At 74.1% G+C, this 227,575-nt stretch carries 210 protein-coding genes, 7 tRNA genes and 2 riboswitches (2 of these 219 cut by a window edge); of the genes, 134 read left to right on the top strand and 83 right to left on the bottom strand.

All coding sequences use genetic code 11. From position 1 onward, the window contains the following. The 4 genes from AC4H2G_RS16005 to AC4H2G_RS15990 form a co-directional block, all read left to right on the top strand. Window positions 1-78 carry the end of an APC family permease gene (locus AC4H2G_RS16005; protein WP_494366714.1) on the top strand. The gene continues 1,926 nt to the left of window position 1, outside the view, so the window shows 78 of its 2,004 coding nt (coding positions 1,927-2,004); its start codon lies off the left edge, out of view; it ends in the stop codon at window positions 76-78. Window positions 79-145: 67 nt separating this feature from the next. Further along, the gene (locus tag AC4H2G_RS16000) at window positions 146-1,474 is read left to right on the top strand and encodes a class I SAM-dependent RNA methyltransferase (RefSeq protein WP_494366713.1); all 1,329 of its coding nucleotides are present in this window, start codon (window positions 146-148) and stop codon (window positions 1,472-1,474) included. Window positions 1,475-1,575: 101 nt separating this feature from the next. Beyond that, entirely contained in the window at window positions 1,576-1,791 is a 216-nt protein-coding gene (locus AC4H2G_RS15995; protein WP_494366712.1) for a hypothetical protein, read from the top strand. Between the two features lie 252 nt (window positions 1,792-2,043). Further along, the gene (locus tag AC4H2G_RS15990) at window positions 2,044-4,878 is read left to right on the top strand and encodes an aconitate hydratase (RefSeq protein ID WP_494366711.1); all 2,835 of its coding nucleotides are present in this window, start codon (window positions 2,044-2,046) and stop codon (window positions 4,876-4,878) included. 106 nt (window positions 4,879-4,984) lie between these two features. Here the strand turns inward: AC4H2G_RS15990 and AC4H2G_RS15985 are convergent, their stop codons facing one another. Further along, window positions 4,985-5,917 carry a sugar phosphate isomerase/epimerase family protein gene (locus AC4H2G_RS15985; RefSeq protein WP_494366710.1) on the bottom strand — a complete coding sequence of 311 codons (933 nt, stop codon included), beginning with the start codon at window positions 5,915-5,917 and terminating at the stop codon, window positions 4,985-4,987. A 220-nt stretch (window positions 5,918-6,137) separates the two neighbouring features. Between AC4H2G_RS15985 and AC4H2G_RS15980 the strand changes: the two genes are divergently transcribed. Both AC4H2G_RS15980 and AC4H2G_RS15975 read left to right on the top strand, forming a co-directional pair. Beyond that, window positions 6,138-6,620, top strand: coding sequence for a DUF1801 domain-containing protein (locus tag AC4H2G_RS15980; protein ID WP_494366709.1), 483 nt, complete (start codon window positions 6,138-6,140; stop codon window positions 6,618-6,620). A gap of 146 nt (window positions 6,621-6,766) precedes the next feature. Next, window positions 6,767-7,243, top strand: a complete 477-nt coding sequence (locus tag AC4H2G_RS15975) for a hypothetical protein (protein WP_494366708.1) — start codon at window positions 6,767-6,769, stop codon at window positions 7,241-7,243. A gap of 64 nt (window positions 7,244-7,307) precedes the next feature. Here AC4H2G_RS15975 and AC4H2G_RS15970 read toward each other — a convergent pair whose 3' ends face one another. After that, window positions 7,308-8,012 (bottom strand): NUDIX hydrolase, encoded by a 705-nt coding sequence (locus AC4H2G_RS15970; RefSeq protein ID WP_494366707.1) that lies wholly within the window; start codon window positions 8,010-8,012, stop codon window positions 7,308-7,310. 13 nt (window positions 8,013-8,025) lie between these two features. Beyond that, window positions 8,026-9,477, bottom strand: coding sequence for a GMP reductase (gene guaB1 / locus AC4H2G_RS15965; RefSeq protein WP_494366706.1), 1,452 nt, complete (start codon window positions 9,475-9,477; stop codon window positions 8,026-8,028). 206 nt (window positions 9,478-9,683) lie between these two features. Between guaB1 and dxs the strand changes: the two genes are divergently transcribed. Further along, window positions 9,684-11,624, top strand: a complete 1,941-nt coding sequence (dxs, locus tag AC4H2G_RS15960; RefSeq protein WP_494366705.1) for a 1-deoxy-D-xylulose-5-phosphate synthase — start codon at window positions 9,684-9,686, stop codon at window positions 11,622-11,624. Between the two features lie 193 nt (window positions 11,625-11,817). Further along, on the top strand, window positions 11,818-12,519 hold the full coding sequence (locus AC4H2G_RS15955) for an HAD family hydrolase (RefSeq protein ID WP_494366704.1): 702 nt from the start codon (window positions 11,818-11,820) through the stop codon (window positions 12,517-12,519). A 31-nt stretch (window positions 12,520-12,550) separates the two neighbouring features. On the opposite strand, the gene AC4H2G_RS15950 is transcribed toward AC4H2G_RS15955, so the two are convergent. After that, complete coding sequence (locus AC4H2G_RS15950; protein WP_494366703.1) at window positions 12,551-13,648, bottom strand: carboxylate-amine ligase; 1,098 nt, start codon at window positions 13,646-13,648, stop codon at window positions 12,551-12,553. A 77-nt stretch (window positions 13,649-13,725) separates the two neighbouring features. Between AC4H2G_RS15950 and AC4H2G_RS15945 the strand changes: the two genes are divergently transcribed. The 6 genes from AC4H2G_RS15945 (at window position 13,726) to AC4H2G_RS15920 (ending at window position 18,008) form a co-directional block, all read left to right on the top strand. Then, window positions 13,726-13,893 (top strand): hypothetical protein, encoded by a 168-nt coding sequence (locus AC4H2G_RS15945; RefSeq protein WP_494366702.1) that lies wholly within the window; start codon window positions 13,726-13,728, stop codon window positions 13,891-13,893. A gap of 94 nt (window positions 13,894-13,987) precedes the next feature. After that, the gene (locus AC4H2G_RS15940) at window positions 13,988-14,191 is read left to right on the top strand and encodes a ribbon-helix-helix protein, CopG family (RefSeq protein ID WP_494366701.1); all 204 of its coding nucleotides are present in this window, start codon (window positions 13,988-13,990) and stop codon (window positions 14,189-14,191) included. Window position 14,192: 1 nt separating this feature from the next. Continuing rightward, window positions 14,193-14,570, top strand: a complete 378-nt coding sequence (locus tag AC4H2G_RS15935) for a type II toxin-antitoxin system death-on-curing family toxin (RefSeq protein ID WP_494366700.1) — start codon at window positions 14,193-14,195, stop codon at window positions 14,568-14,570. Further along, window positions 14,567-16,813, top strand: a complete 2,247-nt coding sequence (locus AC4H2G_RS15930) for a DEAD/DEAH box helicase (RefSeq protein WP_494366699.1) — start codon at window positions 14,567-14,569, stop codon at window positions 16,811-16,813. The genes AC4H2G_RS15935 and AC4H2G_RS15930 overlap by 4 nt, the downstream gene beginning before the upstream one ends. A gap of 40 nt (window positions 16,814-16,853) precedes the next feature. Then, window positions 16,854-17,165 carry a hypothetical protein gene (locus tag AC4H2G_RS15925; protein WP_494366698.1) on the top strand — a complete coding sequence of 104 codons (312 nt, stop codon included), beginning with the start codon at window positions 16,854-16,856 and terminating at the stop codon, window positions 17,163-17,165. Between the two features lie 87 nt (window positions 17,166-17,252). Then, window positions 17,253-18,008, top strand: coding sequence for a PIG-L deacetylase family protein (locus AC4H2G_RS15920; protein WP_494366697.1), 756 nt, complete (start codon window positions 17,253-17,255; stop codon window positions 18,006-18,008). Window positions 18,009-18,154: 146 nt separating this feature from the next. Here the strand turns inward: AC4H2G_RS15920 and AC4H2G_RS15915 are convergent, their stop codons facing one another. The 5 genes from AC4H2G_RS15915 to AC4H2G_RS15895 all read right to left on the bottom strand — a co-directional run bounded on the left by AC4H2G_RS15915 (window position 18,155) and on the right by AC4H2G_RS15895 (window position 24,892). Further along, on the bottom strand, window positions 18,155-20,329 hold the full coding sequence (locus AC4H2G_RS15915) for a 3-hydroxyacyl-CoA dehydrogenase NAD-binding domain-containing protein (RefSeq protein ID WP_494366774.1): 2,175 nt from the start codon (window positions 20,327-20,329) through the stop codon (window positions 18,155-18,157). A 62-nt stretch (window positions 20,330-20,391) separates the two neighbouring features. Then, a complete protein-coding gene (locus AC4H2G_RS15910; RefSeq protein WP_494366696.1) occupies window positions 20,392-21,720 on the bottom strand; it encodes a thiolase family protein in 1,329 nt (442 codons plus the stop codon). A gap of 232 nt (window positions 21,721-21,952) precedes the next feature. Continuing rightward, entirely contained in the window at window positions 21,953-22,996 is a 1,044-nt protein-coding gene (locus AC4H2G_RS15905) for a lipid II:glycine glycyltransferase FemX (RefSeq protein ID WP_494366695.1), read from the bottom strand. A 22-nt stretch (window positions 22,997-23,018) separates the two neighbouring features. Further along, window positions 23,019-24,302 carry an HRDC domain-containing protein gene (locus AC4H2G_RS15900; protein ID WP_494366694.1) on the bottom strand — a complete coding sequence of 428 codons (1,284 nt, stop codon included), beginning with the start codon at window positions 24,300-24,302 and terminating at the stop codon, window positions 23,019-23,021. Further along, entirely contained in the window at window positions 24,299-24,892 is a 594-nt protein-coding gene (locus tag AC4H2G_RS15895) for a DUF3000 domain-containing protein (RefSeq protein ID WP_494366693.1), read from the bottom strand. The genes AC4H2G_RS15900 and AC4H2G_RS15895 overlap by 4 nt, the downstream gene beginning before the upstream one ends. Before the next feature lie 273 nt (window positions 24,893-25,165). On the opposite strand from AC4H2G_RS15895, the gene gnd reads away from it, so the two are divergent. From gnd to cuyB, 3 genes are read left to right on the top strand one after another with little or no spacing between them, the layout of a single operon-like run. Next, complete coding sequence (gene gnd / locus AC4H2G_RS15890; protein ID WP_494366692.1) at window positions 25,166-26,611, top strand: NADP-dependent phosphogluconate dehydrogenase; 1,446 nt, start codon at window positions 25,166-25,168, stop codon at window positions 26,609-26,611. Continuing rightward, window positions 26,608-27,891, top strand: a complete 1,284-nt coding sequence (locus AC4H2G_RS15885) for a carboxylate--amine ligase (RefSeq protein WP_494366691.1) — start codon at window positions 26,608-26,610, stop codon at window positions 27,889-27,891. Before gnd ends, AC4H2G_RS15885 begins: the two co-directional genes overlap by 4 nt. After that, on the top strand, window positions 27,884-28,651 hold the full coding sequence (cuyB, locus tag AC4H2G_RS15880; RefSeq protein WP_494366690.1) for a cysteate racemase: 768 nt from the start codon (window positions 27,884-27,886) through the stop codon (window positions 28,649-28,651). The genes AC4H2G_RS15885 and cuyB overlap by 8 nt, the downstream gene beginning before the upstream one ends. A gap of 45 nt (window positions 28,652-28,696) precedes the next feature. Here the strand turns inward: cuyB and AC4H2G_RS15875 are convergent, their stop codons facing one another. Together AC4H2G_RS15875 and AC4H2G_RS15870 are read right to left on the bottom strand one after the other, a co-directional pair. Next, complete coding sequence (locus tag AC4H2G_RS15875) at window positions 28,697-29,182, bottom strand: hypothetical protein (RefSeq protein WP_494366689.1); 486 nt, start codon at window positions 29,180-29,182, stop codon at window positions 28,697-28,699. Between the two features lie 5 nt (window positions 29,183-29,187). After that, a complete protein-coding gene (locus AC4H2G_RS15870; RefSeq protein ID WP_494366688.1) occupies window positions 29,188-30,075 on the bottom strand; it encodes a dihydrofolate reductase family protein in 888 nt (295 codons plus the stop codon). Window positions 30,076-30,106: 31 nt separating this feature from the next. Between AC4H2G_RS15870 and zapE the strand changes: the two genes are divergently transcribed. After that, window positions 30,107-31,231 (top strand): cell division protein ZapE, encoded by a 1,125-nt coding sequence (zapE, locus tag AC4H2G_RS15865; protein WP_494366773.1) that lies wholly within the window; start codon window positions 30,107-30,109, stop codon window positions 31,229-31,231. 11 nt (window positions 31,232-31,242) lie between these two features. Here the strand turns inward: zapE and AC4H2G_RS15860 are convergent, their stop codons facing one another. The 4 genes from AC4H2G_RS15860 to glgX are packed head-to-tail and all read right to left on the bottom strand — an operon-like array spanning window position 31,243 to window position 39,002. After that, window positions 31,243-32,232 carry a PPK2 family polyphosphate kinase gene (locus AC4H2G_RS15860; RefSeq protein WP_494366687.1) on the bottom strand — a complete coding sequence of 330 codons (990 nt, stop codon included), beginning with the start codon at window positions 32,230-32,232 and terminating at the stop codon, window positions 31,243-31,245. Window positions 32,233-32,246: 14 nt separating this feature from the next. Beyond that, window positions 32,247-34,088, bottom strand: coding sequence for a malto-oligosyltrehalose trehalohydrolase (gene treZ, locus AC4H2G_RS15855; RefSeq protein WP_494366686.1), 1,842 nt, complete (start codon window positions 34,086-34,088; stop codon window positions 32,247-32,249). A gap of 29 nt (window positions 34,089-34,117) precedes the next feature. Further along, complete coding sequence (treY, locus tag AC4H2G_RS15850; RefSeq protein ID WP_494366772.1) at window positions 34,118-36,700, bottom strand: malto-oligosyltrehalose synthase; 2,583 nt, start codon at window positions 36,698-36,700, stop codon at window positions 34,118-34,120. Window positions 36,701-36,719: 19 nt separating this feature from the next. Next, window positions 36,720-39,002: a glycogen debranching protein GlgX gene (gene glgX / locus AC4H2G_RS15845; RefSeq protein WP_494366685.1), complete on the bottom strand. Its 2,283-nt coding sequence runs from the start codon at window positions 39,000-39,002 to the stop codon at window positions 36,720-36,722. Window positions 39,003-39,203: 201 nt separating this feature from the next. Here glgX and AC4H2G_RS15840 point away from each other — a divergent pair, with 201 nt between their 5' ends. After that, on the top strand, window positions 39,204-39,416 hold the full coding sequence (locus AC4H2G_RS15840; protein WP_494366684.1) for a hypothetical protein: 213 nt from the start codon (window positions 39,204-39,206) through the stop codon (window positions 39,414-39,416). 80 nt (window positions 39,417-39,496) lie between these two features. Here the strand turns inward: AC4H2G_RS15840 and AC4H2G_RS15835 are convergent, their stop codons facing one another. From AC4H2G_RS15835 to AC4H2G_RS15825, 3 genes are all read right to left on the bottom strand, one after another. Further along, window positions 39,497-39,835, bottom strand: a complete 339-nt coding sequence (locus AC4H2G_RS15835) for a hypothetical protein (protein ID WP_494366683.1) — start codon at window positions 39,833-39,835, stop codon at window positions 39,497-39,499. A 112-nt stretch (window positions 39,836-39,947) separates the two neighbouring features. After that, entirely contained in the window at window positions 39,948-40,835 is an 888-nt protein-coding gene (locus AC4H2G_RS15830; protein WP_494366682.1) for a prenyltransferase, read from the bottom strand. Between the two features lie 44 nt (window positions 40,836-40,879). Beyond that, entirely contained in the window at window positions 40,880-41,500 is a 621-nt protein-coding gene (locus tag AC4H2G_RS15825) for a class I SAM-dependent methyltransferase (protein WP_494366771.1), read from the bottom strand. 72 nt (window positions 41,501-41,572) lie between these two features. Here AC4H2G_RS15825 and AC4H2G_RS15820 point away from each other — a divergent pair, with 72 nt between their 5' ends. Next, a complete protein-coding gene (locus AC4H2G_RS15820; protein ID WP_494366681.1) occupies window positions 41,573-43,033 on the top strand; it encodes a dihydrolipoyl dehydrogenase family protein in 1,461 nt (486 codons plus the stop codon). 82 nt (window positions 43,034-43,115) lie between these two features. On the opposite strand, the gene AC4H2G_RS15815 is transcribed toward AC4H2G_RS15820, so the two are convergent. Further along, a complete protein-coding gene (locus tag AC4H2G_RS15815) occupies window positions 43,116-43,490 on the bottom strand; it encodes a DUF2277 domain-containing protein (protein WP_494366680.1) in 375 nt (124 codons plus the stop codon). A gap of 63 nt (window positions 43,491-43,553) precedes the next feature. Between AC4H2G_RS15815 and hrpB the strand changes: the two genes are divergently transcribed. Next, entirely contained in the window at window positions 43,554-46,112 is a 2,559-nt protein-coding gene (hrpB, locus tag AC4H2G_RS15810) for an ATP-dependent helicase HrpB (protein WP_494366679.1), read from the top strand. A 67-nt stretch (window positions 46,113-46,179) separates the two neighbouring features. Here hrpB and AC4H2G_RS15805 read toward each other — a convergent pair whose 3' ends face one another. The 7 genes from AC4H2G_RS15805 to AC4H2G_RS15775 form a co-directional block, all read right to left on the bottom strand. After that, window positions 46,180-47,148: a hypothetical protein gene (locus tag AC4H2G_RS15805; RefSeq protein ID WP_494366678.1), complete on the bottom strand. Its 969-nt coding sequence runs from the start codon at window positions 47,146-47,148 to the stop codon at window positions 46,180-46,182. Between the two features lie 138 nt (window positions 47,149-47,286). Continuing rightward, window positions 47,287-47,358: transfer RNA gene (locus tag AC4H2G_RS15800), tRNA-Val, on the bottom strand. A 41-nt stretch (window positions 47,359-47,399) separates the two neighbouring features. After that, window positions 47,400-47,470 (bottom strand) — tRNA-Cys (locus tag AC4H2G_RS15795). Between the two features lie 55 nt (window positions 47,471-47,525). Then, a tRNA-Gly gene (locus tag AC4H2G_RS15790) sits at window positions 47,526-47,597 on the bottom strand. Between the two features lie 214 nt (window positions 47,598-47,811). Beyond that, a tRNA-Val gene (locus tag AC4H2G_RS15785) sits at window positions 47,812-47,886 on the bottom strand. A gap of 35 nt (window positions 47,887-47,921) precedes the next feature. Then, window positions 47,922-47,992: transfer RNA gene (locus AC4H2G_RS15780), tRNA-Cys, on the bottom strand. Window positions 47,993-48,039: 47 nt separating this feature from the next. Beyond that, window positions 48,040-48,111 (bottom strand) — tRNA-Gly (locus AC4H2G_RS15775). Between the two features lie 198 nt (window positions 48,112-48,309). Here AC4H2G_RS15775 and AC4H2G_RS15770 point away from each other — a divergent pair. From AC4H2G_RS15770 to AC4H2G_RS15760, 3 genes are all read left to right on the top strand, one after another. Then, window positions 48,310-49,431 (top strand): chorismate-binding protein, encoded by a 1,122-nt coding sequence (locus AC4H2G_RS15770; protein ID WP_494366677.1) that lies wholly within the window; start codon window positions 48,310-48,312, stop codon window positions 49,429-49,431. Beyond that, window positions 49,428-50,348 carry an aminotransferase class IV gene (locus AC4H2G_RS15765; RefSeq protein WP_494366676.1) on the top strand — a complete coding sequence of 307 codons (921 nt, stop codon included), beginning with the start codon at window positions 49,428-49,430 and terminating at the stop codon, window positions 50,346-50,348. Before AC4H2G_RS15770 ends, AC4H2G_RS15765 begins: the two co-directional genes overlap by 4 nt. An 81-nt stretch (window positions 50,349-50,429) precedes the next feature. Then, window positions 50,430-50,501: transfer RNA gene (locus AC4H2G_RS15760), tRNA-Val, on the top strand. A 114-nt stretch (window positions 50,502-50,615) separates the two neighbouring features. On the opposite strand, the gene AC4H2G_RS15755 is transcribed toward AC4H2G_RS15760, so the two are convergent. Together AC4H2G_RS15755 and AC4H2G_RS15750 are read right to left on the bottom strand one after the other, a co-directional pair. Next, entirely contained in the window at window positions 50,616-51,293 is a 678-nt protein-coding gene (locus AC4H2G_RS15755; protein ID WP_494366675.1) for a phosphonatase-like hydrolase, read from the bottom strand. A 92-nt stretch (window positions 51,294-51,385) separates the two neighbouring features. Continuing rightward, window positions 51,386-52,555, bottom strand: a complete 1,170-nt coding sequence (locus tag AC4H2G_RS15750; protein ID WP_494366674.1) for a TIGR03364 family FAD-dependent oxidoreductase — start codon at window positions 52,553-52,555, stop codon at window positions 51,386-51,388. Between the two features lie 65 nt (window positions 52,556-52,620). Here AC4H2G_RS15750 and AC4H2G_RS15745 point away from each other — a divergent pair, with 65 nt between their 5' ends. Further along, a complete protein-coding gene (locus AC4H2G_RS15745; RefSeq protein ID WP_494366673.1) occupies window positions 52,621-53,328 on the top strand; it encodes a GntR family transcriptional regulator in 708 nt (235 codons plus the stop codon). Window positions 53,329-53,357: 29 nt separating this feature from the next. Here AC4H2G_RS15745 and AC4H2G_RS15740 read toward each other — a convergent pair whose 3' ends face one another. From AC4H2G_RS15740 to AC4H2G_RS15725, 4 genes are all read right to left on the bottom strand, one after another. Further along, entirely contained in the window at window positions 53,358-54,413 is a 1,056-nt protein-coding gene (locus tag AC4H2G_RS15740; RefSeq protein WP_494366672.1) for a zinc-binding dehydrogenase, read from the bottom strand. Continuing rightward, entirely contained in the window at window positions 54,389-56,038 is a 1,650-nt protein-coding gene (gene phnE, locus AC4H2G_RS15735; protein WP_494366671.1) for a phosphonate ABC transporter, permease protein PhnE, read from the bottom strand. The genes AC4H2G_RS15740 and phnE overlap by 25 nt, the downstream gene beginning before the upstream one ends. Next, on the bottom strand, window positions 56,035-56,811 hold the full coding sequence (phnC, locus tag AC4H2G_RS15730; RefSeq protein WP_494366670.1) for a phosphonate ABC transporter ATP-binding protein: 777 nt from the start codon (window positions 56,809-56,811) through the stop codon (window positions 56,035-56,037). Before phnC ends, phnE begins: the two co-directional genes overlap by 4 nt. Before the next feature lie 74 nt (window positions 56,812-56,885). Then, window positions 56,886-57,884 (bottom strand): phosphate/phosphite/phosphonate ABC transporter substrate-binding protein, encoded by a 999-nt coding sequence (locus tag AC4H2G_RS15725; protein WP_494366669.1) that lies wholly within the window; start codon window positions 57,882-57,884, stop codon window positions 56,886-56,888. Window positions 57,885-58,021: 137 nt separating this feature from the next. Here AC4H2G_RS15725 and AC4H2G_RS15720 point away from each other — a divergent pair, with 137 nt between their 5' ends. The 10 genes from AC4H2G_RS15720 (at window position 58,022) to pdxS (ending at window position 68,977) form a co-directional block, all read left to right on the top strand. Continuing rightward, window positions 58,022-59,293 (top strand): alpha-D-ribose 1-methylphosphonate 5-triphosphate diphosphatase, encoded by a 1,272-nt coding sequence (locus AC4H2G_RS15720; RefSeq protein ID WP_494366668.1) that lies wholly within the window; start codon window positions 58,022-58,024, stop codon window positions 59,291-59,293. A gap of 117 nt (window positions 59,294-59,410) precedes the next feature. Beyond that, window positions 59,411-61,057: a CYTH and CHAD domain-containing protein gene (locus AC4H2G_RS15715; RefSeq protein ID WP_494366667.1), complete on the top strand. Its 1,647-nt coding sequence runs from the start codon at window positions 59,411-59,413 to the stop codon at window positions 61,055-61,057. Window positions 61,058-61,186: 129 nt separating this feature from the next. After that, entirely contained in the window at window positions 61,187-61,414 is a 228-nt protein-coding gene (locus tag AC4H2G_RS15710) for a hypothetical protein (protein WP_494366666.1), read from the top strand. Between the two features lie 178 nt (window positions 61,415-61,592). Beyond that, a complete protein-coding gene (thrS, locus tag AC4H2G_RS15705; RefSeq protein WP_494366665.1) occupies window positions 61,593-63,623 on the top strand; it encodes a threonine--tRNA ligase in 2,031 nt (676 codons plus the stop codon). A 55-nt stretch (window positions 63,624-63,678) separates the two neighbouring features. Continuing rightward, window positions 63,679-64,287 carry an HIT family protein gene (locus AC4H2G_RS15700; protein ID WP_494366770.1) on the top strand — a complete coding sequence of 203 codons (609 nt, stop codon included), beginning with the start codon at window positions 63,679-63,681 and terminating at the stop codon, window positions 64,285-64,287. Beyond that, window positions 64,287-64,958, top strand: coding sequence for a phosphatidylinositol phosphate synthase (gene pgsA, locus AC4H2G_RS15695; protein WP_494366664.1), 672 nt, complete (start codon window positions 64,287-64,289; stop codon window positions 64,956-64,958). Before AC4H2G_RS15700 ends, pgsA begins: the two co-directional genes overlap by 1 nt. A 1-nt stretch (window position 64,959) precedes the next feature. Further along, a complete protein-coding gene (locus tag AC4H2G_RS15690; RefSeq protein WP_494366663.1) occupies window positions 64,960-65,976 on the top strand; it encodes a phosphatidylinositol mannoside acyltransferase in 1,017 nt (338 codons plus the stop codon). Next, window positions 65,973-67,190: a glycosyltransferase family 4 protein gene (locus tag AC4H2G_RS15685; protein WP_494366662.1), complete on the top strand. Its 1,218-nt coding sequence runs from the start codon at window positions 65,973-65,975 to the stop codon at window positions 67,188-67,190. The genes AC4H2G_RS15690 and AC4H2G_RS15685 overlap by 4 nt, the downstream gene beginning before the upstream one ends. Next, window positions 67,187-67,837 carry a hypothetical protein gene (locus tag AC4H2G_RS15680; RefSeq protein ID WP_494366661.1) on the top strand — a complete coding sequence of 217 codons (651 nt, stop codon included), beginning with the start codon at window positions 67,187-67,189 and terminating at the stop codon, window positions 67,835-67,837. The genes AC4H2G_RS15685 and AC4H2G_RS15680 overlap by 4 nt, the downstream gene beginning before the upstream one ends. A gap of 198 nt (window positions 67,838-68,035) precedes the next feature. Then, entirely contained in the window at window positions 68,036-68,977 is a 942-nt protein-coding gene (pdxS, locus tag AC4H2G_RS15675) for a pyridoxal 5'-phosphate synthase lyase subunit PdxS (RefSeq protein WP_494366769.1), read from the top strand. Between the two features lie 94 nt (window positions 68,978-69,071). Here pdxS and AC4H2G_RS15670 read toward each other — a convergent pair whose 3' ends face one another. Then, a complete protein-coding gene (locus AC4H2G_RS15670; RefSeq protein WP_494366660.1) occupies window positions 69,072-69,941 on the bottom strand; it encodes an aldo/keto reductase family oxidoreductase in 870 nt (289 codons plus the stop codon). Between the two features lie 127 nt (window positions 69,942-70,068). On the opposite strand from AC4H2G_RS15670, the gene AC4H2G_RS15665 reads away from it, so the two are divergent. Continuing rightward, window positions 70,069-70,527: a winged helix-turn-helix transcriptional regulator gene (locus AC4H2G_RS15665; protein WP_494366659.1), complete on the top strand. Its 459-nt coding sequence runs from the start codon at window positions 70,069-70,071 to the stop codon at window positions 70,525-70,527. Window positions 70,528-70,618: 91 nt separating this feature from the next. Next, entirely contained in the window at window positions 70,619-71,185 is a 567-nt protein-coding gene (locus tag AC4H2G_RS15660; RefSeq protein ID WP_494366658.1) for an NUDIX hydrolase, read from the top strand. Between the two features lie 61 nt (window positions 71,186-71,246). Here AC4H2G_RS15660 and AC4H2G_RS15655 read toward each other — a convergent pair whose 3' ends face one another. Then, window positions 71,247-71,921, bottom strand: a complete 675-nt coding sequence (locus AC4H2G_RS15655; RefSeq protein ID WP_494366657.1) for a hypothetical protein — start codon at window positions 71,919-71,921, stop codon at window positions 71,247-71,249. Window positions 71,922-71,958: 37 nt separating this feature from the next. Here AC4H2G_RS15655 and pdxT point away from each other — a divergent pair, with 37 nt between their 5' ends. The 11 genes from pdxT (at window position 71,959) to AC4H2G_RS15600 (ending at window position 84,245) form a co-directional block, all read left to right on the top strand. Then, complete coding sequence (gene pdxT / locus AC4H2G_RS15650) at window positions 71,959-72,582, top strand: pyridoxal 5'-phosphate synthase glutaminase subunit PdxT (protein WP_494366656.1); 624 nt, start codon at window positions 71,959-71,961, stop codon at window positions 72,580-72,582. Window positions 72,583-72,588: 6 nt separating this feature from the next. Further along, complete coding sequence (locus AC4H2G_RS15645) at window positions 72,589-73,350, top strand: YebC/PmpR family DNA-binding transcriptional regulator (RefSeq protein WP_494366655.1); 762 nt, start codon at window positions 72,589-72,591, stop codon at window positions 73,348-73,350. A 278-nt stretch (window positions 73,351-73,628) separates the two neighbouring features. Continuing rightward, window positions 73,629-74,192, top strand: coding sequence for a crossover junction endodeoxyribonuclease RuvC (gene ruvC / locus AC4H2G_RS15640; RefSeq protein WP_494366654.1), 564 nt, complete (start codon window positions 73,629-73,631; stop codon window positions 74,190-74,192). 225 nt (window positions 74,193-74,417) lie between these two features. Continuing rightward, the gene (gene ruvA / locus AC4H2G_RS15635) at window positions 74,418-75,050 is read left to right on the top strand and encodes a Holliday junction branch migration protein RuvA (protein ID WP_494366653.1); all 633 of its coding nucleotides are present in this window, start codon (window positions 74,418-74,420) and stop codon (window positions 75,048-75,050) included. A gap of 2 nt (window positions 75,051-75,052) precedes the next feature. Beyond that, window positions 75,053-76,126: a Holliday junction branch migration DNA helicase RuvB gene (gene ruvB / locus AC4H2G_RS15630; protein WP_494366652.1), complete on the top strand. Its 1,074-nt coding sequence runs from the start codon at window positions 75,053-75,055 to the stop codon at window positions 76,124-76,126. Window positions 76,127-76,371: 245 nt separating this feature from the next. Further along, entirely contained in the window at window positions 76,372-76,839 is a 468-nt protein-coding gene (yajC, locus tag AC4H2G_RS15625) for a preprotein translocase subunit YajC (protein ID WP_494366651.1), read from the top strand. 81 nt (window positions 76,840-76,920) lie between these two features. After that, window positions 76,921-78,906, top strand: coding sequence for a protein translocase subunit SecD (gene secD / locus AC4H2G_RS15620; protein WP_494366650.1), 1,986 nt, complete (start codon window positions 76,921-76,923; stop codon window positions 78,904-78,906). Then, the gene (gene secF, locus AC4H2G_RS15615; RefSeq protein ID WP_494366649.1) at window positions 78,906-80,030 is read left to right on the top strand and encodes a protein translocase subunit SecF; all 1,125 of its coding nucleotides are present in this window, start codon (window positions 78,906-78,908) and stop codon (window positions 80,028-80,030) included. The genes secD and secF overlap by 1 nt, the downstream gene beginning before the upstream one ends. Next, the gene (locus tag AC4H2G_RS15610; protein WP_494366648.1) at window positions 80,027-80,632 is read left to right on the top strand and encodes an adenine phosphoribosyltransferase; all 606 of its coding nucleotides are present in this window, start codon (window positions 80,027-80,029) and stop codon (window positions 80,630-80,632) included. The genes secF and AC4H2G_RS15610 overlap by 4 nt, the downstream gene beginning before the upstream one ends. A 77-nt stretch (window positions 80,633-80,709) precedes the next feature. Beyond that, window positions 80,710-83,052 (top strand): RelA/SpoT family protein, encoded by a 2,343-nt coding sequence (locus AC4H2G_RS15605; RefSeq protein ID WP_494366647.1) that lies wholly within the window; start codon window positions 80,710-80,712, stop codon window positions 83,050-83,052. Window positions 83,053-83,138: 86 nt separating this feature from the next. Beyond that, a complete protein-coding gene (locus AC4H2G_RS15600) occupies window positions 83,139-84,245 on the top strand; it encodes an ATP-dependent DNA ligase (protein ID WP_494366646.1) in 1,107 nt (368 codons plus the stop codon). A gap of 77 nt (window positions 84,246-84,322) precedes the next feature. Here AC4H2G_RS15600 and ligD read toward each other — a convergent pair whose 3' ends face one another. The 4 genes from ligD to AC4H2G_RS15580 all read right to left on the bottom strand — a co-directional run bounded on the left by ligD (window position 84,323) and on the right by AC4H2G_RS15580 (window position 88,806). After that, the gene (ligD, locus tag AC4H2G_RS15595; RefSeq protein WP_494366645.1) at window positions 84,323-85,399 is read right to left on the bottom strand and encodes a non-homologous end-joining DNA ligase; all 1,077 of its coding nucleotides are present in this window, start codon (window positions 85,397-85,399) and stop codon (window positions 84,323-84,325) included. Window positions 85,400-85,409: 10 nt separating this feature from the next. Beyond that, entirely contained in the window at window positions 85,410-86,075 is a 666-nt protein-coding gene (locus tag AC4H2G_RS15590) for a hypothetical protein (RefSeq protein WP_494366644.1), read from the bottom strand. An 89-nt stretch (window positions 86,076-86,164) separates the two neighbouring features. Then, complete coding sequence (locus tag AC4H2G_RS15585; RefSeq protein WP_494366643.1) at window positions 86,165-88,042, bottom strand: DUF349 domain-containing protein; 1,878 nt, start codon at window positions 88,040-88,042, stop codon at window positions 86,165-86,167. Continuing rightward, a complete protein-coding gene (locus AC4H2G_RS15580; protein ID WP_494366642.1) occupies window positions 88,039-88,806 on the bottom strand; it encodes a peptidylprolyl isomerase in 768 nt (255 codons plus the stop codon). Before AC4H2G_RS15580 ends, AC4H2G_RS15585 begins: the two co-directional genes overlap by 4 nt. Before the next feature lie 189 nt (window positions 88,807-88,995). On the opposite strand from AC4H2G_RS15580, the gene AC4H2G_RS15575 reads away from it, so the two are divergent. After that, window positions 88,996-89,814: an MBL fold metallo-hydrolase gene (locus AC4H2G_RS15575; protein WP_494366641.1), complete on the top strand. Its 819-nt coding sequence runs from the start codon at window positions 88,996-88,998 to the stop codon at window positions 89,812-89,814. Between the two features lie 21 nt (window positions 89,815-89,835). After that, complete coding sequence (gene hisS, locus AC4H2G_RS15570; protein ID WP_494366640.1) at window positions 89,836-91,233, top strand: histidine--tRNA ligase; 1,398 nt, start codon at window positions 89,836-89,838, stop codon at window positions 91,231-91,233. Between the two features lie 36 nt (window positions 91,234-91,269). On the opposite strand, the gene AC4H2G_RS15565 is transcribed toward hisS, so the two are convergent. The 3 genes from AC4H2G_RS15565 to AC4H2G_RS15555 are packed head-to-tail and all read right to left on the bottom strand — an operon-like array spanning window position 91,270 to window position 94,467. Next, window positions 91,270-92,043 (bottom strand): energy-coupling factor transporter transmembrane component T family protein, encoded by a 774-nt coding sequence (locus AC4H2G_RS15565; RefSeq protein ID WP_494366639.1) that lies wholly within the window; start codon window positions 92,041-92,043, stop codon window positions 91,270-91,272. Further along, window positions 92,040-93,815, bottom strand: coding sequence for an ABC transporter ATP-binding protein (locus tag AC4H2G_RS15560; protein ID WP_494366638.1), 1,776 nt, complete (start codon window positions 93,813-93,815; stop codon window positions 92,040-92,042). The genes AC4H2G_RS15565 and AC4H2G_RS15560 overlap by 4 nt, the downstream gene beginning before the upstream one ends. Continuing rightward, window positions 93,808-94,467, bottom strand: coding sequence for an ECF transporter S component (locus tag AC4H2G_RS15555; protein WP_494366637.1), 660 nt, complete (start codon window positions 94,465-94,467; stop codon window positions 93,808-93,810). The genes AC4H2G_RS15560 and AC4H2G_RS15555 overlap by 8 nt, the downstream gene beginning before the upstream one ends. Before the next feature lie 116 nt (window positions 94,468-94,583). Next, a riboswitch (TPP riboswitch) is annotated at window positions 94,584-94,705 on the bottom strand. Window positions 94,706-94,822: 117 nt separating this feature from the next. Between AC4H2G_RS15555 and AC4H2G_RS15550 the strand changes: the two genes are divergently transcribed. Continuing rightward, window positions 94,823-96,496, top strand: a complete 1,674-nt coding sequence (locus tag AC4H2G_RS15550; protein ID WP_494366636.1) for an Rv2578c family radical SAM protein — start codon at window positions 94,823-94,825, stop codon at window positions 96,494-96,496. Between the two features lie 9 nt (window positions 96,497-96,505). Here the strand turns inward: AC4H2G_RS15550 and AC4H2G_RS15545 are convergent, their stop codons facing one another. Next, entirely contained in the window at window positions 96,506-96,973 is a 468-nt protein-coding gene (locus AC4H2G_RS15545; RefSeq protein ID WP_494366635.1) for a PPOX class F420-dependent oxidoreductase, read from the bottom strand. 109 nt (window positions 96,974-97,082) lie between these two features. On the opposite strand from AC4H2G_RS15545, the gene aspS reads away from it, so the two are divergent. Further along, window positions 97,083-98,894, top strand: a complete 1,812-nt coding sequence (aspS, locus tag AC4H2G_RS15540) for an aspartate--tRNA ligase (RefSeq protein ID WP_494366634.1) — start codon at window positions 97,083-97,085, stop codon at window positions 98,892-98,894. Window positions 98,895-99,001: 107 nt separating this feature from the next. Continuing rightward, a complete protein-coding gene (locus AC4H2G_RS15535) occupies window positions 99,002-99,706 on the top strand; it encodes a GNAT family N-acetyltransferase (RefSeq protein WP_494366633.1) in 705 nt (234 codons plus the stop codon). A gap of 74 nt (window positions 99,707-99,780) precedes the next feature. Here AC4H2G_RS15535 and AC4H2G_RS15530 read toward each other — a convergent pair whose 3' ends face one another. Next, window positions 99,781-102,027, bottom strand: a complete 2,247-nt coding sequence (locus AC4H2G_RS15530) for an MMPL family transporter (RefSeq protein WP_494366632.1) — start codon at window positions 102,025-102,027, stop codon at window positions 99,781-99,783. Window positions 102,028-102,147: 120 nt separating this feature from the next. Between AC4H2G_RS15530 and AC4H2G_RS15525 the strand changes: the two genes are divergently transcribed. The 11 genes from AC4H2G_RS15525 to AC4H2G_RS15475 all read left to right on the top strand — a co-directional run bounded on the left by AC4H2G_RS15525 (window position 102,148) and on the right by AC4H2G_RS15475 (window position 112,723). Further along, window positions 102,148-103,647, top strand: a complete 1,500-nt coding sequence (locus AC4H2G_RS15525; protein WP_494366631.1) for a replication-associated recombination protein A — start codon at window positions 102,148-102,150, stop codon at window positions 103,645-103,647. Window positions 103,648-104,311: 664 nt separating this feature from the next. Next, window positions 104,312-104,764, top strand: a complete 453-nt coding sequence (locus AC4H2G_RS15520; protein WP_494366630.1) for a putative endonuclease domain-containing protein — start codon at window positions 104,312-104,314, stop codon at window positions 104,762-104,764. Between the two features lie 9 nt (window positions 104,765-104,773). Beyond that, entirely contained in the window at window positions 104,774-105,400 is a 627-nt protein-coding gene (gene rpsD, locus AC4H2G_RS15515; RefSeq protein ID WP_251150918.1) for a 30S ribosomal protein S4, read from the top strand. Window positions 105,401-105,589: 189 nt separating this feature from the next. Then, on the top strand, window positions 105,590-105,982 hold the full coding sequence (locus tag AC4H2G_RS15510) for a DUF948 domain-containing protein (protein ID WP_494366629.1): 393 nt from the start codon (window positions 105,590-105,592) through the stop codon (window positions 105,980-105,982). Then, complete coding sequence (locus AC4H2G_RS15505; protein ID WP_494366628.1) at window positions 105,982-106,329, top strand: hypothetical protein; 348 nt, start codon at window positions 105,982-105,984, stop codon at window positions 106,327-106,329. Before AC4H2G_RS15510 ends, AC4H2G_RS15505 begins: the two co-directional genes overlap by 1 nt. 64 nt (window positions 106,330-106,393) lie before the next feature. Further along, on the top strand, window positions 106,394-109,081 hold the full coding sequence (gene alaS, locus AC4H2G_RS15500; RefSeq protein ID WP_494366627.1) for an alanine--tRNA ligase: 2,688 nt from the start codon (window positions 106,394-106,396) through the stop codon (window positions 109,079-109,081). Continuing rightward, a complete protein-coding gene (ruvX, locus tag AC4H2G_RS15495) occupies window positions 109,078-109,611 on the top strand; it encodes a Holliday junction resolvase RuvX (RefSeq protein WP_494366626.1) in 534 nt (177 codons plus the stop codon). The genes alaS and ruvX overlap by 4 nt, the downstream gene beginning before the upstream one ends. Continuing rightward, window positions 109,608-110,762, top strand: coding sequence for an endolytic transglycosylase MltG (gene mltG / locus AC4H2G_RS15490; protein ID WP_494366625.1), 1,155 nt, complete (start codon window positions 109,608-109,610; stop codon window positions 110,760-110,762). Before ruvX ends, mltG begins: the two co-directional genes overlap by 4 nt. After that, window positions 110,759-111,628 (top strand): shikimate dehydrogenase, encoded by an 870-nt coding sequence (locus AC4H2G_RS15485; protein WP_494366624.1) that lies wholly within the window; start codon window positions 110,759-110,761, stop codon window positions 111,626-111,628. The genes mltG and AC4H2G_RS15485 overlap by 4 nt, the downstream gene beginning before the upstream one ends. Window positions 111,629-111,704: 76 nt before the next feature. Continuing rightward, a complete protein-coding gene (locus tag AC4H2G_RS15480) occupies window positions 111,705-112,094 on the top strand; it encodes a peptidoglycan-binding domain-containing protein (protein WP_494366623.1) in 390 nt (129 codons plus the stop codon). A 254-nt stretch (window positions 112,095-112,348) separates the two neighbouring features. Beyond that, on the top strand, window positions 112,349-112,723 hold the full coding sequence (locus AC4H2G_RS15475; RefSeq protein WP_494366622.1) for a peptidoglycan-binding domain-containing protein: 375 nt from the start codon (window positions 112,349-112,351) through the stop codon (window positions 112,721-112,723). Window positions 112,724-113,042: 319 nt separating this feature from the next. On the opposite strand, the gene AC4H2G_RS15470 is transcribed toward AC4H2G_RS15475, so the two are convergent. After that, a complete protein-coding gene (locus AC4H2G_RS15470; protein ID WP_494366621.1) occupies window positions 113,043-113,735 on the bottom strand; it encodes a prepilin peptidase in 693 nt (230 codons plus the stop codon). A gap of 124 nt (window positions 113,736-113,859) precedes the next feature. Here AC4H2G_RS15470 and aroC point away from each other — a divergent pair, with 124 nt between their 5' ends. Genes aroC through AC4H2G_RS15450 form a run of 4 tightly spaced genes read left to right on the top strand, consistent with a single transcriptional unit; the run spans window position 113,860 to window position 117,443 of the window. Further along, complete coding sequence (gene aroC / locus AC4H2G_RS15465) at window positions 113,860-115,077, top strand: chorismate synthase (protein ID WP_494366620.1); 1,218 nt, start codon at window positions 113,860-113,862, stop codon at window positions 115,075-115,077. Then, window positions 115,077-115,679, top strand: a complete 603-nt coding sequence (locus AC4H2G_RS15460) for a shikimate kinase (protein ID WP_494366619.1) — start codon at window positions 115,077-115,079, stop codon at window positions 115,677-115,679. The genes aroC and AC4H2G_RS15460 overlap by 1 nt, the downstream gene beginning before the upstream one ends. Continuing rightward, window positions 115,676-116,836 carry a 3-dehydroquinate synthase gene (aroB, locus tag AC4H2G_RS15455; RefSeq protein WP_494366618.1) on the top strand — a complete coding sequence of 387 codons (1,161 nt, stop codon included), beginning with the start codon at window positions 115,676-115,678 and terminating at the stop codon, window positions 116,834-116,836. Before AC4H2G_RS15460 ends, aroB begins: the two co-directional genes overlap by 4 nt. 4 nt (window positions 116,837-116,840) lie before the next feature. Next, a complete protein-coding gene (locus tag AC4H2G_RS15450; protein WP_494366617.1) occupies window positions 116,841-117,443 on the top strand; it encodes a hypothetical protein in 603 nt (200 codons plus the stop codon). 51 nt (window positions 117,444-117,494) lie between these two features. Here AC4H2G_RS15450 and AC4H2G_RS15445 read toward each other — a convergent pair whose 3' ends face one another. Together AC4H2G_RS15445 and AC4H2G_RS15440 are read right to left on the bottom strand one after the other, a co-directional pair. Next, window positions 117,495-118,283: a glycerophosphodiester phosphodiesterase family protein gene (locus AC4H2G_RS15445; RefSeq protein ID WP_494366616.1), complete on the bottom strand. Its 789-nt coding sequence runs from the start codon at window positions 118,281-118,283 to the stop codon at window positions 117,495-117,497. Next, a complete protein-coding gene (locus tag AC4H2G_RS15440) occupies window positions 118,280-119,737 on the bottom strand; it encodes an MFS transporter (RefSeq protein WP_494366615.1) in 1,458 nt (485 codons plus the stop codon). The genes AC4H2G_RS15445 and AC4H2G_RS15440 overlap by 4 nt, the downstream gene beginning before the upstream one ends. 120 nt (window positions 119,738-119,857) lie before the next feature. Between AC4H2G_RS15440 and AC4H2G_RS15435 the strand changes: the two genes are divergently transcribed. The 24 genes from AC4H2G_RS15435 (at window position 119,858) to AC4H2G_RS15320 (ending at window position 144,773) form a co-directional block, all read left to right on the top strand. After that, entirely contained in the window at window positions 119,858-120,319 is a 462-nt protein-coding gene (locus tag AC4H2G_RS15435) for a type II 3-dehydroquinate dehydratase (protein WP_494366614.1), read from the top strand. A gap of 60 nt (window positions 120,320-120,379) precedes the next feature. Beyond that, complete coding sequence (locus AC4H2G_RS15430) at window positions 120,380-120,985, top strand: hypothetical protein (protein WP_494366613.1); 606 nt, start codon at window positions 120,380-120,382, stop codon at window positions 120,983-120,985. Continuing rightward, the gene (locus tag AC4H2G_RS15425; RefSeq protein WP_494366612.1) at window positions 120,982-121,440 is read left to right on the top strand and encodes a hypothetical protein; all 459 of its coding nucleotides are present in this window, start codon (window positions 120,982-120,984) and stop codon (window positions 121,438-121,440) included. Before AC4H2G_RS15430 ends, AC4H2G_RS15425 begins: the two co-directional genes overlap by 4 nt. Window positions 121,441-121,589: 149 nt before the next feature. Further along, entirely contained in the window at window positions 121,590-122,153 is a 564-nt protein-coding gene (efp, locus tag AC4H2G_RS15420) for an elongation factor P (protein WP_435735856.1), read from the top strand. 17 nt (window positions 122,154-122,170) lie between these two features. Next, complete coding sequence (gene nusB, locus AC4H2G_RS15415) at window positions 122,171-122,590, top strand: transcription antitermination factor NusB (protein WP_435735857.1); 420 nt, start codon at window positions 122,171-122,173, stop codon at window positions 122,588-122,590. A 170-nt stretch (window positions 122,591-122,760) separates the two neighbouring features. Continuing rightward, window positions 122,761-123,402: a bifunctional pyr operon transcriptional regulator/uracil phosphoribosyltransferase PyrR gene (gene pyrR, locus AC4H2G_RS15410; RefSeq protein WP_494366611.1), complete on the top strand. Its 642-nt coding sequence runs from the start codon at window positions 122,761-122,763 to the stop codon at window positions 123,400-123,402. Continuing rightward, on the top strand, window positions 123,399-124,514 hold the full coding sequence (locus AC4H2G_RS15405) for an aspartate carbamoyltransferase catalytic subunit (protein WP_494366610.1): 1,116 nt from the start codon (window positions 123,399-123,401) through the stop codon (window positions 124,512-124,514). Before pyrR ends, AC4H2G_RS15405 begins: the two co-directional genes overlap by 4 nt. Continuing rightward, window positions 124,511-125,863, top strand: a complete 1,353-nt coding sequence (locus AC4H2G_RS15400; RefSeq protein ID WP_494366609.1) for a dihydroorotase — start codon at window positions 124,511-124,513, stop codon at window positions 125,861-125,863. Before AC4H2G_RS15405 ends, AC4H2G_RS15400 begins: the two co-directional genes overlap by 4 nt. Beyond that, a complete protein-coding gene (locus AC4H2G_RS15395) occupies window positions 125,860-126,456 on the top strand; it encodes a PH-like domain-containing protein (RefSeq protein WP_494366608.1) in 597 nt (198 codons plus the stop codon). Before AC4H2G_RS15400 ends, AC4H2G_RS15395 begins: the two co-directional genes overlap by 4 nt. Continuing rightward, on the top strand, window positions 126,453-127,718 hold the full coding sequence (carA, locus tag AC4H2G_RS15390) for a glutamine-hydrolyzing carbamoyl-phosphate synthase small subunit (protein WP_494366607.1): 1,266 nt from the start codon (window positions 126,453-126,455) through the stop codon (window positions 127,716-127,718). The genes AC4H2G_RS15395 and carA overlap by 4 nt, the downstream gene beginning before the upstream one ends. Window positions 127,719-127,720: 2 nt before the next feature. Then, window positions 127,721-131,107 (top strand): carbamoyl-phosphate synthase large subunit, encoded by a 3,387-nt coding sequence (gene carB, locus AC4H2G_RS15385; protein WP_494366606.1) that lies wholly within the window; start codon window positions 127,721-127,723, stop codon window positions 131,105-131,107. Then, the gene (pyrF, locus tag AC4H2G_RS15380; protein WP_494366605.1) at window positions 131,104-131,973 is read left to right on the top strand and encodes an orotidine-5'-phosphate decarboxylase; all 870 of its coding nucleotides are present in this window, start codon (window positions 131,104-131,106) and stop codon (window positions 131,971-131,973) included. Before carB ends, pyrF begins: the two co-directional genes overlap by 4 nt. 91 nt (window positions 131,974-132,064) lie before the next feature. Then, window positions 132,065-132,946, top strand: a complete 882-nt coding sequence (locus tag AC4H2G_RS15375; protein ID WP_494366604.1) for a tyrosine-protein phosphatase — start codon at window positions 132,065-132,067, stop codon at window positions 132,944-132,946. 165 nt (window positions 132,947-133,111) lie between these two features. Then, window positions 133,112-133,423, top strand: a complete 312-nt coding sequence (gene mihF, locus AC4H2G_RS15370; RefSeq protein ID WP_494366603.1) for an integration host factor, actinobacterial type — start codon at window positions 133,112-133,114, stop codon at window positions 133,421-133,423. Continuing rightward, a complete protein-coding gene (gene gmk / locus AC4H2G_RS15365; RefSeq protein WP_494366602.1) occupies window positions 133,416-134,081 on the top strand; it encodes a guanylate kinase in 666 nt (221 codons plus the stop codon). Before mihF ends, gmk begins: the two co-directional genes overlap by 8 nt. A 180-nt stretch (window positions 134,082-134,261) precedes the next feature. Further along, on the top strand, window positions 134,262-134,543 hold the full coding sequence (gene rpoZ / locus AC4H2G_RS15360; RefSeq protein WP_251150943.1) for a DNA-directed RNA polymerase subunit omega: 282 nt from the start codon (window positions 134,262-134,264) through the stop codon (window positions 134,541-134,543). A gap of 60 nt (window positions 134,544-134,603) precedes the next feature. Next, the gene (coaBC, locus tag AC4H2G_RS15355) at window positions 134,604-135,896 is read left to right on the top strand and encodes a bifunctional phosphopantothenoylcysteine decarboxylase/phosphopantothenate--cysteine ligase CoaBC (protein ID WP_494366601.1); all 1,293 of its coding nucleotides are present in this window, start codon (window positions 134,604-134,606) and stop codon (window positions 135,894-135,896) included. A gap of 60 nt (window positions 135,897-135,956) precedes the next feature. Beyond that, window positions 135,957-137,156, top strand: coding sequence for a methionine adenosyltransferase (gene metK, locus AC4H2G_RS15350; RefSeq protein WP_494366600.1), 1,200 nt, complete (start codon window positions 135,957-135,959; stop codon window positions 137,154-137,156). A gap of 133 nt (window positions 137,157-137,289) precedes the next feature. Continuing rightward, the gene (locus AC4H2G_RS15345; protein ID WP_494366768.1) at window positions 137,290-139,635 is read left to right on the top strand and encodes a primosomal protein N'; all 2,346 of its coding nucleotides are present in this window, start codon (window positions 137,290-137,292) and stop codon (window positions 139,633-139,635) included. After that, complete coding sequence (locus tag AC4H2G_RS15340; RefSeq protein ID WP_494366599.1) at window positions 139,632-140,288, top strand: HAD family hydrolase; 657 nt, start codon at window positions 139,632-139,634, stop codon at window positions 140,286-140,288. The genes AC4H2G_RS15345 and AC4H2G_RS15340 overlap by 4 nt, the downstream gene beginning before the upstream one ends. 154 nt (window positions 140,289-140,442) lie before the next feature. Then, complete coding sequence (gene fmt / locus AC4H2G_RS15335) at window positions 140,443-141,399, top strand: methionyl-tRNA formyltransferase (RefSeq protein ID WP_494366598.1); 957 nt, start codon at window positions 140,443-140,445, stop codon at window positions 141,397-141,399. Continuing rightward, window positions 141,396-143,123, top strand: coding sequence for an RsmB/NOP family class I SAM-dependent RNA methyltransferase (locus AC4H2G_RS15330; protein ID WP_494366597.1), 1,728 nt, complete (start codon window positions 141,396-141,398; stop codon window positions 143,121-143,123). The genes fmt and AC4H2G_RS15330 overlap by 4 nt, the downstream gene beginning before the upstream one ends. 160 nt (window positions 143,124-143,283) lie before the next feature. Further along, window positions 143,284-143,511, top strand: coding sequence for a helix-turn-helix transcriptional regulator (locus tag AC4H2G_RS15325; RefSeq protein WP_494366596.1), 228 nt, complete (start codon window positions 143,284-143,286; stop codon window positions 143,509-143,511). Then, window positions 143,508-144,773, top strand: a complete 1,266-nt coding sequence (locus AC4H2G_RS15320) for a type II toxin-antitoxin system HipA family toxin (protein ID WP_494366595.1) — start codon at window positions 143,508-143,510, stop codon at window positions 144,771-144,773. The genes AC4H2G_RS15325 and AC4H2G_RS15320 overlap by 4 nt, the downstream gene beginning before the upstream one ends. Here the strand turns inward: AC4H2G_RS15320 and AC4H2G_RS15315 are convergent. Next, window positions 144,770-145,333, bottom strand: a complete 564-nt coding sequence (locus AC4H2G_RS15315) for a GNAT family N-acetyltransferase (RefSeq protein ID WP_494366594.1) — start codon at window positions 145,331-145,333, stop codon at window positions 144,770-144,772. The two genes, AC4H2G_RS15320 and AC4H2G_RS15315, sit on opposite strands and share 4 nt — an antisense overlap. 53 nt (window positions 145,334-145,386) lie before the next feature. On the opposite strand from AC4H2G_RS15315, the gene rpe reads away from it, so the two are divergent. The 8 genes from rpe (at window position 145,387) to AC4H2G_RS15275 (ending at window position 152,140) form a co-directional block, all read left to right on the top strand. Then, on the top strand, window positions 145,387-146,052 hold the full coding sequence (gene rpe, locus AC4H2G_RS15310) for a ribulose-phosphate 3-epimerase (RefSeq protein ID WP_494366593.1): 666 nt from the start codon (window positions 145,387-145,389) through the stop codon (window positions 146,050-146,052). Between the two features lie 278 nt (window positions 146,053-146,330). Then, a riboswitch (FMN riboswitch) is annotated at window positions 146,331-146,457 on the top strand. Window positions 146,458-146,646: 189 nt separating this feature from the next. Then, the gene (gene ribD, locus AC4H2G_RS15305) at window positions 146,647-147,744 is read left to right on the top strand and encodes a bifunctional diaminohydroxyphosphoribosylaminopyrimidine deaminase/5-amino-6-(5-phosphoribosylamino)uracil reductase RibD (protein WP_494366592.1); all 1,098 of its coding nucleotides are present in this window, start codon (window positions 146,647-146,649) and stop codon (window positions 147,742-147,744) included. A gap of 17 nt (window positions 147,745-147,761) precedes the next feature. After that, window positions 147,762-148,373 (top strand): riboflavin synthase, encoded by a 612-nt coding sequence (locus tag AC4H2G_RS15300; RefSeq protein ID WP_494366591.1) that lies wholly within the window; start codon window positions 147,762-147,764, stop codon window positions 148,371-148,373. Between the two features lie 62 nt (window positions 148,374-148,435). After that, a complete protein-coding gene (gene ribB / locus AC4H2G_RS15295) occupies window positions 148,436-149,791 on the top strand; it encodes a 3,4-dihydroxy-2-butanone-4-phosphate synthase (RefSeq protein WP_494366767.1) in 1,356 nt (451 codons plus the stop codon). Continuing rightward, complete coding sequence (gene ribH, locus AC4H2G_RS15290; protein ID WP_494366590.1) at window positions 149,788-150,255, top strand: 6,7-dimethyl-8-ribityllumazine synthase; 468 nt, start codon at window positions 149,788-149,790, stop codon at window positions 150,253-150,255. Before ribB ends, ribH begins: the two co-directional genes overlap by 4 nt. Before the next feature lie 99 nt (window positions 150,256-150,354). Then, a complete protein-coding gene (locus AC4H2G_RS15285; protein WP_494366589.1) occupies window positions 150,355-150,618 on the top strand; it encodes a phosphoribosyl-ATP diphosphatase in 264 nt (87 codons plus the stop codon). Between the two features lie 106 nt (window positions 150,619-150,724). Further along, a complete protein-coding gene (gene hisG / locus AC4H2G_RS15280; RefSeq protein WP_494366588.1) occupies window positions 150,725-151,579 on the top strand; it encodes an ATP phosphoribosyltransferase in 855 nt (284 codons plus the stop codon). Between the two features lie 63 nt (window positions 151,580-151,642). Further along, complete coding sequence (locus AC4H2G_RS15275) at window positions 151,643-152,140, top strand: PH domain-containing protein (RefSeq protein WP_494366587.1); 498 nt, start codon at window positions 151,643-151,645, stop codon at window positions 152,138-152,140. A 161-nt stretch (window positions 152,141-152,301) separates the two neighbouring features. Here AC4H2G_RS15275 and AC4H2G_RS15270 read toward each other — a convergent pair whose 3' ends face one another. Beyond that, the gene (locus AC4H2G_RS15270; RefSeq protein WP_494366586.1) at window positions 152,302-154,227 is read right to left on the bottom strand and encodes a DEAD/DEAH box helicase; all 1,926 of its coding nucleotides are present in this window, start codon (window positions 154,225-154,227) and stop codon (window positions 152,302-152,304) included. 424 nt (window positions 154,228-154,651) lie between these two features. Between AC4H2G_RS15270 and clsA the strand changes: the two genes are divergently transcribed. The 11 genes from clsA (at window position 154,652) to AC4H2G_RS15215 (ending at window position 165,499) form a co-directional block, all read left to right on the top strand. Then, entirely contained in the window at window positions 154,652-155,263 is a 612-nt protein-coding gene (gene clsA / locus AC4H2G_RS15265; protein ID WP_494366766.1) for a cardiolipin synthase ClsA, read from the top strand. Next, window positions 155,260-156,216: a DUF881 domain-containing protein gene (locus AC4H2G_RS15260; protein WP_494366585.1), complete on the top strand. Its 957-nt coding sequence runs from the start codon at window positions 155,260-155,262 to the stop codon at window positions 156,214-156,216. Before clsA ends, AC4H2G_RS15260 begins: the two co-directional genes overlap by 4 nt. Continuing rightward, window positions 156,213-156,545 (top strand): small basic family protein, encoded by a 333-nt coding sequence (locus AC4H2G_RS15255; RefSeq protein ID WP_494366584.1) that lies wholly within the window; start codon window positions 156,213-156,215, stop codon window positions 156,543-156,545. The genes AC4H2G_RS15260 and AC4H2G_RS15255 overlap by 4 nt, the downstream gene beginning before the upstream one ends. A 2-nt stretch (window positions 156,546-156,547) precedes the next feature. Further along, window positions 156,548-157,882 carry a DUF881 domain-containing protein gene (locus AC4H2G_RS15250; RefSeq protein ID WP_494366583.1) on the top strand — a complete coding sequence of 445 codons (1,335 nt, stop codon included), beginning with the start codon at window positions 156,548-156,550 and terminating at the stop codon, window positions 157,880-157,882. Window positions 157,883-158,070: 188 nt separating this feature from the next. Beyond that, entirely contained in the window at window positions 158,071-158,553 is a 483-nt protein-coding gene (locus AC4H2G_RS15245) for an FHA domain-containing protein (RefSeq protein ID WP_494366582.1), read from the top strand. After that, the gene (ftsR, locus tag AC4H2G_RS15240) at window positions 158,550-159,311 is read left to right on the top strand and encodes a transcriptional regulator FtsR (RefSeq protein WP_494366581.1); all 762 of its coding nucleotides are present in this window, start codon (window positions 158,550-158,552) and stop codon (window positions 159,309-159,311) included. Before AC4H2G_RS15245 ends, ftsR begins: the two co-directional genes overlap by 4 nt. A 76-nt stretch (window positions 159,312-159,387) precedes the next feature. Next, window positions 159,388-159,861: a bifunctional nuclease family protein gene (locus tag AC4H2G_RS15235; protein WP_494366765.1), complete on the top strand. Its 474-nt coding sequence runs from the start codon at window positions 159,388-159,390 to the stop codon at window positions 159,859-159,861. Window positions 159,862-160,048: 187 nt separating this feature from the next. After that, entirely contained in the window at window positions 160,049-160,639 is a 591-nt protein-coding gene (locus AC4H2G_RS15230; RefSeq protein ID WP_251150964.1) for a MerR family transcriptional regulator, read from the top strand. 149 nt (window positions 160,640-160,788) lie between these two features. Continuing rightward, window positions 160,789-164,187 carry a pyruvate carboxylase gene (locus AC4H2G_RS15225; RefSeq protein WP_494366580.1) on the top strand — a complete coding sequence of 1,133 codons (3,399 nt, stop codon included), beginning with the start codon at window positions 160,789-160,791 and terminating at the stop codon, window positions 164,185-164,187. Between the two features lie 23 nt (window positions 164,188-164,210). After that, window positions 164,211-165,053 (top strand): MBL fold metallo-hydrolase, encoded by an 843-nt coding sequence (locus AC4H2G_RS15220; RefSeq protein ID WP_494366579.1) that lies wholly within the window; start codon window positions 164,211-164,213, stop codon window positions 165,051-165,053. Window positions 165,054-165,118: 65 nt separating this feature from the next. Further along, complete coding sequence (locus tag AC4H2G_RS15215) at window positions 165,119-165,499, top strand: VOC family protein (protein WP_494366578.1); 381 nt, start codon at window positions 165,119-165,121, stop codon at window positions 165,497-165,499. 61 nt (window positions 165,500-165,560) lie between these two features. Here the strand turns inward: AC4H2G_RS15215 and AC4H2G_RS15210 are convergent, their stop codons facing one another. From AC4H2G_RS15210 to erm, 7 genes are all read right to left on the bottom strand, one after another. Further along, complete coding sequence (locus tag AC4H2G_RS15210; protein WP_494366577.1) at window positions 165,561-166,814, bottom strand: phospholipase D-like domain-containing protein; 1,254 nt, start codon at window positions 166,812-166,814, stop codon at window positions 165,561-165,563. Window positions 166,815-166,914: 100 nt separating this feature from the next. After that, window positions 166,915-167,184: a DUF7218 family protein gene (locus AC4H2G_RS15205; RefSeq protein ID WP_494366576.1), complete on the bottom strand. Its 270-nt coding sequence runs from the start codon at window positions 167,182-167,184 to the stop codon at window positions 166,915-166,917. A gap of 108 nt (window positions 167,185-167,292) precedes the next feature. Further along, entirely contained in the window at window positions 167,293-168,756 is a 1,464-nt protein-coding gene (locus AC4H2G_RS15200; RefSeq protein WP_494366575.1) for an outer membrane protein assembly factor BamB family protein, read from the bottom strand. Between the two features lie 10 nt (window positions 168,757-168,766). Continuing rightward, window positions 168,767-169,849: a tyrosine-type recombinase/integrase gene (locus AC4H2G_RS15195; protein WP_494366574.1), complete on the bottom strand. Its 1,083-nt coding sequence runs from the start codon at window positions 169,847-169,849 to the stop codon at window positions 168,767-168,769. 71 nt (window positions 169,850-169,920) lie between these two features. Continuing rightward, window positions 169,921-170,541, bottom strand: a complete 621-nt coding sequence (locus tag AC4H2G_RS15190) for a histidine phosphatase family protein (RefSeq protein WP_494366573.1) — start codon at window positions 170,539-170,541, stop codon at window positions 169,921-169,923. An 857-nt stretch (window positions 170,542-171,398) separates the two neighbouring features. After that, on the bottom strand, window positions 171,399-171,929 hold the full coding sequence (locus tag AC4H2G_RS15185) for a hypothetical protein (RefSeq protein WP_494366572.1): 531 nt from the start codon (window positions 171,927-171,929) through the stop codon (window positions 171,399-171,401). Window positions 171,930-171,985: 56 nt separating this feature from the next. Beyond that, the gene (gene erm / locus AC4H2G_RS15180; RefSeq protein ID WP_494366571.1) at window positions 171,986-172,783 is read right to left on the bottom strand and encodes a 23S ribosomal RNA methyltransferase Erm; all 798 of its coding nucleotides are present in this window, start codon (window positions 172,781-172,783) and stop codon (window positions 171,986-171,988) included. A gap of 253 nt (window positions 172,784-173,036) precedes the next feature. Here erm and AC4H2G_RS15175 point away from each other — a divergent pair, with 253 nt between their 5' ends. The 3 genes from AC4H2G_RS15175 to AC4H2G_RS15165 all read left to right on the top strand — a co-directional run bounded on the left by AC4H2G_RS15175 (window position 173,037) and on the right by AC4H2G_RS15165 (window position 175,313). Next, window positions 173,037-173,606 (top strand): dihydrofolate reductase family protein, encoded by a 570-nt coding sequence (locus tag AC4H2G_RS15175; protein ID WP_494366570.1) that lies wholly within the window; start codon window positions 173,037-173,039, stop codon window positions 173,604-173,606. 112 nt (window positions 173,607-173,718) lie between these two features. Beyond that, on the top strand, window positions 173,719-174,276 hold the full coding sequence (locus AC4H2G_RS15170) for a dihydrofolate reductase family protein (protein ID WP_494366569.1): 558 nt from the start codon (window positions 173,719-173,721) through the stop codon (window positions 174,274-174,276). A gap of 104 nt (window positions 174,277-174,380) precedes the next feature. Next, on the top strand, window positions 174,381-175,313 hold the full coding sequence (locus tag AC4H2G_RS15165; protein WP_494366568.1) for a phosphotransferase: 933 nt from the start codon (window positions 174,381-174,383) through the stop codon (window positions 175,311-175,313). A 50-nt stretch (window positions 175,314-175,363) separates the two neighbouring features. Here AC4H2G_RS15165 and AC4H2G_RS15160 read toward each other — a convergent pair whose 3' ends face one another. The 5 genes from AC4H2G_RS15160 to AC4H2G_RS15140 all read right to left on the bottom strand — a co-directional run bounded on the left by AC4H2G_RS15160 (window position 175,364) and on the right by AC4H2G_RS15140 (window position 180,365). Further along, window positions 175,364-175,885 (bottom strand): putative immunity protein, encoded by a 522-nt coding sequence (locus AC4H2G_RS15160; RefSeq protein WP_494366567.1) that lies wholly within the window; start codon window positions 175,883-175,885, stop codon window positions 175,364-175,366. A 108-nt stretch (window positions 175,886-175,993) separates the two neighbouring features. Continuing rightward, a complete protein-coding gene (locus AC4H2G_RS15155; RefSeq protein ID WP_494366566.1) occupies window positions 175,994-176,794 on the bottom strand; it encodes an alpha/beta fold hydrolase in 801 nt (266 codons plus the stop codon). Window positions 176,795-176,854: 60 nt separating this feature from the next. Beyond that, window positions 176,855-179,263 carry an ATP-binding cassette domain-containing protein gene (locus AC4H2G_RS15150; protein WP_494366565.1) on the bottom strand — a complete coding sequence of 803 codons (2,409 nt, stop codon included), beginning with the start codon at window positions 179,261-179,263 and terminating at the stop codon, window positions 176,855-176,857. Window positions 179,264-179,484: 221 nt separating this feature from the next. Beyond that, window positions 179,485-179,895 carry a VOC family protein gene (locus AC4H2G_RS15145; RefSeq protein WP_494366564.1) on the bottom strand — a complete coding sequence of 137 codons (411 nt, stop codon included), beginning with the start codon at window positions 179,893-179,895 and terminating at the stop codon, window positions 179,485-179,487. 5 nt (window positions 179,896-179,900) lie between these two features. Continuing rightward, window positions 179,901-180,365 (bottom strand): helix-turn-helix transcriptional regulator, encoded by a 465-nt coding sequence (locus tag AC4H2G_RS15140; RefSeq protein ID WP_494366563.1) that lies wholly within the window; start codon window positions 180,363-180,365, stop codon window positions 179,901-179,903. Between the two features lie 58 nt (window positions 180,366-180,423). On the opposite strand from AC4H2G_RS15140, the gene AC4H2G_RS15135 reads away from it, so the two are divergent. After that, window positions 180,424-180,846, top strand: coding sequence for a pyridoxamine 5'-phosphate oxidase family protein (locus tag AC4H2G_RS15135; protein ID WP_494366562.1), 423 nt, complete (start codon window positions 180,424-180,426; stop codon window positions 180,844-180,846). A 48-nt stretch (window positions 180,847-180,894) separates the two neighbouring features. On the opposite strand, the gene putP is transcribed toward AC4H2G_RS15135, so the two are convergent. The 4 genes from putP to AC4H2G_RS15115 all read right to left on the bottom strand — a co-directional run bounded on the left by putP (window position 180,895) and on the right by AC4H2G_RS15115 (window position 185,258). Further along, window positions 180,895-182,394 carry a sodium/proline symporter PutP gene (gene putP / locus AC4H2G_RS15130; protein WP_494366561.1) on the bottom strand — a complete coding sequence of 500 codons (1,500 nt, stop codon included), beginning with the start codon at window positions 182,392-182,394 and terminating at the stop codon, window positions 180,895-180,897. A 121-nt stretch (window positions 182,395-182,515) separates the two neighbouring features. Then, window positions 182,516-183,169: an SHOCT domain-containing protein gene (locus tag AC4H2G_RS15125; RefSeq protein ID WP_494366560.1), complete on the bottom strand. Its 654-nt coding sequence runs from the start codon at window positions 183,167-183,169 to the stop codon at window positions 182,516-182,518. Window positions 183,170-183,274: 105 nt separating this feature from the next. After that, window positions 183,275-183,919 carry an FMN reductase gene (locus AC4H2G_RS15120; protein ID WP_494366559.1) on the bottom strand — a complete coding sequence of 215 codons (645 nt, stop codon included), beginning with the start codon at window positions 183,917-183,919 and terminating at the stop codon, window positions 183,275-183,277. Window positions 183,920-184,061: 142 nt separating this feature from the next. Further along, window positions 184,062-185,258 carry an LLM class flavin-dependent oxidoreductase gene (locus AC4H2G_RS15115; protein WP_494366764.1) on the bottom strand — a complete coding sequence of 399 codons (1,197 nt, stop codon included), beginning with the start codon at window positions 185,256-185,258 and terminating at the stop codon, window positions 184,062-184,064. A 356-nt stretch (window positions 185,259-185,614) separates the two neighbouring features. On the opposite strand from AC4H2G_RS15115, the gene AC4H2G_RS15110 reads away from it, so the two are divergent. Then, window positions 185,615-185,959 carry an RNA polymerase-binding protein RbpA gene (locus AC4H2G_RS15110; RefSeq protein WP_069387551.1) on the top strand — a complete coding sequence of 115 codons (345 nt, stop codon included), beginning with the start codon at window positions 185,615-185,617 and terminating at the stop codon, window positions 185,957-185,959. Window positions 185,960-186,048: 89 nt separating this feature from the next. On the opposite strand, the gene AC4H2G_RS15105 is transcribed toward AC4H2G_RS15110, so the two are convergent. From AC4H2G_RS15105 to AC4H2G_RS15060, 10 genes are all read right to left on the bottom strand, one after another. Then, complete coding sequence (locus tag AC4H2G_RS15105) at window positions 186,049-186,885, bottom strand: polyprenol monophosphomannose synthase (RefSeq protein WP_494366558.1); 837 nt, start codon at window positions 186,883-186,885, stop codon at window positions 186,049-186,051. After that, window positions 186,882-188,651 (bottom strand): apolipoprotein N-acyltransferase, encoded by a 1,770-nt coding sequence (gene lnt, locus AC4H2G_RS15100; protein WP_494366557.1) that lies wholly within the window; start codon window positions 188,649-188,651, stop codon window positions 186,882-186,884. Before lnt ends, AC4H2G_RS15105 begins: the two co-directional genes overlap by 4 nt. A gap of 326 nt (window positions 188,652-188,977) precedes the next feature. Next, a complete protein-coding gene (locus AC4H2G_RS15095; protein ID WP_494366556.1) occupies window positions 188,978-190,618 on the bottom strand; it encodes an amidohydrolase in 1,641 nt (546 codons plus the stop codon). Window positions 190,619-190,667: 49 nt separating this feature from the next. Further along, window positions 190,668-193,676: a DEAD/DEAH box helicase gene (locus AC4H2G_RS15090; RefSeq protein ID WP_494366555.1), complete on the bottom strand. Its 3,009-nt coding sequence runs from the start codon at window positions 193,674-193,676 to the stop codon at window positions 190,668-190,670. A 56-nt stretch (window positions 193,677-193,732) separates the two neighbouring features. Further along, entirely contained in the window at window positions 193,733-194,788 is a 1,056-nt protein-coding gene (locus tag AC4H2G_RS15085) for a diacylglycerol/lipid kinase family protein (RefSeq protein WP_494366554.1), read from the bottom strand. 43 nt (window positions 194,789-194,831) lie between these two features. Continuing rightward, a complete protein-coding gene (gene tatC / locus AC4H2G_RS15080; protein ID WP_494366553.1) occupies window positions 194,832-195,608 on the bottom strand; it encodes a twin-arginine translocase subunit TatC in 777 nt (258 codons plus the stop codon). Window positions 195,609-195,611: 3 nt separating this feature from the next. Beyond that, a complete protein-coding gene (gene tatA / locus AC4H2G_RS15075) occupies window positions 195,612-195,902 on the bottom strand; it encodes a Sec-independent protein translocase subunit TatA (RefSeq protein WP_494366552.1) in 291 nt (96 codons plus the stop codon). Between the two features lie 127 nt (window positions 195,903-196,029). Next, on the bottom strand, window positions 196,030-196,356 hold the full coding sequence (locus tag AC4H2G_RS15070) for a hypothetical protein (RefSeq protein WP_494366551.1): 327 nt from the start codon (window positions 196,354-196,356) through the stop codon (window positions 196,030-196,032). Window positions 196,357-196,366: 10 nt separating this feature from the next. Further along, window positions 196,367-197,341, bottom strand: a complete 975-nt coding sequence (locus AC4H2G_RS15065; RefSeq protein WP_494366550.1) for a helix-turn-helix transcriptional regulator — start codon at window positions 197,339-197,341, stop codon at window positions 196,367-196,369. Beyond that, window positions 197,334-198,410: a helix-turn-helix transcriptional regulator gene (locus tag AC4H2G_RS15060; protein WP_494366549.1), complete on the bottom strand. Its 1,077-nt coding sequence runs from the start codon at window positions 198,408-198,410 to the stop codon at window positions 197,334-197,336. Before AC4H2G_RS15060 ends, AC4H2G_RS15065 begins: the two co-directional genes overlap by 8 nt. Before the next feature lie 35 nt (window positions 198,411-198,445). Here AC4H2G_RS15060 and AC4H2G_RS15055 point away from each other — a divergent pair, with 35 nt between their 5' ends. From AC4H2G_RS15055 to AC4H2G_RS15010, 10 genes are all read left to right on the top strand, one after another. Then, window positions 198,446-199,615: a DUF3866 family protein gene (locus AC4H2G_RS15055; RefSeq protein ID WP_494366548.1), complete on the top strand. Its 1,170-nt coding sequence runs from the start codon at window positions 198,446-198,448 to the stop codon at window positions 199,613-199,615. Then, window positions 199,612-200,418, top strand: a complete 807-nt coding sequence (locus AC4H2G_RS15050; protein WP_494366547.1) for a DUF4129 domain-containing protein — start codon at window positions 199,612-199,614, stop codon at window positions 200,416-200,418. Before AC4H2G_RS15055 ends, AC4H2G_RS15050 begins: the two co-directional genes overlap by 4 nt. After that, complete coding sequence (locus AC4H2G_RS15045; protein ID WP_494366546.1) at window positions 200,415-200,933, top strand: hypothetical protein; 519 nt, start codon at window positions 200,415-200,417, stop codon at window positions 200,931-200,933. Before AC4H2G_RS15050 ends, AC4H2G_RS15045 begins: the two co-directional genes overlap by 4 nt. Further along, the gene (locus tag AC4H2G_RS15040) at window positions 200,930-201,952 is read left to right on the top strand and encodes an AAA family ATPase (RefSeq protein WP_494366545.1); all 1,023 of its coding nucleotides are present in this window, start codon (window positions 200,930-200,932) and stop codon (window positions 201,950-201,952) included. Before AC4H2G_RS15045 ends, AC4H2G_RS15040 begins: the two co-directional genes overlap by 4 nt. Next, window positions 201,949-203,319, top strand: coding sequence for a DUF58 domain-containing protein (locus AC4H2G_RS15035; protein ID WP_494366544.1), 1,371 nt, complete (start codon window positions 201,949-201,951; stop codon window positions 203,317-203,319). The genes AC4H2G_RS15040 and AC4H2G_RS15035 overlap by 4 nt, the downstream gene beginning before the upstream one ends. Beyond that, complete coding sequence (locus AC4H2G_RS15030; RefSeq protein ID WP_494366543.1) at window positions 203,316-203,867, top strand: hypothetical protein; 552 nt, start codon at window positions 203,316-203,318, stop codon at window positions 203,865-203,867. Before AC4H2G_RS15035 ends, AC4H2G_RS15030 begins: the two co-directional genes overlap by 4 nt. Window positions 203,868-203,973: 106 nt before the next feature. Continuing rightward, window positions 203,974-204,558: a Dps family protein gene (locus tag AC4H2G_RS15025; protein WP_494366542.1), complete on the top strand. Its 585-nt coding sequence runs from the start codon at window positions 203,974-203,976 to the stop codon at window positions 204,556-204,558. A 159-nt stretch (window positions 204,559-204,717) separates the two neighbouring features. After that, the gene (locus tag AC4H2G_RS15020) at window positions 204,718-205,200 is read left to right on the top strand and encodes a VOC family protein (RefSeq protein WP_494366541.1); all 483 of its coding nucleotides are present in this window, start codon (window positions 204,718-204,720) and stop codon (window positions 205,198-205,200) included. A 748-nt stretch (window positions 205,201-205,948) separates the two neighbouring features. Further along, on the top strand, window positions 205,949-207,394 hold the full coding sequence (argG, locus tag AC4H2G_RS15015; RefSeq protein ID WP_494366540.1) for an argininosuccinate synthase: 1,446 nt from the start codon (window positions 205,949-205,951) through the stop codon (window positions 207,392-207,394). Window positions 207,395-207,456: 62 nt separating this feature from the next. Further along, window positions 207,457-208,116, top strand: a complete 660-nt coding sequence (locus AC4H2G_RS15010; protein WP_494366539.1) for an IMPACT family protein — start codon at window positions 207,457-207,459, stop codon at window positions 208,114-208,116. A 113-nt stretch (window positions 208,117-208,229) separates the two neighbouring features. On the opposite strand, the gene AC4H2G_RS15005 is transcribed toward AC4H2G_RS15010, so the two are convergent. Continuing rightward, on the bottom strand, window positions 208,230-209,666 hold the full coding sequence (locus AC4H2G_RS15005) for a UTP--glucose-1-phosphate uridylyltransferase (protein ID WP_494366538.1): 1,437 nt from the start codon (window positions 209,664-209,666) through the stop codon (window positions 208,230-208,232). 79 nt (window positions 209,667-209,745) lie between these two features. Between AC4H2G_RS15005 and AC4H2G_RS15000 the strand changes: the two genes are divergently transcribed. After that, window positions 209,746-211,293: a lipase maturation factor family protein gene (locus AC4H2G_RS15000; RefSeq protein WP_494366537.1), complete on the top strand. Its 1,548-nt coding sequence runs from the start codon at window positions 209,746-209,748 to the stop codon at window positions 211,291-211,293. A 124-nt stretch (window positions 211,294-211,417) separates the two neighbouring features. Here AC4H2G_RS15000 and AC4H2G_RS14995 read toward each other — a convergent pair whose 3' ends face one another. Together AC4H2G_RS14995 and AC4H2G_RS14990 are read right to left on the bottom strand one after the other, a co-directional pair. Beyond that, entirely contained in the window at window positions 211,418-212,038 is a 621-nt protein-coding gene (locus AC4H2G_RS14995; RefSeq protein WP_494366536.1) for an L-threonylcarbamoyladenylate synthase, read from the bottom strand. Window positions 212,039-212,048: 10 nt separating this feature from the next. After that, the gene (locus AC4H2G_RS14990; RefSeq protein WP_494366535.1) at window positions 212,049-213,041 is read right to left on the bottom strand and encodes a threonine ammonia-lyase; all 993 of its coding nucleotides are present in this window, start codon (window positions 213,039-213,041) and stop codon (window positions 212,049-212,051) included. A 92-nt stretch (window positions 213,042-213,133) separates the two neighbouring features. Here AC4H2G_RS14990 and AC4H2G_RS14985 point away from each other — a divergent pair, with 92 nt between their 5' ends. Next, a complete protein-coding gene (locus AC4H2G_RS14985; protein ID WP_494366534.1) occupies window positions 213,134-214,261 on the top strand; it encodes a LysR family transcriptional regulator in 1,128 nt (375 codons plus the stop codon). A 142-nt stretch (window positions 214,262-214,403) separates the two neighbouring features. Here AC4H2G_RS14985 and AC4H2G_RS14980 read toward each other — a convergent pair whose 3' ends face one another. After that, window positions 214,404-215,291, bottom strand: coding sequence for a UbiA family prenyltransferase (locus AC4H2G_RS14980; protein WP_494366533.1), 888 nt, complete (start codon window positions 215,289-215,291; stop codon window positions 214,404-214,406). Between the two features lie 105 nt (window positions 215,292-215,396). Here AC4H2G_RS14980 and AC4H2G_RS14975 point away from each other — a divergent pair, with 105 nt between their 5' ends. The 6 genes from AC4H2G_RS14975 to AC4H2G_RS14950 all read left to right on the top strand — a co-directional run bounded on the left by AC4H2G_RS14975 (window position 215,397) and on the right by AC4H2G_RS14950 (window position 219,946). After that, window positions 215,397-216,566 (top strand): type III polyketide synthase, encoded by a 1,170-nt coding sequence (locus AC4H2G_RS14975; protein ID WP_494366532.1) that lies wholly within the window; start codon window positions 215,397-215,399, stop codon window positions 216,564-216,566. After that, the gene (locus AC4H2G_RS14970) at window positions 216,563-217,114 is read left to right on the top strand and encodes an isoprenylcysteine carboxyl methyltransferase family protein (protein ID WP_494366531.1); all 552 of its coding nucleotides are present in this window, start codon (window positions 216,563-216,565) and stop codon (window positions 217,112-217,114) included. The genes AC4H2G_RS14975 and AC4H2G_RS14970 overlap by 4 nt, the downstream gene beginning before the upstream one ends. Continuing rightward, on the top strand, window positions 217,111-218,229 hold the full coding sequence (locus AC4H2G_RS14965; protein WP_494366530.1) for an NAD(P)/FAD-dependent oxidoreductase: 1,119 nt from the start codon (window positions 217,111-217,113) through the stop codon (window positions 218,227-218,229). The genes AC4H2G_RS14970 and AC4H2G_RS14965 overlap by 4 nt, the downstream gene beginning before the upstream one ends. A gap of 45 nt (window positions 218,230-218,274) precedes the next feature. After that, window positions 218,275-219,150, top strand: a complete 876-nt coding sequence (locus tag AC4H2G_RS14960; RefSeq protein WP_494366529.1) for an SDR family oxidoreductase — start codon at window positions 218,275-218,277, stop codon at window positions 219,148-219,150. A gap of 116 nt (window positions 219,151-219,266) precedes the next feature. Next, a complete protein-coding gene (locus tag AC4H2G_RS14955) occupies window positions 219,267-219,521 on the top strand; it encodes a DUF6480 family protein (RefSeq protein ID WP_435735943.1) in 255 nt (84 codons plus the stop codon). A 62-nt stretch (window positions 219,522-219,583) separates the two neighbouring features. Further along, window positions 219,584-219,946: an ACT domain-containing protein gene (locus AC4H2G_RS14950; protein WP_494366528.1), complete on the top strand. Its 363-nt coding sequence runs from the start codon at window positions 219,584-219,586 to the stop codon at window positions 219,944-219,946. A gap of 89 nt (window positions 219,947-220,035) precedes the next feature. On the opposite strand, the gene AC4H2G_RS14945 is transcribed toward AC4H2G_RS14950, so the two are convergent. The 5 genes in view from AC4H2G_RS14945 to AC4H2G_RS14925 are tightly spaced (at most 1 nt apart) and all read right to left on the bottom strand, a layout consistent with a single transcriptional unit that may run on beyond the window. Further along, the gene (locus AC4H2G_RS14945) at window positions 220,036-220,659 is read right to left on the bottom strand and encodes a GNAT family N-acetyltransferase (protein ID WP_494366527.1); all 624 of its coding nucleotides are present in this window, start codon (window positions 220,657-220,659) and stop codon (window positions 220,036-220,038) included. Continuing rightward, complete coding sequence (locus AC4H2G_RS14940; RefSeq protein WP_494366526.1) at window positions 220,656-223,244, bottom strand: penicillin acylase family protein; 2,589 nt, start codon at window positions 223,242-223,244, stop codon at window positions 220,656-220,658. The genes AC4H2G_RS14945 and AC4H2G_RS14940 overlap by 4 nt, the downstream gene beginning before the upstream one ends. 1 nt (window position 223,245) lies before the next feature. Then, on the bottom strand, window positions 223,246-225,723 hold the full coding sequence (locus AC4H2G_RS14935; RefSeq protein WP_494366525.1) for a GNAT family N-acetyltransferase: 2,478 nt from the start codon (window positions 225,721-225,723) through the stop codon (window positions 223,246-223,248). After that, complete coding sequence (locus AC4H2G_RS14930) at window positions 225,720-227,201, bottom strand: lysine N(6)-hydroxylase/L-ornithine N(5)-oxygenase family protein (RefSeq protein WP_494366524.1); 1,482 nt, start codon at window positions 227,199-227,201, stop codon at window positions 225,720-225,722. The genes AC4H2G_RS14935 and AC4H2G_RS14930 overlap by 4 nt, the downstream gene beginning before the upstream one ends. Then, a protein-coding gene (locus tag AC4H2G_RS14925; protein WP_494366523.1) for a pyridoxal phosphate-dependent decarboxylase family protein crosses the window boundary here: on the bottom strand, window positions 227,198-227,575 show its 3' end. It continues 1,236 nt past the right edge of the window; the window shows 378 of its 1,614 coding nt (coding positions 1,237-1,614); its start codon lies beyond the right edge, outside the window — the gene reads right to left on this strand; its stop codon occupies window positions 227,198-227,200. The genes AC4H2G_RS14930 and AC4H2G_RS14925 overlap by 4 nt, the downstream gene beginning before the upstream one ends.

Below are 227,575 nucleotides of genomic sequence, written 5' to 3'. Positions count from 1 at the left end.
CCGTGGCAGCTCGCGTCGTCCGAGGGGCACACGGGTCTCGAGGGAGAGGGCTTCCGGTCGCGCTTCCCGGGGATGTGACGCGTCGGTGCTCGGGGGAGGCCGCTGACGGCTGCCACGCGAGGAACCAGCGGGGATACTAAGGGACATGCCCTCCTCCCCGCGCGGCCGCGCCGCAGCACGTACCCGTCCGAACCCTCGACCTGAGGTGGAGGTCGAGATGGAGGTCGAGGTCGGTCCCGTCGCGCACGGTGGACACTGCGTCGCCCGCCACGAGGGTCGTGTGGTCTTCGTCCGGCACGCGCTGCCCGGCGAGCGCGTGCGCGCACGGGTGACCGAGGGGGGAGAGGGCGCGAAGTTCTGGCGCGCTGACGCCGTCGAGATCCTCGAGCCCTCGCCCGACCGGGTGCCGTCCGTGTGGCCCCAGGCGGGACCCGGTGGCGTCGGTGGCGGCGAGCTCGCGCACGTCGCCCTCCCCGCCCAGCGCCGCTGGAAGAGCGACGTGCTCGCCGAACAGCTGCGGCGCCTCGCCCGCCTCGACCTCGACGCCCGCCCTGACCTTCAGGTAGAGGTCGAGGGTCTGTCGGGGGACGACGAGGACGGCGGCCTCCGCTACCGCACGCGCATCGACCTCGTGGCCGACGACGACGGGCGCGCGGGGATGCACCGGTTCCGCTCCCACGACGTCGTCGCGCTCGACGCCATGCCGCTCGCGACCGACGAGGTCGCCGGCCTCGCCGAGCAGGAGAAGGTCTGGACGCGCCGGTGGCGTGCCGGGACGCGCCTCGAGCTCGTCGCCCCCACCGGTTCCGCCCCGCTGCTGCTCGTCGACGGCGAGCCGTGGCGCGGAGGAAACCTGGACAAGCGGACCAACGCGCGGCGCAGCGTCGTCGAGCACGTGACCGTCGCGGGACGCGAGCACGCCTACCGGGTCGCGGCCGACGGCTTCTGGCAGGTGCACCACCGCGCGCCCGCCACGCTCGCGGAGGCCGTCCTGGCGGGCGCGGGCGACGTCGAGGGCGCGCGCGTGCTGGACCTCTACTCGGGTGCCGGCCTCTTCACGCTGCCGCTCGCTGCGGCGGTCGGTGCGGGCGGGGCGGTCGTCGCCGTCGAGGGGGACGAGCGGGCCGTGCGCGACGCGCGACGCAACGCCCACGGCCTGGAGAACGTCGAGCTCCACCACGGGCCGGTCGAGCACGTCCTCACCGGGCGCGGCGAGGGGGCCGACGCGGTGCAGCACGGGGGAGCGGACGTCGTCGTGCTCGACCCGCCGCGAGTCGGTGCGGGCCGCGCGGTCGTCGACGCGGTCGCCGGGACGGGCGCCGGACGCGTCGTGTACGTCGCGTGCGACCCTGCCGCGCTGGCGCGCGACGTCGCGTACCTCGGTGAGCACGGTTACGAGCTGCGGGGCCTGCGGGCGTTCGACCTGTTCCCGCACACGCACCACCTGGAAGCGGTCGCGGTCCTCGAGCGTTGAACGGTCAGGAGCCCTCGACCGGTCCGGGCGGCCTCGCGCGACCGGCAGCGGACGGCAGGGCGGACGGCAGAGTGGATGGCTGAGCGGACGGGAGCGCGGAGATGGTCGAGCAGGTACGGGTCGGGTCGACGCAGGACGCCGCCCGGCCGGCGCAGCCGGACGACGTCCGGGACGTCGTGGGCGTCGGGGTGCTGCTGCCGAACGGCCGCCTCGCGGGGCGCTCGTTCGCGTCGCGCGCCGAGGCCGAGGCGTGGGCCCGGCCCGACGAGGGTGAGCAGGTCGTCGAGCTGAACGTGCTCTGCGACTGCGACCTCTGACGCCCGACCCGACGCCCCGGTCCGACGCCCGGTCGACCGCCGGTCCGACGTCGTGCCATGTGTCCGCCATATATCTTGACGTCAAGATAAGTGCGCTATGCTGGGTCGCGGTGCTGGTCCCGGCGCCGAAGGACGCGAGCGCTCGACGTGCCCGCGGCCCCGGCCGGACCGCCGCACTTGCCCGGCGTAGGCTGGGCGAAGCCCCCCAGAACATGGCATCCGTGCCACCGTCTCGCCACGAAGGAGCCACGAGTGAGCAGCGTCGACACGTTCGGGTCGAAGGGAACACTGGAGGTCGGTGGGAGCTCGTACGAGATCTTCCGCCTGTCCGCCGTCGAGGGTGTCGAGCGCCTCCCGTACAGCCTGAAGATCCTCGCCGAGAACCTCCTGCGCACGGAGGACGGCGCCAACATCACCGCCGACCACGTGCGCGCGATCGCGTCGTGGGACCCCGCCGCGCAGCCTGACACCGAGATCCAGTTCACGCCCGCGCGCGTGATCATGCAGGACTTCACCGGCGTCCCGTGCGTCGTCGACCTCGCGACGATGCGCGAGGCCGTCGTCGAGCTCGGCGGCGACCCGTCGCGCATCAACCCGCTCGCCCCCGCCGAGATGGTCATCGACCACTCCGTGCAGATCGACGTCGCGGGCCGCCCCGACGCGTTCGAGCGCAACGTGGAGATCGAGTACGAGCGCAACCACGAGCGCTACCAGTTCCTGCGCTGGGGCCAGACGGCGTTCGACGACTTCAAGGTCGTCCCGCCCGGCACCGGCATCGTGCACCAGGTCAACATCGAGTACCTCGCGCGCACGATCATGACGCGCACGGTCAGCACGGCGGACGGCGACGTCCTGCGCGCCTACCCCGACACGTGCGTCGGCACCGACTCGCACACGACGATGGTCAACGGCCTCGGTGTGCTCGGCTGGGGCGTCGGCGGCATCGAGGCCGAGGCCGCCATGCTCGGCCAGCCCGTGTCGATGCTCATCCCGCGCGTCGTCGGCTTCAAGCTCTCCGGCTCGATCCCGGCCGGCGTGACCGCGACCGACGTCGTGCTCACGATCACCCAGATGCTGCGCCAGCACGGCGTCGTCGGGAAGTTCGTGGAGTTCTACGGCGAGGGCGTCGCCCAGGTGCCGCTCGCGAACCGCGCGACCATCGGCAACATGAGCCCCGAGTTCGGCTCGACCGCGGCGATCTTCCCGATCGACGGCGTGACGCTCGACTACCTGCGCCTCACGGGCCGCAGCGAGGAGCAGCTCGCGCTCGTCGAGGCGTACGCCAAGGAGCAGGGTCTGTGGCTCGACCCGACGGCGGCGACCTACGTCGAGCCGACGTTCTCCGAGTACCTCGAGCTCGACCTCTCGACGGTCGTCCCGTCGATCGCGGGCCCGAAGCGCCCGCAGGACCGCATCGAGCTCACCGAGGCCAAGGAGTCGTTCGCCTCGGCGATCCTCGACTACGTCGACGCCCAGGAGGCGGCGCCCTTCACGGGCCTCGACGAGTCCGTCGAGGAGACGTTCCCGGCGTCCGACCCGATCGCTGCGGCCGCGCACGACAACGAGTCCGACCACCCCGTCGCGCCGGGTCACGGCGACAGCGCCACGCGCCCGCACAAGGTCGTCCCCGTGACGCTGGGGGACGGCACGACGACGGAGCTCGACCACGGGCACGTCGTCATCGCCTCGATCACGTCGTGCACCAACACGTCGAACCCCTCGGTCATGCTCGCCGCGGCGCTCCTCGCGAAGAACGCGGTCGACCGCGGCCTCGCGTCGAAGCCGTGGGTCAAGACGTCGATGGCTCCGGGCTCGCAGGTCGTGACGAACTACTACGAGAAGGCCGGGCTCTGGCCGTACCTCGAGAAGCTCGGCTTCCACCTCGTGGGCTACGGCTGCGCGACGTGCATCGGCAACTCCGGTCCGCTCGCCGAGGAGATCTCCGCCTCGGTCAACGAGCACGACCTGTCGGTCGTGTCGGTGCTCTCGGGCAACCGCAACTTCGAGGGCCGCATCAACCCCGACGTGAAGATGAACTACCTCGCGTCGCCGCCGCTCGTCATCGCCTACGCGCTCGCGGGCACGATGGACTTCGACTTCGAGGGCGAGCCGCTCGGCACCGACCCGCACGGCGAGCCGGTGTACCTCCGGGACCTCTGGCCGTCGCCCGAGGAGGTCCAGGCGACGATCGACTCCTCGATCGACCGCGACATGTTCACGAAGGACTACGCGGACGTCTTCACGGGTGACGACCGCTGGCGCTCGCTCGACACGCCCGAGGGCGACACGTTCGCCTGGGACACCGAGTCGACCTACGTGCGCAAGCCCCCGTACTTCGACGGCATGTCGGCCGAGCCGTCGCCCGTCACCGACATCTCCGGCGCGCGCGTCCTCGCGAAGCTCGGCGACTCGGTGACGACGGACCACATCAGCCCCGCGGGTGCCATCAAGGCGGACTCGCCGGCCGGCACGTACCTCGCCGAGCACGGCGTGGGCCGCCGTGAGTTCAACTCCTACGGCTCGCGCCGCGGGAACCACGAGGTCATGATCCGCGGCACGTTCGCGAACATCCGCCTGCGCAACCAGCTCCTCGACGGCGTCGAGGGCGGCTACACGTACAACTTCGTGAAGGACGCCCAGGACACCATCTACGACGCCGCGCAGGACTACGCCGCGCAGGGCACGCCGCTCGTCATCCTCGGCGGCAAGGAGTACGGCTCCGGCTCGTCGCGCGACTGGGCCGCCAAGGGCACCGCGCTCCTCGGCGTGAAGGCCGTCATCACCGAGAGCTTCGAGCGCATCCACCGCTCGAACCTCATCGGCATGGGCGTCCTGCCGCTGCAGTTCCCGGCGGGCGAGAGCGCCGCGTCGCTCGGCCTGGACGGCACCGAGACGTTCGACGTCGCCGGCATCACCGCCCTGAACGACGGGTCGACCCCGCGCACGGTGAAGGTCACGGCCACGAAGGGCGACGGCACGACCGTCGAGTTCGACGCGGTCGTGCGCATCGACACCCCGGGCGAGGCGGACTACTACCGCAACGGCGGGATCCTGCAGTACGTGCTGCGCTCGCTCGTCGCGGCCTGACGCGACCGGTCACCACCACGACGGACGCCCCGTCGCTCCGGAAGGAGCGGCGGGGCGTCCGTCGTGCGGGGCGGGGGGCGGACGGCCCGGCGCCCCGCACGGTCCCTCAGTAGGTGAGGTTCGTGAGGTACTCGAAGGAGTCGGCGGCGAAGTCGCGGCCGTCGGGGGCGAAGTCGTACTCGACCGTGTAGTACTTCACCTTGCCCTGCGCGGCCTGCAGGATCGGTTCCCACTCGATCTCGCCCTCGCCGACGTCCGCGAAGGTCGCTCGCGCGTCGCCGTTGAGGAACCCGTCCTTGACGTGCAGGAGCTCGATGCGGTCGCCGTACTCCTCGAGCAGCGCGACGACGTCGACCCCGGCGTCGTACGCCCAGAGGACGTCGACCTCGAAGGTGACGTACCGGGGATCGGTGTTGTCCGCGATGATCTCCCAGGCCGACTTCAGCTCGCCGGTCTCGGGCACGACGTACTGCGTCGTGAACTCCTGCTGGTGGTTGTGCCCGAAGATCTTGTGCAGTCCCTGCTTCTTCGCCGCCTCGCCGAGCCGGTCGAGGGTCGCGGCAGTGGCCAGGACGTCCTCGTAGCTGCCGATGCCGGGGCCGGCGAACCCGCCCGAGCCGACGTAGTGCTGACCGATCGTCTTGGAGTAGGCGAGGGTCTCGTCCCACGTCGCCTCGTTCGTGCTGTTGTGGGACGCCGACGCCTTGAGCCCGTGCTTCTTGAGCAGCGCCGCGAACTCCTCGGCGGTGTAGCCGGAGAAGTTGCCGCTGAAGGGCTCGATGTTCTTGTACCCCATGGCAGCGAGCTCGCCGAGCACGGCGTCGAGGCCGACCTCGTTCACCCAGGGGATGAGGCTGAACATCTGGATCGAGACCTTGCTCGCGGGGACGCTGCGGCCGGCGTCGGACGGCCTGCCCTCGCCCTTGTCCGCGGGGGCGGCCGTGGCGCCTGCGGCGGCGCCGAGCACGAGGGCCAGGGCGGCGGCGGAGCCCGCGGTGCCTCGCAGCACCCGGCGGACGGAGGTGGACTTCGTCGTCATGATGATTCCTCTCGGACGTCTTCGGCGCCCCGTCGACATCGGCGGGGCGCCGCCCCGACCGGGGGAGCCCGGACGGTGCGCACCGACAGTAGGCACGACTTATGACGTGCGTCAATCAGAAGTGTGAGGTGACCCGCGCGACTTTCGCTTCGAGAGCAACTCTCCCGAAGGCCGTCCCCTCGGGTGCACGCCCGACGCGCCATCGGTGGATACTGAGACGGTGGCCAGCTCCGACAGCAGCAGCACGACCCGGCCGACCGACGCGGACGTCGTGGCCTTCGTCGCCGCGGTCGAGCACCCCGCGCGGCGACGCGACGCCGAACGTCTGGTCCGGCTCATGCGCCGGGTCACCGGCGAGGAGCCCCGCATATGGGGGCCGTCGATCGTGGGCTTCGGCACCTACCACTACCGCTACGCGAGCGGCCGCGAGGGCGACATGGCTGCGGTGGGGTTCTCCCCGCGCAAGGCCGCGACGACCGTCTACCTCACGGACGGCGTCGACGAGCACGCCGAGCTCCTCGGCCGGCTCGGGCCCCACTCCGTGGGCAAGGCGTGCCTGTACGTCAAGGATCTCGACGAGGTCGACCTGGGCGTGCTCGAGGAGATGGTCCGCCGCTCGTACACGACGCTGACGGGCGCGCCCGCGTTCGCGAAGCGGCTCTCCGGACCGTCGGCGGGCCCGGCGGACCGGACGCCCGGCTGACCGGTCACCCCCTCCGTCAGGCGTCGCCAGGTCGGTCGCCGGGTCGCCGCTCGTGATGTCGCCGAAGTCGACCACGGCGACTACCCGAGCCGTCGTCCGCCGAAGCCGTCCGCAGGGAGGCGACCCTGTCGGCTACCCTTCCGCGCATGTCGGCACCACGTCCCGAGACGACGACGCGCGCGCCGCAGGCGTGGGCGACCCGTGAGGAGCTCACCGCGGCGCGCCTGCGCTTCGAGGCGCTCATGCCCGGATATCTGGCGCCGGCGGTCTACGGCACGGTCGTGCGCCATGCCGACGGGACCACCGAGGTCGGCGCCGCGAACCGGGGGGAGCACGGGCTGCCCGCAGCCGTGATGTCGCTGCTCGTCGGGTGGGACGGCGTGACACGGACCCTCGAGCTGCCCGGGGCGCTGCTCGCGCGGGCCGCCGAGCTGCTCGAACCGGCGGAAGCGGCGCGAGACCTCGAGCACCCGAACCTCCGGTCGTGGCGGCGGACCCTCGCTCACCTGGCCGGCCACCCCACGTGCCGTGCCCTGGTCGTGCTCGTGGCCGACGAGCGGGACGCGCCCACGAGCCCGTACGACGTGCTGGTCCGAGAGCAGGTCGCGCACCGGAGGGCGTGACCGGGACGGTGCCAGCACGCGCCTCGCGGTCGAGCGGGTGTGCACCCGGTACCCGTCGGCTCCCTCAGAGCGGGGCGTCGACCGTGCGAGAGGGGTCCCAGGGCTCGGTCCAGCCGAGCCTGTCGAACAGCGCGTCGAGGAGCCCGCCGGTGAAGCCCCACACGAGGTGGTCGCGGCCGTCGGCCTCGACGAGGAAGCCGGGGCTCTTGTGCACCCGGCGGCCCCGGCGCACGGTCACCGTGCGCCGCCGGTCCGGGTCGAGGAGATCCGCCACCGGGACGCGGAACACGTGCGCCGACTCCGCGTCGTCGACCGCGCGCACGGGCGTGGGGCGGGCCCACCAGCCGAGCACGGGCGTCACGAGGTGGTTGCTCACCGGGACGGGCAGCTCGCCGAGCGTCCCGAGCACCTCGACGCCCGTCCGGTCCAGACCGGTCTCCTCGACGGCCTCGCGCAGCGCCGCGTCGACGGCGTCGTCGTCTCCCGGGTCGACGCGGCCGCCCGGGAAGGCGACCTGTCCCGGGTGGTGGCCGAGCGTCGTCGCGCGGGCGAGCAGGAGGACGTCGAGGTCCCGGGCCACGGCCGGCGCGGCGTGCTCCGACGGCGTGCCGTCGAGCACACCGAACAGCATGAGGACGGCCGCCGGGCGCGCACGCTCGTCGAGGGCGCCCACGGCGACGCGCCACGGCGACGGCCAGTCGCCGCCGTCGTGGGGGAGCACGGCGAGCTGGTCGCGGGCGGAGGGGGAGCCCGTCGGGCCCTCGGTCACCGGCACGAGCGGGTCACCAGCTCACGGGGAGCGGGCGGCCCTCCTCGTACCCCGCGGCGGACTGGATGCCGACGACGGCGCGCTCGGCGAACTGCTGCAGGTCCGCCGCGCCCGCGTACGTGCACGACGACCGCAGACCGGACGTGATCTCGTCGAGCAGGTCTTCGACGCCGGGGCGCTGCGGGTCGAGGAACATGCGGCCGGAGCTGATGCCCTCCTCGTACAGGCCCTTGCGCGCGCGGTCGAACGGCGAGCCGCCGGCGGTGCGCGCGGCCACGGCCCGGGCCGAGGCCATCCCGAAGCTCTCCTTGTAGAGGCGCCCGGTGCCGTCGTCGTGCAGGTCGCCCGGGGACTCGTAGGTGCCGGCGAACCACGAGCCGATCATCACCTGGGACGCGCCGGCGGCCAGCGCGAGGGCGACGTCGCGCGGGTGCCGCACGCCGCCGTCGGCCCACACGTGCTTGCCGAGCTCGCGCGCCGCCGCGGCGCACTCCAGCACCGCGGAGAACTGCGGGCGCCCGACAGCGGTCATCATGCGCGTCGTGCACATCGCGCCGGGCCCGACGCCGACCTTGACGATGTCGGCGCCCGCCGCGACGAGGTCGCGCACGCCGTCGGCGGTGACCACGTTGCCCGCGACGACCGGGACGTCCGGCGCGACGGATCGCACGGCGTCGAGCGCCTGGAGCATCTTCGCCTGGTGGCCGTGCGCGGTGTCGACGACGAGCACGTCGACCCCCGCGGCGAGCAGCTCCTTGGTCTTGGCCGCGACGTCGCCGTTGATGCCGACGGCCGCGCCGACGCGCAGGCGGCCCGTGGCGTCGAGCGCCGGGGTGTACACGGACGAGCGCAGCGCGCCCTTGCGCGTGAGAACGCCGACGATCGCGCCGTCGCGCGTCACGGGAGCGACCTTGAGGCGCGCCGTGTAGAGCTGGTCGAACGCGGCCTCGAGCCCGGCACGCCCGCCGTCGAGGATCGACGCGTCGAGCGCGAGCGGGTGGTCGGTCATGACCTGGTGGACCTGCGTGAACCGGTCGACGCCGGTGCAGTCGGCCTCGGTGACGACGCCGACCGGGCGACCGTCGTCCACGACGACCGCAGCGCCGTGGGCTCGCTTGCCGATGAGCGTGAGCGCGGTGTGGACCGTGTCGTGGGGGCGGACCACGACGGGCGTCTCGATGACGGGGTCCTTGGACTTCACGTCCGCCACGACGTCGGCGACGACGTCGGTCGGCACGTCCTGCGGGAGGATCGCGATCCCGCCGCGCCGCGCGACGGTCTCGGCCATCCGGCGGCCGGCGACCGCGGTCATGTTCGCGACGACGAGCGGGACCGTTGTGCCCGTGCCGTCCGCGGAGGAGAGGTCGACGTCGAAGCGGGACGTGACCTCGGAGCGCGACGGGACGAGGAAGACGTCGCCGTACGTGAGGTCGGTCGCGGGGGTCTGTCCGGGCAGGAAGCGCATGGGGCCATCCTACGGTGGTCGCCCGAGGTGTCCGCAGGACGGAACTGGACTTCCACGGCGGGCGGGACCGTCGCCGGTGCGTCGCGCGCCGGAGTGTGCGTCAATGGCGTGAAGGTCTCGTCCTGCCGCGCACCGGTGCGCGGTGCACCCGCGCGCAGCGCCTAGAGTTGTCGGGCTGGTCGGACGGGAACGGAACGGAGCACTGGATGAGCCTGCTGAGCACGATCACCTCCCCTGAGGACGTGCAACGGCTGACGCCGGCCCAGGCTCGCGAGCTCGCCGCCGAGATCCGCGACTTCCTCGTCGAGTCCGTGTCGCGCACGGGCGGCCACCTCGGCCCGAACCTCGGCGTCGTCGAGCTGACGATCGCGATGCACCGCGTCTTCTCGTCCCCGACGGACACGTTCGTCTTCGACACGGGCCACCAGTCCTACGTGCACAAGCTCCTGACCGGCCGCCAGGACTTCTCCGCGCTGCGCAAGAAGGACGGCCTGTCGGGCTACCCGTCGCGCGCCGAGTCCGAGCACGACGTCGTCGAGAACTCGCACGCGTCGACCGCGCTGTCGTGGGGCGACGGCATCGCGAAGGCGAACGTCGTCCGTGGACTGACCGACCGGCACGTCGTCGCGGTCATCGGCGACGGCGCGCTCACGGGCGGCATGGCGTGGGAGGCCCTCAACAACATCGCGGAGTCGCAGGACCGCCGGCTGATCGTCGTCGTCAACGACAACGGCCGCTCCTACTCGCCGACCGTCGGCGGCATGGCGCACCACCTGTCGACGCTGCGCACGACGCGCGGCTACGAGAGCTTCCTCCAGTGGGGCAAGCGCACGCTGACCCGGTCCGGTGCGCCCGGGCGGTTCGCGTACGAGTGGCTGCACGGGCTGAAGAAGGGTCTCAAGGACGTCGTCGCGCCGCAGGGCATGTTCGAGGACCTGGGCATCAAGTACATCGGGCCGATCGACGGTCACGACGTCGAGGCGATGGAGCACGCGCTGCGCCGCGCCCGCTCCTACGGCGCGCCGGTGATCGTGCACGCGATCACCGAGAAGGGCCGGGGCTACTCCCCGGCCGAGCAGGACGTCGCCGACCGCTTCCACGCCGTGGGCAAGATCCATCCGGAGACCGGTCTGCCCGTCGCGCCGTCGCGCTTCGGCTGGACGAGCGTGTTCGCCGACGAGATCGTCCAGATCGGTCGTCGCCGGCCCGACGTCGTGGCGATCACCGCGGCCATGCTCGAGCCCGTCGGCCTCAAGCCGTTCTCGCAGGCGTTCCCCGAGCGCACGTTCGACGTCGGCATCGCGGAGCAGCATGCCGCGACCTCGGCGGCGGGCATGGCCTTCGCCGGACTGCACCCCGTCGTCGCCGTGTACGCGACGTTCCTCAACCGCGCGTTCGACCAGGTCCTCATGGACGTCGCGCTGCACAAGGCCGGCGTGACCTTCGTCCTCGACCGCGCGGGCATCACGGGCGACGACGGCGCGAGCCACAACGGCATGTGGGACATGGCGATGCTGCGCATCGTCCCCGGCCTGCGCCTCGCGGCGCCGCGCGACGAGGAGACGCTGCGGACGGCGCTGCGCGAGGCCGTGGACGTCGACGACGCCCCGACCGTCGTGCGGTACCCGAAAGGCGCGCTCTCCGAGGCGCTGCCCGCGGTCGACACGGTCGACGGCGTCGACCTGCTCGCGGTGCCCGCGGACGCCGCGGTGTCCGGCACGGACGCACCGGTGCCCGACGCCGCGGCGACGGCGAGCGCACCGCGTCGCCGCGTCCTGCTCGTGGGTCTCGGCTCGATGGCGCGCGTCGCGCTCGGTGCCGCGGAGTCGCTGACGGCGCACGGCGTGGACGTCACGGTCGCGTCGCCGACGTGGGTCCTGCCGATGCCGAGCGCGCTCGTCAAGCTCGCGGGCGAGCACGACCTCGTCGTGAGCGTCGAGGACGGCGTCGCCGACGGCGGCGTCGGGTCGCTGCTCGCGCAGCGAGCGCTCGAGTCGGGGGTGCGCACCCCGGTCCACGCGATCGGTCTGCCCGCGCAGTTCCTCGACCACGCGAGCCCCGACCAGGTCGCGATGGCCTTCCGGCTCACCGCACCCGACGTCGCGCGCGACGTGCTCGACGGCCTCGCGGCGCTCGGTCGCGACTGAACCGCGCAGGTCCGCCGCGCCCGACGTGCGCGACGAGAGTGCTCGTCGCCATGACGTCATCGAGATCGGCGCGTCGGCGCGAGATCGGTCCTGCGGAGGACCGATCTCGCGCCCGGCGACCGATCTCGCGCCGAGCAGCCGATCTCGCGGACGGCTCGATCGGGCGACGACCCGCTGCGCTAGGGTCCGGCACATGATCTGGCTCCTCGACCTCGACAACACGCTCGTCGGGCGCGACGTCGCGTTCGCCGCCTGGGCGCGGCACGCCGCGGCCGACGCGGGCGGCGACGAGTCCGACGTCGCGGCGATCGTCGCGGCGGACCGGGGAGGCCACGCCCCGAAGACGGACGTCGCGCGCGTGATCGTCGACCGGCTCGGGTGGACCGACGAGCTTCCCGCCGTCGTGGAGCGCTTCCGGCTCGGCATCCTCGACCACGTCGAGGCCTACCCCGGAGTCCTCGACGCGCTCGACGCGCTGCGCGCGGACGGACACCGTGTCGTCGTCGTGACGAACGGCACGTCCGCGCAGCAGCGCGGGAAGATCGCTCGCTGCGACGTCGCACGGCACGTCGACGACGTCGTGGTCTCCGACGAGGAGCGGGTCGCCAAGCCAGACCCGCGCCTGCTCGAGATCGCACTCGAGCGCATCGGCGCCGAGGCGGTCGACCGGCGCGAGGTCTGGATGGTCGGCGACGCCGCCCACCTCGACGTCGCCGCCGGGCGGGCGGCGGGCGTGCGCACGGCGTGGGTGTCGCACGGGCACGCCTGGGCGGGCGGGGCGGAGCCCGACGTCGTCGGCGCGACGACCCTCGAGACGCTGGCGCTCGCGGCAGCAGGTGAGGAGGCGGCGGCTCGGGTCGCGGCGACCGGTCCCGGGACGCCCGCCCCGCTGTAGCTGGTCGTCGCCCCGGAACCGGCGCTGTCGCTCAGGAGTGCGTGACGCCGACGGCCTTCTCGACGACGACGCGCAGGTCCCCGCCCGACTCGGCGAACCACTCGCGCTGCCGCGCCGCCCCGTTGCCGCGTGACCACAGCCGTCCCAGCAGCTCGGTGACGGTGTCGAGGTCGTCGGTGTCGACGAGCGCCTCGCGCACGTGCGTGACGAGCTGCCCGACGACGTCGTGCGCCGGTGCCGGACGCCAGGTGAGCGGCGAGACGAGGTCCTCGCCCAGCCCCGAGCGCCCGGCGCGCCACGACGCGGTGCGCAGGAGCTCGGGCCGCAGCTCGGGAGCCTGCTTCCGGGCCGCCGCCTCGCGGGCCGCCGTCTCGACGAGCCCCCGGGCGAGCGCCGCGACGAGGGTCGCGGTGTCCGGGTCGAGGCACACGTCGGCGATGCGGATCTCGACGGTCGGGTACCGCGCCGAGAGCCGCGCGTCGAAGTAGACCATCGCCTGGTCGAGGATGGTGCCGGTCGCGACGAGCGAGGCGACGGCGTCGTGGTACGCCTCCGGGCTCCCGAACGAGCGGGCGGGCCCCGACGTGGGCCACCGCGACCAGACCTGCGACCGGAAGCTCGCGTAGCCGCTGTCCTCGCCCTGCCAGTACGGCGAGTTGGTGCTCAGGGCGAGCAGCGTCGCGAGCCACGGACCGATCCGGTCGAGGACGGCGACGCCCTCGGTGTCGTCGTTCACCGCGACGTGGACGTGGCACCCGCTCGTGAGCTGCTCGCGTGCGGTCAGCCCGAACGCGGCCCGCGCCTCGAGGTAGCGCAGGCGGCCCACCGTGGTGCCCTCGAACGGCTTCGGCGACGTCGACAGCGCGGCCACGCGGGCCCCGACCCGGTCGGCCGCCTCCTGCGCGCGGGCCCGCCCGGCGCGGATCTCCTTCGCGAGGTCCTCCAGCTCGGTGCGCGGGTGTGTCGCGGTCTCGAGCTGTTCCTCCATGAACTCCGACTCGAGCGAGCCGGTGCCGCCGTCCTTGTCCGACGTCCCCGTCGCCTCCAGCGCTTCCTGCGCCTTGGCGACGGGTCGGCCGTCCTCGCCGACGAGCAGGAACTCTTCTTCCACACCTACGGTCCGTTTCACCCGGGAAGTCTCACACGGACCGGCCTCGCCCGCGCCGCTGGTGGTGCTCGCCGGCGTCGAGCGCCGCCGCGCGGGCGATGGGCGTGCACGCCGCGCTCGAGGTGCTGCCCTTCCACCAGATGGGCCGCGACAAGTGGGACGCGCTCGGGCGTGCGTACGCGCTCGAGGACACACCGGCGCCGTCCGCAGAGCTGACCGATCGCGTGCGCGACCAGTTCCGCGCGCACGACCTGACGACGTATTGAGCGCATCTCGGGCGCCTCCCGCTGCCGGTGATACCGTGCTGATATCACGGCGTCGACCCCGAGGGCGCCGGATCCGTGACGAGCGAGGTGCACGATGAGCGGCAACCAGATGGTGGTCCGGTTCACCGAGGACGAGAAGCGCGTGCTCGAGGCCGCGTCCGAGCGCGAGGGCCGCTCCCAGAACGAGATCGTCCGCGACGCGGTGCGTCGCTACGGCGCCGAGCGCGCGGCGCTGCGTGACCGCCTCATCGCGGACGCGATCCGTGAGTATGGGCCCGTCCTCGACAAGCTCGCCTGAGGTGACGGTCGAGTACCTGGAGATCGCCGACCTGCTCGAGGCGGGCAAGGCACTCCTCGGGACCGATCCCGTGGTGCGCGACTGGGGCGCCCTGGACTCCGCCGTGCATCGTCCTCGGGCAGCGATGTTCGGGGAGGACGCGTATCCCTCGCTCGATCACAAGGCCGCCGCCCTCATGCTGTCGGTCGTCCAGAACCATGCGCTCGTCGACGGCAACAAGCGGCTCGGCCTCATCGCCATGGTCGTCTTCTACGGCATGAACGGCGTCGAGATCCACGCTCCCCACGGGGAGATCTACGCGCTGACGATGGCGATCGCGGACGGGTCGACCGGGGATGTCGCGACCGTCGCCGAGCACCTGGCCCGCTGGCGAGGGTGACGACGGCAGAACGCCCCGCCCGTCCGGGCGTCGGGCAGGCACGGCGGGTCGTCGCGGACGCCGGCGACCTCGCCGCGCTGCTCGAGCGGTTCCGGGGAGCACCGGCGCAGGCTCGTGAGCAGGTCCGCGCCGCGTTCGGCGACAGCCGCGAGGACAAGGTCCTCGCGCACCTCGACGGGGTCGACGTCGTGGCGCTGCGCGACGTGACGCGCGAACGTCTGCGCCTCGGCACGCTCACCGACGCCGGGGTCGCGACGGTCGGCGAGGTCGCGCGCCTCGGCCGTCGAGGGCTCGAGCGCGTCCCGGGCATAGGCCCGCAGACCGCGACCCACCTGCTCGCCGCGGCGGAGCAGGTGGCGCGCGCCGTGCGCGAGGGCCTGCGGTTCCGGATCGACCTCACCCCGACCGACCCCGTCGCGACCGCGCTCGTCCGGTCGCTGCACACGCTCGACCAGGCCGACGCGGCCCTCGCCCGCTACGGGGACCGGGTGCGACGCACGATCGCCGAGCACGACCGGGTGCACGACGACGCCCGCGTCGCGGCGAGCGGTCCCCGCCGGTTCTTCGCCTGGGGTGAGCGGCGCCGTCGAGCACTTGCCGCGGTGGCGACGCTCGCCGTCCTGATCGACGAGGCTCGCACCACCGGCCTCGGGGAGGAGGCGCGCCGCATCGCGGGACCTGGCGGGCTGCTGGCCGAGCCCGCCAGGCCGTACGACGTGTGGGAGGACTTCCGGCATCGCTCGGCCGCGTACTACGCGCTGCTCGACGGCGTCGCCCCCACGGGCCGCGACCTCGCCGCGACCGAGGGCCACCTGCCGGCCGAGCTCGTCGAGCGCGTCCAGACCCAGGCGCTGGACGAGACCCTCCTGCGCGTCTCGCTGCGCGGGTACCAGGCGTTCGGTGCCCGGTTCGCGCTGGCGCAGGGCCGCGTGATCCTCGGCGACGAGATGGGTCTCGGCAAGACCGTCCAGGCGATCGCGGTGGTCACGCATCTCGTCGCACGCGGCGCGACGTACGCCGTCGTCGTGTGCCCCGCGAGCGTGCTGTCGAGCTGGGTGCGCGAGCTGCGCGCGCACTCGGCGCTCGCGGTCCACGCGCTGCACGGCGAGGCGCGCGAGGAGGCGGCGTCGGCATGGCGCACGGGCGGCGGCGTCGCGGTCACGACGTTCGCGGGGCTGCGTGCCGCCGGGACCGAGACGTTCCTGGCGGCCGGTCCGGCCGTCGTCGTGGTCGACGAGGCGCACTACGTGAAGAACCCGGAGGCCAAGCGCTCGCTCGCCGTCGCGGCGCTCGCCGCCGGGGCGCCGCACGCGCTGTTCCTCACGGGGACGGCGATGGAGAACCGCGTCGAGGAGTTCCGGACGCTCGTCGGGTACCTGCAGCCCGGGCTCGCCGCCGGCCTCGACGCCGCCGCGGGCGCTGCCGGTCCCGAGGCGTTCCGCCGGGCGGTCGCGCCGGCGTACCTGCGGCGCAACGCGGAGGACGTCCTCGAGGAGCTGCCGGAGCTCGTGCAGGTCGACGAGTGGGAGGAGCTGGGGCCGGTCGACGGCGCGGCGTACCGGGACGCGGTCGCGGACGGGGCGTTCATGGCGATGCGGCGCGCGGCGTTCGCGGTCGACCACGCCGAGGACTCGGCAAAGCTCCGTCGCCTCGTGGAGATCGTGGCGGAGGCGACGCAGAACGGGCGCAAGGTCGTCGTGTTCTCGTACTTCCGCGACGTCGTCGACCTCGTCGCGCGAGCGCTCGGCGACGTCGCGCTCGGACCGCTCACGGGGTCCGTCCCGGCGCCCGCCCGTCAGGTGGTCGTCGACGACTTCACCGCGTCGTCCGTTCCCCGGGCCCTCGTGAGCCAGATCGACGTCGGGGGAGTGGGGCGTCCGTCGTCATCCTCTGCGAGCCCCAGACGAAGCCCACGACCGAGGCGCAGGCGATCGCCCGGGCGCACCGCATGGGACAGGTCGAGACCGTGCAGGTCCACCGGCTGCTCACGGTCGACAGCGTCGACGAGCACCTCGTGCGGATCCTCGACACCAAGGCGCGGCTCTTCGACGCCTACGCGCGGCGCAGCGCGCTCGCGGAGGAGGTCGCCGGCGCCGTCGACGTGTCCGAGGCGGCGCTCGCGCGCACCGTCGTCGCCGCGGAGCGCGCGCGGCTCGTCGTCGACCCGCGCGTCACGTCGGTCGAGGACGCGGTCGTCACGTCGGTGGAGGGCGTGGTCGCCGACGGGCCGTGACCGGCGGTGACGGGCTGCGGGGCGGGCTCGCCGTCGGCGAGGATGGGCAGATGTCCGACACCCCCGACGTCCAGGTGGGCGCCCTCGCGATCAACGTCACCGTCCCCGACGACCTCCGCTGGACCGACGAGCGTCGCGGCGAGGTCTTCGAGCTCCAGACGATCACCGTCCGGCTGCTGCCCGACGGCCACCTCGCCGCCAAGGCCTACGGCCGACCCGTCGCGGGTGGCCGCGGGGGCTACGTCTCGTTCCGCGTCCCGGACCGCCCCGAGCTCGCCGCGCTCATCGACGCGGGTGCCACCGCCGCGGCGCAGCGCTGGACGGAGCACCGCGGACTCGAGGAGGCCATCGCCGAGACGTGAGTTCCCGCCCCCGATTCGCGCGGATCCGGGGCGGGAACTCACGTCTCGGCGGGTGCGGTGCGCGGGGCCGGGCCCTACGGTGACCGTATGAGCACCGATGCCCAGGGACGTGCCCCGCTCGAACCGTTGCCCGAGGACTGGTCGACCGCGCTGGCGGTCGTCGCCCACCCGGACGACATGGAATTCGGCGCCGCCGCTGCCGTCGCGCGCTGGACCGGGCAGGGCAAGCGCGTCGTGTACTGCATGGTGACGAGCGGCGAGGCGGGCATCGACGGCATGGACCCCGACGTCGCGCGCGGGATCCGCGAGGCGGAGCAGGTGGAGTCGGCGCGGCTCGTGGGCGTCGACGAGGTCGAGTTCCTCGGTCTGCCCGACGGCGTGCTCGAGTACGGCGTGCCCCTGCGGCGGGAGATCGCTCGCGTCGTGCGGCGTCACCGGCCCGAGGTGGTCATCACCGGCAACCACCGGGAGGCCTTCCCGAACGGCGTCCCGAACCAGGCCGACCACGTCGCGACCGGGCGCGCCGTGATCGACGCCGTGCGCGACGCGGGCAATCGCTGGGTATTCCGCGACCAGGTGGAGGACGAAGGGCTCGAGCCGTGGGGCGGCGTCGGGCAGGTGTGGGTCGCCGGCTCGCCGGCAGCGACGCACGCCGTCGACGTCAGCGCCACGTTCGACGCGGGCGTCGCCTCGCTGGCAGCGCACGCGGCGTACCTCGACGGCCTCGGGTGGGAGGACTTCGACCCGGCGGAGTTCCTGGCGTCGATGACCGGGCCGACGGGTTCGGCGCTCGGCGTCACCCACGCGGCGGCGTTCGAGGTCGTGAAGCTCACCTGGGACTGAGGCGGCTCGTCCGCCGTCGACCGCCGAACAGGGCCCCGGCACCGTCGACCAGGCGGTCGTGGCCCGTCCGGAGCTCCGGACGGGCCACGATCACCTGCTCGGCACCTGCCAGCACCTGCCACCACCGGGCGGTGCCGGAGGGCGGGTCAGGCGGGCTGTGCCGCGGTTGCCGGGACGTTCGCGACGCCGTCGGGCAGGAAGCGCCGACCGAGGACCTTCTCGGAGTACCCCGCGCGGTCGAGGTACGGGGTGATGCCGCCGAGGTGGAAGCCCCAGCCCGCACCGAGAATCATGCACAGGTCGACCTGCGACGCGCTCGCGACCACGCCCTCGTCGAGCATGAGCCCGATCTCCTGCGTGAGCGCGGTGAGCACCGAGTCGAGCACACCGGCTTCTGACGACTCGGGCCGAGGGCTCGTGCTCGCCACCCCGTCGCCGAACACGGCCTGGATCGCCGGGTCGACGGGCTTCGGCAGCCCCTTCGGCGCGTCGAGCACGACGGGGATCTTCTCGTCGACGATGCGCTGCAGCCCGGGGGAGATCGGGAACCGGTCGCCGAGGTCCTCGCGCAGCGACGTCAGCACGTGCAGTCCCACCGCGGGACCGACGAGGTCGAACAGCGCGAACGGCGGCATCGGCAGCCCGAGCGGCGCGACCGCCCGGTCCGCGACCTCGACCGACGTCCCGTTCTCGACCGCCTCGACGATCTTGCCCATGAGGAGGATGAGCAGCCGGTTGACGACGAAGCCCGGGCGGTCCGCGACGAGCACGGCCGTCTTGCGCAGCTTCTTCGTCATGGCGAACGCCGTGGCGAGCGCGGCGTCGTCGGTCTTCGCCGCCTGGATGATCTCGACGAGCGGCATCTGCGCGACGGGGTTGAAGAAGTGCATCCCGACGACGCGCTCGGGGTGGCGCAGGTCGGCCGCCATCTCGGTCACGGACAGCGCGGAGGTGTTCGTGAGGAACACGGTCTCGTCGCCCACGACGCCCTCCAGCTCGGCGAACACCTTCTTCTTCAGGCCGAGGATCTCGGTGACCGCCTCGATGACGACGTCGCAGCCCGCGAAGTCGCCGAGCTCGGTCGTGCCGTGGACGTTCGCGACGATCCGGGCCCCGGCGTCGCGCGACATGCGGCCCGAGCCGACGAGCTTCTCGACCGTCGAGCGGACGGAGCCGAGACCCTTCTCCACGCGCTCGGCGTCGAGGTCGCGCATGACGACGGGCACCTGGAGCCGCTGGGCGAACAGCAGCGCGATCTGCGCCGCCATGAGCCCGGCACCGACGATCCCGACGCGGGTGACGGGCCGCGCGAGCTTCGCGTCCGGCGCGCCCTGGGGCCGCTTGCCCTTCGAGACGAGCTGGAACGCGTAGACGCTCGCACGCATCTCGTCGCTCATGATGAGGGCCGCGAGGGCCTCGTCCTCGGCGGCGAACGCCTCGTCCTTCGTGGCGGTCCGCGCGGCGGCGATCAGGTCCAGCGCGCGGTACGGCGCGGGACGGGAGCCCGCGACGACCGCGTCGAGCCTCTGCCGCGTCCCGGCGACGACCGCGTCCCACACGGGCTGCGGGTCGAGCTCGCGGCGCTCGACGACGACGTCCCCGCGCACGACCGACTCCGCCCAGCGGATCGACTGCTCGAGGAAGTCCGGCGCGTCGAACAGGGCGTCGACGAGGCCGATCTCGAAGGCCTCCTTCGCCTTGAACGGCTTGTTCGCGGCCGGTCGCTCGAGGATGACCTTCATCGCGTCCTGGACCCCGAGCAGGCGCGGCACGAGGTACGCGCCGCCCCACCCGGGGACGAGCCCGAGGCCGGTCTCCGGAAGTGCCAGCGCCCCGGCGTCGGACGCGACCGTGCGGTAGTCGCAGTTCAGCGCGATCTCGAGGCCGCCGCCGAGCGCGACGCCGTTGACGAACGCGAACGTCGGGACGCCGGTCTTCTCCCGCAGCCCGCCGAGGATCGCGTACGCGGCGTGACCGGCGCGGCCGAGGCCCAGCGCGTCCTCGCGCACCTGGACGGCCGCCGCCTGCGTGAGGTCGGCGCCCGCCGCGAGGAAGTACGGCTTGCCGGTCACCGCCACGGCGACGATCTCGCCGTCCGCCGCGCGGCGCTCGATCCCCTCCAGGGCGGTGCGCAGCTCGGCGAGCCCTTCGGGGCCGAGCGTCGTGGGCTTGGTGTGGTCGAGCCCGTTGTCGAGCGTCACCAGGGCGAGCGTGCCCGTCCCGCCGGGGAGCGCGACGTCGCGCACGAGCGAGTGCGTGACGCGCTCGCCGCGTGCCGGGGCCGACCCGCCGCCGCCCTGCGGGGACGGCTCGGGGGTGATGGTCTGGTCGGCGTTCGTCGTGCCGGGCCTGCTGGTGGTCTCGGAGGTCGTCTCGCTCACGGTCAGTTCTCCCCGTCGGTCGCGGTGGTCGTGTCGGCGGCGCCGTGGCCGGAGTAGTCGGCGTGGTGCGGGTTCTCCCAGATCACGGTGCCGCCCATGCCGAGCCCGACGCACATGGTCGTCAGGCCGTAGCGCACCTCGGGGTGCTGCTCGAACTGGCGCGCGAGCTGCGTCATGAGGCGCACGCCCGACGACGCGAGCGGGTGGCCCATGGCGATCGCCCCGCCGTAGAGGTTGACGCGCTCGTCGTCGTCGGCGAGCCCGAAGTGGTCGGTGAACGCGAGCACCTGGACGGCGAACGCCTCGTTGATCTCGAACAGGCCGATGTCGTCGATCGTCAGGCCCGCGGACGCGAGCGCTCGCTCCGTCGCCGGCACGGGGCCGTAGCCCATGACCTCCGGGTCCACGCCGGCGTAGGCGTACGAGACGAGGCGCATGCGCGCGGGCAGGCCGAGCTCGTCGGCGACGTCGCCCGCCGCGAGCAGGCACGCCGTCGCGCCGTCGGTGAGCGGCGAGGCGTTCCCCGCGGTGACCTTGCCCCCGGGACGGAACGGCGTCTTGAGGTCGCGGATGGCGTCGACCGTGGTGCCGGGGCGCGGGAGCTCGTCGGCGGTCGCCAGGCCCCAGCCGAGCTCGGTCGACCGGGTCGCGATCGGCACGAGGTCGGAGGAGATGTCACCGTTCGCGAGAGCCTTGGCGTACTTGGCCTGGCTCGCCACGGCGTAGGCGTCGGCACGCTCCTTGGTCAGGTGCGGGTAGCGGTCGTGCAGGTTCTCCGCGGTCGCCCCCATGACGAGCGCGGACGAGTCGACGAGCCTCTCGGCGACGAACCGGGGGTTCGGGTCCGACCCCTCGCCCATGGGGTGGTGGCCCATGTGCTCGACGCCGCCCGCGACGACGACGTCCTGCGCACCCACGGCGACGTTGGCGGCGGTCGTCGTGACGGCGGTCATCGCGCCCGCGCACATGCGGTCGATCGCGAACCCCGGCACGGACTTCGGCAGCCCCGCGAGCACCGCGATGCTGCGGCCGAGCGTCAGGCCCTGGTCGCCCGTCTGCGTGGTCGCGGCGAGGGCGAGCTCGTCGATGCGCTCGGCGGGCAGCTCGGGACGGCGGCGCAGGAGCTCGCGGATCGTCTTCACCGCGAGGTCGTCGGCGCGGGTCTCGGCGTAGATCCCGTCGGGACGTGCCTTGCCGAACGGGCTGCGCACGCCCTCGACGAAGACGACGTCGCGCACGGCGCGACGGCGGGCCGCCTGGGTGGGCGCGTGGGCCTCGCGGGCGCTCGCGCCCGCGTCGGCTCCTGGGGCCAAGGTGTCGGCCACGGTCATGGCATCTCCATCCGGTCGGGTGGTCCGGCCGTGGTGGGGCCGGGTCAGATGGTCGGGACGGCGGCGTCCGGAGCGGCACCGCTCAGGTGATACACGCTACCGCGAGTATCGGGAAAGCACGAGGACGATGCTACGACATGACGAGACCCGGTATCGCATCACCCACGAGGGTTGCGATACCGGGTCTCGCGTCCAGGTCGTCGGCGTGGCGGACGTCCCTGAGGGAACGCGGTCAGCGACCGCCGCGCAGCTTCCGCACGACCTTCTTGGCCGTCGGCAGGCCCTTGTTCCACGCCGAGTACCACATCGAGAACGGCACGTCGACGCTGTGCACGAGCTCGTCGTCGTGCTGGGCGAAGCTGCGCTTGAACTCGCTGATCCCGTCGTTGAGGAGCCCGTTCATGTCGTAGCGCACGAGACCGGCCTCCTGCGCGAGCGTGATCGCGTGCCACTTGACCGGGGCGTTCGCGCGCAGCTTGCGCCCGGCGTCGTCGATCCCCCCGTAGAGCTCGAACGACGTCGTGGCCGACGCCACGCACCACACGAACGACACGGGCGCGCCCTCGGAGAACGCCGCGACGAGCACCGAGTGCTCGCCGAGCTCGCGGTGGATCGCGAGGTAGTACTCGTCGTCGTGCAGCGCGAAGCCCGCCCGCTCGGCCGTCTCGTGGTAGACCGCGAGGACCTGGCGCACCTCGGCCTCGTCCGTGACGCGACGCACCTCGAGGCCCGTGCGGGCCGCCTTGCGGATGTCGTACCGCGTGGACTTGCCCATCGCGGCGGTGAGCTCGTCCGGCGTCCTCGTGAGGTCGAGGATCAGGGTGACCGGGTAGAGGATCGGGTTCGCCGCGTCGCGCGCGTCGGGCAGGTCGAGGTGCGTGCCCACGGGCCAGTCCGGCTCGATCGTGATGCCGACGCCGCCGACGTTCTCCTTGCACCACGCCACGACCGCGCGCGTCACGGCGTCGCGCGCCGCGTCGGCGCCGACGCCGGGACCGGCCCCCCAGCCGTCAGGCCCGGGGGCCACGACCGGGCCGCGCGGCACGTGGCACAGCGCCTTGAACTGCGCGGGCAGCGAGCGGACGAGCACCTGCGCGAGCCCTACCGTGCGGCCCGTGCCGTCGACCGCCTCGAGGCGGCGTGGCGTCCAGGCGCCCGTGGCCTTGACCTCGCCCCAGCCCCAGAGCTGCAGCGGGTGGCCGCCGAGCGCGTTCACCTGGGCGTCCCAGGCGTCGCGATCGGTCACTGTCCGGATCGTCAGGTTCGTGTCGTGCACGGCCCCGACCCTACCCGTCCCCCTACCGGTCCGACACGTCCGCGAACGCCGCCGCGAGGCGCTCCGCGAGCAGCCCGACCTGCCACTCGCGCGCACCCCGGCCGCGCAGGAACGCGGCCACGCCCACGGCGTCGGCCGGGTCGGGCGGGGTCCAGCACAGGCGCCGCAGCGCGTCCGGCTGCAGCAGGTTCTCCGCCGGGACGGTGTGCTGCTCCGACAGCTCCTGCACGACGACGCGCGCCGCCTCGAGGCGTGCCGCAGCACCCGGGTCGCGCTCCGCCCAGGCGCGCGGCGGCGGCGGGGCGTCCGAGCGCGGCCCGCGGACCGAGGGCAGGGCGCTCGCGGGCAGCGCGAGCGCGGTGTCGATCGCCTGCTGCCAGTAGGCGGCACGACGGCGCGTGCCCTTGCCCGCGAAGGCCGGCAGGGTGACGAGCTGGGCGACGCTGCGCGGCAGCGCCTCGGCGGCGGCGACGATCGCTCGGTCCGGGAGCACGCGACCCGGCGCGATGTCCCGACGGCGCGCGTTGACGTCGCGTGCCTCCCACAGCCCGCGCACGACGGCGAGGCGGCGTGCGTCGCGCAGCGTGTGCGTCCCGGACGTGCGCCGCCAGGGGTCGACCCGCGGCGGCGGCGGGGGAGCCGTGCGCACCGCCTCGAACTCCTGCGCCGCCCACTCCGTCTTGCCGGCCGCCTCGAGGCGGTCCGCGAGCACGCCGCGCAGCTCGACGAGGACCTCGACGTCGAGCGCCGCGTAGCGCAACCACTCGGGCGGCAGGGGCCGCGTGGACCAGTCGACCGCCGAGTGCTCCTTCGCGAGGCCGAGGCCGAGCAGCTCCGCGACCACGGCCGCGAGCCCGACCCGCTCCATGCCGAGGAGCCGCGCGGCGAGCTCGGTGTCGAAGACGCGCACCGGGAGCAGGCCGAGCTCGGCGAACCCGGGCAGGTCCTGCGACGCGGCGTGCAGCACGAACTCGGCGTCGCCGACCGCCTCGCGCAGCGGGGCGAGGTCCGGGACGCCGACCGGGTCGATCAGCGCGGTCCCGGAGCCCTCGCGCCGCACCTGGACGAGGTACGTGCGCTGCCCGTAGCGGTAGCCCGACGCGCGTTCGGCGTCGGCCGCGACGGGCCCCGTCCCGCGGGCGAACGCCTCGACGACGCGCGCGAACGCCTCCGGGGTGTCGACCACGGGACCCACCCCGTCCGACGGGTCGGTGAGCGGGACGACGAGGGGGACGGCCACGCCGTCGGCGGGCGCGTCGTCGGGCTGGTCGAGGGGAGAGGGTGCAGGTGCTGCGGCCGAGCTCATGGACCCACGGTATTGCGTCGCGCGGGCAACGGGGTGATCCCCTCCGGCAGCGGGGGCAGGCCGGCGGCCGTGCACAGGAGCTGCGCCCAGGCCGCCAGGTGCGGTCCGAGGTCGATCGTGAGCGGCGTCCAGGACGCGCGCATCTCGAGCTCGACGTCGTTCGCACGCCCGGCGAGGGCGCCGAAGCTCTGCGACAGCACGCGGGTGACGGTGCCCCCCTCGGCCCGGGTGGACGCCCCGGTGTCGCGCAGCGCGTCGGCGAGCCAGGTCCATGCGACCTCGGCGAGCATGTCCTCGGCCGCCATCTCCGGCTCGAGCGTGGCCCGCACGAGGGTCACGACCCGGAACCGACCCTGCCACGCCTCCTGGCCCGCGGGGTCGTGGAGGAGGATGAACCGCCCGGACGCGAGGTCCGGCTCGTCGTCGCCCGCGCCGGCGACGTCCCCGGTGAGCGCGACGGAGAACGGCGCGATGCGCCGTGGCGCCGGGACCTCCCGCAGGGTGACCTCGGGGCGCACGCGGCGGGCGGCGACCGAGTCCAGCGCGGCGCGGAACTCCGCCGGCGCGTCGGTCCCGTGAGCGGTGATCACCTCAGCACACTACGAGCCTGCACGCACGCTCGGGGGCGCGGCGCGCGCGGACGTCACCGAATCGTGACCGCGATCGTCACCACCGCTGACCACGCCCGGATGGTGACCACGTCCGGAGCCGCCGAGGGCGGGGGACTAGGCTGTCCGCGTATCCGCCCCGTACCGGCTGCACCTGCCTGCCGTCGCGTCCGTCGGTACCGCTCGCGCGGTGTCGCCCGGTCGTGGTCGTGCCCCGAGGTCGCCGGTACCGATCTCCGAGGAGCAGGGAAGCAGATGGCAGCACGAGCACAGATCGGTGTGACCGGACTCGCGGTCATGGGTCGCAACCTGGCCCGCAACTTCGCCCGTCACGGCTACACGGTCGCGGTGCACAACCGCTCGTACGCCAAGACGGAGTCCCTGATCGCCGAGGCCGGCTCCGAGGGCGACTTCGTCCCGTCGGAGTCCATGGCCGACTTCGTCGCGTCGCTCGAGCGCCCGCGCAAGGTCGTCATCATGGTCAAGGCAGGCGCCGCGACCGACGCGGTGATCGACGAGCTCGTGCCGCTGCTCGAGGAGGGCGACATCGTCGTCGACGCGGGCAACGCGCACTTCCCCGACACGATCCGCCGCGAGCAGGCGCTGTCGGCGCAGGGCCTGCACTTCGTCGGCACGGGCGTGTCCGGCGGCGAGGAGGGCGCGCTCAACGGCCCGTCGATCATGCCCGGCGGCACGCGCGAGTCGTACGCGAGCCTCGGCCCGATCCTCGAGGACATCTCGGCCAAGGTCGACGGCGTCCCGTGCTGCACGTACGTCGGCCCCGACGGCGCGGGCCACTTCGTGAAGATGGTCCACAACGGCATCGAGTACGCGGACATGCAGCTCATCGCCGAGGCGTACGACCTGCTCAAGCAGGGCCTCGGCGCGTCGGCCGCGGAGATCGGGAAGATCTTCGAGGAGTGGAACACGGGCGACCTCGAGTCGTTCCTCATCGAGATCACGGCCGACGTGCTCCAGCACGTCGACGCGGCGACCGGCCAGGCCTTCGTCGACGTCGTGCTCGACCAGGCGGAGCAGAAGGGCACCGGCCGCTGGACCGTGCAGAACGGCCTCGACCTCGGCGTCCCGATCACGGGCATCGCCGAGGCGACGTTCGCGCGCGCGCTGTCCGGCTCCGTCCCGCAGCGCGAGGCGGGCCGCGCGGCGCTGCCCGCCGACGCGCAGGCGTGGGACGTCACCGACCGCGACGCGTTCGTCGAGGACGTGCGGCTCGCGCTCTACGCGTCGAAGGTCGTCGCGTACTCGCAGGGCTTCGACCAGATCGCCGCGGCGTCCGCCGAGCTCGGCTGGGACATCGACCGGGGTGCGATGGCCCGCATCTGGCGCGGCGGCTGCATCATCCGCGCGCGCTTCCTCAACCGCATCACCGAGGCGTACGAGCGCGACGCGAACCTGCCGCTCCTGCTCGCCGACGAGTACTTCACGGGCGCCGTCGGCAACGGTCTCGCCGCGTGGCGCCGCGTCGTCGCGCAGGCCGCGCTCAACGGCGTGCCGACGCCCGCGTTCTCGTCGTCCCTCGCGTACTACGACGGCGTGCGGGCCGAGCGCCTGCCGGCCGCGCTCATCCAGGCGCAGCGCGACTTCTTCGGCGCGCACACGTACCGCCGCGTCGACGGCCCGGGCGTGTTCCACACCGAGTGGACCCGCGACCGGAGCGAGACGCGCGAAGGCGACGCGTGAGTCGAGGCGTCGTACGCCCGGCGGTCGTCCACCCGATCATCCTGGGTGGCGACGCCGGCGCGTACAGCCTGGCCCGTGCGTTCCACGAGGCGTACGGGGTGCGCAGCACGGTCGTGACGATCGTCTCGACGCGCAACATCCGGTACTCGACCATCCTCGACAACGTCATCGAGCCGCAGCTCGACGACCCCGAGGTCATGGTGCGCACGATCCGGGAGATCGCCGCGCGCGCGAAGGCGCCCGCGATGGTCGTCACGTGCGTCGACTGGTACGTGCAGGCGCTCGCCGAGCACCGCGCGAAGATCGAGGACGTCGCGGTCGTGCCGTACACGACCACGGACCTGCTCGAGCGTGTCATGGACAAGCAGCGCTTCTCCGAGCTGTGCATCGAGCTGGGCGTGCCGCACCCGCGCACGGTCGTGCGTCACGGGGGCGAGCGGCTCGGCGAGCTCGACCTGCGGTTCCCGATCATCGCCAAGCCCGGCGACAACGTCGCGTGGCACCGGACGTCGTTCCCGGGCAAGCGCAAGGTGCACGAGCTCGCGGACCGTGAGCAGCTCGAGTGGCTCCTGCGCACCGCGGGCGACGCCGGGTACCGCGAGCCGTTCATCATCCAGGAGTTCGTCCCGGGCAACGACGCGCAGATGCGCATCATGACCACCTTCTCGGACCAGAAGGGGCAGGTCCGCATGGCGCACGGCGGCCACGTGCTGCTCGAGGAGCACACGCCCGGGACGCTCGGGAACCCGGCGGCGATCCTCACGGGACCGCTGCCGCAGATCGAGGCCGACGCGAGGAAGCTCGTCGAGCACCTCGGCTGGACGGGCTTCGCCAACTTCGACATCAAGGTCGACCCGCGCGACGGCACGGGGTACTTCTTCGAGCTCAACCCCCGCACGGGCCGCTCGAACTTCTACCTCACGGCGAGCGGCATCAACCCGGCCATGTACTGGGTGGGCGAGCACCTGCAGGGCGGGCGCGTGCCCGACCCGCGGCGCGTCCCGGTGCTGTACCGGATCGTGCCCGGGTTCCTCCTGCGCCGGTACGTTCGCGGCGCGATGGATCCCGCGGTCGCCGCGCGGGTGCGCAAGGTCAAGCGCGTGGGGCATCCGCTGAAGTACTCGCGCGACCGCGCGTGGCGCCGTGACCTGTGGGTCCGTGTCGCCGAGCTGCGCCAGGTGCAGAGGTTCCGGGAGTTCTACCCGGTGTCCGCCGCGCAGGCCGCGTACGTGGGCACGGGCGTGCGTCCCGACGTCGCGCGGGACGGTGGGCGTGGCTGACGCGCAGGCGGGGTCCGGCCCGGCCGCCCGGGCGGTCGGTGACGTCGACGAGCGGCCGCCCGTGGGCGTCATCGGCGGCGTCGGGCCGCTCGCGACGGCCTACTTCCTCCAGCTGGTCGTCGAGCTCACGGACGCGGAGCGGGACCAGGACCACCTGGACATGGTCGTGCTCAACCACGCGACGATCCCGGACCGCACCGCGTTCGTCCTCGGCCGCTCGGCGGAGGACCCCGGCCCCGTCCTGGCGCGCGACGCTCGCCGCCTCGAGGCGTTCGGCGTGTCGTTCCTCGTCATGCCGTGCAACACGGCGCACCACTTCACGCAGCAGGTGGTCGACGCGGTGGACGTCCCGTTCGTGTCGATCATCGACACGACGGTGGATGCCGCGCGCGAGCGCGTGCCGGGCCTCGCGACCGTGGGGCTGCTCGCGACGGCGGGCACCGCGGCTGCGGGCGTCTACCAGGACGCGTTCGCGGCCCACGGCGTGGCCACGGTCGTGCCCGACGACGCGGACCAGGCACTCGTCTCGCAGATCATCTACGAGCAGGTCAAGGCCGGACGACCGGTCGACATCGACACGTTCCGCGCCGTCGCCGGGCGGCTCGTGGAGCGCGGCGCGTCGGTGATCGTCCTCGGGTGCACCGAGCTGTCGGTCGTCGCGGTCGACCACGACCTGCTCGCGGACCCCGTCTACCTGGACTCGATGGACCAGCTCGCCCGCGCGACCATCCGCCGCGCGGGCCACCGCGTGCGGGACTGAGCAGCCCGGCCGACGGCGTCCTCGGGACGCCGTCGCCGTCGAGCCTCAGCCGAGCTCGCTCGTCCCGGAGTACAGGTGCAGGACCGGCACGTGGAGCTCGTCGCGCGCACGCGAGGCCCAGTCGCGGTGGAACGTGTCCTCGACCGCGTGCGGGTACGTCACGACCACGATCTCGCGGACGTCACCGGCCGCCACGGCCTTGCGCAGTGCCGGCAGCGGGTCGTCCTCGGTGACGGTGCCGTCGGCGTCGCGGCCGGCGGCGCGCAGCTCGGCGACGCTGCGCTCGAGCTGCTCGGCAGCGGTCGCCTTCGCCTGCTTCTCCGAGGGCTCGCGACCGAGCACCTCGTCCCACGCCTGCTTGAGCTCGCCCACGCTGAGGTGGTCGATCAGCGCGGAGACGAGGTTGCGCTCGGTGTCGGCCGGCACGAGGACCCGATAGGCGAGGGTCTCACCCTCGTGCAGGGACAGCATGTGCTGGACGTCGGCCGGGTTCAGCGTGTCCTCGGTGAGGACCAGGATCGTGTCGGTCACGCGCGTCAGCCTATCGGCAGGAGCCAGCGCGCGAGCGTCGTGCCGGCCGGGGCGCCGGGCCGGGCGTGCGGGCTGTGCAGCAGGTGCGCGAGCCGGGCGCCGCGCGGTGCGCCGGCGGACGAGCCCGACGGCGTGCCTCCCGCGACGATCCGTCCGGGACCCGGGCCGACGACGCCCGGTGTCGTCGTCACGCACAGCTCGTCGACGAGGTCGGCGCGCAGCAGGTCGCCCAGGAGCGACGGCCCGCCCTCCGTGAGCACGCGGCGCAGGCCGCGGGCGGCGAGCGCGGCGAGCCCTGCGGCAAAGTCGATCTCGGGCTCGTCGGAGCCGGTGGACCCGCCGCGGTCCGACGGGTCGCCGTCGGCGACGAGGAGGCGGTCCTCGGGGAGGCCGCGCTCGCGCACGACCCGCGCCCCGGCACGGCCCGTGATGACGAAGGGCGGACGCTCCGCGCCCGTGAGGTGCTCGGGGACGAGGCCCGATCGCGTCACGACCGCGAGCTCGAGCGGTGCCGCGTGGAGGTGCCCGAGACCGCGAGGTCGGTCCAGCGTCGTGTAGCGCTCGGCGCGGGCCGTGCCGGCGCCGACCAGCACGACGTCGGCGAGGGCACGGAGCACGCGGAAGACGCGCCAGTCCGCGTCGTCGTTGATCGAACCGGAGCGTCGGTCGGGCCCCCACGCGGCGCCGTCGATGCTCGTGACCATGTTGGCGCGCACGGTCGCGGCACCCCGCGACGGCGGACCGAAGGCGTAGAGCGCGGCGAGCTCGTCCTCGCGGGGGTCCGGGTCGATCCGCCGCGGAGCGGGGAGCAGGACGTCGAGCGGCGGCAGGTCGTCACGTCCCGTGGTCCCGGGACCGGCGGCGTCAGGGGGCGGCGTCGTGGCAGAGGTCACAGCGGCCACGGTAGCGGCAGGCGTAGGCTGGATCCTCGTGACTTCAGCGCCAGCACCCGGCGGGACCACCGCACCGACGGGCTCGACCGGACCGGAACCCGCCCCGCGAGACCCCGGGTCGCGCGAGCAGGTCGAGCGCGTCGCCGCCCTCGCGGATGTCCGTCCGTCCGTCCCGCCGGCACGGCTGCTCGCCGACCTCGTCCCGCCGCCGCACTTCGCCGACGCGCGGTTCTCCTCGTACCGCGCCAACCCGCGGTACCCCAGCCAGGCGCTGACGGTCGCGCGGCTCGAGGAGGTCGCGGCCGCCGTCGTGAAGCCCGCCCGCAAGGGTCTCTTCGCGCGCCGCACGACCGCGCCGGCCGTGTACATGGACGGCGGGTTCGGCGTCGGGAAGACGCACCTGCTCACGTCGCTCGCGCACGCCGTGGGGCTCGACGCGAGCGCGTACGGCACGTTCGTCGAGTACACCAACCTCGTCGGGGCGCTCGGCTTCCAGGCGACGGTCGAGGCGCTCGCGACGAAGAAGCTCGTGTGCATCGACGAGTTCGAGCTCGACGACCCGGGCGACACCGTCCTCATGTCGCGCCTGCTGCGCGAGCTCGCGGACCGCGGCGTCGCGCTCGCCGCGACGTCGAACACGCTGCCGGAGGCGCTCGGCGAGGGCCGGTTCGCGGCGGAGGACTTCCTGCGCGAGATCCAGGCGCTCGCCGCCCGGTTCGAGGTGCTGCGGGTCGACGGCGAGGACTACCGCCACCGCGCCGTCGTCACCGACTCGGCGCCGCTGCCCAAGGACGTGGTGCGGGCGACCGCGGCGAGCGTGCCAGGGGCGACGCTCGACGCGTTCGACGACGTGCTCGCCCACCTGACGACCGTGCACCCGAGCCGGTACGGCGCGATGCTCGACGGCGTCGCGGCCGTCGCCCTCACCGGCGTGCACCCCGTCACCGAGCAGTCCGCCGCGCTGCGCCTCGTCGTGCTCGTCGACCGCCTGTACGACCGCGACGTGCCGGTCCTGCTCGGGGGCACGGGGGAGACCGGCCTGTTCACCGACGAGATGCTGCACGGCGGCTACCGCAAGAAGTACTACCGCGCGCTCTCGCGGCTCGGCGCGCTCGCGGAGGACGGTCGCGCGCTCGTCGCCCGCGCACAGGACTGACGCCGGCCCTCTCAGGTCTTGGCGAGGCGGCGCTTCTCGACCTCGACGTCGAAGTCCGCCGCGGGCCAACCGAGGTCGAACCGGCGCAGCGCGTCGAGCAGGAGCTCGCTCACGGCGAGGCGCGCGAACCACTTGCGGTCGGCCGGGATGACGTGCCACGGCGCGATCTCGGTGTTCGTGCGGTCGAGGACCGTCTGGTAAGCGTCCTGGTAGGCAGGCCACTTCTTGCGCGAGTCGACGTCGGCAGGGTTGTACTTCCAGAACTTGTCCGGTCGCTCGAGCCGCTCCATGAGCCGGGCCCGCTGCTCCTCGTAGGACACGAGGAGCGCGACCTTGACGATCGTGGTCCCCGACGCGACGACCTTCTCCTCGAACCGGTTGATCTCGTCGTACCGCTTCTCGAGGACCTCCTCGGGCGCGAGCGAGTCGACGCGCGCGATGAGCACGTCCTCGTAGTGCGACCGGTCGAACACGCCGATGTACCCGGGACGGGGGAGCGCGCGCCGGATGCGCCACAGGTAGTGGTGCCGCCGCTCCTCGGGCGTCGGCACGCCGAACGAGCGGTGGGCGACGCCCTGCGGGTCGACGAGGCCGACCACGTGGCGCACGATCCCGCCCTTGCCCGAGGTGTCCATGCCCTGGAGGACGAGCAGCACCGACCGGGAGCCACCCGACCTGCCCTCGGCGAACAGCCGCTCCTGCAGGTCCGAGAGCTCGTCCGCGTGGTCCGCGACGAGCGCCTCGCCGGCGGCCTTGTCCCCGCCGAAGCCGGGGGTCGAGTGGCGGTCGAACGCCGCGAGGTCGAAGCCCGCCGGCGCGCGCAGCACCTCGGTCGGCGGGACGTCCCAGTCGAGGGCCGCCGCACCCGCGGGGGCGGATCCCTTCGAGGACGTCGTGGCGGACTCCTTGCCGGAGCGCTTCCCCCCGCCGTGCTTCCCGGAGTGCTTTCCGGACTTCTTCTTCGTGTCGGACGACTTGTCCGACTTCTTCGCGGCAGCCATGGACGTGAGCGTAGTCACACCCAGGACACGACGGCGACGGAACGCGCGGGAAGGTCGACGATCCGTCCCCGGACGTCCGTCGTCGGGTCCCACGCTGCGAGCAGTCGCGGTGAGCCGCCGAGCGCGAGCTGCAGAGCGCGACGCCGCCGCCCGAGGTTCACCGCGACGGCGATCGTCCGGCGTTCCACGACGAAGGCCGGCCCGTCGTCGGGGCCGCGTCTGCCCTCCTCGCCGGACGCGTCGTCGTCCGCGCCGTCCGGACCGTGCACGGTCACCGCCGACAGGTCACCGGAGCGCACGTCGGCGCGTGCGCGGAGCCCGACGAGCGTGCGGTACCAGTCGAGCAGGCGCGCGTGCTCGCCGTCGTGCCGCTCGGACCAGTCCAGCACGCTCGCGTCGCGCGTCGCGGGGTCCTGCGGGTCGGGCACGACCGGGCCGCCGTCGCCCGCGCCCCAGCCGTGCCCGGCGAACTCCGCCGCCCGGCCCTCCCGCACAGCCCGGGCGAGCTCCGGGTCGTCGTGGTCGGTGAAGAACTGCCACGGCGTCGAGGCGCCCCACTCCTCGCCCATGAAGAGCATCGGGGTGAACGGCGACAGCAGCACGAGCGCCGCGGACGCCGCGAGACCGCCGGGGTCGAGCGTCGCCGACGGCCGGTCGCCCTGCGCGCGGTTCCCCACCTGGTCGTGGTTCTGCGTGCACACGACGAACGCGTGCCCGTCGGTCCCCTCGGGCACCGGCCGGCCCCAGGCCTTGCCGCGGAACGTCGACCACGTGCCGTCGTGGACGAAAACGCCGGTCAGCGCCTTGCGCAGCACGGCGACCGACCCGAAGTCGACGTAGTAGCCCTCGCGCTCCCCGGTGACGAGCGCGTGCAGGGCGTGGTGCACGTCGTCGGCCCACTGGGCGCCCATGCCGCGTCCACCCTGCTCGACGGCGGTCACGGTCGCCGGGTCGTTCTCGTCGGACTCGGCGATCAGAGTGAGCGAGCGGCCCAGATCCTGCTCGACCCGGTCGATCCGCCGCGCGAGCTCGGCGAGCACGTGGGTCGGCGAGTCGTCGACGAGCGCGTGGACCGCGTCCAGGCGCAGCGCGTCGACGTGGAACTCGACGAACCAGCGCTCCGCGTTGTCGACGACCCACTCGCGCACCTCGCGGCTGCCCGAGCGGTCGAGGTTGACCGCGGCTCCCCACGGGGTGTGGTGCGCGTCGGTGAAGTACGGCCCGAACTCGGGCAGGTAGTTCCCCGACGGGCCCAGGTGGTTGTAGACGACGTCGAGCACGACCGCGAGACCCCGCGCGTGCGCGGCGTCCACGAAGCGCTGCAGCGCGCGCGGGCCGCCGTAGGTCTCGTGCACCGCATAGAGGTGGACGCCGTCGTACCCCCAGCCCCGGCGTCCCCCGAACGCCGCGACGGGCAGGAGCTCGACCGCGCCGACGCCGAGGTCGACGAGGTGGTCGAGCCGTGCGATCGCGGCGTCCAGCGTGCCTTCCGGCGTGAAGGTCCCCACGTGCAGCTCGTAGAGGACCTCGCCGCGCACGTCGCGCCCCGCCCAGCCGTCGTCGGTCCAGGCGAACTCCGGGTCGAACGAGCGGCTCGGGCCGTGCACGCCGTAGGGCTGCCACGGGCTGCGCGGGTCCGGGCGCCCCGGGCCGTCGTCGACCGCGAAGCCGTAGTCCGTGCCCCACGGCAGCTCGTGGTCGTACCCCCACCACCCCGGGACGTGCGCCCCGACGAGCCGCAGCGCCTCACGACGCGCGCCGTCGAACGTGCCCGAGCCCGGCGGGGGCAGGAGCAGCTCGACCGTGCGCGCGGTCGGCGCCCACACGAGCGGTCGGGGGCCCGGCACGGAGAGCATCGGGGTCCCCCGGGGCGGCGGTGCGGGGGTCACGCGGCACCCGCCTTGACGAGCAGTGCGACCGGCAGGTCGGCGAGGAGGTCGGCGACCGCGACCGTCCCCGTAGGGTGGACCCGGTCCGTGAGCACGTCCCGCCACCCGTCGGTGGCGGTGGGCAGCGCCACGACGTGGTCGCGCCACCCGCCAAGGCGTCGGACCGTTCCCTGCAGCCGCGTCGCGACCGTCACCGCGCGCGGCGCGCCGTCCTGCGTGCGGGCGAAGGCGAGGGCGCACGGGGTCGAGGTCGCGATGGGTGAGTAGCCCGCCCCGGGTCCGACGAAGGCCTCCGGGAGGTCGCGACGCAGCCGCAGCGCGCGCGAGGTGACGAGCAGCTTCTCATCGGCCAGGGTCCGCGCGCCGCCGCCCTCGTCGAGCCGCGCGAGGCGGGCGTCGAGGTCGCGGGCGTCCACCGAGCGCCGGTTGTCCGGGTCGACGAGCGTGGGGGAGAAGCCCTCGCTGCCCTGGTACACGTCCGCGACCCCCGGGGCGGTGAGCTGCACGAGCTTGATCCCGAGGCTCGCCGCGCGCAGCTCCTCGTGGTGGTCGTGCGACCAGCGGGCGAACGCGGCGAGGACGACCGGGTCCTCGAGGGCGCGGCGCGCGAGGTCCTCGACCGCCCGCTCGTAGGCCTCGTCGGGGCTCGTCCACGACGTGCGGACCTTGGCCTCGCGCAGTGCCTTGCGCAGGTAGTCGACGAGACGGTCGGCGCCGATCGCACGGTGGTCGTCCGGGCCGTCCGACGACCCGGTGGCGGCGTCGGGCACGGCCGGGGCGTCGGGCAGCCACGTGCCCGCGACCGTCTGCCACAGCAGGTTCTCGGCGAGCCCGTCGACGAGCACGCCGCGGTACGGGGCGCTCGCGGACCGGACCTCGTCGACGAGCCGTGCCCAGCCCGTCGCGTCTTCGGCGAGCACGCCCAGGGCGGCCCGCGTGTCCTCGCCGCGCTTCGTGTCGTGCGTCGACCCGGCGGTCAGCGCGAGCGGCGTGAGCGCGGAGAAGCGCTGGGCGAACGCGTGCCAGTCGTGCACGCCGAGGCTGAACCGGTCGGGTTCCCCGCCGACCTCGCACAGGCTCGACAGCTCGGTCCAGCGGTAGAACGCCGTGTCCTCCACGCCCTTCGCGGTCACCGCGCCGCACACCTGCTGGAACCGGACGACGAGCTCGTCGCGGCGCGCCTCGCGCCGGCGGCCCGCGCTGCCGACCTCGCGCCCGAGCACGAGGTCGACGACGACGTCGAGCGTCTCGGCGCGCTGCGGGTCCAGGCGGGCGCGGGCGCGCGCCGCAGCTTCCTCGACGGCGCGCACGGCCTCGTGCCGTGGCGTGACGCCCGGCTCGACGTAGGCGCGGTAGCGGTCGAACGCGACGAGCAGCTCGCGCAGGCACTGGTGCAGGCCGCGCCACGTGTGGTCGCGCAGGCGCGGGTCGTCGTGGCAGATCGCCGCCGCGAGGTCCGTCAGGCGGTGCACCTCCGCGTACAGCGGGCCGGCCACGACCTCGTGCTTGGCCTGCTCGACGACGCCCTCGAGACCGCCCGCCAGGTCACCCGTGAGCCGCGTCATGACCGCGTCGAGACCGGCGCGGCCGCCCGGGTCGACGAAGAGCTGCTGGAGGCGCCACGCGACGTCGTACCCGGTGGTGCCGACCGTCGCCCAGTCTGGCGGCACCTGCTCGTCGCCCGCGAGGATCTTCTCGACGACGACCCAGGCGCCGTCCGTGCGCTCGGCGAGGCGGGCGAGGTACTGCCCGGGGTCGGCCAGCCCGTCCGGGTGGTCGATCCGCAGGCCGTCGACGACGCCGGACGTCACGAGGTCGAGCAGGAGCGAGTGCGTCGCGTCGAACACGGCCTCGTCCTCGACGCGCACCGCGACGAGCGAGCCGACGTCGAAGAAGCGCCGGTAGTTGAGCTCCTCGTCGCCGACGCGCCAGAACGCGAGCCGGTAGTGCTGCCGCTCGACGAGCTCGGTGAGCGGCAGGTCCTGCGTGCCCTCGCGCACGGGGAACACGTGGTCGAAGTACCGCAGGACCGTGGTCCGCGACCCACCTGGGACGTCGATCTCGTCGAGGACGAGGTCGCCCGTGGCGAGCGCGTCCCCGAGCCGCACGCCGAGGACCGGCATGAGGACGGCACCCTCGCCGGCGGACCAGTCGACGTCGAACCACGACGCGTACGGCGACTCGGGACCGTGCTCGAGCACCGACCACAGCGCGCGGTTGTGCCACGCGGGCGTCGGGACGGCCATGTGGTTCGGCACGACGTCGAGCACGATCCCGAGGCCTGCGGCCCGTGCCGCCGCGGCGAGCCGGTCCAGGCCCGCTCGCCCGCCCATCTCGGTGCTGATGCGGGAGTGGTCGACGACGTCGTAGCCGTGCGTGGACCCGGGCGCGGCCTGGAGCACGGGGGAGAGGTAGAGGTGCGTGACGCCGAGGCGCGCGAGGTACGGCACCTGGCGTGCGGCGTCGTCGAACGTGAGGTCGGGGCCGAGCTGGAGCCGGTAGGTCGAGACCGGGGCGGCGCGGTGCGACGGCGCGCCCGGCTCCGGGTCGCGTACGGCCTCGCCCGTCCGCGCCGACATCGTGTGCGTCACGGGCGCGTCACCGGAGCGGAGGCCGGGTCAGGACGATCGAGCTGCGGCCCGTGACGGGCACGGTGTCGCCCGGGCGGAGCTCGTCACCGAGGTCGACGGTGCCGTCCGTGTCGAGCACGACCGACCACGACTCGCCGTACTGCGCGTCGGGGACCGTGAACTCGAGCACGTCGTGGTGCGCGTTGAGGAGCAGCAGGAACGAGTCGTCGACGATCGGCTCGCCGCGGCGGTCCGTCTCGGGGATCGCGTCGCCGTTGAGGAAGACCATCACCGACCGCGCGTACGCGTGGTTCCAGTCCGCGGCGTCCATGCGCGAGCCCGTGATGTCGAGCCACTCGATGTCCGGCAGCTCCTCGGACCGCGTCGCCTCGTCCTCGGGCCCGCGACCCGCGAAGAAGCGGCGGCGGTGGAGCACGGGGTGGTCGCGGCGCAGCCACACGACCCGGCGCGCGAAGTCGAGGAGCGCACGACGTTCGTCGGTGTCCGGGTCGGCGGGCAGGTCGTCCTCGTGCGACGGCGGGTCGGCGGAGTGGGCGTCGTCGACGATGCCCCGCCAGTCCATCCACGTGATCTCGCTGTCCTGGCAGTACCCGTTGTTGTTGCCACCCTGGGTCCGGGCGATCTCGTCGCCGTGCGCGAGCATGGGCACGCCCTGGGACAGCAGCAGCGTCGTGAGGAAGTTGCGGCGCTGGCGCGCGCGCAGGGCTCGGACGTCGGGGTCGTCCGTCGGCCCCTCGACGCCGCAGTTCCACGACCGGTTGTGGTTCTCGCCGTCGTTGTTGTCCTCGCCGTTCGCCTCGTTGTGCTTCTCGTCGTACGACACGAGGTCGTTGAGCGTGAAGCCGTCGTGCGCGGTGACGAAGTTGATCGACGCGATGGGCTTGCGCCCGCTGTGCTCGTAGAGGTCGGACGACCCGGTGAGCCGGCTCGCGAACTCGGGCAGGGTCGAGGCCTCGCCGCGCCAGAAGTCGCGCACCGTGTCGCGGTAGTCGCCGTTCCACTCGGTCCACAGCGGCGGGAAGCCACCCACCTGGTACCCGCCCGAGCCGAGGTCCCACGGCTCGGCGATGAGCTTGACCTGGGAGATCACGGGGTCCTGCTGGACGATGTCGAAGAAGGCCGAGAGGCGGTCGACCTCGTGGAACTGGCGCGCGAGGGTCGCCGCGAGGTCGAACCGGAACCCGTCGACGTGCATCTCCGTCACCCAGTACCGCAGCGAGTCCATGATGAGCTGCAGCACGTGCGGCGAGCGCATGAGCAGCGAGTTGCCCGTGCCCGTGGTGTCGAAGTAGTGCGCCTCGTCGCCGTCGACCAGGCGGTAGTACGCCTTGTTGTCGATGCCTCGGAAGCTCAGCGTGGGGCCCATGTGGTTGCCCTCGGCCGTGTGGTTGTACACGACGTCGAGGATGACCTCGATCCCCGCCTCGTGCAGCGCCTTGACCATGGACTTGAACTCCATGACCTGCTGGCCGCGCGTCCCGTAGGCCACGTACCCGTTGTGGGGCGCGAAGAAGCCGATCGTGTTGTAGCCCCAGTAGTTCGACAGGCCCTTCTCCACGAAATTCGGGTCGTTGACGAACTGGTGCACGGGCATGAGCTCGATCGCGGTGACGCCGAGCGTCACGAGGTGCTCGATCACCGACGGGTGCGCCATGCCCGCGTAGGTCCCGCGCAGCTCCTCGGGTACGTCGGGGTGGAGCATCGTCATGCCCTTGACGTGGGCCTCGTAGATCACGCTGTCGTGGTAGTCCCGGTTCGGCGGGCGGTCGTGACCCCAGTCGAAGAACGGGTTCACCACGACGGAGACCATCGTGTGCGCGGCGGAGTCGTCGTCGTTGAGCGAAGGGGCCGACGGCGTACGGGCGGCGTCGGCCTGGTCGTCCCCGGCCTCGTCCTCGCCGGCGCTGGCGCGCTCGGGGTCGTCCACCGCTCCGTCCGGGTCGTCGCCGAAGCGGTAGGAGAACAGCGACTCGTCGCCGTCGATCTGGCCCTCGATCGCCTTGGCGTACGGGTCGAGGAGGAGCTTCGACGGGTTGCAGCGGTGCCCGTTCGCCGGGTCGTACGGACCGTGCACGCGGTACCCGTAGCGGGTCCCGGGGTCGACGCCCGGCAGGTAGACGTGCCACACGTGGGCGTCGACCTCCTCGACCTCGACGCGCTGCTCGGTGCCGTCGTCGTGGAGCAGGCACAGCTCGACGCGCTCGGCGACCTCGGAGAAGAGGGCGAAGTTCGTCCCCGAGCCGTCGTACGTGGCCCCGAGGGGGTAGGGGTGGCCAGGCCAGGTCTGCATCCCCAGAGGATGTCACGGGCCACCGACCGTCGCCCTGGGGAGTCGCCCTACCGGGTGAGACGCACGCCACACTTCTCCACGTGGCAGAAAAAGTGTGCCAAGCGTACCCGAACACGCCACGTCGGCCGTGCCCGCGCGCGCACCCCAAGCCCCGACGGGGGACCGCGTGCGGGTGCGCGAGCGACCTGGTAGACCCGTGACATGAGCACCGACCCGCGCCGCGCCGACGACCTCAACCAGTCCGACATCGCCTCGGCCCGGCTGTCCCCGCGGCGCGACGACGACGAGGAGCGCGGAGACGTCCTGACGGGGGGCGACGCGACGAAGGCGCCGCACTCGTTGTCGGAGACCGAGCGCCGTCCGATCGAGGGCGCGTCGTCCGGGACCTCGTGGGACGACCCCGACGAGCTCTGAGCAGGCACGGGCAGGCGCGGCCCACCCCGAGCCGCGCCGGTCGTCCCCGCGCCGGTTGCAGGAGCCCGGTGCGGTAGAGCTCAGTCCAGTCGCGGCAGCCGCGCCGCGTCGACGGCCACGATGCGGGGCATCCCGGCCGGCGCGACTGCGCTGAGCGCGAGATAGCGCGCCTCGGCGCGGTGGAGACGGATGTGCTCGTCGACGGTCCAGTCCGGCCCGTTCGTCAGGACCATCCCGCACGAGCACTCGATCGTGACCCTGCCCGACGAGTCCTCGCGCACCTGACCGATGGTGACGTGGGCGGCTCGAGCCCCGGCCTTGGCGCGACGCATCGACGCGCTGACCGGCTCCGGCGTCCGTGCGCCGTGCGCGGTCGCGTCGGCGGTGCGAGGTGCGGCGGTGAGAGGTGCGGCGTTCACGGATCGAGCCTAGATGTTGCGGGCGACGACGTGGTGGTCGCCGGCCCGGGCAGGTTCTCCGTCATGGGTTCCCGTGATGCCGGTCGGCGGCACCACATGTCCTCCGCGCGCGTCAGGCGAGCCACGCCGCTGCCTGGGCGAGGAGGAAGGCGATCATCGCGAGGACTGACGGTCCGGGTGCGCCGCGTCCGAGCCGCCACACGCCATAGGCCGACAGTGGCGCGACGAGCAGCCCGGCGGCTGCCACCGGTCGGGGTTGGCTGGCGAGGCTCAGTCCGTACGCGGCGATCGCGGCCGCGCCGCCCAGCAGCCGGAGGCTGGACGGTCGCAACCGTGAGGCCAAGGTGTGCTTGCCCGCGGCCCGGTCCGCGACCCGGTCGGCCCACTGGGTCTCCAGGAGGTTGACGAAGTCGAGGAGTGCGAACGGCAGGAACGCCAGGGCCGCCGAGCTGACCGGTGCACCGGCGACCATGGCGCCCGTGGCCGGCAGCAGCAACCCACCGAGCAGTGCATTGGCCACCTCGCCCCAGCCGTGTCGCGAGAAGGGCCATGGCCCGACCGAGTACGCCCAGCCGCCGAGGAGGCCGAGGGCCAGCATCGCGACCACGACGCTCGGGATCGTTCCGACCGCCCAGCCGGCACCGGTCACGGCGACGGCCACGATCGCGGCGCCGACGGCGACGCGCCGTGCGAAGCTCGCGGCGAGCCCGTGCGTCGCGAGAGCGCCGCTGCCGCCGGAGAACCGGGTGCGGACGGTCAGCGCGTCGGCCTCGGCGTCGGCGTACTCGTCGACGGCGTGCACGCTCACGGCCACCGCCACGATCACCAGCCCGATGAGCACCGCTGACGTGGCCGAGACTCCCTGAGCGGGGTGGTCTCCGACGCCCGCCGCACCGCCAGCGGAGTCTCCCGTGGCGTATCCCACGGCGTAGCCCACCGCGTAGACCACCAGGATGAGCAGCACCTGGTCGGGACGGGCCAGCCGTACACCGGCACGCACCCGCTTCCACGACCGGGGCGATCGAGCTGAGACTGTCCGGCGGCTCACCGGAGAAGGCCCAGACGTACCTCGACGTGCCCGCCGCGCCGACTCCACGACCGGATGCCGGTGAGGTCGCGTTCGACGACCTCCCACGGGTGGGCGTCGATGTCGGCGCCACCGAGCCAGCACGCAAACCGGGCCGCCGGCGTGGCCCAGGCCCAACGACCGGCGGGACGGGCCATGTCGACGACGGCGACGCGCGCTCCCGGCCGGAGCACGCGGCTGAGGGCGGCCCACGTGGCTCCGGCGTCGGGCATGAGCGAGAGTGTGTAGGTGAGGATCACGGCATCGAACCGCCGGCCACCCGCAGCAGCCCTCAGCACGTCGGGATCCGCGGCGTCGCCGAGCACCAGGCGCAGCTGCGGTCGGCGGCGCGCGACTCGCTCGGACCGCGCCACCTCGAGCATCGCCGGACTTCGGTCCACGCCCACCACCCGCCCGTGCGGCCCGACCGCCTCGGTCAGCGCCGGCAGGTTCAGGCCGGTACCACAGCCCGCGTCCAGGACGCGCTCGCCAGGACGCAGGTCCAGCGCCTCGATCGCCAGTCGTCGGCCGACCGCGTACACGGGCTCGCCCGAGAGCAGGTCGTACCAGCGCGCGGTGAGTGCGCCGTACCGGTCCATGGTCACCTCCGACCAGCATCTTCCCCCTCGCCGGTCTCGGCAGTCTCGCCGACCGGCGGCCGAGGCGGGCAGATGAGTGAGGAGACCCAGGTCTGGGACCTGCTGGTGGTAGGCGGTGGCACGGCCGGCCTGGTGGGTGCGCAGACGGCGGCCGGGCTGGGTGCTCGAGTCCTCCTCGTCGAGCGCGACCGGACCGGTGGCGAGTGCCTGTGGACCGGATGCGTCCCGTCCAAGGCGCTGCTCGCCGCCGCGAACAGTGCCGCACAGGCGCGCCGTGCGGCGTCGTTCGGGGTCGGTGTCGGCGAGGTGCAGGTCGACTTCGCGGCCGTCATGGCCCACGTGCGGCGGGCCATGGAGAAGATCGCCCCCGTGGACTCACCCGAGGCGCTCCGGGCGGCGGGCGTGCACGTGCGTCGAGGCACGGCGTCCTTCACCGGACCCGGGCGAGCGGACGTGGACGGGTGCGAGGTCCGGTACCGACAGGCGCTCCTCGCCACCGGCGCCGCGCCGACGGTGCCGCCGATACCCGGACTGGCCGAGGTGGACTTCCTGACCAGCGACACCGTCTGGGACCTGCACGAGCTCCCGGAGCGTCTGGTGGTCCTGGGCGGGGGCAGCACCGGATGCGAGCTCGGCCAGGCACTCGCTCGGTTGGGCAGCGCGGTCACCGTCGTGGACAGCGCACCCACAATCCTGGCGCGAGAAGATCCGGACGCGGCAGCACTGGTGCGCCGGGCGATGGAGGACGACGGGGTTCAGGTCCGCACCGCCGTCAGCGTCGTCTCGGTTCGCGGCCACGACAGCAGCGGGGGGAGCGGCAGCGGGTCGCTCGTGCTCGACGACGGCACTCAGATCGGGTTCGACGGGCTCTTGGTCGCGGTGGGTCGTGCCCCTCGCACCAACGGCCTCGGCCTGGAACGGCTGGGCGTGGAGGTGGACGAGCACGGATCGCCGGTCCTCAGCCCGACCCTGCGCACCTCGAACCCGCGAATCTGGGCAGCAGGCGACGTCACAGCCCATCCCCGGTTCACCCATGTCGCCGGGATGCACGCCAGCCTGGCGGCAGCGAACGCGATCCTCGGACTCCGTCGACGCGTCGGCAGCACCGTCCCGCGCGTCACCTTCACCCAGCCAGAGCTGGCGGCGGTCGGCGTAGCCACCGGCTCGCCCGGACCTGGTCACCGACTCCTCACCTGGTCCCATGAACACGTCGACCGCGCTGTCGCCGAGAACACCACCGCCGGCACCACCAGGCTCGTGGTCGACCGGCGCGGCCGGATCGTCGGCGCCACCGTGGTCGGCCCGAGAGCCGGCGAAACGCTGGGCGAGCTCGTCGTGGCCGTCAGCAGCAAGACCACAGCCCTGCGCCTCGCCTCCATACCCCACGCCTACCCCACATACAACGACGGCCCCTGGAACGCCGCCATCGCCGACCTCCGCCGACAGGTGAGCCGGACACCAGCACGCAGCGTCGCCGGCCTCGCGGTCCGACTCCGCCGAGGCTGGCTCGACCGCCGCCGAGCACGTGAGTGAGCCGCCCGGCACCTGCGCGACCTCCGGGACCAGGGCTCGACGGGCGCGGACATCGCTGAGACCGTGCGGTCGCTGCGCCCGTCTACCCGACGACGGCGCGGACGCCGGGCGCGTCCTCGGTGCCGTCGGCCTCGTCGTGCGTGTGGGCCAGGCCGAGAGCGTGCGCGCGCTCGTGCTCGCGCTCCGCGGCCTCGCGCGCGGCGATGCGCGCGCGGACCTCGTCGCGACGCAGCGGCGGGACCGTCGGCGGCGGCTGACGGCGCTCGGGCAGCTCGTCGAGCAGGCGCGCGACGATCTCCTGGATCTCGGACACGGCGCGCTCGAACGGTTCCTCGGTCGCGGCGCTCGTGCGCTGGATCCCGGTCACCTTGCGGACGAACTGGCGGGCGGCGGCCTCGACCTCCTCCTCCGTCGCCGGGGGGACGAGGCCGCGCAGGGTCGTGATGTTCCGGCACATGCTCTCGACCGTACGCCGGGCCGCGCCGCCCGGGGAAGGGCACGCGCGCGGGACACTACGGGGGTGGACCCGATCGCGCGCCTCCTCGCCGCACCGCCCGACCTGCCGGTGGGGGGCCACCTCGCAGAGGTCGTCGCCGGCGTCCGCGAGGCGGGGGCGGTCGTCGTGCAGGCCCCTCCGGGCACCGGCAAGACGACGCTCGTCCCGCCGGCCCTCGCGGCCGCGCTGGAGGGGCGGGTCGTGGTCACGCAGCCACGCCGGCTCGCCGCACGCGCCGCGGCGCGGCGGCTCGCGTCCCTGCTCGGCGAGGAGCTCGGTGGCACCGTCGGGTACACCGTGCGGGGCGAGTCGCGGACGTCGCGGCGCACCCGGGTCGAGATCGTCACGACCGGCACGCTCGTGCGCAGGCTTCAGCGCGACCCCGAGCTGCCGGGCGTGGCGGCCGTCGTCCTGGACGAGGTGCACGAGCGCCACCTGGAGGACGACCTCGCGCTCGCCCTCGTGGCGGACGTGCGCGAGAACCTGCGCGACGACCTCGTCGTCGTCGCGATGTCCGCGACCGTCGAGGCCGAGCGCACCGCGCGGGCGCTCGCCCGCGGTGCGGGCCTGCCGACGGGAACGGCGCCGGTCCCGGTCCCCGTCGTGCACGTCGCCGGTGCGCTCCACCCGGTCGACGTCGTCTGGTGCCCCGCGCGGGGTCCGCGCACCGACGCCCGCGGTACGGCGCGCGCGTTCTGCGACCACGTCGTGGCCACGACCCGCCGCGCGCTGGACGAGCGCACGGGAGACGTGCTGGTGTTCGTGCCGGGCGCGCGCGAGGTGGACCTCGTGTCCCGCGGTCTCGCCGGCGTGGACGCCGACGTGCGCCCGCTGCACGGTCGCCTGCCTCCGCGCGAGCAGGACCGCGCGCTCGAGCCCGGGCCGCGGCGCCGGGTCGTGGTCTCGACCGCGGTCGCGGAGTCCTCGATCACGGTGCCTGGCGTGCGTGTCGTCGTCGACGCCGGGCTGGCGCGCGAGCCGCGCACCGACGTGCGCCGCGGGCTGCCCGGCCTCGTGACGGTCGCGGTGAGCCGGGCTGGTGCGGAGCAGCGCGCGGGCCGGGCGGGGCGTGAGGGCCCGGGGGCGGTGTACCGGTGCTGGTCCGAGGGCGACCACGCGCGCCTCGCGCGCCACCCCGAGCCGGAGATCCGGACCGCCGACCTGACCGGGTTCGCGCTCGAGCTCGCGTGCTGGGGCAGCCCTGACGGCGCCGGGCTCGCGCTCCTGGACCCGCCGCCCCCGGCCGCCTTCGCGGCGGCGCGCGACGTGCTCCACGGGCTGGGCGCCGTCGGACCGGACGGCGTGACCCCGCTCGGGCGCCGCATCGCCGCGGTCCCCGCCGACCCGCGCCGCGCTCGGGCGCTGCTCGACGCCGCCCCCGAGGTCGGCGCGCGGCGCGCGGCCGAGGTCGTCGCGCTGCTCTCGGACGACGTCCGTGCGCCGGGCGCGGACCTGCCCGCCGCGCTGCGCGCGCTGCGCCGCGGCGGACCGGGGTCCGGCGCCTGGGCAGCACAGCGGGACCGGCTGGAGCGCGTCGTGCGGGACGCGGTCGACGGCGCCACGGGGGGACGACCCGCGGTCACGAGGGGAGCTCCGCCCCTGCCCGACGACGCCGCGGTCGGTCACGTCGTCGCGCTCGCGCACCCGGACCGGGTCGCACGCCTGCGGCCCGGCGGCGAGTCGTACCTCATGGTGTCGGGCGCCGGGGCCGGGCTGCCCCCGGGTTCCCCGCTGCAGGGCATGCCCTGGCTCGCCGTCGCCGACGTCGACCGCGCCGCGGGCCGCGCGGACGCCGTCGTGCGGTCCGCAGCACCCGTGGACGAGGCGACGGCGCGCGCCGCGGCGGCCGGCGAGCTCCGGACGTCCGGGGTCGTCGAGTGGGGGTCGGGCCGGGTGCGCTCCTCGCGGGTGACGTCGCTCGGCGCGATCGAGCTCGTGCGCGAACCGTGGCGGGACCCGCCCGCCGACGCGGTCGCCGCGGCCGTGCTCGACGGGTTGCGCCGGGACGGCCTCGACTCCCTCCGGTGGACCGAGGGAGCCGTCCGGCTGCGCGACAGGCTCCGGTTCCTGCACCGCGCCGTGGGGGAGCCGTGGCCCGACGTCGACGACGACGCCCTCCTGGAGCGCCTCGACGCCTGGCTCGGTCCCGACCTGCCCGCCGTCGCCCGGGGGAGGGGCATGGGGGGCACGGACCTCGCCGGCGCGCTGCGCCGGCTCCTGCCGTGGCCCGAGGCGGCACGCCTCGACGAGCTCGCGCCCGAGCGGCTCGAGGTCCCGAGCGGGTCGCGCGTGGCCGTGAGCTACGCCGACGAGCAGCCGGTGCTCGCGGTGCGGCTCCAGGAGACGTTCGGGTGGACGCGCACGCCGCGCGTCGCGGGCGGTCGCGTGCCCGTGCTCCTGCACCTGCTGTCCCCGGCGGGTCGCCCCGCCGCGGTCACGGCCGACCTGGAGTCGTTCTGGGTCCAGGGCTATCCGCAGGTGCGTGCGGAGCTGCGTGGCCGGTACCCCAAGCACGCGTGGCCGCAGGACCCCATCACGGCGGCGCCGCTGCGGGGCACGCCGCGGCCGCGACGGCGGGACTGACGAGACCGCGGCCGCGAGCGGCGGCCCTGGTGGAGAACGTCGTCGTCGTGGTCGGTCGTGGTCGTGGTCAGGCGAACCGGGCCGACACCGCGACCGACTCGCCGACGTCGAGCCGGACGTCCGCGAGCCGCAGGCCCGCCGGCAGCTCGGCCGCGAGGTCGATGCGCTGGCCCTGCGCCTCGTCGACGTGCTTGCGCGCCGCGAGCAGCGCGGCCGCGACCACCGGGTTGCGGCTCGTCAGGGTCAGCTCTCGCACGGTGAGGACCATCGCCGCGTCGACCTCGACGACGGCCTTCGCGTGGATGCTCGCCGACAGGATGCCCTTGCGGACCCGGGCGAACCCGGTTCCCCGGGCGGACCGCGGGCCCGTCGACTCGAGCTCGACGTCGAACGAGGAGAGGCTGAGGCCGCCCATCGTGCGGAGCGGCTCCTCGATCAGCCGGCGTGCGGTCTCGACGAGCGCGTCCTGCGGGGCGGCGGCCCGCACGTGCCCGCGCAGCGGCGCGTCCTCGGCCGGTTCCACCAGCTCGACGCCGAGCGACCCGTCCGAGCCCTCGACCCAGAGGAACGGGACGTCCTGCGCCTCGAGCGCGACGTCGACGGGGACGCCCTCCACCGTGACGGGGTGCGCGTCGACGCGCAGGCGGCGCAGGACGCCGCTCTCGCACGCGACCGTGCCAGTCGACCGGCCCGTCGACGGGCCGGTGGGCGCTGGAGCCGCCGGCTCGCCGGTGGGCGTGTTGCTGCCCGCGGTCGAGGCCGTCGGCCGGACGACCACACCGCTGAGGTCGACGTCGAGGGTCAGGATGTCCGGTCCGTCGACGGTCGCGCTCACGCGCAGCAGGTCGAGGTGCTCGACCGAGCCGTCGGCCAGGTCGCCCGCGACCACCTCGACGAGCGCGGAACGCACGCGCGCGGCCAGCTCGGCGCCGGTCGCCGGGCGGGGTGCCCGGCCCAAGGGCAAGACGTCGGGCTGGTCAGCGGCCAGAGCCCGATCGTCGGTGCTGGCGTCCTCGGTGGTGCGATCGTGGGCCATGGCGGCGAGCGTAGCGGGCTCGTGGCGACGCCGGTCCGCCGCAACGCTCCTGGGGTGCGGCCGGACCTCCTGACCAGAGCGGACGACGCAGAACGGGCCGCTCCGGAGTGCTCCGGAACGGCCCGTGCTCGTGCTCGGTGGGCGATACTGGGATCGAACCAGTGACCTCTTCCGTGTCAGGGAAGCGCGCTACCGCTGCGCCAATCGCCCGAGTGGCAGCCCTGAGACGTGCATCGGGGTTGCTGCTCGCGAGGTGGAGATGGGATTCGAACCCACGTATACGGCTTTGCAGGCCGCTGCCTCGCCTCTCGGCCACTCCACCGTGAGACACGCCTCTCTCTCGCTCTCGAGAGAGCCGGTCTGAGAGTGGGCCTCCGAGCGGATGACGGGATTCGAACCCGCGACCCTCACCTTGGCAAGGTGATGCTCTACCACTGAGCCACATCCGCGCGGCCGGACCTTCACAGGGACGTCGCACGAGACCTCAGGATCGAGAGCTCGGGCGTCCCGGGCGTTCCGGCGCGTCCCACATACTAGCCGACTTTCGGCCGAGATCCCGCATCCGGGCGGCACGTCGGTGCGGGGTGAGCCACGGGGTACGGGCACGGTCCGAGGTGCGCGAAAGGCCGCCCCGGTCATGCCGGGACGGCCTTCGTGTCGTGCTGGTGGGCGATACTGGGATCGAACCAGTGACCTCTTCCGTGTCAGGGAAGCGCGCTACCGCTGCGCCAATCGCCCAGAGGGTCCTGCAGGTGGTGCTGGTACTGCGTGTGAGGTGGAGATGGGATTCGAACCCACGTATACGGCTTTGCAGGCCGCTGCCTCGCCTCTCGGCCACTCCACCGCGACCTGCTCCGACGCCCCCGAGGGGCCGGCGAGAGCGGGCCTCCGAGCGGATGACGGGATTCGAACCCGCGACCCTCACCTTGGCAAGGTGATGCTCTACCACTGAGCCACATCCGCGCGGCCGGACCGTTGGAAGAGCCGCCCGATCTCTCGATCGTGCGTCCCCGGCGTTCCGGCGCGTCCCAGACATTAGTCGACCGGAGCGCCCGACGTCCAACCGGCTCTCCGTGCCGTCCCACGTGCCGCCCACTGCGGCGCGAGCGCCCGGCGTCGAGGACACCGTGGTGGTCGCGTGGTGGTCGGTAGCGTGGGCCCGTGCCAGGACCAGGGAGGACGCCCGGCGGGGCGGGAGCCGCGCGGTTCGCCGGGCGCGCCGCGCGCGGCGTGCTCGAGTGCGTCGACGTGCGTCGCGCGCCCGAGCGGCTGCGCTCCGGGGGGCCCTGGTTCGTCGTCGCCGACTTCGACGCACCCGACGACGGCGGGCGCGTGCGTGCGTGGCGCTTCGCCGAGCGCGTCGACCCCGACGACGCGGCCTGGTCCGCCGCCGACGTCGCCGGGGCACCGGCCTGGCGCGGCCCCGCGCCGACGTCGTGGACGAGCTCGCTGGGCCGGCAGGCGTACGAGAGCGCGGTCGCGCACGTGCGCGACGAGGTGCGCGAGGGCGAGGTCTACCAGGCGAACGTGTGCCGCGTGCTCAGCGCGCCCCTCGTGCCCGACGGTGCCGACGGTGCGGGCGAGCCGGACGCGCAGGCGCTCGCCCGGCGTCTGGCCCGCGGGAACCCGGCCCCGTACGCGGGCGTGGTGCACGTCCCGGCGAGCAGCGGCGTCGACCCGGTGTGGGTCGTCAGCGCGTCCCCGGAGCTGTTCCTGGAGCTCCGCGACGGCGTGCTCACCTCCGGACCGATCAAGGGCACCGCCCCCACCGTGGACGGCCTCACCGCGAAGGACCGGGCCGAGAACGTCATGATCACCGACCTCGTGCGCAACGACCTCCAGCGCGTGTGCGACCCCGGGGCCGTCGAGGTCACGGACCTGCTCGCCGTGGAGGAGCACCCCGGGCTCGTGCACCTCGTGAGCCGCGTCGCGGGCCGGGTGCGCGACGACGTGCTCGCCGCGCCCGACCGGTGGGGGCGCGTGCTCGACGCGACGTTCCCGCCCGCGTCGGTCTCCGGCGCGCCGAAGTCGTCCGCGCTGCGCGTCATCGCCGCGCTCGAGACCGCGCCGCGCGGACCCTACTGCGGTGCGGTCGGGTGGGTCGACGGCGACGACGCGGTGCTCGCCGTCGGGATCCGCACGTTCTGGTGGTCGGACGGGGTGCTGCGGTTCGGGACGGGCGCCGGCATCACGTGGGGGAGCGACCCGACGCGCGAGTGGGAGGAGACCGAGCTCAAGGCGCACCGCCTCGTCGGGCTCGCCTCCGGCACACTGGAACCATGACGCAGCCGTTGCCCACTCCCGGAGCCCCGACCGCACCCCCCGAGAACCTCGTCGTGTGGGCGGCCGGCCGCCTCGTCTCGTCCGGCGAGAGGGCGCTGAGCGCGGTCGACCACGGCATCACGGTCGGCGACGGCGTGTTCGAGACGTGCGCGGTGTTCGACGACCAGGCGTTCGCCCTCACGCGGCACCTGCGCCGCCTCGCGCGGTCCGCCGCGGGCCTCGGCCTCGCCGCGCCGGACGACGCCCTCGTGCGCGACGCCGTCGCGCAGGTCCTCGACGAGGCGCGGACCCGGGCGTCGGGCGGCGCGGACCCGGTCGGTCGGTTGCGCATCACGGTCACCGCGGGCATCGGACCTCTCGGGTCGGGCCGCACGCCCGGCGCGCAGACGGTCGTCGTCGCGGCCGGGCCCGCCACGATCGTGTCTCGCGGGCGCGCCGTCCGTTCACCGTGGACGCGCAACGAGCGCTCGGCCGTCGTAGGACTCAAGACGACGTCGTACGCCGAGAACGTCGTCGCGCTCGCCGACGCCGTCGCGAAGGGCGGCGACGAGGCGCTCCTCGCGAACACGCAGGGAGAGCTGTGCGAGGGCACGGGCGCCAACGTCTTCGTCGAGCGCGGCGGCGAGCTCGTCACGCCGCTGCTGTCGACCGGGTGCCTCGCCGGCATCACGCGCGAGCTGCTCCTCGAGTGGGCCGCCGAGGACGGACTGCCCGTGCGCGAGGCGAACCCGGGCGAGCTGCCGTTCGACGTGCTGGACGAGGTGACGGACGGCCGTGCCGGGCTGCTGCTCACCGGGTCCGTGCGCAACGTGCAGCCCGTCGCGTGGCTCGACGGTGTCGAGGTGGAGGCGGGGACCGTGTCGCTCGCGGCCCGGGAGCTGTTCGAGCGCAGGCGGCGCGAGCGCCTCGATCCGTGACCCTTCCCGTGCGCCTTCCCGAGACCCTTCGTGCCGGTTTCTCGATCCGGTCCGGTTCAGGCTAGTATCGACCTCGCACTCGGGCGATTGGCGCAGTGGTAGCGCGCTTCGTTCACACCGAAGAGGTCACTGGTTCGAACCCAGTATCGCCCACCCGGGACGAGAGGCCCCCTGGCCGCGGAGACGCCGGCCAGGGGGCCTCTTGCTGTCCGTGCCCGGCGCGCGAACCGGGCCGACCGGCCCGCGCCCAGCCGTGGGAGGCGGACGTCAGGATGCCGGGACGAGGACGCCGTCGAGCACGCCGGGGAGGTCCGCGACGCTGTCCAGGACGTGCGTGTGCGGCGCGGTCTCCAGGACCGCGCGCGGCACGCCGCCGCTGAGGACGCCGACCACGAGGCCCGCGCCCGCGTTGGTTCCGGCCTCGAGGTCCAGGACGGTGTCGCCGACCGTGAGCACCTGCCGCACGTCGGTGACGCCCGTGCGCTCCATCGCGCGGTGGACCATGTAGGGCGCCGGGCGCCCCGCAGGCACGTCGTCGGTCGTCACGACGGCGTCGACGACGCCGTCCTGCCAGCCGAGACGCTCGAGCAGGAGCCCGGTCACGTCGGCCGAGAAGCCCGTGGTGAGGGCGATCCGCGCGCCACGCCCGCGCAGCGCCGCGAACGTGTCAAGCACGCCGGGCATGGGGACGGGAGGGTTCGCGTCGTACGCCTCGCGCAGCAGGCGCTCGAAGTCGACGAAGGTGTCCTCGACGGCGGACGCGTCGCCCCCGAGCTCGAGGAGGGCGCGGATGGCGGTGCGCTTGTCCGCGCCCATCCAGCGTGCGACGTCGGCGACGGTCGCGGTGCTGCCGTGCCGGCGCACGGCGTCGTGCAGCGCGCGGTAGACGGCGCTGCCCTCCTCGACGGTGGTGCCGGCGACGTCCAGGGCGGCGAGAGCGATCACGGTGTGGTTCCTTCCGAGAGGTGCTGAGGTGCTGAGGTGCTGAGGTGGTACTGAGGTGGTACTGAGGTGGTGCTGCCGGTGCGCGCCGTGCGTCAGGGGCGCGCAGCGACGTGCTCGAGGCCTGCGCGGTCGAGCACGTCCACGGCGAGGCCGAGCCCCGTCGTCATGCCGATGCCCGTGGTGAGCGTCGCGACGTGGACCCCGGGCTCGGGCTCGGCGAGCAGGACCTCCCGGTAGGGCGCGGTCGCGTACGTGCCCTGCCAGCGCTCGACGACGCGCAGGTCGTCGCGGCCGAACAGGTCGGCCGCGAGGCGCAGGAGGACGTCGTAGCCGGCCTCGTCCTGGAACACTGGCGCGTCGACGTCGCGCACGTGCGTGTCGCCGAGGATCAGCGTCCCGTCCTCCTGCGGCGTGGTCATGAGGTTGACGTCCCACGCGGCGCCGTCGGGGTCCGCCGCAGCGAGCTCGGCGGCGACGTCCGCCGCCGACGGGCACGCCGCGAGCGCCGCGTACCGGACCGTCGACCAGCCGGTGAGGAGCGGCGTCGTGAGCGGTACCGGGGTCCCGGGCCGGACCCGCAGCATGTGCAGGCGGCACCGGCGGAGCCCGGCCTCGGCGGCGACGTCGGGCAGCAGGCGGTCGAGGTCGTGGTGGGTCGCGACGACGACGAGGTCCGCGGCCAGCGGGCCGCGCGTCGTCTCGACGCGCCCGGTCGACACCTCCCGCGCCGCGGTGCGCCACAGGAAGCGCACGCCGCGGGCCTCGAGCCACGCGGCGAGAGCCGGTGCGGCGGAGCGCGGGTCGACCTGCAGGTCGAGCGGCAGGAACGCGCCGCCGACGACGGCGTCCGCCCGGACGGGCAGGGCTGCCCGGGCGTGCTCCGCGTCGAGGAGGTGGACCTCGTCGTCGCCACGCTGCTCGGCGAGCTCGGCGAGCAGCCGCAGCTCGGCCGCCGTCCGGGCGACGACGTGCGTCCCCGTCCGCGCGACCCGGAAGCCCGCGGCGGCGCCGAGCGAGAGCCAGCGCTCTCGCGCGGCGAGCGCGTACGCCCGGGCCTGGCCCGCCTGTGCCGTCACGCACACGTGGCCGAAGTTCTGGACGGACGAGCCGACGACGTCGGCCGCCTGCTCGACCACGGTCACGCGGTGGCCGCGCCGGTGCGCCTCGGCGGCGACGCCGAGGCCGACGACGCCGGCGCCGACCACGACGACGTGGTGGCCGGTGTGCCGCGCGTGGTGCTGCTCCGGGGTGCTCGTGCTCATGGTGTCCTCTCCGTGCCGCGGGTGCTGTTCACCTGCGGGCCATCCGGTCCGGGTACGGTCCGCCCGTGGCCAGGTCGACCGAGATCGTGCGGGTGCTCTCCGACGAGCTGTCCCGGCTCCCGCCCGGGAGCCGGGTGGCGTCGGAGGCGGACGTCGGGAGCAGGTTCGGCGTCGGCCGGGCGGCCGCTCGCGCGGCGCTCGAGGAGCTCGAGCGCCGCATGCTCGTGAGCCGCATCCAGGGCGTCGGCACGTTCACGCGGCGTCGGGTCGACTACCTCGTCGCGCCGGGCCGTGCCCCGTCGTGGAGCCGGACCCTGCGGGAGGCGGGCGCGACGCCGCGCGCCGTCGTCCTCGCGTGCGACGAGGTGCCGCTGCCCGACGACGTCGCCGCGGCGCTCGGGTGCGCGCCGGGGACGCCGGGGTTCCGCCTGGTCCGCCGGTCGTTCATCGACGGGATGCCCGCGGCCTGGGGCGTGGAGTGGCTCACGAGGAGCCTCGTCCCGGAGCTGCCCGCCGCCCTGCGGCACGAGGAGTCGCTGGACGCGATCCTGCGCTCGACGGCCCGCGTCCTGCCCGAGCGGGCCTGGACGCGCGCCAGCATGGAGTCCGCGCCGGAGGAGGCGAGCACGGGCCTGGGCTGCCGGCCGGGCGACCCCGCGTGGCTCATCGCGAGCCTCGCGCGGGATGCCGTGGACGGGCGCCCGCTGCTGTCGACCGAGCGGTGGGTGCGCGCGGACGCGGTGCGGGTCGTCGTCGAGCTCGGCGAGGGCTGAGACCGCGGGAGCCGGCGGGGTGGGCGCTCTCACGGCGCGACCGCCGCGCGCGGGGCGGTGCCGGGCGGCCCGGTCAGCAGCGCGCCGACCGCGGCGAGGTCCTCCGCGGGGGACACGAGCTCGTGCCACGGGGCGACGTCCCGGGTCCGGGAGAGCAGGTCGAGCGCGGCGCGCAGGTGGCGCGGCTCGTAGTTGTGCACGCCGGTCACGGTGAGCCAGCCGCGCACGACCCGTTCCGGGTCGAGCGGCACCGCGGGGCCGGGCGCCACGGAGCCTGCGAGGACCAGGCGACCACCGACGTCGAGGACGTCGAGCGCGCGCGCGACGGCGGGGCTCGCGCCCGAGAGCTCGATCGCGACGTCGACGAGACCCACCGGCTCGTCCGTGGCGCGCACCGACGTCGCGCCGAACCGGAGCGCGAGGCCACGGCGGCCGGGGTCGGGGTCGGTCACGACGACCTCCGCCGCACCCGCGTCCCGTGCCGCCGCGACGGCCGTGATGCCGAGCATCCCCGCGCCGCTGACGAGCACGCGCCGTCCGTCGAGCGGACCCGCCGCCTCGACGGCCGCCATGACGGTCGCGGTCGCGCAGCCCGCGGGGGCCGCGACCGCGTCGGGCAGGTCGTCGGGCACCCGGGCGAGCGTCGCGCCGTCGGGCAGGACGACGTGACGCGCGTAGGTGCCGCTGAGCGGCCACTCCGAGGCGAACGCCTCGTGCCCGACCTTGCGGACCGCGCGGCACTTCGCGCTGCGGCCCGCGAGGCAGCGGTCGCACACACCGCACGCCACGGTCACGCCCCACACGACGCGGTCGCCCACGGCCAGCGGCGCGCCGTCGTCGCCGAGCGGGGCGTCCGGCCCGAGCCGGACGACCTCGCCCACGGCCTCGTGCCCGAGGACCGACGGGGCGGGCGCCGACCGGCGCCCCGACACGGTGTGCCGGTCGCTGCCGCACACGGTCGTGAGGCGGACGCGGACGAGGACCTCGCGCGGCTTGAGGTCGGGCAGCGGGACCTCGGTCAGACGGACCACGTCGCCGCCCTCCCAGAGCGCGACGGTGGTCAGGTCAGCTGTGCGCGGATCCATCCGGAGAGCCTCTCGATGAGCAGGACGACGACGAACACGAGGAGGACGATCCCGCCGGCCACCTCGAAGTGGAGGGTCCGGATCGCCTCGAAGAGCAGGAAGCCGACCCCGCCCGCGCCGACGATCCCGAGGATCGTGGACGTGCGGATGTTGACGTCCAGGAGGTAGAGCGACGACCCGACGATCGACGGCATGCCCTGGGGGAGGACGGCGGAGAACAAGACCTTCCACCACCCGCCGCCCACGGACCGCACGGCGTCGGCGGCGTCGGTCGGGATCTCCTCGACGGCGTCGGCGACGAGCTTGCCGAGGAAGCCGATCGACCCGATGCCGAGCGCCATCGCGCCCGCGACCGGGCCGAGCCCGACCGCCGCGACGAACACGACCGCGAGGATGAGCTCGGGGATCGCCCGGACGACGAGGATCGTCGTGCGGGCCGCCGCGTGGACCACGGGGTGCGGTGCCACCGTCTGCGCGGCCAGGAGGCCGAGCGGGAGCGACAGGACGACGCCGATGCCGGTGGCGACGAGCCCGATGGCGAGCGTCTGCAGCATCGCCTCCCACAGGGCCGGGCCGAGCGACGTGAGGTCGGGCGGGACCATCCGCCCGGCGACGGCGAACAGGTCGGGTATCGAGGTGACGAGCTGGCGCGGGTCGATGTCGAGCCGGACGAACGAGAAGACCGTGAGCGTGAGCGCCGCGGCTCCCGACGCGAGGCGCACCGCGCGGTCGCGGCGGTAGCGCGGCCGGCGCGGAGCGAGCAGCGAGCGCCGGATCGCCATGGAGACCAGCTCCATCGCGGCGACGAGCACGAAGATCACGGCGACGATCCCGAGCGCCTTGGGGTACACCAGGCCGCGCAGCGCGTCCTGCAGCGCGAACCCGATGCCTCCCGCCCCGACGAACCCGAGCACGACGGACGTGCGGAGGTTGATGTCGACGCGGTAGACGAACGCGGAGATCCACGACGGGACCACCTGGGGCACGACGCCGTTGAGCAGCTCGCGCAGCCGGCCGACGCCCACGCTGCGGACCGCCTCGCGCGGGCCGGGGTCGGCGTCCTCGATCGCGTCGGCGAACAGCTTGCCGAGCATCCCGACGGAGTGCAGCGCGAGCGCGAGGACGCCCGGCAGGATGCCGAGGCCCAGCGCACGCACGAAGAGCACGGCGAACACGAGGTCCGGCACCGCGCGGCAGAACGTGATGACTCCGCGGGCGATCGTCGCGACCAGCGGGTGCGGCGTCGTCGTGCGGGCAGCGAGGAACGCGAGCGGCACGGACAGGATCGTGGCGAGCACGGTGCCGAGGAACGCCATGAGAACGGTGTCGAGCGCGAGCGTCGCGACCCGGGACGGGTCGTCCAGCCGCGGCGGCATCATCCGCTCGACGAGGTTCGCCACGTCCTCGCCGCCCGCGACGAGCGTCGGGAGGTCGAGGCCGATCGACGACGCGGCGACGAGCGTGAGCAGCACCGACCCGCCGGCGAGCCAGCGCAGCGTGCGCTGCTGCCGGGTCGGGCGGGGCCGTGCGGGGATCCCGCCGCCGGGTCGACCGTCCTGGGGCGACGAGGCAGGCTTCGCCGGGGCCCGCAGCGGCCGGTCGGGCGCAGGTGCCTGGGCCGTCACGCGCTCGCCCCGACGGTCACGGGCTCGGCCGGCGTCTTCGGCGCGACGCGCCGGTAGATCGCCATCGCCTCGTCCTTGGTGAGCCCGGCCGCGGGGCGGTCGAGCACCTTCTCGCCGTGCCGCAGACCGACGAGGCGGTCCGCCCAGCCGAGCGCCAGGTCGACCTGGTGCAGCGTGCACACCACGGTCAGCCCCTCCTCGGCGCACACGCGCACGAACAGGTCCATCACCGCGCCGGCGTTCTCGGGGTCGAGCGACGCGACGGGCTCGTCCGCGAGGACGAGCTGCGGGCGCTGCATGAGCGTGCGCGCGATGGCGACGCGCTGCTGCTGTCCGCCGGAGAGCGTGTCGGCGCGCTGGTACGCCTGGTCGGCGAGGCCGACGCGCTCGATGTGCGCCAGCGCCTCCGCGCGCATCCGGCGCGGGTACGTCGAGATGCCGTACCGGGGCCCGCGCACGCGACCCAGACCGCCGACGAGGACGTTCTCGAGGCACGTGAGCCGCCCGACGAGGTTGAACTGCTGGAACACGAAGCCCACGTCGGTGCGCAGCCGGCGCAGCTCGCGCGACGAGGCCCGGTCGACGCGCGTGCCGGCCACCTCGACCTCGCCCGACGTCGCCCGGTGCAGGCCGTTGAGGCAGCGCAGGAGCGTCGACTTGCCCGAGCCTGAGAGCCCGAGCAGGACGAGCAGCTCGCCGCGCGCGACGTCGAGGTCGACCCCCGCGAGCGCCGTGGTCCCGTCGAACTCCTTGACGAGACCACGGACGCTCACGAGAGGCTCGCCCACCGTCGGACGTGCGGGTGAACCCGGACCGGTGCGGCCCACGGGGGGTGTCGTGGGCACCGTCAGCCCTCGCACTTGTCCGACTTGGTGAGCGTGCAGACCTCGCGCGTGCCGTCGTAGTCGGCGTCCTCCGCCGGGGCGAAGCCCCACGCGTCCTCGTCCGTGAGCAGGCACTCACCGTCGCAGAAGCCCTGCGACAGCAGGTATTCCGAGTTGGCCTTCTCCGTGATGAGCTCCGTCAGCGTCGCGATGTTCTCCTCGCCGAGCGCGTCGTTGCCGACGAACAGCGACCCGGAGATCTTCGGGGACTTCCAGACCTCCTTGAGGTCGCCCTCGGCGAGGTCGCCGGCCGCGGGCAGCGTGTCCTCGACCATCGACTGCATCGCGAAGCCCGCCTCGCAGTCGCCCGCGGCGACGGCGAGGGCCGACGCGTCGTGGCCGCCCGCGAACACGGGCTGCACGCCCGCGGCGAGGTCCGCCTCGGTGCCGGACTCGATGACGCCCGCGTCGATGAGGCCCGAGCTCGGGTAGAGGAACCCGGACGTCGAGCCGGGGTCGACGAAGCACACGCTGCGGCCCTCGAAGTCCTCCAGGCCGTCGATGTCGGCGTTGTCGCCCTGCGTGATGCCGAGCGAGTAGTAGCCGGGCTCCGCACCCTCCGACTCGATCACCGCGCCGAGCGGCGTGATCGCCGCGTCGTTGTGCGTCGCGATGACGTAGGCGAACGAGCCGAGGAACGCGATGTCGACCTTGTCCGCGATGAGGCCCTCGATGACGCCGGCGTAGTCGGACGCCTGGCTCACCTCGACGGTGGAACCGGTCTCCTCCTCGAGCATCGCGATGATCGGCTCGTAGCCGGCGGCGAGGTCGGTGGAGTTCTCGGCGGGGATCGCGCCCAGGCGCAGCACCTCAGGGAAGCCCGAGGCGGTGGTGGCGGCGTCGGAAGAGTCCGAGGCGGCGCTCGTCCCGCCGCACGCAGAGAGCGTGAGCGCCGTGACGCCCGCGAGCGCCACGGCGGCGAAGGTGGTGGTGGTCGTCTTCATGTCGTCGTCTCCGGTCATGACGTCTTCGGGTGGCGTCCGGGGTGGCCGCCGTCGAGGAGTCTGGGAGTGCCGGGAGAACCGCTGGCCCTGGGACGGTGAACGGGGCGTGAACTGTCGTTCACCGTCTCGCCAGGTCGTCCGGACAACATGCCGCCATGCCCCCACCGACCGCTTCCGCCGCCCCGCCCCGACCCGGGGGCGACCCTCGTGACGAGACCCGGGACGAGCGCTGCGACGAGAAGCGTGACGTCAGCCGCGCGCCCCGCGACTTCACGCTCGACGACGTCGTGGCGGTGCTGCCCGACCGGGTCGTCGACGACGCGCGGGTCGTCGTGCGCGACGGCCGGGTGGTCGAGGTGGGCGTGGCCCCGCCGGGGAGCCGCGCGGAGCTGCACGGTGGTGGCGCGCTCTGCCTGCCCGGGCTCGTGGACGTGCACACCGACGTGCTCGGGCACGAGGCGCGGCCCCGTCCGGGCGCCCGGCTCCCGCTCGACCTGGCGGTCCGCACCGCGACCGACCGCCTGGCGACCGCCGGAGTCCTCACGGCGTTCCACGGCGTCGCCTACGGAGAGCGCACCCCCGTCGGGCTGCCCGCGGGCGAGCCCGAGCCGGCGGAGGTGCTCGCGGCGCTCGCGGTCGACGGCGCGCACGACGACGGTGCTCGCGTGCTGCACCGGGTCGACATCCGGTGCCCGTCCGCGGTGGCGGAGCTGCGCGCCGCCCTGCGGGACGCGGGCCCGCAGGCGCACGGTGGGCCCACGGTTCCGCCGCTCGTGTCCCACGAGGACCACACGCCCGGCATCGGGCAGTACGCGCGTCCCGAGACCATGGAGCGCTGGCTCGTCGAGCGCGCGGGGATGTCTGCGGCCGGCGCGTACGAGCACGTCGCGCGGTGGCGCTCCGACCGGGAGGAACGGTCCGACGTCGCGGCGTCGACGCTCGACTGGCTCGGCTCCCTCGCCCGCGCGGGGCAGGTCCGTCTCGCCGGGCACGATCCCGAGACGGCGGAGGACGTCGCGGCGCTCGCGGCACGCGGGGGCGCCGTCGCGGAGTTCCCGACGACCCTCGTGGCCGCCCGCGCGGCGCGGGCGGCGGGGTTGTCGGTCGTCGCGGGCGCCCCGAACGTCGTGCGCGGGGCGTCCCACACCGCGAACGTGTCGGCCCGCGAGCTCGTCGCGCTCGGCCTCGTCGACGCGCTCGCGTCGGACTACGTCCCGGCGACGATGCTCGCGGCGGTGGACGTCCTCGTGCGCGAGGGGCTCGCGATGCTGCCGCGCGCCGTCGCGCTCGTGACGTCGGGCCCGGCCCGGGCCGCGGGACTCGACGACCGCGGCTCGCTCGTGCCGGGCGCCCGGGCGGACCTGGTGCTGGCGCGACCGCGCGGCGGGTGGCTCTCGGTGGCGGCGACGCTGCGCTCCCGGTCCTGAGACGGTGCGTGGGTGCCGCGCCCGTCCGCGCGCCACCGCCGGTGGCCTGCGTGCGACGAGGCCGGAGCGCTCCTAGGGTCGGGGGACGACCGGCCCGACCGCAACGACGGAGGACGGATGGCCTACCGCGAGCACGAGCGCACCCTGAGCGCACCGGACGACTGGACCGTGCCCGACCTGGAGATCGACGGCACGACCGTCTCACGCGCCAGGACCGTGCACCTCGACGCCCTCTACTACGACACGCCGGACCTGCGGCTCCTCGCCCGCGGGGTGACCCTGCGACGTCGCACGGGCGGCGACGACGCCGGGTGGCACCTCAAGCTGCCGGCGCCCGGTGAGGCGCGGGACGAGGAGCGCCGGCCGCTCGGGGACGACGGTGGGGAGCTGCCCGAGCAGCTCCCGGAGGCCGACGACGCCCCGCGCCCGCCCGACGACCTCGTCTCCCTCGTCGCAGGACTGACGCGTCGCGCACCGCTCGTGCCGGTCGGTCGCCTCCGGACCGAACGAGGCGTCGTGGTGCTGCGTGACGCGCAGGGCGCGGCCCTCGTCGAGGTCGCCGAGGACCGGGTCGCCACGGAACGGCTCGTCGCCGCGGCGTCCGAGGAGGACTCTGACGACGGGCCCGGTACGGACGCCGAGCCGGGGACGAAGGCCGAGACGCAAGGTGGGCACCACGTCGACGCGTGGCGCGAGATCGAGGTCGAGCTCCTGCCCGCGGGCCACGAGACCGACGACCTGCCGGGGCTGCTCGACGCGGTGGTCGACGCGCTCGTCCTCAGTGGCGCACACGCGGAGCCGGGCTTCCCGAAGCTCTCACGGGCGCTCGGCGACGCGACACCCGTCCCTCGGGGGACGGGCACGTCGGACCGCGACCGCGACGGCTCGGCGGGCGCCGTCGCCGTGCGCTACCTGCGTGAGCAGGTGGACGCGCTGCTGGACCGGGACCCCGACGTGCGGCGCGACGCACCGGACGCGGTGCACCAGGCTCGTGTGGCGGCCCGGCGGCTGCGCAGCGCGCTCGCGACGTTCCGGCCGCTCCTCGACCGCGAGGTCACCGAGCCCGTGCGGGACGAGCTGCGCTGGTGGGGACGTGTGCTGGGCGAGGCGCGCGACGCCGAGGTCGCCCGCGACCGGATCCGCGAGGTGCTGGACCGGCTGCCGGACGAGCTCGTCGTCGGGCCGGTGCGGGCGCGCGTCGTCGACGAGCTCGACGCCCGGTACCGCGAGGCGCTGCGCACCGCCGTCGCGCACATGGGCGAGGACCGCTACCTCGACCTGCTGACGGCTCTCGAGGACCTCGCCGACGACCCGCCCCGCACCGCCCGGGCCGCCGACCCCGCCCCGGACGTCCTGCCCGCGCTCGCCCGCACGGCCTGGAAGCGCACGCGCCGTCGGGCCGCGGCTGCGGCCGCGGCGGAGGGGGAGCGCCGCGACGAGCTGCTCCACGACGTCCGCAAGGCGGCCAAGCGCGCGCGGTACGCGGGGGAGTCGATGGAACCGGCGATCGGCAAGGACGCCGCGCGCTTCGCGGAGCGCCTCGAGGCCGTGCAGGACGCGCTCGGCGACCACCACGACGCGGTCGCGCTCGCGCGGACCCTGCGCGAGCTGGGGATGCGCGCGAACCTCTCGGGGGAGAACGGGTTCAGCTACGGGCTGCTCGTCGGCATCGAGCGCGAGCGCGCCGACCGGGCGCTCGCGGACGCCGACGCCGCGTGGGAGCGGGCACGCCGCAAGCGCCACCGCCGGTGGACCTCGCGCTGACCCGAGCGCGCCGGTACGGCCCCGGCTGCGTACCGCCGTGCCGTGGCGGTCGGTCCGCCGCCGGGCTAGCGTGCGAGACGGGCGCGGGCCGACCGCGCCGACCCACCGCGCACACCAGGGAGAGCGGCCATGACGGAGAAGACACCGAAGAGCGAGGGCGGTCTCGGCGACCTCCTGGGCCAGGCCAAGGAGTTCCTCACCGACGAGCGCATCGACCAGGTCGCGGGAGCGATCAAGGGCGTCGCGCCGGACTCCGTGGACAAGCACGTCGACACGCTGGCCGACAAGGCCAAGGACGCCAACGGCGACGACGCCGACCGCCGTGACGTCCCCGGCACGGGCGTCGAGGGCAGGTAGCCCTCGCCGCGCCGCGGCCCGTTCCGGAGGTATCCGGTTCGTCCCACGTGCACAGGTCGGTACGATCGAGGGGCGCCGTCGACGACGGCGCCCCTTCGAGCGCCCGGCACCCGCCGCGAGCCTCGATGACCGCTCACCGAGGACGCTCTCGCGTCCTCCCGCCTGCAAGGAGCAGCACGTGTCGGACGTCGTCCAGCCACCAGTCACCACCGCCCCCGAGCCCGGGACCCTCACGGTGGAGACGGCGACGACGGGCACGGAGCTCTTCGCCGACCGCCGCGACGTCGTCGTCGTGCGCGTGGACGGCGTGCTCAAGGATCTCGACACCGCGCTCGCACCGGGCGACGTGGTCGAGCCCGTCACGATCGACTCGCCCGACGGGCTCGCCGTGCTGCGCCACTCCGCCGCCCACGTGCTCGCTCAGGCGGTGCAGCAGGTGAACCCCGACGCGAAGCTCGGCATCGGCCCCCCGATCACCGACGGCTTCTACTACGACTTCGACGTCGAGACCCCGTTCACGCCCGAGGACCTCAAGGCCCTCGACAAGGCGATGGCGCGGATCATCAAGGAGGGTCAGACCTTCCGCCGCCGCGTCGTGACGGAGGACGAGGCGCGCGCGGAGCTCGCGCACGAGCCGTACAAGCTCGAGCTCATCGGGCTGAAGGGCGGCTCGTCCGAGGGCGATGACGCGGGCGTCTCCGTCGAGGTCGGCGGCGGCGAGCTGACGATCTACGACAACGTCCGCGGCGCCGGCCGCGAGAGCGAGACCGTGGTCTGGAAGGACCTGTGCCGCGGCCCGCACCTGCCGAGCACGCGCCTCATCGGCAACGGCGTCCAGCTCATGCGCTCCGCCGCCGCGTACTGGAGGGGCAGCGAGAAGAACCCGCAGCTCCAGCGGGTCTACGGCACGGCCTGGCCGACGAAGGACGCGCTCAAGGCGCACCTCGAGCGCCTCGCCGAGGCCGAGCGTCGCGACCACCGCCGCCTGGGGACCGAGCTCGACCTGTTCTCCTTCCCGGACGAGATCGGCTCCGGTCTGCCGGTCTTCCACCCCAACGGCGCGACCATCCGCATGGAGATGGAGGAGTACTCGCGCAAGCGCCACGTCGAGGCGGGCTACTCGTTCGTCAGCACGCCGCACATCACCAAGGCGAAGCTCTTCCAGACGTCGCGCCACCTCGACTGGTACGCCGACGGCATGTACCCGCCGATGCACCTCGACGCGGAGATCGACGACGACGGCACGGTCCGCAAGCCCGGCCAGGACTACTACCTCAAGCCGATGAACTGCCCCATGCACAACCTCGTGTTCTCCTCGCGCGGGCGCTCCTACCGGGAGCTGCCGCTGCGGCTGTTCGAGTTCGGCACGGTGTACCGCTACGAGAAGTCGGGCGTCGTCCACGGGCTGACGCGTGCGCGCGGCTTCACGCAGGACGACGCGCACATCTACTGCGCGCGCGAGCAGATGAAGGACGAGCTGTCCTCGACCCTCACCTTCGTGCTCGACCTGCTCCGCGACTACGGGCTCGAGGACTTCTACCTCGAGCTGTCCACGCGCGACCCCGAGAAGTCGGTCGGCGACGACGCGACCTGGGAGGAGGCGACCGAGGTCCTGCGCCAGGTCGCCACGGAGTCGGGCCTCGAGCTCGTCGCCGACCCGGGCGGCGCCGCGTTCTACGGGCCGAAGATCTCGGTCCAGGCCAAGGACGCGATCGGGCGCACGTGGCAGCTGTCGACGATCCAGCTCGACTTCTTCGAGCCCGAGCTGTTCGAGCTCGAGTACACCGCACCCGACGGCTCGCGCCAGCGGCCCGTCATGATCCACCGTGCCCTCTTCGGCTCGATCGAGCGCTTCTTCGGCATCCTCGTCGAGCACTACGCGGGTGCGTTCCCGGCGTGGCTCGCCCCGGTCCAGGTCGTCGCGGTCCCCGTCGCGGAGCCGTTCAACGACTACCTGGCGGACGTCGTCGCGCAGCTCAAGGCCCAGGGCATCCGGGCCCAGGTCGACTACTCCGACGACCGGTTCGGCAAGAAGATCCGCAACGCGAGCACGCAGAAGGTCCCGTTCACGCTCATCGCGGGCGGCGAGGACGCCGAGGCGGGCGCCGTGTCGTTCCGCTACCGCGACGGCCGCCAGGACAACGGCGTCCCCGTCGCCGAGGCGATCGAGCGCATCGTGACCGCCGTGCGCGACCGCGTGCAGGTCTGACGCGACGGTGGGGGACGACGCGACCGTCGGGGACGGCCCGACCGTGGGGGACGGCATGGCACCGGGTGACGGACCGACGGTGGAACCGCCGGGCGACCACCCGCGCTTCGACGACGGCCTGGACCGGCTCTGGACGCCGCACCGCATGGTGTACGTCGGCGGGCAGGACAAGCCGACCGACGACACCGTGGGGCAGTGCCCGTTCTGCCGCATCCCGTCCCGCTCCGACGAGGACGGGCTGATCGTCGCGCGCGGCGAGGTCGCGTACGCCGTGCTCAACCTCTACCCGTACAACCCGGGCCACCTCATGGTGGTGCCCTACCGGCACGTCTCGGACTACACCGACCTCACCGCGGCGGAGACGGCCGAGGTCGCGGAGCTCACGCAGACCGCGATGCGCGTCGTGCGCGCGGTGTCCGCGCCCGACGGCTTCAACCTGGGCATGAACCAGGGGGCCGTCGCGGGCGCGGGCATCGCCGCGCACCTGCACCAGCACATCGTGCCCCGGTGGACGGGCGACGCGAACTTCCTGCCCGTCGTCGCGCACACGAAGGCGGTGCCGGAGCTGCTCGCGGACACGCGCGCGAAGCTCGCCGCGGCGTGGGCGCAGCGGGCGGGGCGGCCGCAGCACGGGACCGCCGGCGCGGGGGAGGGGGACGCCTGATGTTCGGCCGCCTCCGGGCCCTGACGACCCGGCTCTTCACCCCGCTCGCCGCGTTCCTGCTGCGCCTCGGCGTGAGCCCCGACGCCGTGACCGTCGCCGGGACGCTCGGCGTCGTGGTCGGAGCGCTCTGGCTCTTCCCGACCGGCCACCTGTTCGCCGGGACGATGGTCGTCATGGTCTTCGCGTTCTCCGACGTGCTCGACGGCGTCATGGCGCGCCGTGCCGGCCGCTCGGGGCCGTGGGGCGCGTTCCTCGACTCCACGCTCGACCGGCTCGCCGACGCGGCGCTGTTCGTCGGGCTGACGCTGTACTTCGTCCGGGCCGATGACGCGCGCCTCACCCCCGACCTCGCCGCCTGGGGCACGTGCGTCGCGCTCGCGTGCCTCGCGCTGGGGGCCGTCGTGCCCTACGCCCGTGCGCGGGCCGAGAGCGTCGGCATGACGGCGCAGGTCGGGATCGCCGAGCGTGCGGACCGGCTCGTCGCGGCGCTCGTCGCCGCAGGGCTCGTCGGGCTGGGGGTCCCGCCCGTCGTGCTCGTCGTCGTGCTCGGCCTGCTCGCCCTCGCGAGCGCGGTGACGATCGTGCAGCGCGTCGCCACGGTCCGTCGCCAGGCGCTCGCCCTGGCGGACGGCGACGACGGACGGGCCGACCGGTCGGAAGGGACGCGCTGAGATGGGGATCGACACCGGCAAGGCCTTCACCTTCGCGTGGCGCAACGCCCACAAGGTGCCCGAGCCGATCCTGCGCGGCGTGTTCGCCGCCGTCGCGGACGTGACGTGGCTCCTGCACGGCGGCGGCGTCCGCCAGCTCGAGAAGAACCTCGCGCGCGTGCGTCCCGGTCTGGGCGACCGTGCGTTGCGACGGCTGTCGCGGGCCGGCATGCGGTCGTACATGCGGTACTACCGCGAGGCGTTCGCGCTGCCAGCCTGGACGCCCGAGCAGGTCGCGGCGCGCGTGCGCGTCATCGGCGAGCAGAACCTTCGCGAGCACCTCGACGGCGACCGCAGCCCCGTGCTCGCGCTGTCCCACCAGGGCAACTGGGATCTCGCGGGCGCCTGGGCGACGCGGCACCTCGCCACGGTCCTCACCGTCGCCGAGCGCCTCGAGCCCGAGGAGCTGTTCCAGGAGTTCCTCGCGTTCCGGACCAGGATCGGGCTCGAGATCCTCGCGCTCGGCGACGGTGACGTCTTCCGCGACCTCGTGCGCGGCGCGAGCCGGCCGGGGCGGATCATCCCGCTCCTCGCGGACCGCGACCTGACGTCACGGGGGATCGAGGTCGACCTCTTCGGGCGGCGAGCCCGGGTCGCCGCCGGGCCGGCGGCGCTCGCGGTCAGCACCGGGGCACCACTCGTCCCGGCCGGCATCTACTACGAGCGCCTGCGCGGTGCCCGACGCCGCGTGGCCGGGACGCCCTGGGGCCTCGTCGTCCGCTTCTACCCCCGGGTCGACGTGCCTGCGGACGTGCCTCGCTCGGAGCGCGTCGCCGCCGCGACACAGGGCTGGGTCGACGCCCTGTCGGTGGCGATCCGCGAGCACCCGCAGGACTGGCACATGCTGCAGAAGGTCTTCGTCGACGACCTCGACCCCGAGCGGTACGCCCGCACGCGCGCCGCGGCAGGCGAGCACCCCGCCGCCGTGGGTGAGCACCCCCCCGCCACGGCGCAGGGCGACCCGGAGTCCGCCGCATGAGCCTGCGCGTCGGCATCGTGTGCCCGTACTCGTTCGACGCCCCCGGTGGCGTGCAGTTCCACGTGCGCGACCTCGCCGAGGCGCTCATCGCCCAGGGGCACGAGGTCTCGGTGCTCGCGCCCGCGGACGACGACACGCCCGTGCCGGACTACCTCACCCCTGCGGGCGGCACCATCCCGGTGCGCTACAACGGGTCCGTCGCGCGCGTGACGTTCGGCCCCCGGGCGGTCGGCCTGGTGCGGCGCTGGCTCGACGCGGGCCGGTTCGACGTCCTGCACCTGCACGAGCCCGTCAACCCGTCCCTGTCCATGAGCGCGCTCTGGATCGCGCAGGGGCCCATCGTCGGCACGTTCCACACGTCGCTCGTGCGCTCGCGCGCGCTGCAGGTCGCCTACCCGCTCGTGCGGCAGAGCCTCGAGAAGATCGACGCGCGGATCGCCGTCTCGGAGGATGCGCGGCGCACGCTCGTCGAGCACCTCGGCGGGGACGCCGTCGTCATCCCCAACGGGGTCTACGTCGACACGTTCGCCGACGCCGCGCCGCAGCCCCGCTGGCAGGGCGCGCCGGGCGCGCCGACCATCGGGTTCCTCGGCCGTCTCGACGAGTCCCGCAAGGGACTGCCCGTCCTGACCGAGGCGATCCCGCGCATCCTCGCCGAGGTACCGGGCGCGCGCTTCCTCGTCGCGGGCCGCGGCGACGCCGGGCGGGACGAGGCCGTGGCGGCGCTCGGCGAGCACGCGTCGTCCGTGGAGTTCCTCGGCGGCGTGAGCGACGAGGACAAGGCGAGCCTGCTCGCCTCCGTCGACCTGTACATCGCCCCCCAGACGGGCGGGGAGAGCTTCGGCATCGTGCTCGTCGAGGCGATGAGCGCGGGCGCGTGCGTCGTCGCGAGCGATCTGGGCGCCTTCCGCCGCGTGCTCGACGACGGCGCGGCAGGCGCGCTGTTCCCCGTCGGTGACGGGGCCGCGCTCGCCGCGACGGTCGTCGAGGTCCTCGCGGACCCCGGTCGGCGTGAGTCGTACCGTGTCCGGGCCCGGGAGTTCGTCCGGCGCTTCGACTGGTCCGCCGTCACCGCGGAGGTGCTCGCCGTGTACGAGATGGTCCTCGCCGCGTCCGAGGCGGTCATCCCGGTGCACGAGGACCCGCGGTCGCGCCGCGGCGGCCGCCTGCTCGGCCGGGCGCGCACCGACCGGGACGAGGGGGCTCGCGCATGACCTGGTCGGAGATCGCGATCCTCGTCGTGGCCGTCGCGGTGCTCGTCGGCTGGCTCCTGTGGGTCGCCGCGTCGCGGCTCGACCGCCTGCACCGCAAGGTCATGGCATCGCGCCTGGCGCTCGACGCCCAGCTCGTGCGGCGCGCGTCGGCCGCGGTCGACCTCGCGGCGTCGGCCGAGCTCGACCCGGCGACCTCGGTCCTCCTCGCCGAGGCCGCGCACGCCGTGCTGGACGACGACGCGGACGCGCGTCGCCTCGTCGAGAGCGTCCCGGGGCTCGGGACGCCGGACGCGCCCCGCCCGCGGCGGCTGCTCGGCGGCATGGCGCCGTCGCGCGCGCTCGCCGAGTCCGACCTGTCGGCGACGCTGCGGTCCGCCCTCGAGGACGCAGAGGACGTCGCGGAGCTGCGCGACGCCCCGGCGGGCGACGAGCTCCTGGGCAACCTCTCGGCGGCCTGGTACCGGGCCCAGCTCGCGCGTCGCTTCCACAACGAGGCCGTCGCCCAGGCGCAGCGCGTCCGGCGCAAGTGGTGGGTCCGGCTGTTCCGGCTCGCGGGGCACGCACCGATGCCCGCGACCGTCGAGCTCGACGACGCCTGGCCGCCTGGTCTCGGGCGTCCCCTCGAGCCTGCGGGCGGGACCCCCTGAGCATCTGGGGACCGGACGCGCCGCAGTAGGATGGTCGTGGTGTGCGAGCATGTGCCCGCCACCGCGCACGCACCGCTCTCACCGGCATCTCTTCTCCCGGCCGGGGCCCGTCGGCGCGACCCGCGGAGGCCCGGCCGCCCGCCTCGCGACGGCCGTGCGCTCCCTCGAACCGAACGTGTGAGGTACCTGGTGACCAACGTGTCCGAGCAGAACGTCCCCGCTGAGAACGTCCCCGCAGGCACCGCATCCGCCGCAGGGGGCTCCGTGGGTACCGCGAAGGTCAAGCGGGGCATGGCGGAGATGCTCAAGGGCGGCGTCATCATGGACGTCGTCACTCCCGAGCAGGCGAAGATCGCCGAGGACGCCGGCGCCGTCGCGGTGATGGCGCTCGAGCGCGTCCCGGCCGACATCCGGGCCCAGGGCGGCGTCTCGCGCATGTCGGACCCCGACATGATCGACGGCATCATCGCGGCCGTCTCGATCCCCGTCATGGCGAAGGCCCGCATCGGCCACTTCGTCGAGGCACAGGTGCTCCAGTCTCTCGGCGTGGACTACGTCGACGAGTCCGAGGTCCTCACCCCGGCCGACTACGCGAACCACATCGACAAGTGGCAGTTCACCGTGCCGTTCGTGTGCGGAGCGACCAACCTCGGGGAGGCGCTGCGCCGCATCACCGAGGGCGCGGCGATGATCCGCTCCAAGGGCGAGGCCGGGACGGGCGACGTGTCCAACGCGACGACCCACATGCGGACCATCCGCGGCGAGATCCGCCGCCTCACCTCGCTCCCCGAGGACGAGCTGTTCGTCGCGGCGAAGGAGCTCCAGGCGCCGTACGAGCTCGTCAAGGAGGTCGCGGCCACCGGAAAGCTCCCGGTCGTGACGTTCACCGCGGGCGGTATCGCGACCCCCGCCGACGCGGCGATGATGATGCAGCTCGGCGCCGAGGGCGTCTTCGTGGGCTCCGGCATCTTCAAGTCGGGCAACCCGGCGCAGCGCGCCGCGGCGATCGTCAAGGCCACGACGTTCTACGACGACCCGGACGTCATCGCGAAGGTGTCCCGCGGGCTCGGCGAGGCCATGGTCGGCATCAACGTCGACGAACCGGCGCGGTCGATCCAGTTCGCCGAGCGCGGCTGGTAGTCGCTGGAGCGAGGCGAATCGGGCCCACGCCGCCGAGCTCTGGCGGCGTGGGCCCGGTCGCTCCGGGCCGATCAGGCCGACCGGCGTGAGGTCGTCACGTGCCGATGCTGTCCAGCTCGGCGACGTCCTCGTCGGACAGGCGGAGCGCCGCCCCCGCGATGTTCTCGCGCAGGTGCGCCACCTTGGACGTGCCCGGGATCAGCAGGATGTTCTCCGAGCGCTGCAGCAGCCAGGCGAGCGCGACCGACATCGGCGTCGCGTCCAGGCGCGCCGCCGCAGACGACAGCGCATCTGCCTGCAGCGGCGTGAAGCCTCCCAGCGGGAAGAACGGGACATAGGCGATGCCGTCCGCGGCGAGCCGGTCGACGAGTACGTCGTCGTCGCGATGGGCGAGGTTGTACATGTTCTGCACGCAGACCACCGGGGCGATCCTCCGTGCCTCGGCGACCTGGTCGGCGGTCACGTTGCTGACGCCCAGGTGCCTGATCAGGCCCTGCTGCCGGAGGTCGGCGAGGGTCTCGAAGGCCTCGGAGATCGAGCCCGGCCGGGGTCCCGTCGCGTCGCCCATGCGCATGTTCACCAGGTCGAGCGCGTCCACGTCGAGGGATTCGAGGTTCTCGTGCACCTGCCGGCGCAGCGACTCGGGATCGCGGGCCGTGGGCCAGCCGCCCTCGGCGTCCCGGTTCGCGCCGACCTTCGTCGCGATGAGCAACGACTCCGGGTACGGGTGCAGCGCCTCACGGATCAGCTGGTTCGTGACCCGCGGGCCGTAGGCGTCGCTGGTGTCGATGTGCGTGACGCCCTGCTCGACCGCTTCGCGGAGGACGGCGACGGCCCCGTGGTGGTCGGCGGGCGGGCCCATCACCCAGGGTCCGGCAAGCTGCATGGCCCCGTATCCGAAGCGGGTGACCGTGCGGTCGCCGAGGTCCCAGGATCCGCCGGGGAGTAGAGAGGTGGTGGTCATCGATCGCACTCCTTGTCGAGGGTCAACGGTGGCTCTCGCTCACCGCTGCCCTAGTCTTGGAGAGTTGCTCTACGGGGGGAAGTACGCACCTCGGAGTGCGTTACGTACTCGATTCGAGGAGATGCTGATGGTGACAGCCAGCGCGGCCGAGAAGCGCGACCAGGCCAGAATCGCCTACAACGCCTTCCTGGCGGTGTGCCCGAGCCGTGAGCTCCTCGACAGGCTCTCCGACAAGTGGGTCGTCCTGGTGCTGTGCGCGCTCGGCGGAGACGGCGCCGATGGCGACGGTGCGCCTGCTGCTCTTCGGTATTCGGAGCTCTCGCGCCTCATCGCCGGCGTGAGCCAGAAGATGCTCACGCAGACGCTGCGCTCCCTGGAGCGCGACGGCCTCGTCACCCGCAAGGTCACGCCCACCGTCCCCGTCACCGTCGAGTACGCGCTCACCGATCTCGGCCTCTCGCTCCACCGGACCGTGCGGCAGGTGCGGCTCTGGGCGCAGGAGAACATGGACGACGTCCAGGCGCGTCGCGAGGCGTACGACGCCGACGCCCCCGAGCGCTCCGTCGAACGAGGCGACGACCGGTGACTGTCGACGCGGTAGGCGGCCAGGGGAGACCAGGTCGCCAGGGTGAGCTCCGTGGTCCTCGACGACCGACACCATCCCACCAGGAGTCACGGTGACGGGCGGTGCGGACGCGCCGTCGTCCCTGGGTCCCGACTGGGTGCTCGGGGACGACGGCCTCTTCTTCCGGCGCGGTGCGCGCGTCGTCCTGCTCGACGACGCGGACCGCGTCCTGCTCGTCCGAGGGCACGACGTCGACCAGCCCGAGCGGTCGTGGTGGTTCACCGTCGGCGGCGGGATCGAGGAGGGCGAGGACGACGCCGCGGCGGCCTTGCGCGAGGTCCGCGAGGAGACCGGGATCGCGCTCGACCCCACGGCTCTCGTCGGGCCGGTCTACACGCGCAGCGCGGTCTTCGACTTCTACCGGCAGCACTGCCGCCAGGACGAGGTCATCTACCTCGCGCGGCTGCGCGGTGAGGTCCTCGCGGGCGAGGAGCTCAGCCGCGACGGGTGGACGGACGTCGAGCTCGACGTCGTCGACGAGATGCGGTGGTGGGACCTCGACGAGCTCGCGCGCGTCGAGATCGAGGTGTTCCCGGAAGGGCTCGTCGACCTCGTGCGGCCGCTGCTGCGGGGCTGGGACGGCGTGACCCGGCATCTCGGGCTCGCGCGCGAGCACTGACGCCGCGGCGGGCAGGACGCGGCGAGGTCGCCGGGGTCAGGCGCGGTCGAGGCCCCCGGGGTCAGGCGCGTCGTGCCGCGACGCGCCACACGATGCCGCCCAGCAGCAGGCCGAGCCCGAGCAGCCCGCCGCCGATCGCGACGATCCACAGCAGCACCGTGCCGCCCACGGTCGCGAAGAACTCGCCGAAGCGCCATCCCTCCGTGACGACGAAGGACTCGGCCCCCGTGTCCTGGGGGGTCGCGACCGACACGGTGCACGTCCCGTCGCCGGTCGCCGTGAACTCCGCGACGGTCTCGGCCGACGTCGTGCCCACGTCGGACGACCCGGTCACGGCCGGCGCGTCGACGAGCAGGGAGATGCCGTCGCACGTCACCGTGACGTCGTCCGCGGCGAACGCCGCGTCCCCGGGGCCGCCGACCGCCCACACCGTGTAAGGCTCTCCGTCGGCGACCACGACGTCCGCCTCGCCGGGCACCGCACCGGACGCGATCGCCGCCGAGCCCGGTGACCCCCCGCTCTCGACGACGCCCGTCGGGATCGCGCGCAGGAACAGGGTCACGCCGAGCACGCCCGCGACGAGCGCGCCCACGAGCACGACGGCGCCCGCGACGATCAGGACGGTCGCACCGCGGGGCGCGCGGCGTGGCGTCCGCGCCGCCGGCGGCGGGCCGCCCCACGCCGGGGCGGGGGAGCCGAACGGGGGACCAGACTGTGCGGCGGGCGGGTACGTCACGCCGGCGACCCTACCGGCCGACGTATCATCACCCCTCGTGACGATCACGATCGGGGTCCTCGCCCTGCAGGGCGACGTGCGCGAGCACCGCGCCGCGCTCGAGTCCGCAGGTGCCCGCACCGTCGGCGTGCGCCGACCCGAGGAGCTCGCGCAGGTCGACGGGCTCGTGCTCCCCGGGGGCGAGTCGACGACCATCGACAAGCTCCTGCGGATCTTCGAGCTCGACGAGCCGCTGCGTGCCCGCATCGCCGAAGGGCTGCCGGTCTACGGCTCGTGCGCCGGCATGATCCTGCTCGCCGACCGCATCCTCGGCGGCACGGCCGACCAGCGCACGATCGGCGGGCTCGACGTGACCGTGCGGCGCAACGCGTTCGGCCGTCAGGTCGACTCGTTCGAGACGGACCTCGCCGTCGCCGGGCTGCCCGGGGACGAGCGCTCGGTCCACGCGGTGTTCATCCGCGCACCCTGGGTCGAGGACGTCGGACCGGGCGTCGAGGTCCTGGCGCGCATCCCGGACGCGAGCACGCCGGGGATCCCCCACGCAGCCGCCGGTAGGATCGTCGCAGTACAGCAGGGATCGCTGCTCGCCACGTCGTTCCACCCGGAGATCTCCGGCGACGCGCGCGTGCACGAGCGGTTCGTCCAGATCGCGAAGGGGTAGGAACGCATGTCAGGGCACTCCAAGTGGGCCACCACCAAGCACAAGAAGGCGGCCATCGACGCCAAGCGCGGCAAGCTCTTCGCGAAGCTCATCAAGAACATCGAGGTCGCTGCCCGCACCGGCGGCGGTGACCTGGCCGGCAACCCGACGCTCTTCGACGCCGTCCAGAAGGCGAAGAAGTCGTCCGTCCCGAACGACAACATCGACCGCGCGGTGAAGCGTGGGTCCGGCGAGGGCGCCGACGCCGTCGACTATCAGACGATCATGTACGAGGGCTACGGCCCGAACGGCATCGCCGTGCTCGTCGAGTGCCTCACCGACAACAAGAACCGGGCCGCGGCCGAGGTCCGCACCGCGTTCTCGCGCAACGGCGGCAGCCTCGCCGACCCGGGCTCGGTCTCGTACCTGTTCTCGCGCAAGGGCCTCGTCGTCGTGCCGAAGGGTGACGGCGTCACCGAGGACGACGTGATGCTCGCCGCGCTCGACGCGGGCGCCGAGGACGTGACCGACCAGGGCGAGGTCATCGAGGTGCTGTGCGAGGCGAGCGACCTCGTCGCCGTCCGCACCGCCGTCCAGGACGCCGGGATCGAGTACGACTCCGCCGACTCCGTGTGGCACCCGTCCATGGAGGTCGAGGTCGACGCCGACGGCGCGCGCAAGATCCTGCGCCTCATCGACGCGCTCGAGGACAGTGACGACGTGCAGAACGTCTATGCGAACTTCGACGCGTCGGACGAGGTCATGGCGGAGCTCGAGAACGACGACTGACGTCTCGCTCGACCGGCAGGTCGGTCGACGGCAGTCGTGGTCGGGAAGGCCGGACGGGCGGGGTGCGCGCGGTCTACCATCCGCGCCCTCGTTCCTCGGGCGCTCCCGCCAGGCCCACCACGACCGCGCGCACCCCGCCCGACCGTCCCGCGTCCGGCCGGCGGTATCCGGGGGGCATCTGCAGCCCACGGTCCGCCGATCGCCGGTCCGCCTGGTCGTCCGGCTCGCCGGCAGCGTGGCTCGCGGGAAGGGGCGCTCCGTCGTGAAAGGGTGACGGGGTGCGCGTGCTCGGAGTGGACCCTGGACTGACCCGGTGCGGCGTGGGGGTCGTGGACTCGCGGCCCGGGCGCAAGGCGGAGATGGTGGCCGTCGGGGTGCTGCGGTCGGATCCCGAGCTCAGCGTGGACCTGCGGCTGCTGCGGATCTCCGAGCGGATCGACGCGTGGCTCGACGAGCACGTGCCCGACGTCGTCGCGGTCGAGCGGGTCTTCGCGCAGCACAACGTCGGGACGGTCATGGGGACGGCGCAGGTCGCCGGGCTCGCGATGGTCGGCGCCGCGCGGCGCGGTGTGCCGGTCGCGCTGCACACGCCGTCGGAGGTGAAGGCTGCGGTGACGGGGAGCGGGCGGGCCGGCAAGGAGCAGGTGCAGCGCATGGTCGCGAGCATCCTCGGGCTGGCCGAGCTGCCGAGGCCCGCCGACGCCGCCGACGCGCTCGCGCTGGCGATCTGTCACCTGTGGCGACCCTCCGGTGCGCTGCAGGGCGGGGAGCGGCACGAGCTCACCCCCGCCCAGCGCGCGTGGGCGGCCGCCGAGCGCACGGCGCGCCGCACGCCGAGATAGCGACCACCCGTCGAGGTAGCGATCCCCGGCACGGTCGGCACGTCGTCGTGCACGGTACGTCGCTACGTCGGTGGCGCGACGCCCGGGCGGGTCCCGTGTCGGTCGGGCGGGGCGTGGGCGCGCCTTGCTAGAGTGACCGCGGTCGTACGGGTGTTCGACGACCGCCCCCTGTCCAGATCTTGATCCGACCGACGGCTCGTGCGGGCCCGACGGAGAGGAGCCCCGGTGATCGCGTCGCTGAGCGGGACGGTGGCGAGCGTGCAGCTCGACCGGGCGGTGCTCGAGGTCGGGGGCGTGGGGTACCTCGTGCACGCGACGCCCGCGACGCTCGCGACGCTGCGCGTGGGCGAGGCCGCGCGGCTCGCCACCAGCCTCGTCGTGCGCGAGGACTCGTTCACGCTCTTCGGCTTCGCGGACGACGACGAGCGCTCCGTCTTCGAGACCGTGCAGACCGTGAGCGGGGTCGGCCCGCGTCTCGCGCTCGCGATGCTCGCGGTGCACACGCCCGACGTGCTGCGGCGCGCCGTCGCGGGCGCGGACATCGCCGCGCTCGTGCGCGTCCCGGGCATCGGGAACAAGGGCGCCCAGCGCATCGCGCTCGAGCTCGGCGACAAGCTCGGTGCGCCGACCGGGGCCGATGCACCTGCCGCAGGGTCCGCGGCCGGCGCGGCGGCCGCCGCCGAGGACCGGCGGGACCAGGTCGTCGAGGCCCTCGTCGGCCTCGGCTGGAACGTCAAGGCCGCGGACGACGCGGTCGCGACAGTCCTCGCCCAGGCCGGGGTCGACGTCGTCGAGGCCGCCGACGTGGCGGGCGCCCTGCGCGCCGCGCTGCGCGTGCTCGGCGGGCAGAGGGGCTGACGATGGCGGACTTCGACCGGGTCGGGGCGGGCGCGTACCCCGAGGACGGCTTCACCTCGGAACGCATCGTCGCGGCGGGCGCCGACGACCTCGAGCGCGCCGCCGAGGCCGCACTGCGCCCCCGGCGGCTCGAGGAGTTCGTCGGGCAGCGGGTCGTGCGCGACCAGCTGTCGCTCGTGCTGGAGGCGGCGCTCGCGCGGGGCAGCGCGCCGGACCACGTGCTGCTCTCCGGGCCGCCCGGGCTCGGCAAGACGACCTTGGCGATGATCATCGCGGCCGAGCTCGGCGCCTCGTTGCGCGTGACCTCGGGGCCGGCGATCCAGCACGCGGGCGACCTCGCCGCCGTGCTCTCCTCGCTCGAGGAGGGGGAGGTGCTGTTCATCGACGAGATCCACCGCCTCGCCCGGCCCGCCGAAGAGCTGCTCTACATGGCGATGGAGGACTTCCGCGTCGACGTGGTGGTCGGCAAGGGCGCGGGCGCGAGCGCGATCCCGCTGAGCCTGCCGCCGTTCACGGCGGTGGGCGCGACGACGCGCGCGGGCCTGCTGCCCGCGCCGCTGCGCGACCGGTTCGGGTTCACGGGTCACCTCGACTTCTACTCGGGAGAGGAGCTCGAGCGTGTGCTGACGCGTTCCGCCGGGCTCCTCGGCGTCGCGCTCCACCCCGACGCGGCCCACGAGATCGCCGGCCGTTCGCGCGGCACGCCCCGCATCGCCAACCGCCTCCTGCGCCGCGTGCGCGACTGGGCGCAGGTCCGTGGCGACGGCAGCCTCGACCTGCGCGCCGCGCGCGCCGCGCTCGAGGTGTACGAGGTGGACCCCATCGGGCTCGACCGGCTCGACCGCGCCGTGCTCACGGCGCTGTGCACCCGGTTCAACGGCGGCCCGGTCGGGCTGACGACGCTCGCCGTCACGGTCGGCGAGGAGGCCGAGACGGTCGAGACCGTCGCCGAGCCCTACCTCGTGCGGGAAGGGCTGATCGGACGGACGCCACGGGGTCGCGTCGCGACGCCGGCCGCGTGGGCGCACCTCGGGCTGACGCCACCGCGCAACGGTGGGACGCTCTTCGACGGCTGACGGCTGACGGCTGACGGCTGACGGCTGACGGCTGACGGCTGACGGCTGACGGCTGACGGCGGGGCCCGCGCTCGCACCGGTCGCGGAACGCTCGTGACGGCCGTCACAGGACGGCCCGGGAAGGGCCTAGACTGGACGGACCTGCGGGGAACTCCACGACCGAACGGCTCGTTGGGGAACCGTGCGCGCGCGCCTAGACTGCCGCGCAGAACCCCGCCGACGAACAGGACACGTGAGACCCCGTCATGGATATCAGCTTCATCCTCATCCTCGCCCTCGCGGCCGGTGCGATGTTCCTCATGACCAGCCGCACCCGCAAGCAGCAGCGCGAGGCCCAGAACTTCCGCTCCGAGCTCGCTTCGGGCCAGGAGGTCATGACGGGTTCGGGGATGTTCGGCACGATCGTCGACGTCGACGAGGAGGCGGACATCATCACCATCGAGTCCACGCCCGGCGCGCAGACCCGTTGGCTGCGCGCAGCGATCGCCAAGCGCGTCGACACGCCCGTCGAGGAGGAGGTCGAGGAGGAGTCTGCCGAGGGCGAGGAACCGGCCGCGCCGGCCGCCGCGTACGGCAGCGCGGCTACCATCTCCTCCGGCTCGTCGAAGGACGACGCCGACGACCTCGTCGTCCCCGACGACCTGTCCGGCCTCACCGACGAGCAGGCGGACAAGGACCGCGACCGTCGCGACGAGGGCACGGACAGCAAGTGACCACCCGCCGGCCGCACGCGCGGCCGGACTGACGCGATGGGCCCTCGGGCCCATCGCACTCGCACGAGAAGAGACGGACAGTTGGCCACCAGCAGCACACGAGCGAGGCCCGTACGGACCCTCGTCTTCCTGGGCGTCCTCGTGGTCGCCCTCTTCGGGAGCCTCTTCGCGGGGACGAAGCTCGACCCGCAGACCGCCGACGACCCGGGCGGCGCGAGCCTCACCCCGGGTCTCGCGCTGGACCTCGAGGGCGGCACGCAGATCATCCTCGAACCCGTCACGACCGACGGTTCCGAGGTGACGCCCGAGGCGATCAACGAGGCGATCAACGTCATCCGCCAGCGCATCGACGCGCAGGGCGTGTCGGAGTCGGAGATCACCCGGCAGGGTTCGGGCAACATCGTCGTCGGCATCCCCGGTGAGCCGAGCCAGGAGACGATCGACCTCGTCAGCCAGTCCGCCCAGATGCGGTTCCGCCCCGTGCTCACGGTCGGCGCGCCGACCGCCACCCCTGCGGAGGAGGCACCCGCCGACGGCGCGACCGAGGACGGCGCGGCCACCGACGGCGCCGCTCCCGAGGCGACCGAGTCGGCCGACGCCCCCGCCGACGGGGCGACCGACGGCGCGACGGAGGCCCCCGCCGATGAGGCGACGGAGGGTGCCACGCCGGGCACGGAGGACGCGGAGAGCGTCCGCCCCGAGAACCCGAGCGACCTGGCGCAGATCACCCCCGAGATCCAGGAGCAGTTCGACGCGCTCGACTGCACGGTTCCCGAGAACCTCGTGGGCGGCGACAGCGGCCCCACCGACAGCGCGTTCGTCGCGTGCTCCGCGGACGGACTCGCCAAGTACATCCTCGGCCCGGTCGAGGTCGAGGGCACGGACATCGCGAACGCGAGCTCCGGGCTGCGCGTCGGCCAGACCGGTGCCGTGACGAACGAGTGGGTCGTCAACCTCGAGTTCGACGGCGAGGGCACCTCGCAGTTCCGCGAGGTGACGACGCGGCTCACGTCCCTGCCGGCCCCGCAGAACCAGTTCGCGATGGTCCTCGACGGTCTCGTCATCTCGGCGCCCGTCTCGCAGGTCCCCATCCCCGACGGCAAGGCCGAGATCTCCGGGAGCTTCACGCGCGACAGCGCCGCGACCCTCGCGAACCAGCTGAACTTCGGCTCGCTGCCCCTGACCTTCGAGGTCCAGAGCCAGCAGCAGATCTCGGCGACGCTCGGGTCCGAGCAGCTCCAGAAGGGCCTGCTCGCCGGCGCGATCGGCATGCTGCTCGTGGTGGTCTACTCGCTCCTCCAGTACCGCGTGCTCGGGCTGGTCACGGTCGCGTCGCTCACCGTCGCCGGGCTCCTCGCGTACGGGATCATCACGCTCCTGTCGTGGACGATCGGCTACCGCCTCTCCCTCGCGGGCGTGGCCGGCCTCATCGTCGCGATCGGTATCACCGCCGACTCGTTCATCGTCTACTTCGAACGTATCCGCGACGAGCTGCGCGACGGTCGCACGCTCAACTCGGCGGTCGAGAAGGGCTGGGAACGTGCACGCCGCACGATCCTCGCCTCCGACGCGGTGAACTTCGTGGCGGCGATCGTGCTGTACTTCCTCGCCGTCGGTGGCGTGCGCGGCTTCGCCTTCACGCTCGGGCTGACGACGCTCATCGACATCGTCGTGGTCTTCCTCTTCACGCACCCGCTGATGCAGCTCCTCGCGCGCACCAGGTTCTTCGCGACCGGCCACCCGTGGTCGGGGCTGGACCCGCGTCGCCTCGGGGCGCGCAGCATCCGGTACGCGGGTCGCGGTCGGGTCGCGACCACGCCCGGGTCGAGCAGCACCGTCGAGGACGCGCCGTCGTCCCCGGCGGAGCAGGAGGTCACCCCGGCACGCACCCTCGCCGAGACGCCCGCCCGCGAGACCGTCGCGGCAGGCGTCGGTGGCGGTGACGGGCCACGCATGACGATCGCCGAGCGGCGTGCCGCACAGCGGCGGGCAACCACCGAGGGCACCGTCGAGGACCAGCCGTCCGAGGCGCCGTCGTCCACGGGTGAGAACGAGGAGAAGCACTGATGGCCAGCGGATTCGCCCAGTGGGGCAACGACCTCTACACCGGTCGCCGGTCCTACGCCATCGTCCCGCGGCGCAAGCGCTACTTCGTCGCGGCGATCGTCGCCGTCGTGCTGTCGCTCGCGATCATCGGCGTCCGGATGGCCGGGGGCGGCCTCAACCTCGGCATCGAGTTCCGTGGAGGGTCGGAGTTCACGGTCTCGCAGGCCGCGGACACCTCGCAGCAGCCGGCGATCGAGGCCGTGCAGTCCGTCGCCCCCGAGGAGATTCCCCGGATCTCGACGGTCGGCACGAGCAGCGTGCGCGTCCAGACGGCACAGCTGAGCAACGAGGAGGTCGACGACGTCCGGGCGGCGCTCGCCGACGCCTACGAGGTCGAGGTCGGGGACGTCACCAGCGCGTTCATCGGCCCGACCTGGGGCCAGGACGTCTCCCAGAAGGCCATCCTCGGCCTCCTGGTCTTCCTCCTGCTCGTGAGCCTCGTCATGACGATCTACTTCCGGAACTGGCGCATGGCCCTCGCGGCCGTCATCGCGCTGTTCCACGACCTCATCCTCACGGTCGGGATCTACGCGCTCATCGGCTGGGAGATCACACCGGCGACCGTCATCGGTCTGCTGACGATCCTCGCGTACTCGATCTACGACACGGTCGTGGTCTTCGACAAGGTGCGCGAGAACACGGCAGGCATCCTCAACCAGACCCGCAGCACCTACGCGGAGCGCGCGAACCTCGCGATCAACCAGACGATGGTCCGGTCGATCAACACGTCCGTCGTCGCACTGCTCCCGGTCGCCGCGATCCTGTTCATCGGAGCGTTCCTGCTCGGGGCCGGCACGCTGCGCGACATCGCGCTCGCGCTGTTCGTCGGCATGGCGGTCGGCGCGTACTCGTCGATCTTCCTCGCGACGCCTCTCGAGGTCGAGTTCCGCGAACGCGAGACGGCGATCTCGGAGCACACGCGCAAGGTCCTCGACCTGCGCGCGGACCACGTGCGCGAGCTCGGTGACGAGGGCGCGGAGGACGCCGTTCTCGCCGCGGCCGGCGTCGACGGCAGCCGCCAGCTCCAGCCGGGCGCCCACCAGGGGAACAAGGCGCAGCCGCGCAAGCGACGCACCACCCGATGAGCACCGAGCACGTCCCTGCTGCCGGGGTCGACGGCCTGCGAGCCGTCGGCCTCGGCGGTCTCGGTGCCGAGCGGTCGGCGCGGGTTCTCGACCTGGTGCGGTCGGTGCCGGACTACCCGGAGCCGGGGATCACGTTCCGTGACATCACGGGGCTGCTCGCGGACGGCGCCGCGTTCGGCCACGTGATCGAGGCGCTGGGTCATGTGGTCGACGCCGTCGACGGGGGCATCGACCTCGTCGCCGGCCTGGAGGCGCGCGGCTTCCTGCTCGGCGCGCCGCTCGCGACGCACCTCGGGGTCGGGTTCGTGCCGCTGCGCAAGGCGGGCAAGCTCCCGCCGCCGACCGACGCGGTGACCTACGACCTGGAGTACGGCACCGCCACGATCGAGCTGCGCGCGGGAACACTGCGACCCCGTGCGCGCGTTCTGGTGGTGGACGACGTGCTCGCGACGGGCGGTACGGCCGCCGCGGGCGCAGAGCTGGTCGAGCGGGCCGGCGGCGTCGTGGTCGGCCTCGCGTTCCTCATGGAGCTCGACGGTCTGGGTGGGCGCGACCGCCTCGCGGGACATGGGGTGACCACGCTCCTGCACGTGGAGTCGTAGGATTGCCACTCCGGTCGGTGCGGCACGTCGTCGCACGAACGTCGGCGCACGTCGGCCGCACACGGAGGGAGGCGCACATGAGCGAGGACACGCGGACGTCGTCCGCGCCCGCCGGCCAGCCTCCTGCAACCTCGGGAGGCGGCTCGACCGGAGGGCGCGGCGTGAGGTCGCGCCTCGTGCGGTTCGGGACACGGACCGGCGGTGGCAGCCCGGCGCTCGAGCCGCTGCTGCAGGCGGTCCGCACGAACCATCCGAAGTCCGACCTGTCTGCCATCGAACGCGCCTACGGGACGGCAGAGCGGGCGCACCGCGGTCAGCTGCGCAAGAGCGGCGACCCGTACATCACGCACCCGGTCGCCGTCGCGACGATCCTCGCGGACCTCGGTTTCGACGGCTCCACGCTCGCCGCGGCGCTCCTGCACGACACCGTCGAGGACACCGAGTACTCCCTCGACCAGCTTCGCGACGAGTACGGCGACGAGGTCGCGATGCTCGTCGACGGCGTCACGAAGCTCGACAAGGTGACCTACGGGGACGCCGCGCAGGCGGAGACCGTGCGCAAGATGGTCGTCGCCATGGCGCGCGACATCCGCGTGCTCGTCATCAAGCTGGCCGACCGGCTGCACAACGCGCGCACCTGGAAGTACGTCTCGTCGTCGTCCGCGGAGCGCAAGGCGCGCGAGACGCTCGAGATCTACGCGCCGCTCGCGCACCGGCTCGGCATGAACACCATCAAGTGGGAGCTCGAGGACCTGTCGTTCCAGGCCCTGTATCCCAAGGTGTACGACGAGATCGTCCACCTCGTCGCAGAGCGCGCGCCGGCGCGCGAGGAGTACCTCGCCGTCGTGCGCGAGCAGGTCACGGCCGACCTGCGCAGCGCGAAGATCCGCGCGACGGTCTCGGGCCGGCCGAAGCACTACTACTCGATCTACCAGAAGATGATCGTGCGCGGCCACGACTTCGCGGAGATCTACGACCTCGTCGGTGCGCGCGTCCTCGTGGACAGCGTCCGGGACTGCTACGCGGCGCTCGGCGCGCTGCACGCGCGGTGGAACCCCGTGCCGGGGCGGTTCAAGGACTACATCGCGATGCCGAAGTTCAACATGTACCAGTCGCTGCACACGACGGTCATCGGCCCGGGCGGCAAGCCCGTCGAGATCCAGATCCGCACGCACGAGATGCACCGGCGAGCGGAGTACGGCGTCGCCGCGCACTGGAAGTACAAGGAGACCGCGAAGACGGCCGGGCGGACCGAGAAGGGCGACGCCGCCGGCAGCGACATGCGCTGGCTGCGCCAGCTCGTCGACTGGCAGCGCGAGACCGCGGACCCCGCGGAGTTCCTCGACTCCTTGCGTTTCGAGATCGGCGGCGCCGAGGTCTACGTCTTCACGCCGAAGGGCGACGTCCTGGCGCTGCCGGCGGGGTCGACGCCGGTGGACTTCGCGTACGCCGTGCACACCGAGGTCGGGCACCGCACGATGGGCGCCCGTGTCAACGGACGCCTCGTCCCCCTCGACTCGACGCTGGAAAACGGTGACGCCGTCGACGTCCTGACGTCCAAGTCGGAGAACGCCGGCCCGAGCCGCGACTGGCTCGCCTTCGTCAAGAGCCCCCGCGCGCGCAACAAGATCCGGCAGTGGTTCTCGAAGGAGCGCCGCGAGGAGGCCGTCGAGCACGGCAAGGACGCGCTCGCCAAGGCGATGCGCAAGCAGAACCTCCCGATCCAGCGCCTGCTGTCCCACGAGACGCTCGTCGGGCTCGCGAACGAGATGCGCTTCGCGGACGTCACGGCGCTGTACGCCGCGATCGGTGAGGCCCAGGTCTCCGCGGCCAACGTCGTGTCGAAGCTCGTGCAGTCGATGGGCGGGGACGAGGGCACGGTCGAGGACGTCGCCGAGACGGCACGCCCCGGCCAGACGGCGCGGCGCGTGCGCACGGGCGACCCCGGCGTGATGGTCAAGGGCGTCGACGACATCTGGGTCAAGCTCGCCAAGTGCTGCACGCCCGTGCCCGGTGACGAGATCATCGGGTTCATCACCCGCGGTCAGGGCGTGAGCGTGCACCGCGCGGACTGCGCGAACGTCGTCGGGTTGCGCAACCAGCCCGAGCGCATCGTCGACGTCACGTGGACGACCGGCAGCAACGCGATGTTCCTCGTGCAGATCCAGGTCGAGGCGCTCGACCGCGCGCGCCTGCTGTCGGACGTGACCCGCGTCCTGTCGGACCACCACGTGAACATCCTCTCGGCGACCGTCTCGACGTCGAACGACCGCGTCGCGATGTCGCGCTTCGTCTTCGAGATGGCCGAGCCGGCGCACCTCGCCCAGGTGCTCAGCGCGGTGCGGAAGGTGGACGGCGTGTTCGACGTCTACCGCATGACGGGATCGCGCGCCGAGCCTGCGCCGCCGCTGCCCGCCTGACGTCGGACCGGTCGACGCTACCGGCGCGGGTTCCGCACGGCGCGCCCGTCGGGCGCCGCGTGCGGGCCGGTGGGAGCATCGGGCGCATGGACCTGCCCGTGATGCCGCCCGTCCTGCCCATGCTCGCGAAGTCGGTGCCCGACGTGCCCGAGCCGGAGTCCGTCCCCGGGGGCTACGTCTACGAGCCGAAGTGGGACGGCTTCCGCGCGATCGTGTACCGCGACGGGGACGAGGTGCGGCTCGACAGCCGCAACGCCCGGCCGATGGAACGGTACTTCCCGGAGATCGTGGACGCGGTGCGGGCGGCGCTGCCGGAGCGCTGCGTCGTCGACGGCGAGATCGTCCTGGCGCAGGGCGGCCGGCTCGAGTTCGAGGTGCTCCAGCAGCGCATCCACCCCGCGGCGTCGCGCGTGCGCCTCCTCGCCGAGCAGACGCCCGCGAGCCTCGTCGTGTTCGACGTCCTCGCCCTGGGCGACGAGGACCTCACCGTGGCACCGCTCGCCCGCCGGCAGGAGGCGCTCGACACGCTCGCGCTCGACGGGCCGCAGGTGCACGCCACCCCGCGCACGCGCGACGTCACCGTCGCGCGCGAGTGGTTCGACACGTTCGAGGGTGCGGGCCTGGACGGCGTGGTGGCGAAACCGCTGGACGGCACCTACCAGCCCAACAAGCGCGCGATGCTCAAGGTCAAGCACGGTCGTGAGGCCGACGTGGTGCTCGCCGGCTACCGGCTCCACAAGACCTCGACGCCCGCGGAGCCGCTGCTGGGCTCGCTCCTGCTCGGCCTGTTCGACGACGCGGGGCAGCTGCAGTTCGTCGGCGTCGCCGCGTCCTTCCCGACGGCGCGCCGTGCGGCGCTCGTGGCCGAGCTCGCGCCGCTCGTCGTGAAGCCGGGTACGCCCGACGCGGACGCGCACCCGTGGTCGGGCTGGGAGAACCCGGCGGGGGAGCGCATGCCGGGTGCGGTGTCGCGGTGGAGCTCGGGCAAGGACCTGTCGTTCACGCCCCTGCGGCCCGAGCGGGTCCTCGAGGTCGCCTACGACCACATGGAGGGCACGCGATTTCGCCACACCGCGCAGTTCCGACGGTGGCGCGACGACCGCGAGCCGTCGTCGTGCACGTACGACCAGCTCGAGGAGCCCGTGCGCTACGACCTGACGGGGATACTCCCGGGGGCGCCGGGGGTCGGCTGATACGTCGCACGGCGTCGCGCGCGCCGGGACGTCCGCGCGCGCCGGGACGTCCGCGCGCGCCGGGACGTCCGCGCGCGTCAGGCGCCGGGGCGGTCGCGGTCCTTGCTCGGCTGCACCCGCTTCGGCTCGCCCGGCATCTTCGGGTACTCCGGGGGATAGGGGAGGTCGCCCAGGCCGTGCTCGGCCTCGTCGCGGCGGGAGAGCTCGAGCGTCGCCTCGAGGGACGCGCCAGGATCGTCGCGGTCGGCCCGGAGCGGTGCGAACAGGTCGCCGACCTCCGCGAACCGCCCGGGCATCGTCCGCACGTCGAAGTCGTCGGGGTGGACGTCGCCGAGCTCGTCCCACCGGACCGGGGCAGAGACGGTCGCGCGGTGGTTCGACCGGATGGAGTACGCGGAGGCGATGGTGCGGTCGCGAGCCATCTGGTTGTAGTCGACGAAGATCTTGGCGCCGCGCTCCTCCTTCCACCACTTCGTCGTGACCTGGTCGGGCAGCCGCCGCTCCAGCTCACGCCCGATCGCGATCGTCGCCCGGCGCGCGGCGACGAAGTCCCACTCGGGTGCGACCGGCACGAACACGTGGATGCCGCGGCCGCCGGACGTCTTCGGGTAACCCGTCAGGCCGAGCTCGTCGAGCACCTCGCGCAGCTCAGGCGCGACACGGACGGCGTCGTCGAAGTCGGTCCCCGGCTGCGGGTCGAGGTCGATCCGCAGCTGGTCGACCGCCTCGACGTCCTCGCCACGCACGGGCCACGGGTGGAACGTCAACGTGCCGAGGTTCGCAGCCCAGGCCACGACGGCGAGCTCCGTGGGGCACACCTCGTCGGCCGTGCGACCGCTCGGGAACGCGATGCGGGCCGTCTGCACGTAGTCGGGCGCGCCCTTGGGCACGCGCTTCTGGTAGAAGGCGTCGCCGCTGTTGTCCGTCCGGGTGCTCATGCGAGCGCCCTCGAACACGCCCTTCGGCCAGCGCTCGAGCGTCGTCGGCCGGTCGAGCAGCGCCCCGAGGATGCCGTCGCCGACGGCGAGGAAGTACTCCACGACGTCGAGCTTGGTGACGTCCCGGCGGGGGAACACGACCCGGTCGGGACTCGTCACGCGCACCGTGCGTCCTCGGACGTCGAGCTCCACGGGTGGCGTCGTCGCTGCGGCCATGGCGCCCAACCTAGCCCGGCGGGGCGACCTCGGCGAGCAGGACGTCGAGGACCTCGCGAGCCTTCTCGCGCCCGGGCCAGCGGAACCGGAGCTCGAGGGAGCGCGCGGCGGCGGCGACGTCGAGCCCGCGCGCCGACCGCAGCCGCCGCAGGATCTCGAGCGCCGTGCCACGGTCGCAGCGGGTCGCGACGTCCAGCGCGGTGCGCCGCGGATCCGTCACCAGGACGCCGGCGACGAGCTCGGTCTCCGAGCGCAGCACCGCGGACTGCCGGGGGACACGGCCCGGCAGCGGCGTCGGTCGGTGGGTTCCCGGCGGGTAGAGGACGTCGAGCCGGGCCGGGCGTGGACCGCCGCACAGCACCCAGGCGGCGCCGGGCCCCGCGAGCACGGTGCGCGCCGGCACGAGGTCACGGACGGCCAGCGCTCGCAGGGTCGGTGTGTGCGGGACGCGCGCCGGCGCGGCGACGCCGCCCCAGACCTCGACGAGCGCGCCGCGTCGCACGAGGTCGTCGTACGCCACCCGGCCGCCCACCTCGGACGGCCGCACGAGCAGCCCGACCTCCACGGCGCGTGGCGCGAGCAGGCGCGCGAGGGGCGGGTACGTCGCGCCGGCCGGCTCGACGGGGGCGTCGTCCGGGAGGTCGGGGGCTCGCCGACGGGGCGTGACGGTGCTCATCCCCACACCGTGCCCGACGACGGGCAGACGCGACAGGGGCCGGCACCCGCCTGTGGACGAGTGCCGGCCCGTGGTCGCGCCAGGGCGGCTCAGCCGCGCGAGTCCTCGGCCGCCCGGACGACCTGCTCGAGCCACGCGCGACGTGCGGTGAGCGCGGTCTCGAGGTCGGCGGCGGCGCGCTTGTCCCCACGCTCCTGCGCCGCGGCGAGGTCGGCCTCCAGACCCTCGATCGCGGACTCGAGCTGCGCGGCGGCACCCTCCGCACGAGCCCGCGTCTCCGGGTTGGTGCGCGTCCACTGCGCCTGCTCCGCGTCGCGGACGGCGTTCTCGACGGCGCGCAGGCGCCCCTCGACGCGCTGCAGGTCGCCGCGCGGCACGCGACCGGCCTGCTCCCACCGCTCCTGGATGTCCCGCAGGGCCGTCTTCGCGGCGGCGAGGTCCCGCACGGGGACGAGGGCCTCTGCCTCGGTGAGGATGGCCTCCTTCACCTCGAGGTTCGCCGCGTACTCGGCGTCGGTGGCGGAGCTCGCCGCGTCCCGCGCCTGGAAGAACGTGTCCTGCGCCGATCGGAACCGGGCCCACAAGGCGTCGTCGTCACGACGGCTGGCGCGCCCGGCCGCCTTCCAGCGAGCCATGAGGTCGCGGTACGCACCCGCGGTCGGGCCCCAGTCGGTGCTCGTCGCGAGCGACTCGGCCTCCTCGACGAGCTTCTCCTTCTCCGCCTTGGCAGAGGTGTTGCGCTGCTCGAGCTCGGCGAAGTAGTGGCGCCGCTCGCGGTCGAACGCGGTGCGCGCGTGGCTGAACCGCTTCCACAGGGACTCCTCGCTCGCCCGGTCGATGCGGGGACCGGAGCGCTGCGCCTCCTTCCAACGCTCGAGCAGGCCGCGGAGCTCCTCGCCCGCCGGACGCCACTGCATGCGGCTCGGGTCGGTCGCCGCGATCTTCTCGGCCGCCTCGATGATCTCCGTGCGCGCGGCGAGCGCGGCCGACTTCGCGGCGGCGCGCTCGGCCTCCAGCAGGCGACGACGCTCGGCCGCGACCGAACGCAGGTTCTCGACCTGGGCGCGCAGGGCGTCGAGGTCGCCGACGGCCGACGGCTCGGCCGTCTCCTCGGAGAGCCGCGCGAGCGTCTGGTCGATCTCCTTCACGGACAGGTCCGTGCCGGTGAGACGCGCCTCGAAGAGCGCGACCTTCGCCTGGAGGTCGAGATAGCGGCGCACGTAGAGCGTGAGCGCCTCGTCCGTGTCGACGCCCGGGAACTGCCCGACGACGCGCTCGCCGGCCTGCTCGCGGACGTGCACGGTGCCGTCGTCGTCCACCCGGCCGAACTCCCTGGCGGCCTTCGCGGCGGGGGAGTCGTCGGCGAGGGCCGGCACGGCCGGCACGGTCGGCACGGTCGGCACCGCCGGCGCGGCGGGGACCTCGGCTGCCGAGGGCGTCGTCGGGGCGGTACCCGACGGAGCGGGCCGGCGCGGCGGGTGCGGGACGGCGGACGGCTTGGGGCGCGGCACCGGGCGCGGGGCCGGGCGGTCAGCAGGGCTCGGCTCGACCGGGGCCGGGGCAGCGTCCTCGGCGGTCACCCCCGAGTCGGTGTCATCCCCGTCGGTCTCGTCCTGGTCCGTCTCGCCCGACTCAGCCTCGGCCGCGGGCTCTGCCGGCTCTTCGGCCGCGGGCTCTGCAGGCTCTTCGGCCGGCTCCGCGGCGGCGGGCTCTGCAGGCTCTTCGGCCGGCTCCGCGGCGGCGGGCTCGGGCGACTCCTCTGCCGTCTCCTCGGCCACGGGCTCTGCCGACTCGGTGTCCACCGGTGCGTCCGCGGGCGCCTCGACCGGGACGGCCTCGGTCGCCTCGGTCGGGGTCGTCTCCGACTGCGTCGACTCCGTCTCGGTCGCCTCGACCCGTCCGGTCGCGTCCGCCTCTGCGGGCTCCGTCACCGGCGTGCTCGCCTCGTTGTTCGCGGGATCGCTCACTGGGTCTCAACTCCTTCGATGGTGACCGGGGTCGCGGGGGAGCCGTCGCCGGCCCCGTCCGCGGTCCCCGCGTCAGCGACTGCCTGGACGACGTCCAGACCGGATGTGATGGTGCCGAACACGGTGTAACCACCCGCGGCGTCGGCCGGGATGGTCGAGTCCTCGTAGACGAGGAAGAACTGGGAGCCCATCGACTCGCCGTTGCCGCCCTGGCGCGCCATGGCGACGGTGCCCGCGGGGTAGACGTCGTCGGTCGGGGCGTTCTCGACGGGGCCGAACATGTACCCCGGGTCGCCGGTGCCGGTGCCGGTGGGGTCGCCGCACTGCAGCACGTAGATCCCCGAGGTGGTCAGCCGGTGGCACGACGTGTCGTCGAAGTACCCGGAGTCGGCGAGCGCGACGAAGCTCGCCACCGCCTGCGGTGCGGCGGCGCCGTCGAGGGAGAGGGTGATGTCGCCGGCGCTCGTCGTGAGCGTCGAGGTCCATTCGCGCCCCTCGGCCGCGGACGCGGGCGGCAGGGTGTGCTCACCGGTGCTGCTCGACGTGCTGCCGGTGGTGGCGTCAGGCTCCGCGGCGGGGTCCGTCCCGGGGTCCTGGGCCGCCGACAGCGCCCACCAGACCACGACGCCGATGACGAGGAGGGCCAGGACGACGCCGACGATCGACCATCGGCGCTGACGTCGTGCCCGCAGCTGCGCCTGGTGCCGCTCCCACTTCTCCTGGCGGCGGCGCGCCTGCTCGCGCTGCTTGCTCTTCGTCGACACCCCAGCTCCTTCGTCGTCCGCCGTGACGGCGCGCGCGGTCGACCACGGTGCGCCCACGGTCGGTACGGGACAGTCTAGGCACCGCGGCCGCCGGAGCCCCGCGGATTCTCGCGCCTCAGGTCACGGTCCGGTATCGACCTCGCCGCTCGCGGTCGCGGCGGCGGCAGGTCGGGACGCTAGCCTCGGGCCGTGGACGGACGGACGGGACACGACAGGACGACGGCGGACGACGACGGCGCAGGCGGCCCCGACGGGGGCGCTCCCCACGGACGGCTCGACGTCGCGGTGGTCGTCGCGCCGGTCTTCGGGACGAACTGCGCGCTCGTCAGCGCACCCGGCGGTGACTGCGTCGTCGTCGACGCGGGTGCGGGCGTCGCGGAGGCGGTCACGGCGTCGGTCGAGCGCCGCGGTCTCGTCCCGCGTGCCGTCCTCGCGACCCACGGCCACGTCGACCACACGTGGGACGCCGCGGAGCTGTGCGAGCGCTTCGGCGTGCCGCTCGTCCTCCACGCCGCGGACGCGTACCGGCTGGCGGACCCGTTCGGCACGCTCGAGCGACGGCCCGCGGCCTCCGCCGGACCGGGCGCCACGGGAGCGGCGCTGGTCTCGGGGCCGCTCGGCGAGGCGCTGCGTGCCGCCGGGGCGGGCCCGGGCGACTACCGGGAGCCGACCGACGTGCAGGCGTTCGAGGCCGACGCCGGCCACGCGCACGCACTGCGCCTCGGCGACCTCGTCCTGAGCGCCGTGGGGGCGCCCGGGCACACCGAGGGCTCCACGCTCTGCCTGCTCGGCCGACCGGGGGCCGGTCTCGTGCTGAGCGGCGACGTCCTGTTCGCGGGGTCAGTCGGGCGCACGGACCTGCCCGGCGGCGACGGGGCGACGATGTCGCGGACGCTGCGGGACGTCGTCGGGCGCCTGGACGCGCGCTGGGACGTGCTGCCGGGCCACGGTCCCGCGACGACCGTCGCCCGAGAGCTCGCGACCAACCCGTTCCTCGCCCAGGGCTGACGTCTGGAAGGATCAGGTCCCATGGCCAGGCCCACACCCCTCTCCGGATTCCCCGAATGGCTGCCCGACGGACGGATCGTCGAGCAGCACGTCCTCGACGTGCTGCGCCGCACGTTCGAGCTGCACGGCTTCGCGGGGGTCGAGACGCGCGCGGTGGAGCCGCTCGACCAGCTCCTGCGCAAGGGGGAGACGTCGAAGGAGGTCTACGTCCTGCGCCGGCTCCAGGAGGAGGCGGGGGAGGGCGACGAGGGCCGCACCGGTCGGCCCGAGAAGCAGCTCGGCCTCCACTTCGACCTGACCGTCCCGTTCGCCCGCTACGTGCTCGAGAACGCGGGGCACCTGGCGTTCCCCTTCAAGCGGTACCAGATCCAGAAGGTCTGGCGCGGGGAACGCCCCCAGGACGGGCGGTTCCGTGAGTTCACGCAGGCGGACATCGACGTCGTCGGTGCCGGCGAGCTGCCGTACCACTTCGAGGTCGAGCTCCCGCTCGTCATGGCGGAGGCGCTCGGCGCGCTGCGCGAGCTCGGGGTCCCCGAGGTGCGCGTGCTCGTCAACAACCGGCGCGTCGCCGAGGGCTTCTACCGCGGGCTCGGGCTCGACTCCGTAGACGACGTGCTGCGCCAGATCGACAAGCTCGACAAGATCGGCCCCGAGAAGGTCGCCGGCCTCCTCGTCGCGGAGGCCGGCGCGACGCCCGAGCAGGCGGACGCGTGCCTGGCCCTCGCCGCCATCAGCGGCACGGACACGACCGTGGTCGACCGCGTGCGGGCGCTCGCGGCCGAGCGTGGCGTGACGAGCGAGCTCATGGAGACCGGGCTGGGCGAGCTGGCCGCCATCATCGAGGCGGCGAGCGTACGCGCTCCCGGCGTCGTCGTCGCGGACCTCAAGATCGCCCGCGGCCTCGACTACTACACGGGCTCCGTGTACGAGACCGTGCTCGTGGGGCACGAGCAGCTCGGCTCGATCTGCTCCGGCGGCCGCTACGACACCCTCGCGTCCGACGGCGCGACGACGTACCCGGGCGTCGGGCTGTCGATCGGCGTCTCGCGGCTCGTCTCGCGCCTGCTGTCGGCGGGGCTGGTGCGCGCGACGCGCTCGGTGCCGAGCGCCGTCGTGGTGGCCGTGACGAGCGAGGAGTCCCGTCCGGCGTCGGACGCGGTGGCCACGGCGCTCCGGGCGCGCGGCATCCCCGTCGAGGTGGCGCCGAGCGCGGCGAAGTTCGGCAAGCAGATCCGGTTCGCCGACCGCCGCGGCATCCCGTTCGTGTGGTTCCCCGCGGCCGGGCAGCTCGACGACGCGGGCGAGCCGCGACCCGACCAGGTCAAGGACATCCGGTCGGGCGAGCAGGTCGACGCCGACGCCGCGTCGTGGGCGCCGCCTGCCGAGGATCTCTGGCCCCGGGTCGTGCCGGGAGCCTGATCCTCGCGCCCCGGGGTCCGGGCCGCGGGGCACGCGTCATCCGGTGAGCGCGCCGAGCCCGGTCAGCCAGCCGACGCGCGCGCCGAGCACGACGACGCCCGCGGCCGCTGCGAGGACCGCCACGGCCGCGAGCACGTCGCGCGAGCCGAGCGCGACCGGGCGGGAGGTCGTGCGCGGCCCGGCCCCGAGCCCGCGCGACTCGAGGGCGATCGCGAGCCGTTCGGACCGTCGGATCGCGCCGACGAGCAGCGCGAAGGCCGCCGTGCCCAGCGCGCGCGGCGAGCGTGGGAGATACCCCGCGGCGCGGCGCGGGTCCCGGACCGCCTGCGCGCACCGGATGGTGTGCCACGTGCCGGGAAGCTCCTCCAGCAGCCGGTGCGCCGCGAGCACGGCGAACGTCCACGTGGCGGGCAGCCGGGCGTGCTGGTGCAGGCTCGTCATGAGGCGCACGGGTTCCGTCGTCAGCACGAGCGTCAGGGACAGGACGCCGACGAACAGCGTGCGCAGCGCGAGCGAGGCACCGATCGTCAGCCCGGTCGCACCGACGGTGACGGGGCCCACGACGACCGCGTCGCCGCCGGGGCGCGTCAGGACGTTGACCACGAGCAGGCTCGTCGCGAACACGAGGAACGGCACGTGGCCCAGGGCGACGGCGCGCAGCGGCACCCGCCCGAGCACCAGGAGCGCGGCGAGGGCGAGGACGTAGCCGATCGCGGGCGTCACGGGGTCCGTCACGAGCAGCGCCGCGGTCGACAGCACCAGCACGGTCGCGAGCTTGACGGTCGGGTTCCACCGCGCGAGCGGGCTCATCCGTGCACCGCCGGGACACGGTCGTCGCGGCCGGTTCCCGACCGGGTGACGAGCGCCTCGTCGAGCGCACGGACGAGCGCGCGCATCCCGACCCCCTGGACCTGGCCCGAGCGCGCCCACCACTCGAGCAGCGGCGGCCGGGCGAGACGTGCACCGGCGCACAGCGCGTCGTCAGCGAGCGCGTCCGCGGTCTCCCGCGTCGCGACGATCCGGCCGTCGACGACGACGGCCACCCGGTCCGCGACCCGCGCGACGAGGGTCAGGTCGTGCGTGACGAGCGCGACGGCGCCCCCGCGGTCCGCGAGGTCTCGCAGGACCCGGGCGGTCGCGTCGGCCTGGGCGCGGTCGAGCCCGAAGGTCGGTTCGTCCGCGAGCAGGACCGGGGGATCGAGCACGGTCGCGGTCGCGAGGGACAGCCGCCGCTGCTCGCCGCCCGAGAGGCGGAACGGGTTCGAATCGGCGAGGTGGGTGAGCCCGTACGCCGCGAGCGTCCGCGCGACGCGCTCGTCGAGGTCGGCGACGCCCGCGAGGCGTGGCGACCACGCGACCTCGTCGCGGACGGTCCGCGCGAGGAGCTGGTGCTCGGGATCCTGGAAGACCATCGCGACGGGCGCCGTCCCGGCCACCGTCAGCGTGCCGGAGCGCGGTTCCAGCCCGGCGAGCCCCCGCAGCAGCGTGGACTTCCCGCTCCCGTTGGGTCCGACGACGGCGAGCACCTCGCCGGCGTGCAGGTCGAGGTCGACGTCGCGCACGACCGGCGCCCTCGACCGTGTCACCGTGAACGAGCGCGCACCGAGCGCGACGCGTGCTGGGCGGTCGAGGGACGGGGCAGTGGGTGACGGGGCGATGGGTGACGAGGAGGCGAGGTCGACGAGCCACGCGTCGGTGCGGTCGGAGCCGAGCGGTCCGGGTGCACCGGCCGCCTCGAGCAGCACGTCGAGAGGGAGCCAGCAGCCGAGCTCCACGAGCCGCTGCGCGTGCTCGCGCAGCACGACGCCGGTGGGGCCGTGCGCGACGACGCGCCCCCCGTCGTCGAGCACGAGCGTGGCGTCGGGCAGGCCGCCGAGCTCGTCGAGGCGGTGCTCCACGACCACCACGGTGCGCCGCTGCGGAGCCGGGCCGGACGGCCCGGGGTGCGCCGCGCCGTCGGGCCATGGCACACCCGGAACGCCCGCGATCCGGGCGACGAGCGATCCGATCTCGCGTGCTCCCGCGGGGTCGAGGAGCGCGGTGGGCTCGTCCAGGACGAGCACCGCGGGGTCGGTGACGAGCGCGGCGGCGAGCGCGACGCGCTGCGCCTCCCCGCCGGACAGCGCGCTCGTCGACCGCGCTCGCAGGTGCGTGGCCCCCGCCGCGGCGAGGGCCTGCGCGGACCGGTCGTCGATCGTGGCCGGGTCGGCGGCCCGGTTCTCGAGCGCGAAGCGCAGCTCGTCCTCGACGCCGCCGAGGCACAGCTGGTCGCCGGGGCTCTGCTGCACGAGACCGACGTCCGCGGCGAGGCGCGCCACGGCGACCTCGCGGGGGTCGTGGCCGACGACCTCCACGTCGCCGGTCACGTGGCCGGGCAGCGTGTGCGGGACGACCCCGGTGAGCACGCGCAGCAGCGTCGACTTGCCGCACCCGGACGGTCCGACGACGAGCAGCCCGCTCCCCTCGGGGACGTCCACGCTCACGCCGTCGAGCACGGGGAGGTCGTCGTGACCGACGCTGACGGTCAGGCGCCGGGTCCGCACGGCCGCCGGCGCCGCGGGGCGCGGTCCGGCCTCAGCCACGGCGCGCCCCGATCGCGAACGCGTCGAGGGCACCGGTGCGCGCGAGCGCGTCGCCGAGCAGGCGCGCGGCGATCCCGCACAGCAGCACGCACGACACGACCTGGATGCCGAGCCGGAGCATCGCGTAGTCCTGGCCGAGCCACCCGAACCGGACCGCGTTGAACGCGTACGTGACGAGGGCCGCGCTCACGCCGGACGTGACGAAGACCCACCAGCCGTAGCGGCGGTAGCGCGTGAGGGCGAAGGGCAGCTCGGCTCCCGCGCCCTGCACGAGCCCGACGAGCAGCAGGAGGGGCCCCGCGGGCGAGGCGAGGAACACGACCTCGACGAGCGCAGCGAGCGTCTCGGTGAGGATCCCGACGCCCGGCTTGCGCACGATGTACGTCGCGAGCGGTCCGACGACGATCCAGGCACCGGCGAGCACGTTCGCGGCGAGGTCGGCGAGCGGGCCCATCGCGAGCTGGAGCGGCGCCCAGAGCTGGACGAACGCCCAATAGACGAAGCCGAACACGACGCCGAGAACAGCGACGAGCACGGTCTCGTGGAGCGTCAGGCCGCGGCGCCGTCGGGACGTCCCTGGCGGGGGCGTGCCGGTTCGTTCGGCGGTTCGTCCGGCAGGTCGGGCTGCGGGTCGGGCGGTGGGCTCGGTCATGCGGGTCCCTTCGTCGGGCCGCGACGGGTGCACGACGACGCGTCCCGCACCTGCGCGCGCACGGTGCCCGGCTGCGCGGCCGTGCCGACGCGTGCGGGCGCGTGCGGGCGTAGGGGACGGTGACGTCGGCCCTGCTCCCTTCGCTGGTACGAACCAGATCAGGTTCCACGGGTCTGCCGGTGGGACACGGAGGTCCGGCCGGCACTCTCAGCGCTCGTGCGCTCCCCGGGGGCGTTCGGGCCGACCCTAGGGGCTCGTCCGCCCGCGGACAATCCCCGTCTCACGATCTCGGCTCGCCACGACCCTGCGGGAACACTTCTTGACACGCGCGTCGAACACCTGTTCGAATGGCGAGGTGCGATGGGACGGACAGGCGATCGGCGCGGACGACGGCGCGCTCCCGGGGCTGGAGCGCGCCGGGCTGGTGCGCAGCGTCCGCACGCCCGAGTTCGCCGGGATCACGTTCCACGAGGTCACCGCCAAGAGCGCACTGTCCAAGGTGCCCGCGATGTCGCGCATGCCGTTCCGCTGGACGGTCAACCCGTACCGCGGCTGCAGCCACGCCTGCTCGTACTGCCTGAGCCCGCAGACCCCCGTGCTCCTCGCCGACGGGACGCAGCGGCCCGTCGGCGAGCTCCAGGTGGGCGACGAGATCGTCGGCACCCAGGCGCACGGCGCCTACCGCCGGTACGTCCGCACCCGCGTGCTCGACCGCTGGACCACGCGCAAGCGCGCCTATCGCGTGACGCTCGCCGACGGGACGCGTCTGGTCGCGAGCGGTGACCACCGGTTCCTCACCGAACGGGGCTGGCGCCACGTGGTCGCAGGAGCGGGCCACCACGCCCACCTCGCGCTCGGGGACGTCCTCGTCGGCCCGGGACGGAGCGGCTTGCGGGAGCTCGCCGCCACGGCTGCGGCGGACGAGGATTCCGGCGCCTCGCCCCTCCTCGGGCGGGACGTCACCAGCGGTGACGCCCTGCGCGTCGAGTCGCTGGAGGCGCTCGGCGGCGCTGACGACCTCGTCGAGCTCGTCGACATCACGACGGGGACGCGCGACTTCGTCGCGGCCGGCGTCGTGAGCCACAACTGCTTCGCACGCCCGACGCACCAGTACCTCGACCTCGACGCGGGCGACGACTTCGACCGCGAGGTCGTCGTCAAGGTCAACGTCGACGACGTGCTGCGCGCCGAGCTGGCCAAGCGGACGTGGACGCACGAGCCCGTCGCGCTCGGGACGAACACCGACCCGTACCAGCGCGCGGAGGGCCGGTACCGGCTCATGCCGGGGATCGTCTCAGCGCTCGCGGACTCCGGCACGCCGCTGTCGATCCTCACCAAGGGCACGCTCCTGCGCCGCGACCTGCCGCTGCTCGTCGACGCGGCGTCGCGCGTCGAGGTCGGGGTCGGGGTGTCGCTCGCGCTGCTCGACCCCGAGCTGCAGGCGTCCGTCGAGCCCGGCACGCCGAGCCCTCGCGCACGCCTCGACCTGATCCGCACGATCCGCGAGGCAGGGCTGCCCTGCGGTGTCATGGTCGCCCCCGTGCTGCCGTGGCTCACGGACTCCACGCGCGCGCTCACCGACCTCCTCGACGCGGTGAAGGACGCGGGTGCCACCGGGGTGACCGTGCTGCCGCTGCACCTCAAGCCCGGGACGCGGGAGTGGTTCATGTCCTGGCTCGCGCGCGAGCACCCCCGCCTCGTCCCCGGGTACGAACGGGTCTACGACCGCGGCACGTACGCGTCCAAGGCCTACCGGTCCTGGTTGTGGGACCGTGTGCGCCCGATGCTCGAGACGCGGGGCTTCGCCGTCTCGGGCCACCGCGGCCCGTCGGGCGTCGAGGGTCGCTACCGGAGCGGCGAGCTCGGCGGGCTCGGTGCCGCCGAGCCGCCCGTCGACGGCGCGTACCCCCGCGGCAGCCTCGCCCGCCCGGCCGCCCCGTCGGCGGCCGGAGGGGCGCTCGCCGGCATGCCGGTCGACGGCGGCGCGCTCGACCTCGCGGGCGGCGGCGTGGAGCAGGTGCTCTTCTGAGGCCCGCTGTCAGCGGTCGGCGAGGCGGGCCGGGAACCCGCCCGTCGCGACCGGGCCCCAGCGGATGATCGTCACCCGGACGAGGCACTTGCCCTGCGCGACCATCGCCGCGCGGTACTCGTCCCAGTCCGGGTGCTCGCCCGAGATCGCGCGGTAGTAGTCGACGAGCGGCTCGACCGCGTCGGGCAGCTCGATCACCTCGGCGGTCCCGTCCACCTGGACCCACGGGTCGGAGAATCCCGGACCGAGCGACAGGAGCGACGCCTGCGGCCGACGACGCAGGTTCGCGGCCTTCGCGCGCTCCGGGTACGTCGACACCACGACCCGGCCCTCACCGTCGACCCCGTACGTCACCGGGCTGAGCTGCGGCGAGCCGTCGGAACGCGTCGTGACGAGCACCCCGTCGTGGCGCGAGCGGAGCAGCTCGACGAGCTCGTCACGCTCGATCCGGCGGGCGGTGGCGATGGTGCGGGGCATGCGGATCCTCCTGGTGGGCTCGGGTGCGTCACCGACTAGACTCGCACGGGCGCTCGTCGCGCCCCCACTCCTCACGCGACCCCTCGTACGACATGGAAGGACGAACTCCGTGCTCCGCACCCACACGGCCGGCTCACTGCGGGCCGAGCACACCGGTCAGACCGTCACCCTCACGGGCTGGGTCGACCGTCGGCGCGATCACGGGGGAGTGGCCTTCATCGACCTGCGCGACGCGTCCGGCATCGCCCAGGTCGTCATCCGCGACGAGTCCGTCGCCCACCCGCTCCGCAACGAGTTCGTGCTCCAGGTCACCGGCGAGGTCTCGCGGCGCCCCGACGGGAACGAGAACCGGAACCTGCCGACGGGCGAGATCGAGGTCCTCGCGAGCGACGTCGTCGTGCTCAACACGTCCGAGGCACTGCCGTTCCAGGTGTCGACGGCGCTCGCGGACACCGAGACGATCGGCGAGGAGGCGCGCCTCAAGCACCGCTACCTGGATCTGCGCAGGCCTGCGCCGTCTGCTGCGCTTCGCCTGCGGTCCAAGGTCAACCAGGCCGCGCGCCGCGTGCTCGACGCCGAGGAGTTCGTCGAGATCGAGACCCCGACCCTCACGCGCTCCACGCCCGAGGGCGCGCGCGACTTCCTCGTGCCCGCGCGCCTGTCGCCCGGTTCCTGGTACGCCCTGCCCCAGTCGCCGCAGCTGTTCAAGCAGCTGCTCATGGTCGCGGGCATGGAGCGCTACTACCAGATCGCGCGCTGCTACCGCGACGAGGACTTCCGCGCCGACCGCCAGCCCGAGTTCACGCAGCTCGATGTCGAGATGAGCTTCGTCGAGCAGGACGACGTCATCGCGCTCGCCGAGAAGATCCTCGTCGCGCTGTGGGAGCTCGTGGGGTACACGATCCCGACGCCGATCCCGCGCATGACGTTCCACGACGCGATGCGGCTGTACGGCAGCGACAAGCCGGACCTGCGCTTCGGCAACCCGCTCGTCGAGCTCACGGACTACTTCAAGGACACGCCGTTCCGCGTGTTCCAGGCCGAGTACGTGGGCGCCGTCGTGATGGCCGGCGGCGCCTCGCAGCCGCGCCGCCAGTTCGACGCGTGGCAGGAGTGGGCCAAGCAGCGCGGCGCTCGCGGCCTCGCCTACGTGACGTTCCAGGAGGACGGGACGCTGGCCGGTCCCGTCGCCAAGAACCTGTCCGACGCCGAGCGCGAGGGCCTGCAGGCCGCGACGGGCGCGCGGCCGGGTGACGCCGTGTTCTTCGCCGCCGGCAAGACGTCCGACTCGCGCGCGCTGCTCGGTGCTGCGCGCCAGGAGATCGCGAAGCGCACGGGGGCGATCGACGAGAACGCGTGGGCCTTCGTGTGGGTCGTCGACGCGCCGCTGTTCAAGCCGACCGGGGAGGCCGCCGCCGAGGGCGACGTCACGCTCGGCAGCTCTGCCTGGACGGCCGTGCACCACGCGTTCACGTCCCCGACGCCGGAGTGGGTCGACACGTTCGAGTCCGCGCCGGGCGACGCGCTCGCCTACGCGTACGACATCGTGTGCAACGGCAACGAGATCGGCGGCGGCTCGATCCGTATCCACCGCCGCGACGTGCAGGAGCGCGTGTTCGACGTCATGGGCATCGGCCCCGAGGAGGCGCAGGAGAAGTTCGGCTTCCTGCTCGACGCCTTCAAGTTCGGCGCGCCGCCGCACGGCGGCATCGCGTTCGGCTGGGACCGCATCGTCGCGCTGCTCACGCAGTCGGACTCGATCCGCGACGTCATCGCGTTCCCCAAGTCCGGCGGCGGCTACGACCCGCTGACGCAGGCGCCCGCGCCGATCACGCCGGAGCAGCGCAAGGAGGCGGGCGTCGACGCCAAGCCGGCTGCGAAGGGTGAGCCCGGAAACCTCCCGGCGGCCGCCGCGGAGTGACGACCAGCACCTCCCGTGAGGGCGTGCCGACCCGGGACCGGGACGGCGCGCCCTCACGCGTGTCGCGGGTCTCGCGGGTGCCGTCCGCGTGGGACGACCATCCCGTGGTGCGCGCTGAGCGGCACGCGTGGGACGTCCTCGACGTCGGAGCGCGGGACGACGCGCTCGTCGTGCGACGCGCGCTCGACGACGACCGGGTGGGGCTGTGGGGACTCGGCACGCCCGACGGTGTCGCGCGCCTCCTCCTCGACGAGACCGACCTGGCCGCGAACGCGGTGCGCTCGTCGCTCCCGCACGGGACGACGGCCGCGGCGTCCGCCCTCGTCGACGGCTCCGTCGCGCGCCTGCCGGCGCACCTGCGCACGGAGCCCGTCTCGCGGTGGGACTGGTTCACCGCGACGACCGATCCGCCCGTCCAGCCGGGGGAGGAGCGCGTCGTCGAGCTCGACGGGGCCCTCGGACGCGCGGCGGCGCGTGCCGCTCTCGACCGCGCGAACCCCGCGGCGGAGCTCGACCCGCACGACCCGGCCACGCGGTGGTGGGGCTGGCAGGACGATGCGGGCGTCGTGCGCGGGGTCGCCGGGGCGCGGTGCGAGGGACCGGGCGTGCCCTGGGTGCTCGGGGGCGTCGCCACGGACCCGGCGGTGCGTGGGCGCGGCGTCGCGCGGTCCGTCACGGCGGTCGCCACGCGTGCCGCGCTCCGGCACGACGAGATCGTCGTCCTGGGCATGTACGCGGACAACGGCGCCGCGCGACGCGTCTACGAGCGGCTCGGGTACGTCGTCACGCAGCAGTTCGAGTCACGCCGCTGATCCGGCGCCGGTCCGGGCCGGTCCCGCCGCGGACCTGACCGACCATGCCCGGCCGTGCTGCCGGACGCCCGCTGTCAGTGCGAGAGCGAGAGCCGCCGCTGCACCCGACGCAGGGGGCCCGGCGCCCACCAGTTGAACCGGCCGAGGAGCGTCATCGTGGCCGGCACGAGGAGCAGGCGGACGATCGTCGCGTCGATGAGCACCGCGACCGCGAGGGCGAAGCCCACCTCCTTGATGACGAGGAGATCGCCGAACACGAAGCCCGTGAAGACGACGACGATGATCGCGGCGGCCGACGTGATGATCCGGCCGGACCGCTGGAGCCCGAGCCGGACCGCCTCGTCGTTCGGGTGACCGGCGTCGTAGAGCTCCTTGACGCGCGCGAGGAGGAACACCTCGTAGTCCATCGCGAGCCCGAACGCGAAGGCGACGACCAGGGCGACGACGTACGTCTCGATCCCCCCGACCGACGAGAACCCGAGCAGCCCCTCGAGGTGGCCGTCCTGGAACACCCACACCAGCACGCCGAGGGACGCCGCGAGCGAGAGCACGTTCGTGAGCAGCGCCTTGACGGGGATCACGACAGAGCCGGTCATGAGGAACAGCAGGATCATGGTGGCGACCACGACGATCCCCACCGCCCACCACACCCGTTCTCCGAGCGCGTCGAGGAAGTCCACCTGGCCGGCGGCCTGGCCCGTGACCCACACCTCCGTGCCCGCGTCGAGAGCGCGCACGTCGCGCACGACGGAGACGGCCTCCGGGCTGCCGGCGTCGCCACCCTCGACGTGGATGCCGACGACGGCGTAGCCGTCGAGCGCCGCCGCCGGGTCCACCTGCGCGACGCCGTCGACGCCCTCGACCTGGTCCGCCCAGGCCTGCGCCCCCTCGACACCGCCGTCCACCACGGCGACGACCTGCGGGCCCGCGCTCGACGGGTACTCAGCGGCGAGCTCGTCGACGAACTCGCGCTGGGGCGCGCTCGGCGGCAGCAGCTCGATCCCCGAGTTGCGCATGTGCAGGCCCAGCACGGGGAGCGCGAGCACCACGAGCAGGCCGACCGTCGTGAGCAGCACCCACCACGGGTGGCGCTGGACGCGCCCGGCGAGACGCGAGAAGACGCCCTCGTCGGACTGCACGTCGGCGGTGCGCGCGAGGACGCGCCGCAGTCCCGGGACCCGACCCAGGAGTCCGGGCCTGGCGAGCCTGCGGCCCGTGAACGCGAGCAGCGCCGGCACGAGCGTCAGCGCGGTGGCGACGGCGATCAGCACGACGGCGAGCCCGCCGGCACCCACCGAGCGCAGGATGTCGGGCCGGAAGACCATGAGTCCGGCGATCGAGATCGCCACCGTGAGCGCCGAGAACGCGACGGTGCGCCCGGCCGTCGCCATCGTCCGGACGAGTGCCTCGTGCACCACCCCGTCGCCGCGTCGTCGTCGCAGCGACGGGTCGTCGCCGGCGTCGATCAGCCGGTGCAGCTCCTCGCGGAACCGCGAGACGACGAGGAGCCCGTAGTCGATCGACAGCCCGAGCCCGAGCACGGTGACGACGTTGACGACCGATGCGTCGACGTCGAGCAGGTACGTCAGGCCGAACAGCGCGCCGAGGCCGCTGCCGATGGACGCGATGGCCCCGGCCATGGGCATCGCGGCGGCGAGGAACCCGCCGAAGACGAGCACCATGATGAGCAGCGCGACCGGGAGCGAGACCTTCTCGCCCGTCGTGAGGTCCTCCTGGACCTGCGTCGTGATCGCCTCGACGATGAGGTCGTTCGACCCGACGAGCCCGGTCGCGTCGCCCGCCACGTCGGGAGCGGCGTCGGCGAGCTCCGCGGGGACGGCCTCGAGGTCCTCCACGACCTGGGCGGCCACGGCGTCCGACCGCTCGGGCTCGAGGTCGGTGCGCAGCGTGACCACCGTGAGGAAGCCGTCGCCGCTCTCCGCGACGAGCGGCTGGGCCGCCTCGTCCTCGACGCCGCCGGGCAGGACGTACGGGTTGATGACGGTCTCGACACCCTCGATCGCGACGAGACCCGCGTTGAGGTCCGTCATGGCGTCCGCGACCGCGGTGTCCGCCGGGTCGACGCCGCGGACCAGGAGCGTGATCTCGGGTCCGCTGTCGTCGTTGTCGGCGAGGATCTCGTCCGCCTGCGCGCTCGGGGAGCCGGGTACCGACGGCGCACCGGTCGTCACGCGGTCGAACAGGCCTTCGCCCTGGACCCCGAACAGCGCGACCGCGAAACCGACGGCCGTGAGCACGACCCAGACGAGGACCGTGAGGCGGGGATGGCGGGCGATGCGGCGACCGAGGCTCGAGAACACGAGCGTCAGCATCCCATCCGGCCTCGTGGGCTGTCAGATCGCGTGCGCCGCTGTGGACGACCTTCACCCGACCTCCCCGAGCGGACCGCGCCGTCGGTGGCGGTGCGTAGGCTCGTCCGCATGCCCACCCCGCTCACCGGCGACCTCTTCGGCGGCGACCTGTTCGGTGCCGCGACCTCCGGCACCCAGGGGACGCCTCGCCCGGGTCCCGGCGCGCCCCTCGCCGTCCGCATGCGCCCGGCGACGCTCGACGAGGTCGCCGGTCAGTCGCACCTGCTCGTGGCGGGGTCACCCCTGCGCCGGCTCATCGAGGCGGGCGCGCCCGGTACGTCGCGCGCCGCCCCCGGCTCGGTGATCCTGTGGGGCCCGCCCGGCACGGGCAAGACGACGCTCGCGTACCTCATCGCGACCGCCTCCGGACGCCGGTTCGTCGAGCTCTCCGCGGTCACCGCGGGCGTGAAGGACGTGCGCGCCGTCGTGGAGGACGCGCGTCGCCGCCTCGCGACGGGCGGCGAGGAGACCGTCCTGTTCATCGACGAGGTCCACCGCTTCTCCAAGTCCCAGCAGGACGCGCTGCTGCCCAGCGTGGAGAACCGCTGGGTCACGCTCGTCGCCGCGACCACGGAGAACCCGAGCTTCTCCGTGAACTCGCCGCTGCTCTCCCGGTCCCTCCTGCTCACGCTCCAGCCGCTCGACGACGACGACGTGCGCGCCCTCGTGCGGCGCGCCGTCGCCGACGGACGGGGGCTGGACGGCCTCGTCGAGCTCACGGACGAGGCGGAGGGTCACCTCGTCCGGCTAGCCGGCGGGGACGCCCGCAAGGCGCTCACGGTGCTCGAGGCCGCGGCCGGCGCGGCGCTCTCCGACCCGCCGGGCATCGCTCCGGACGACGTGCCTGCCGGATCCGCCGGGAAGCCGGCGGACGAGGAGGGGCACGCGTCGGAGGACGCCGCACCCTCGTCGCGGCCCGACGTCGCGGTCGTCGACCTCGACACGGTCGAGCGCGCCGTCGACGTCGCCGCCGTGCGGTACGACCGCGACGGCGACCAGCACTACGACGTGGTCTCCGCGTTCATCAAGTCGATGCGCGGCTCCGACGTGGACGCGTCGCTGCACTACCTCGCGCGCATGATCGCGGCGGGCGAGGACCCGCGGTTCATCGCCCGCCGCATCGTCATCGCGGCCGCCGAGGACGTGGGCATGGCGGACCCCTCGGCGCTCCAGACCGCCGTCGCCGCCGCGCAGGCCGTGCAGCTCATCGGCATGCCGGAGGGGCGCATCGTCCTCGCCGAGGCGGTCGTCCACCTCGCGACGGCGCCGAAGTCGAACGCCGCGTACCTCGGGATCGACGCGGCTCTGGCCGACGTGCGCGCCGGCCGGGCGGGCTCGGTGCCGCCGCACCTGCGCGACGCGCACTACCCGGGCGCGAAGCAGCTCGGCCACGGCGCCGGGTACCGGTACGCGCACGACGCGCCGCACGCCGTCGCCCCGCAGCAGTACCTGCCCGACTCGCTCGACGGCGCCCGCTACTACACGCCGAGCGACCGGGGCTACGAACGCCAGGTCGCGGAGCGGCTGGCGCGCGTGCGGGAGATCCTCGACCAGCGCACCCCGAGATAGCGATCCCCGGCCGAGATAGCGACCCCCGACCGGCTACGCCGACGCCTCGGACCGCAGATCGCCATCTCGCGAGATCGTCCGTCTCGCAGGCGTCGACGACCGACCACAGGGACCCTCGCCCCGTCCGGCCGTCCACAGGCGGTGGCGCGGACAGGGACACCGGCCGGCGTGCCTGTGGGGATGACGACCATGCCGCAGACACGACCCCCGTCCCGACCCGGAGGTCCACGACCTCGGCCACGACGGCTCCCGGAGCTCGTCCGGTCATGGCGGTCCGGCGCGAGCGGGAGCACCTGACCAACCTGGCAGCGGCCATGCAGACCTTGACCACCGACCTCTGGGCGAGCCGCACGAGCGCCGCGCTGCTGTGGGGCTGCTGGACGTTCGGACTGCGGCGCGAGGCGGAGATCACCCAGCTGCGTCCGCCGGAAATCAGGAGATCGGCTGGTCCGGTCCGACGACACTGGACCACGCTCCCGCACCGGGACCGGACCGTGCTCGACGGGGTCCCGGTGACGACCCTCGAGCGCACGACGGTGGACTGCGCGCTCACGCTCCCGGGCGAGCAGGCCGCCGTCGTCGCCGAGTCCGCCCTGCGCATCGGCGTCGACCGGTCCGTCGTCCGGGCGATCCTCGCGGAGTCGCCGGGCGAGGCGCGGCTGCGGTGGCTCCTCGCCGATGCGGGCTGCCCCCGCTCTCCGCGGCGATCGAGGTGCGGACATGGGTGGGCTCGCGGTGGATCGACCTCGGGTGGCCGGACGTCAAGGTCGGGTTCCAGTTCGACGGTCGCGTCAAGTACGAGGGCGACCCGGCGGAGGTCGCGCGGAAGCTGCTCGAGGAGAAACGACGCCATGACGCCGTGGTCGAGGCGGGCTGGATCCTCCTCCGGGTGACCTGGGACGAGCTGGATGACGTCGCTCTCTCGACCGGGGATCGCTATCTCGCGGGTGCGGTAGACTTCTCAGGTTGCCTTCCGGCGACCACCTGGGACCTCGGCCCCGACCCGTCTTCTCCTCTCCAGGAGAGCGTCGCGGTCCATCGGCTGGTCCCGCACCCGGCTCTCGACGTCTCGTCGAGGACGACGGGTGTGACGTCAGTACCCACACGACAGGAATGAGATACCGCTGTGACGTCTGTCAAGCGCTCGCGCCGCCAGGTCCGCCTGAGCCGCGCCCTGGGCATCGCCCTGACCCCGAAGGCCGTCAAGCACTTCGAGAAGCGCCCGTACCCCCCGGGCGAGCACGGCCGTGCGCGCCGTCGCACCGAGTCGGACTACGCGGTCCGTCTGCGCGAGAAGCAGCGCCTGCGCGCGCAGTACATGCTGCGTGAGAAGCAGCTCGCCCGCGCGTACGAGGACGCCCGCAAGGACAAGGGCCTGACCGGTGAGGCGCTCGTCGAGAACCTCGAGACCCGTCTCGACGCTCTCGTCCTGCGTGCCGGCTTCGCCCGCACGATCCTGCAGGCGCGCCAGCACGTGACGCACCGCCACATCCTCGTGGACGGCAAGATCGTGGACCGCCCCTCGTTCCGCGTGAAGCCGGGCCAGACCCTCCAGGTCAAGCCCAAGAGCCAGGCGACCACGCCGTTCCAGGTCGCGGCCGCGGGCGCGCACCGCGACGTGCTGCCGGCCGTCCCGGCCTACCTGGACGTCCAGCTCGAGAAGCTCAGCGCGATCCTCGTGCGTCGCCCGAAGCGTGCCGAGGTCCCCGTGACCTGCGAGGTCCAGCTCGTCGTCGAGTACTACGCTCGCTGAGTCCCGCTCCGGACGCCTCGCTCACCGCTTCGTCGGCGAGCGAGGCGTTCGTGCGTCCGGGCAGGTCTGGTCCGCGAGCCCGGTCTGCAGGTCCCATCGTCGGGTCAGGCCGCCCTGCGGCCCTTCGACGGCGCGGGGCGGGTAGTGTTTCGCGGGCGTGATCCGTCGTATTCAGGCACAGGAGGAAGAATGTCCCTGGGAGATGTGGCCGGCCTCATCGCCGCGATCGCCTTCGTGCTGCTCGTGGGCCTGCTCGCGGTGCCCCTCCTCAAGCTCGGTCGTGTGCTCGACGAGGCGCGCGCGAGCATCAAGGAGGTCACGGACCACTCCGTGCCGATCCTCGACGAGGCGGCGACGACGGTGGCGACCACCAACAGCCAGCTCGTCAAGGTGGACACCATCACGACGTCGGCCGCGCAGGTGAGCGAGAACGTCTCCGCCCTCACCGGCCTGTACGCGGCGACGTTCGGTGCGCCGCTCGTCAAGGTCGCGGCCTTCACCTACGGCGTCCGGCAGGCGTTCGCCCGCTCGTTCGGCCGGTCGACCGGCGGCACCTCGTCCGGCGAGAAGGGCGCGCGCTGATGCGCCGCGTCTTCTGGGTCGGCGTGGGCGTCGCGATCACGGTCGTCGTGGTCGTGAAGGGCCGGCAGGTCCTCGCGCGCTACGCGCCGGCGTCGCTCGTCGACCAGGCGACCGACCGGGTCAACGGCCTCGGGGAGAAGGCCGTGCACCTCGTCCGCGACTTCCGCACGGAGTTCACGACGGCGCGCGATGCGCGCGAGCGCGAGCTCCTGGCGGCCCTCCTCGCCGAGGGGCAGGAGGACCCCGCCGCGGTCCGCGCGCGTCGCGCCACCGCCGGCCGGCACACGAGACCGGACGCTCGCGCAGACGGCGACGACGACGAGGACCTCCTCGGTTACTCCTTCTGACGCCGAACGCCTGCCCGAATCCTGTGGCCCTGCCGGGCCCGCCCCACGAAGACCGAAGGACATCATGCGCACCGCCGAGATCCGCAAGCGCTGGCTCGACTACTTCGCCGACCGCGATCACACCGTGGTCCCCTCGGCGTCCCTCGTCTCGCCCGACCCGTCGACGCTGTTCACCATCGCCGGCATGGTCCCGTTCATCCCGTACATGACGGGTGAGCAGACGCCGCCGTGGGACCGCGCGACGAGCGTGCAGAAGTGCGTGCGGACGCTCGACATCGACGAGGTCGGCAAGACGACGCGGCACGGCACGTTCTTCCAGATGAACGGCAACTTCTCGTTCGGCGACTACTTCAAGGAAGGTGCGATCACCTACGCCTGGGACCTCATCACGAGCCCGCAGGCCGAGGGTGGCTACGGCTTCGACCCCGAGACCATCTGGGTGACCGTCTACCACGACGACGACGAGGCGCGTCAGCTCTGGAAGCGCATCGCCGGGCTGCCCGACGAGCGCATCCAGGCGCGCGGCAAGGCGGACAACTACTGGACGACGGGCCAGCCCGGGCCGGCCGGCCCGTGCTCGGAGATCTACGTCGACCGTGGGCCCGCGTACGGCAAGGAGGGCGGGCCCGTCGTCGACGAGGACCGCTACCTCGAGATCTGGAACCTCGTGTTCATGCAGTACGCGATCGACGACGTGCGCTCCAAGGAGGAGTTCCGCATCGTCTCCGAGCTCGCGCGCAAGAACATCGACACGGGCATGGGCCTCGAGCGTGTCGCGTACCTGCTCCAGGGCAAGGACAACCTCTACGAGATCGACGAGGTCTTCCCCGTCATCTCGGCAGCGCAGGAGCTCTCGGGCAGGCGCTACGGGGCGAACCGGGACGACGACGTGCGCATGCGCGTCGTCGCCGACCACGTGCGCTCGGCGCTCATGATCATCAGCGACGGCGTGCGCCCCTCGAACGAGGGCCGCGGCTACGTCCTGCGCCGCCTGCTGCGCCGCTCCGTGCGCGCGATGCGTCTGCTGGGGGTCGAGGGCCACGCGCTGCCGGCGCTGTTCCCCGTGAGCCGCGACGCCATGGCCGCCTCCTACCCGGAGGTCGCGACCGACTTCGAGCGCATCTCCTCGATCGCGTACGCGGAGGAGGACGCGTTCCGGCGCACCCTGACGTCCGGGACGACGATCCTCGACACGGCCGTGTCGAGGGCGAAGGCGACGGCCGGCCCGAGCGGCACGCCCGTGCTCGGCGGGGACCAGGCGTTCGCGCTGCACGACACCTACGGGTTCCCGATCGACCTGACGCTCGAGATGGCTGCCGAGCAGGGCGTGCAGGTCGACGAGAAGGCGTTCCGCTCCCTCATGGCCGAGCAGCGTACGCGCGCCCGTGCCGACGCGCTCGCCAAGCGCTCGGGCGGCGTGGACACCGCTGCGTACGAGTCGCTCGCCTCGGAGCTCTCCACGCCCCTCGAGTTCCTCGGGTACACCGAGTCGACCGCGGCCGTGAAGGTCGCCGGTCTGCTCGTCGACGGCGTGCCCGCTCCGGCGGCGACCGCTCCGGCGGACGTCGAGGTCGTGCTCGACCGCACGCCCTTCTACGCCGAAGCCGGCGGCCAGCTCGCCGACCACGGCACGATCGTGCTCGACGGCGGCGCGACCATCGAGGTCGACGACGTGCAGCGTCCGATCAAGGGCCTGTCGGTGCACCGAGGCCGCCTCGTCGAGGGGACCGCGGCGCTGGGCGACCCCGGCACCGCGACGATCGACACGGCGCGCCGCAAGGCGATCAGTCGTGCGCACTCGGCGACGCACATGATCCACAAGGCGCTGCAGGAGTCGCTCGGCAAGGACGCGACGCAGGCCGGTTCGGAGAACGCGCCGAGCCGCATCCGGTTCGACTTCCGCCGCTCGTCGGCGGTGCCGGGCGGGGCGCTGTCGGAGATCGAGGAGCGGGTCAACACCCAGCTCGCCGAGAACCTCGACGTCACGGACCAGCTCATGCCGATCGCCGAGGCGCGCGCGATGGGCGCGATGGCCCTGTTCGGCGAGAAGTACGGCGACACCGTGCGCGTCGTGTCGATCGGCGGCGACTGGTCGCGCGAGCTGTGCGCGGGCACGCACGTGCAGCGCACGGGCCAGCTCGGCCTCGTCACGCTGCTCGGCGAGTCGTCCATCGGTTCCGGCGTGCGCCGCGTCGACGCGCTCGTGGGCGACGGCGCGTACGGCTTCCAGGCCAAGGAGCACGCGCTCGTCGGGCAGCTCACCGGACTGCTCAACGTGCGCAGCGACGAGCTCCCCGACCGGGTGGGCTCGCTCGTGTCGCGGCTGCGCGACGCCGAGAAGGAGCTCGCCCAGCTGCGTCAGGCGCAGCTGCTCGCCGTCGCCGGGTCGCTGGCTGCCAGCGCGGAGCGTGTTGGCGAGGTGCGCGTCGTCGTGCACGACGCCGGGGAGGTCGCCTCGGCGGACGACCTGCGGGCGCTCGCCCTCGACGTGCGCGGTCGCCTCGGGGAGTCCGAGCCGAGCGTCGTCGCCGTCGGTGGTGTCGCGAAGGGCCGCCCACAGGTGGTCGTCGTGACGAACGCGTCCGCGCGCGCGGCCGGGCTGCGTGCCGGCTCGCTCGCGAAGACCGCGGCCCAGACGCTCGGCGGCGGAGGCGGCGGCAAGGACGACATGGCCCAGGGTGGCGGCACCGACGTCTCGGCGCTGCCCGCCGCTCTGCAGGGCGTGCGCGACGGCGCCTCCTCGGCCGCGTGACGGTGCCCGCCGTTCCCCTGCCCGACGCCGGGCGCGCCCTCCCGCGGGGGGCGCGCCTGGGCGTCGACGTCGGCAGCGTGCGTGTCGGCCTGGCCGCGAGCGACCCCGACGGTCTCGTCGCGACCCCGGTCGAGACGCTCGCCCGTGACGCCGCCGCAGGTCAGGGCGTCCCGCGGGACGTCGCCCGGGTCGCGCAGGAGGTGCAGGAGCGCGGCGCCGCCGTCGTCTACGTCGGCCTGCCGCGGCACCTCTCGGGGGCCGAAGGTGCCGCCGCGCAGGATGCCCGGGCGTACGCTGGGAGCGTGGCACGCGCCGTCGCACCCGTCCCGGTGCACCTCGTCGACGAGCGGATGACGACGGTGAGCGCCCACCAGGTGCTCCACGCCGCCGGGCGCTCGGGCCGCAAGCACCGCGCCGTCGTCGACCAGGCAGCGGCCGTTATCATTCTGCAGACCGCTCTCGACGCCGAGCGGGGCGCGGGGGCGCGCGCCGGAGAACCTGTAGACCCGACAGGAGACCACCGACAGTGACCGACCTGTTCGAACGCCCCACCGTCCAGGGGGACCAGCAGCCGGCGCGATCGTCGCGCTCGGCGGAGCGCGCGCGCCGCGCCGCGAAGAAGCGCAAGGCGCGGCGTCGTCGTCGCGCCGCGGTCGTGGTGCTCGTCTCGCTGCTCGTCGTGGGGGGCGCCGGTTACGTCATCTCGCAGAACGTCACGAGCCTCTTCGGCTTCGACAACCCGCTGGAGGCGAAGGACTTCGAGGGTCCCGGCACCGAGCCCGTGGACGTCGTGATCGAACCGGGCTCGACGGGACGCGACATGGGCACGGCGCTCGTCGACGCGGGCGTGGTCGCGAGCACCGCGGCGTTCGTCGAGGCGTTCGAGGCCAACGGCAACGCCGGGACGATCCAGCCCGGGACGCACACGCTGCTCAAGGGCATGAGCGCGGAGTACGCCGTCGCGCGCCTGGTCGCGAACGACAGCCGGGTCGAGACGAAGATCACCATCCCGGAGGGATGGACGGTCGAGCGTGTGCTCGACCAGACGTCCTCCGTGACCGGTATCCCCGTCGAGGAGCTCCAGGCCGCGATGGCAGACACCGCGGCGACCGGCCTGCCCGCCGAGGCGAACGGGAACTACGAGGGCTGGCTCTACCCGACGACGTACGTCCTGGAGCCGGACGAGACGACGGCCATCGGAGTGATCCAGCGCATGGTCAGCCAGACGGTGCTCGAGCTCGACGGTCTCGGCGTTCCTGCAGCCGACCGGCAGACCGTGCTCATCAAGGCATCCCTCATCGAGCGCGAGGCGAAGCACGACGAGGACCGCCCGAAGATGGCGCGCGTCATCGAGAACCGGCTCGCGGTCGGCGAGCGGCTCGGGATCGACGCGGCCGTCGCGTACGGCGCCGGGAAGTCCGGAGAGGACCTCACGCGGGACGACCTGGCCGACACGAGCAACCCGTACAACCTGCGCGCGCTGACCGGGCTGCCGCCGGGGCCGATCGCCTCGCCTGGCAAGGCGTCCGTCGAAGCCGTGCTGAACCCTGAGCCGGGGGACTGGATGTTCTGGGTCACTGTGAACCTCGACACCGGCGAGACGATCTTCACGGAGACCTACGCGGAGCACCAGGTGTACGAGCAGCAGCTCAAGCAGTGGCTCGAGGAGAACGCCGGGTGAGCGGGTCGTCCACGCCGCGCCGTGCCGCGGTCCTCGGGCACCCGGTCGCGCACTCGCTGTCCCCGGTGCTGCACCGGGCCGCCTATGACGCGCTCGGGCTCGACGGCTGGCGGTACGACGCGATCGACACGACCGAGGAGCAGCTCCCGGTGCTCGTGTCGACGCTCGACGCGTCGTGGGCCGGGCTGAGCCTGACGATGCCGCTCAAGCACGCGGTGATCCCGCTGCTCGACCACGTGGACCCGCTCGCGAACGTCGTCGGTGCGGTGAACACCCTCGTGGTGCAGCCGACGGGCGGTCGGCGACCGACGTTCGTCGGCACCAACACGGACGTGCACGGCCTCGTCGCCGCGCTGCGCGAAGGGCTCGGCAAGCGCTCGGTGAGGTCTGCGGTCGTGCTCGGCGCGGGCGCGACCGCGGCGTCCACCCTCGCCGCTCTCGCCGAGCTGGGCTGCGCGTCCCCGACGGTGCTGGTCCGCTCGCTCGGTCGCACCGGCGGTCTCCAGCGTGCCGCGCACCGCATGGGCGTCGAGCCGCGGTTCGAGATCCTTGACCCGACGGCCGCGACGGTGCACGACCGCCTCGCCGGAGCGGACGTCGTCGTCGCGACGCTCCCGTCCCGCGCCGCGGACCCGGTGGCGGACGCGCTCGCGACGTCCGGGACCATGCCCGGGGGAGTCCTCCTCGACGTCGTCTACGATCCCCAGCCGACAGCGCTCTCCGCGGCCTGGGCTGCGGCGGGCGCGACCGTCGTGGGGGGCGAGCGCATGCTCCTGCACCAGGCAGCGGAGCAGGTGCGTCTCATGACCGGCTGCGCTGCGCCGCTTGATGCGATGGGCTATGTCCTCTTGTCCAAGATGACCTAGGCGCCAGCCTTGTGCCGTGAAGTGTGACCCTGTACCTTTGTGTCCGTCAAAGGGGTCAAGAGTATTCGGGGGGATCATGTCTGGGTCAATTATGCGTCGCGTGGTGTCAAGTCTGCTCGCGCTGATGCTCTGTGCAACCGTGGGAGTGGCTGCCGGCCAGTCGGCGTCCGCAGTGACCAGTGCAGGATGCAACAAGCGCGTTTATAGCTACGGTTCTACCGGAGACTGCGTAGCGTCGCTTCAGAACATTCTGGATGCCTTCCGCTGGAAAGGGATTATCTCTGGCCCCGCGATCGCGCCAGACGGCTCGTTTGGTCCGGCTACGCGCTCTGCTGTGCTCCGTCTTCAGCAGCGATATGGCCTTGCCCAGGACGGCTACGTCGGCCCGATGACGTGGGGTGTGCTCTGCAACGGGCCTTACCGGGATCAGGCGACCTCATGGTCGTACGTGCACGCTGGCTGCTGAACCGAAATGCTGCGAGCCATGACGTTGTGACGCAGCCGAGGTGTGAGGAAGTGGTAGGGGTACGGCGGCATGATCGAAGCACGGTCAACTAACGTCTCGCAGTAGCCAACTCCTCCATGGACCATGTTTGATTCAGCGCCTCCGCCTCACCACCACCAGGTCTTTCGGAGGAACAGTGAAACTTGCTCAACGGTTCTTGGCAACAGTTCTGAGCGTGGGGATCGTGTTCTGAGCGTGGGGATCGTGTTCTGAGCGTGGGGATCGTGGCAGTCGGCGGTATCGCCGCTGCGACGCCCGCTGCTGCTGCATACCCAACCTGTAATACGACCGGGATTCGCAATGGAATTGCAACTCCGTATGCTTCTTCTGCCGGAACGTATACGTGCAATCTCCGATACGGTAATACAGGAGCTGCGGTTCGGGCGATGCAGGATTCACTGAGTCAGTGTAACGGTATTTCGCTGGCCCCGGATGGGTCCTTTGGGCCGGCTACGCGGTCGGCGCTCGTCGCGTTCCAGCGCAGTCGCGGACTGGTTGCGGACGGTGTGTACGGGCCGCAGACGCGCAGCGCCATGCAATGGGTCTTCTGGAGCAGCGGGACGCCTCGCCCGTCATGCCATGCGTACTAGTCGTTCTGGCTTCGCCGTGTGGTGAGTTTCGCCGCGATCTAGTCCTTTGCTGGTGCAAATCTGGAAGTGTGCAAACCCGCGAGCAATCGCCGGCGATGCCGACGGGAGGGTGTCAAGCGTTCCCCGTCGGTGTTGTCGGCGTCACGTGCGTTGTTTGCAGTTGGCATCCGACCGTGCGATTCCGCCGCGAGCGACAAAGAGTTGCTGAGCAAGCTCTGAGTCCTTGAGTCTTTACCACCGAGATATGCGACCTAGAATCGGGGGGAGCTAAAGCCGGTGCTAGGTGAAGTCTCCTAGAAACAGGTGTTAGGCTATCAATTCAGCCTAGCAAGACCCTCCCGCCTAAAGAACCGGCCAAGGCGGCGCCGAGCACCATGAACGGTCCGAACGGCACGGCGGTCGAGCGCGTCGCACGGCGCAGCACGAGCAGAGCGACCGCCCACGTGCCTCCGAGGACGAACGGCGCGACGAGCCCCACGGCGAGCTCCGACCAGCCGAGCCACGCGAGCGCGGTCCCGAGCAGACCGGCGAGCTTCACGTCGCCGAACCCGAGCCCGGGCGGGTGCACGAGCCGTAGCGCGGCGTACGCGCCGAAGCCGAGCAGCCCGCCGCAGACCGCGCGGACGAGCCCCGGACCGTCGCCCGTCGCGAGCGCGGCCACGCCGAGCAGGACCACGCCCACGACCCACGCCGGCAGCAGGATCGCGTCGGGGAGGCGGTGGGTCCGCGCGTCGACCACGGCCAGCAGCGCGCACGCCGCGGCGACGAGCGAGAACGCGGGCGTCTCCCAGGAGAGACCCGACCACCACGCCGCGAGGACGGCGGCACCCAGCGCCGCGAGCCGGGCGCCGCGACCCGCGAGGGCGAGCTCCGCCCGGGCACGCCGGGACCAGGCCGTCCCTGTCCCGGCTGCCCTGCGCGACCCTGCGCCGCCCGCGGGCGCCTCGTGCCGCTCGGGATCCCGGCGTCCGGCCCCCGGGACGTGGACCTGCCCTGCCCCCTGATCCGTCATGCGCGGCACCGTAGCGCGCCCGCGGGGCCGCGCGCCGGCGTCGTCCACAGGACCCGTCCGGTGCGTGGGTCCGCACTACGGGCGTCCGCCGGAGTCGCCCTGCGCGCGTGGGAGGATGGCGATCATGCTGCGTTGGTTGACATCGGGTGAGTCGCACGGTCAGGCGCTGGTCGGGATCCTGGACGGGCTCCCCGCGGGCGTCGAGCTCACGACGGCCGACGTGCAGGCCGCCCTCGCGCGCCGCCGGATGGGCTACGGGCGCGGGTCGCGCCAGAAGTTCGAGCAGGACGCGCTGCGGATCCTCGGCGGCCTGCGCCACGGGCGCACCCAGGGCGGCCCGCTCGCCCTGGAGATCGCCAACTCCGAGTGGCCGAAGTGGGTCGACGTCATGTCGTCGGACCCCGTGCCGCCCGAGGCCCTGCTCGTCGACGCCGGGACGGGCGACGTGCGCGAGATCGCGCGCAACCGCCCGCTCACGCGTCCCCGCCCGGGGCACGCCGACCTCGTGGGCATGCGCAAGTACGGTTTCGAGGACGCGCGCCCCGTCCTCGAGCGCGCGTCCGCGCGCGAGACCGCGACGCGCGTCGCGCTCGGCGCCGCCGCCGCGAAGTTCCTCGAGCAGGCGCTCGGCGTCCGCCTCGTGTCGCACGTCGTGGGCATCGGTCCCGTCGAGGTGCCCGAGGACGCGCCCGCCCCCGGCCCGGACGACGTCGCCGCGCTCGACGCCGACCCCGTGCGCTGCTTCGACGCCGCGACGTCGGCCGCGATGGTCGCCGAGATCGACGAGTGCCAGAAGGCCGGCGACACGCTCGGCGGCGTCGTCGAGGTGCTCGCTTACGGGGTGCCGTCAGGTCTCGGGACGTACGCGCAGAGCGACCGCCGGCTCGACGCCCGGCTCGCCGCGGTCCTCATGGGCATCCAGGCCATCAAGGGCGTCGAGGTCGGCGACGGGTTCCGCACCGCGCGCCGCCGCGGCTCGGCCGCGCACGACGAGATCGAGCGCGGCGACGACGGCCGCATCCGGCGCCTGAGCAACCGCGCGGGCGGCGTCGAGGGCGGCATGAGCAACGGCGAGGTCGTGCGCGTGCGCGCCGCGATGAAGCCGATCTCCACCGTGCCGCGCGCGCTCGCGACCGTCGACGTCGCGACGGGCGAGACCGCGACCGCGCAGCACCAGCGCTCCGACGTGTGCGCCGTGCCGCCGGCGGCCGTCGTCGCCGAGGCCATGGTCGCGCTCGTGCTCGCCGAGCAGGTGCTCGAGAAGTTCGGCGGCGACTCGGTCGCGGAGGTCCGCCGCAACGCCGAGTCCTACCTCGCCGCGATCCCGGAGCTGCAGCGCTGATGACCCCCGTCGCCCCCGGCACCCGCCCGGTCGTCGTCCTGCTCGGTCCGCCCGGCAGCGGCAAGTCCACCGTGGCGCGCCAGCTCGCCGACCAGCTCGGTCTCGCGCAGCGCGACACCGACACGGACGTCGAGGAGGTCGCCGGCATGTCGGTGGCCGACATCTTCGTCGAGCACGGCGAGCCGCGGTTCCGCGAGCTGGAGCGCGAGGCCGTCACGACGGCGCTCGCCACCCATGACGGCGTGCTCGCGCTCGGCGGCGGGGCCGTCCTCGACGCGCACGCGCAGACGGCGCTCGAGGCCTACGCGGCCGGCGGCGGCGTCGTGGTGTTCCTCGACGTGAGCCTCGCGCACGCCGCCCCGCGCGTCGGCTTCAACCAGGCCCGGCCACTGCTGCTGGGCAACCCTCGCTCCCGCTGGGCGGCCCTCATGGAGGCCCGCCGACCCGTGTACGAGCGCCTCGCGACCGTGCGCGTCCGCACCGACGCCCGCACGCCCGCCCAGGTGGCGGACGAGATCCGCGCGCACCTCGACGAGCGGGGGAGCGGCCCCGACCACCTCGCGCCCGCCGCACGACGCACGACCACGGAGGACCCCGCGTGACCGACACCACCCCGGCCGACGCCCCCGCACCCGCCCGGGTGCGGGTGTCCGGCGACCAGCCCTACGACGTCGTCATCGGGCGCCACCTGCTCGGCGAGCTGCCCGCGCTGCTCGGCGACGGCGTGCGCCGTGTGCTCGTCGTGCACCCGGCGGCGCTCGCCGCGACGGCGGAGGTCGTCCACGAGGACCTCAAGGCGTCGGGCTACGAGGCGTTCGTCGCCGAGGTGCCGGACGCCGAGGAGGCGAAGACCGCGCAGGTCGCGGCGTTCCTGTGGGGCGTGCTGGGCCAGGCCGACTTCACGCGCTCCGACGCGATCGTCACGGTCGGCGGCGGCGCGACCACGGACCTCGGCGGCTTCGTCGCCGCGACGTGGCTGCGCGGCATCCGCGTGGTGCACGTCCCGACCACGCTGCTCGCGATGGTCGACGCGGCGGTGGGCGGCAAGACGGGCATCAACACGTCCGAGGGCAAGAACCTCGTCGGGTCGTTCCACCCGCCGGCGGGCGTCCTGTGCGACCTCGCGTCGCTCGAGTCGCTCGGCCGCTGGGACTTCGTCGCGGGGCTCGCGGAGGTCGTCAAGACCGGGTTCATCGCGGACGAGCGCATCCTCGAGCTCGTCGAGGAGCACTCCGACGCGCTGCGCGAGTGGGGTGTCCGGGAGACGACGCCGCAGACGTGGGCCGTCGTGGCCGAGCTCGTCGAGCGGTCCGTCGCGGTCAAGGCGCGGGTCGTGGGGGAGGACCTCAAGGAGTCGGGCCTGCGCGAGATCCTCAACTACGGGCACACGCTCGGCCACGCGGTCGAGCTCACCGAGCGGTACCAGTGGCGTCACGGTGCGGCCGTGTCGGTCGGGATGGTGTTCGCCGCCGAGCTCGCGCGGCTCGCGGGCAAGCTGGACGACGACGTCGTCGAGCGGCACCGGACGATTCTCGGCACGCTCGGCCTGCCGCTCACGTACCGCGGCGACCGGTGGGACCAGCTGCTCTCGGCGATGCGCCGCGACAAGAAGTCGCGCGGTGACCTCCTGCGGTTCGTCGTGCTCGACGACGTCGCGCGCCCCACGCGCCTCGAGGGCCCCGACCCGACCCTGCTCGCCGCCGCGTACGCGGAGATCAGCGCCGACGCGCCCGTGGGTCGCGGCCCCGTCGCCCTCTGACCCGATGGCGCGACCGGCCGACGCGACCGCCGATGAGCCGGTCGAGGACCTTCCGCCCGACGACCCCGACCTCGCGGCGGTCCGTCGGCGCGAGGAGAGACTGCCGCGGGCGCTCGCCGTGGGCCTCGGCGCCGTCGGCGCGGTCGCGGCGGTGGTCACCCTCCTCACGTCCGGAACCGCGCGCTGGACGGCGGGCTTCTTCGCGGCGCTCTTCCTGCTCGCGGCGGCGGGTTCGCTCGTCGCGCTCGCCCGCGCGCACCGCCGCTGGGCGCCGGCGGTCGGCGCGGTGCCGGTCGCGCGCTGGACGGGGACGGGCCGCGGGAGCCCGGAGACGTCGTCGCGCGTCACCGTGGTCGAGCTCTCGCGCGAGCTCGTCCCCGTCCCGGCGGCCCGGTACGCGCACCTCGAGCTCTACCGCCCGCGCGCGCTGCGGGGGCCCGCGACGCTCGAGGTCTTCCGTCTCGCGCCGGACGGACGGTCCGGCGGTCCGGTGCGGGTGGGGTGCGCGGGACGGGTCGCGTGGGCCGCGACCCTGGAGCTCAGCGACGAGCCGCGGCCGCGCCGCCGCGAGCCACGACGCCACACCTCGGACCTGTCGCGGTACTGACGTCGCACCCCGTGCGCGGGGTGCGACGTCGGAGCCGAGCGGTCAGTCCGGTCACGAGGGGAGCGGTCGCCACCGTCCACGGCGCTCGAGCACGTCGCGCAGCACGTCGGCCCGGTCGGTGACGATCCCGTCGACGCCGAGGTCGATGAGCCGGTCCATGTCCTGCGCGGCGTTGACCGTCCACACGTGGACGGCGAGACCCACCGCGTGGGCGGTCCGCACGAAGCGGCGGTCGACGATCCGCACGCGACCGGCCCGCTCGGGCACCTGGAGACAGTCGACGGCGCCCCGCCGTCGCCGGACAGGTCGCCCGCTGCGGGCGGCGAGCACCACCGCGGCGACCTCCGGCCGTGCGGCCGACGTCGCGACGGGTCGCGACAGGCGCGCGACGGTGGCGCGGCGCCGGGCGACCGAGAACGACGCGACGCACACGCGGTCGTGCGCGCGCGTGCGCTCGATGACCTCGGCGACGGGCTCCACCGCGGCGGCCGACTTGACGTCGACGTTGACGCGCAGGTCCGGCCACGCGCCCAGGAGGTCCTCGAGCGCCGGGACCGGTTCGCGGCCGCCGATGCGCGCGCGCCGCACCGTGCGCCACGGCTGGCGCGCGACGAGGCCGTGGCCGTCGGTCGTCCGGTCGAGGGACGCGTCGTGCAGCGCCACCGCCACGCCGTCGCTCGTCGCGTGCGCGTCCGTCTCGACGTAGCGGTAGCCGAGCTCGCGCGCGGCCTCGAACGCCGCGAGGGAGTTCTCCAGACCCGTCGGCGCGAACCCGCGATGGGCCAGCGCGACGAAGCCCGCGTGCAGGTAGGGGGTGCCCCGGAGCGCTTCGGTCGTCACCCTGCCAGCGTGCCCGACTGTGCGTCAGCCCGCGCGGCGGGGCCCGCGGCGGCCGGCAGGCGCACCAGCAGGAGCAGCGCGAGGCCGACGACGAGGACCGAGACGATCCCGAGGACGCCCCACGCCTGCGAGCCCGAGACGGCGACGAACGTCGTGAAGGCGAACGGGGCGAGGAAGCTCGCGGCCCGGCCCGTCGTCGCGTAGAGGCCGAACGTCTCCGCGGCGTGCGCGGGCTCGGCGAGGCGGGCCAGGAGGGTGCGGCTCGCGGACTGCGCCGGCCCGACGAACGCGGTGAGCAGCAGGCCCCACACCCAGAACGCGCCCTGGCCGCCGTCGCGCAGGACGAAGACGGCCGTGCCCGCGACCACGAGTCCGACGAGCGAGCCGACGACGACCCGGCGTGCGCCGACCCGGTCGTCGAGCCACCCGGCGGCGACGGTCGAGAGACCGGCGACCACGTTCGCCGCGATGGCGAACACGATGACCTCGCTCGAGGAGAACCCGAAGGTGCCGACCGCGATGACGGCGCCGAAGGTGAACACGCCGGCGAGACCGTCGCGGTAGACCGCGCTCGCGACGAGGAACCACAGGGTCGCGCGACGCTCGCGCCACAGGTGGGAGAGGTCGCGCCCGAGGCGCCGGTAGGCACCGACGAGGCTCACGCCCGCACCGGGCGACCGCACGGGGTCCGGGACGGCGAGCAGCACCGGGACGGCGAAGACCGCGAACCACGCCGCCGCGAGGAGGACGCTCACCCGGACGTCCAGCCCGTCCTCGCCGGTCACGCCGAACCATCCGACCTCGGGCTGGATGAAGCCGACGAACAGGACGAGCAGCAGCACGATGCCGCCCACGTACCCTGCTCCCCAGCCGAGGCCGCTCACCCGCCCGACCGTGGCGGGCGTCGAGATGTCGAGCAGCATCGCGTTGTACGCGACGGACGCGAGCTCGAAGAACACGTTCCCCACGGCCAGGAGGACGACGCCCACGACGACGGCGTCGCTCAGCGACCCGGGCTCGGGGCGCACGAGGAACATGGCCGCCATGGCCGCGACGACGACGGCGGTGTTGACGCCGAGCCACAGGCGCCGACGCCCCGACGCGTCGGCCAGGGCGCCCAGGGCGGGGGCCAGGAGGGCGACGACGACGCCCGCGGCGGTCAGGCCCCAGCCCAGCCACGTGGTGTGCCGCGCGACGACGGCGTCGGCGTCGCCCGTGCCGGCCTCGACGAACGCGGTGCTCGTGATCCACGTCGTGAAGACGAACGTGGTCACCACCGCGTTGAACGCCGCCGACCCCCAGTCCCACGACGCCCACGCGGCGACCGCGCGGGGGCCGGCGGGGGAGCGATCGGCGGGGCGCCCGTCGGGCGTGCCGGAGGTGGTCGGGGTGCCGTCACCGGTGGGGCGCACCGGGTCGGTCGAGGGTGTGGTGGCGGGGGTGCTCTGCGTCACGCGGCGGACGGTACGGGACGTCGGCGCACGTCAGGGCACGGACGGGTGACGAGGACGTGGACGGCGGGGGAACGACGGACGACGCGACGCACGGCGCCTGCGCGGCGCTAGGGTCGGGGCATGGAACGCGTGCTCGTGCTCAACGGACCCAACCTCGGCCGGCTCGGCGTGCGGGAGCCGGAGATCTACGGGTCGGCGACGCTCGCCGACCTGCGGGAGGCCGCGGTGCGGTGGGGCGGCGACCTCGGCCTCGACGTCGAGGCACGCCAGACGGACGACGAGGCGCAGATGCTCGCGTGGCTCCACGAGGCCGTCGACGCCCGGGCGCACGTGGTGCTCAACCCCGCCGCCTTCACGCACTACTCCTACGCGGTGCGCGACGCCGCGGCCCAGGTCACGACCTCGGGTCTGCTCCTCGTCGAGGTGCACCTGAGCAACCCCGCGGCACGCGAGGCGTTCCGCAGCCACTCGGTCGTCGGCGCGGTCGCGACGGGGACGGTCGCGGGCTTCGGGTTCGACTCGTACCGGCTCGCCCTGGAGGCGGTGGCCGCGCGCGTCCGGGGCGAGGACGGGACGCCTTGATCGGGATCTATCAACCCTTCAGGCTTGATATGCCACTATCAAGGCCCTAGCCTGGACGTCATGTTCGTCCTCACGGTGGACCAGCGAGCGAGCACCGGTCATCCCGACCGCGTGCCGGCGCTGCTGCGCCATCTGCGCGACCTCCTCGACGGACGGCCGGGAGTCGTCGTCGGCTTCGACCGCACCGTCGGCGACGAGGTCCAGGGCGTGCTCGACGACCCCGGTACCGTCCTCGACGTCGTGCTCGACCTCCTGCGCGACGGCGGGTGGAGCGTGGGCCTCGGCGTCGGACCGGTGGACGAGCCGCTGCCGGACGTCTCCCGCGAGGCGTCGGGCGAGGCGTTCGTGCGCGCGCGCGAGGCCGTCGACCAGGCGAAGTCCCGCACCGCCACGGCGCCCGTCGCCGTGCGCGGGGGACGGCCAGGACGCGCCGAGGAGGTCGAGGCGCTCCTCCGGCTCCTCGCGGCAGTCGCCGCGCGACGCACCACGCACGGGTGGGAGGCCGTCGACACCCTCGCGGATGTGGGCGGCACCCAGAAGGATGTGGCCCGCCGGCTCGCGATCAGCGAGCAGGCGGTGAGCCAGAGGCTGCGCTCCGCGCTCTGGCCCGAGGAGGCGGCGGCCCGACCCGTCGTCGAGAGGCTGCTGGGGGAGACCGACGCATGACGGAACCGGTGACGATCGTGTGGACCGTCGTCGTCTGGGTGGTGGCGCTCGCGGTGAGCGTGCTCGGCGGCGCGCCGGTGACGCAGGGCGTGCTCCGCGCGGCGGCCCGCCCCGGGCGGCCAGGGCGGCTGCGCCGCCAGGCCGGGGTCGACCCGGCGTCGCTGCCCGTGCCTCCGCCGCCGACGACGGGCACCATCGGGACGGAGGCGGTGAAGGCCCTGCGCGGCGGCACGTGGATCGGTTTCCTGGAACGCTTCGCGATCACGGGCTGCCTCCTCGCCGGGTACCCCTCGGGCATCGCGTTCGTCGTCGCGATCAAGGGTCTCGGGCGGTACCCCGAGCTGCGCGAGCACCCCGTCGCGTCCGAGCGCTTCGTCGTCGGCACGCTCGCCTCGATGTCGTGGGCGGCGGTCGTCGGCGTCGTGGCCGACGCCGTGCTCGGCGCGCTCCGGTAGGATCGACCAGGCCCATCTGCCGCTCCGCCCTCGACCGGACATGACCGTCCGCCCGAGCCGCGCGATCATCGCGTGCCCGGCGCCTCGTGCCGGGCCCGGTGGGACGGCCACGTGCAGCCCCCAGAAGACCCTGCGACAGGAAGACGAACGTGGCGACGACCAACGACATCAAGAACGGCACCGTGCTCCGGATCGACGGCCAGCTGTGGAGCGTCATCGAGTTCCAGCACGTCAAGCCCGGCAAGGGTGGCGCGTTCGTCCGGACGAAGATCAAGAACGTCCTCACGGGAAAGACCGTCGACAAGACGTTCAACGCCGGCCTGAAGATCGAGACGGCCAACGTGGACCGCCGCGACTTCCAGTACCTGTACATGGACGGTGCGGACTACGTCTTCATGGACACGTCGACGTACGACCAGATCACCGTCCCGGCGGCGACCGTCGGTGACGCGAAGGACTACCTCCTCGAGAGCCAGAACGTGCTCATCGCGTCGAACGAGGGTCAGCCGCTGTACGTCGAGCTCCCTCCGTCCGTCGTGCTCGAGATCACCTACACCGAGCCGGGCCTGCAGGGCGACCGCTCGACCGGTGGCACCAAGCCGGCGACGCTCGAGACCGGCGCGCAGATCCAGGTCCCGCTCTTCCTCGAGCAGGGCACGAAGGTCAAGGTCGACACGCGTGACGGGTCGTACCTCGGCCGCGTGAACGACTGACGGGCCGGCACACTCACATGGGAGCACGCACCAAGGCGCGCAAGCGCGCGCTCGACGTCCTCTTCGAGGCGGAGCAGCGCACGGTCGACCCCGCGACGCTGCTCGCGGACCGTCTCGTCGACCCGGGCGCCGCGCAGTCCGCGGTGCCCCAGTACACGGTCGACATCGTCGAGGGCGTCCTCGCGCACCGCGACCGCATCGACGAGCTGCTCGAGACGTACTCCCACGGGTGGACGCTCGAGCGCATGCCCGCGGTCGACCGCGCGCTGCTGCGCATCGGCGGCTGGGAGATCCTCTTCAACGACGACGTCCCGGACGTCGTCGCGATCGACGAGGCCGTCGACCTCGCCCGCTCGCTCTCCACGGACGACTCGCCGTCGTTCGTCAACGGGCTCCTCGCCCGCATCGTCGAGATGAAGCCGACGATCACGGCCTGAGTCCCACCACGGCCCGCCGGGACGGTGGCGCGGCGTCGGTCCGGTGTGACCGACGCCGCGTCCCACCGGGCGGACTCGTCCCGGGTCCGTCCCCTGCCGCCAGGTAGGGTGGGGACCGTCAGACATCCTTTAAGGCCCGTCCTGTGAGGCGGGGAAGGAGGTCGCCGGACATGAGCTCTGGCGCTGCTGTGCCCACATCTTCCTCGACGCCCCCGTCCGACGGGACCGTCGTCATGACGGCCGCGGACATCTCCCGCGCGCTGACCCGCATCGCCCACGAGATCGTGGAGCGCAACAAGGGGACGCGGGACCTGGTCCTCCTCGGCATCCCGACGCGCGGCGTCCCCCTCGCGGACCGGCTCGCCGAGCGCCTCGCCACGATCGACGGCGAGAACCCTGCGACGCAGGACGCGCACGCGCTCGTCGGCGAGCTCGACGTGACGATGTACCGCGACGACCTGCACCGGCACCCGACGCGCCCGATCGGCGCGACCCGCCTGCCGGCGTCGGGCATCGACGGCAAGGTCGTCGTCCTGGTCGACGACGTCCTGTACTCCGGCCGCACGATCCGCGCCGCGCTCGACGCGATCAGCGACCTCGGGCGCCCGCGCGCCGTGCAGCTCGCCGCGCTCGTCGACCGCGGTCACCGCGAGCTGCCCATCCGCCCCGACTTCGTCGGCAAGAACCTGCCCACCTCCACGAGCGAGCGTGTCGGCGTGCGCCTGCACGAGGTGGACGGCACCGGGACGCAGGACGCGGTCGTCATCCGTCCCGCCCCGCAGCCCGACGCGAGCGAGGAGGCCGGCGCATGAGGCACCTGCTCTCGACCCAGGAGCTCGCTCGCGAGGACGCGATCCGCATCCTCGACACCGCCGCGCAGATGGCGGCGACGCAGTCGCGCGAGATCAAGAAGCTGCCGACGCTGCGCGGTCGCACGGTGGTCAACCTCTTCTACGAGGACTCCACGCGCACGCGCATCTCGTTCGAGACGGCGGCCAAGCGGTTGTCGGCCGACGTCATCAACTTCTCCGCCAAGGGGTCGAGCGTGTCGAAGGGCGAGTCGCTCAAGGACACGGCCCTGACGCTGCAGGCGATGGGCGCCGACGCGGTGGTCGTGCGCCACCAGGCGTCCGGCGCGCCGCACCTGCTCGCGCACGCGGGCTGGCTCGACGCCGCGGTGGTCAACGCCGGCGACGGCACCCACCAGCACCCGACGCAGGCCCTGCTCGACGCCTACACGCTCCGCCGGCACCTGACGGGCAGCGCGCTCGAGGCGCCGGGAGCGTCCGGGCCGGACGACGTCGCGGCGCGCGGCGCGGACCTCGCGGGCAGGCACGTCGCGATCGTCGGGGACGTGCTGCACTCGCGCGTCGCACGGTCCAACGTGCACCTGCTGCACACGCTCGGTGCGCGCGTGACGCTCGTCGCCCCGCCCACCCTCCTGCCGGTGGGCGTCGAGACGTGGCCGTGCGACGTGTCGTACCACCTCGACGCGACCCTCGCGGGCGACGGCCCGGACGGCACGGCCGACACCCGGCCTGATGCGGTGATGATGCTGCGTGTGCAGCGCGAGCGCATGAGCGGCTCGGGCGCCGGGGGCGGGGCGTTCTTCCCCAACCCGCTCGAGTACTCGCGCAAGTTCGGCCTCGACGCCCGGCGCCTCGAGCTCCTCCCGGAGCACGCGGTCGTCATGCACCCGGGACCGATGAACCGTGGCCTGGAGATCTCGGCGCAGGCCGCGGACTCGTCGCGCGCCGTCATCGTGGAGCAGGTCGCGAACGGCGTCGCGGTCCGCATGGCCGTGCTCTACCTCCTCCTCGCGGGCACGGACGCCCCCGGGACGGTCGTGGACCCGCCCGTGCCCGCAGCAACCCCGGTCACCGCCCCGCCCGTCTCCTCCACCGAAAGGGTCGCCACCTCGTGAGCAGCGCCGCATCCAGCACCACGTACGTCCTGCGCGGGGCACGTCCCCTCGGCGGCGAGCCGGTCGACCTCGTCCTCGCCGACGGCGTGGTCGCCGAGATCGCGCCCGTCGGCGCGTCGGACGCGGGCGACCGTGGCGGGCAGGACGTGGTCGTGGTGGACGCCACGGACCTCGTCGCCCTGCCCGGCCTGGTCGACCTGCACACGCACCTGCGCGAGCCGGGGCGCGAGGACGCCGAGACGATCGAGTCCGGCACGCGCGCCGCCGCGGCGGGCGGGTTCACGGCGGTCCACGCGATGGCCAACACGACCCCGGTCGCGGACACGGCGGGCGTCGTCGAGCAGGTGTGGCGCATCGGCCGAGACGCCGGCTGGGTCGACGTCCACCCCGTGGGCGCGGTCTCGGTCGGGCTCGCGGGCGAGCAGCTCGCCGAGCTCGGCGCGATGGCCGACTCGGCCGCGCGCGTGCGCGTGTTCTCCGACGACGGGAAGTGCGTCGCGGACCCGATCCTCATGCGCCGCGCGCTGGAGTACGTCAAGGCGTTCGACGGCGTCGTGGCGCAGCACGCGCAGGAGCCGCGCCTCACCGAGGGCGCCCAGATGAACGAGGGCGTCGTGTCCGCGGAGCTCGGCCTCGCCGGCTGGCCGGCGGTCGCCGAGGAGGCGATCATCGCGCGCGACGTCCTGCTCGCCGAGCACGTCGGCTCGCGCCTGCACGTGTGCCACTTGTCGACGGCGGGCTCGGTCGAGATCGTGCGGTGGGCGAAGGCCCGGGGCATCGACGTCACCGCGGAGGTCACGCCGCACCACCTGATCCTCACGGACGACCTCGCGCGAGGGTACGACCCGACGTTCAAGGTCAACCCGCCGCTGCGCACCGCCACGGACGTCGAGGCGGTGCGGGCGGGGCTGGCCGACGGGACGATCGACATCGTCGCCACGGACCACGCGCCGCACCCCGTCGAGGACAAGGACTGCGAGTGGGCCGCCGCGGCGTTCGGCATGACCGGGCTCGAGACCGCGCTCGCCGTCGTCCAGGAGACGATGGTCGACACGGGCCGTCTGACGTGGGCCGACGTCGCGCGCGTGCTGTCGGCGAACCCGGCCCGGATCGGTCGCATCGACACCGGACCGACCGCCCAGGGTCGCCCGCTCGAGGTGGGCGAGCCCGCGAACGTCACGCTCGTGGACCCCGCGGCGCGGCGCGTCGTCGACGGCTCGACCCAGGCCACGGCGAGCATCAACACGCCGTTCCAGGGCCGCGAGCTGCCGGGCCGCGTCGTCGCGACGTTCCTGCGCGGCCGGGCGACCGTGCTCGACGGCGCCCCGGTCGAGGAGGTGCGCGCGTGAACCTTCCCCAGCCCGTCGCCGTCGGCATCTGGGTCGTCCTCGGCGTCGTCCTGCTCGCGCTCGTGCTCGTCGGGCGCCGCCGCCTCGCCGGACGGTCCGCCGGCGTCGTCCCGACGCCTCCGGCCGTGCCGGCCCCGGGCGGCCGCGGCGCCGTCACGCTCGGCCCGCTCGACGCGCTCTACGTCTCCAGCACGCTCGCGGGCGACTGGCTCGCCCGCGTGGGCGCCCACGGGCTCGGGGACCGGTCGCGCGCTGTCGTCACCGTGCACGACGGCGGCCTGCACGCCGCCCGGTCGGGCGCGCCCGACCTGTGGGTCCCCGCGGCCGCGGTCTCCGGTGCCGCGCTCACCCCGGGCATGGCCGGCAAGTTCGTCGGCAAGGACGCGATCGTCGTCGTCTCCTGGGCCGTGCCCGCCGAGCCCGTGCCCGCGACGGACGGCGGTGCGCAGGGACCGGCCGAGACCCCGCCGTCGCCCGACCCGGTGCTCCTGGACACCGGCCTCATGCCCCGCCACGACGACGACGTGCCGCGCCTGCTCGACGCGGTGCTCGCACTCGTCCCTGCCGACCAGAACGACAAGGAAGCACAGTGACCAGCTCAGCGACCACCACGACCTCGGACCGGGCCCTGCTCGTCCTCGAGGACGGCACCGTCCACGCCGGGCGCGCCTACGGCGCGCGCGGCACGACCGTCGGCGAGATCGTCTTCAACACCGGCATGACCGGGTACCAGGAGACGCTCACCGACCCCTCCTACCACCGCCAGATCGTCGTCATGACCGCCCCGCACATCGGGAACACCGGCGTCAACGACGAGGACCCGGAGTCGCGGCAGATCTGGGTCGCCGGGTACGTCGTGCGTGACGCCGCGCGCCGCCCGTCGAGCTGGCGCTCGGTGCGCACGCTCGACGACGAGCTCACCGAGCAGGGCGTCGTCGGCATCAGCGACGTCGACACGCGCGCCCTCACGCGCCACCTGCGCGAGCTCGGCGTGATGCGCGCGGGGATCTTCTCCGGCGACGCGCTCGTGCGCGACGGGTACCCCCGCACGACGGAGGACCTCGTCGCCGAGGTGAAGGCCACCCCGGCGATGGCCGGCGCCGACCTGGCCCGCGAGGTCAGCACGCCCGAGGCGTACGTCGTGGAGCCCGTGGCGGGATCGACGCCCGACGGCGGGCCCGTCGCGACGGTCGTCGCCGTGGACCTCGGGATCAAGTCGATGACGCCGCAGCGGCTCGCGGAGCGCGGGGTGCGCGTGCACGTCGTTCCCGCGGCGACGACGAACGACGAGATCGACGCGATCGGTCCCGACGGCGTCTTCTTCTCCAACGGCCCCGGCGACCCGAGCGCCGCGACGCACGAGGTCGAGCTCCTGCGCGGCGTCCTGGACCGCGGCACGCCGTTCTTCGGCATCTGCTTCGGCAACCAGATCCTCGGGCGCGCGCTCGGCTACGGCACCTACAAGCTCGCGTACGGGCACCGGGGCATCAACCAGCCCGTCATGGACCGCCGCACGGGCAAGGTCGAGGTCACGGCGCACAACCACGGGTTCGCGGTCGACGCACCGCTCGGCACCATCGAGGGGTCGGCGGACGACGCGGTCTCCGTCGCTCCCTACGACGACGGCCGCTACGGGCGCGTCGTCGTGTCCCACGTCGGGCTCAACGACCAGGTGGTCGAGGGGCTCGAGTGCCTCGACCTGCCCGCCTTCTCCGTCCAGTACCACCCCGAGGCCGCGGCCGGCCCGCACGACGCCGCGTACCTCTTCGACCGCTTCGTCGAGCTCATGACGTCCCGCTCCGGCGGGACGCAGACCTCCGGGGCCGCCGACCTGCAGACCACCAAGGAGAGCTGACCGTGCCTCGCAGAACCGACATCTCCAGCGTCCTGGTCATCGGGTCCGGCCCGATCGTCATCGGCCAGGCCTGCGAGTTCGACTACTCGGGCACCCAGGCGTGCCGCGTGCTCAAGGAGGAGGGCCTGCGGGTCGTCCTCGTGAACTCGAACCCGGCGACGATCATGACGGACCCCGAGTTCGCCGACGCGACCTACGTCGAGCCGATCACGACCGAGGTGCTCACGTCGATCATCGCCAAGGAGCGGCCCGACGCGCTCCTGCCGACCCTCGGCGGCCAGACCGCCCTCAACGCCGCGATCGCGCTCGACGCGGCCGGCGTGCTGGAGCAGTACGGCGTCGAGCTCATCGGGGCGAACATCGCCGCGATCGAGAAGGGCGAGGACCGCCAGCAGTTCAAGGACGTCGTCGCCAAGTGCGGCGGGGAGTCCGCGCGCTCGGCGATCATCCACACCGTCGACGAGGCGCTCGCCGCGGCCGACGACCTCGGCTACCCGATGGTCGTGCGCCCGTCCTTCACGATGGGCGGCCTCGGCTCGGGAATCGCCTACGACGAGACCGACCTGCGACGGATCGTCGGCCAGGGCCTGCACTACTCGCCGACCACCGAGGTGCTCCTCGAGGAGTCCATCCTCGGCTGGAAGGAGTACGAGCTCGAGCTCATGCGCGACAAGAACGACAACGTCGTGGTCGTGTGCTCGATCGAGAACGTCGACCCGGTCGGCGTGCACACCGGTGACTCGATCACGGTCGCGCCGGCGCTCACGCTCACGGACCGCGAGTACCAGCGGCTGCGCGACATCGGCATCGCGGTGATCCGCGAGGTCGGCGTCGACACCGGCGGCTGCAACATCCAGTACGCCGTGCACCCCGAGACGGGGCGCGTCATCGTCATCGAGATGAACCCGCGCGTCTCGCGCTCGTCCGCGCTCGCGTCGAAGGCCACCGGGTTCCCTATCGCGAAGATCGCGGCGAAGCTCGCCGTCGGGTACACGCTCGACGAGATCCCCAACGACATCACGCAGGTCACGCCGGCGTCGTTCGAGCCGACGCTCGACTACGTCGTCGTCAAGGTGCCGCGGTTCGCGTTCGAGAAGTTCCCGGCCGCGGACGACACCCTGTCGACGACCATGAAGTCCGTCGGCGAGGCGATGGCGCTCGGGCGCAACTTCACCGAGGCGCTCGGCAAGGCGCTGCGCTCGATCGACAAGGGCGGTTCGGTGTTCCACTGGGACGGCGAGCCCGTGGCGGGCGCGGAGCTCGACGCGCTCCTGACGCAGATCGCGCGTCCCACGGAGAACCGGATCATCGGCGTCCAGCAGGCGCTGCGCGCCGGCGCGAGCGTCGAGCAGGTGTTCGACGCGACGAAGATCGACCCGTGGTACCTCGACCAGATCCAGCTCGTCAACGAGGTGGCCGCCGCGGTGGCGGACGCGCCGGCGCTCACGCAGGACGTGCTGCGCGAGGCGAAGAAGCACGGCCTGTCCGACGTCCAGGTCGCGCGGCTGCGCGGCATGGGGCCGGCGGGGGAGGCGACGGTCCGCGAGGTGCGCCGCGCGCTCGGCGTGCGCCCCGTCTACAAGACGGTGGACACGTGCGCGGCGGAGTTCGCGGCGCGCACCCCGTACCACTACTCGTCGTACGACCTCGAGACGGAGGTCGCCCCGCGCGAGCGCGAGGCGGTCATCATCCTCGGCTCGGGCCCGAACCGCATCGGTCAGGGCATCGAGTTCGACTACTCGTGCGTGCACGCGGCGCTCACGCTGCGCGAGCGGTACGAGACCGTCATGGTCAACTGCAACCCGGAGACCGTCTCGACGGACTACGACACCTCCGACCGCCTGTACTTCGAGCCGCTGACGTTCGAGGACGTCCTCGAGGTCTACGAGGCCGAGCTCGCGGCCGGTCCGGTCAAGGGCGTCATCGTCCAGCTCGGCGGCCAGACGCCGCTCGCGCTCGCGCAGCGCCTCGCCGACGCCGGCCTGCCGATCCTCGGCACGAGCCCCGAGGCGATCGACGCCGCGGAGGACCGCGGCGAGTTCGGCCGCGTCCTCGTCGAGGCGGGACTGCCCGCGCCGGCGTTCGGGACGGCCCGCACGCTCGAGGCGGCGAAGGAGGTCGCCGACGGCATCGGCTACCCGGTGCTCGTGCGCCCGTCCTACGTGCTCGGCGGGCGCGGCATGGAGATCGTCTACTCGGTCGACCAGCTCACCGAGTACGTCGAGCGCGCCCTCGCGGCCGCTGCGGCCGACGAGCGGACGGCAGGCGGCCTGCTGCCCGCGCCGCTGCTCATCGACCGGTTCCTCGACGACGCGATGGAGATCGACGTCGACGCGCTGTACGACGGCACCGAGATGTTCCTCGGCGGTGTCATGGAGCACATCGAGGAGGCGGGCATCCACTCGGGCGACTCGGCATGCGTCCTGCCGCCGGTGTCGCTGTCCGAGCAGGAGATCGAGCGCATCCGCCGCTCGACGGAGGCGATCGCGAAGGGGGTCGGCGTCCGCGGCCTGCTCAACGTGCAGTACGCGCTCGTGTCCGACGTGCTCTACGTGCTCGAGGCGAACCCGCGCGCCTCGCGGACCGTGCCGTTCGTCTCGAAGGCGACGGGCACGTCGCTCGCGAAGGCCGCGGCGCGCGTCATGGTCGGCGACTCCATCGCGGACCTGCGCGCGGCGGGCGTCCTCCCGGCGCACGGTGACGGCGGCGACCTGCCGCTCGACGCGCCGATCGCCGTCAAGGAGGCCGTGCTGCCGTTCAAGCGGTTCCGCACGGCGGACGGCACCGTCGTCGACACCGTCCTCGGCCCGGAGATGCGCTCGACCGGCGAGGTCATGGGCTTCGACCGGAACTTCCCGCTCGCGTTCGCGAAGTCGCAGGCGGCGGCGTTCGGCGGCCTGCCGACGTCGGGCCGCGTGTTCGTCTCGGTCGCCGACCGCGACAAGCGCTCGATGGTCTTCCCGGTCAAGCGTCTCGCGGAGCTCGGCTTCGAGATCCTCGCGACGACCGGCACGGCGAGCGTGCTGCGCCGCAACGGCATCGCGTCGACCGTGGTGCGCAAGTTCTCGTCGGGCCGTGGCCCGGACGGGGAGCCGACGATCGTCGACCTCATCACCGCGGGCGAGGTGGACATGGTCATCAACACCCCGTCCGGGCAGGGCGCGCGCGCCGACGGCTACGAGATCCGCGCTGCCACGACCGCGGCGGACAAGCCCATCGCGACGACGGTCGACCAGCTCGCCGCGGCCGTGCAGGGCATCGAGGCGGTCCTCGCGGGTCCGTTCGAGGTCGCGAGCCTGCAGGAGCACATGAACGGGACCGGGCTCGCGGCGGCGACGGCACGCACGCAGGCGCCGGCGGCGGTCCTCGGGCAGCAGGTCGGCGCGTGAGCACGGCGTTCGGCGCGCGCCTCGCGGCGGCGATGGACGACCACGGGCCGCTCTGCGTGGGGATCGACCCGCACGCCGAGCTGCTCGCGGCGTGGGGCCTGCCCGACGACGCGTCCGGGCTGCGCGACTTCGGTCTGCGTGTCGTCGAGGCGGTGGGCGGCCGCGTCGCGGCCGTGAAGCCGCAGTCGGCGTTCTTCGAGCGGCACGGGTCGCGCGGCGTCGCCGCGCTGGAGGATGTCCTCGCGGCCGCCCGGGCGGCGGGCACGCTCGTCGTCATGGATGCCAAGCGCGGCGACATCGGCTCGACGATGGCCGCGTATGCCGACGCGTACCTGCGGGACGGCTCGCCGCTCGCGGCGGACGCGCTGACGGTCTCGCCGTACCTCGGGTTCGGGTCGCTGCGGCCCGCGGTCGACCTCGCGCTGGGCTCGGGACGGGGCCTGTTCGTGCTGTGCCTGACCTCGAACAAGGAGGGTCAAGAGGTGCAGCACGCGCGCCGCGGTGCGGGGGTGGGCGTCGAGACCGTGGCGGCGCAGGTCGCGCGCGAGGCGGCACTGCTCAACGCGCCGGCCGTGGACGCGGGTGACGCGCTCGGGTCGGTCGGTCTCGTCGTCGGTGCCACGGTCGGCGACGCCGCGGCCCGCACCGGGACCGACCTCGCCGCGGTGCACGGTCCGCTGCTCGCACCGGGCGTGGGCGCGCAGGGCGCCGGAGCGGCCGAGCTCGCCGCCGTGTTCGGTGCGGCGCGGAGCCAGGTTCTCGCCTCGAGCTCGCGCGGCGTGCTGCGTGCCGGACCCGACGTCGCGGCGCTGCGCGCGGCGGCGCGTGCGGCGTCGGACGAGGCGACCGCGGCGCTGCGCGGCTGACGCCTGCTGACGCACGCCGGCGGTGCGCTCCGACCTGGTCGACGAGCCCCACGACATGGTCGCCGCCGCCGCTGCCTGCGAGAATGCGCGGATGAGCACCGACGACGCCTCGACGCGCGCCACCGCCCCGTCCGCCGCGATCCCGCCCCTCGGCGCGCCGACCGCCTCGCGGAGCCCTGTCGTGCCCGGGGCGCTGGAGATCGAGGGCACCTGGAACGCACGCGACGTCGGTGGTCGTGCGGTGCCCGTGCAGGGCACCGACCCGCTGCGCACGGGGGTCCTCCTGCGCACGGCGAGCCTGTCGCGCCTCACCGCGGGCGGCCAGGCGGCTCTCGCCGACCTCGGGGTCACGACGGTGCTGGACCTGCGCGGCGACGACGAGCTCGCGCGCGACGGGGCGGACGTCGTCCCGGGCGGGGTCACGGTGCTGCATCGCGGCATGGACCCGGCCCGCGGCCTCGGGGCGCCGTCGGGGGGTGCCCGGTCGGCCGACCCGGCGGCGCTCGTCGCGAGCCTCGTCACCGCACCCGAGCCCGCCGCAGTCGCCCGTCGGATGATGCTGGGCGTCTACGAGACGTTCGTCCGTGACGCGGGGATCCGCGCGACGGTCGGCCAGGTCCTCGCGGACCTCGCGGCCGCGCCGGGGGCTGTGGTGGTGCACTGCTCGGCCGGGAAGGACCGTACGGGGTGGGTCGTCGCGCTCGCGCAGCACGTCGCGGGCGTCGGTGCGGAGGACCGGATGACGGAGTACCTCGCGAGCGCCGCCGCCGCCGACGGGCTCGCCGCCGTCGTGCCGCCGATCCCCGGGCTCGACGCGGCAGCGCTCGCCCCCCTCCTGACGGTCGAGGCCGACTACCTGCGCAGCGCGTGGGAGCTCGCGGAGCGCGAGCACGGCGACATCGACGGGTATCTCGCGGCCTGCGGCGTCACGGACGACGTGCGCCGCGCGCTCGTGGCGCGGCTCGTCGCCTGACGGCCCGCACGACGCGCGGGTGCCGGGTCGTTGCCTGCCGTGCCCGGGGTCGCTACGTTCGAAGGACCGACGTCCGCGCAGGTGGGCCGGGACGACCCGGCGTGCGGTACCCGCGCGGATCCGGCAGAGTGGGCCCATCCGCCTGACGACGAGTAGGTGACTTGAGTGGCACTTCCACCCTTGACCCCAGAACAGCGCGCGGCCGCGCTCGAGAAGGCCGCGGAGGCCCGACGGGTCCGCGCCGAGGTGAAGAACCGCCTGAAGTACTCCCAGGGCTCGTTGAAGGAGGTCATCGAGCGCGGGCGGACGGACGACATGATCGGCAAGCTTCCGGTCGTCAAGTTGCTGGAGTCGCTGCCCGGCGTGGGTAAGGTGAAGGCTCGCGCGATCATGGAGGAGATCGGGATCGCCGAGACACGACGTGTCCGCGGCCTCGGCCCCCACCAGTCCGCGGCCCTCATCGAGAGGTTTGGCTGACATTTCCGCACATCCGCCCGCGCCCCGACCTGCCCGTCTGACCGTCCTGGCGGGACCGACCGCCGTCGGGAAGGGCACGGTGTCCGCAGACATCCGCGCCCGCTACCCGGAGGTGTGGCTGTCCGTGTCGGCGACGACGCGCGACCCCCGCCCGGGCGAGGTGGACGGCGTGCACTACCTCTTCGTCGGCACGGACGAGTTCGCCCGCATGGTCTCGGAGCACGAGCTGCTCGAGTGGGCCGTCGTCCACGGTCGCAACAGCTACGGCACCCCGCGGCGCGCGGTCGAGGACCGGCTCGCCGCGGGGGTGCCCGCGCTCCTGGAGATCGACCTGCAGGGGGCACGGCAGGTGCGGGCGTCGATGCCCGAGGCCCGGTTCGTGTTCCTCGCGCCGCCGAGCTGGGACGAGCTGGTCCGCCGCCTCGTGGGGCGCGGCACCGAGGACGCGGAGGAGCGGGAGCGGCGTCTGACGACGGCCCGCGTGGAGCTCGCGGCGGAGTCGGAGTTCGACCACGTCATCGTCAACGACGACGTGCACCGCGCGACCGACGAGCTCGTCCGGGTGATGGGTCTGGAGCCGCGTCCCGTCGACGCCGGACCCGCCGCCGGGCCGGCACGCGGGACCGGTGCGCCCCGAGCGGCGGCGCGCACGGAGTAGACTGGGAGGTCGGTGCGTGCGGCGAGCCGCCGCCGCTCACCCCCCGGGACGACCGTCACAGGTGTCACGGGCGTCACGGGCGTCATCCTCGGCCGTGACATCAGCCTCTGCGCGCCGCACCACCGCACGAAACCGCTGCAGCGACCGGCTGCAGGACCCGAGAACCCCACGGAGCGAACTGTGTCCGGAACCGTCGCCGCCCCCGAGGGCATCACCGACCCGCCCATCGACGACCTGCTCGAGCACGTCGACTCGAAGTACGCGCTCGTCATCTACTCGGCGCAGCGCGCGCGTCAGATCAACGCGTACTACTCGCAGCTGAGCGAGGGCCTGCTGGAGAACGTCGGCCCGCTCCTCGAGACGCGCAACCAGGAGAAGCCGCTGTCGATCGCGATGCGCGAGATCAGCGCCGGTCTCCTGACGATCGAGAGCTCCGAGCCCGCCGAGGGCTCCGAGGACTGAGTCACCGACCGCCCCGCCCGGCTCCTGCCGGGTGGGGCGGTCGCCTGCGCGAGGAGCCCCATGAGGATCGTGCTCGGCGTCAGCGGCGGTGTCGCGGCGTACAAGGCCGTGCTGCTGCTGCGCCTGCTGCGCGAGCAGGGCCACCGCGTGCGGGTCGTGCCCACGGCGTCCGCCCTACGGTTCGTGGGCGCGCCGACGTGGGAGGCGCTGTCGGCCGAGCCGGCGACCGACCAGGTGTTCGAGGACGTGGCGCACGTGCCGCACGTCGCGCTCGGCCAGGGCGCGGACCTCGTCGTCGTGGCGCCGGCGACCGCCGACCTGGTCTCGCGCGCAGCGACGGGGCGTGCGGACGACCTGCTCACGTCCACGCTGCTCACGGCGCGCTGCCCGGTGGTGATGGCCCCCGCGATGCACACGGAGATGTGGGAGCACCCCGCCACGGTGGCGAACGTCGCGACGCTGCGGGCCCGGGGCGTGCACGTCATCGAGCCGGCCTCGGGCCGGCTCACCGGCGCGGACACCGGTCCGGGTCGCCTGCCCGAGCCCGAGGAGATCGCCCGCGTGGCCCTCGGGATCGTGACCGGCGCCGACGTCGCGGACCCGCTTCCGGTCGAGGGCCCGGCGTCGGTGCAGGACCTTGCCGGGCTGCGCGTCGTGGTGTCCGCCGGCGGCACGCGCGAGCCGATCGACCCGGTGCGGTTCATCGGCAACCGGTCCAGCGGCCGCCAGGGCGTGGCGCTCGCGTGGGCGGCACGCGCCCGCGGGGCCCGCGTGACGCTCGTGGCCGCGAACCTCGACGCGCAGGTGCTGGACGACGGCACGCCACCGGCGCAGGCCGGCGCGGTGCCGCTCCCCGAGCTGGAGGTCGTGCCGGTCGAGACGACCGCGCAGCTGCGCGAGGCCGTGCGAGCCGCGGCCGCGACGGCCGACGTCGTCGTCATGGCCGCGGCGGTGGCCGACTTCCGTCCGGCGAGCGCACCGGACGCGAAGATCAAGAAGGTCCCGGGCCAGGGCCCCGCGCCGATCGTGCTCGTGGAGAACCCGGACGTGCTCGCGGAGCTCGCGCACGAGCGTCTGCGCGCGGACCAGGTCGTCGTGGGGTTCGCGGCCGAGACGGGGGACCGGCACGGCTCGGTGCTCGACCACGGGCGGGAGAAGGCGCGGCGCAAGGGCGCCGACCTCCTCGTCGTCAACGCGGTGGGCGACGGGCGGGGCTTCGGCGTCGACGTGAACGACGTGACGATCGTCGACGGCGCGGGAGAGGTCGTCGCGACGGCGTCGGGCACGAAGCGCGACGTCGCGGACGCGGTGTGGGACGCCGTCGTGACGCGGGCCGGGGCGGTCCTGCGCTGAGCCGGGAGTCTCACCTTTCGGATGCTTGCGCCCATCCTGCGGGACGGTACGCTGTGCGCCATGGCTGATCTCCGTCTCTTCACGTCCGAGTCCGTCACCGAGGGTCACCCGGACAAGGTCTGCGACCAGATCTCGGACGCGATCCTCGACGCGATGCTCGCGCAGGACCCGACGTCGCGCGTCGCGGTCGAGTCCATGGTCACGACCGGGCTCGTGCACGTCGCGGGGGAGGTCACGACCGACGCGTACGTCGAGATCCCTCAGGTCGTGCGCGACGTCGTGCGGCGCATCGGGTACACGTCGTCCGCGATCGGGTTCGACGCGGACTCGTGCGGCGTGTCGGTGTCGATCGGCCAGCAGTCCCCGGACATCGCGCAGGGGGTGGACAAGAGCCTCGAGGAGCGCGACGACGCGGCCGCGGGTCACGACCCGCTCGACGCCCAGGGCGCGGGCGACCAGGGCCTGATGTTCGGGTACGCGAGCGACGACACGCCGAGCCTCATGCCGCTGCCGGTCTGGCTCGCCCACCGGCTCGCGGAGCGCCTCTCCCAGGTGCGTCGCGACGGCACGGTCCCCGGTCTGCGGCCGGACGGCAAGACGCAGGTGACGATCGGCTACGACGGCGACCGGGCCGTGTCGCTGGACACCGTGGTGCTGTCGACCCAGCACGACCCGGACGTGGTCCAGGAGAAGCTGCACCGGCTGATCGCGGAGGACGTCGTGGCGCCGGTGCTCGAGGCCGCGGGGGTCGACCTGGACACGCGCGAGACGCGGCTGTTCGTCAACCCGACGGGGACGTTCGTCATCGGCGGCCCGCGCGGCGACGCCGGGCTCACGGGCCGCAAGATCATCGTCGACACGTACGGCGGCATGGCCCGCCACGGCGGCGGCGCGTTCTCCGGCAAGGACCCGTCGAAGGTGGACCGCTCGGCCGCGTACGCGACCCGCTGGGTGGCGAAGAACGTGGTCGCTGCCGGCCTGGCGCGCCGCTGCGAGGTGCAGGTCGCGTACGCGATCGGCAAGGCGCACCCCGTGGGCATGTACGTCGAGACGTTCGGGACCGAGACGGTGCCGGTCGAGCGCATCGCGGCCGCGATCCGCGAGGTCTTCGACCTGCGCCCGGCGGCGATCATCCGCGACCTGGACCTGCTGCGTCCCGTCTACGCCGCGACGGCGGCCTACGGGCACTTCGGCCGCGAGCTGCCGGACTTCACCTGGGAGCGCACGGACCGCGTCGCGGCCCTGCAGTCCGTCGTCTGAGCGTCGCACCGACCCTCACGTCCTGCCCGTCGCGCCCGGCCCTGGCCGTGCGGGTGGGCCGTGGTGGGATGAGGTCGTGAGCAGCGAGGACGGGACCGTTCGGGATACGGCAGGGAGCGTGTCCTTGCGGGACGTGAACGGCGAGGGCGTCGGCGACCCCGCGCGCACGGTCCAGGACGCGCTCCCGGGGATCGACGTGCCCGGCGCCAGGGCGCCTCGGCGCACGACGCCCGTGGGGGCGCTGGAGATCGCCACCGAGCTCCCGGTCGCCCAGCTGGTGCTCGACCTCGCGCCCGCGCACCTCGATCGCCCGTACGACTACCTCGTGCCCGCGGCGATGTCCGACGCCGCGCAGCCGGGTGTGCGCGTCAAGGTGCGGTTCGCCGGGCGTGACGTCGACGGCTACGTCATGGCACGCCTCGACCGCTCCGAGCACGACGGGCGGCTCCAGCCGCTGCGCCGGGTGGTCTCGCCGGAGCCGGTGCTGACGCCGCAGGCGCTGCAGCTCGCGCGGTCCGTCGCCGACCTGTACGCGGGCACGTTGCCGGACGTGCTGCGTCTCGCGGTCCCGCCCCGCCACGCGCGCGCCGAGCAGGGGTTGGACGCGGCGACGGCCCAGGCGCCTGCCGGCAGCGACGTCGCGGAGGGCGCTCCCGCGCAGGGCGCGACGACGACGGCGACGAGAGCCACGACGGTGACGACGACCACGACGCCCGGCCCGACGCCCGGCGCGGCGTCGCCGCCCGCTGGTCGCGGGACGCCCGCGGTGTGGGGCGCCTACCGCGCGGGGCCCGCGTTCCTCGCCCACCTCGCGCGCGGCGGGGCGCCGCGCGCCGTCTGGACCGCCCTGCCGGGCCTCGCCCCCGCGCCGGACCGCACCGGCACCGACGGCGGACCGGCCCCTGAGGCAGGGTCCGCAGGCAAGGGCCGGCGCCGCACCCCGGACGCGGCCCTGCCCGTGACGCACTGGGCCGCGGCGGTCGCTGAGGCGGTGCGCGTGGTGCGGGGCGTCGGACGCGGCGCGCTCGTCGTCGTGCCGGACGCCCGCGACGTCGACCAGGTGTGCGCCGCGCTCGAGGCCGCCGGGCTGGAGGCGTGGGACGCGGCGAGCGGTGGGGACGTCGTGCGGCTGACGGCCGACGAGGGTCCCGCCCCGCGCTACCGGGGCTTCCTCGCGGTCCGCCGTGGGCTCGCGCGCGTCGTCGTCGGCACGCGAGCGGCGGCGTTCGCCCCCGTGGCGGACCTGGGGCTCGTCGTGTGCTGGAACGACGGCGAGGACACGCTCGCCGAGCCGCGCGCCCCGTACCCGCACGCACGGGAGGTGCTCGCGCTGCGCAGCGAGCAGGAGGGCGCGGCGTACCTGCTCGGCGGTCACGGGCGCACCGTCGCGGGGCACGCCCTGCTCGCGCGCAGCTGGGCGCACGAGCTCGCCGCCTCCCGTGATGTCGTGCGCTCCCGGGCGCCGCGTGTGCGCGCCCTGACGTCGGTCGAGCTCGCCGCCGAGGGCCCGGGTGCGGCGGCCCGCATCCCCACCGCGGCGTGGCGCGCCGCCCGGTCCGCGCTCGAGCACGGACCGGTTTTGGTGCAGGTGCCGCGGTCGGGGTACCTGCCGGTCGTCGCGTGCGCGCGCTGCCGCACGCCCGCGCGCTGCACGGCCTGCCACGGCCCGCTCGCCCTGCCCGGGCCGGGCGCTGCCCCGCAGTGCGCGTGGTGCGGGGCGCTCGCGGGCGGTTGGTCGTGCCCCGAGTGCCACTGGACGGGTCTGCGCTCGGTCCGCGTGGGGTCGCAGCGCACGGCGGAGGAGCTGGGCCGCGCGTTCCCCGGCGTGCCGGTGCGGATGTCCGGTGCGGGGGCGGCGGGCGGGGTGCTGGCCGCGGTGGGCGGCGAACCGGCCCTCGTCGTCGCGACGCCCGGTGCGGAGCCGGTCGCCGACGGGGGGTACACGGCTGCCCTGCTGCTGGACGCCGCGGTGAGCACGGCGCACGTCGGGCTCGACGTCGCGCAGGACGCGCTCGCGCGCTGGCTCGCCGCGGCGTCGCTCGTGCGCCCGGCGGGCGACGGCGGTCAGGTGCTCCTCGTCGGCGACGCCGCGCCCGCCCCGACCAACGCGCTCGTCCGGTGGGACCCGGCGGGCCTTGCCGACCGCGAGCTCGACGAGCGCGCCGAGCTCGCGCTGCCCCCGGCCGTGCGCATCGCCGCCGTGAGCGGCGACCGGGCCGCGGTGGCGGCCGTCCTCGACCGTGTCGACCTCGCCGGTCCCGAGACGGTGCTCGGCCCGGTCGAGGTCGCCCCCTCACGGCGCGACGACGCACCGGACCTCGCGGGAGGCGCGGGGCGCCCCGTCCGGGCCGTCGTGCGCGTCCCGCACCGGGACGGGAGAGACCTGGCCGGCCAGCTCGCCGCGTCGCTCGCGGTGCGCTCGGCCCGTCGCGAGAGCGGTTCCGTCCGTGTGCAGCTCGACCCGAAGGAGATCCTGTGACCGACCGCTACCGCGAGACGGACGCCGCTGCGCCCGACGTCGACGCCGTGCTGTACGACTTCGGCAACGTCCTGGTCGGCTGGGACCCGTACCGCGCGTACGACGGGCACGACGCCGAGGTCGTCGAGACGTTCTTCACGGACGTCGACTTCCCCGCCCTCAACCATGGACGGGACGCGGGGGCGACGTGGGCCGAGGCCCGCGCGGAGGTGGCCCGCAGCCACCCGCACCACGTCGACCTGCTCGACCGGTACCTCACCCACTTCACGGCCACGCTCTCCGGACCGGTGGAGGGATCGGCCGAGCTCGTCGACGAGCTGCGCGCCCTGGGTCTGCGCCTGTACGGCCTGACGAACTGGTCCGCCGAGCTCTTCCACCATGCCGCGACCGCCGCCCCCGCGACCACGCGCCTGGACGACGTCCTCGTGTCCGGAAGGGAAGGTCTCGCGAAGCCGGACCCGGCGATCTTCGAGCGCGCGATCGAGCGCTTCGGCCTCGACCCGCGACGCACCCTGTTCACCGACGACGGCCCGGCGAACGTCGATGCCGCGGCCGCGCTCGGTCTGCGCACCCACCTGTTCCGGGGCACGGCCGGACTCCGTCGCGTCCTCCGCGGGCTCGGTGTCGACGTCGCTCCACCCGGCCCGGCCTGATCGTTCCCGCCGGTCGTACCGCTTGATCGCACTCCCGGCCCTCCCGGTCCCTCCGCGGCCGGGCCCGGCCCTTCCCGCTCCCGCCGCGCCCGACCCGGCCGCTCCCCGTCTGCCGCCGCCGTCGTCCCGGGGCCCGGCACCTAGACTCGGGCCCATGCGCCTGCTGTTCGCCGGAACCCCGGACACCGCGGTTCCCTCTCTCGACGCCCTGCTCGACTCGCGCCACGAGGTGGTCGCCGTGCTCACGCGCGCCGACGCGCCGGCGGGACGTGGGCGGCGCCTGACGCCGAGCCCCGTGCGGGTCCGGGGGCAGGAGGCGGGCGTCCCGGTCCTCACCGGGCGCCCGCGCGGCGAGGAGTTCCTCGCCCGGTTGCGCGACCTGGAGATCGACGCGGCACCCGTCGTCGCGTACGGCGAGATCCTGCGCCCCGAGGTCCTCGCCGTGCCGCGGCACGGGTGGGTGAACCTGCACTTCTCCGTGCTGCCGGCCTGGCGCGGTGCGGCCCCCGTGCAGCGCGCGATCATCGCCGGCGACGAGGTGACGGGCGCGACGACGTTCGTCCTCGAGGAAGGCCTCGACACCGGGCCCGTCCTCGGGACCACGACCGAGACGATCCGTCCCCGCGACACCGCCGGCGACCTCCTCGGCCGTCTCGCCGTCTCGGGCGCCGGCCTGCTCGTCGCGACGCTCGACGCGCTCGAGGACGGCACGCTGCGTCCTGAGCCCCAGCCCGCCGACGGCGTGTCCCACGCCGCGAAGCTCACGACCTCCGACGCGCGCGTGCGCTGGGACGTGCCGGCGCTCGCGGTCGACCGCCTCGTGCGTGGCTGCACGCCCGCCCCGGGCGCGTGGACGACCGTCCCGGACGCGTCGGGAGGTCCGACGCGCCTCGGCCTCGGCGCGGTGACGCCGCGCCCCGACGTCACAGACCTCGCACCCGGTGCGGTGCGGGCGGGCAAGCGCGAGGTGCTCGTCGGCACGGCCACGCACGCCGTCCAGCTCGGCGACGTCGCACCGGGGGGCAAGAAGCACATGCCCGCCGCCGACTGGGCGCGCGGCGCACGGCTTCCGGAGGGCCTCGTGCTCGGCGCGGCGGAGGTGGCGGCATGAGCGGGGCACGCGGGTCCGACGACCGTCGCGGCGACGAGGGGTCGAACGCGCGTTCGAGCGGCGGCGCCGGGCGAGGCTCCGCCGGGCCCAGCAGATCGAACGCGCGTTCGAACCGGTCCCCCCGGGGTGGGGCCGCGTCGAACACCCGTTCGACGCCGTCCTCGAGCGCCGACCGGGGCGAACGCGGTGGCGCCGGTGCCGACGACGCCCGCCGCGACGCCCGCGGACGCCAGCGCGGCGCCGCCCGCTCCCGCGGCGAGGCGAGCCGCTCGTCCGTCGCCCCCTCGCAGCGCCGCAAGGGCACCGACCCCGCGCGCACCGCCGCGTTCGACGTCCTGCGGGAGGTCGACGGCTCCGACGCCTACGCCAACCTCGTGCTGCCCCCGCTGCTGCGCCAGCGCGAGATCCGCGGTCGCGACGCCGGGTTCGCCACCGAGCTCGCCTACGGCACCCTGCGCCTGCGCGGGCGCTACGACGCGATCCTCGCGCGGTGCCTCGACCGGCCGCTCGACCGCCTCGACCCGCCCGTCCTCGACATCCTGCGCCTCGGCGCCCACCAGCTCCTCGGGATGCGGGTCCCGCAGCACGCCGCCGTGTCCGAGACGGTCGGGCTCGCCCGCGCGTGCACAGGCGCAGGCAGCGCCCAGCTCGTCAACGCCGTCCTGCGCCGCGTCGCGCGCACCTCCCTCGACGACTGGCTCGCCCAGATCGCCGCCGACGCCCCGGACGAGCTCACGGCGCTCGCGGCCAGCGGCTCCCACCCCCTGTGGGTCGCGCGGGCGCTGCGCGACGCGCTCGCCGGCGTGGGCCGCGACCCGGAAGAGCTCGCCGACCTCCTCGCCGCCGACAACGACGCGCCCCGCGTCACGCTCGTCGCCCGCCCCGGCCTCGCCGACCCCGACGAGCTCGCCGACGCCCGCACCGCCCCCGGCCGGTGGGCCCCGACGGCACTGGTCCTCGAGGGCGGCGACCCCGCAGCCTACGGCGCCGTGCGCGACGGACGCGCCGGCGTGCAGGACGAGGGCAGCCAGCTCGTCGCCCTCGCCCTCGCCGCCGCGCCGCTCGCCGGCCCGGACGGCATCACGGACGACGCGCCCGCCGGCCCGGACGCCCGCTGGCTCGACCTGTGCGCCGGACCGGGCGGCAAGGCCGCGCTGCTCGGCGCCCTCGCCGCCGAGCGCGGGGCACGCCTCGTCGCCAACGAGGTCCAGCCGCACCGCGCCCGCCTCGTCGAGAAGGCGCTCGCGGCCGTGCCGGCCGAGGCCGTGGAGGCCGTGCGGACCGGGGACGGGCGCGACGTCGGGCAGGACGAGCCCGCCGCCTACGACCGCGTGCTGCTCGACGCGCCCTGCACCGGCCTCGGCGCGCTGCGCCGGCGACCCGAGTCGCGCTGGCGGCGCACGCCCGGCGACCTCGCCGTCCTCACCGGGCTCCAGCGCGCGCTGCTCGCGTCCGCGCTCGACGCCGTACGGCCCGGGGGAGTGGTCGCCTACGTGACGTGCTCGCCGCACCTCGCCGAGACGCAGGTGGTCGTCGCCGACGTGGTGCGTCGGCGCGACGACGTCGAGCTCCTCGACGCCCCGGCCGTCGTGCGGGGCGTGGTCCGCCCCGACGCGCGGCAGGCGATCGAGCTGGGGGACCGGCAGGACGTCCAGCTGTGGCCGCACGTCCACGGCACGGACGCGATGCACCTGACGCTCCTGCGGCGCCTTCCGGCCCGCTGAGCCGCTCGAGCACGCTCGGCCGTGCTCAGTAACGGCGTTTTCCACCCGCAGTCCGCGATGTCGGGATATCCCGCTCTGGCGCATGTCGGGATATCCCGCTATCGTCGGTGTCGGGATAGTCCGACATGCCGTGCGCGTGCGGACGGCGAGAGGACCGCACATGACCGCACGACCCACCACCGCCCGCAGCGCCCGCGACCTCGGCGCCTTCGTCCGCCGCGCCCGCCGCGCCCGCGGACTCACCCAGGCACAGCTCGCCGACGAGCTCGGCATCAGCCGCCAGTACCTCTCCGAGTTCGAGAACGGCGTCGAGAACCTCTACGTCACCCGCCTCTTCGAGGTCCTCGACGAGCTCGGCGCCACCATGCAGCTCCAGGACCACCCGTGACCCGACCCGACGCCCTCGAGCTCTGGCTCTACGACACCCCCACCGGGCACCTCACCCGCCGCCGCGACGGCCGCGTCGACCTCACCTGGACCGACGACGCGCTCGCCCGCTGGGGCCACGGGGCCCGCACCCTCTCCCACCTCCTGCCCATGGACCCCGACGCACCACCCCACCCCGCCCGCGCCACCGCCTGGCTCGACGGGCTCATGCCCGAAGGACGCACCCGCGACCAGATGGCGATGGAAGCCGGCGTCGACCCCGAGGACCACCTCTCCTTCTTCACCGCCTACGGCGGCGACACCATCGGCGCCGTCGAGCTCCGCCCACCCGACGCACCCCGCCGTGCACCCCGAGCACCCGAACGACTCGACGACGCCGACGTCGCACGCCTCCTCCGCGAGAGCGTCGCCCGCGCCGGCGGCATCGGCCGCAGCGAGCACCTCACCAGCTCCCTGCCCGGCATGGAACCCAAGATCACCCTCCTCCACGACGACCACGGCTGGGCCAGTCCCCACGGCGCCACCCCCACCACCCACATCCTCAAGGTCGCCCGCCCTGCCGACTCACCCACCGCCGACCTCGTCAACACCGAGGCCGCCGCCCTCGACCTCGCCCGCCGCACCGGCCTCACCACCGTCGACGCCCACGTCACCGAGCTCGACGGCGAACGCTGCCTCGTCGTCACCCGCTACGACCGCGTCCCCGACCCCACCGGCACCCGACGCCTCCACCAGGAGGACACCGCCCAGGCCCTCGGCATCAACACCCGCGACCCCGAACGCAAGTTCCAGCACGGCCGCACCCTGCCCTCCCTCGCCCGCATCTCCCGCGTCCTGCGCGACGACGGCACCCGCCCCGACCCCCTCCTCGCCCTCACCACCTTCAACCTCGCCCTCGGCAACACCGACGCCCACGCCAAGAACATCTCTCTCCTGCGCCACGACGACGGCACCGTCCGACTCGCCCCCGCCTACGACGTCTCCATGCACCTGCACCACCACCACGCCTCACGCACCTTCGCCATGGACGTCGCCGGCACCCGCGACATGGACGCCCTCACCAGCGCCCACCTCGTCGCCGAGGGCATCTCCTGGGGACTGCCGCCCCGCCGCGCCCGACGCGCCGTCACCCAGACCCTCGACGACCTCACCGCGGCGCTCGCGGACGTCGACCGCGACCTCCATCCCGGCGTCGGGCGGCAGGCGTGGCGGACCGTGGAGCAGCGGACGGCCACCCTGCGCCGCGAGGCGGCAGAGCTCTAGACGAGGGTGGTGCTCACCGTCTCGTGGTCCGCAGGCGCCTCCAGGGCGCGCTGCAGGAGGATCGTGTCGACCCAGCGGCCGTGCTTGAACCCGACGGCGGTCAGCCTGCCCACCTCGACGAAGCCCAGGCGCCGGTGCAGCGGGAACGACGCGGCTGCCTCCGGGACGTCCGCGACGACGGAGACGACCTGGCAGGCGCCGGCGCGCGCCGCGGCGTCGAGCAGGGCGCCGAGGAGCGCTGTCCCGACGCCCTGTCCGGCGTACCGGGGGTCGAGGTAGATCGTGTCCTCGACCGTGTGCCGGTACGCCGCCTTCGGCCTCCACGGTCCCGCGTACGCGAAGCCGGCGACGTCGCCGCCGACCTCCGCCACGAGGAACGGCAGGCCCGCGGCCGCGAGGTCGCACCGCTTGGCGTCCCAGCGCGCGACGTCCCAGGGCTGCTCCTCGAACGTCACCTGCGTGTCCCGGACGAACGGGGCGAAGATCTCCGCGACGCGGGGCAGATCGGCGACGACGAGAGGACGGACGGCGGCACGCGGCAGGGCGGGGGAGGAGTCCACGGGGGGAGCCTAGGGCGCGGCCGGTCGTGGGCGGCACCCCTAGGCTGGTGCCCATGGCAGCCCTCATCGCCCCGAGCATCCTGTCCGCCGACTTCGCGAACCTCGAGCGGGACCTCCGCGCGATCGAGACGGCGGACTACGCCCACGTCGACGTCATGGACAACCACTTCGTGCCGAACCTCACGCTGGGCCTGCCGGTGTTCGAGCGCCTGGCGCAGGTGTCACCCGTGCCGATCGACGCGCACCTCATGATCGACGACCCGGACCGCTGGGCGCCCGCGTACGCCGAGGCCGGTGCCGCGTCCGTGACGTTCCACGCCGAGGCGGCGACGGCGCCCGTGCGGCTCGCGCGCGAGCTGCGTCGCCTGGGTGCCCGGGCGGGCGTCGCGCTGCGCCCCGCGACGCCGGTGGAGCCGTTCCTCGACCTGCTGTCCGAGGTCGACATGATCCTCGTCATGACCGTCGAGCCGGGCTTCGGCGGGCAGTCGTTCATCGACGGCACGCTGCCCAAGATCCGGCGCGCTCGGCAGGCCGTGAGCGAGGCGGGCCTGGACGTGTGGATCCAGGTCGACGGGGGAGTGTCCCGCGACACGATCGAGCGGGCGGCCGACGCCGGTGCGAACGTCTTCGTGGCGGGTTCCGCCGTCTACGGGGCCGAGAGCATCCCGGGGGAGATCCAGACCCTGCGGGGCCTGGCCGAGTCCGCGCACGCCCACTGACGCGCCCGGGGAGGGCTCGGCCGGAGAGCGCCGCACGACTGCCGGTCATCCTCGTTCGATAAAATAGTGTGCCAAGCGCACATCACACCCCATCGCCAGACACACCGGCCCACCACAGAGCACAGACCGGCGGCGGGCAGAGCTCACGCGTCGGCACTGGACCGTCGAGCCCGTGCCTCAGGGGCCCGCGTCGGCCTCCGCGTTCACGTTCGTCCGGTCACCGGACCGTGGGGGAGGCGGTGCGGCGGTGTGGCATCCTGGACGGCAGCAGTACGCACGAACGTGCTCCGGGGTCGGTGCAATTCCGAGCCGGCGGTGACAGTCCGCGACCCGCGCCCTACGCGCGGTTGACCTGGTGGAACTCCAGGACCGACGGTGAAAGTCCGGATGGGAGGAAGCACGTGCGGCGCGGTCGACCCCTCGCGGGTGCCGGCCACGTGGGTGCCGGGCGGTGGTCCGGGCTCTCGTGACCGACCACCCCCGTGAGCCGACCCGCCGTGGTGAGCGACGTCGTCGGCCCTTGACGGGGACCGCCGATCCCGCCCGCCCTCGCCCCGGAGTACCCGTGCCCGGCAAGGACGAGGTCGAGGACCGATGGGGTCGCAGCACCTGACCATCGACGGCGCGATGTCGCGCGCGCTCGAGCTCGCGAGGCGGGGACCGGCGTACGGCCCCAACCCGCGCGTCGGCTGCGTCCTGCTCGCTCCGCCCTCGGGCGCGGACCGCGGGCCCGACGACGCGGCCCCCGACGCCGACGACGCCCGGGCGCGGCTCGTGCTCGCCGAGGGGTACCACCGGGGCGCCGGCACGCCGCACGCGGAGGCCGCAGCGCTGGCGGACGCCCGGGAGCGCGGGATCGACGTCCGTGGTGCGACGGCGGTCGTGACCCTCGAGCCGTGCGCCCACACCGGACGTACCCCGCCCTGCGCGGACGCGCTTCTCGCCGCCGGCGTGGCCGAGGTGGTGCACGCCGTCGACGACCCGAACCCGGCCGCGGCGGGCGGTGCCGCGCGCCTGCGCGCCGCCGGTGTCCGCGTCGTGCGGGGCGTACGGGCGGCCGAGGGGACGGCCCTGCTGCACGTGTGGCTCACCGCGGCCGCACGAGGCACCCCGTACGTCACGCTGAAGACCGCGACGTCGCTCGACGGGTTCGTCGCGGCACAGGACGGCACGAGCCGGTGGATCACCGGCCCGGAGGCGCGCGCGCACGCCCACCGCGTCCGGGCGACGGTCGACGCGATCGCTGTCGGGTCCGGCACCGTCCGGGCCGACGACCCGGCGCTCACCGCGCGCGCGATAGGCCCTGACGGCATCGAGCGGCTTGCCGACCACCAGCCGCTGCGCGTCGTCGTCGCGCGCTCCGAGGTCCCGCAGCGGGCACGGCTGCGCGGCGAGGGCGGGGCCCTCGTGCACGTGCGCACGCACGACGTGGTCGAGGTCCTCGCGGAGCTCACCGCGCGCGACGTGCGGCACGTGCTCGTCGAGGGCGGACCGACGCTCGCGACGGCGTTCCTCGCGGCGGACGCCGTCGACGAGCTGCACGCCTACGTCGCCCCGGTGCTCCTGGGGTCGGGGAGGCGCGTCGTGGGCGACCTGGGCGTGACGACGATCGGGGCCGCGCGGCGGTTCCGCACGGTAGAGGTACGGCGCGTCGGCGACGACGCGCTGACGGTGTCGAGACGGATCGGCTGAGAGGCAGGAGAGATCGCATGTTCACGGGGATCGTCGAGGAGATCGGCTCGGTGCGCGAGATCGCGTTCCCGGGCGGTGCGGGCACGGACGCGGTGCTGACGGTCGAGGGGCGGCTCGCGACGTCGGACGCGGCGCTGGGCGACTCGATCGCCGTCGACGGCGTGTGTCTCACCGTCTCGGCGCTCGGGGGAGACGGGACGTTCGGCGCCGACGTCATGCCGGAGTCGTTGCGCCGCACGACGCTCGGTGACCTGCGTCCGGGATCGCGCGTCAACCTCGAGCGGGCGGTGCGCGTGGACGCCCGGCTGGGCGGTCACGTGGTGCAGGGGCACGTCGACGGCGTCGCGACGCTCGCGAGGCGCGACCCGGGCGACCGCTGGGACGACCTGGTCTTCTCCGCGCCGGCGGAGCTGCTGCGCTACGTGGCGGAGAAGGGCTCGATCGCGGTGAGCGGCGTCTCGCTCACCGTCACCCGCGTCGACGGCACGACGTTCGGCGTGTCCCTCATTCCCACGACGCTCGAGGCGACGGTCCTCGGGGCGCTGGTCCCCGGGGACCGCGTGAACCTCGAGGTCGACGTCCTCGCGAAGTACGTGGAGCGGCTGCTCGCCACGGGAGCGTCGTCGTGAGCGGCGACGTCGTGAAGGGCGACCTCGAGGCCGCGAGCGCCGCGGCGGCGTCCGCGGTCGGTGTGCGCCTGGGCACGGTCGAGGAGGCGCTGGAGGCGATCCGGGCGGGGCGTCCGGTGCTGGTGGCGGACTCACCGGACCGGGAGAACGAGGCGGACGTGGTGTTCGCGGCACGGGACGTGTCGGCGGAGTGGGTGGCGTGGACGATCCGGCACTCGTCGGGGTACCTGTGCGCGCCGATGCCGGCGGCGCGGGCGGACGCGCTGGAGCTGCCGTTGATGGTGCCGCGGAGCGAGGACCCGCGGCGGACGGCGTACACGGTGACGGTGGACGCGGCGTCGGGCGTGACGACGGGCATCTCGGCGCAGGACCGGGCCCGGACGTTGCGGGTGCTGGCGGATCCGGGGTCGGGTGCGGGCGACCTGATCCGGCCGGGTCACGTGCTGCCGTTGCGGGCCGTGCCGGGCGGGGTGCTGCACCGTGCGGGGCACACGGAGGCTGCGGTGGACCTGGTGCGGCTGGCGGGCGCGGGCGAGGTGGGGGGCATCGCGGAGCTGGTGCACGACGACGGGTCGATGATGCGTCTGGAGGACGCGGCGGCGCTGGCGGAGCGGGACGGTCTGGTGCTGCTGACGATCGCGGACCTCGTGGCGTGGCGGCGGGTGCACGATCCGGCGCCGGCGGCGCCGGAAGAGGTCGACCGCGGGCTCTCGGTGCGACGGGTGCACCGGACGGCGGAGGCGGCACTGCCGACGGAGCACGGCATGTTCCGGGTGCGGGGGTACCGGGACCTGCGGACGGGGGCGGAGCACGTGGCGCTGGTCCCGGCGGGGCAGGTGACGGGGGAGCCGGTCGTGACGCGACCGTCTGCGAGCGCCGGTGGCGAGGCACCGGCGCCGGTGGTGCGGGTGCACTCGGAGTGCCTGACGGGGGACGCGTTCGGGTCGTCGCGGTGCGACTGTGGTCCGCAGCTGCGGGTGGCGATGGGGCGGGTCGCGGCGGAGGGTGGTGCGGTGGTGTACCTGCGGGGGCACGAGGGTCGGGGGATCGGGCTGCTGGCGAAGCTGGGGGCGTACGAGCTGCAGGACGCGGGTCTGGACACGGTGCAGGCGAACCTGGAGCTCGGGTGGCCGGCGGACCGTCGGGAGTACGGGGCGGCGGCGGCGATCCTGGCGGACCTGGGGCTGTCGCGGGTGACGTTGTTGACGAACAACCCGGCGAAGGTGACGGGTCTGGTCGCGCACGGGATCGAGGTGGCGGCGACGGAGCGGATCGAGGTGGGTCACGGGGAGCACAACCGGGCGTACCTGGTGACGAAGAAGGTGGCGATGGGTCACCTGCTGGAGACGATCGAGGCCCCGGGTGGTCCCGGGGTCGTGGTGCTGGACGAGTCGGGCGAGACGGAGGAGGAGCGATGAGTGGTGCGGGTGCGCCGTCGATCGAGGTGGACGGGTCGGGGCTGCGGGTGACGGTGGTCGCGGCGAGCTGGCACACGGAGGTGATGGACGGCCTGGTGGCGGGTGCGCGGCGTGCGCTGGCGGCAGCGCACGTGTCGCACGTGTCGGTGGTGCGGGTGCCGGGGTCGTTCGAGCTGCCGGTGGCGGCGGCGCGGGCGGTGGAGCATGGCGCGGACGCGGTGGTGGCGCTGGGTGTGGTCATCCGTGGGGGGACGCCGCACTTCGAGTACGTGTGCCAGGCCGCGACCCTGGGGTTGACGGACGTGAGCGTGCGGACGGGGGTGCCGGTGGGGTTCGGCGTCCTGACGTGCGACGACGAGCAGCAGGCGCTGGACCGTGCGGGTCTGCCGGGATCGCGCGAGGACAAGGGTGCGGAGGCGGCGCAGGCGGCGGTGGCGACGGTCGTGGCTCTGCGGTCGTTCTGACGTGGAGCGGCGTGACGTGGGTGCACCGGTGCGGTGTCGTCGTGCCCGGTGGGCGGACCCGGGTCGGGTGGGCCGGGGGTGGCGGATACCCTGGGTCGTGTGAAGACGTTCGAGTCCCTGTTCGCCGAGCTCTCGGAGAAGGCCACGACGCGACCAGCCGGTTCCGGCACGGTCGCGGAGCTGGACGCCGGGGTGCATGCGATCGGGAAGAAGGTCGTCGAGGAGGCGGCCGAGGTGTGGATGGCCGCCGAGTACGAGGGCGACGTGAAGACGGCGGAGGAGATCTCCCAGCTGCTGTACCACCTGCAGGTGCTCATGCTCGCGAAGGGCCTGAGCCTGCAGGACGTGTACGACCATCTGTGAGCGGTGCGCATGGTCGGTGTGATCTGCCGCCGTCCGCGAGCGCCGCTCGTCCGTTCGTCCTCCCGTGCTCCTGTGCCCACCGTCTCCTGTGAACGAAGGTCCCACCATGCTGCGTATCGCCGTCCCCAACAAGGGGTCCTTGTCCGAGCCTGCCGTCGAGATGCTGCGCGAGGCGGGGTACCGCCAGCGTCGTGACTCGCGCGAGCTGGTGCTCGCGGACCCGGACAACGACGTCGAGTTCTTCTTCCTGCGTCCGCGGGACATCGCGGTGTACGTGGGGTCGGGGACGGTCGACGTCGGGATCACGGGTCGGGACCTGCTCCTGGACTCGGGGGCGGACGCGGTGGAGCACATGCAGCTCGGGTTCGGTGGTTCGACGTTCCGGTATGCGGCTCCCGCGGGGACGGTCGCGTCGTTGGAGCAGGTGCAGGGTCTGCGGGTCGCGACGTCGTACGAGGTCCTGGTGGAGGGGCACCTGCGCTCGCACGGTGTGGACGCGACGGTGGTGCACCTGGACGGTGCCGTGGAGTCTGCGGTGCAGCTCGGGGTGGCGGACGTCGTCGCGGACGTGGTGTCGACGGGCACGACGCTGCGCGGTGCGGGGCTCGAGGTGTTCGGTGACCCGATCCTCGAGTCGGAGGCGGTGCTGATCCGTCCTCGTGCGGTCGCGGAGGCGGACGTGCCGGCGGGCGTGGAGGTGCTGGGCCGTCGTCTGCAGGGCGTGCTCACGGCCCGGCAGTACGTCCTCATGGACTACGACGTCCCGGTGTCGCTCGTGGAGCAGGCCGTGGCGATCACGCCGGGTCTGGAGTCGCCGACGGTGTCGCCGCTGCACGACCGGGAGTGGGCGGCGGTGCGCGCGATGGTGCGACGTGACCGGACGAACCAGGTGATGGACGCGCTGTACGACGTGGGCGCGCGCGCGATCCTCGTGACGAGGATCCACGCGTCCCGCCTCTGACCCGGTGCCAGTGCGGCCTGTACTGCGCGGTCGTGTGCGGGTCGCCTGTGAGACGGTGACGTCATGAGCGGTACGTCGTTCCCGGAGGCCGGTCTGCCCGGTGATCGTCGTGACGACCCGTACCGGGTGTTCCGGCCGCGCTTCGGCCTGGTGTCGGCGTGGGCGACCGGTGTCGTCGTGGTGGGGGCGTGCGCCGTCGTGGGCGTGCTCGCGACCGGTCCGCTCGGGACGTCGTGGGTGAACCGGCTCTCCCTCGCGACGTTCGCGCTGTTCGCGGCATGGCTCCTGTGGCGCCTCGGCGGGGTGCACGCCGTGCCGAGCCGTGCGGGTCTGCGGGTGCGCAACGTCATCTACACGCGCGAGCTCGAGTGGGCGCAGGTGGTGTCGGTGCGGTTCGGCAGCGGCGACCCCTGGGTGCGGCTCGACCTGGCGGACGGGTCCACGCTCGCGGTGATGGGGATCCAGCGGTCCGACGGCGCCCGCGGAGACCTCGAGGCGCGTCGCCTCGCGGCGCTGGTCCAGGCGCACGGCGAGGCCGTCGAGCGCGACGGCGGGCACTGACCCTCAGACACCGACGGGCGGGCACCGACGGGCGGGCGCGCGCGATCGCCTGCACGCAGGAGGGCCCGGTCTCGTTCCCGAGACCGGGCCCTCCTCCCGCCGTCGGACGGCGCGCCGTCATCCACCCGTCAGGTGGACGACGACGCCGTCCGATGCGCTGCTCAGTACGCCGTGCGCTGGCGCGGCTTGCGGTCGCCCCGGTCGTCGTGGCGGTCCGTGCGCTCGCGACGCTCGTCGGTCCGACCCGACGGGCCGTGGGCGCCGCGGGGACGATCACCCGTCGGGCGCGGGGCACGGCCGCGGGCCGGCGGAGCGCCCTCGTCGAGGCGGATGCGCAGGAACTTGCCCGCGACCCGGGCGCGCGAGATGCGGTCGAGCGTCGCGTCGTCGAGCGGCGCGGCGATGTCGACGAGGGAGAACGACGGGAAGATGTCGATCTTGCCGACGTCCGACCCGTTGAGGCCCGCCTCGTTCGTCAGCGCACCGACGATGCCGCCCGGCTGGGCGCCGTGCGTGTGACCCACCGACAGGCGGTACCGCGTGCCGACGGCGTCGCGACGGATGCCACGGGTCCCGTCACCGTCGCGACGGCCCGACGCGCGGTCGCCGCGCGAGCCGCCACGGTCGCCCGAGCGCTCGGTGCGGGCGGAGCGTGACTGCTCGCGCGCCTGGGCGCGCTCCGCCTCGAAGCGCTCCTGCTCCTCGCGGGCCTGCGGGCCGTCGTCCCCGACGGCGAGCGCCACGAGCGCGGCGGCGAGGTCGACCGGGTCGACGTCCTGCTCGGCGACCACCGCGCGCACCATGTCGGCGTACATCGCGAGACGCCCGGCCTCACGACGCGCGGGCACCTGGCCGAGCAGGCGGCGCGCCTTGTGCGCGGACACGTCCGCGGGGGAGGGGATCTCGACCTCCTCGAGCGGCGTGCGCGTCGTGCGCTCGATCGCGCGCAGTCGCCCGCGCTCGTGCGGGGTGACGAAGCTCAGCGCCTCGCCCGTGCGGCCCGCGCGACCGGTGCGGCCGATGCGGTGCACGTACGCCTCGGGCTCGCCCGGCAGGTCGAAGTTCACGACGAGGCCGATGCGGTCGACGTCGAGGCCGCGGGCCGCGACGTCGGTCGCGACGAGCACGTCGAGGGCGCCGGAGCGCAGCCGCTCGACGATCTTCTCGCGGTCCTTCTGCGCGACGTCGCCCGAGATCGTCGCGGCGGAGATGCCGCGCTCGACGAGCGCGGAGCCGACCTCCTCGGCCGCGCCGCGCGTGCGGGTGAAGACGATCGCGGCGTCGGCGTCCGACGTCGCGAGGACGCGGGCGAGCGACCCGGTCTTGTGGCGGAACGGCACAACCGCGTACGTCTGGCGGACGCTCGTCACCGTGGAGGACTGGCGCGAGACCGCGATCTCGACCGGGTCGGTGAGGTGCTCGGCCGCCACGCGGCGGATCGGAGCCGGCATGGTCGCGGAGAAGAGGGCGACCTGACGCTCGCGCGGCGCGCGGGAGAAGATCGTGTCGACGTCCTCCGCGAAGCCCATGCGGAGCATCTCGTCGGCCTCGTCGAGCACGAGGAAGCGCACGTCGTCGAGCACGAGGGTGCCGCGCTCGATGTGGTCGATGACGCGACCCGGGGTGCCGACGACGACCTGCGCACCGGCCGCGAGCGCCCGCTGCTGCGGCTGGTACGGCGAGCCGCCGTACACCGCGAGCACGTCGACCTTGGGCAGCTGCGCGGCGAAGGTCTCGATCGCGTCGGCGACCTGCATCGCGAGCTCGCGCGTCGGGGTGAGGACGACCGCCTGCACGCGCCGCAGCGCGGGGTCGACCGCGGCGAGCAGCGGAAGGCCGAACGCGGCGGTCTTGCCGGTGCCGGTCTGCGCGACGCCGGTGATGTCGCGGCCGGCGAGGAGCGCGGGGATGGCCTGCGCCTGGATCGCGGACGGCGTGACGAACCCGAGGTCGGACACGGCACGCTCGAGCGCCGCGGGGAGCCCGAGGGACGCGAACGTCGCGTCGTCGGCGGCAGGAGCGGTGGGGGTGGAGTCGGTGGACGAGGGGTCGAGGGCGCGCGAGGGCGCGACGACGTCAGCAGTCATGGGGCGGTGAGGACCGTTTCGTGTCGGGGTGGGGAGTGGCGTGCGGTCGCCAGGTCGGCTCTCGCAGGTCGCACTCCCGAACACACCTGGCCGGGCGCCGACCGCGGCCGATGACGGCCGTGCGGGCGGGGGATCCGGCCACTCTCACAGAACACGCGGGACGAGCGACGAACTCCACAGGTGATCACCATCCTACCGGAGCCGGCGCGCCGCGGCCGCGGCGCCGCCGGTGACGTCGCTCACCGTGGGCTCACCGTGCACTCACTGCGGGACGCGGCGGGACGCGGCGGGTGATTTCGGACGGCGCGTCCCCCGCGCCCGGAAATGGGCACCGCGGCGGGGTGAGCCGTACGTAGGATGGTCGCGCGGCGCGCGGTGCGAGCCGCGATCCTCGGACGAGGCAGGACGAGCACGGGCGGTGAGCGTGGCAGCAGGGGAGCAGGTGAGCTCGCGCGTCGTGACCGTCCCGAACGTCATCAGTCTCGTGCGTCTGCTGCTCGTCCCGGTGTTCGCGGTCCTCATCGTCGAGGGTCACGACCTCTGGGCGCTCGTCGTCCTCGCCGTCTCGGGGGCGTCCGACTGGCTCGACGGCGTGCTGGCCCGTCGCCTGGACCAGGTGAGCCGGCTCGGGCAGATGCTCGACCCGGCCGCGGACCGTCTGTTCATCCTCGTGACGCTCCTCGGCCTCGCGTGGCGCGACGTCGTCCCGGTGTGGCTCGTCGTCGTCATCGTCGCGCGCGACCTGCTGCTCGTGTGCCTGCTGCCGTGGCTCGCACGGCACGGGTACGGGCCCCTGCCCGTGAGCTTCGCGGGCAAGGCCGGGACCTTCGCGCTCCTGTACGCGTTCCCGCTGCTCCTGCTCGCCGAGATGCCGGGCTGGCTCGGCGACGTGGCCGCCGTCGTCGGGTGGGCGTTCACCTGGTGGGGCATCGGCCTGTACTGGGTCGCCGGCGTCCAGTACGTCGCGCAGACCCGATCCCTCGCTGCGACCGGAGACCGCGACGGCCGGGGGCCACGTCCGGAGGAGACGCCGTGAGCCAGGACCCGCAGCCCGTGCGGAAGGGCCCCGTCGACGCGTCCATGACGCTGCTCAACGAGGTGATGCACCGCCCGCTCGACCCCGGGTACGCGGCCGCCGCGGCACGGCGGGCCACGGACGGCGACGCGCCGCGTGGGCGCGGACGGACCGTCTTCCTCGTCGTGCTCGCCGTCGTCCTCGGTCTCGTCACCACCGCGGCGACCCTCGACCTGCGAGCGCCGCAGCCCGCGGTGATCGAGGCCCGCGCGACGCTCGAGCAGGAGATCACGGACCGGCAGGCGGACGCGGACACGCTCGTGACGCGCGCCACCGAGGTCTCCGCCGAGATCGAGGCGCTGCAGGACGAGGCGCTCGGCGGGCTCAGCGACGACGTGCTGGCCGACCTGCAGCAGGAGGGCGCGACCACCGGGTCCCAGGCCGTGGAAGGGCCCGGCGTCGTCGTCACCCTCGACGACGCGAGCGAGGGGATCGGGGCGGACGACACGACCTCGGCGAACCTCGTCCAGGACTCCGACCTGCAGCGCGTCGTGAACGCCCTGTGGTCCGGCGGGGCGGAGGCCGTCGCGATCAACGACCAGCGACTGACGGGACTGTCCGCGATCCGCAGCGCGGGCGACGCGATCCTCGTCGACCTGCAGCCCCTCGTCCCGCCGTACCACGTCGAGGCCGTCGGCGACGGCGACGCGATGCGGACGGCGCTCGTGCGCACCGGCGCGTCGGACTACCTGCGGCTGCTCAGCACCCAGTACGGCATCCAGTCGGGCGTGACCGCGCAGAGCAGGATCGCGATCCCTGGCCGGCCCAACCCCACCCTGTACTTCGCGCGCGTCCCGGGCGCGCCCGTAGAATCCGACCCGGACCCCGCCGGCGACGGGTCGACCCCCGAGGCGCCAGCGTCAGGGGACGTGGCCGGCACCACCGAGGAAGAGCGGCAGGAGAGCGTCGAATGATCGCAGTCGTCGGACTGGTGGTGGGCATCGTCGCCGGGCTCGTCCTGCAGCCCACCGTGCCCGTCTACCTCCAGCCGTACCTGCCCATCGCCGTGGTCGCCGCCCTCGACGCGCTGTTCGGCGGCCTGCGCGCGATGCTCGACGGCCTGTTCGACGACAAGGTCTTCCTCGTCTCGTTCCTGTCCAACGTCGTCGTCGCCGCGCTCATCGTGTTCCTCGGCGACCAGCTCGGCGTCGGGAGCCAGCTCTCCACCGCGGTCGTCGTCGTCCTCGGCATCCGCATCTTCTCCAACGCGGCTGCGATCCGCCGCCACGTCTTCAAGGCCTGACCGTGGCTGCAGCACCCACCGGACCCTCCCGCCACGAGCCGGACGACGCCCCAGCGACCGACGACTCGCCCGTGGACGGCTCGCCGGGCCCCGACGTGCCGGAGGAGAAGCCCGACGTGCCGGAGGAGAAGTCCGCGAGCGCCTCGCCCGAGGCGCCCCCCGGAACCGGCGACGCCGGCACGGGCGACGACCAGCCGCCGCACGACCCGACCGACGGGCAGGACGGCGCCGAACCCGACGCGGACGAGGACGCGGACGCCGACCAGGACGCCGACCAGGACGAGCCCGCGGACCGGCACGCGGACGCGGGGACCGGTTCCGCCGTCACGGACGACACCACGCCGGACGCCCTCGAGAGCGGCGACGCCGACGAGACCACGGAGGACTCCGGCGACGCCGACGCCGTCGAGCCGGTCGAGTCGGTCGAGTCGGTCGAGCCGACGGTGGACGACGCGGGCTCCGGAGCCGACGCTGAGGAGGAGACCGCCACCGGCGACGACGACCGCGCACTCCCGGGCGACTCGGCCGACACTGCCGACACTGACGCCGACGCGCCGGACGACGCAGCGCACCGACCGGCCTCGGTCGGTCGGCACGGAGCCGGCGCGCTCCCCGAGCCGCAGGGGCTGCGCGGGCTCGGCAGGGTGCTGCGGCCCCGTGCCAGCCGGTCCCAGATCATCGTCGGACTGTTGTGCGCGCTGGTCGGTTTCGCGCTCGTCGCGCAGGTGAGCCAGACCCAGGAGGATCAGCTGTCCTCCCTGCGGCAGAGCGACCTCGTCCGCCTGCTCGACGACGTGACGCAGCGGTCGGGCGAGCTCGAGGACCAGGTGTCGTCCCTCGAGGCGACGCGCGACGAGCTGCAGTCCGGCTCCGGCCGCGCACGTGCAGCGCTGGAGGTCGCGCAGCAGCAGGAGCAGACCCAGGGCATCCTCTCCGGACGCCTCCCGGCGCAGGGGCCGGGCGTCGAGATCGAGGTCGTCGAGGGCGAGACCGCCCTCGACGCCTTCTCCCTGTTCAACGTCCTCGAGGAGCTGCGCAACGCCGGCGCCGAGGCCATGGAGGTCAACGGCGTGCGGCTCGTGGCGAGCAGCTACTTCGAGGACACCCCCGACGGGGTCGTGGTCGACGGCCAGCCGATCTCGTCGCCGTACCGGTGGACGGTCATCGGCGACCCGTCGACGCTTGAGACGGCGCTCGAGATCCCGGGCGGTGCGATGGCGACCCTGCGCGCCGACGGGGCGCGCACCACCATCCGCCAGCAGGAGACGGTCGACGTGACGTCGACGCGCGAACCCGTCGAACCTCAGTACGCGACACCCGTCCCGGCCGACGACTGACGCAGTGACCGCCCCGGCCGGTCCCGCGGGACGCTTCCGGTGCTGTCCTGCGCCGGGTAGGTTGGGGGGACCGCGTCGGATGCACCGCATGACCTGCGGGTGTAGTAGTTTTCCCGCAGAAGGAGCGAAGCTCCGATGCGTGACGAACCAGGTCGCGCGGAGGGCGCCGTGAGTCCCGAGGAGGCGAGATGACTGTCCCAGGTGGTGCTGGTGTGCCGAACCGGGTGGGGAGCGACACGACGATCAGCTTCGGCCGGATCGAGGCACCTGTCGAGGAAGGTGTCCAGCCCGGTGGGTTGAGCCCCGAGGAGGTCGCCGCCGTCGCCGCGCTGCCGCGGCACTCCGCGCTCCTCATCATGCAGCGCGGCCCCGGGCAGGGATCGCGCTTCCTGCTCGACGCCGAGCGCACGGTCGCCGGCCGGTCCGAGCACGCCGACATCTTCCTCGACGACGTGACCGTCTCCCGCAAGCACGCCGAGTTCGTCCGCGAGGACGACCGGTTCGTCGTGCGCGACGTCGGCTCGCTCAACGGCACGTACGTCAACCGGAGCCGGATCGACGCCGCCGCGCTCGGCACGGGCGACGAGGTGCAGATCGGCAAGTATCGGCTCACGTTCCACGCCAGCCCGCACGCGGGCACCCCTGCCGACGGGTCGGCCCCGCAGTCGTGAGCGCGTCGACGAGCGCCGTGCGCGTCCCGGACCCGGGGGAGGACTCCGGTCCGGAGCCGTGGCCGCACGGGATCTCCCGGCGCGCGACGATGCGGATCTCCGACGTGCTGCGCGCGCTGCGCGCCGAGTTCCCGAACGTGAGCCACTCCAAGCTGCGGTTCCTTGAGGAGCAAGGCCTCATCGACCCGGTACGCACGGCATCGGGCTACCGCCAGTACAGCCCGGCCGACGTCGAGCGCCTGCGGTACGTCCTCGTGGAGCAGCGCGACCGGTACCTGCCGCTGAAGGTCATCAAGGAGAACCTCGCCGCACTCGACGCGGGCACGGCCGCGGAGGGCATCGTGCCGCGCCTCGCCACGGCCGACGGCGATCCGGGCTCCGCCGCGGTCCGCCAGCGGTACACGGTCGACGCGCTCGTCTCCGCCGCCGGCGTCGACCGCTCGCTCGTCGAGGGCCTCATCGAGGTCGGCGTGCTGGCCCAGGCACCCGGGGGGCAGCTCGACGCGCACGCCCTGGACGTCGTCGTGCTCGCAGCAGGTCTCGCGGAGTACGGCATCGAGCCGCGGCACCTGCGGTCGTTGCGCACGGCCGCGGACCGGCACGTGAGCCTCGTGCACCAGGTCGTCGCCCCGTGGCGCAGCCAGCAGACCGCGTCCGCACGCGCGCACGCGGGCACCGTCGCCGGGGAGGTCGGCGAGATGTGCGCGCGGCTGCACACCGTGTTCCTCCGCCAGGGCATCGACGACCTGACGCGCTGACCGCAGGAGGCGGTCGCCCAGACCTGCCGGATACCCGCGACCGTCGTACCGTGGACGGGTGAGCGACGACGTGCCGATGGTCCCCGTGGAGGTCCTCGGCGTCCGTCAGCAGCAGCGGGACCAGGAGATCGTGGTGCTGCTGCTCGACGGCGCGTCCGACCTCGTCGTGCCCATCGTCATCGGGCCGCGCGAGGCGAGCGCCATCGCGATGGCGCAGGCCGGTCTGCCCACGCCACGACCGATGACGCACGACCTGCTGCGCGACCTCCTCGAGGCCGTCGACGTCCGGCTCGAGCGCGCCGAGATCGTCGCGCTCGACGGCGGGATCTTCTTCGCCGAGCTCGTCCTCAGCAACGGTGCACGGCTCGACTCCCGGGCGTCCGACGCCATCGCCGTCGCGGTCCGCACCGGCAGTCCCGTGCTGTGCTCGGCCGAGGTGGTCGCGGCCGCCGGCGTCGAGGTGGTCGACGTCACCCAGCAGGAAGAGGTCGAACGGTTCCGCGACTTCCTCGAGCACGTCACCCCCGAGGACTTCACCACCGAGGAATGAGGTTCCGTTCACCACCGCCGCAACATCCGGACCTATCGGACAGAAAAGACCTTCGACCTCAGGTCGAGGGTGAAGGACCGCCGAGCAGGGGGTGAGGTGGGCGACACGCCCGACGCGTCGGCTCGTCGGTCGTTGACGGCCCCCTGCGGCGCCCATAGCGTGGACGAGGACACCCCAGGAGGCGACAGTGAAGAGCAGCGGTGAGGCGAGCGTCGGGTCCGGCGCGACGGTTCCGCACGGTGCACAGGGTCTCCTCTTCGGGGAGGACATCACCGAGCAGGACACCACCACCGGCTACCGCGGCCCCACCGCGTGCCGGGCAGCGGGCATCACCTACCGACAGCTCGACTACTGGGCGCGCACCGGCCTCGTCGAGCCCACCGTGCGGCCCGCCGCCGGGTCGGGCTCGCACCGGCTCTACAGCTTCCGCGACATCCTCGTCCTCAAGGTCGTCAAGCGCCTGCTCGACACCGGCGTCTCGCTCCAGCAGATCCGCACCGCCGTCGAGCACCTGCGCGAGCGCGGCGTCGACGACCTTGCGCAGATCACGCTCATGAGCGACGGCGCGAGCGTGTACGAGTGCACGTCGCCCGACGAGGTCGTCGACCTCGTCCAGGGCGGCCAGGGTGTCTTCGGCATCGCGGTCGGACGCGTGTGGCGCGAGGTCGAGGGAACGCTCGCGGAGCTGCCGACCGAGTCGCTCGAGGACGTCGCCGAGCCTGAGGTGAGCGAGCAGGACGAGCTCGCCGCGCGACGTCGGGCACGCTCCGCCGGCTGACGGGGTGCCGTGCGGCCGCCGGGTCGCCCTGTGGAGCACGTCACACGCCCGACGAGGTCCCCGCCCCGGGGTGCGTGGGAGGATCGGCCGGAAGCGGTCGGGGTCGACAGCACCGACCCGTGGCCGGACGGTCCGTCGGATGGAGTGCCGTGTTCTCGAAGGTCCTTGTCGCCAACCGTGCGGAGATCGCCGTCCGCGCGTTCCGCGCCGCCTACGAGCTCGGGGCCCGGACGGTGGCCGTCTTCCCGCAGGAGGACCGCAACTCCGAGCACCGCCTCAAGGCGGACGAGGCCTACGCGATCGGCGAGCCCGGGCACCCGGTGCGTGCCTACCTCGACATCGACGAGATCGTGCGCGTCGCGCGCGAGTCGGGCGCCGACGCCGTCTACCCCGGCTACGGCTTCCTCTCCGAGAACCCGGACCTGGCGAGGGCGTGCGCCGACGCGGGACTGGCCTTCGTCGGCCCGCCCGCCGAGGTCCTCGAGCTCGCCGGCAACAAGGTGCGTGCGCTCAAGGCCGCGCGCGAGGCAGGGCTGCCCGTCCTGGCTTCGTCGGAGCCGTCCGCCGACGTCGACGAGCTCGTCGCCGCCGCCGAGGCGGTGGGCTTCCCGGTCTTCGTCAAGGCCGTCGCGGGCGGCGGCGGGCGCGGCATGCGGCGCGTCGACACGCGCGAGGAGCTGCCCGAGGCCCTCGCCGCCGCGATGCGCGAGGCCGAGGGCGCCTTCGGCGACCCGACGGTGTTCCTCGAGCGGGCCGTGCTGCGGCCGCGCCACATCGAGGTGCAGATCCTCGCCGACGGTGCCGGGAACGTCGTGCACCTCTACGAGCGCGACTGCTCGCTGCAGCGGCGCCACCAGAAGGTGGTCGAGATCGCGCCCGCCCCGAACCTCGACCCCGCGATCCGTGACGCGCTGTGTGCGGACGCCGTGCGGTTCGCGCGCCACATCGGCTACCAGAACGCGGGCACCGTCGAGTTCCTCGTCGACACCGTCGGCGAGCGCGCCGGCCGGCACGTGTTCATCGAGATGAACCCCCGCATCCAGGTCGAGCACACCGTGACCGAGGAGGTCACGGACGTCGACATCGTGTCCGCGCAGATGCGCATCGCGGCAGGTGAGACGCTCGAGGACCTCGGGATCCGCCAGGACGAGGTGCGCGTCAACGGCGCGGCGCTGCAGACCCGCATCACCACGGAGGACCCGGCGAACGGGTTCCGCCCCGACACGGGCCGCATCATCGCCTACCGCTCGCCGGGCGGGGCCGGCGTGCGGCTCGACGGCGCGACCGCGACCGCCGGGTCCGTCGTCTCCGGCCACTTCGACTCCATGCTCGTCAAGCTCACGTGCCGCGGTCGCGACTTCCCGACGGCCGTCCGGCGCGCCCGCCGCGCGCTCGCCGAGTTCCGCATCCGCGGTGTCCGCACCAACATCCCGTTCCTCCAGGCGGTGCTCGCCGACCCGGAGTTCGTCGCCGGGAACGTCGCGACGTCGTTCATCGACGAGCGGCCCGAGCTGCTCTCCGCGCGCGAGAGCGCCGACCGCGGTACCCGCCTCCTCGCCTACGTCGGCGACGTCACCGTCAACCGCCCGAACGGTCCGCCGCGCGCCGTGGCGGACCCGGCGCTCAAGCTGCCGTCCCTCGACCTCGGGATCACCCCGCCACCCGGCACGCGCCAGGAGCTCCTCGAGCTCGGCCCGGAGGCCTTCGCCCGTGCCCTGCGCGCCGAGCAGCGCCTGCGCGTCACCGACACGACCTTCCGCGACGCGCACCAGTCCCTCCTCGCGACGCGGGTGCGCACCCACGACCTCGCTGCGGTCGCGCCGCACGTCGCGCGCGCCACTCCCGGGCTGTGGTCCGTCGAGGCATGGGGCGGGGCGACGTACGACGTCGCGCTGCGGTTCCTCGGGGAGGACCCCTGGGAGCGTCTCGCGACCCTGCGGGACGCCATGCCGAACCTCGCGATCCAGATGCTGCTGCGCGGTCGCAACACGGTCGGCTACACGCCGTACCCGACGCAGGTCGCCCGCGCGTTCGTCGCCGAGGCTGCGGCCACCGGCATCGACGTGTTCCGCATCTTCGACGCCCTCAACGACGTCGACCAGATGCACCCCGCCATCGACGCCGTCCGCGAGACCGGCACCACCGTCGCCGAGGTCGCCCTGTGCTACACGGGCAACCTGCTCGACCCCGCCGAGGACCTCTACACGCTCGACTACTACCTGCGCCTCGCCGACCGCATCGTCGACGCGGGCGCGCACGTCCTCGCGATCAAGGACATGGCCGGGCTCCTGCGCCCCGGCGCGGCCGCGCGGCTCGTGACCGCCCTGCGCGAGCGGTTCGACCTGCCCGTGCACCTGCACACCCACGACACCGCGGGCGGACAGACCGCGACCCTCCTCGCCGCGGCGGCCGCCGGCGTCGACGCCGTGGACGCCGCGAGCGCCGCGCTCGCCGGGACCACGAGCCAGCCGTCGCTGTCGGCGCTCGTCGCGGCGCTCGAGCACACCGAGCGCGACACGGGCCTGTCGCTGCGCGCCGTGGCCGACCTCGAGCCGTACTGGGAAGGGGTGCGGCGGGCGTACGCGCCGTTCGAGTCCGGGCTCCCGGGGCCGACGGGGCGCGTGTACGACCACGAGATACCGGGTGGGCAGCTGTCGAACCTGCGGCAGCAGGCGATCGCGCTGGGGCTGGGGGAGAAGTTCGAGCAGATCGAGGCGATGTACGCGGCCGCGGACCGCATCCTCGGGCGGCTCGTCAAGGTCACGCCGTCGTCGAAGGTCGTGGGCGACCTCGCCCTGCACCTCGTCGGCGTCGGGGCAGACCCGGCGGAGTTCGCCGCGAACCCCCAGGCGTTCGACATCCCGGACTCGGTCGTGGGGTTCCTCGGCGGGGAGCTGGGCGATCCGCCCGGCGGGTGGCCGGAGCCGTTCCGGTCCCGCGCCCTCGAGGGGCGCGCGGCGCGCGCCGGCGTGACCCCGCTGACCGACGAGGACGAGGCGGAGCTCGCGCAGCCCGGCGCGGTGCGCCGCCGTCGGTTGAACCACCTGCTGTTCCCCGGGCCGACGAAGGAGTTCGAGCACGTGCGCTCGACGTTCGGTGACGTCTCGGTGCTGGACACCCCGACATACCTGTACGGGCTCGTGCCCGGGCAGGAGGCCGCGGTCGGTCTCGAGCGGGGCGTGCGGCTGCTCGTCGGGCTCGAGGCGATCGGGACGCCCGACGAGCGCGGCATGCGGACCGTGATGTTCACGCTCAACGGCCAGCTCCGCCCGATCCAGATCCGGGACCGCGCGGTCGACGCCGACGTGCGGGCCGCGGAGAAGGCAGATCCGACCCAGCCCGGGCAGGTCGCGGCGCCGTTCGCTGGGGCGGTGACGCCGGTCGTGGTGGCGGGCGACGTCGTCGAGGCCGGGCAGACGGTCGCGACCGTCGAGGCGATGAAGATGGAGGCGGCGATCACGTCGCCGGTCGCGGGCACGGTGCAGCGAGTCGCGATCGGTGCGGTGCAGCAGCTCGAGGGCGGCGACCTGGTCCTGGTCGTCGGCTGAGGTCGGACCGGACGGAGGAGCTCATGCAGATCACGTTCCACGGGCACGCGTGCGTCACGCTGCGTCATGGCGGGACGACCGTCGTGATCGACCCGGGGTCCTTCTCGGACGCGGCCGGCGCGCTGCGCGGCGCGGACGCCGTCCTGGTGACGCACGAGCATGCGGACCACGTCGACGCGGAGGCGCTCGGCGCGGCCCTGCGGGAGGACGGCGACCTCGGGGTCTGGGCGCCGGAGGCGGTCGTCGCGAGCCTGCGCGCGGCCCTGCCCGACGACGCGGCGCGGCGCGTGCACACGGTCGCACCGGGGGACGGGATCGAGCTGGGCGGGGTCGAGGTCGTGGTCGGCGGTGGCCGGCACGCCCTCGTCCACCGCGACGTGCTGCGGATCGCGAACGTCACGTACCTCGTGCTTGGCGAGGGGGTGACGGTGTACCACCCGGGGGACTCCGTCGACCTTCCGGGCGCGCGGGACGGGAACGGTTCGAGCGACGTGCTGCAGGGTGCGCGGCTCGACGTGCTGCTCGCACCCGTGTCCGCACCGTGGCTGAAGATCGGGGAGACGATCGACCTCGTGCGCGCCCTCGACCCGCGCGTCGTCGTGCCGGTCCACGACGCCCTGCTCCCGGAGGTCGGGCACGGGTCGGTGGCTCGGGTCCTCGACCACGCGCGCACGGGTGGCACGTACGAGTACCGGCGGCTGGGCGCGGGGGAGTCGTTCATCCTGGGTGTCGAGGCGCACACCGTGGCGGACGCGGTGCTGCACGAGCACCCCGAGTACGCCGAGGTCGCGCTGCTCGAGAACGACGAGACGGTGCCGCCCCGACCCGAGGAGGACGCGGCGGACGCCGTGCGCGAGGATGCCTGAGCGGCGCCGGCCTGACGACCGGCCGGTTCTTCGTCGCTGTGGGTGGCGTGCGGGAACGTGTCGCCATGACACAGCACACGCACTCCATCCCGCTCACGATCGACTACGTCGAGATCTCCGTCACCGACATGCGCGCAGCACAGGACTTCTACGGCGCGGCCTTCGGCTGGTCCTTCACCTCGTACGGCGACCAGTACTCGGGCATCCGCACCGCCGCAGAGTCCGAGAGCGAGACCGACGAGGCCGGCGGCCTGCTGCTCGCCGAGTCCGTCACCCGAGGCGGCCCGCTCGTCCTGCTGTACAGCGACGACCTCGACGACACCCTGGACCGGGTCAAGGCCGCCGGCGGCACCCTCGTCAACGGTCCGTACGAGTTCCCCGGCGGCCGCCGGTTCCACTTCCTCGACCCGAGCGGCAACGAGCTCGGCGTGTGGGCGAACGCCTGAACCCCGTCGGGCGAGCGCGGACGAGCGGGTGCACGCGCGGGTTCCCCAGGACCTCGCTCCGCTACAGCAGCGGACGCAGCGGTGTGAGCACGACCTCGCCGAGCTTGGCGGCGAGCGACCGTGTCTCCCACTCCGCGAGCGTGAGCTCGCGGGTGTTCGACAGGTCGACGGCGAAGATCTTCTCCATCTGCTCCGCGACCCCCTCGTCGGTGATCTCGAGGTTCACCTCGTAGTTGCCGGTCAGGGAGAGGCGGTCGATGTTCGCGGTCCCGATGGTGGTCCACCGGCCGTCGATCGTCGCGGTCTTCGCGTGCACCATCGCGTCCCGGTACAGGTGGATGCGGACGCCGCCCTTGAGCAGCGAGGTGTACAGGCCGCGGGACAGCCAGTCGGCGACGACGTGGTTGGAGCGCTCCGGGACCAGCACGCGCACGTCGACGCCGCGCGCGGCCGCGGTGAGCAGCGACGCGAGGATCTCCCGGTCCGGGATGAAGTACGCCTGGGTGATGTAGACATGCGAGCTCGCCCGGTCGATCGCGTCCAGGTAGATGCCGCGGATGGGGAACACGAGGTGCGCGGGCGCGTTGCGCGCGGCACGCAGGCGCGGCTCCCAGTGCACCGAGCCCGGGTCGGCGAGCATCGGCTGGCCCTCGGCACGGTTGGAGTTCCAGAAGTCGACGAACGCGTTGCGCAGCTCCCACGTGCTCGGCCCCTCGAGCCGCACGTGCGTGTCACGCCACTGCGTCGCGTACAGGGCGCCGATGTTGTAGCCGCCCACGAAGCCGATCTTGTCGTCGACGACGAGGATCTTGCGGTGGTCGCGCCCGGACTTGCGGACGTTCAGCATGAGGATCCCCGGCCGGAACACGGGGTAACGGATCACGTGGACCGACTCGGGGAGGTCGTAGAAGTTGCGAGGGACGACGAGGTTGGCGAACCCGTCGTAGATGACGAAGACCTGGACGCCCCGCTCGCTCGCCTCGACGAGCGCCTGCTTGAACTGCTCACCGACCGCGTCGGCCTTCCAGATGTACGTCTCGAGGAGGATGCACCTCTGCGCGCCGCGGATCGCGGCGAGCATCTCCTGGTAGAGGTCGTCGCCGAACGTGTAGACGGTGGCCGTCGTCCCGGCGACCTCGGCCTCGGCGGGCGCCGACCGGGGGAACGAGGCCTCTATCGTGTTGCGCCGCTTGCGGATCGCGTCGGCGACGACGAGCGCACCCGCGACCGTCGCCGGGACGGCGACGGTCAGCACGAGCGCCCGTGCCACGATGCGCCGCGCCAGCTGCCAGGAGGTGTCGGGGAGGATGCGCACGTGCTCACCGTAGTCGCCGCAGCCCGCACCACGAGCGCAGCGGCGAGGGGCACGCGGGTGACATCCGTCCGTCGCGCCGCCCGGAGACGCCGTCATGACCTCAGTGCGAGCGCAGCGCCTTGACCAGCTCGGCCTTGCGCATCGAGGAGCGCCCCTCGATCCCGATCTCCGCCGCGCGCTTGCGGAGCTTCTCGACGGTCCAGTCGTCGTAGTCGCCGCTCTTGCCACCCTTGCGGCCGACCGATGTCCGAGACGATCCGGCGGCGGCGTTCGCGATGCGCGCCGCCTTCTCCTTCGAGTCGCCCTGGTCGCGCAGCGTCTCGTACAGCTCGGGGTCCTTGACGCTCGGTCCGGGGTCACGCTTGGGCATGGGTCGCCTCCTCGGTCGACGGACGGCGCGGGTGGCATGCGACCGCCCACATTCTCAGCGTCGCCGTGCGGTACGTCCTTCGCACGTCGGCGCGGGCCGGCGCCGACGTCACTCGTGCACGACGAGCTGGCCGAGCGTGAGGTCCAGGTGGATCAGCCGTCCGCCGACCGCACGGAAGCCGGCGGGGCTGAGCGGATACTCCTCGTCCCAGACCACGCCGCCATGCTCGAGGTCGAGCGCCACGACCCGGGCACCGCCGGAGCCGTCGAGGGAGGTGATGACGAGCGCGGCGACGTCCCCGTCCGTGAAGGCCCCCACGATGGCGTCGGTCGTCCCGAGACTCTCCCGCTCCCACGACCAGACCTCGCGACCCGAGGCGAGGTCCACCCCGAGGACGACGTACCCGAGGTCGAGCGCCGCGGTGCCGTTCGCGACCACGACGACCTGGGAGACCGTGCCGCTGAGGGTCCAGCGCTCGTTCCCGGACAGGTCGACCGCCTGGACGCCGCTCGGCACGAGGAGCAGGCGCGTCGGGTCGGCCGTGCCGTCCGACGCGAGGGGAACGAGGGGGCGGCCCGGCACGATGCGCTCGACCGTCCCGTCGGTCCGGACGAGCTCCGTGATCTCCACCGCACCCGTCGCGGAGCTGCTCGTCGTGCGCAGGAAGGTCCCCGCACGGGACCCGAGGACCTGAGACGTCACGGGATCGGCGCGGTCGTCGATCCGCGCGCCGTCGAGGGTGAACACGGCGCTGAGCCGGCATCCTCGCAGCACGATCAGGCCGTGCTCGACGCGAGCCGTGGCGTAGGCCGCCACCTGCGGACGGCACAGGTCCGTGCGCGCGACGTCGTCCGGGGCGACCGTGGACCGCCAGCGCACCGACGCGTCGGCGGCGTCCTGCACGGCGACCGCCAGCACCCCGCCCGTGCGCTGCCACCGCACGACGTGGCCGTCCGGCACGGCGAGCGCCCGCCCGAGCCTGTCGCCGAGGCCGGTGCGAGAGGTCACGGTCCCGTCGGCGTCCAGGACCCAGGCGCTGGGGTCGTCGTCCGGGCCGGTGAGGCACACGAGCTCGTCCAGCGGTGCGCTCGACGCGTCGTCGGGCGACGGGCCGCAGCGCGGCGGGCTCCCGAGGTCGACGGACCAGCGCGTGTCCCCGTCGGACGGGTCGACACCGGTGACCTCGTTCCCCTCCACGACGACGAGGGAGTCGCCGAGGGCCCACGCGTCGAGGCCGGTCGTGGCGGTCGCCCACCGGGCGACCGGCGGGGTCGCGAGCGACGAGACCCCGCCGTGCGCGTCCAGCAGGGCGAGGCGACCGGCACGCGACTGCCAGAGGCTGCTCGCCACGAAGAGCGCGGCGACCGCGGCGACCGTCGCCACGGCCGTCACGACGCGTCGTCGTGCCGACCACGTCCTGCCGGCTGGAGGCTCGACCGGCAGAGAGTGCTCGTCCGGGGTCGCTCCTCGTCCGTACGAGGGATCGGGCCGGACGGCGTCGTCCGGTGTGAGCTCGTCCGTCTCGACGAGCTCGAGCCGCCGGAGCGCGTCCTCGCGCCGGTTTGCGACCATGCAGCGCACACTACTCCGCGCCGCTGGGGCGCAGGCCTGCCTCCTGACCGCCCGCGAGCGCCCCGCTGAGGGGGTGGGATCGGATGGCCGCGGCGAGCTCGCCCTCGATGCGGTCGAGGTAGACCCCGGTCGTCGCGATGGACGCGTGCCCGAGGAGCTCCGCCACGACCTTGACGTCCCACCCGTCGGCCGCGAGCAGGGTCGCGGTCGTGTGCCGCAGGGCGTGGGGCGTGGCCTCGCGCCGGTACTGGTCGGGCATGCGGTCGATGCACCGGCGCAGCAGTGCGCGGACGGCCTGGGCGTCGATCCGGCGCCCTCGCCACGACAGCAGCAGCGCGCGCTGCGCGTCGGCGTCGTCGGGCCGGCGCGCGAGCAGGATCGGACGCTGGCGCGCGAGGTACTCCTCGAGCGCGTCTGCCAGGGGCGCGGACAGTTCCACCGTCCGCACGTTTCCGCCCTTTCCCTGGATGCGCCATCGCGTCCTGCCGGGCTCGCGGGAGAAGTCGTCGACGTCGGCGCGCACGAGCTCGGAGACTCGGGGCCCCAGGACCAGCAGCAGCGCGACGACGAGGCGGTCGCGCAGGCGCAGGTCGTGGTCCTGGCGCGAGGGGCCGACCGGCGCGTCGGCGGTGGCCACCGTGAGAAGCGCGGCCGCGGACCCCGCGGAGAGGGCCGTGCGCGCGACCCGAAGACCGTCGCGCAGGCGGGCCGGGGGAGCGGCCCACTGCATGGGGTCGGCCTGCACCCAGCCCTCCCGGGACGCGTGCGCGAAGAAGCGCGTCAGGGACTGGCGGAACCGGTTGACGGTCGCGGGGGAGCGGCCGGTCGCACCAGGCTTGCGGGACGCGTCCTGGAAACGGAGGTCGGGAGTCGTCTGGTAGCGCACGAGCACGTCGTCGACGTCGTCGCCGGTGACGTCGTCGAGGACCCGCCCGGGGCCGACGAGCCGCGTGAACTCGCGCACGTCGCGGACGTAACTGCGCTGCGTGGTGGCCGAGAGCACGCCGCGCACGGTCTGCGTGGAGACGCTGCCGAGGTAGCGGTCGGCAGCCTCCTGCACGGTGACGAGCTCGAGGCGGGGCGGCGCGACCATCCCTCACGGGCTCCCTTCGACCTGGACTGACCGGACGCGGTGAGCCTAGGCCCAGGTACCGACACAGCAGGTCAGACGCGGTACGGCACCTCGCCGACCGACACGACCGCGCGGTTGCCGAAGAACGCGTCCTCCCGGAGCGTGGTGATGCTGCCTGACGGCACCGGGAAGGTCACGTGGCCCGCAGACTCGATCGGCATGCCGATCCACGCCGCCACGACGAAGGTCGCCGCGAAGCCGTGCGTGACGACGACCAGGTCGTCGCCGTCGTGCGTGCCCAGAACGTGTGCCGTCGCCTCGTACACGCGGAGCGCCAGGTCGAGACGCGTCTCGGCTCCGTCGACGCCCTCGTCGTGCCGCAGCCGGTCACCGACCCGCGGTGGCGGGACGAAGCGGGCGTCCAACCATTCCTGAGGGCGCCCCTCGGCGACCCCGTACGACTTCTCACGCAGGCGGGCGTCGTAGGTCGGCACGACGCCGAGCGCGCGGCCGATCGCGTCCGCCGTCCGACGGGTGCGCCGCAGGTCCGACGCCATGACGCTCGTGCCGACAACCCCGGGGATCCGGTCGCGGAGGACGGAGCCGAGCCGGTCCGCCGCCCGTACGCCAGCCGACGTCAGGTCGGAGTCGTGCTGACCTCCGACGAGACCGTCCACGTGGTGGGTCGCCTCGGGGTGAGTGACGAGATGCACCGTCCGCGCGCGGAGCGGGACGTGACCGGGGACCGGTGGCGGGGGAGCGGTCGACGAAGATGGTGGTTCAGGGCGCATGGGATCCACCCTGTCACGAGGGCGCGGTACGACGGAGCACCCGACCATCGAGCTGTACCGCCACGCCGGGTGGCCGCTCGGGGACCGCTCGGTCGATGAGCGGGACGCACGCAGGATGGCTCCGCTCGCCCTGCGCACCATCCGGTTCGACAGCATGGTGTTGACCTAAACACACTGGTTTAGTCTGTATGTCCGATTCTAGAGATCGTAGCCGAACCGGTGATCCCTGGCCAGGGTGAACGACGAGGTCGCAGGGCGCTCGTGCCGACCGGCGGGTCCAGCGTCTCCGTCCCGGTGTCCGAGGCTGGCGTCGCGCCCGGGACGCCGAGGGGAGACGGGCTCCGGTCTGGCCGAGCGACGTGCAGGGGACAGCGTGCGCCAGGCCCAGACGCAGACCGTTGCGAGACCGGCGACCACGGCGACGAGCAGGAACACGACGAGCGAGACCGTCGTGAGCAGCGCGGCGGCGAGCGCGCCAAGAAGCCTCGAGACGTTCCGCGGTTCACCGGGCCGGGCGCCCGGAAGCTCGCTGTGCGTTCCCGGCGGCCGCAGTCCGCCGACCGGCGTCGACCGCACGACGTGTCCCGCTCGCACGAAGTCGGCGTGGGTGAGCCCAGCCGTGCGGTGCGCGGTTGTCGTGATCATGCACAGGGGGAGGCGCCGTCGCCGCTCGGTGATGCACGACGGGGCCTCTTCCGAGGCAAAATGACATAATGTACATTATCGGCGCCTGAACCAGTCCGGGTTGCATCGCGTGCAAGTGCTCGCGCCTCTGCGGGTCACCCGATGATCTCTATCGGGGCGAACGGGTTTTTCGCGCAACCGATGCTCGGGTCGATCTCGCAGATCGTCTTGGCGCCCTGGAGTCTGAGAGACACCTCGGCCTTGCCGAACGGGATGTCGTCCGGGACCCGGACGGTTCCCTGAGCAGACCCATCACTGTCGGGGTCCAGAGATCCGAGAGTCCTCGAGTAGCGGCCCGTTTCTGGGTCGCTGCCTGGCTCCCCAGCCCTGATCAAGACCTCGTACCGAGCGCGGGCCGGAATGCTCGGCTCGCAGTCCACAGCGCCCTCGCGACCGACGGTCTCGACCTGCAGCGCCTCGCCCGGCGCCACAGTCTGCGGCGTCACGATCGGGTCTTCGGGCTGGCAGTACGCCGTGGGATCGACAGCCTCGACGACTGAGCAAGCCGACGACGTCGCCAGAGCCACCCCGACGACGACGGCAAGGCGTGCCGCTCGCACCGCCCGGAGCGAGCGCCCGTGGGGTAGCGCAAGCTTGTACCGTGTCACCATCTCGCGTTCTACCACAGGGCGACCCTAGCGACTGAGGATGCCCCCGAGCCCCCGCTCCCCCGGCAGCAGGCTCAAGCGGCACCACGACGTCGCGCGGCGTGCCGACGGGTCGCGCGGTAGAGGGCGACCCACTGCTGGGCGGTGAGGTCCTTGGGGAGCGCGCGAGGGTGCACCTCCTCGCGATGAAGACGCGCCGTGAGCGCCCTCCGCTGGTCCGGCCGGACCAGTCTCGTCAGGATCTCGGTGATCCCGTGCCCGCGGCCCGAGAAGACGTCGTGGACGAACTGGCGGTAGGTCGTCCGGTCGGCCGGGGCGACCAACGGATGGTGACGTCGGGAGATGGTCAGGAGGCCGCCGTCGACGCTCGGCGCGGGTCGGAACGCCGTTCGCGGCACGCGCCCCTCCAGCCGGAAGTCGACCCAGGGCCACCACTGCGCCGTCATCATGCTCGCACCGCCGACGCCGGCCCGGCGGCGGGCGACCTCCCACTGGACGAGCAGCACCGCCTGCGTCCAGTCCGGCGAGTGCAGCACCTTCCGCAGGACGGACGTGGTCACGTGGAACGGGACGTTGCCCACGATCACGTGCGGTCCACGTGGCAGCTGCCAGGTCAGGAAGTCCGCATGCACGAGCTCGACCTCCCGCGGAAGTGTCCTCCGCAGCCGGTCCACCAGGCTCCGGTCGACGTCGACCGCCGTCAGAGGACGGCCGAGCGCGTGAAGCCGTTCGGTCAGGGCGCCGCGCCCCGGTCCGATCTCGACGATGGGGCCGCCGGTCCGTGCGACGAGGTCGACGAACCGGGTGATCGTGGTGCTGTCCGTGAGGTCGTTCTGGCCGTGCTCGTGACGGCCACCGCGGTAGGTAGGCATGTGTGACAGGACGCTTTCGTGAGCTCGCGTCCGGGCGCGCCGAAGCACCGCCCGGCTGGACTGCGGAGCGGCGAGAGAGACCTCAGGGGGACTCCGCCGCTAGGAGCGGCGGAGCCTCATGAACACGGCAGCGGGTGCACACATGGGAGGCAGAATATCGGCATCCGCGTGGCTGTCGATGAGAAATAGGGCCGACAGTGGTCTCAGCACGGTCCGGTGAATCGCGCTGCGCGCATCAAGGGAGAGCGACGAGATGAGACCACTTCGATACTCGATCAACGTCACGCTCGACGGCTGTTGCCATCACGAGGCGGGGCTGCCCCCCGACGAGGAGTCGATGCGCTACTGGACCGCGGAGATGGGACGAGCCGATGCGGTGATCTTCGGTCGGGTGACCTACGAGATGATGGAGTCGGCGTGGCGGCGGCCGGCGACGGGCACGTGGCCCGACTGGATGGACGAGTGGGAGATCCCGTTCGCCGAGACCCTCGACCGCGCGACGAAGCATGTCGTGTCGTCCACGTTGAGCGAGGTCGACTGGAATGCCGAGCTGGTACGAGGCGACGTGGGGCAAGCGGTTCAGCGGCTCAAGCAGGAGCCTGGCGAGGGCCTGTTCGTGGGCGGCGTGACGCTCCCCCTGGCGTTGGCAGATCTGGGACTGATCGACGAGTACGTCTTCCTCGTGCAGCCCGTCCTCGCCGGGCATGGGCCGACGTTGTTGACCGGTCTGCGCGAGCGCATCCGGCTCGAGCTCGTGGACCGCCATGAGTTCCGGTCGGGGGTGGTCGCCCAGCGGTACCGCCCCTCGCGAGCAGCAGCGTGACGGGAGACGCCCTGGTGCATCCGCCCCCTGCCGCCCGATGAGTTCGAGGTCGTGCTCAGGTCACAGCCTGCACGGCGCCGGCAGAGCGACGTGACCACTCGAAGGAGACGACATGGGCAAGCTCATCTACTCGATGATCACCTCGCTGGACGGCTACGCCGAGGCGGCGGAGGGCGACCTCGGCACCGGGGCCGAGGTGGAGGAGGTGCACACCTTCATCGGCGACGTCTTCCGGCCCGTCCGGACGTTCCTCTACGGCCGGCGGATGTACGAGACGATGGTGTTCTGGGAGACCGCGCACGAGGACCCCGACGCTCCCCCGCACATCGTGCAGTACGCGCGCGACTGGCAGGCCGCGGACAAGATCGTGTACTCCACGACGCTCGAGTCGGCGTCCAGCGAGCGGACCAGGATCGAGCGGAGCTTCGACCCCGACGGGGTGCGCCGGCTCAAGGCCGAGACCGACCACGACCTCTCCGTCGACGGCCCGAACCTCGCCGCCCAGGCGATCGCGGCGGGCCTGGTGGACGAGTACCACCTGTTCATCACCACGAGCGTCGTCGGCGGTGGCAAGCGGTTCTTCCCCGACGGCGTGCGGCTCGACCTCGAGCTGCTCGAGGAGCGCGCGTTCGACAGCGGGTTGATCTACGCCCGCTATCGGACCCGCTGAGGTGAGCCGCTCCCCCACGCGTGGTCGGCGTGCTGGGATGAGCCATGACTGATGCAGATCCGCCCCTGCTGGAGATGTTGTGGGAGCCGCAAGACCCTCGTGCCGTGATCGAGGAGCGATTCGGGCTCAGGGACGCCGCGTCCGCGGCTCGCTGGGTGACGAGTGCCTTGGACGAGAACTGGGGCGTGCAGGTCGACGCCTGTGAACGGATCGTGATCAGCGACCGCAACGCGCTGGCCTGGGTCGCGACGCCCCGAGGTCGCCTGCTCGCGAAGTGGTCGGTCGCCCCCCAGCGTTTTGCGCGCCTGGCGCACGTCGCCCGGCTCGTCCGCTGGCTCGACCGGGACGGGCTGCCCGTGTCGGCGCCGGTCCCCGCGCGGGACGGTGAGGTCCAAGTCGAGCTCGGAGACGTCTCGATCGGGCTGCAGCGCGTCATCTCTGAAGACCTGCTCGACGTCGGCGATCCCGACCAGGTCCGAGGCGCCGGCGCGGTCCTGGCGCGCCTCCATCTCGCGCTCGCCTCCTGTCCCGACGCCGGGCAGGTCGTCGCGCCCGCCGGTCCCCCGGCCCCGCTGAGGACCCGTGTCTCCGACTGGCTCGGCTCTCCTCTCGACCACGTGCCGGCGGCCGCTCGCGCCACCCTGCGGGCGATGGTCCTCGACGCGCCGGACGAGCAGCTGCCGACACAGCTCGTGCACGGTGACTACCGCTCGTCGAACGTCCTGTGCGACGGACCCGACGTCGCCGCCGTGATCGACTTCGAGGAGGTCAGGCTCGACCACTGCATCGTCGAGGTGGCACGGTCGGCCGTCATGCTCGGGACCCGCTACCGGGACTGGGGCCCGGTCTCGCCCGAGGTCCGTGCGACGTTCCTCGCGGGGTACGAGTCCGTCCGGCCGCTGACGCCGGCCGAGGCCGGCTGGTGGGACGCGGTGGTGCTGTGGCAGGCGTGGGCGCTCGTGCCGCCCGGCGACGACCCGACGGGTTGGGGTCCCTCCGCGCTGGCCCTCCTGGAGGAACCGGTCCGCCAGGGATGATCGCCCGGCACCAGGCGGGTGGTCGTAGTCCGCTGACGTCCGGCACTCGTTCAGTCGTCGAAGACGTCCCAGCAGATCGCGCTGCGACGCCGCTGGTCGTCGAGGACGAGCTCCCGGACCTCCGGCGGGATCCGCTCGCGCTGCCAGTCCCGCTCGGCGACGCGCGCTGCCTCTTCCTCGCCCCTCGTCGCAGCGACGGCAGCCGCCGCACGGATCGCGTACGCCGCGGCACCGAGGTCGTGCGCCGCGACGTGCGCGACGGCGACCGCCTGCCCGGCCGCGAGCGCCGCGTACTTCGCGGGTGCGGGTTGGTCGCGTCCGGCGGCGTTCGCGGGGAACGCGGCGCGGTGGGCTTCGCGCATGGGCACGTCGCCCCGCACCCAGCCGCGTGCGGTCTCGAGGGCGTCGCGGGGTCGCGTGTCGTCGGGCTGGGACCGTTCGAAGAGCGGCAGGACGTGGTCGGCGCAGAGGATCGCCCACTCGGCGAGCAGCCGGTGGTCCTCGTCCGTCAGCGTGCCGCCGCGGCGCACCGTGATGAGTCGGGGGTCGCGGTCGGTCGGGAGGATGGGCATGCGGTGATTCTGCCGAGGCCGCTCGGGGCGGGCAATCGTGCCTCCTGTCCGTGGAGAATGAGCGTGCCTCGCTCCCCTGCTCGTGCCGGCGTCGGGGCGCGCCGTCGTTCACCCGGGTCGCTGCTCGGCAGCGTGCAGGAAGCGGCGGAGCTCGCGCGTGACGTCGTCGGGTGCCTCGACGGGGCTGGCGTGGCCGGGTCCGGTGAGGACGACGAGCTCGGAGCCTGGTATCGCGTGGTGCAGGGCCTCGCCGACCGCGACGGGTGCGCGGACGTCGTGGTCGGCGTACAGCAGCAGGGTGGGTACGTCGATGCGCGGCAGGACGCGGCTCTGGTCCGGGTGGCTTGCGCGGGCCATCGCCCGGAAGCCCGACGGGCGGGTCTCGCGGACGCTGGCGAGGAACGCGTCGACGCGTTCCCCGCCGGCGGAGGGTGAGAAGAGGGACGGTGCCATCGCGGCGACGAGCTCGTCGGGCGGCAGGGTCGATGCCTGCAGCGAGCGCGCGCGCCTCCGGTCGGCCTCCTGCGGGCCGAGCGAGCCGACCCAGCCCGCGTAGCCGCTCACGAGGGCGAGCGACCGGACGGTTCGGTGGTGCCGGTGGAAGACCGCGAGCGCCAGGGCCGCCCCGAAGGAGAGCCCGACGAGGTGGGCGTGCTCGATCCGGAGCGCCGCGAGGACGGCGGCGAGGCAGTCGGCGTAGTCGTCCATGCCGAAGCCGTCGGGCGGGTCGTCCGACGCTCCGGCGCCGGGTGCGTCCCAGGCGATCACGGTGAACTCGTCGGTGAGTGCCTCGATCTGTGCGGCCCAGGTGGCGTGGGCGTCGCCGACGAAGCCGTGGGCGAGCAGCACCGCGGGACCGGCCCCGGCGCGCTCGTAGGCGATGCTCAGCCCGCCGACCTCGACGCGCATGCCTCGATCCTCGACCTGTTCGGCCGTGGGAGCAACGGCCGGAGCGGGGCGCGGGGCGCCTCAGGCGCCCACGTACGCTGCGAGGTGCTCCCCCGTGAGCGTCGACCGCTGCGCCACGAGGTCGCGGGGCGTGCCCTCGAAGACGACGCGGCCGCCGTCGTGCCCGGCGCCGGGTCCGAGGTCGATGATCCAGTCCGCGTGGGCCATGACCGCCTGGTGGTGCTCGATGACGATGACGGACTTGCCGGAGTCGACGATGCGGTCGAGCAGACGCAGCAGGTTCTCGACGTCCGCGAGGTGCAGCCCGGTCGTGGGCTCGTCGAGGACGATCACCCCGCCGGAGTCTCCCAGGTGCATCGCGAGCTTGAGCCGCTGGCGCTCGCCGCCGGAGAGCGTGTTGAGCGGCTGGCCGAGCGTGATGTAACCGAGGCCGACGTCCTCGAGGTGCGCCAGGATCTTGTGCGCGGCGGGGATCTTCGCGTCGCCCTCACGGAAGAACGCGTGGGCGTGTGCCACGGACAGGTCGAGCACCTCGGCGATGTTCAGCCCGCCCAACGTGTACTCGAGCACGGACGCCATGAAACGCTTGCCGCCGCAGTCCTCGCACGGCGTCTCGACGGTCTCCATGAACCCGAGCTCGGTGTAGATGCGCCCGTTGCCCTTGCAGGTGGGGCAGGCGCCTTCCGAGTTGGCGCTGAACAGTGCGGGCTTGACACCGTTCGCCTTCGCGAACGCCTTGCGGATCGGCTCGAGCAGGCCGGTGTACGTGGCGGGGTTGGAGCGGCGCGATCCCTTGATGGCGCCCTGGTCGACGACGACGACGCCCTCACGCCCGGCGAGGTTGCCGTGGATCAGCGAGCTCTTGCCCGAGCCGGCGACACCGGTGACGACGGTCAGGACGCCGGTGGGCACGTCGACGTCCACACCCTGGAGGTTGTTCTGGTCCGCGCCCCGGATCTCCAGCGCGGCGGAGGGCGTGCGCACGGACTCCTTGACGGTGGCGCGGTCGTCGAGGTGACGGCCGGTGAGCGTGCCGCTGGTCCGCAGCTCGTCGACCGTCCCCTGGAAGCAGATCGTGCCCCCGTCGGTCCCGGCGCCCGGGCCGAGGTCGATCACGTGGTCGGCGATGGCGATCGCCTCCGGCTTGTGCTCGACGACGAGCACCGTGTTGCCCTTGTCCCGCAGGTCGAGCAGCAGGGAGTTCATGCGCTGGATGTCGTGCGGGTGCAGGCCGATGGTGGGTTCGTCGAAGACGTAGGTGACGTCGGTCAGCGCGGAGCCGAGGTGGCGGATCATCTTGGTGCGCTGTGCCTCTCCCCCGGACAGCGTGCCCGCGGGCCGGTCGAGCGACAGGTAGCCGAGGCCGATCTCGACGAACTTGTCGAACAGGTGCAGCAGGCTCGCGACGAGGGGGGCGACGCCGGGGGCGTCGATTCCCCGCGCCCAGTCGGCGGCGTCGGAGATCTGCATGCGGCACACGTCCGCGATGCCGGCGCCGTTGACCTTCGCCGACCTGGCGGACTCGTTGAGCCGTGTCCCGTCGCACGCCGGGCAGGGGACGAACACGGCCGCTCGTTCGACGAACGCCCGGATGTGCGGCTGCAGCGACTCGGGGGCCTTGCTGAACATCGACTCGCGCAGCTTGGGGACGAGGCCCTGGTAGGTCATGTTCATCCCGAGCGCCTTGATCTTGGTCTTCTCCTTGTACAGGAAGGCCTCGCGCTCGGCGTCGGTGAAGTCGCGCACGGGCTTGTCGCCGTCGAGCAGGCCGGACTCGGAGAAGCCCTTCACCATCCAGCCGTCGGCCTTGTACCCGGGAACCAGGATCGCGCCGTCGTTGAGGGACCTCGACTCGTCGACGATGACGGACAGGTCGAGGTCGGAGACCGTGCCCCGGCCCTCGCACTCGGGGCACATCCCGCCCAGGTACACCTGGTTGCGGACGACCTTCTTCTCCGTCGTGCCGTCCGCCTTGCCGGTGCTCAGCACACCGCTCGCCGTCGAGGTGGGGACGTTGAACGAGAACGCCGTCGGTGGCCCGACGTACGGGTCGCCGATGCGGCTGAAGAGGTTGCGCAGCATCGCGTTCGCGTCCGTCACGGTGCCGACGGTCGACCGGACGTTGGCACCCATCCGCTCCTGGTCGACGAGGATCGCGGTGGTGATGCCCTCGAGCACGTCGACGTCCGGCCGCGGCAGCGACGGCATGAAGCCCTGCACGAACGTCGAGTAGGTCTCGTCGATGAGGCGCCGCGACTCGGCGGCGATCGTCGCGAACACCAGCGAGCTCTTGCCCGACCCGGACACGCCCGTGAACACCGTGAGCCGTCGCTTGGGGATCTCCAGGCTGACGCCCTTGAGGTTGTTCTCACGCGCGCCCTGCACGCGGATCACGTCGTGCGCGTCGGCGGCGTGCGGCACGGCGGACTGCGAGGTGGTGGCGGGGCTCGAGGTCTCCGTAGCGGTCACCCTGAGGGCTCCTTCGGTCGGTGGTGCGGGGCGTGGTGGCGGTGCTGGCGGCGAGGACGTCGGGCCTGTCAGGGTGACCGACGGCGGCCCGGGAACTCATCGTCGCACCGTGGCCGCGGTCGGTGTCCGGCGGCAGACCGGGTATGCACACGGCTGCCGCCGTCATTGCCGGCCGGTCGGGGCAGGACGCGCCCGGGTCCGTGGCGTCGCCGCCGGGGTGGTCACCGGACCTCGTCGATGCGGACCATGTTGCCCGCGGGGTCGCGGAACGCGCAGTCGCGCACACCCCACGGCTGCTCGGTCGGCTCGGAGACGACCTCGGCGTCCGCAGCCTGGAGCCGCTCGAACGCCTCGTCGAGGTCCTTCGTGGCGAGGATGATCGACTGGTAGGCGCCCTTGGCCATGAGCTCGACAATGGTGCGGCGCTCGGCGTCGGTGACTCCGGGGTCGGCGGCGGGCGGCGTGAGGACCAGCCGGACGTCGGGCTGCGACGGTGCGACGAACGTGAGCCAGCGCATCGCGCCCTCGCCGACGTCCATCGTGAGCTCGAAGCCGAGGAGGTCGCGGTAGAAGCCCAGGGAGGCCTCGGGGTCGGTGTGCGGGAGGAACGTGGTGTGCAGGGTGATGTCCATGCCTCTCACGCTAGGTGGAGGTCGACGGCGGGCGCTTCTCGATTCCTGACCGGTCGGGTGGCCTGCTTGGTCACGCACGACGGCAGCTCGCCCGCGCCCGCCGTGCGGGCGCGGCGCGCGTACTCGCTCGGCGCCATGCCGACGAGCTCGGTGAAGCGGGTGCTGAACGTGCCGAGGGACGAGCTGCCGACGGCGAAGCACACCTCCGTCACGCTGAGGTCGCCGCCGCGCAGGAGTGTCATCGCGCGCTCGACGCGGCGGGTCATGAGGTAGGAGTACGGCGACTCCCCGTACGCGGCCTTGAACTGGCGGCTCAGGTGCCCGGCGGACACGTGCACGCCGCGCGCGAGGGCCTCGACGTCGAGCGGCTGGGCGTACTCGCGGTCGATCCGGTCGCGGACGCGGCGCAGCATCGCCAGCGTGCGCAGGTGCGCGTCCAGGTGCGCGTCGTCGCCACCGGTGCTGGTCATGGTCCCGATCGTAGTTCGCCCCCTCCCCCACGTGGCAGGGCGCCCGTACGATGCGGCCGTGGATCTTCAGCAGCTGGTGGCCTACGTGCGCGCGCACGGGGACGGCGTCGTGTCGACGCTCGGGCCGGACGGCGCGCCGCAGTCCGCGTACCTGGCGCTCGCGGCGACGGACCGCGGGGAGCTGGTGCTCGACGCGCGCGCGTCGTCGCGCAAGGTGGCGAACGTGCGGCGCGACCCCCGGGCGGCGGTCGTCGTCGGCGGCGCGGACGGCACGACGCTGCAGGCCGAGGGTGTGGCGGACCTTCCCGGCGGCGCGGACCGGTCGCGGTGCGCGGCCGCGTACGCCGCCGCATTCCCTCAGTTCGCGGCCTCGCTCGCGGACGACGGCATCGTCGTCGTCCGCGTGAGCCTCACCTGGGCGCGGCACGGGGACTTCCGGGGCGCGGCCGCCGTGATGTCGGACGTCGCGCTCCCCCGCTGACGTCTCGCCCGACGGCTCGCCGCTCGCCCCGGCCGGCGAGGAGCGGCGTCAGCTCCGGGCGACCTCGGCCTCCATCGCGTCGAACTCGGCGTCGACAGCGGCGTCCGACCTGGCGGTCGCCCGGCTGACGAGGACGGCGACGAGCAGGTTCAGCAGGAAGCCGGGCACGATCTCGTACATGGCGTCGCTGAGCGCGGCGACGTTGCCCCACACGAGCACCACGACCGCACCGGTGACGAGGCCCGCGAGCGCCCCCGCCGGGGTGAGCCCGCGCCAGTAGAGGCTCAGCAGCACGATCGGCCCGAAGGCGGCGCCGAACCCGGCCCACGCGAAGGCGACGAGGTCGAGGATGGCGGAGTCGTCGTCGAGCGCGAGGACGGCCGCGACCACGGCGACGGCGAGGACGCCGGCACGGCCGAGGAGGAGCTCGGTCTTCTCCGAGGAGCGTCGCCCGGCGAGGTTGTAGAGGTCCTCGACGAGCGCGGAGGAGCACACGACGAGCTGGCTCGACATGGTCGACATGATCGCGGCGAGGACGGCGGCGAGGACCAGTCCGGCGACGAACGGGTGGAACAGGATCTGGCTGAGGACGAGGAACACGGTCTCGGGGTCGTCGAGGGGCAGCGCGGGGTCGTCGGCGAAGTAGGCGATGCCGATGAGCGCGGTGGCGACCGCGCCGCTGGTGGTGAGGAGCATCCAGGTGAGGCTGACGCGTCGCGCGACGGTCGCCTCCTTGACGGATCGCAGGGCCATGAAGCGCACGATGATGTGGGGCTGGCCGAAGTAGCCGAGGCCCCACGCGGCGGTGGAGACGATGGCGACGATCCCAAGGAACACTCCCTCGTTGCTGAGCCCGGAGAACAGGTTGAACGCGTCGGGGTTGACGGCCCGGGCCTCGTCGACGACGGCCGTGATGCCGCCCATCTGGGTGACGGCGACGACGGGCACGGCGATGAGGGCGGCGAGCATGAGCAGGCCCTGGGCGACGTCGGTGAGGGTGGCGCCGAGGAACCCGCCGAAGAGCGTGTAGCCGAGGGTGACGACGGCGACGACGACGAGCCCGGTGAGGTAGGGCCAGCCGAAGGACGACTCGAAGAACTTCCCGGCGGCGACCATGCCGCTCGAGACGTAGAACGTGAAGAACACGAGGATCACGAGGGCGGCCGCGATGCGCAGGGGCCGGCTGTCGCCCTTGAGGCGCTTGGAGAAGAAGCTCGGGATGGTGATGGCGTTGTCGGAGATCTCGGAGTACGCGCGCAGCCGGGGTGCGACGAACCGCCAGTTGAGCCACGCGCCGATGATGAGGCCGATCGCGATCCACGCCTCGACGAGCCCGGCGGCGTAGATCGCGCCGGGCAGGCCGAGCAGGAGCCAGCCGGACATGTCGGAGGCGTTGGCGGACAGCGCGGCGACCGACGGTCTGAGCCCGCGGTTGGCGAGCATGTACCCGTCGAGGTTCTGGGTGCGGCGGTAGGCGTAGTACCCGATGGCGAGCATGACGAGCAGGTAGAGCACGATCGCGGCGAGCTGGTAGTCCCGGTCCGACATGGCGGCCTCCTGCGGGCTTCGTCGACTGCAGTTCCGTCCTGGGCACGCTACGCCGCACCGGGCCCGACGGCGCCCGCAGGCGTGGGCGCGCCGCCTCCTGACGAGTCGGCAGGGGCGGCGCTCAGCCGAGCAGGCGCGTCTTGGCGCGGGCGTACTCGGCGTCGGTCAGGTCGCCGGCGCGGTGCAGCGCGGCGAGCCGCTCGAGCCGCTCCACGAGGGCCGCTCCCCCGTCGGCGGTGGTGGTCGACGCGCTGGAGGTGCGCACGTGCCACAGGGCGCGGGCGAAGACGCCGGGGCGCCGATCGGAGCCTCGGGCGGCGGTCTGCAGACGGGGGGTGCGGGCCGACGGCGCGGTGCGGTCGTCGATCGTGACGGCGCCCGGGTGGGCGTCGCGCAGCGCGCGGGCGAACCGGACGAAGCGTTCCGCGGACCGGTCGAGCACGACCGCGCGGGTCGTGCCGGGGGCGCTCGCAGCCGGTCCCGCGCCGGGTGCGAGCGCCGCGTGCAGGTGGACGACGACCCCCTCCCCGATCGTGACGGTGACGCGCCCGGCGGGCAGCTCCACGCGCGCGCGCGTGCCGTCGGGCCCGAGGAGATGGAGCCGGGTGCCGTCCCACACGAGGCGTCCACCGGCGACGTGGAACATCGCGGGATAGCGGGGGTCCGGGGCGAACCGTCGGGCGGTGGCACGGTCGAGGTCGACCCGGCGGGCGCTGACGCCGATGCTGCGGCGCGCGGGGCGGGCGGGTGGCTGCTCGTCGTGCGCTGTCGTCATCGTCCGCTCCCCGTGGTGCCCCGGTGCTCCGTCGTGCCGATCGTCCCCGACGACCGCGGGCGGGCGCAAGGCCTGCGGCGCGCCCGCGGTGCGTGCTCGCGCAGGTCAGAGGCCGCCGAGGAGCGCGGTGAAGTCGGGTGTGTCGGCGAACGGGTCCGCGGGGCCGCTGGTGGTGCGCAGCGCGACCTTCTCCGCGAGCTCGCGACCGGCGCGCGCGATACGTCGCGGCAGCCCCCCGCCGGAGTCGCCCTCGCCCGCGGCCCAGTCGTCGGTCGCCGCGAACACCGAGGTGGTGGCGACGTCGGCGCGCAGGTACGTGAACAGGGGGCGCAGCGAGTACTCGAGCGCGAGGGAGTGCCGGGCGGTGCCGCCCGTCGCGCCGAGCAGGACGGGCGTGCCGGTCAGGGCGTCCTTGTCGAGCACGTCGACGAACGACTTGAGGAGCCCGGAGTACGTCGTGGTGAACAGCGGGGTGGTCACGACGATGCCGTCGGCGGCGTACAGCCGGTCGAGGACGCCGGCGAGCTCCCCGGTGGGGAAGCCGGTGAGCATGGTGTCCACGACGGCGTGCGCGTGGTCGCGCAGCTCGACCGTCTCGACCTCGGCGGTGACGCCGAGTGCGCCGAGCTCGCGGACGGCGGCTTCACCGAGACGGTCGGCGAGCAGCCGGGTCGAGGACGGCTTGGACAGGCCGGCGGAGACGACGACGAGGCGCCGGTCGGTGCTGCCGGGGGTGGTCTGCTGGGTCATGCGGTGCTCCTGGTGCTGCTGTGCGTGCGTGTTCTGCTGCTGCTGCTGCGGGCCGGTGGCCCGGGCCGGCCCGACGGCCGGTCACGGGGTGCGATGCCCGCACTCCGTGACCGTACGCCGTCGGGCCGTCGCGTACGGACCGTCAGAGCCCGAAGGCCGCACCGGCGCTCGCGGGCTGCTGCGCGCCGTCGTCGCCCTCGGCGGTCCGCCCCGTCCAGCGGTCCTCGGTGGCGCCGACGTGACCGGCATGGGACTGCCCGGCCGCGCGGGCGGCCGCGACGCGCTCGGCGTGCGTCGGCGGGCCGGACGGGACGTGCGCGGGACGTGCGGCCTCCGCCTCCCGGCGCAGGACCGGCACGACCTCGCCCGCGAGGAGGTCGATCTGCTCGAGGACCGTCTTGAGCGGCAGCCCGGCGTGGTCCATGAGGAACAGCTGGCGCTGGTAGTCCCCGACGTGCTCGCGCATCGCCCCGTAGCGGTCGATCACCTGCTGCGGGGAGCCCACGGTCAGCGGGGTCTCGCGCGTGAAGTCCTCCATCGACGGCCCGTGCCCGTACACGGGCGCGTTGTCGAAGTAGGGGCGGAACTCGTCCCACGCCTTCTGCGAGTCCTTGCGCATGAACACCTGCCCGCCGAGGCCCACGATCGCGGTGTCCGCGGAGCCGTGGCCGTGGTGCTCCCAGCGCTGCCGGTAGAACTGCACCATCTGCTGCGTGTGGCGCATGGGCCAGAAGATGTTGTTGTGGAAGAACCCGTCGCCGTAGTACGCGGCCTGCTCCGCGATCTCGGGGCTGCGGATCGACCCGTGCCACACGAACGGCGGGACCCCGTCCAGGGGGCGCGGCGTGGAGGTGAAGCCCTGCAGCGGGGTGCGGAACTTGCCCTCCCAGTCCACGACGTCCTCGGTCCACAGGCGGCGCAGCAGCGCGTAGTTCTCGACCGCGAGCGGGATGCCGTTGCGGATGTCCTGCCCGAACCACGGGTACACGGGGCCGGTGTTGCCGCGGCCCATCATGAGGTCCATGCGCCCGTCGGTGATGACCTGGAGCATCGCGTACTCCTCGGCGAGGCGCACCGGGTCGTTGGTGGTGATGAGCGTCGTCGACGTCGACAGGACGATGTCCTTCGTCACGCCCGCGAGGTAGCCGAGCATGGTCGTGGGTGACGACGGCACGAACGGCGGGTTGTGGTGCTCGCCCGTCGCGAAGACGTCCAGGCCGGCCTCGTCGGCGTGCTTCGCGATGGTGAGCATCGCGCGCACCCGCTCGGTGTCGTCCGGGGTCCGGCCCGTCGTGGGGTCCGTCGTCACGTCGCCGACGGTGAAGATGCCGAACTGCATGGTGCGCTCCCAGTGTCCTGCCGATCGATGGTCCATGCGTTTGCATGTACATGCGGCCCAACCGGACGCCCCCCGGGTTTGTTCCCGACGGCGTGGCCCACCCGGGAGCGGCGGATCTCACGCCCCGCGAGTTGCGCGGGGCATCGAAACCCGGGAGCCTGGGACGGCGACGCGCCGTGGCGGACCCGGCCCCGACGTCGCGCGGCTCGCCTGGCGGGCCGCGACCGCGACGTTCACCGGACCTTCACCCCGCGTCGGAACACCCCACCACGACACAGCGTTGCGTACTCGTAGACCGGGCACGCTCGCACCCACGGGCCCGCCCGTGCACCCCCGACGATCCTCTGGAGGACACCATGGCCGACCGTTCGCTGCGTGGCATGAGCATCGGTGCGAAGAGCATGGAGTCGGACGAGGGCGTCGACTTCGCGCCCCGCTTCCAGGCGCACTACGACTGCCCCAACGGCCACACCATCATCCTGCCGTTCTCGACCGACGCCGAGGTGCCTCCCGTGTGGGAGTGCCGCTGCGGCGCCGAGGCGCTCCTGCGCGACGCCGAGCGTCCCGAGCCCAAGGCCGGCAAGCCCGCCCGCACCCACTGGGACATGCTGCTCGAGCGCCGCACCATCTCCGAGCTCGAGGAGCTCCTCGACGAGCGCCTCGACCTGCTGCGCGCCGGCAAGCTCCGCCGCTCCGCCTGACGAGACGCGCCCCACGCCCTGGTAGCGCGAGGGCTCGACGCACGAAGGCCCGGTCCCCACGGACCGGGCCTTTCCTGCGCCCGGCGCCGCTACGGCCGCGGTGGGCGTCCCCGCCGCACGACCGCGACCAGCTGTTCCGCGCGCCGTCGGGCACCCCACACGGTGACCTTCCACAGCGCCTCGGCGACGATGGCCCGGCTCATCTTGGACCGCCCCGCCGTGCGTTCGACGAACGTGATCGGCACCTCCACGACGAGGCCCCCGGCCCGGGCGACGCGCCACGCCATGTCGACCTGGAAGCAGTACCCGTGCGACTCCACCGCCGCAAGGTCCATCGCGCGCAGCGCGTCCGCCCGGTAGGCGCGGAACCCGGCCGTCGCGTCCCGCAGCCGCAGCCCGAGGGCCAGCCGCACGTACGCGTTGCCGCCCCGCGAGAGCACCTCGCGGTGCCACGGCCAGTTCTCCACCGCGCCGCCCGGCACCCAGCGCGACCCGATCACCAGGGCGGGCGTCCCGGCCCGGCCCGGCGCGATACCGCTGTCGGCACCGCTCGTGGTGCCGGCCGGGGTGCCGCCCGGGGCCGGGGCCAGGGCGTCGAGGAGCCGCGGCAGCTCCTCCGGGCGGTGCGAGCCGTCGGCGTCCATCTCCACCACGACGTCGTACCCACGCTCCAGCGCCCACCTGAAGCCCGCGACGTACGCGGCCCCCAGCCCGTCCTTGCCGGCGCGGTGCAGCACGTGCACCGCGCCGTCGCGGGCCGCGACCGCGTCCGCGAGGTCGCCCGTCCCGTCGGGCGACGCGTCGTCGACCACGAGGACGTCCGCACCCGGGACCGCGGCGCGCAGGCGCGCGAGGGTCCCCGGCAGGGTCAGCGCCTCGTCGTACGTGGGCACGACGACGAGCACGCGCCCGGGTGCGTCGGTCACCGGGAGCGCTCCTGGCCGTCCGTCGCGGCCACCGAGACGCCGGGCCCGGCGACCGCGCCTGTGCCGGGAGTTCCGGCGGTGCCGGCGGTGAGGCGCCCGCGCCGGCGCTCGCTGACCGACCCGGCGACCCCGGCGACGAAGAGCGCGGTCGCGAGCAGGCCCACGACGAGCCCGGGCAGGCCGCCGGCGCGCACCGACGGCGTCAGGTCGGTGCGCAGCGGCAGGGACGCGACGAGCTGGTCGGCGGTGAACAGGTCCGTGCTCTGCAGCAGGGTCCCGTCGGGCGCGACGACGCCGCTGACCCCGACCGTGGACACCTGGACGGTCGCCCGCCCGGTCGAGATCGCGCGCAGCCGCGACATCGCGAGCTGCTGCGTCGACTCGGCCGTGTACCCGAAGGACGCGTTGTTCGTCGGGACGACGAGCACCTCGGCTCCCGCCAGCACCGCGTCGCGCACGAGCACGTCGTAGGCGACCTCGAAGCAGATGACCACGCCCAGCGGCACGGTGCGGCCCAGGCGCTCGGACGCGAGGTCGACGACCCCCGTCTCGTCCCCGGCGATCATGTCGATGGTCACGCGGTCGACCTGGTCGGAGAAGACCCGCAGCAGCGGGCGCAGCGGCATGTACTCGCCGAACGGAGCAGGGTGCTGCTTGGCGTACCGGTCGACGACGCCGACGCCGGGCTCCCACAGCAGCGCCACGTTGTACCGACCGCCCGTCTCGGGGTACTCCTGCGCGCCGACGAGGATCGGCGCGTCGACCTCACGCGCGGCGTCGTCGATCGCCGCGGCGACCTCCGGCGCCTCCTGCGGGTCGAGGTCCGAGCCGTTCTCCGGCCACAGCACGACGTCGAGGTCGCCCGGCTCCACCTGGTCCAGCAGCGCGACGGTGCCGTCGAGGTGGTTGTTCAGCACCTCCGCCCGGTTCGCGAACGACCCGAGGCCCGGCTCGCCGACGTTGCCCTGCACGGCGCCGACCTCGAGCGTGCCAGCCTGCGCGCGGGTGTCCAGCGGCACGAGGATCGGCGCGGCGACCAGCGCAGCGGCGACGAGCAGCGGCACGACGACCCGGACCGTCCGCCGCGCGCCGTCGTCCGCCGGTACCCCCGACGTGCCAGGCGTCTCTGGTACCCCGGCGTCGCGCCGCCGCACGCCGACGAGGACGGCCGCGACGAGCAGCGAGCCGACGAGCGCGACGAGGAGGGAGACGAGCGCCTCGCCGCCGAGCCACGCCGCACGCCCGAGCGGGGAGTCGACCTGGGAGAACGCGAGCCGGCCCCAGGGGAACCCGCCGAACGGCACCTCGGTGCGGGCCTGCTCGACGCCGACGAACAGCACCGCGAACGCGACCGCCTGCCGGCCGGGCCGGTCCCGCAGCCAGGACCAGCGCCGCGCCCACACCCACGCGGCACCCAGCACCGCGACGAAGCACGCCTCCATGACCGACAGCGCGATCCACGGGACGGTGTCGGTCGCCTCGTTCGCCCACCACAGGTGCGGCAGGAAGAACGACAGCCCCCAGACGAGACCGACCAGGGCGCCCCACCGGGCGTCGTCGCGACGCAGCGCCCAGAACAGCAGCCCCACGCCGACGAAGGCGGCGGGCCACCAGCCCCGGTCGGGGAACGCGGCGTCCGTGAGCAGGCCACCGACGATCGCGAGGAGCAGGGCCAGCGGCCGGGAGACCTGGCCGTCCGCGACACGACGAGGGCTCGGGGCGGGCCGACCGACGCTCGGGTCGGTCGCGGACGCGGGGGCTGGCACGGGGTGCAGGATACGCCACGCGCCTGCGCGGCCACCGTGCAGGGGCGCCCACGGGTGAGGAGCGGACGCCGCGCGCACGGCCCGGTCGATGGGCGCGCGCAGGCGGGTGCGGCGGGCCCGCGCGCCCTTCGGCCCGTACCCCGCCGCCACCGGCGGTGCACGTTTTCTACTGAGCGCGCGGGCCCGGCCAGACACCCGTCACGGCACGCCGAGGGATCGTCGTCGGTGGCTGATCCCCCTGCGGCCGCGGGGGCCGGAACACCCTGTCGAAACTACTCCCGCTCCCCGCGCTGTCAACCGGAACCTGCACCCCTGCCGAGGACGTATCACCCGAACGTGTCGAACAGCACGACGCCGTCCCGCACGGTCTGCTGGCACGTGGGCCGGGGCGCGTCCCCGCCGAGCTCGGGCAGCAGCGGCGTACCCGAGCGGGCGTCCGTGCTCCACGACGACGCGGGACGGCCCAGGGTGCCCTGCACCACGAGGTGCTCCGCGCGCCACACCGCGAGGTGCGCGGGCGCGCCGACGCGCAGCTGCCCCGCGCCCGTGTGGTCCAGGCCCGCGATGCGCCACCCGCCGCGCGTGTGCGCCTGGAACGCCGCGCGCGCCGAGACCCGCTGGTCCAGGTCGACGTGCGACATCGCGGCCAGGACCCCGGCCCACGGGTCGAGCCGCGTCACCGGGGCGTCCGACCCGAACGCGACCGGCACGCCCGCGCCCGCGAGGTCCGCGAACGGGCTCAGCCCTTCCGCGCGCGTCGCGCCCACGCGCGCCGCGTACATGCCGTCCGGGCCGCCCCACGCGGCGTCGAACGCAGGCTGCACGCTCAGGGACACCCCGAACAGCAGGAGCGTCGCCAGCGCCGTCGCGTCGACGAACAGCGCGTGCTCGACGCGGTGCCGCGCGGCCCGCACCGATCCGGCGCCGTGCACGTCCGCCGCCGCCTTGAGCCCCAGCACGAGCTCGTCCATCGCGCGGTCGCCGATGACGTGGAACCCGCCCTGCGTGCCCTCCGCCGCGGTCGCGGACAGGTGGTTCGCGATCTGCTCCGCCGACAGGTACAGCGAGCCCCGCTCCCCCGGCACCGGCGCGTCCCGGTACGGCTGCCGCATCGCCGCCGTGCGGGACCCGATCGACCCGTCCACGTTGAGGTCGCCCGCGATCCCCGCCAGGCCCGGCACGTCCGCGAGGACGGCGCGCGCGTCGTCGGCCGTCGCGCACAGCTCGCCCCGGTACCCCACGACGTGCGCCAGCCCGGCCGCCGGGTCGCGCGTCAGGTCCAGCACCTCGCGCAGCCCCGCACGGGTGTCGATGTGCGGGGCGCTCATCTCGTGCACCGACACGATGCCCTGCTCCGCCGCCGCGCGCAGCGCCGTCCGGTACAGGTCCGTGCGCCGCGCCGGCGACACCTCGCGCGCCACGTCCCGCGCGACGTGGTGCGCCTCGCCCGTCACCCAGCCCGACGCGTCCCAGCCCGGCCGCGCGTCGAGGCCCGCGCGCCGCGCGAGAGCCGTCGACACGACGGCCGAGTGCACGTCCACGCGCGCCGCGTACACCGCCCGGCCGCCTGCCGCGGCGTCCAGCTCGTCCGCCGTCGGGGGGCGAGCTTCCGGCCACGACCGCTCGTCCCAGCCGAACGCGAGGACGACCTCGTCGTCCCTCGCGAGGGCGGCCGCCTTCGCGACCGCGTCGAGCGCGGCGCCCAGCGACGTCACGCCGGCGCTCGCGGACAGGTCGACGCCGGCGAGGGCGAGGCCGATCTCGAACAGGTGCACGTGCGCGTCGACGAACCCGGGCGCGACGAGCGCCCCGTCGAGCTCGACGACCCGGTCGGCCCGGGCGGCGAGCCCGTCGGCGGTGTCGTCGGCGCCGATCCAGGCGATCACGCCGTCGTCGACGAGCAGGGCCTCGGCGAAGGGGTCGGCCGAGGAGTGGATCACGCCACCGCGGTACAAGGTTGAGGCCACAATCCTTCACCATACCGCCACATTCGCGGTGTTCGTGCAGGTGGCCCCGTCACACGCTCGAGTACGCGACCACGCCGCGGCGCAGCCGGTCGATCGCCTGCACCGCGGTGCGCCGCAGCGCCGGTGTCGGTGCGGCGCCCGCCAGCTGGTCCAGCACGTCGATGACCTGCTTGCACCAGCGCACGAAGTCGCCCGCGGCGATCTCCGACCCGCGCAGCACCGCGTCGAGGCTGCGCCCCACGGCCCACCGGTGCACGGCGGTGACGAGGCCGTCGTCGAGCTGGCCCGTCGCCTCCACGCGGTGCGCGCTCTCGAGGTCCTCGACCTCGGACCACACGCGCACGGTCGCGTCGAGCGCGCGCGCGAGCGGACCGTGCGGCCCGCCCGGCACGTTCGGGTCCGTGGGCTCGTCGCGGCGCCCGGAGTACACGCACGAGGAGACCACCGCGGCCAGGGCGGGGGCGTCGAGGTCGTCCCACACACCGCGCCGCAGGCACTCCGCGAGCAGCAGGTCGTTCTCGGCGTACAGGCGTCGCAGCCACCGCCCGTCGGCCGTGACGCGCAGCCCGCCGGCGTGCACCGGTCCGTCGGTCAGGGCGCCGCCGGCGCCGGGTGCCTCGTCGGACGTGTCGCCGCCCGTGTCGCCGGATGTGACGGTGCCGTCGGCGATCGCGTCGGGGCCCGCCGTGCCGTGCGTCTCGGCCCGTTCGAGGTACCCGAGCTCGAGCAGGACGTCGCACGTGCGGTCGAACAGCTTCGCGATCGACCCGGTGCGGCCCTCGACGCGGCGCACGAGCTGGTCGTGCTCCTTCTTGAGCCGGGCCCACCGCTCGGCCCACCGGGCGTGGTCCTCCCGGTCGGGGCACCCGTGGCACGGGTGCGCACGCAGCTGTGCGCGCAGGCGGGCGAGGTCCGCGTCGTCCGCGGCGCCGGACCGCGCGCGCGACGCCTTCCCGGGCCGGCTGCCCGGCTCGTCCAGCGCGCCGAGCGCGTTGCGCAGGCTCGACGCGAGGTCACGTCGCTGCGCCGGGACGCGGGGGTTGAACGCCTTGGGGACCTTGACCTTCGCGACGACCCGGATCCCGCCGGGCGCGTCCGCGACCGTGAGCCTCTTCACGGCCCGGTCCTGCGTGAGCACGGTCGGGCGCGGCCCGTCGAACCCCGCACCCTCCCCGGGGTCGAGCACGACGACGTACCCTGCCCGGCGCCCGGACGGCACCTCGACCACGTCGCCGGGACGCAGCCGCTCGAACGCCGCGACCACCTCGGCGCGCCGCGACCGGCTCGCCGCCCGCGACAGGTCCGTCTCGCGCTGCGCGATGCGGCGCCGCAGCGCCGCGTACTCGCCGAAGTCGCCCCGGTCGCACGTCATCGCCTGCGCGTACCCGTCGAGGGCCTCCGCGTGCGCCTGCGCCTGCTTCGCGAGCCCGACGACGCCGCGGTCGGCCTGGAACTGCGCGAACGACGTCTCGAGCACGTCGCGAGCCCGGTCCCGCCCCACCTGTGCGACGAGGTTGACCGCCATGTTGTAGGTGGGCCGGAAGCTCGAGCGCAGCGGGTACAGACGCTTGGACGCCAGGCCCGCGAGCTGCACCGGGTCGAGGCCGGCATGGTCGACGACGACGGCGTGCCCTTCGACGTCGATCCCGCGCCGCCCCGCGCGCCCGGTGAGCTGGGTGTACTCCCCCGGCGTGACGTCCACGTGCGCGGACCCGTCCCACTTCACGAGCCGCTCCAGCACGACGGAGCGGGCGGGCATGTTGATGCCGAGCGCGAGGGTCTCCGTGGCGAACACGACCTTGATGAGGCCGCGGCTGAACAGCTCCTCGACCGTCTCCTTGAAGACCGGCAGCATGCCCGCGTGGTGGGCCGCGACGCCGCGCGCGAGGGACTCGCTCCACGTCCAGTACCCGAGCACGTCGAGGTCCTCGGGCGGGATCGTCGCGGTGCGCTCCTCGGCGACGCGCCGGATCTCCGCCTCCTCCTCGGCCGACGTGAGCCGCAGCCCCGCGGTCAGGCACTGCGTGACGGCGCCCTCGCACCCGGCGCGGGAGAAGATGAAGTAGATCGCGGGCAGCAGCGCGTCCTCGTCGAGCGCGTCCACCACGGAGAACCGGGACGGGGTGCGGCGCGCGAACCCGGACCGTTCCGGGCCCGGCCGCCGGCCGCCGCGCCCCCGGTAGCCGCGGTCCCCCGCGCCGCGGCGCCCGCCCGGCCCGGAGGTGCCCGAGCGGGGCGCCGCGCGGAACGCGGCGAGCAGGTCCGGGTTGATGGGCGGGTTCACGCCCGGGTCGGTCGGGTCCACGTGCCCCGCGTACAGGTCGAGCAGGTCGGCCCCGAACCCGGGGCGGGCGGCGTGCCGGTCCGCGCCCGTGGGGTTGGCCGACGCGACGAGCACGTGCTGCCACAGCGGCACGGGGCGGCGCTCGCTGACGACGACGGTCGTGTCACCGCGCACCATCTCGAGCCAGTCGCCGAACTCCTCGGCGTTGGACACGGTCGCGGACAGGGAGACGAGCTGCACGTCGTCGGACAGGTGGATGATCACCTCTTCCCATACGGGTCCGCGGAACCGGTCGGCGAGGTAGTGCACCTCGTCCATGACGACGTAGCCGAGCCCGTCGAGCGCGGTGGACCCGGCGTAGAGCATGTTGCGCAGCACCTCGGTCGTCATGACGACGACGGGAGCGTCCCCGTTGATCGTGGTGTCCCCGGTGAGCAGGCCGACGCTGTCGGCGCCGTGGCGGCGCACGAGGTCGGCGTACTTCTGGTTCGACAGCGCCTTGATGGGCGTGGTGTAGAAGGCCTTGCGACCGGTCGCCAGCGCGAGGTGGACGGCGAACTCGCCCACCACCGTCTTGCCCGCGCCGGTGGGAGCGGCGACGAGGACGCCGCGCCCCTCCTCCAGGGCCTCGCACGAGCGCTCCTGGAAGTCGTCGAGCGGGAAGTCCAGGACGCTGCGGAACTCGGCGAGGCGCGTGCGGGACGCGGACTGGCGGGCTCGTGCGGCGGCGTACCGTGCGGCGGGAGAGTCGGCGGACGTGTCAGCTGCCGTCATGGGTTCAGCCTACGGTCCGGCGCCCACCTCGCCGCGCGGCACGACGTGACCGCGCGTCACCGGTCGGAGGCGGTGAGGACGTGCACCGCTCCGGGGGCGATCTCGACACGCAGCGGCAGGGGGCCGAGGTGCTCGCCGTCGGCGAACGCGTGCGGGGGCGTCGCGCCGGCCGCGGTGGGCTCGATCGTCACGACGCGGGCGCGGACCGCGCCGACGCCCGGGTTGGCGAGGTGCCGACCGGCGTACATGCCGGGGAAGATCGCGGCCGCGCCGCGGCGCGTGAACGGTCCGGCGAGCAGGACGTCGAGGAGCCCGTCGTCGACGACCGCGTCGGGCGCGATGCGGATCCCGCCACCGACGCGGGGCCCGTTGGCGACGGAGACGAGCGCGCCCGGGGACTCCCAGACGAGGGTGGGACCGTCGGGTCCGTCACCCGGGAGCAGCGGCGCGCCGGCGAGGACGTCGGGCCACCGGTCCAGGCCCTGTGCGGCGGGGACGCCTGCGAGGGTGACCCGGTACCCGTAGGGGCGGTAGCGGGCGATCTCCCGCAGGGCGGAGCGCGCGTAGCGGGCACGGCCGCGGGGCCACGTGGCGGCGTTGGCGTGCGCGTTGACGGCGGCGTCGACCCCGGCGGACAGCACGCCTGCGTACCAGCGCGGCGGCCTGGAGAGCGGGGAGGTGGCGAGGAGGTCTGCACTGGGGACGGTGACGCGGGCGGCGTCGACGGCGCGCGAGCTGGCGTCGGTGACGGATCGGAGCAGGGCGTCGACGCACGGGTCGACGCGGCCCGTCGGGATCCCGAGGGCGTGCGCGAAGTCGTTGCCGGTCCCGACGGCCACGATCCCGAGCTGGGTCGGCGTCCCGGCGACGGCGTTGACGCCGAGGTGCACCATGCCGTCGCCGCCGACGACGACGAGCGCGTCCACCCCGGGACGGCCGTCGTGGCCGCGGACCGCGGCGTCGGCGGACTCCTGCGCGAGGGCGAGGCTGGGCGCGCTGAGGTCGACGACGTCGTGACCCGCGGAGCGCAGCGCTGCGGCGGTGCGCTCCCCGCCGGTACGGCCCCGGCCCCGGCCGGCGGTGGGGTTGACGACGAGCCCGATCGTGCTCACGGGTGTCCTGCGCGCCGCTCGCGGCGCGGTCGCTGCGCTCGGTTCACAGGGCGAGCCGGGCGGCGTCGCGCTTGTCGACGCGACGGTCGTGCAGGACCGAGACGCCGTACGCGACGAAGTAGAGCGCGCAGATGGGCAGGGCGACGGAGAACATCGTCAGGACGTCCGGGGTGGGCGTCATGATCGCGGCGAACAGGAACGACACGAGCACGGCCCAGCGCCATCCCGCGAGCCAGGTCGAGGCCCGTACGACGCCCATCATGTTCAGCGCGACCATGATGACGGGTACGAGGAACGCGATGCCGAACGCGAGCATGAGGCGCATGACGAACCCGAGGTACATCTGCGCGCCGATGAGGTTCGACGTGTCGGGCGGGACGAACTCGTTGAGCAGCGCGACCGCACGAGGCAGCAGGTACCAGGCGAGAGCGATGCCGGCGAGGAACAGGGGGACGGCCACTGCGATGAACGCGAACGAGTACCGCTTCTCGGCGCTCGTGAGGCCCGGGGTGATGAACGCGAAGAGCTGGTAGAGCCACCACGGGCTCGACAGCAGCACGCCGAGGAAGAGCGAGACCTTGACCTTCATGTCGATCGCGGTCGCGACGCCGTCGAAGTTGAGGCCGATCAGCGCGTCCCGGCGCTCGGCCGCCTCGAGCAGGGGTTCCTGGAGCAGCTGGAAGACCGTGTCGTAGACCATCCAGCCCACGACCGCGCCGAGCAGGATGCCGACGGCGGCGAGGACGAACCGCTTGCGGATCTCGACGAGATGCTCGCGCAGGGGCATGCGCCCGTCGGGGTCACGGGGGTTGCGTGACACCGACTAGACCTTCGGGCTGGTGCCGTCCTGGGTGGACGACGCCGTGCTCCCCGTCACGTTCGTGGTGCCGCGGGGGACCGTGGTGCTGGTGGTGGTGGTGGTGCCGTCGACGGCCGGGGGGTTCGACTCGGGCTTGTCGTCGTCGTCCTCACGGAGGTCCTTGACCTCCTTCTTGAAGATCTTCAGCGACTGGCCGACGCTGCGCGCCAGGTCCGGCAGTCGTCGCGACCCGAAGAGCAGGACGACGAGCAGGATCAGCACGACGATCGTCGCGGGGTGACGGAGGATGTTCACGGGGGGAACCTACTACTCGTTGGCGACAGTGACGACGGACGAAACAGCGAGAAGTGCTCGTCCCGCCATCATAGGTCACGCCCCCGCCGCGGTGCTCCGCCCCGGCGCACGTTCCTGCCTGTCGGTCTCAGGCGTTGAACCGGCGCCACCGTGCCCACACCCGTTCGTCGCGCTGCCGGCGCAGGACGCTCCGCCCGGCCTTCTCGGCGCGCAGGGCGTCGACGCGCTCGCGCAGCACGACGGGGTCGTCGTCCAGCGTCGGGGCCGTGGACGGCTGCTCCGCCTCGAGGCGACGGGCGAGCTCGTCGGCCCGCGCACCCATCTCGCTCGCGACCTGCGAGGCGCGTGCGAGCTCGCGACCCAGTCCCTTCACCGAGCGCCACAGGCGCCGGGCGAGGAAGAACGCGCCGACGAGCGTGCCCACGACGAGCAGCGTCCACACCCAGAACCACATGCCGCTCACCCTATCCAGCGGGCGCGTCGTCGAGGTGCGCGTACGCCGCGAGGGCGGCGCGCGCCGTCTCGCGCACGTCGTCGGCGACCGACGCCGGCTCGACGGAGCGCACGTGCCGGGCGCGCGCCAGGAGCAGCTGGCGCAACCACACCGGGTTGGTGACGCGCAGGCGCACCTCGAACGCGCCGTCGGGCAGGTCACGCACGGACTCGACCGGCACCTGCTCGGCCACGGTCCGTGCCTGGCTCGCGAGCACGAGCGTCGCCAGCGGCGCGTCGCCCGACGGGGTGAAGTCGACGTCCGGGTCGACGTCGTGCGCCTCCACGGGGGTGTCGAGCTCGGCGGCGTCGAGGATCCGGTCGACGCGGAACGTGCGGCGCCCCTGCGCGCGGTGGCACCACGCGAGCAGGTAGGCGTGCTCGTCCTGGGTGTGCAGGCTCACGGGGTCGATCTCGCGGTCCGACGCCTCGTCGGCTGCGGTGACGTAGCGGATGCGCAGCCGGTGCCCGGCGGCGAGGGCGCTCGCGATCGTCGACACGACCTGCGGGTCGCCCTCGGGCGCGAGCCGCACGTCGAGCGCCGCGGCGGCCTCGCCCGTGGCGTCGGTGAGCTTCGTCAGGACGGACTCGACGACGCGCGCCCGCTCCGGGTCGGCCTGCACCGCACCGGTCTCGCGCATCGCCCGCAGCGCCGCGACGAGTGCCACGGCCTCGCGTGTGCCCAGCCGCAGCGGCCGGGTCATGCCGCGCGCTTCCGTGAGGCGCACGACGCCGCGCTCGATCGAGTCGGCGTCGAAGTCGATGAGGTCGTCGGGCCAGTACCCGGGCGTGCCCGACACCCACAGCGCGTCGACGTCCTCGAGCACCTGGCGCTCGCTGACGCCGAAGTGCCGGGCGAGCTCGCCCACGGGCACCGGGCCTGCGCCGTCGAGGTAGGCGACGATGCCCAGCAGGCGCACCAGCCGGTCGTCCGCGCGCTCAGCCACGGTGCCCCTCCCCCGCGTCGTCGCTCGTCCCGCCGGTCGACCCACCGAGCCCGGCGGCCTCCTGCAGCCGGCGCACGACGACGTCGCGCAGCTCCGGCGGTTCCAGCACCAGCACCGCGTCCCCGTAGCCCACGACCTCGTCGGCCAGTGCGGTGCGCACGTCGAACGGCACCTCCAGGACGTCGCGCCCCGGCCCGGGTGCGCCGGCGCCGGGGATCGACCCGACGACCTTGCCGCGTGCCCGCAGCGCGGCCGCGCGCTCCGGCACGACGGCGAGCCGCGCCACCCCGCCCGCGCCCCGCCCGCCGAGGAAGGCGTCCACGTCCACCTGCTCGGGGACGTCGAACGCGTCGCGCGGTCCGGTCGCCCGCACCCGGCCCTCGACCCGGCTCAGGCGGTAGGACCGCGGGGCGTCCCGGTCGACGTCGAACCCGACGAGGTACCAGCCGCCGCGCCGCGCCGCGATCCGCCACGGCTGCACGCGGCGGGGCCGCACCTCGCCCGTGCTCGCCGCGCGATACGTGAACGACACCGCCCGGCGCTGCGAGATCGCGTCCAGCAGGGTCGTGTACGCGTCGCCCACGGCCCGCACGCGCGGCACGAGGCCCGCGACGGCGTCCATCGCCGTCTCCCCCGCACCGGCGGCGCGCAGCTTCGTCAGCGCGCGCGAGATGTCCGTGCGCAGCGACTTGTCCTGCCAGAACTGCGCCGCCAGGGCCAGGACCCCCAGCTCCGCGGGCGTGAGGTCCACCGCGGGCAGCGCGTACGCGTCCTGGTCGATGCGGTACCCCACCTCGTCGGCGTGCCCGCCCGCGTCGACCGTGACGATCGGGATGCCCAGGTCCCGCAGCGTGTCCTTGTCCCGCTCGAACATGCGCTCGAACGCGTCCGGCGACGGCGCGTCCCCGTACCCCGCGACGCTCGTGCGGATCTGCTGCTTCGTCATCGACGCGTTCGTGTTCACCAGCGCGATGACGAGGTTCAGCAGTCTGGCGGCAGGGTTCGACGGCGCGCCCGGCGCGGGCGGTGCCGCGTCGGGCGAGGACCAGGGTGTGCGGGGCTCGGGCATCGGGCACCACGCTACTGGTCGATAGGGTGAGCGACGTGATCACGTGGCGAACCGGGACCGTGGTGTCGCGCGGACGGGCCTGGCCCGGCGCGCAGGAGCTCACCGTCGAGCTCCACGACCCCCTCCCCGGGGGTGACGACACACCCCGCACGACCGTCCGCGCCCTCGCCTACACCGACCTCGTCGGCACCCCCCGCGACGGGGACGGCCTCCTCCTCAACGTCTCCGCCCTCGCGCGCGGCCTCGGCACCGGCGGGTACGCCCTCGTCGTCGGGCCCGCCGCCCCCGGCACCCCCGTGCCGCCCGACCCCGCCCACGGGCCAGGCCACCTCGTCAAGGCCCGGTACACGCCCCTGCAGGCCCTCGTCCTCGGCGTGGACGAGCAGGAGTCCCCCCACCACGACACCCTGCGCGACGCCGACGACCTCGACGCGACCCCCGTCGTCGTCGCCGACCTGCACTCCGCGTTGCCCGCGATCGTCGCCGGCGCCCGGCACGCCGCGGCGCTCGCGGGCCGCCCGGCCCCCCGCATCGCGTACGTCATGACCGACGGCGGCGCCCTGCCCGCCGCGTTCTCCCGCACCGTCGCGACCCTGCGCGAGACCGGCTGGCTCGACGCCTGCGTCACCGTGGGCCAGGCGTTCGGCGGCGACCTCGAGGCCGTCACCGTCCACACCGGCCTCCTCGCCGCCCGTCACGTCGTCGGCGCCGACCTCGTCGTCGTCGCCCAGGGCCCCGGCAACCTCGGCACCGGCACCCGGTGGGGCTACTCCGGCGTCGCCGCCGGCGAGGCGCTCAACGCCACCACCGCCCTCGGCGGCCGCGCCGTCGCCTCCCTGCGCGTCTCCGGCGCCGACCCCCGCGACCGCCACCTCGGCGTCTCCCACCACTCCCTCACCGCCTACGGGCGCGTCGCGCTCATCGCGTGCGACGTCGTCGTGCCCGTCCCCGAGCCCGACGTCGAGGCCCTCCCCGGGTGGGGACCGCACCTCACCGCGCGCCTCACCGAGCAGGCCACCACCCTCACCGTGCCCACCGGGCGCCACCGCCGCGTCGACGTCACCGCCGACACCCCGCTGCTCGACGCGCTGCGCGACTCCCCCGTGCGCCTGTCCACCATGGGCCGCGGCCTCGACCAGGACCCCGCCGCGTTCCTCACCGCCGCCGTCTCCGGCGTCCACGCCGAGACCATCGCGCGGACATGACCGCACCGCACGGGGCGCCGACCACACCGCCCGGCACGACGCGGGCCACCCCACCTCGCCGGCCAGGCCCGCGACACGTCGCGCTCGTCGCCACGCTCGCCGCCGTCGTGCTCGCCGCCGCCGCGACCGGCACACCCTGGAGCTGGAACGTCCCCGGCTGGCTCTCCGCCCTCTCCGGAGCCCAGGAACCGCCCCCCGAACCTGTGCCCACGATGACCAACCCACCCGCCGAACCACCCCCGCCGGTGCCGTTGGACGAGGGCGGGTTCGGACTCGGCGACTACCTCCTCGCCGTCGCCGCGCTCGCCCTGCTCGTCGTCGCCCTCCTCGTCCTGCGCACCGTCCTCGCCCGCATCCGCCGCGGCGGCGCCCCCGACCCGCTCGTCACCGCCACCCCAGGGCACACCCTCCTCGGCACCCCCGAGGACGACGTCGTCCCCCACCTGCGCCACGGACTGGACGCCGCCGAGCAGCACCTCACCGCCACCGTCCCCCCACGCGACGCCGTCGTCGCCGCCTGGGTCGCCCTCGAAGACGCCGCGGCGCTCGCGGGCGCGCACCGCGACCCCGCGCAGACCCCCACCGAGTTCACCGTCGCCGTGCTCGACCGCACCCCCGCCGACCCCGGCGCCGTCGCCACGCTGCGCGGCCTCTACCACCGCGCCCGGTTCCGCGACGCGGACATCGACACCAGCGACGTCCAGACCGCCCGCGCGGCCCTGCGCCGCCTCGCCGACGACCTCGCGATCGACACCCCGACCGCGCCCACGACCGACAGCCCGCGCCAGGGGACCGACGCATGAACCACCTCCCCGCGATCCTGCGCCGCGCCGCGCTGCCCACGACGCTCGTCGTCCTCACCGGGGTCGCGCTCGTCGTCCTCGGCTCGTCCGCCGCGCACGCCCTCATGCTCGCCGCCGCCGCCCTCAGCGCCCTCCTGCTGTGGCACAGCGCCGAGTACACCGGAGACGGGACCTGGCCCCCGCTGCCCCCCACGCACCGCGACGGCGCACGACGCGACGTCTCCGACCTCGGCTGGGCCATCCTCGGCAGGGACGGACGCGTCACCGACCGCGCCGCACGACGTGTCCGCACCCTCGCCGACCACCAGCTCGCCCGCCACGGCCTGCACGGCGACCTCGCCGACCCCCACGTCGCCTCCCGCGCCGAGCCGCTCCTGGGGACCCCGACCGCCCACGGCCTCCACGACCACGCCACCCACTGCACGCTGCCCACCCCCCGCCAGCTCCAGACGTGGCTCGACGCCGTCGAACGACTCGCCACCACACCACCCCCCGACGAAGGGACACCCCGTTGACCTCCTGGACCGCCCGGCCCGACCACCGGAGCGTCACCGCCGACGTCTCACCCCTGACCGTCACCGAGGTCGCCGAGCACTCCCGACGCATCCTCGACGAGGTCGCCACCGCCGTCGTCGGCATGCGCGAGACCCTCACCCTCGCCCTCGCCACCGTCCTCGCCGGCGGCCACGTGCTCTTCGAGGACGTCCCCGGCCTCGGCAAGACCCTCGCCGCACGCAGCCTCGCCCGCGCCCTCGGCCTCGACTTCGCCCGGCTCCAGTGCACCCCCGACCTCCTGCCCTCCGACATCACCGGGTCCGCCGTCTACGACCCCGCGACCCGCACCTTCGACTTCCGCCCCGGGCCCGTCTTCACCGGCCTCTTCCTCGCCGACGAGATCAACCGCACCGCCCCCAAGACCCAGTCCGCCCTCCTCGAGGCCATGGCCGAGCGCCAGGTCACCGTCGACGGCACCACCCACCCCCTGCCCCGCCCCTTCCACGTCGTCGCCACCTCCAACCCCGTCGAGTACGAAGGCACCTACCCCCTCCCCGAGGCCCAGCTCGACCGCTTCATGGTCCGCCTCGCCGTCGGCTACCCCGCCCGCGACGAAGAACGCGAGGTCCTCACCCGCCGCGTCGCCCGCCGCCACGACGACCCCACCGTCACCCAGGTCGTCGACCACCGCACCGTCCTCGCCATGCAGGCCGGCATCGAGACCGTCGACATCGACCCCGACGTCCTCGGCTACTGCGTCGACCTCGCCGCAGCCACCCGCACCCACGACGCCCTCGAGGTCGGCGCCTCCCCCCGCGGCTCCCAGAACCTCGCCCTCCTCGCCCGCGCCGTCGCCGTCCTCGACGGCCGCGACTACGTCCTGCCCGAGGACGTCAAGCGCGTCGCCGTCCCCGTCCTCGCCCACCGCCTCACCCTCACCCCCGCCGCCTGGGCCGCCGACCGCCACCCCGAAGCCCTCGTGCGCTCCCTCCTCACCACCGTCCCCGGACCCACCACCGTCGCCGGCGGGCGCGGGTGAGCATCCCCGACCGCCCCGCCACCGCACCCGTGTGGCGCACCACGACGGCGCTCGCGGCCGGGACGTCCGTCGGTGTCGTCCTGCTCGCCGTCGGGCTCGTGGCGCGCCGCGCCGACGTCGCGCTCCTGGGGCTGCCCGCGCTGCTCAGCGCGACGTGGGGCCAGGCGCGCCGTCCCGAAGGCCTCGTGACGGTCGCCGTCGTGCCCGACCGCGACGCCGCCGCCGGGACGCTCGGCGCCCGGGTGCGGATCGTCTCCCCGCCCGGCGCGGAGACGGTCAGCGTCCGGGTCGTGGGGCCGGCGAACCTCACGGCCGAGCGCACCCTCGCCGTCGCCGGCACGCCGGAGCGGGAGATCACCGTGAGCACGCGCTCGGTCCGCACCGGGCCGCAGCCGTCGTACCGCGTGGATCACGCCGCCTACGGTCCCGAGGGGGTCGAGGAGCAGGTCCCGTCGACGACGGTCGGCCCGCCCCTGCTGGTCCTGCCGCGCCCGGTGACGCTCGGCCGGGCGCCGCTCGCCTCCCGCCTGCGCGGGCTCGCCGGTCCGCACACGTCACGCCGGCCCGGCGAAGGCACCGAGCTGCGCGACGTCGACGCGTTCCGGCCCGGCGACACCGCGCGCCGCGTCGACTGGCGCGCGACCGCGCGACGCTCCTCGGCGCTCGACACGCTGTACGTGCGCCGCACGTTCGGCACCGCGGAGGCCACCGTGGTGCTCGTGCTCGACTCGCGCGACGAGGTCGGCCCCGACCTCACCACGTGGGGCGGGGTGGGCCTCCGGCGTCCCGACGAGGCGACGTCGCTCGACCTCGCGCGCCACGCCGCGGCGTCCGTCGCGCAGGTGGTCCTTGACGCCGGCGACCGCGTCGCGCTCGACGACCTCGGCCAGCTCCGGCGACCCGTACGCCCCGGGGGCGGGCGTCGTCACCTGCGGCGCGTCCTGCACGGGCTCGCGCTGGCGCGCCCGGTCGGTGACCCGTCCACGCGGCTGCGCCCGCCGCAGGTCCCCGCCGGCGCGGCCGTCTACCTCTTCTCGACCCTGCTCGACGACGAGTCGCCGCGCCTCGCGCGGCAGTGGCACGACGCCGGGCACGTCGTCGTGGTCGTCGACACCCTCCCGCCCGTCGCGGTCGCCGACGCGGACCGCCGGGTCGTGCTCGCCTGGCAGATCACGCGACGGGAGCGCGAGGACCGCGTCGACGCCCTGCGCGCAGCCGGGGTCGACGTCGTGCGGTGGATGCCAGACACCCGGACGGACGCCGGCCGGACGGAGCCCGACGCCCGTGGCGCGCTCGAGATGGCTGCCCGCCGGCACGAACGTCGTCTGGCGCGCGCCCCGCGAGCCGGTCGCGGCGGTGCGCGATGACCGGGGTCCGTGCCACGCGAGACGCCTCGGAGGCGATGGCGTCGCCCCACGTCGACGTCGAGACCGGCGCGACCGTCAGCGGGCTCGTGCTACGCGTCGCGCTCCTGCTCGTCGCCGCCGCGTACACGGGGACCGCGCTGCAGCCCGTCGTCGGGGACCCCGCCCTCCGGTGGAGCGTCGCCGTCCTCCTCGGAGCGGTCATCGCAGGGCTCTGTCGGCCGCCCGTCCCGCACGTCCTCGTCGTCGTCGGCGGGCTCGCGCTCGCGGGCGGCCCCGGCCCGTTCGATCCCGTCGTCCTCGCGCTCCTGCCGCTGGCGCACCTCGTGCTCCGCCTGTCGTGGTGGTGCGCACACGTGCCGGTGACAGCCGCCGTCGAGATGCGCGCGCTCCTGCCGGACGCGCGCCGCTTCGTCGTGATCCAGGTGGCGCTCCAGCTCGTCGGCCTCGTGCTCCTGCTCGTCGCCGGGGCGTCCGCCGTGCCGGTCGGTGTCGCGCTCGGCGGGCTGGCCCTCCTCGGCCTGACGGTGCTCGTCCTGCCGCGGGACTGACGCTCGACCTGCGTGTCACGCGGTACCGCACCAGGATGGGCGGGACGGAACCGTCCATCCGTCCGCCGCCGTCGGCGGCGTGCGAACCGACCCGAGGAGGCGCCCCATGGCCGCTCAGAAGGACCTGCCGAAGTACACCGTCCCGTCTCTCACGCCGGAGGAGGGTGGGAAGATCGCGGCGATCCTCCAGGAGCGCCTGCACGCTCTCAACGACCTCCAGCTCACGCTCAAGCACATCCACTGGAACGTCGTCGGGCCGCACTTCATCGCGGTCCACGAGATGATCGACCCGCAGGTCGACGCCGTCCGTGCGATGGTCGACGCGATCGCGGAGCGCATCGCGACCCTCGGCGTCTCGCCCCAGGGCACGCCCGGTGCCCTCGTCGCCGCGCGGACGTGGGACGACTACTCCCTCGGCCGAGACTCGACGATCGCCCACCTCGGTGCGCTCGACGAGGTGTACGTCGGCGTCATCACCGCGCACCGCGAGGCGGCGACGGCGACCGAGGGGCTCGACGACGTGACCAACGACCTGCTCATCGGTCACCTGCACGAGCTCGAGCTGTTCCACTGGTTCGTCCGCGCTCACCTCGAGTCGACCGGCGGCGACCTGTCCACGGCGGGCGCCCGGACCGAGGTCGGCGCGGCGGCGAAGGCCAAGAAGGGTGCCGGCAGCAAGGCGAAGCACTGACCGTCCGACAGCCGAAGGGCGCGCCTCCCCCAGCGGGAGGCGCGCCCTTCGCGCGCGCCTGGTGGTCGGTGCCGTCGGGTGAGTTCTTCGCCGTGGTGATGTGGGTTGAGATTGCGCTTGGCACACTATTTATATCGATAGTCGGACTACGGTGATCTCATGCCGGCCACCGAACCACCCGTCCGCCAGCTCCGCCTCGTCATCGCGGCGGAGGACTACGACGCCGCGCTCGCCTTCTACCGCGACGTGCTAGGCCTCCCCCAACGCGTCGCCTACGCCGACGTCGAGGACGAGCGGGTCGCCATCCTCGACGCCGGCCACGCGACCCTGGAGATCGCGAACCCGGCGCACAAGCGCGCGATCGACGATCTCGAGGTCGGGCGGCAGGTCGCGGGGCACCTGCGCGTGGCGTTCGAGGTCGTCGACACCGCGGCGACCACCGAGCGTCTCGTCGACGCCGGAGCGGAGCTCGTCGCTCCCCCGACCCGCACGCCGTGGAACTCCCTCAACTCACGGCTCGACGCCCCCGCCGGGCTCCACGTGACGCTCTTCCAGGAGCTCGGCGGCGAGGAGGGCGTCCCGCCCGGCGTCCGCGCCGAGGCCAGGACCGACGAGCGTCCCGTCGGGCGTGACGGGGCCTGACGCCTCGACCCACGCTCGACGGACCTGCTCGAACCGCGTCGGAAGCGGAGCCCGCACACCGCCGTACCGCGCGTTCGTCCGGTGCACGAAGCGGCGCCACGAGAGCACGAGGCCCTGCTTCGTGATGGGCAGCCCGCTCGAGATCGTCACGCCGTTGTCGTGCGTGTGGTGGACGGTGAGGAGCAGCGCGCGGGGCACGGAGCCCTCGAGCTCCGCCGCGAGCTCCTCGCGCACCGCCATCCAGCGGCGCAGCACGACGCTGACGCTCGCGCTGAGCACGTGCTCACGGACCGTACGGTGCTTGCCGTGCGTGAGCACGACCCTCCCCTCCCCCGCGCGCGCACCCACGGGACCCAGGTCGATCGCGTCGGCGGTGCAGCGCAGCAGGTCGGAGTAGCGCGCGCCGGTCGCCCGGGTCAGCCCCGTGATGACCGCGAGGCGTACGGTCTCCGGCTTGGCCGCCTCGACCATCGCCTCCGTCGCCAGGAGACGCCACACCCACTCCGCCTCCGCGAGCGAGACGGTCGGACGCGGATACCGGCCTGTCGGCGTGGCGGTCGAGATGGCGCGTGGTCGAGGCTCGGTGTCGCCTGCGGCGCGCGGATTCATGAAGCGAGATTAGACGCTTGGCACACTTTTTAGGACGGAACGACACGCGCGGCCGGAGGCGCTGGCACGTGCGCACGTCACCGCCGGCTCGACCCTCCGCTCTTTGCATACCTATGCGCGATGGCGCATACTCTTCTCCATGTCCAAGGTCCTCACCTCCCTGCCCGTCGGCGAGCGCGTCGGCATCGCGTTCTCCGGCGGTCTCGACACGTCCGTCGCCGTCGCCTGGATGCGCGACAAGGGCGCCGTGCCCTGCACCTACACCGCCGACATCGGCCAGTACGACGAGCCGGACATCGCCTCCGTCCCGGGGCGCGCGACGGCCTACGGCGCCGAGGTGGCGCGACTGGTCGACTGCCGCGCGGCCCTGGTCGAGGAAGGGCTCGCCGCGCTCGCCACCGGCGCGTTCCACATCCGCTCGGGCGGACGCTCGTACTTCAACACCACTCCCCTGGGCCGCGCCGTCACCGGGACGCTCCTCGTCCGGGCGATGCACGAGGACGACGTGCAGATCTGGGGCGACGGCTCGACGTTCAAGGGCAACGACATCGAGCGCTTCTACCGCTACGGACTGCTCGCGAACCCGCACCTGCGCATCTACAAGCCGTGGCTCGACGCCGACTTCGTCACCGAGCTCGGCGGGCGCACCGAGATGTCGCAGTGGCTGCTCGCGCACGACCTCCCGTACCGCGACAGCACCGAGAAGGCGTACTCGACCGACGCCAACATCTGGGGCGCGACCCACGAGGCGAAGACGCTCGAGCACCTCGACACCGGCGTCGAGACCGTCGAGCCGATCATGGGCGTGCGCTTCTGGGACCCCGAGGTCGAGATCGCCACGGAGGACGTGACGATCGGCTTCCACGAGGGCCGCCCCGTGACGATCGACGGCCAGGAGTTCGACACCCCCGTCGACCTGGTGATGGCGGCGAACGCCATCGGCGGGCGCCACGGTCTCGGCATGTCCGACCAGATCGAGAACCGGATCATCGAGGCCAAGAGCCGCGGGATCTACGAGGCGCCGGGCATGGCGCTCCTGCACGCCGCGTACGAGCGCCTCGTCAACGCGATCCACAACGAGGACACCGTCGCGCAGTACCACAACGAGGGCCGGCGCCTCGGTCGCCTCATGTACGAGGGCCGCTGGCTCGACCCGCAGGCGCTCATGATCCGCGAGTCCCTGCAGCGCTGGGTCAGCACGGCGGTCACGGGCCAGGTCACCCTGCGGCTGCGTCGCGGCGAGGACTACTCGGTGATGGACACGTCGGGACCCGCGTTCAGCTACCACCCGGACAAGCTCTCGATGGAGCGCACCGAGGACTCGGCGTTCGGGCCGATGGACCGCATCGGCCAGCTCACCATGCGCAACCTCGACATCGCCGACTCGCGCGCCAAGCTCGAGCAGTACGCCCAGCTGGGCATCGTCGGGAGCGCGCACGCGACGCTCGTCGGCGCGGACCAGGGGCAGACCGCGCTCATCGGCGCGATGGCCGAGGGCGGCGCCGAGGTCATCGCGTCGCGCGGCACGGTGGACGCCGACGACGAGCTGCTCGACCGTGCCGCCATGGAGAGCGGCACCGACTGACCGTGCCGCGCGGGCTCGGCCCTGCTGGGCCCGCGCGGCGACGGCGGTAGGGTCGGCGGGTGGTGACGAGCACGAGCGCCGGCGGGCTGCCGGGCACGATCGCCCTCCCCGTCGACCACGGGCTCGTCGTCAAGAGGTCCCGGTTCCTCGCCCACCTCGCGCCGGTGGCGAGCGTCGCGGCGGCGGACGCGGTCGTCGCGCGCGTGCGCAAGGAGCACTGGGACGCACGGCACCACTGCGTCGCGCTCGTCGTCGGACCGCACGCGGACCGGCAACGCTCCACCGACGACGGCGAGCCCTCCGGCACGGCCGGCGTCCCCATGCTCGAGGTGCTGCGGCACCGCGGGCTCACGGACGTCGTCGCGGTGGTCACGCGCTACTTCGGCGGTGTGCTGCTCGGCGCGGGCGGTCTCGTGCGCGCCTACTCGTCGGCGGTGAGCGAGGCGCTGGACGTCGCGCGCGTCGTCCGTCGCGCCGTGCGCACCGTCGTCACCGTGGACGTCCCTCACGCCGCGGCCGGTCGCCTGCACGGCGTGCTGCAGGACTGGGCGGGTATGCACGACGCCGTTCTCGCGGATGTGGCGTACGAGCTGGTCGCGCGCTTCACGCTGCTCGTCGCACCCGCCGACCTCGCCCGGTTCGACGCCGACCTCGCAGCGGCGACGGCAGGCACCCTGACCGCCACGCGCGGCGCGAACCGCGTCGTCGACCTCCCTGGCTGAACATGTCAGGGCCACAGGTCACCCCGGTGATCCGTGGCCCTGACACACGGGGCCGCCGCGCGGCGTGTGTCAGGGCGACAGGTCACCGGGGTGACCCCTCGCCCTGACACCCGTCAGTCGCTCACACCGTCCGGGCCCACGACCGCGCCGTCGGGCACGCGGGACGCCCCGCCCACGTCGTCGAGCCGGGCGTCGTCGACCACGGTCACTCCCCCGCCGAACGACCAGTCCCCGCGGACGGTGAGCGAACGGGCCCCCCGCAGCGACGGCGTGCCGTCGTCGAAGCGCGCGTCGAACCCCGCGATGGTCTTGAAGTGCGCCGCGTCGAGGTCGACGAGCGGCGCGTCGGTCCGTGCGACAAAGCGGTAGGCGTCGTCGAGGTCGTAGACGTCCGAACGCAGCACGAGGAGATCGTTCGTCGTCTTGACCGGGAGGAACCGGTCCCGGCCGACCTCGATCGCGACCGCGCCGTCGAACACCTCGACGGCGGCGCCCATCGCCGACTCGATCTGGATCACCTCGGGCGACGACGCGTCCGTCGGGTCGACCGTCTTGGTATTGCGGATGAGCGGCAGCTCGAGCACCCCGCCGGTCCGCTCGAGCTCGCCCGCGAGCGCCTCGAGGTCGAACCAGAGGTTGTTGGTGTTGAAGTAGCGGTGGCGGGTGATGTCGGCGGCGGCGTCCGCGTCGGCGTCGGGGGTCTGGGCGGTCTCGCGCAGGACGATGCGGCCGTCGGTGCGGCGCACGACGAGGTGGCCGCCCTTGCGGTCTGCGGGGGTGCGGCGGGCGACCTCGGCGGCGAAGGGCGCGCCGGAGGCGGCGAACCAGCCGGCCATGGCGGCGTCGGGCGCGGCGCCGAGGTTGTCGGAGTTGGAGACGCTGGCGTACCGGTAGCCGGCGTCCAGGAGGGCCTGGAGCGCGCCGGAGGCGTAGAGGGCGGTGTAGAGGTCACCGTGGCCGGGCGGGCACCACTCGAGCTCGGGGTCGGCGGGCCAGTCGACCGGCGTGAGGTCGGCGGCGAGGAGCTTGGGCTCGCGGTTCTGGAGGAAGTCGAGCGGGAGCCCGTCGACGGCGAGGTCGCTGTGGGGGGTGAGCGCGGCGAGGGTGTCGGCCTGGGTGCGGAAGCTGTTCATGAGGAGCAGCGGGAGGGTGGCGCCGGTGGCGTGCCGGGCGGCGCGGACCTGGGCGACGATGACGTCGAGGAAGGTGAGGGGTCCGGCCTCCGTGCCCTGGTGCGGGTCGGCATCGCGGACGGTGAGGAGCGACTTGGCGCGGTCCATGCCCATGGAGGTGCCGAGGCCGCCGTTGAGCTTGATGATCGCGGTGCGCTCGAGCGCGGCGCGGGCGTCGTCGGCGGGGACGTCGATCGCGTCGCGGTGGGCGACGTCGGCGAGGGGCTCGACGTCCGCCTCGGCGACCATCCCGGTCTCCCCGGACTCGAGGAGGCGGTAGAAGCGCGTGAAGACGTCGACGGCGGCGGGGGCGACCCCGGCGTCGCGCATGCGCTGCTGTGACTGCTCGAGACCGGGGGCGTCCGTCGGGCTGCTCATGTCCCGATGCTAGGGGCGGGGGCTCGGTCCCGGCTCGGGCGAGCGGGTGAGACGCGGGTCACATGCCTACCGTGGGGTGATGGACGACGCCTCGGTGGCCGGAGCGGCCGACTGGTTGGGCTCGTGGTTCTGGGCGGGTGACGACGACGTCGCGCGCGAGGTGCTGCAGCGCGGGACGGCGGCGGTCCTCGTCGTCGCGTTCTGGGCGGTCGTGCGGCAGTGGCGGCCGCTGCTGGGCGCGCACGGGCTGACGCCGGCGGTGCGGGTGCTCGACCGGACGCGGTGGCGGGACGCTCCGAGCGTGCTGCGGTGGCGGTGCGCGGACGGGTTCGTGGTGGGCCTGGGCTGGGGTGGCGTCGCCGTGGCCGCCCTGCTCGTGGTGGGCGTCCCGCAGCGCGGGCCGTGGTGGGTCACAGCCCTCGCGTTCCTCCTCCTGTGGCTGGCCTACCTGTCGGTGGTGAACGCCGGGGGCCGGTTCTACGGGTTCGGGTGGGAGTCGCTGCTGTGCGAGGTGACGTTCCTCGTCGCGTGGCTGGGCTCGTCGGGCGAGCACGTGGCGCCTCCCCTGTTGGTGATCCTCCTGGCGACCTGGTGCCTGTTCCGCGTCGAGCTCGGTGCGGGCCTGATCAAGATCCGTGGCGACCGGGCATGGCGCGACCTCACGGCGCTGGACTACCACCACGAGACGCAGCCGCTGCCCGGTCCCTTCTCCTGGCACGCGCACCACGCGCCGCGGTGGTGGCACCGGGTGGAGGTCGCGGGGAACCACGTGACGCAGCTCGTCGTGCCGTTCCTGTTCTTCGCCCCGCAGCCGGTGGCGTCGTGGGCGGGCGCAGTGGTCGTGCTCACGCAGCTGTGGCTCGTGGTGACGGGGAACTTCGCGTGGCTGAACTGGCTGACGGTCGTGCTGGGGCTGTCGCTCGTGAGCGACGGATCGTGGGCGGCCGTGGACGGCTGGCTGGGCATCGGGCCGGCGCCGTCGCCGTCGCCCGGGAGCGTGCCCGACGGCGCGGGCGGCCTCGGCGGTCCGGTCGCCCTCGTCGTGGTGGTCGTCGCGGTGAGCGCACTGCTGCTCGTGCTCAGCTACCGCCCGGCGCGCAACCTCGTGGCGCGGCGCCAGCTCATGAACGCGAGCTTCGACCCGCTGCGCCTGGTCAACGCCTACGGGGCGTTCGGGTCGGTGACGCGGCGGCGCGACGAGGTCGTGCTGGAGGGGACGACGGCACGCTCCCCCGGGCCGGACGACTGGGTCGAGTACGCGTTCCGCGGCAAGCCGGGCGACGTGCGCCGTCGTCCGCCGCAGGTCGCTCCGTACCACCTGCGGCTCGACTGGCAGATGTGGTTCCTCGCGCTCGGCTCGCCGGACGTGCGGTGGTTCGAGGCGCTGCTCCTGCGGCTCCTCGAGGGTGACGCGGCGACGCTGCGCCTGCTGCGCGGAGACCCGTTCGCCGGCGACCCGTCCGGGCCGACGCCGCGCTGGGTCCGCGCGCGGCTCTTCCGGTACCGGTTCTCGACGCGCGAGGAGCGCCGGCGCACGGGCGCGTGGTGGGTGCGGCGCGAGCTCGCGGTCCTGGTCGACCCGGTGGACCTCGCCCGGATGCGACGCCTCCTCGGCCCAGGCGCCTAGCTTCCCGCTGCCCGAGATCGGCACGACGACCCGAGATCGGCACTCCGGCGTCAGATCGGCACTCCGGAGGACCGATCTCGCGACGATCTGCCGATCTCGCGGCGGCAGAGGCGCCGCCTGCCGCTCACTCGAAGCGCGAAGGGTCCCCCGCGCCGACGCGCACGACCTCGGGCACGCCGTCGGACACGTCCACGACCGTGGTGGGCGCGCTGCCGCGCTCGCCCCCGTCGACCACGGCGTCGATCACGTGGTCGAGCTCCTCCTTGATCGCCCACCCGTCGGTGAGCGCCTCGTCCGACCCCGGGAGGATGAGGGAGCTCGACAGGATGGGCTCGCCGAGCGCCGCGACGATCGCCTGGGCGACGGTGTCGTCCGGGATGCGGACGCCCACGGTCCGCTTCTTCGGGTGCGCGAGCCGGCGCGGCACCTCCGACGTCGCCCGCATGATGAACGTGTACGGGCCCGGGGTGGCGGCCTTGATCGCGCGGAACGCGGAGTTGTCGACCATGACGAAGTGCCCGAGCTGCGCGAAGTCCGCGCACACGAGCGTGAAGTGGTGCTTGTCGTCGAGGTCGCGGATGCGGCGGATGCGCTCCGTGCCCTCGCGGTCGTCCATGCGGCACCCGAGCGCGTAGCCGGAGTCGGTCGGGTAGGCGACGAGGCCGCCGTCGCCGAGCAGCGCGACGACCTGCGCGATCACGCGCGGCTGCGGGTTGTCCGGGTGCACGTCGAGGTAGCGGGCCATGCGTCCGAGCCTAGGCGGGGACCGTCGCGAGCACACGGCGCAGCTCGGCCGGGCTCGCGTTCCCACCCGTGCACACGACGCCCACGCGGCGGCCGGCGAACCGGTCCGGGTCGGCGAGGACCGCGGCGAGCCCCGCCGCCCCGGCGGTCTCGGCGACCGTGCGCGCGCCCGTGAGGAAGAGGCCGGCCGCGCGGTCGAGCGCGTCGTCGTCCACGAGGACGAAGTCGTCGAGGGCGGCGCGCAGGATCTCCTGCGTGAGCGCGAACCCGCAGCCGGTCGCGAGGCCCTCGGCGCGGCTCGCGTTCGGCCCGGTGCGCAGCGTGCCGGACCGCCACGAGTCGTGGGCCGCCGGCGACGCGGACGACTGCACCGCGACCACCTCGAGGTCGGGCGCGAGCGCGCGGGCGACCAGGCACGCGGCCGCCGCGCCGCTGCCCCCGCCCACCGGGACGACGAGCACGTCGAGGTCCGGCGTCTGCTCCAGCAGCTCGAGGTACGCCGTCGCGACCCCGGCCACGAGCAGCGGCTCGTTCGCGGCGCTGACCAGACGCGCTCCGATCTCCCCCGCGAGCGCCGTGGCGTGCTCGCGGGCGTCGTCGAACGTGGCGCCGTGCAGCACGAGGCGCGCGCCGAGCGCGCGCACGGCGTGCGCCTTGGTGGGGTTCGGGTCCGTGGGCATGACGATCGTGCACGGCGTGCCGGTGGCACGGGCGGCGTGGGCCACGGCCTGGGCGTGGTTGCCCGTGGAGAACGCGACGACGCCGCGAGCGCGCTCCTCGGGGGTGGTACGCAGGAGGAGGTTGAGGGCTCCGCGGACCTTGAACGCCCCGGTGGGCTGGAGGTTCTCGTGCTTGACGACGACGCGGGCGCCGGTCGCGGTGTCGAGGGGCTCGTAGGTGCGCACGGGAGTGGGCTCGAGGTGGGCGGCGAGGGTGCGTCGCGCGTCGAGGACGTCGCGCATCGTCGGCGCGACGAGGCCGGGCGCCGGGGTCGTGGCAGTCATGTGTCCACGGTGGACCGGTTCGACGCATAGGTCTAATGCCGACCCTCTGGGTTGTGATCGATCTCGTCGATGAATCGTCGTAGGGTCGCCGCATGGACCTGACGAGGTTGCGCGTGCTGGCCGCGGTGGCGCGCGAGGGGTCGGTGACCGGTGCTGCGCGCGCGCTGCACTACGCGCAGCCGTCGGTGAGTCACCACCTGTCCCGTCTCGAGGCGGAGGTCGGGGTGCCGCTCGTGGAGCGCGTCGGGCGGGGCATCCGCCTGACGGACGCCGGGCGCCTCCTCGCGGCGCGTGCCGAGGAGATCCTGGGTCGCGTCGGCGCGGCGCGCGAGGAGGTCGAGGCGCTCGCCGGGCTCGCGGCCGGTCGGGTCCGGCTCGCGGCGTTCCCGTCGGCGCTCGCGACGCTCGTGCCCGACGTCGTCGCGCGCCTCGCGGGGGACCACCCCGGTCTGGTCGTGGGCCTGGTGGAGGCCGAGCCGCCCGAGGCCCTGGCGGCGCTGCGCCGCGGCACGGTCGACGTGGCGCTGGTGTTCGAGCACGACCGCTCGCCCGCGGACCTGGACGGACTGGTGTCGGTGCCGGTGCTCGAGGAGGAGCTGTCGGTCGTGACGTCCAGGGTGGCGCCGGCGGGCGGCGGCGGGCACGCGCGGCGGGGTGACGACGGCGGTGCGAGCGGGACCCCGGACGCCGGCGGGACGAGCGGGACCCCGGACGCCGGCGGGACGAGCGGGACCCCGGACGCCGGCGGGACGAGCGGGACCCCGGACGCCGGCGGGACGAGCGGGACCCCGGATGCAGGTGGTGGGAGCGGGCCCCTGCTCGGCGACGCCCCCGTGCCGTCCGACCTGGCGCGGTTCGCGGACGCGCCGTGGATCGCCGGGTGCGAGCGGTGCCGGGCCGACCTCGTGGGCCGGTGCGAGCGCGCTGGTTTCACGCCGCGGATCGCGTTCGAGACGGACGACTACGTCGCGGTCCAGTCGCTCGTCGCGGCGGGCGTGGGGGTCTCGGTGCTCCCGGCGCTCGCGCTGCGCGCGCACCGCGACCCACGCGTCGTGACGCACACGCTGCCCGGCGCCGCGCGGCGCGTGCTGGCGGTCACGTACGGCGACCGCCCGCCGCCGGGGGCGCACGCCGTCGTCCGCGGGCTCGTGGCCGCGTCGGCGCCCCGACGACCACGGGATCGCGCCCCGTCGAGCACGGGGTCGTCCCCCGGACCCTGAGAGGGTCCGGGTGGGCGTCGCGAGATAGCGACGTGCCGCGCAGGGGGCGTCCGAGAGCTGCTGCGGGTCGCTATCTCGGCTGGTGGTCGCTATCTCGGCGACGGGCGTGGGTGCGCGCAACGGCTACGGCACGGCGCGGCGCTCAGGTGGCGACCGCGACCTCTGGCGCCGCGAGGACGAGCAGCACGACGCACGCCGCCGCCGTCGCCATGGAGAGGGCGAACGGCGCCCGGGACGACGGTCGGACGGCACCCACCACCCCGGCCGTGATCGCGGTGCTTAGGGCGACGGCGCCGCCCGCCCACGCCGCGGCGTCGGGCGGGCCGGACGGTGCCTGGACCACGACGGCGACGGCCGTGCCCAGCAGGACGGGCGCGAGGACGCTCGCCACGCGCCGGCCGAGCCGGTGCGGCAGGCCGCGCACCCCCGTGGCGGCGTCGTCCTCGAGGTCGGGCAGCGTGTTCGCGACGTGCGCGCCGGTGCCGAGCAGCGCTGCAGCCACGAGCGCCCATGGTGCCGGGACGGCGTCCCCGGGCGCCGCGAGGACGACGAACACGGCGAGGAGCGCGAACGAGACCGCGTACGGCACCCAGGACCAGGCCGTCGCCTTGAGGCCGGCGTTGTACGCCCACGCTCCCCCGACCGCCACGAGATGCACGAGACCGGGCACGATCCCGGTCGCGAGGGACAGCACGACGCAGGCGCCGAGCGCCACGAGCGCGGCGGCGCGCAGCCCCGCCGGCGTGACGAGCCCCGCGACGACGGGCTTGCCGACGCGGCCCACCGCGAGGTCGCGGGGCGCGTCGATCCAGTCGTTCGACCAGCCGACGGAGAGCTGCCCGCAGAGCACCGCGGCGGTGACGAGCGCCGTCGTCCCCGGCCCGGAGCCGATGCCGAGCGACAGGGCGCACGCGAGCGCGGTGACGAGCGCGGCGGGAGCGGCGTGCGCGGCGACGACGAGACCGCGCGGCGAGACCGCCCGCACGCGGGTGCCCGTGCGGGCGCCGCCCGGCGGGGTCGGGTGCGCCATGCGGGAACGCTAGCAGCGGGCGGTCCGACCCGACCCTCGGGTCCGGTGCCCGCCCCGGACCGCGCTCGCCGCGCGAACCCGCGACCCCGGTGGGACGATGCGGACATGTCGCGCGTCGCCGCGGTATGGACCGCGCTGCCGGACCGCCGCCACACCCAGTCCGAGATCTCCGACGTCATCGCCCCGCTCCTGACGGACGACCCCGTCCGTGCCGCGGTGGCGCGACGTCTCCACGCCCACGCGGGCGTCGACACCCGCCACCTCGCGCTGCCGCTGGACGCGTACGCAGGGCTGCGCACGTTCGGGGCGTCGAACGACGCTTTCCTCGGCGTCGCCACGGACCTGGCGGCCGAGGCCGCGGCCCGTGCGCTCGAGGAGGCCGGGCTGACGGCGCACGAGGTGGACCACGTGGTGATGACGTCGGTCACGGGCATCGGCGCGCCGTCGGTGGACGTGCTCGTCGCCGAGCGCCTGGGGCTGCGCAGCGACGTGCGCCGCACGCCGTCGTTCGGGTGGGGGTGCGCGGGCGGGGCGGCCGGTCTCGCGCGCACGGACGACCTGCTGCGCGGGCGCCCGCGCGACGTCGCCCTCCTGATCGCCGTCGAGCTGTGCTCGCTGACGCTGCAGCACGGCGACGACTCCACGGCGAACCTCGCGGCCTCCGGCCTGTTCGGCGACGGCGCGGCGGCGGTCGTGCTGGTCGGGGACGAGCACCCGCTGGCGCGTCCGCGGCTCGCCGCCGGGTACGCCCACCGGGAGTCGGACGCGCACCGCACCGCCCGCGTCGTCGACTCCCGCTCGACGCTGCACGCCGGCACGACCGGCGACCTCGGGTGGCGCGTGCGCGACACGGGGTTCCAGGTGGTGCTGTCCGCGCGCCTGCCCGAGCTCGTCGGGGCCCACCTCCTCGGGGACGTCAAGGCGCTGCTCGTCGAGCACGACCTGGAGCCCTCGCAGGTGCCGACGTGGATCGTGCACGCCGGCGGGCCCCGCATCCTCGACGCGGTGCGCGACACGCTCGGCCTCGACGAGCAGGACCTGCGGCACAGCCGGGCGAGCCTGCGCGAGGCGGGCAACCTGTCGTCCGCGTCGGTGCTGCACGTGCTCGACGCGACGCTCGCGGCCTCCACCGCGCCGGCGGGGTCCCCCGCCGTCCTCGTCGCGTTCGGCCCCGGGGTGAGCACCGAGCTCGTGCTGCTGCGCCTCGACGGCCCGCCGCGCTCGGGACCCGTCCGGGCGCGTGCCGCGGGGGCGGCCGCCGGAGCGACCCGGTGAGCCTCACGTGGTACGTCGCGCTCGTCGGCGCCACGGCCCTGGAGCGGCTCGTGGAGCTCGTCGTCTCCGCGCGCAACGCCCGCTGGTCGTTCGCGCGCGGCGGCTTCGAGACGGGCCGGGGGCACTTCCCCGCGATGGTCGCGCTGCACACCGGGCTCCTCGTCGCGTGCGTCGCCGAGGCGTGGCTCGCCGACCGCCCGTTCCTGCCCTGGCTCGGCTGGCCGATGCTGGCGCTCGTCCTCGCGAGCCAAGGGCTGCGCTGGTGGTGCATCGCGACGCTCGGACCGCGGTGGAACACGCGGGTCATCGTCGTCCCGGGACTCCCGCTCGTGGACCGCGGGCCCTACCGGTGGCTGCGCCACCCGAACTACGTCGCCGTCGTCGTCGAGGGCTTCGCGCTGCCGCTCGTGCACACGTCCTGGGTGACCGTCGTCGTGTTCACCGTGCTCAACGCCGTGCTGCTCGCGCGGTTCCGCATCCCGGCCGAGGAGCGCGCCCTCGCCCTGCTGCCCCAGGCGACCGCCGGACAGGGCCCGGCCCGCTCGTGACCGCACGCGTCGACGTGCTCGTCGTCGGTGGCGGCCCCGTCGGGCTCGCGGCGGCCGTGCACGCGCGTCGCGCAGGTCTGGACGTCCTCGTCGTGGACCGCCGCGGCGCAGCCGTCGACGGCACGCTCGACAAGGCGTGCGGCGAAGGGCTGCTCCCCGGCGCGCTCGCCGCCGTGCGGGCGCTCGACGTGGACCCGCCCGGGCACCTGCTCACCGGGATCAGCTACCGGGGCGTGGACCGCCGGGGCCGCGTCCGCCACGCCGACCACCTGTTCGCCGCCGGTCCCGGGCGCGGGGTGCGCCGTACGGCGCTGCACGCCGCCCTGCACGCGCGCGCCGTCGCGCTCGGCGCCGTGGTGCGGCACGCGACGGTGCGCGACCTGCACCAGGACGACGACGGCGTCGACGTCACGCTCGCCGGTCCGGGGTCGGGCCCCACGGACGGGCCCGAGCAGGTCCGCGCCCGGTACGTCCTCGGATGCGACGGCCTGCACTCGACCGTGCGTCGCCTCGCCGGCCTCGAGGGCACCCCCTACCGCGCCGGCGCCGATCGATACGGGCTGCGCACCCACTACCGTGTCGCGCCCTGGTCCGACCTCGTCGAGGTGCACTGGGCCGCGCACCAGGAGGCCTACGTCACGCCCGTCGGCCCCGACCTCGTCGGCGTCGCGGTCCTCGGCCCCCGCGCCGGCGACGGGCACCAGGACGCCTCGCACGCCGGGCCCGCGCCTCGCCTCGCCCCGTTCGGCGAGCTCGCGGAGCGCCTGGGCGACGCGGAGGTCGTGGGGCGCGTCCTCGGGGCCGGGCCGCTGCGCCGTCGGGCCCGACGCCGCACGGCTGGCCGGGTGCGACTCGTCGGGGACGCGTCGGGCTACGTCGACGCCCTGACGGGAGAAGGGGTGCGTGTGGGTCTCGCCCAGGCGGAGGCGGCAGTCGGGCACCTGGACGACGCCGCGGCGTACGAGCGGGCGTGGGTGCGGGCCACGCGGGACTACCGCGTGCTGACGACCGGCCTGCTCGCCTGGGCCGCGAGCCCCGTGCGCGGGGCGATCGTCCCCGCCGCGAGCGCCGCCCCGTGGCTGTACGCCGCGGTCGTGGAGCGCCTGGCGCGCTGAGCCGCCCCGGGTGCGTGCGCCCGCACACGCTCGCAGGCTGGACGGATGACGTCATTCCACCTGGACCCCCGCACGTCCGACCCTCGCCCCGGACCACGAGCGGCCCCGGGCGCCGAACCGGGCGCCCCGTCCGAGCGGCCGGTCGCCCTCGTGACCGGCTCGGAGTCCGGGATCGGCCGCGCGACCGCCGTCGCGCTCGCCGAGGCGGGGTTCGACCTCGCCCTCACCTGGTACGCCGAGGAGCACGACCCGCAGCGCACGGAGCGCGAGGTGCGCGACGCCGGGGCGCGGACGGTCCTGCGCCGGCTCGACGTCACGGACCTGGACGGCATCGCCCCGGCGCTCGACGAGATCGTGGGCGAGACCGGCCGCCTGGACGCGCTCGTCAACGTCGCGGGGACGGGCACGTCGACGCTGCTCCTCGACCTGGACCTCGCGACGTGGCACCGCGTGATCCGCACCGACCTCGACGGCCCGTTCGTCCTGCTGCAGGCGGCGGCACGGCACATGATCGCGGGCGGGCGCGGCGGGCGGGTCGTCAACGTCACGAGCGTGCACGAGCACGCGCCGCGCGTCGGGTCCGCGCCGTACTGCGCGGCGAAGGGCGGTCTGGGCCTGCTGACGCAGGTCGCCGCGCTCGAGCTCGCCGAGCACGGCATCACCGTGAACTCCGTCGCGCCCGGCGAGATCGCGACGCCCATGACGGGTCAGGAGGACGAGGACCCGCACACCACGCATCGTCCCGGCGTGCCGCTCGGCCGGCCCGGAGACGCCCGGGAGGTCGCGGCCGTCGTCGCGTTCCTGTGCGGGCCGTCGGCCTCGTACGTGACCGGGGCGTCGTGGGCCGTCGACGGCGGCATGCTCACCATGGGCCCGATGGCCGGATCGCACCTGGAGTCCGACGACTGGCGCCGCCCCTGACCCGCCCCGAGCCGTCGCACGACGACGCGGCCCCGGCGCCCTTACCAGACCGCCCCGACGCGGCCACGCCGGCCGCCTGCACACGACACGCACCGACCCGTCCGAGGAGACCACCCATGACGCACAGCACCCCGGCCGACCCCGACCCCACGGACTCGACCGGCCGCTCCCCCGCCGCGGACTTCTCCGCGAGCGGTGACGTGCAGCCCGGCGAGACCCCGCCCGCCGAGGACCAGGTGAGCGCGCCGCAGGGCCACGAGGAGCACGGACCGCACCGCGCGGTGCCGTGGGTCTGGATCGGCGTGATCGGCGGTGTCGCCGTGCTGACCGCGCTGTTCTTCGTCGGCTACGCCGCGGGTCTGCTCGGCTGACAGGCCTTCCGTCGCCGTAGCCGTCCCCGGTGCGCGTGGGTGACGGCCGCTATCGTCCCGGCGTGCCCACCCTGCGACTGCGCGTCCTGCCCGACCGGTTCGTCCTCGCCCACGACCCCGGGGCGGCGTTCCCCGAGGACGACGAGTGGGTCGCGCTCGTTCGCGCAGCGGAAGGGCTGACGGTGCTGCGGCACGCGTCCCCGTGGGGCGGCGACGGCGAGCGCTGGGCCGGGTTCTACGCCGAGCCCCACGGGCTCGACGTCCCGGGCGTGCTCTCGTCCGTCGTCGGTCCGCTCGCCGACGCGTCGGTCCCGGTGTTCGTGGCCTCGACCTTCCACGCGGATCTCGTGCTCGTGCCGCAGGACCGCCTCGAGACTGCGGTCGACGCGCTGCGCGACGCCGGGCACGCCGTCGCGCAGCCCTGACGCCGGCCGCCCGTCGTCACCGCACCGCCGGTCACCGCACCGCCGGTCACAGCACCGCCGGTCACAGCTCCGCCGGTCGTGCTCGGCGGTCACCGCTCCGCGAGCGCCGTCGCGCGGTCCCGCGGTAGGAAGGCCAGGAGGGCGTCCTTGTCGCCCACCCGCACCGGCTCGCCGAGCTCGAAACCGAGAGCACGCATGCGGGCGTGCGCGCGGGCGTTCGCGACGTCCGGCTCGACGACGACGCGCCGCGCACCCGGGTCGGCGAACAGGAACTCGGCGAGCACGGTGCCTAGCACGGCCCACAGGTCGGTCCCCCGCGGGCCGCGACCGCCGAGGAAGAAGTGCACGCCCACGTCGCCGGGCAGCACGTCGTAGCACTCGCCGACCGGGTCGTGCTCGGGCTCGTACGTCTGCAGGAGGGCGACCGGCCGGTCGTCCCAGCGCACGAGGAACGCGTGGTGCGTGGGCAGCGACCCGACGTACGCGTACAGGTCCCGCAGCTCGAGCGGCGTGAGGTCGCCGAGCCCCCAGAAGCGCGCCCAGGAGCGCGTCACCCAGGAGTGCAGCACGTCGAGGTCGGCGTCGGGGTCGAGCACCCGGACCGTGAGGCGGCCTGCCCCGTGCACGTCCCGCTCCAGCAGCAGCTCGCCCGGCACGCCCGTGGGCAGGCGCCCGACGACGGCTCCTGACGCGGTCTCGGTGGTCGTGGTCATCGGGTCTCCTCGAGGTCGAGCAGGGTCCAGTCGGTGACGACCGGCACGGTCGTGGCGTCCGCCCACGCCGGGTGCTGGTCGGCGAAGTGCGGGGACCGGGGGTCGCCGCTCGCGCCGAACGGCACACCCCACCGGCTCGCGTCCCGGTCGGCGAGGTCCCACACCCACCGTGCGACCGAGCCGCGCACGCACACGTCCGTGACGCCCGGCGCGCTCACGGTGCAGCGGACGGTGTCGGTGTCCCCCGACAGCGGCAACGCCTCGATCCGCGGCACGTCGGCACCGGGCACGTCCAGCAGCACGTGAAGCCCGAGCACGTGATGCGTGTCGCCCCACGTCGTCGGCGGCCGCGAGGACGATCGGCCCTGCTCGGCCGCGCCTCTCGTGCCCGCGCCGTCCGCCATGTCCGCCACGTCCGCCACGTCCGCCACGTCCGCCACGTCCGCCACGTCCGCCACGTCCGCGAGAGCCGACCACGCCTCGGCCCGGCCGTCGATCCCGAGCCACGACGCGCCGAGCAGCGCCGGCAGGGCGTCCGCGACGCGCGCCGTGACGGACAGCCACGGCGCGAAGACCTCGTCGAGGCCGTGGGGTGCGTGCAGCGGGGCGAGCGCCGGGTGCGCGGCGATGCGCCGTGCCAACGCAGACCGCCACGCCGCGTAGAGGGCCGCGTCGGGACTGCCCGCGTCCATGTGCCGGTCCCACGCGAGGAGTCGCGCCGCAACGGTCTGCACCGTATCGGTCGGTGCCGCAGCACCAGTCCGCCCGTGCCCCGGGCTCTCCAGCCCGCCCGTACCCCTGACATCCCGGTCAGGCTGAGCACCCCTGTCACCCCGAACGACCTCGTCGCCCTGGACGACCCGGTCGCCCTGGACACCCCCGTCGCCCTGGACTACCTCGTCGCGCGCATGGCGTGGGTCGACGAGCCACGCGAGGAGCGCGTCGGCGCTGCCGAGCCGGGTGTCACCGTGCACGCGGCCCTGGTCGGTCGGCCCGAGCGGACCGTCGGCCGACTCCAGCAGAGCGCGGATCCGGCGCGCGCGGTGCGGCGGCGCGTAGGTGTGCCCGAGCCCGATCTCCGGCCGGACGGGTCGCTCGTTGGCGTCGACGGCGACGTCCTCGACCACCACGGGGCCGGGCAGGTCCGCCCACGGGCGGCACCGGGCGGCGTCGGACCACGCGTCCAGGGGCAGCACCCGGTCCCGCGGCGCACGCTGCGGCACGCGCCCCGCGGTGAGGCTCAGCACGACGTCCCGGTCGGCGGCGAGGACACGGTTGACGGGGTCGACCCACCTCGCGAACGCGTCGGCGACGTCGCGGGCCGAGCGGGCCCGCAGCAACCGCCGCCACGAGCCCACGCCGAGGTCGGCGTCCACCCGCGCGGCGAGGCGGACCGCGAACGTCCGTCGCGGCTCGTCCGGAGCTGTCACGTCTGGTCCGGTCGCGCCCGGACGGGGCTTCTCCCCGTCCGCGCCACCCACGTCCGCGCCACCCACATGCCGCTCGCCCGCGTCCGGCTCGCCCGCGTCCGGCTCGCCCGTCACCACCACGCCGCGCGCCGTCTCCCACGTCTCGACCCGGTGCTCCACCGGGCCGGCGGCCGCGCGGACCCGCACCGTCGCCGTGACCGTGTCGACCGGCTCGGGACCGTCTGGGCCTGATGCCTGCACGGCGCCGTCGGGCATGCGCCGCAGCCGTTCCGCGAAGACGTCGACGTGGTGCGCCATCGCGTTGGTGATGCCCCACGCCGCGTCTCCGGCATGCCCGAAGTGCAGCACGCCGGGCACCCCCGGGAACGCGAGCCCGACGACGTCGTACTCCGGGCAGGCGAGCCGCACCTGCTGGTAGACGCCGGGCAGCTCGAGCAGCCGGTGCGGGTCCCCGGCGAGCAGCGGCGCGCCGCTCGTCGTGCGCGACCCCGCGAGCGCCCAGGCGTTCGAGCCGGAGGAGGGACCGCCGTCGACGGCGAGCAGGTCCAGCACCCGGTCGACGGCGTCCGGGTCGCCGGGTGCCGCCGCGGCGACGGACCGGCCGAGCGTGCGGGCGACGTGGTCGCGCCACAGCACCTGCGGGAACCCGGAGAACAGCACGTGCGCGACGAGGAAGACGCCGAGGGGCGCCCACGCGGGCCACGGCTCGTGGGGCGGCAGATCGCCGCCGCCCGGCCACGACGGGTCGGCGAGCGCGTGCATCTCGGGCACGTCGCGCCCGCGCCCGAGCCCCTCGTTCACCCCGGCCGTGTACGCGTCGAGCCACGCGCGGTCGTCGTCCGCGAGCGCCGCGTGGACGCGGCGGGCGGTGTCGGCGAGCCGTACCCGGTGGGCGAACCGGTCCCACGCGAGACCTGCCTCGCCGAGGCGCTCGGCGAGGCGGCCCTCCGCGCGCCACCGGTCGACCTCGACCTGCCAGCCGCGGTCGAGCGCTGTCACGTAGCCCTGGCCGCGCGCGAGCGCGAGCTCGTCGCCGGCGCGCACGTGCGGCACGCCCCACGCGTCGCGGAAGACCTCGAACGTGCCGGCCGCGGGCCACGGGTCCGGCTCGCCGCCGACGTCGCGGGCGCGGTCGGGGTGGAGGCTCGGTGCCATGTCAGTGCTCCCGGGCGGCGGGGTTGGTGAGCGTCCCCGCGTAGAGCAGCGACGCGGACTGGTCGGCGAGGTCTACCATCTGCAGGGTGTTGCGCAGCTGGAGCCGGTTGAGGCACGAGTGCGCGAACCGCTGGGCGCGCAGGTCCACGCCCGTCTCCAGGTCGGGGTGGTCGGCCCGATGGTCGTCGAGGCACTCGCCGACGAGCGACCAGAAGCGGTCCTCTGCCAGCACCCCGTCGCCGGCGAGGATCGCGGCGAGGTGGCGCAGCACGCCGTCGAACACGTCGGTGAAGATCGCGAGCGCCTTCTCCGCGTCGTCGACGACGGCGCGCACGCGCTCGACGCCCGGCGGCAGCGCGCGCTCGCCGAGCACGGCGACCTCCTCGCCGATGTCCTTCATGACCGCGCGCACCACCACATGGTCGCGCACGACGAGGATGAGGTTCTCGCCGTGCGGCATGAACGCGAGGTCGTGCGCGAGCAGTGCGTGCGCGAGCGGGCGCAGGTAGGCGCGCAGGTACGACCGGACCCAGTCGGCCGGCTCGACCCCCGACGCGCGGACGAGCGCCGTGGCGTACGCGGCGCCGTGTGCGTCGCGGTGCAGCAGGGCCGCCATGGTCACGAGGCGCTCGCCGGGGGCGAGACGCGGCACGGGGCTCTCGCGCCACAGCGCGGCGAGCATCTTGCGGTGCGCCGACGGGGTCGCGGTGCGGTGGTAGACGTCGCCCGTGTACCCGATCGAGGCGAGCTCGCGCAGCACGGTGAAGCCGCTGCCGCCGAGCTCGGGATCGCCCGCGACGAGGTCGGCGACCCAGTCGTTGATCGCCGGCGTCGCGCGCATGTAGGCGGGCGACAGGCCGCGCAGGAAGCCCATGTTCTGGATCGCGAGCGCGACCTTCACGTAGTGCCGCTCGGGCCGCGTGAGGTTGAACAGCGTGCGGATGGACTGCTGCGGCTGGTACTCGTCCGCGCCCAGGCCGACGGGGACCAGGTCCCCGCGTGCGACGTCGGCCGCGAACGTGATGGGGACGCGGTGCTCCCACTGCCACGGGTGCACCGGCAGGTACAGGTAGTCGTCCGGGTCGAGGCCCCGGTCGACGAGGCGCCCGGCGAAGGCCGCGCGCTCGTCGGCGGTGAGCTCGGCGCCGTAGTGCGCGGCCTCGTCCAGTCCCGAACCGAGCGCGAGGTGGGTGTGCTCGCGGCGCGCGGCGAGCCAGACGAGGCGCACGCGGCCGGCGTTCTCGGGTGCGTAGGCGCGGTACTCGGCGAGCCCGAAGCCGATGCGCCCGTTGTTGGCGACGAACGCGGGGTGGCCCTCCGTCATCGCCGCCTCGACCTCCTGGAAGGACGCGCCCAGCAGGTCCGTCGCGGTCGGTCCGCCCGTACGCTCGGCACGCTCGAGCTTCGCGGTCGCGCTCGCGAGCGTCGAGGACACCTCCTCGAGGTACGTTGCGAGGAGGTCGTCGGGGATCCGCAGGTCCGGCTGGAGCTCGACGACGAGGTCCAGCACGTCGACCGGTGCGTCGGTCGGCGCGTCGGTCGGCACTGCCCGTGCGGCCGGGGCTGCCGAGGTGGCAGCGCGTGCGCCGTCGTGCACCGTGCGGCGGATGGACGGCTCGTCGAGCACCCAGTGCTCGAGCGCGTAGCGCCGGGCTGTGAAGCGGTACTCGACCGCGCCGCCTGCGACGGCCAGGACGTACTCTCCCGGCCCGTTCGGCGTGGTGGCCTCGCGCACCGTGCGCGGCGCGAGCAGCCGCTCGTGGGTCAGCTCGGCGATCGCCTTGGCGACGAGGTGCCGGTGCGCGCGGTCGGCGAGGTCGGGTCGCAGGTGCGGCGCGGGGTCGACGCCGTCGCCGAGCGGGCTCGCGTCGAGGTCGGCGCGCGTCGCGACCGCGAGATGTGCGCGCTTGCCGGGCAGGTCGATCTCGCGCAGCACGCGGAACCCGGCGGCGGCGTTCTTCGCCGCGATCGCGGCGTTGCGCACGTCCGGCTCGACGACGACGCGGCGCGCGCCCCGCCCGTCCTGCGCCAGGCAGAACCGCACGACGGCGCCCATGATCGCCGAGGTGAGGCCGTGCCGCGCCGCTCCGGACTCGGGCGGCGCGACGAGCAGGTGCATCCCGACGTCGCCCGGCTCGAGCAGCTCGACGGCCTCCGGCACGTCGACGAGCGTCACGCGCGCCGGGTCGTACGTCTCGACGAGGAACGCCGGCTCGCCGTCCACGTGGCCGAGCCACGCGTCCTGGTGCGGGTCCGCCGCGACGCCGTCGAGGTAGTCCCGCACCCCGTCGACGTCGAGGTGGCCGAGCTGCCAGAACGCCGAGCGCGGGTGGGCGAGCCAGCCCTGGACGAGGGCAGCGTCGCGCGCCGGGTCGACGGGTTCGACGCGCACGTCCGCAACACCCTCGCCGCAGCGCACGCGCACGGCGAACGGGGTGGCGGTCGTCGTCTCGGTCGTCATCTCGGTCGTCGCGGTCATCGGGCCGCCTCCTTCGCGATGGCCACCCCGTCGACGGAGGCGCCAGGCGGCGTCGCGACGGGGCGGGTGTGCTCGTCGTCGGGCAGGCCGAACCGTTGGAACGCGATGCGCTCCTCGACGGGGTAGACCTCGCGGCCCGTGACGGTGCGCAGCACGACGGAGTTGCGCCACGCCGCGAAGCCCAGGTCCGGCGCGGTGATCCCGTGCGTGTGCTCCTCGCCGTTGAGCACGTGCACGCGGCGCGCGGCGTCGACCGTGTAGTCGCGCGCCACGTCCAGGCGGCCGAGCTCGTCGAACCGCAGCAGGTGGCGCACGGGGTCGAGGAACGCGGGGACGGTGGCGGCGTACCCCGTGGCGACGACGAGCGCCCGCGTCCGGCGCTCGACCTCGCGACCGAGCTGGGCGTGTCGCAGGCGCAGGACGTACTCCCCCGGACCCGCGGGTGCGGACCCGGACCCGGACCCGGCTGCGTCGGCCGGCTCGTAGCGCGCGGCGACGACCTCGGTGTCGGTGAGGAGCGTCGTCGGCACCGGGCGGTCCAGGCTGAGGCGGTAGAGCGCGTCGTAGATGTCGTCGACCAGGTCGGCGCTGATCCCCTTGTACAGCCCGCGCTGCTCGCGCCCGAGGAGCTGGCGCAGCTCCAGCGGCAGGGCGTGGAAGTGGTCCGTGTACTCGGGCGACGTCATCTCGAGCGTCAGCTTCGTGTACTCCATGGGGAAGAAGCGCGGCGAGCGCGTCACCCAGTCGAGCCGGTACCCGTCGGTTCCCGCGCCGATCCCGCCGCGACCTCCTCCGTAGACGCCGTCCAGCAGGTCGCGGTAGATCTCCGCCGCCGACTGCCCGCTGCCCACGACCGTGACGGACCCGCTCGCGGCGAGCACCTCGCGGTGCGGCACGTACTGCGCGCTGTGCACGAGCGGCCCGGCGCCGGGATGCTCGCCCGCGGCGACCTCGTCGGCGAGCGCGCGCAGCGCGGGCGGCAGCACGGGGCTCGTGCCCACCCCGAGGACCAGATGGCGCCCCCTGTGCTCCTCGATCGCGGTGACCGTGCCGTCCGCGCCCAGCACCTCGGCGCGCACGAGGAACGCGTCCAACGCCTCGTCGCGGTCCACGGTGACGACACGACGCCCCCAGCGCAGCGACGGCAGCCGCTGCGCGACCCAGCGGCAGTACGCGTCGTACTCGGCGCGCAGCGGGTAGAACGACTCGCGGATGTAGAACGGGTACAGCCGCCCGGTCGCCTTGAGGTACGCGAGGAACGAGTAGGGCGACGTCGGGTCGGCCATCGTCACGAGGTCCGCGAGGAACGGGACCTGGATCGTCGCGCCGTCGATCATCATGCCGGGGTGCCAGCGGAACTCCGGCGCCTGGTCGAGGAACACGGCGTCGACGTCGTCGAGCGGCGCTGACAGCGCGGCGAGGCCCAGGTTGAACGGGCCGATCCCCACCCCGACGACGTCGTGCACGACGGCGCTCATCGGGCCACCGCCGTCGCGTCGTCGGCGAGCAGCTCGTCGGTGTCGACGAGCGCCTGGGCGGTCGTGCGCACGAGGTCGAGCACTCGGCGCACGTCGTCGAGCGTGACGTCGGGGTTGAGGAGCGTGAGCTTGAGGCACGGCACGCCGTCGAGCACGGTCTTGGCGACGAGCGCACGGCCCGACTCGAAGAGCACGCGCCGCACGAGCGGCACGAGCCGGTCGGCGTGCTCGGGCGCCAGCCCGGCGGGCTCGTAGCGGAACAGGACCGTGGACAGGTCGGTGCGCGCGACGACCCGCAGGTCCGGGTCGTGGGCGAGGTCCGCGTGCACGGCGGCCGCGAGGTCGCACACCGCGTCGACCATGCGCCCGATCCC

The sequence above is a fragment of the Cellulosimicrobium sp. BMG9.23 genome (genome assembly GCF_059159985.1).
This window is presented reverse-complemented; position numbering and strand designations above follow the sequence as displayed.

What these genes read in the sequence shown, in the direction of transcription:
- AC4H2G_RS16000 (WP_494366713.1), top strand. Translation starts at nt 146, where the DNA reads ATGCCCTCCTCCCCGCGCGGCCGCGCCGCAGCACGTACCCGTCCGAAC.
- AC4H2G_RS15995 (WP_494366712.1), top strand. Translation starts at nt 1,576, where the DNA reads ATGGTCGAGCAGGTACGGGTCGGGTCGACGCAGGACGCCGCCCGGCCG.
- AC4H2G_RS15985 (WP_494366710.1), bottom strand. Translation starts at nt 5,917, where the DNA reads ATGACGACGAAGTCCACCTCCGTCCGCCGGGTGCTGCGAGGCACCGCG.
- AC4H2G_RS15975 (WP_494366708.1), top strand. Translation starts at nt 6,767, where the DNA reads ATGTCGGCACCACGTCCCGAGACGACGACGCGCGCGCCGCAGGCGTGG.
- guaB1 (WP_494366706.1), bottom strand. Translation starts at nt 9,477, where the DNA reads ATGCGCTTCCTGCCCGGACAGACCCCCGCGACCGACCTCACGTACGGC.
- dxs (WP_494366705.1), top strand. Translation starts at nt 9,684, where the DNA reads ATGAGCCTGCTGAGCACGATCACCTCCCCTGAGGACGTGCAACGGCTG.
- AC4H2G_RS15955 (WP_494366704.1), top strand. Translation starts at nt 11,818, where the DNA reads ATGATCTGGCTCCTCGACCTCGACAACACGCTCGTCGGGCGCGACGTC.
- AC4H2G_RS15945 (WP_494366702.1), top strand. Translation starts at nt 13,726, where the DNA reads ATGGGCGTGCACGCCGCGCTCGAGGTGCTGCCCTTCCACCAGATGGGC.
- AC4H2G_RS15940 (WP_494366701.1), top strand. Translation starts at nt 13,988, where the DNA reads ATGAGCGGCAACCAGATGGTGGTCCGGTTCACCGAGGACGAGAAGCGC.
- AC4H2G_RS15925 (WP_494366698.1), top strand. Translation starts at nt 16,854, where the DNA reads ATGTCCGACACCCCCGACGTCCAGGTGGGCGCCCTCGCGATCAACGTC.
- AC4H2G_RS15920 (WP_494366697.1), top strand. Translation starts at nt 17,253, where the DNA reads ATGAGCACCGATGCCCAGGGACGTGCCCCGCTCGAACCGTTGCCCGAG.
- AC4H2G_RS15910 (WP_494366696.1), bottom strand. Translation starts at nt 21,720, where the DNA reads ATGACCGTGGCCGACACCTTGGCCCCAGGAGCCGACGCGGGCGCGAGC.
- AC4H2G_RS15900 (WP_494366694.1), bottom strand. Translation starts at nt 24,302, where the DNA reads ATGAGCTCGGCCGCAGCACCTGCACCCTCTCCCCTCGACCAGCCCGAC.
- gnd (WP_494366692.1), top strand. Translation starts at nt 25,166, where the DNA reads ATGGCAGCACGAGCACAGATCGGTGTGACCGGACTCGCGGTCATGGGT.
- AC4H2G_RS15860 (WP_494366687.1), bottom strand. Translation starts at nt 32,232, where the DNA reads ATGGCTGCCGCGAAGAAGTCGGACAAGTCGTCCGACACGAAGAAGAAG.
- treZ (WP_494366686.1), bottom strand. Translation starts at nt 34,088, where the DNA reads ATGCTCTCCGTGCCGGGCCCCCGACCGCTCGTGTGGGCGCCGACCGCG.
- treY (WP_494366772.1), bottom strand. Translation starts at nt 36,700, where the DNA reads ATGTCGGCGCGGACGGGCGAGGCCGTACGCGACCCGGAGCCGGGCGCG.
- glgX (WP_494366685.1), bottom strand. Translation starts at nt 39,002, where the DNA reads ATGCAGACCTGGCCTGGCCACCCCTACCCCCTCGGGGCCACGTACGAC.
- AC4H2G_RS15840 (WP_494366684.1), top strand. Translation starts at nt 39,204, where the DNA reads ATGAGCACCGACCCGCGCCGCGCCGACGACCTCAACCAGTCCGACATC.
- AC4H2G_RS15825 (WP_494366771.1), bottom strand. Translation starts at nt 41,500, where the DNA reads ATGGACCGGTACGGCGCACTCACCGCGCGCTGGTACGACCTGCTCTCG.
- AC4H2G_RS15820 (WP_494366681.1), top strand. Translation starts at nt 41,573, where the DNA reads ATGAGTGAGGAGACCCAGGTCTGGGACCTGCTGGTGGTAGGCGGTGGC.
- AC4H2G_RS15815 (WP_494366680.1), bottom strand. Translation starts at nt 43,490, where the DNA reads ATGTGCCGGAACATCACGACCCTGCGCGGCCTCGTCCCCCCGGCGACG.
- AC4H2G_RS15805 (WP_494366678.1), bottom strand. Translation starts at nt 47,148, where the DNA reads ATGGCCCACGATCGCACCACCGAGGACGCCAGCACCGACGATCGGGCT.
- AC4H2G_RS15765 (WP_494366676.1), top strand. Translation starts at nt 49,428, where the DNA reads ATGACGCAGCCGTTGCCCACTCCCGGAGCCCCGACCGCACCCCCCGAG.
- AC4H2G_RS15750 (WP_494366674.1), bottom strand. Translation starts at nt 52,555, where the DNA reads ATGAGCACGAGCACCCCGGAGCAGCACCACGCGCGGCACACCGGCCAC.
- AC4H2G_RS15740 (WP_494366672.1), bottom strand. Translation starts at nt 54,413, where the DNA reads ATGGATCCGCGCACAGCTGACCTGACCACCGTCGCGCTCTGGGAGGGC.
- AC4H2G_RS15725 (WP_494366669.1), bottom strand. Translation starts at nt 57,884, where the DNA reads ATGACCGGAGACGACGACATGAAGACGACCACCACCACCTTCGCCGCC.
- AC4H2G_RS15720 (WP_494366668.1), top strand. Translation starts at nt 58,022, where the DNA reads ATGCCCCCACCGACCGCTTCCGCCGCCCCGCCCCGACCCGGGGGCGAC.
- AC4H2G_RS15715 (WP_494366667.1), top strand. Translation starts at nt 59,411, where the DNA reads ATGGCCTACCGCGAGCACGAGCGCACCCTGAGCGCACCGGACGACTGG.
- AC4H2G_RS15710 (WP_494366666.1), top strand. Translation starts at nt 61,187, where the DNA reads ATGACGGAGAAGACACCGAAGAGCGAGGGCGGTCTCGGCGACCTCCTG.
- AC4H2G_RS15700 (WP_494366770.1), top strand. Translation starts at nt 63,679, where the DNA reads ATGGCACCGGGTGACGGACCGACGGTGGAACCGCCGGGCGACCACCCG.
- pgsA (WP_494366664.1), top strand. Translation starts at nt 64,287, where the DNA reads ATGTTCGGCCGCCTCCGGGCCCTGACGACCCGGCTCTTCACCCCGCTC.
- AC4H2G_RS15690 (WP_494366663.1), top strand. Translation starts at nt 64,960, where the DNA reads ATGGGGATCGACACCGGCAAGGCCTTCACCTTCGCGTGGCGCAACGCC.
- AC4H2G_RS15685 (WP_494366662.1), top strand. Translation starts at nt 65,973, where the DNA reads ATGAGCCTGCGCGTCGGCATCGTGTGCCCGTACTCGTTCGACGCCCCC.
- AC4H2G_RS15680 (WP_494366661.1), top strand. Translation starts at nt 67,187, where the DNA reads ATGACCTGGTCGGAGATCGCGATCCTCGTCGTGGCCGTCGCGGTGCTC.
- AC4H2G_RS15670 (WP_494366660.1), bottom strand. Translation starts at nt 69,941, where the DNA reads ATGACCACCACCTCTCTACTCCCCGGCGGATCCTGGGACCTCGGCGAC.
- AC4H2G_RS15665 (WP_494366659.1), top strand. Translation starts at nt 70,069, where the DNA reads ATGGTGACAGCCAGCGCGGCCGAGAAGCGCGACCAGGCCAGAATCGCC.
- AC4H2G_RS15645 (WP_494366655.1), top strand. Translation starts at nt 72,589, where the DNA reads ATGTCAGGGCACTCCAAGTGGGCCACCACCAAGCACAAGAAGGCGGCC.
- ruvB (WP_494366652.1), top strand. Translation starts at nt 75,053, where the DNA reads ATGGCGGACTTCGACCGGGTCGGGGCGGGCGCGTACCCCGAGGACGGC.
- yajC (WP_494366651.1), top strand. Translation starts at nt 76,372, where the DNA reads ATGGATATCAGCTTCATCCTCATCCTCGCCCTCGCGGCCGGTGCGATG.
- secF (WP_494366649.1), top strand. Translation starts at nt 78,906, where the DNA reads ATGGCCAGCGGATTCGCCCAGTGGGGCAACGACCTCTACACCGGTCGC.
- AC4H2G_RS15610 (WP_494366648.1), top strand. Translation starts at nt 80,027, where the DNA reads ATGAGCACCGAGCACGTCCCTGCTGCCGGGGTCGACGGCCTGCGAGCC.
- AC4H2G_RS15605 (WP_494366647.1), top strand. Translation starts at nt 80,710, where the DNA reads ATGAGCGAGGACACGCGGACGTCGTCCGCGCCCGCCGGCCAGCCTCCT.
- AC4H2G_RS15600 (WP_494366646.1), top strand. Translation starts at nt 83,139, where the DNA reads ATGGACCTGCCCGTGATGCCGCCCGTCCTGCCCATGCTCGCGAAGTCG.
- ligD (WP_494366645.1), bottom strand. Translation starts at nt 85,399, where the DNA reads ATGGCCGCAGCGACGACGCCACCCGTGGAGCTCGACGTCCGAGGACGC.
- AC4H2G_RS15590 (WP_494366644.1), bottom strand. Translation starts at nt 86,075, where the DNA reads ATGAGCACCGTCACGCCCCGTCGGCGAGCCCCCGACCTCCCGGACGAC.
- hisS (WP_494366640.1), top strand. Translation starts at nt 89,836, where the DNA reads ATGGCCAGGCCCACACCCCTCTCCGGATTCCCCGAATGGCTGCCCGAC.
- AC4H2G_RS15565 (WP_494366639.1), bottom strand. Translation starts at nt 92,043, where the DNA reads ATGAGCCCGCTCGCGCGGTGGAACCCGACCGTCAAGCTCGCGACCGTG.
- AC4H2G_RS15555 (WP_494366637.1), bottom strand. Translation starts at nt 94,467, where the DNA reads ATGACCGAGCCCACCGCCCGACCCGCAGCCCGACCTGCCGGACGAACC.
- AC4H2G_RS15545 (WP_494366635.1), bottom strand. Translation starts at nt 96,973, where the DNA reads ATGCCCCGCACCATCGCCACCGCCCGCCGGATCGAGCGTGACGAGCTC.
- AC4H2G_RS15525 (WP_494366631.1), top strand. Translation starts at nt 102,148, where the DNA reads ATGCCCACCCCGCTCACCGGCGACCTCTTCGGCGGCGACCTGTTCGGT.
- AC4H2G_RS15510 (WP_494366629.1), top strand. Translation starts at nt 105,590, where the DNA reads ATGTCCCTGGGAGATGTGGCCGGCCTCATCGCCGCGATCGCCTTCGTG.
- AC4H2G_RS15505 (WP_494366628.1), top strand. Translation starts at nt 105,982, where the DNA reads ATGCGCCGCGTCTTCTGGGTCGGCGTGGGCGTCGCGATCACGGTCGTC.
- alaS (WP_494366627.1), top strand. Translation starts at nt 106,394, where the DNA reads ATGCGCACCGCCGAGATCCGCAAGCGCTGGCTCGACTACTTCGCCGAC.
- AC4H2G_RS15480 (WP_494366623.1), top strand. Translation starts at nt 111,705, where the DNA reads ATGTCTGGGTCAATTATGCGTCGCGTGGTGTCAAGTCTGCTCGCGCTG.
- AC4H2G_RS15470 (WP_494366621.1), bottom strand. Translation starts at nt 113,735, where the DNA reads ATGACGGATCAGGGGGCAGGGCAGGTCCACGTCCCGGGGGCCGGACGC.
- aroC (WP_494366620.1), top strand. Translation starts at nt 113,860, where the DNA reads ATGCTGCGTTGGTTGACATCGGGTGAGTCGCACGGTCAGGCGCTGGTC.
- AC4H2G_RS15460 (WP_494366619.1), top strand. Translation starts at nt 115,077, where the DNA reads ATGACCCCCGTCGCCCCCGGCACCCGCCCGGTCGTCGTCCTGCTCGGT.
- AC4H2G_RS15450 (WP_494366617.1), top strand. Translation starts at nt 116,841, where the DNA reads ATGGCGCGACCGGCCGACGCGACCGCCGATGAGCCGGTCGAGGACCTT.
- AC4H2G_RS15435 (WP_494366614.1), top strand. Translation starts at nt 119,858, where the DNA reads ATGGAACGCGTGCTCGTGCTCAACGGACCCAACCTCGGCCGGCTCGGC.
- AC4H2G_RS15430 (WP_494366613.1), top strand. Translation starts at nt 120,380, where the DNA reads ATGTTCGTCCTCACGGTGGACCAGCGAGCGAGCACCGGTCATCCCGAC.
- AC4H2G_RS15425 (WP_494366612.1), top strand. Translation starts at nt 120,982, where the DNA reads ATGACGGAACCGGTGACGATCGTGTGGACCGTCGTCGTCTGGGTGGTG.
- nusB (WP_435735857.1), top strand. Translation starts at nt 122,171, where the DNA reads ATGGGAGCACGCACCAAGGCGCGCAAGCGCGCGCTCGACGTCCTCTTC.
- pyrR (WP_494366611.1), top strand. Translation starts at nt 122,761, where the DNA reads ATGAGCTCTGGCGCTGCTGTGCCCACATCTTCCTCGACGCCCCCGTCC.
- AC4H2G_RS15405 (WP_494366610.1), top strand. Translation starts at nt 123,399, where the DNA reads ATGAGGCACCTGCTCTCGACCCAGGAGCTCGCTCGCGAGGACGCGATC.
- AC4H2G_RS15375 (WP_494366604.1), top strand. Translation starts at nt 132,065, where the DNA reads ATGAGCACCGACGACGCCTCGACGCGCGCCACCGCCCCGTCCGCCGCG.
- coaBC (WP_494366601.1), top strand. Translation starts at nt 134,604, where the DNA reads ATGAGGATCGTGCTCGGCGTCAGCGGCGGTGTCGCGGCGTACAAGGCC.
- metK (WP_494366600.1), top strand. Translation starts at nt 135,957, where the DNA reads ATGGCTGATCTCCGTCTCTTCACGTCCGAGTCCGTCACCGAGGGTCAC.
- fmt (WP_494366598.1), top strand. Translation starts at nt 140,443, where the DNA reads ATGCGCCTGCTGTTCGCCGGAACCCCGGACACCGCGGTTCCCTCTCTC.
- AC4H2G_RS15330 (WP_494366597.1), top strand. Translation starts at nt 141,396, where the DNA reads ATGAGCGGGGCACGCGGGTCCGACGACCGTCGCGGCGACGAGGGGTCG.
- AC4H2G_RS15325 (WP_494366596.1), top strand. Translation starts at nt 143,284, where the DNA reads ATGACCGCACGACCCACCACCGCCCGCAGCGCCCGCGACCTCGGCGCC.
- rpe (WP_494366593.1), top strand. Translation starts at nt 145,387, where the DNA reads ATGGCAGCCCTCATCGCCCCGAGCATCCTGTCCGCCGACTTCGCGAAC.
- ribD (WP_494366592.1), top strand. Translation starts at nt 146,647, where the DNA reads ATGGGGTCGCAGCACCTGACCATCGACGGCGCGATGTCGCGCGCGCTC.
- AC4H2G_RS15300 (WP_494366591.1), top strand. Translation starts at nt 147,762, where the DNA reads ATGTTCACGGGGATCGTCGAGGAGATCGGCTCGGTGCGCGAGATCGCG.
- ribH (WP_494366590.1), top strand. Translation starts at nt 149,788, where the DNA reads ATGAGTGGTGCGGGTGCGCCGTCGATCGAGGTGGACGGGTCGGGGCTG.
- hisG (WP_494366588.1), top strand. Translation starts at nt 150,725, where the DNA reads ATGCTGCGTATCGCCGTCCCCAACAAGGGGTCCTTGTCCGAGCCTGCC.
- AC4H2G_RS15275 (WP_494366587.1), top strand. Translation starts at nt 151,643, where the DNA reads ATGAGCGGTACGTCGTTCCCGGAGGCCGGTCTGCCCGGTGATCGTCGT.
- AC4H2G_RS15270 (WP_494366586.1), bottom strand. Translation starts at nt 154,227, where the DNA reads ATGACTGCTGACGTCGTCGCGCCCTCGCGCGCCCTCGACCCCTCGTCC.
- AC4H2G_RS15255 (WP_494366584.1), top strand. Translation starts at nt 156,213, where the DNA reads ATGATCGCAGTCGTCGGACTGGTGGTGGGCATCGTCGCCGGGCTCGTC.
- AC4H2G_RS15245 (WP_494366582.1), top strand. Translation starts at nt 158,071, where the DNA reads ATGACTGTCCCAGGTGGTGCTGGTGTGCCGAACCGGGTGGGGAGCGAC.
- AC4H2G_RS15235 (WP_494366765.1), top strand. Translation starts at nt 159,388, where the DNA reads ATGGTCCCCGTGGAGGTCCTCGGCGTCCGTCAGCAGCAGCGGGACCAG.
- AC4H2G_RS15220 (WP_494366579.1), top strand. Translation starts at nt 164,211, where the DNA reads ATGCAGATCACGTTCCACGGGCACGCGTGCGTCACGCTGCGTCATGGC.
- AC4H2G_RS15215 (WP_494366578.1), top strand. Translation starts at nt 165,119, where the DNA reads ATGACACAGCACACGCACTCCATCCCGCTCACGATCGACTACGTCGAG.
- AC4H2G_RS15205 (WP_494366576.1), bottom strand. Translation starts at nt 167,184, where the DNA reads ATGCCCAAGCGTGACCCCGGACCGAGCGTCAAGGACCCCGAGCTGTAC.
- AC4H2G_RS15200 (WP_494366575.1), bottom strand. Translation starts at nt 168,756, where the DNA reads ATGGTCGCAAACCGGCGCGAGGACGCGCTCCGGCGGCTCGAGCTCGTC.
- AC4H2G_RS15195 (WP_494366574.1), bottom strand. Translation starts at nt 169,849, where the DNA reads ATGGTCGCGCCGCCCCGCCTCGAGCTCGTCACCGTGCAGGAGGCTGCC.
- erm (WP_494366571.1), bottom strand. Translation starts at nt 172,783, where the DNA reads ATGCCTACCTACCGCGGTGGCCGTCACGAGCACGGCCAGAACGACCTC.
- AC4H2G_RS15175 (WP_494366570.1), top strand. Translation starts at nt 173,037, where the DNA reads ATGAGACCACTTCGATACTCGATCAACGTCACGCTCGACGGCTGTTGC.
- AC4H2G_RS15170 (WP_494366569.1), top strand. Translation starts at nt 173,719, where the DNA reads ATGGGCAAGCTCATCTACTCGATGATCACCTCGCTGGACGGCTACGCC.
- AC4H2G_RS15160 (WP_494366567.1), bottom strand. Translation starts at nt 175,885, where the DNA reads ATGCCCATCCTCCCGACCGACCGCGACCCCCGACTCATCACGGTGCGC.
- AC4H2G_RS15155 (WP_494366566.1), bottom strand. Translation starts at nt 176,794, where the DNA reads ATGCGCGTCGAGGTCGGCGGGCTGAGCATCGCCTACGAGCGCGCCGGG.
- AC4H2G_RS15145 (WP_494366564.1), bottom strand. Translation starts at nt 179,895, where the DNA reads ATGGACATCACCCTGCACACCACGTTCCTCCCGCACACCGACCCCGAG.
- AC4H2G_RS15140 (WP_494366563.1), bottom strand. Translation starts at nt 180,365, where the DNA reads ATGACCAGCACCGGTGGCGACGACGCGCACCTGGACGCGCACCTGCGC.
- putP (WP_494366561.1), bottom strand. Translation starts at nt 182,394, where the DNA reads ATGTCGGACCGGGACTACCAGCTCGCCGCGATCGTGCTCTACCTGCTC.
- AC4H2G_RS15125 (WP_494366560.1), bottom strand. Translation starts at nt 183,169, where the DNA reads ATGACGACAGCGCACGACGAGCAGCCACCCGCCCGCCCCGCGCGCCGC.
- AC4H2G_RS15120 (WP_494366559.1), bottom strand. Translation starts at nt 183,919, where the DNA reads ATGACCCAGCAGACCACCCCCGGCAGCACCGACCGGCGCCTCGTCGTC.
- AC4H2G_RS15115 (WP_494366764.1), bottom strand. Translation starts at nt 185,258, where the DNA reads ATGCAGTTCGGCATCTTCACCGTCGGCGACGTGACGACGGACCCCACG.
- AC4H2G_RS15110 (WP_069387551.1), top strand. Translation starts at nt 185,615, where the DNA reads ATGGCCGACCGTTCGCTGCGTGGCATGAGCATCGGTGCGAAGAGCATG.
- AC4H2G_RS15090 (WP_494366555.1), bottom strand. Translation starts at nt 193,676, where the DNA reads ATGACGGCAGCTGACACGTCCGCCGACTCTCCCGCCGCACGGTACGCC.
- AC4H2G_RS15070 (WP_494366551.1), bottom strand. Translation starts at nt 196,356, where the DNA reads ATGTGGTTCTGGGTGTGGACGCTGCTCGTCGTGGGCACGCTCGTCGGC.
- AC4H2G_RS15060 (WP_494366549.1), bottom strand. Translation starts at nt 198,410, where the DNA reads ATGCCCGAGCCCCGCACACCCTGGTCCTCGCCCGACGCGGCACCGCCC.
- AC4H2G_RS15050 (WP_494366547.1), top strand. Translation starts at nt 199,612, where the DNA reads ATGACCGCACCGCACGGGGCGCCGACCACACCGCCCGGCACGACGCGG.
- AC4H2G_RS15045 (WP_494366546.1), top strand. Translation starts at nt 200,415, where the DNA reads ATGAACCACCTCCCCGCGATCCTGCGCCGCGCCGCGCTGCCCACGACG.
- AC4H2G_RS15030 (WP_494366543.1), top strand. Translation starts at nt 203,316, where the DNA reads ATGACCGGGGTCCGTGCCACGCGAGACGCCTCGGAGGCGATGGCGTCG.
- AC4H2G_RS15025 (WP_494366542.1), top strand. Translation starts at nt 203,974, where the DNA reads ATGGCCGCTCAGAAGGACCTGCCGAAGTACACCGTCCCGTCTCTCACG.
- AC4H2G_RS15020 (WP_494366541.1), top strand. Translation starts at nt 204,718, where the DNA reads ATGCCGGCCACCGAACCACCCGTCCGCCAGCTCCGCCTCGTCATCGCG.
- argG (WP_494366540.1), top strand. Translation starts at nt 205,949, where the DNA reads ATGTCCAAGGTCCTCACCTCCCTGCCCGTCGGCGAGCGCGTCGGCATC.
- AC4H2G_RS15005 (WP_494366538.1), bottom strand. Translation starts at nt 209,666, where the DNA reads ATGAGCAGCCCGACGGACGCCCCCGGTCTCGAGCAGTCACAGCAGCGC.
- AC4H2G_RS15000 (WP_494366537.1), top strand. Translation starts at nt 209,746, where the DNA reads ATGGACGACGCCTCGGTGGCCGGAGCGGCCGACTGGTTGGGCTCGTGG.
- AC4H2G_RS14995 (WP_494366536.1), bottom strand. Translation starts at nt 212,038, where the DNA reads ATGGCCCGCTACCTCGACGTGCACCCGGACAACCCGCAGCCGCGCGTG.
- AC4H2G_RS14990 (WP_494366535.1), bottom strand. Translation starts at nt 213,041, where the DNA reads ATGACTGCCACGACCCCGGCGCCCGGCCTCGTCGCGCCGACGATGCGC.
- AC4H2G_RS14985 (WP_494366534.1), top strand. Translation starts at nt 213,134, where the DNA reads ATGGACCTGACGAGGTTGCGCGTGCTGGCCGCGGTGGCGCGCGAGGGG.
- AC4H2G_RS14980 (WP_494366533.1), bottom strand. Translation starts at nt 215,291, where the DNA reads ATGGCGCACCCGACCCCGCCGGGCGGCGCCCGCACGGGCACCCGCGTG.
- AC4H2G_RS14975 (WP_494366532.1), top strand. Translation starts at nt 215,397, where the DNA reads ATGTCGCGCGTCGCCGCGGTATGGACCGCGCTGCCGGACCGCCGCCAC.
- AC4H2G_RS14960 (WP_494366529.1), top strand. Translation starts at nt 218,275, where the DNA reads ATGACGTCATTCCACCTGGACCCCCGCACGTCCGACCCTCGCCCCGGA.
- AC4H2G_RS14955 (WP_435735943.1), top strand. Translation starts at nt 219,267, where the DNA reads ATGACGCACAGCACCCCGGCCGACCCCGACCCCACGGACTCGACCGGC.
- AC4H2G_RS14945 (WP_494366527.1), bottom strand. Translation starts at nt 220,659, where the DNA reads ATGACCACGACCACCGAGACCGCGTCAGGAGCCGTCGTCGGGCGCCTG.
- AC4H2G_RS14940 (WP_494366526.1), bottom strand. Translation starts at nt 223,244, where the DNA reads ATGGCACCGAGCCTCCACCCCGACCGCGCCCGCGACGTCGGCGGCGAG.
- AC4H2G_RS14935 (WP_494366525.1), bottom strand. Translation starts at nt 225,723, where the DNA reads ATGACCGCGACGACCGAGATGACGACCGAGACGACGACCGCCACCCCG.
- AC4H2G_RS14930 (WP_494366524.1), bottom strand. Translation starts at nt 227,201, where the DNA reads ATGAGCGCCGTCGTGCACGACGTCGTCGGGGTGGGGATCGGCCCGTTC.